Genomic DNA, 230686 nt, shown 5'->3' with positions numbered 1-230686 from the left:
ACCGATATCGGCATCGGCCTGAACGCTGCTTCCAAGAATCCGGAAGCCGCGAAGACCTTCCTCACCTGGGTGGCGTCGCCTGAATTCGCCGAGATCTACGCCAACGCCCTGCCCGGCTTCTTCAGCCTGAACTCGACTCCGGTGAAGATGGAAGACCCACTGGCGCAGGAATTCGTGTCCTGGCGCGACAAGTGCAAGTCGACCATCCGCTCGACCTACCAGATCCTGTCGCGCGGCACGCCCAACCTTGAAAACGAGACATGGGTTGAATCGGCCAATGTGATCAATGGCACGGTTACGCCTGAAGAGGCGGCCAAGAAGCTGCAGACCGGCCTCGACAGCTGGTACAAGCCGGCCGAATAAGCGGGAAGCAACCCTCCCCGGCTTTCCGGGGAGGGTATCCTGCGCGATCCATTCCGCTCTCACGCATGTCCCGCCAGCCAGAACCTTCGGCCCCATGGCGCCGAAGGGCGCAAGGGGACTATGCTGATAAAGCCTTCGACCACGGACCCCGCCCATGACGGCCAGTGACACGAAACCGAAAAAGCCCTTCCGCTGGCACATCATCGTGTTCCTGGCGCCGGCGGTGCTGGTCTACACTGCGATCATGATCGTGCCGCTGTTCGGCACATTGCAATTCTCACTGTTCCGCAATGTCGCCGGCGACCAGACCTTCGTCGGGCTCGGCAATTTCCGCACCCTGTTCGGCGACCCCAACTGGTCGAAGGGCTTCTGGAACGCACTCGGCAACAATGTGTGGTTCTTCATCATCCACATGCTGGTGCAGAACCCGATCGGCATCATGCTGGCGGCCCTGCTCTCCAGCCCGAAACTCCGGTTCTCTTCCTTCTACCGAACCGCCATCTTCATTCCCACGATCCTGTCCTTCGTGATCGTCGGGTTCGCGTGGAAGCTGATCCTGTCGCCGATATGGGGCGTGGCCCCCGATCTTCTCGGTCTGGTCGGCCTGAAAAGCCTGTTCACGCCATGGCTCGGCAAGGAAGAATACGCGCTTACCGCGCTCAGCCTGATCTCGGTGTGGCAGTTCGTCGGCATTCCGATGATGCTGATCTATGCCGCGCTTCTGTCGATTCCCGACGAGGTGATCGAGGCGGCCGAATGCGATGGCGTGACCGGCATGTCCCAGTTCTGGAAAATCAAGCTGCCGCTGATCCTGCCGGCGATCGGCATCATCTCGGTGCTGACATTCGTCGCCAATTTCAACGCCTTCGACCTGATCTATTCGGCGCAAGGGGCGCTTGCCGGGCCCAATTACTCGACCGATATTCTGGGCACCTATCTCTATCGCGCCTTCTTCGGCTTCCAGCTTCAGGTCGGCGACCGCAACATGGGCGCGGCCATCGCCACCATGATGTTTCTCATCATCCTGGCCGGCGTATGCCTCTATCTGTTCCTCATCCAGACGCGGCTGCGCCGCTACAAGTTCTGAGGAGGCCAAGATGAGCCGCGCCACCACCTCGCTGCCCCGCTCGGTCGCCGCCCACGCGATCCTGATCGCCTATACGGTGATCGCGCTGTTTCCGGTCTTCGTCATCCTCATCAACTCCTTCAAGGCGCGCAAGGCGATCTTCGGTTCGCCGCTCACTCCACCGACGCCGGAAACCTTCGATCTGGTCGGCTACCGCATGGTGCTGACGCAGGGCGATTTCTTCCTCTATTTCCAGAACAGCTTTGTCGTCACCGTGGCCGCGCTGTTCTTCGTGCTGCTGTTCGGCGCCATGGCGGCCTTTGCGCTGTCGGAATACCGCTTCCGCGGCAACCGGCTGATGGGGCTCTATCTGGCGCTCGGCATCATGATCCCGATCCGCCTCGGCACCGTCGCCATCTTGCAGATGATGGTGGCATCCGGGCTGGTCAACACGCTGACGGCGCTGATCCTCGTCTACACCGCGCAGGGCCTGCCGCTGGCAATTTTCATTCTCACCGAATTCATGAGCGGCGTTTCCGATGATCTGAAGAATGCCGGGCGCATCGACGGGCTTTCGGAATACCGCATCTTTTTCCGGCTGGTGCTGCCGCTGGTGCGGCCGGCCATGGCGACGGTCGCCGTTTTCACCATGATCCCGATCTGGAACGACCTGTGGTTCCCGCTGATCCTCGCCCCCTCCGAGGCGACCAAGACCGTGACCCTCGGCGCCCAGATGTTCATCGGCCAGTATGTCACCAACTGGAATGCGGTGCTGGCAGCCCTTTCGCTGGCGATCCTGCCGGTGCTCGTCCTCTACCTCATCTTCTCGCGGCAACTGATCCGCGGCATCACTTCCGGAGCAGTCAAGTGAGTGAGACCAGACCCGTTCGCGTCGTCGTCGCCGGGCTCGGCAATATGGGCCGCAGCCATGCGCTGGCTTACGCCACCAATCCGGGCTTCGAGATTGCGGCGCTCGTCAACCGCTCCGATGTCGAGCTGCCGGCTCCGTTGACCGGCCATGCGATCCGCCGCTCCTTCAGCGAAGCACTGGCCGAGGAAAAGCCCGAGCTTGCCTGCATCGCCACCTATTCGGACAGCCATGCAGATTATGCCGTCGAGGCCATCGAGGCGGGCTGCCATGTGTTCGTGGAGAAGCCGCTGGCAACGACCGTGGCGGACGCTCAGCGAGTGGTGGATGCGGCTAAAGCCAATGGCCGCAAGCTGGTGATCGGCTACATATTGCGCCATCATCCCTCATGGATGCGGCTGATTGCGGAAGCACGCGAGCTTGGCGGCCCTTACGTGTTTCGCATGAACCTCAATCAGCAATCGTCTGGCGCCACCTGGGAGACGCACAAGCAGCTGATGAAGACGACCTCGCCCATCGTCGACTGCGGCGTGCATTATCTTGACGTGATGTGCCAGATCACCGACGCGAAGCCGGTCGAGGTGCGCGGCATGGGCGTGCGCCTTTCCGGTGAGATCGATGCCGGCATGTACAATTACGGCCATCTTCAGGTGCTGTTCGAGGACGGGTCCATCGGCTGGTACGAGGCCGGCTGGGGGCCGATGATTTCCGAGACCGCCTTCTTCGTGAAGGACGTGATCTCGCCCAATGGCTGCGTGTCGATCGTCATGGCCGAGGGTGCGAGATCGGACGACATCGACACCCACACCAAAACCTCGACCATCCGCCTGCACAGCGCCGCCACGGCCGAGGACGGGCGCTTCGCAAAGCAGGACCAGTTGCTGTCCATGCAGGGCGAGCCTGGCCATCAGGATCTGTGCGACCTCGAACAGGCTTTCGTGCTGAAGGCGATCCGCGAGGACATCGACCTCACCCGCCACATGGACGATGCCGTCAAATCGCTGGCCGTCTGTCTCGCCGCCGACGAGAGCGTGCGCACCGGCAAACCGGTTCGCCTGTGAGCGGGATCGCGACATTCAACAAGGACGACACATGGGTTCGCTGAACATTGAAAACGTGAAAAAGTCCTTCGGGCAGGTCGATGTGCTGAAAGGCATCGACCTCGAAGTGGCGGACGGCGAATTCGTCGTCTTCGTCGGCCCCTCGGGCTGCGGCAAGTCCACCTTGCTCAGGGTCATCGCCGGGCTGGAAGACGCCACCTCGGGCCGGGTCGTCATCGACGGCAAGGACGTGACCGCGACCCCGCCGGCCAAACGCGGCATCGCCATGGTGTTCCAGACCTATGCGCTCTATCCGCATCTGACGGTGAAGAACAATATGGGGCTCGGCCTGAAGCAGGCCGGCACGCCGGCCGCCGAGATCGAAAAGCGCGTCGCGGAAGCCTCCGCCATGCTGTCGCTCGATCCTTACCTCCAGCGCCGACCGGCGGAACTGTCGGGCGGGCAGCGCCAGCGCGTCGCCATCGGCCGCGCTGTGGTGCGCGAACCCAGCCTGTTCCTGTTCGACGAGCCGCTCTCCAATCTGGACGCGGCGCTGCGCGTCAACACGCGGCTGGAAATCGCCCAGCTTCATCGCCGCCTCAAGGCGACCATGATCTACGTCACCCACGATCAGGTCGAGGCCATGACGCTGGCCGATCGCATCGTGGTGCTGAATGGCGGCCGCATCGAGCAGATCGGCGCGCCGATGGAGCTGTACAACGTACCCGCCAACGAGTTCGTCGCCGGCTTCATCGGCTCGCCCAAGATGAACTTCATCGAGGGCGCAAGGCTGGGTGAAAGCGTGAAGACGATCGGCGTGCGGCCCGAGCACATCAGCGTCGATCCGGAAAAGGGTGACTGGAAAGGCACCGTCATCCATGCCGAGCATCTGGGTGCCGACACCAATCTCTATCTCGATTGCGAGAAGGCGGGGCTGATCACGGTGCGCCTGTTCGGCGTCTACAATGCCGAGCCGGGCGCCACGCTCTATGCCACGCCTGACCCGGCCGGTACCTATCGCTTCGGACAGGACGGCAAGCGCATATAGGGAGGCCTTGTGCGGCCAGCGTTCCCATCAAAATGAAAAGCCCCGGCGCGCGAGCACCGGGGCTTTCAATTGAATTGCCGAAAAAAACCTGTCAGCCGACGAAGGCGCGTTCGACCACGAAATCGGCCGGGCTGTTCAGCGAGCCCTCGACGAAGCTGCGTGCCTCGACCAGTTCCTTGACGTCGCGCAGCATGTGCATCGATCCGCAGATCATGACGCGGTCGGTTTCGCGGTTCAGCGGCTCGATGCCGAGATCGCGGTAGAACTTGCCGCTCTCGATGAGCGCCGTGATGCGCCCCATCACCGGCGTTTCCTCGCGCGTCGTGGAATTGTAGAGCGTGACGCGGCCGGCGGCGAACTCGCCGATCAGCGGATCGTCCTGCAACGATGCCACCAGTTCCTGACCGTAAGTGAGCTCGGCGCGGTCGCGGCAGGTGTGGGTGATGAACACATGCTCGAACCGCTCATAGGTATCGGGATCGCGCAGCAGGCTGGCAAAGGGAGCGATGCCTGTGCCGGTGGAAATCATGAACAGCCTTTTGGCCGGGGTAAGGGCGTCGAGCACCAGCGTGCCGGTCGCCTTCTGGCGCAGCAGGATGGTGTCGCCCGGCTGAATCTTCTGCAGGTGCTGGGTCAGCGGGCCGTCCTGCACCTTGATGGAGAAGAATTCGAGTTCCTCGTCCCAGGCGGGGCTTGCCACGGAATAGGCGCGGAACACCGGCTTCTCGGCATTCGGAAGGCCGATCATGACAAACTCGCCGGAGCGGAAGCGCAGCGATTGCGGGCGGGTCACGCGAAAGGCAAACAGCTTGTCGGTATAGTGTTTCACCGACACCACGGTCTCGGCGTAGACATTGGCCGGAATGGGGAACTGGACCGGCTTTGCGTCAGCCGAATTCAACGTGGGAACCGTATTCATCAAGACAACTTTCCGCAAAAATGCAGCGCATCAGATCATGCGCGACCGGTCTGTCGGGGTCCAGCGCGCCCAGGCGCAGTACTGTTCGGGTAAGCCCGTATGCCTGCAAACTAGATATATAGGGGTGAGTTTTGCGTCAAGCAGCGGCGGCAAAAGGTCTTTTCAATCCGGAACGCATCGGCAGCAGGAACGTTGCGGGTTTCGACGACTTTGGCGAAACTTCACCTCCGGGCGCGAAAGCTGAGGATTATTGCGGGAAAAAACATCTCTTTCGTTAACGCAGCCGGTACGTAGTGCCGGACATCCCGAAAGCTTCCGATAACGCTGTTGCCTCTAAAGGCCCGCCTTCCTATAGAAGGTTGAGCCTGCTCCATACGGAGATCAGGGCATCAGAGACAAGGGTCTGCCGAAGACACGATTGTGTCGCCGCGACGGGAAATCTGTTGCAACGCGCCGGACGAACAGGAAAGGAACCCGATGGCTGACCAGTTGGCAACCGAGATCATCGGCAAAATCAAGGAACATGCCGAGCCGGGCGACGAGGAAATCACAGTCACGACCGAACTGACCTCGCTCGGAATTCATTCGCTTGAGCTGACCGAGATCATCTTCGATCTCGAGGAACAGTATGGCATCGAGATCGAGATGAATACGGTTGACGCCTGGAGCAACCTGAAGAATGTCGGCGATATGATCGAGGCTGTCCGCGCCCTGATTGCCAAGAAGAACTGATCAGGAGCTTCATGCGCAAGCGCGTCGTCATCACCGGCATGGGTGGTCTCTGCGGCCTCGGCACCAGTGCCGCGGAGATCTGGAACGAAATGCGGGCCGGCCGTTCGGCCATCGGACCCATTTCCAATCCCGCACTTCACGACACCAGGGTTGCCAGCGGCTGCGAAATCAAAACGCTGCCCGACCATGGCGTGGAGCGCAAGCAACTGGTGGCCATGGACCGCTTCAGCCTGCTTGCGGTGATCGCCGCCCGCGAAGCCTCCCGAAATGCCGGCCTTTCCATCGACGAGACCAACACGCAGCGCATCGGCACCATCGTGGGTGTCGGCGTGTGCGGCTGGGAGGTCATCGAGGAAAACTACCGGGCCATTCTGCTCGAAGGCAAGTCGCGCGCCGGCATTTTCTCCGTGCCCAAGGCCATGCCAGGTGCGCCGGCAGGACATGTCTCCATGAGCCTCGGGCTTCGGGGGCCGGTCTTCGGCGTCACCTCCGCCTGCGCCTCCTCCAACCACGCCATCGCCTCGGCGGTGGACCAGATCAGGCTCGGCCGCGCCGACGTCATGCTGGCCGGGGGCACGGATGCGCCGATGGTGTGGGGCATCCTGAAGGGATGGGAAGCGCTTCGCGTTCTCTCGCCCGACACCTGCCGCCCGTTCTCGGCCGACCGGCAAGGACTGGTGCTCGGCGAAGGCGCGGGAATGGTCGTTCTCGAAAGCTATGACCACGCCGTGGCGCGCGGCGCCGACATTCTGGCCGAGGTGGCGGGTTCCGGCTTCTCCGGCGACGCGTCCGACATCGTTGCGCCCACCATCGAAGGGCCGGAACGCGCTATGCGCGCCTGCCTTGCCGATGCAGGTCTCAACCCGGAAGAGATCGACTATCTCAACGCCCACGGAACCGGCACCAAAGCCAACGATCAGATCGAGACGGCCGCGATCAAGCGCGTGTTCGGCGACCACGCCTACAAGCTTTCCGTATCGTCCACCAAGTCCATGCATGCGCACTGCCTCGGCGCGTCGGGCGCGCTGGAGCTGATCGCCTGCGTCATGGCGATGCGCGAAGGCATCGTGCCGCCAACGGCGAATTACCGCGAACCCGATCCCGACTGCGATCTGGACATCACGCCCAACACGGCACGCGAGCGCAAGGTTCGCGCTGCAATCTCCAACGCCTTCGCCTTCGGCGGCACCAATGCCGTTCTGGCGCTCAAAGCAGTGTGATTTGTCATTGATCGGGACTGCGGCCCATAACATGCCGCACGTCCCGCATCCGCCATTCCGGCACCACCTCACGCAGGAGTTCTTCCATGGCCGATCTCTCCGCCTTTCCCGTCACCGCGCGCTGGCCCGCTCAGCATCCTGACCGGATTCAGCTCTACTCCGCGCCGACGCCCAACGGCGTGAAGGTCTCGATCGCTCTTGAAGAACTCGGCCTGCCCTATGAGGCGCACTATATCGACATCGGCAAGGACGAGACGTGGGGGCCGGAGTTCCTGTCGCTCAATCCGAACGGCAAGATACCCTCGATCATCGACCCGAAGGGGCCGGACGGCGCGCCGCTGGCGCTGTTCGAGTCCGGCGCGATCCTGCTCTATCTCGCCGAAAAGACCGGCAAGCTCCTGCCAGCCGACGCGGCGCGGCGCTACGAGACCATCCAGTGGGTGTTCTTCCAGATGGCGGCGATCGGGCCGATGTTCGGCCAGCTCGGTTTCTTCCACAAATTCGCCGGGCGCGAGATCGCCGACAAGCGCCCGCTGGAGCGCTACCGCGCCGAATCGCGCCGGCTGGTCGGCGTACTCGACGGGCGCCTCAAGGGCCGCAAATGGATCATGGACAATGACTACACCATTGCCGACATTTCCATGCTCGGCTGGGTGCGAAACCTGATCGGCTTTTATGAAGCACGCGAACTGGTTGGTTTCGACGATTTCCCGGCTGTGGCCGAATGGCTGGAACGTGGGCTGGCCCGGCCGGCCGTGCAGGCCGGACTGGAAATTCCCACACGCGGCTAGAGAGCATTTTGCAGCCAGATGGAACCATCTGGCGTCGCAGAAATGCTTTAAAGCTCCTCGCCGTCGCCGACCACCATGTCGGCGGCGCGGCGCCTGGCCGATACACGCCGTGCATTGGGCAGATCGTTCGAGGCAACTTTGGTGCGCGCCTCTTCATCGGCAAGGCCATGTGTGTTCCAGCGCGCCAGAAGCCGCTTCTCCAGAACCGTGTCCGGCACATCGAGGAAGACGGAGAAGTCGAATAGATCCGCCAGCCGCGACCACGGCTCCTCGTCAAGCAGGAGATAGTTGCCCTCGACCAGCACGAAACGTGTCTGCGGCTCCAGTATGGCTGCCGCCGCGCGCGACAGTTCCATGCTGCGGTCGAACAGCGGAATGGCGATCTCCGGGTCACCGGCCCTGATGCGCCTGAGCAAGGTTTCGAAGCCGGAAAAGTCGAAAGTCTCGGGGCTGCCCTTGCGCTCCCGCAACCCCCGGCGCTCCAGCACGCCGTCGTCATAGTGGAAGCCGTCCATCGGGACGACTTCGGCCGCGCCCTCCGGCAACAATTCCTTCAGTTTTCCCGAAAGCGTCGACTTTCCCGAGCCCGGCGGTCCGGCAATGGCGACGACGAACCGGCCCGACTTGCCGGCGCGCTTGAAGATAGCGGAAGCTATGGACGCGATTTCTGACATCTTGACCTCCTGTTGCCGTTAGAACGAATGGCTGCGCGTGCAGTTCCGCACCGTTTTGAAGCGAAGCATAGAATGACCCGGTCATCGTGCCGCTGGCAACGGGCATTGAAGCGCATGGACGCGGCACATCGCTTCAGCTAGGGTCCGCGCCAAATTCCGTTCCAGCCAGCTTTACCTCACGGCCCGCGATTGTCCCGACTGCTTCAGAAACTCGCTGTCATCCTCACGCTGGTCGCGATGGTCGCCGGCTGCACCACGGCAATGCCGCCGGAAGCCGTGCTTTCGGTGCCGGCCGCGCCGCAGAAATACGCCTCCATCGTGGTCGATGCACGGACCGGCAAGCAGCTGTTCGAGATGAACTCGACATCGCCGCGTTATCCGGCCTCGCTGACCAAGATGATGACGCTCTACATGCTGTTCGAGGCCCTGACCGCAGGACGCGTCGAGAAGGACGCCGGGATTCCGGTCTCCGCCTATGCCGCCTCGCGCCCGCCAAGCAAGCTTGGCCTGCGCCCCGGCGAGCGCATCGACGTCGATACGGCCATCCGCGCGCTGACGGTGAAATCCGCCAATGACGTGGCCGCCGCCGTGGGCGAATATCTGGCCGACAGCGAGGACGCCTTCGCCGCCGCCATGACCGCCAGGGCCCGTCAGCTCGGCATGCGCAACACCACTTTCCGCAATGCTTCGGGCCTGCCCGATGACGGGCAGTTCACCACCGCCCGCGACATGGCGGTTCTGGGCATCGCGCTGCGCAATCGCTTCCCGCAATATTATCACTATTTTTCGGCCACAGACTTCATGTTCCGCGGCAAGCTGGTGCGCGGCCATAACGACATGCTCGGCCGCGTCGCCGGCGTCGACGGCATCAAGACCGGCTACATAAGAGCCTCCGGTTTCAACATCGTCACCTCCTACAGTGCCGACGGCCGCCGCTATGTGGTGGTTGTGATGGGCGCCAACACCGCCCGCGAGCGCAATGCGCACGCCGAATCCCTGCTTGAAAGGGCCCTTGGCTCAGCTCCTGACAGAACCCGGCTGGTGTTTCAGGAAAATCCTTAGAGCGGCGAACGCCGCTCGAAATGTTTATTTCTACGCAATCCCGAACGCAAAACCGCAGCGCACTTTTGCTGGAATGGCTCCAACGCCGCGCTGGCCCGATTAGCTTATCGGCATCACGATGCGGTCGGTCTTGTCGCCCTTCGGACGCTCCACCGGCATCTGGTCGCCGGTGACGATGAAGTAGATCGTCTCGGCAATGTTGGTGGCGTGGTCGCCTATGCGCTCGATGTTCTTGGCGCAGAACAGCAGATGCGTGCAGGGCGTGATGTTGCGCGGATCCTCCATCATGTAGGTCAGGAGTTCGCGGAACAGCGAGGTGTACATGGCGTCGATCTGATCGTCGCGGTCGCGAACGAAACCGATGGTCGCCACCGAGCGCGAAGCGTAGACGTCGAGCACTTCCTTGAGCTGTGTAAGCGCCAGATCGGACAGCGCCTCGATGCCTCTGTAGAGAGAGACGGGCTGCACCGCATCGCCCACCGAAGCCACGCGCTTGGCGACGTTCTTGGCAAGATCACCGACGCGTTCAAGATCCGCGGAAATGCGGATGACACCGATCACCTCGCGAAGATCCGTGGCCATCGGCTGGCGCTTGCCAATCAGCAGGATGGCCTTGTCGTCCACTTCCCGCTGGCCCTGATCGAGAACTGCATCATCCTCGATCACCTTGCGGGCAAGCTCCGGATCGGAATTCACCAGGGCCGAAATGGCCTGCTCGACCATGCGCTCGGCATGGCCGCCCATCGCAGCAATGCGCTTCGACAAATATTTCAGCTCCTCGTCATAGGCGCTGACAATATGCACAGACTGCATGGGCGGAACCTCCAGGGCCACTTTGATTCGGCCTCGCTTATTTCCCTTCCGTTACGCCACTCACATGACAATTGCACGAAAGTCGGCAAGGAACCTGTCATCCATTCTAGCGTCGCCTCCCCGGCAATTCTAGTTCGTCGGCAAATGAACGGTGAATGCCGCTCCCTTGCCAAGCTCCGACTGGATGGAAAGCCGGCCGTGATGGCGGGTGAGGATGTGCTTGACGATCGCAAGTCCCAGCCCCGTTCCCTTGCGCGAATGCGCCGTTTCGGAATCGATGCGATAGAAGCGTTCGGTGACGCGCGGAATATGCTCTTCGGCGATGCCGGGCCCGAAATCGCGGATCGTGACATCGATGCCGGGCTGGCCGCCCTTGTCGCCCGGTTCTATGGAAACCACAACGCGGTCTCCGTCCTGTCCGTATTTGCAGGCATTCTCCAGAAGATTCTCGAAGACCTGATAAAGCTCGTCGCGATCACCCGGAACCTCCATCGGCCCGTTGGCGAATTGCCGCTCGATGGCAAGCCCGTTCTCGCCTGCCACCGGCGCAAGCGAATCGATGACGCTATCGAGAACCTGCTTGAGATCGACCCGCGCCCCGGCCTTCAGATAGGGCTTCATCTCCAGCCGCGACAGTGACAGCATGTCGTCTATCAGGCGGGCCATGCGCCCGGTCTGGTTCTGCATGATCTGCAGGAACTGCTCGCGCGCGGCCGGATCATTGCGGGCCGGTCCGCGCAGCGTCTCGATGAACCCCGCGATGGAGGCCAGCGGCGTGCGCATCTCATGGCTGGCATTGGCGATGAAGTCGGCACGCATGCGGTCGATGCGGCGCGCTTCGCTCTGGTCCTTGAACAGAAGCACATGCAGCCGCGAGCCGTGCCCCACGGAAGAGGCGGTGACGCGATAGACGCGCTCTACCGGCAGCTTGTCGATGAAATCCACCGATTGCGAGCCGCCGCCGGGGAGCGACGCATCGATCAGCGCCTGCATTTCGGGCGCGCGGAACTTGAGCTGGAGCGACATGCCGGCAGGCAGATCTCCGAAAGCGGCCAACGCCGCCGCATTGGCATGGATGATCGAGGCACCATCGTCGAATACGATCAGCGGATCGGTGACGGCGGCCGCAAGGTTTTCCGCCGACAGGCTGTGCAGTTCCCCCGGTTCGCGGCCTTTCCTGCCATGTTCCTGCCGCTGATGTGATACCGATCCGGTCAGGCCGGCAACCAGCAGCAGGATGACGATAGCGCCCGGGATGACGAGCCAGGGCAGATCGGCGAGGAAGAAAACCCCGAACACCGCAACCATGGCCGTGACCAGCAGCCAGCGTGCCGCCCACAAATTGCTGGCGAAATGATGCACGCCATACTTCTGTCGGTCGCTCAAATCGGCCATCATGTCCGGCAGAATGCTCCTGTATCTCTGCATCTTGTCCTAGCACGATCTTCTGCACACGAAAGGTTCGCCTGCATGAAAAACTCCGATGACACCTCTGTGACAGCCGGAACCAAGCCGCTGAAAATAAATGTCGGCGGGAAGGAGCGTCTTTTCGACATTGACGATCCGAAGCTGCCGGACTGGGTCGAAGAGAACAAGCTGACAGCTGGCGGATACCCCTATGACAAGAAGATGAAAAAGGAGGAATACGAGCCGGCGCTGGAAGCCCTTCAGATCGAGCTGGTGAAGGCACAGGCGTGGATGCAGAAGACCGGCGAGCGCGTCATCGCCCTGTTCGAAGGGCGCGACGCCGCCGGCAAGGGCGGCACCATATTCGTGCTCCATCAATACATGAACCCGCGTTCCGCACGGACCGTGGCGCTCACCAAGCCCACCGAGACGGAACGCGGTCAGTGGTATTTCCAGCGCTATGTCGAGCACTTCCCGACCGCCGGCGAACTTGTTTCCTTCGACCGCTCCTGGTACAACCGCGCGGGCGTCGAGCCGGTTATGGGTTTCTGCACGCCCGAGCAGCATGAGAACTTTCTGGAGGAAGCGCCGCGCTTCGAAAAGATGGTGCGATCCGAAGGCATTCACTTCTTCAAGTTCTGGCTCGACATCGGCCAGCAAACGCAGCTTGAGCGGTTCCATGACCGCCGCCACAGCCTGCTGAAGAGCTGGAAGTTCTCCCCGATGGATATAGCGGGCATCACCCGCTGGAACGATTATACGATCGCCCGCAATCAGATGATCGAGACGACCCACAGCAAGGCCGGACCATGGACGGTGGTTCGGGCCAACGACAAGCGCCGGGCGCGGCTGGCCGTTATCCGCCGCCTGCTGCTGGCGCTGCCTTATGAGGGCCGCGACCTTGGCGTGATCGGTGAGGAAGACGACAAGATCATCGGCGAAGGATCGTCGCTGCTGCTGGCATAGGCCACAGCGGGCCGGTGTCGGCACCATGTGTGGTTGCCGTACCGGCCACCTGCGGCGATTGCCTGAGGCTCTGCGATGCCTTCATGTTTTCGTGAGGCGTCTTCTCCCATCTGAAGGGCTGGCGCCACAATTGCCAGACTGCGCGCCAGCCGGCCCATGACATCATCGCCCAGTAGACAGGGGTCAGTATCACTATTCTCCAGAACCCCCTTCGCTGCCCTTTGGCCATTGTCTGCCAGCCAAGCATCAGGAACGCCGCATAGCCGCAGGTGATGTTGACGACATCGAGCGCCATCAGCAGCGGATAAGTCACGCCGGCGGTCTGCCCGATCCACAGACGAACCGTCCCCAGCAGAAAAGCAGCGAGGAGGAACGGATGCAGCAACGCCGATCCGAGCATTCCGGCGAACAATATCTGCGCCATGATGAAAGAGCCAGGACCGAGATCGCGGATGAGGCGAACGGGCTGACGCATATGCACGAGCCACGTCTGCGCCCAGCCCTTGAACCAGCGCGTGCGCTGCGGCACCCACACGGACAGCATGCGCGGCGCCTTCTCATAAGTCGGGGAGTTCAGGGTTTCGGCGCGGTAGCCGAACCGCGCCAGCCTCAGCCCCAGATCGGCATCTTCGGTGACGTTGTAGGGATCCCATCCCCCGACGTCCTCAAGAGCCGCACGGCGAAAGTGATTGGATGTGCCGCCCAGCGGCAGAAGGAACCTGTGCCGCGCCAGAAAGGGCAGGAGCCCGCGAAACAGGGCGCGATACTCGAAGGCGAACATGCGTGCTACCGGACTTTCCGGACCGTTCGAGATTTCCAGAGGCGCCTGCAGCACGGCCAGTTCCGGACCGGCTTTCTGAAAGCGCGCCCAGGCCTCTGCAAGCTGCATGGGGTCCGGCCAGTCCTCGGCATCGTAGAGCACCACGAACTCGCCGCTGGTCATCGGCAACGCATAGGAAAGCGCCTTGGGCTTGGTGCGGGGACCAACGGCAGGCACCTCGATCACCTCGATATATGACGGCAGTGGACAGGCCCGGATAGCGGACAGCGTCTCGTGGTCGTCTGCCTCGCACACCAGCTTGATCTCCAGCCGGTCACGCGGCCACACGATCCAGTCCAGCGCCGTCAGCAAGTCGGGAACGATATCGGCTTCCTTATAGAGCGCGATCAGGACCGAATAGGTCGGCACGTTCCCGACAGGCACCGGTGCGGGAGAGGCATTGTCGGGAGGCCCCGCATAGATGACGGCCGCTGCCCGCAACATGACGCAGGTGAGGAAAAACAGCGTCGCGAACAGATGAACAATGCCGGCCACAAGCGTCGGGGCAAGAAGCAGGCCGACAGGCAGCAGCGCCATCGCAAACCCTGCCATGTAGCCCTGCCAGGCATTGGCCACAACGTGAGCGGACATCTCGGGATGACGTTCGGAAAGACCATTTACCGCAATGCGCGACAAAAGCGGTCGCGCCCGGGAAATCAGCGCCTCACGCAGGACCCTGTCATCGACCAGCCTTATCCGGGGCGCGAGATGGGGACGCTTCGCAAGACAGGCGCGCATGCGCTCCGGGCGAACGGATCTGGCGGGCAGCAGGAAGCATACGCCCCCTCCCCTCTCCAGATATCTGACCGGCAGATGATCGCCGTTTCCGCGCAGCAGCAACAGCAGCTGGTTCTCGTTCAGCACCATGCGCTCGGGATCGATCTCTTCTGCCAGTCTGAGGCCCAGTTCGCCGGCCAGAGCACGGATCACTTCACTGCGGCTGTAGTCCCCGGTGGACACCAGCGCCGACAGGATATCAGCACGGGCAGCGGGTTTACGGGACAAGTCGGCGATCAGAGTCTGCGGCGCTTTGAGCCGCCCAAAAACCCGGTGCCATTCATCCACAAACCGGCTACGGCCAGCCAATGTGCCCGAAGATGCCCCCAGTGCGGATCGCCGGCCGGTGCCGTGCTTTCGCAAAACAGATCCGACCGCAGGCGCCAGATCTTTGACCGTATGATGCATGATACCCCCTGCCGCCCAGAACGCCGGTATCGATCCCTCATTCACATCCTTCGGAACACCGTAAGAGCCGTAGCCATCCCGCAGTGCTGGTTCTTGATCAGCACTGCGCCGCGATCCCGGCAACCGGAGAGCGATCCGCGGCACCTGCGACAAGCCGGTTCCGCTGGCAGCTTCCCACTCACACTGTTCTGATGTGAAATCAGCGATATGTAGTGAAATACAGCTCGGTCATCCGGTCAAAATGATCCCGGCCCCGTCTGTCTTCCAACCACAACACCCCTTCGCCCCCGATGCAAATCGAAAGCCGTATTCTTGTTTGAATATGACTGATCAACACCCCCCGACCAGCATTCTTTATCTTATACTTGCTGATGCTAGCATGTTTTTTTGTTTGCGCCAGTTGTTATGTTTATTCGATGGCGCGACACGGGCAGAAGCCTGCCGGGCATCAGGCCGGCTCATCAAACCGGGCATGCGCACGCAGATATTCCGAGCCTTCCTGAATATCCCGGACCATGGCCTCACGGGCCCTGACGCCGTCCTTTTCCTCAAGGGCGGTGAGAATGTCCTGATGATAGTCGATCTCCAGAATCCCCGACAGATCGCCTTCGAACACCGAGGCGTAGGACCGCAGGAAGGGACCGACCTGCATCCACAGGGTTTCGATCATGAAGACCATCTGATCATTGTCGCTGTGACGGTAGATCGAGAACTTGAACTCGTAATTGCGCTGCAGATAGAGTTCGATGTCTCCAAGCTTCGCCGCCTCAGTCAGTTCGGCGCAGCTTTTGCGCAGGCTGCGCAGATTGTTGCCGTTGATGCGGTTGCAGGCCGCCTCGGTCGCGGCCCCCTCCAGCAGCGCGCGCGCATCCATGAGCTGCCGCAGCTTCTCCGCCGTCATCTGCGGCACCTGCATGCTGCCGTTCGGCATGGCGTCGAGCGCGCGTAGGGAGTGCAGCCGCGACAGGGCGCTGCGCACCGGCATGTCGCTGGTGCCGAGCTCGGCGGCAAGCTTGCGTGATGTCAGCTTCTGGCCGGGCGCAAGCATGCCCGACATCAGGGCATGCACCAGTTCCCGATATATTTTTTCATGCACTGGAACGGTGTCGACGGCCGACAGGCCAAGCTTGGACTTCCTCGTCATATGCGTTGCTTCACCCCTCATGCTGCTTTCAGGCCGCGCTCTGTCCGGCCCTGGGTGCAGCTCTCCCCGTCAAGCTGGCGAACTATACGCCATTGCGCCGGACAGGAAACTCTTTGTTGGGATGGAGGCGCCAGTTTGCCGCGCCGGCAAACAGACAAACACGCCGCCCGCTCCGGTCAGGATGCGGGCGGCGCCATCATTCACAGGGTGAAAAGCCTATTTCTTGGAAACGCCCCAGCCGATGGGATTTTCAGCCGGCCACGTGCTGAAGCCTTCCACATTGGGCGCCGTTACCGTGTTCACGGAGTTGTAGTAGAGACTGATCGTGGGAATTTCGGCCACCATCATCCTGTGCAGCTTCAGGAAGATCTCCTCGCGCTTGGCGAAGTCGGTCTCGACGAGCGCCTGCTGGTACAATGCGTAGGCCTCGCTGTTGTCCCACTGGTTCGAGGGATCGGCCTTCTTGTCGCCGGTGATGTTGCCGTAGACCAGCGCCGGATCGGTGCGCGGCGACCAGATGAAGGATTGCATCTGGAACTTGCCGCGGTTGAAACGCTCGAACTGCGCGCCCCATTCGAGGGTTTCCAGCTGCGCGTTGATGCCCACCTGCATCAGCATGCCCTGAAGCAGGACCGCATTCTCGAACATGGAGCGGAAGCGGGTGTTGGTCTGGATGGTGATCCGCTCGCCCTTGTAGCCGGCCTCCGCCAGCAGCGCTCTTGCCTTGTCCGGGTCATATTGCGGCCACTCCTCGAATTTCTCCGAATGATAGGGGCTGGCCGGGGAAACCGCCGAATGGCCGGGCTTTTCGGTTCCGGCGCTGCGCACCTCGGCGATCTCGTCATAGTTGATCGCATGGGCGATGGCCTGCCGCACCTTCAGGTTCGACAGCACCGGGTCGCTGGTCTGCATGAGGAAGACCGCCCATGTCAGGCCCGGAGCCGTGGAGCGCTGGAAACCTGCCTTTTCCAGCTCCTGCGCCCGGCGCGGATCGACCGAATAGATCACGTCGACATCGCCGGATTTCAGGGCCACCTCCTGAACGGTCGGATCGGGCACGATCTGGAAGCGCAGCGTGTCGACCATTGCCGTGCGGTCGCCCGAATAGCCGGAGCGCTCCGCCTTGCTGGCCACGTAGTCGCCGAAACGCTTCAGAATGATGTTGTCGTTCACCGAACGGCTGGCCAGCATGAAGGGGCCGGAGCCGATCGCCGATCCCTCCTTCCACTCGCCCTTTTCATCGATGTTTTTCGGGCTCGCGACCCACAGGTTGCACTGCACCTCGGCCAGCCGCAGCAGGAAGAGCGGGCTCGGCTTCTCCAGCGTGAACACGACGGTCAGCGGATCCGGCGTGTCCACCGACAGAACTTTGATCTGCCGCGTACCGTCGAAATTGGCCTTGCACGAAACCTTGCGATCCGGGTTGAGATGGAAATCCCAGCTCCATTTCACATCCGCCGAGGTGATCGGATCGCCATTGTGGAATTTCGCGCCCTCGCGCAGCCTGAAGGTGTAGACCGTGCCGTCATCCGACACGGTCCAGGAATCGGCGAGCGCCGGACCGATGCTGAGGTCGGCCTTGAGGCCGACCAGCGTCTCATAGAGATGGTGCAGAACCACGTCGCTCGGCCCGTCGCGGCTGAGATCGTTCAGCGCCCGCAAATCGCTCGACAGGGCGATGACCAGCTCGTCATTCGCCGTTTTCGCCGAGGCTGCGGCCGAGCCGGTCATCAGCCCCACGGAACAGGCGAGCGCGAACCGAAGCGCGCCCGTTGCAGAAATCTTCCTCATGAGTGTTCCCCTGTTGGTTGTTATTTTCGCAGGCAGCGCGCGAAGAAATCCTTCACCGCCTCCAGCATGGTCACGTCGTCATGGGCAACGCCCGCGAAACTGCGATGCTCGACGGCGATGCCATGCGCCTCCAGGCTGCGCTGCAGAGCCTCGATCCGCTGGACGCGGGTGTCGCCGGCATCATTGGCGCCCTCCATCCAGAATTGTCTGTCGCCCTCGCGCACGATCACCCAGCGCGTCAGGACGTCGTCCTCACCGATGACCACCTGAACCGGAACCCTGCTCATGGCCGCCGTGTCGAGGCCATGCCCGAACAGGCTCGCGAAATTGCGGGTGCCGACCCAGTAGTCGGCGGCATCGTCGAGAAGCGTGACGGTGCCCGGCGCGCCGATGGAGACACCGGCAAGGCGCTCGGGATGGGCATAGAGGAAACGGTGTGAGAACTGTCCGCCGCCGGAGAAACCGTAGAGCAGGAAGCGCGCGGCATCGACATTGTAGCGCTCGCCGAACTCGGCGATCATGTCGAGCAGGATCTCGTCGTAGTTGACGCCGTGGCCGCGCAGCAGCTTGTAGCTGTGCTGATCGCCCTGATAGAGCGCGTTGATGGGAAAGAGCGGGCACAAAAGCATGACCTGATGCTGTTCGGCGAAATCCGTGAACTGCGTGCGGTAGTTCTCCATCGAACGCTCGGAGCCGTGCACGATCACCGCCAGCGGATAGGTCCGGCCTTCCTCGTGCACGTAGGATTTCGGCACATAGGTGCAGAAGCTGAAGCGCGGGTCCCTGCGCGATGCGGTCACTGAAGACGCGCCGGTCTCGAACATGGTGACGCGCGGTGTCGCCGGTTCCTGCGGCACGCTTTTCTTCTCTTCAAGGAAACTCGAAAGGCCACCCATATCAGATATCTCCACCCATTTTCGGATCGACCAGATCCCTCAGCGCGTCGCCAAGCATGTTGACGCCGAGCAGCGTGATTGCGATGCAGAAGCCCGGCAGCAGGATAAGCAGCGGCGCTTCCATGATGTAGGGTCTGGCGCTGGCCAGCATGTTGCCCCAGCTCGGTGCCGGCGGCGGGACGCCAAGGCCAAGGAAGCTGAGCGCGGCTTCCGACAGGATGATGGAGCCGAACATCATCGACGCCAGAACCGTGATGGGCGGAAAGGCGTTCGGCAGGACGTGGCGCACCATGGTGGTGAGGTCGGAATTGCCGATGACGGTCGACGCTTCGACGAATTCGAGCTGCCGCACCGACATCACCGTGGAGCGGACCACGCGCACCACCGCCGGCATATAGGCGATGCCCAGTGCTACGATGATGCCGGACGAACTGGCGCCCAGCGCCGCCATCAGCCCCAGCGCCAGCAGAAGGCCCGGGAACGCCAGCAGCGCATCGTTGATCATCATGATCAGGCTGTCCGTGCGGCCGCCGAAATAGCCCGAAATGACGCCGATGGCCGTGCCGACCGACAGGGCGAAGGCAAGCGTGGAGAAGGCGATCCAGGCGCTGACCTGCGCGCCGTAAAGCAGGCGGCTCAGCGTATCGCGCCCGAACTCGTCGGCACCCAGCAGGTGGGCGGCGCTGACGCCGGACAGACGCGCCGGCATGTCCATTTCCAGCGGCTCATATGGCGCCAGAAACTGGCCGAAAACCGCGAGGAACAGCAGAAGCGACACCACCGATGCGCCGAAGGCGAAGTTGAGCCGGGGACGACGCCCGAAAATGCGGATCGTCATGCTGCAGTCACCCTGGGATCGAGAAGCGGATAGACGAGATCGACCACGAGGTTCATGATCACGTAGATGAAGGCGATGAGCAGGATGCAGCCCTGCACGACCGGATAGTCGCGGCCATAGATGGAATCGACCAGCAGGCGCCCGAGGCCCGGTATGGTGAAAACCGTCTCGGTGATGGCGATGCCGCCGAGCAGGCCGCCGAGGCTCAGACCGATCAGCGTCCATGTCGGCGCGAAGGAATTGCGCAGCGCATGGCGCCAGATGATCTGCGGCTCGCTCAGACCCTTGGCGCGGGCGTGGGTGATGTATTCGAGCCGCGATATGGAGATGGCGCTGGCGCGCGTCATGCGGGTGAGCGAGCCAAGCTCGGTGAGAACGAGCGTCGCCACCGGCATGATCATGTAGATGAGGGCCGCCGGCACGTCATCGCGCAGCGACACGAACCCCACCACCGGCAGCCAGCCAAGCATAAGGCCGAACACCATCAGGATGATGAGGCCGAGCCAGAAGCCGGGGATCGACATCAGAAGGGTCATCAGGGACACAACCGCGATGTCCTCGGTCTTGTTCTGCCGCCACGCCGCCAGCATGCCCAGAGGAACGGCAATGATGGTTGCGAGCGCGATGGCGATGAGCACGATCGGCGCGGAGATGAGGAACCGGCTGACGATCATCGACAGAACCGGCTCGCCGGTCGTCGTGGAGGTACCGAAATCGCCGGTCAGCACGTTGCCAAGCCAGATCGCGTACTGGACGGGAACCGGCTTATCGAGCCCCATCTTGACCTGCAATTCGGCAATCTGCTCGGGCGTGGCGTCCTGATCGAGCATCAGCTCGGCCGGATCGCCGGGCGTCAGCCGGATGATCGCGAAGACGACGATGGACACGATCAGCAGCGTCGGGATCGCGGAAGCAATGCGCTTCAGGATGAACCGCTTCATTCAGTATGCCTCTGTTTCCGGATTGCAGCTCCTATGCATCTTCGCTCAGGCATCCGCCAGCACCTTCTCGCGGGCTCCCGAGTTCATGGCGCGCACGGCACTTTCCATCTCCAGCCGGTAGATGGTGGCCTCAGCGTTGATCGCCGGCAGCGGCGTGATCTCCATGGTGCCGGCAGCCGGGCGGAACAGCAGCGTCGCCACCGTGGCCGAAAGGTTGCCCGACATGCCGGGTATCGGCGGACGGCAGACCGAAAACGGCGCGCCCAGCCTGTCCGAAAGCGCATCGCGAATATCCTGTTCGCCGATGGTATCGCCGCAGCCGCGCAGATGACGCCGCACCACGAAATCGCGATAGATGCTGTCGGGCATGTTGTGCAGCCCCATCTCCTTCAGCTTGGAGAGCGCCACCGGGCTTTGCCAGTGGTTGGCATGTACAATGAGCCCGTCCTGCGGCGTGATCGGAAACGCCTCGTCCGGCGCGCATTCGAGATCGACGGCAAAGCCCTGAACGGTACTCAGGATCATGTTGTTCGACGCCGATTTGGGGGTCGTCGCCACGATCTTCACCGACTGGGAGAAATGCTGCTGCTCAAGCGCCCTGCGGCGGATGAGGGAAAGCGGCAGCCCGAGGGTGCGGTAATCGCGATCCGATTCCAGATAGTTGGCGGTGATGGAGGTGCCGACCGAGTTGAAGCCGTTGCGGGCCATGCCGCCGGCCTCGGTGAAGGTCAGCACATCGGGCCCGTCATCGCGGCGGATTCGCAGCACGACTGCCGTATCGGCGCATTCGGCCAGCCAGTCCCATGTCTGCGCATGCAGCAATTCGCCCGTGGCGGAGGCTTCAGGCAACACCACGACACCCGTGCATCCGTCGGGCTCGCTGGTATTCGCCGCCACCTTGCGCTTTGCCAGCTGCACCAGCTCGGTGCGGGCATTGATGAGAAGAATGTCGACGGCATCGACGCCGGCGCCTTCGGCTATGGCGTCCATTTCCTCCAGCATTTCCGGGGCCCAGTCACCGACGCGCTTGCGAAAATCCTGAGAAAGACCGGCGAGGTCTCCAAGATCATAGCCGGCAGCGCGCAACTGCCCCCGATAGAGGGCGATGGAACGGTCGATCCGCTCTTTTGCAGCAGCACCATAGGCCAGACCACGTTCACGGGGAGACCCGCTCAAATCAACAAGCGGAAACGGCTCGACACTCTTCACCTGAACATCCCCAGTCTGTCATCAAATTTCCAGCCATCAATAACTGCATTTTAGATTTATGAAAAGCAGAATTTCGCGATGAAATCGAATTTTCCGAATGCCGAAAAAACAGCGTGGGAAAACGTGTAATTTTTGATATGTCTGGCTTCATGCAGCTACCCGGCAATACACTATGACAATTCAAAATGCAGATATGCACACCACCGATCTGCAACTGGATCTTGCCCGCAGGATCGTTGCGCATCTGCGCGACCGGTCGGCACCCGCAGGCGCGCGCGTGTCGTCTGCAGAGCTTGCCGCGGAATTCAGGGTCTCGCGATCCCCGGTGACGCGGGCGCTATCTCTTCTTCTCGACCGAGGAATTCTGGAGAAGACATCGACCGGCCGTCTCGCAGTGGTGCGCGACATGGCCGGCGTCGAGCTGGATGCCGTGGTGCCTGCCTCGGAAACCGAGGAGCTGTTCACCCGCATCATGCGCGACAGAGCGCGCGGCGAATTGCCCACCGAAGTTTCCGAAAGCGAGCTGATCCCGCGCTATGGCGCCTCGCGCGGTCTCATTCGCCGCCTGATGATGCGCTTTGCCGCCGAGGGCCTTGCCGAGCGCCAGCAGGGACATGGCTGGCGGTTCGTCGCTTCGCTCGATGCCACACAGCTCAAGGCGAGCTACCAGTTCCGCCTGATCGTGGAGTGCTCCGCGTTCCGCATTCCCGGCTATGATGCGCAGCCCGAACGCGTCGAGCAGCTGCGGCTCGGCCATGAGCGCATTCTGAGCCTTGGGCGCAATGCGGGCGCGGACGAGTGGTTTCAGGTCAATGCCGGCTTCCACGAGGCGCTGGCCTCGTTCTCCGGCAACCCGTTTCTGGTTTCCGCTGTGCAGCAACAGAACAGCCTGCGGCGCATGTGGGAGTCCGCGATCTATCAGGAGCTGTCGATCGACCGGATCCGGATTTCCTGCAACGAGCATCTTTCCATTCTCGATGCCGTCGACAAGGGCAATCTGGAATGGGCGGAATCGCTGATGCGCGAACACCTGAAGAAGGCAGGCGGGCTGTAAACAACCCGCGCCTCGGCGGGGCGCAACACAGCCCGGGACCCCGCTCAGAACGCCGGCAACTTCTCCGGTTCCGAATTTGAAGCGGAAAGTCCCTCTGCCTTGCGCAGGGCGGCAAGCAGAGCCGCAACCAGCGGCGTGTGCGGCTCGCGCTTCGGCACCACCATGCCCACCATATGCTGCACCTGTGGCTCCACGATGGGGATGCAGCGGACCGATCCACCGAAATCAAGCGCCATGGCGAGATTGAGCGGCATGATCGACGACCATATGCCGGTGCGCACATGTGACAAAAGCACCACCATGGAATTCGATTCCAGCGTCGGCCGCACCGACAGGCCGGTCTGCGCCAGATGGCTGTCGATGATGCGCCTGTTCTGCATGTCGGGCGTGAGCAGGCACAGCGGCAGTTGCGCGACCTCGGCCCAGCTTACCGTCCTGCGCGCCGCCAGCGGAGCGCTGCCCGACACGACCAGATGGTAGCGTTCGCTGTAGAGCGGCACGGTGATGACGTTGCCGAGTGGCTCGTGATCGATATAGGTGATGCCGGCATCGATATCGAAATTGCCGAGCATCGACAGGATCTCGACCGAAGTGCGCGACAGCACGGAGAAGCTGACGCCGGGATGCTTTTCGTGAAAAGGCGTGGTGATGCCGGCGACGATGGCGAGCGCGGTCGGAATGGCCGCGATGCGCAGGCGCCCGGAAAGCCCGGCGCGCGCGGCGCGCATTTCCTCCTGCAGCGAGCGCGTGTCGGAGACGATGCGCCGGGCCCAGGCCAGCACCTGCCTGCCTTCCGGTGTCAGCCCGCGAAAGCGCGAGCCGCGTTCGACGAGCATCACCCCCAGCATTTGCTCAAGCTGCTTGATGGCGAAGGATAAGGTGGGCTGCGTGACGCCGCATTGCTCGGCGGCACGGCCAAAATGCTCCTCCCTCGCCAGAACCATGAACAGTTCCAGCCGTTCGACCAGCATCGCTTCCCACCTGATGGCCAGAGCAATTCCGGCAAAAGCGCGAAGCGGAATTGCATCGGAACAATGGGGTGGAGCTTTTCCGCAGTTCGGAGAAAGCGGAAATGCCCCGGCGCAAGGCGCGTTCTCTCAACATGCGATCCCGGCGCGAAATCACCGCGCCGGGATCGGCCGTTCAGATCAGCCGAACAGGGCTGCCGTCTTCTCCAGCGTCACCCACACGCCCCACAGGATCGGGATACCGACGACCGCCCAGGCGAATGCCGCCTTTGCGTCGAAGCCGCCCTTGCCGATGCCGAAGGAACCGGTCGGCCCCGCATTGGCTGCCGCGGTCTTTGCCTGCAGGCTGGCGACTTCCTCGTCCGACATGTACCATTTCGCATCCAGCGGCCGGACCATCATGTTGGCGATGAGGCCGATGACGAGCATGCCGCACAGAATGTACATGGTGAAGTCGTAGACCTGCTCGCGCGGCACGCCGGCGGCGATCTGGAACTCACGGATGTAGTTCACCACGACCGGGCCGAGGATGCCGGCGGTTGCCCATGCGGTCAGCAGCCGGCCATGGATGGCGCCGACGAACTGGGTGCCGAAGATGTCGGCCAGATAGGCGGGAACGGTGGCGAAGCCGCCGCCATACATGGACAGGATGATGCAAAAGATGCTGACGAACAGCACCTGATTGCCCATGCCTGCCGCCGTGGGCGCCATCGCATAGAGCACGATGCCCAGAATGAAGAACGTATAATAGGTGTTCTTGCGGCCGAGCTTGTCGGAGAGCGACGCCCAGAAGAAGCGCCCGCCGATGTTGAACAGCGACAGAAGCCCGGCGAAACCGGCCGCGATGGCGGCGATTGCCGCGCGCTGGCCGTTGTCCAGCTCGGTGAAGGAAAGCTCGGGCAGGCCGATCAGGCGGCCACCGAAGATTTCCTGCAGCATCGGCGACGACATGCCGATGACGCCGATGCCGGCCGACACGTTCATGCACAGCACGATCCAGATCAGCCAGAACTGGCGGGTCTTGTGCGCATCGCGCAGATGCACGTGGCGCGTGGTGATCATGCTCTGCTTCGCCGATGCCGGCGGGGTCCAGCCTTCCGGCCTCCAGCCGTTCGGCGGGATGCGATAGCCGAAGGCACCGCCCATCATGAACACGAAGTAGATCGCGGCCATGACGAGGAAGGTCTGCCATACGCCCACGGACGTGTCGGACTGGAAGTGGTTCATCAGGATGTCGGCCAGCGGAGCGCCGATCATGGCGCCGCCGCCAAAGCCCATGATGGCCATGCCGGTCGCCATGCCGCGCCGGTCGGGGAACCACTTGATGAGCGTCGACACAGGCGAGATATAGCCGAGACCCAGACCAATGCCGCCGATGACGCCCGCGCCCAGCCACATCAGCCAGAGCTGGTGGGTGATGATGCCGATGGCGGCCAGCACCATGCCGCCGCACCAGCACATGGCCGAGACGAAACCGGCCTTGCGCGGCCCCACTTTCTCAAGCCAGCCGCCCCAGATCGCGGCCGAGCAGCCGAGAAGCACGAAGAACAGCGTGTACATCCAGCCAAGATCGGACACGCGCCAGTCGCAGCTCGTGGTGAAGAGAGCCGAGATCAGGCTCATGTCGGCGCAGACGACGGGCTGGCTGACGCCGATGGCGCGCGACAGCGGCAGCCAGAACACGCTGAAGCCATAGGCCATGCCGATGCAAAGATGTATGCCGAGCGCGGCCGGCGGCACCAGCCACCTGTTGAAGCCCGGCTGAGCGACGATGCGCTCCTTGTCGAGAATCCCGACATCGCCTGTAAATGTTTCACTTGCCGTGGACATGAAGACCTCCTCCGTCCCGCCGGATCCTGTCCGTGCGTCGTCCTGCTGTTACCCGGACCCGCCTCGCATCCGCTGATGGACGCCGGCGCGCTCCCAACCACTGACAGGCATCGGAACCATCCGAATGCGGACGCTGTTTGCGGTCCGATGCCCCCTCTTCCTGCGCGCCGCTTTGCCTGTGCGGCGCTGCCGGCTCCTGCCCCAGGGCAGCCGGCCGTATGCACATCCCTCCCGTTCCATTGCCGGCAAATACCAAGCAATGGCCGTGCCAGTTGGACGGCGCCAATGATTTCAAATGCTTATCGACTGAAAGGAATCGTCTATGGACAAATTGTCCTTTTTGGCCGGACAATTTGTCCACCCTGTCGGCCGCCGCAGATGCGCGAGGAGAGCCTGAACCTTCCGGGCCGGGTCAAAACCCGAAAGCAAAGAAGGCTCCGGTTGAACCGGAGCCTTCGGAATACATCATGAAAATCCGGGAAGAGAAAGAGATCAGCGGGCGCGCCGGCGTTCGGAAGCCGGCTGGAAAGCCAGCCTTGCATGATAGGCGCAGTAAGGCCCGGATTCTCCGGCCTCATTTCCGCAGAAATGAAAGTCTTCCGAAAGCGGATCGCCATTCGGCCACTTGCAGGTGCGCTCGGTCAGCTGCGTCAGGTCGAGGCGGCGCGAGATCGGCACCACGACATTGTCGGAAGAGCGCAACTGCTGGCGCGCCACCGGCTCGGCATCGAACTGAACCTGCAATGCGGTTGCACCGATGGTCGGGGCAGCGCTGCGCGCCGGGGCGGCGGCACGAACCGGCTTGGACGCGGCAGGCGCCGAAGACGCCTTCTTCTGGCGGGCAGGAGCAGCCGTCGTGCGGCCACGGCCCGACAGCTTCAGGCGATGCACCTTGCCGATCACCGCGTTGCGGCTGACGCCGCCAAGCTGCGCCGCGATCTGACTGGCGCTCAGCCCTTCGGCCCACAATTTTTTCAACAGTTCTACGCGCTCGTCAGTCCAGTTCATAAGACTGCACTCCTTTGCATCGCGCGGCTCCCGGACTCCCTCTCCGTTCCGGCAAAAGCCGGTCGGGCACCACATCTATGTGGATGATTGGAATAGCCGCACGAAATCTGGTTATTTCCGGCCCATGATTACAATATGCATGGACTCGGTGACAAGAGTCCCGGCCAGAACCCGAATCAGTTTTTAGGGTTTTCCCCAACTTGACCTGTTTTCAAGCCGAAATGACGCCGCGAAACCGGCGGACTGAAAGGGCTTCGTGAAACGACCTTTCCATTGACAGTCTCCCCTTAAATCATGATAAGCGCTGGGAGCCGCCGCATGGCGGCTTTTTAGTTTCCGGTCCGGGGGAGAAATAATGAGCGGCTCGGCGCTTTACGATACATTCGCCCGTATACCCCTGGTGTTCGAGCGCGGCGAAGGCTCGTGGCTGGTGACCGACAAGGGCGAGCGCTATCTCGATCTCGCCGCAGGCATTGCCGTCAACTCGCTGGGCCACAGCCACCCGCATCTGGTTGCAGCGCTCACCGAACAGGCCGGCAAGCTCTGGCACCTTTCCAATCTCTATGAGATCCCCGAGCAGACACGGCTGGCCGAGCGGCTGACCGAGGCCAGCTTCGCCGACAAGGTCTTCTTCGCCAACTCCGGTGCTGAAGCACTGGAATGCGCCGTCAAGACGGCGCGCCGCTATCATTACGCCAACGGCCAGCCCGAGCGTTATCGTACCATCACCTTCGAAGGCGCCTTCCACGGGCGCACGCTCGCCACCATCGCGGCCGGCGGACAGCAGAAATATCTGGAAGGCTTCGGTCCCAAGGCGGATGGCTTCGATCAGGTGCCTTTCGATGACATGGAAGCGCTGGAAAAGGCGATCACGCCCGAAACCGCCGCTATTCTCGTTGAGCCGGTTCAGGGTGAAGGCGGAATCCGCCCGCTGTCGACGCAGTCGCTGAAGCGCATGCGTGAGCTGTGCGACAGGCACGGTCTGTTGCTGATATTCGATGAGGTCCAGTGCGGCATCGGCCGGACCGGCAAGCTCTTCGCCTACCAATGGAGCGGAGTTGCTCCCGATGTGCTGGCGATCGCCAAGGGTATCGGTGGCGGCTTCCCGCTGGCCGCATGTCTGGCGACCGAAGAAGCGGCCAAAGGAATGACAGCCGGCGTACACGGCACCACCTTCGGCGGCAACCCGCTGGCCATGGCCGTTGGCAATGCGGTGCTTGACGTGGTGCTGGCGGACGGCTTCCTCGAAGAAGTCCAGCACAAGGCGCTTCTCTTCAAGCAGGGCCTTGCGGCCATATGCGACGAGTTTCCGGGCGTAATCGAGGGCATCCGCGGCAGCGGCCTGATGCTTGGCCTGAAGTGCGTTGTTCCCGCCGGCGAGGTCAACACGGCCCTGCGCCAGCACAAGCTGCTTGCGGTTCCGGCCGGCGACAACGTCATCCGCCTGCTGCCGCCGCTGACGCTGACGGAAGAGGAAATCCAGGAAGGGCTTTCCCGCATCCGCGCCAGCGTCGCCAGTCTGGCAAATGCTCCCGCAGAAGCAAAGTGATTGGAAGCCACCTATGAGCCTGCGCCACTTCACCGACCTCTCCACTATCTCTGCGCCGGATCTGCGCACCATGCTGGACGATGCGGCGAAGCGAAAAGCGCGTCTCAAGGCCGGTGAACGCTCCCGCCCGCTGGAGGGCAGGGTTCTGGCCATGATCTTCGACAAGCCCTCGACGCGCACCCGCGTGTCGTTCGATGTCGGCATGCGCCAGCTCGGCGGCGAGACGATCATGCTGACCGGCACCGAGATGCAGCTTGGCCGCTCCGAGACGATCGCCGACACTGCCAAGGTGCTGTCGCGCTATGTCGATGCGATCATGATCCGCACCACCCAGCATCAGCGGCTGATCGAGCTGACCAAAAACGCCAGCGTGCCGGTCATCAATGCACTGACCGACGACACCCACCCCTGCCAGATCATGGCCGACCTGCTCACCTTTGAAGAGCATCGCGGGCCGGTTGCCGGGCGCACCTTCGCCTGGACCGGCGACGGCAACAACGTGCTGCATTCGCTGATGGAGGCGGCTGCCCGCTTCTCCTTCAACGTCAACGTCGCCGTGCCGCAGGGCAGCGAGCCGATGCAGGAATATGTCGACTGGTCCCGTGCCAACGGCGCCAGCGTCACCTTCTTCCCGACCGCCGAGGAGGCCGTGGACGGCGTCGACTGCGTGGTGACCGATTCCTGGGTGTCGATGAACCAGGAACACCGCGCCCGTGGCCAGAACGTGTTCCTGCCCTATCAGGTCAATGCGCAGCTCATGTCCAGAGCAAAGCCCGACGCGCTGTTCATGCACTGCCTGCCCGCCCACCGTGGCGAGGAAGTGACCGACGAGGTGATCGACGGACCGAACTCGGTGGTGTTCGACGAGGCCGAGAACCGACTCCACGCCCAGAAGGCGATTCTGGCCTGGTGTCTCGGTGCCGAGCGCGCTGCTTGAATAAGCGGGGGACGGTGCCTATCTCCGGCGCACCATCCCACAACAAGACGATGCCGGGCCGGCCTTTCCGCGTGAAGGCATGGCCTGTGGCCGGAGACAAGACATGCTGGAATCCATTCGAGTGACCGGACAAGATCCAAAGCCCCGCGACGTGAAGCTTGGCGAATTCGGCCATGCAGGCGACGACCATGTCGTGCCCTTCGAGGTCTCCGCCCTCGACGTGCGCGGCCGTACCGTTCAGCTTGGCGCCATGCTGGACGCCATCCTTTCGCGCCATGCCTATCCCGAGCCGGTCGCCCGGCTTCTGGCGCAGGCCTGCGTGCTGACGGTTCTGCTCGGCACCTCGCTGAAGTTTCAGGGCAAGTTCATTCTGCAGACCCGCACGGACGGGCCGGTGGACATGCTGGTTGCCGATTTCAGCACGCCGGATGCGCTGCGCGCCTACGCGAAATTCGATGCGGAGCGGGTGACCGTGCTGGAAGCCGAAGGCAGGGTCGACGAAATCAGCCTGCTTGGCTCCGGCGTGCTGGCGCTGACCATCGACCAGGGCGAGCACATGCAGCGCTATCAGGGCATCGTGGCGCTGGACGGCATCACGCTGGAAGAAGCGGCGCGCGTCTATTTCCGCCAGTCGGAGCAGATCCCGACCGATCTCAGGCTGGCGGTTGCGAGGCAGGTGTTCGCAGGTGGCGAGGAGCGCTGGCGGGCGGGCGGCATGTTCGCCCAGTTCCTGCCGCAGGCGCCCGAACGGATGCGCATGCCTGACCTGAACGGCGGCGACGGCGATGACAGCGAAGGTGGCGACCATCCGCAGGACGACGCCTGGCAGGAGCTTCTGGCGCTGCTTGCCACGGTGGAGCCCACCGAACTCATCGACCCGACCGTCGGGGCGGAACGCCTGCTCTACCGGCTGTTCCACGAGCATGGCGTGCGCGTGTTCGAGAGCGCGGCGGTCGCCGACCGCTGCTCCTGCTCGCAGGAGCGGATCGAGGGCATGCTGCGCGGCTTCACCGCCGAGGAAATACAGGACAGCGTCGAAGACGGGCGCATCCGTGTCGAGTGCCAGTTCTGCTCGAAGGCCTATGACTTCGAACCGGCCGACTTCCTGCCTGCCGGCCCCTGATGATCGCAGCTAAAGCATGTCGCCCGAAAGTGGGAACCGGTTTCGGGCGACATGTGTAAAAACAAATCTGAAAGATCGCGACACGCTTTAAGGGCGGAAGCAAGGCTTCCGCCCTTTTTCCATCCGTCAGTTGACCGTGCGGCGTTCGTCCGGGAGATCGAGCGAAAAAGGTGGAATGACGACGTCGAAGGTTTCACCCCGCGCCGTGCGCATCGTGTAGGTACCCGCCATGAACCCCGACGGCGTGGTGAGCGGGCATCCGGATGTATATTCGTAGCTGTCGCCGGGATTGAGTTCCGGCTGATCGCCAACGACGCCGGCGCCGCGAACCTCTTCGATACGCCCCGCACCGTCGGTTATGAGCCAATGGCGAGACATGAGCTGCACGAACTCGGGCGAGTGGTTCCGGATCGTTACCCGATAGCCCCACACATAACGGCCGCCAGAGGGGTCCGACCGTTCCTCCAGATAGAACGGCCTGACCCGTACCTCGATGTCGCGCGTGGTGGCGCTGTACATGATCCGCATCTCCCGGAAGCTTTCGCGCGCCTCCCCATCGGCGCGCGATATTCCATACGGAGAATTGGCCTGCGAAACCGTCAGGTCAAGCCTTGCCAGCGCGCGACAAGGCCTGCCCGATGTCCTCCAGCAGATCGTCCGTATCTTCCAGCCCGATCGACAGGCGCAGCGTTCCCGGCCCGATCCCGCCTTCGGCGCGGGCTTCGTCGCTGAGGTTCTTGTGCGTGGTGGTGGCCGGATGCGTGATGAGGCTCTTGGCATCGCCCAGATTGTTCGAGATCAGCACGATATCCAGCGCATTCTGGAAGGCGAAGGCCGCTTCCTTGCCGCCCTTGACGTCGAGGCAGATCAGGGTCGAGCCACCCGACATCTGCCGGGCGATGATATCGGCCTGCGGATGGTCGGGGCGGCCGGGATAGACGACACGTTCGATCTGTGGCGACTGCGCCAGAAAATCGGCGATGCGGGCGGCGGAGCGCATCTGCTGGTCGACGCGCACCGACAGCGTCTCCAGCCCCTTCAGCAGCGTCCAGGCGTTGAAGGGCGACATCGAAGGCCCGGTATGGCGGAAATAATCGTGCAGGTTTTCGTCGATCCATTCCTTGTCGGACAGGATGATGCCGCCCAGACACCGGCCCTGCCCGTCAATGTGCTTGGTGGCGGAATAGACGACGACATGGGCGCCGAGGTCCAGCGGGCGCTGAAGCAGGGGCGTGGCGAAGACGTTGTCGACGACAAGCCGCGCGCCGATGGAATTGGCCAGAGCCGCGACGGCGGCAATGTCGATGACCTCCAGCGTCGGATTGGTCGGGCTTTCGAGGAAGAACAGCTTCGTGTTGGGGCGCACCGCCTGTTCCCAGTTGGCGATGTCCTTGCCGTCGACCAGCGTGGCCTCGATGCCGTAGCGCGGCGCCAGCGTATCGATCACCCAGCGGCAGGAGCCGAACAGGGCGCGCGCCGCAACGATGTGGTCGCCCGCCTTCAGGCTGCACAGGATCGCGGTGGCGACGGCGGCCATTCCCGAGGCGGTCGCACGGGCATCCTCCGCCCCTTCGAGCTGGCACATGCGCTTTTCGAACATGTCGACTGTGGGGTTGGCATAGCGCGAATAGATAAAGCCGGGCACTTCGCCCTTGAAGCGGGCCTCGGCGGATTCGGCCGTGTCATAGACATAGCCCTGCGTGAGAAAGATCGCCTCTGACATCTCGCCGAACTGCGACCTGAGGGTCGAGCCATGCACCAGGGTGGTACGGGGTCTCCAGTTACGTGTCTTGTCTGATGTCATGGCTCTCTTCCGAACAACAAAAAACCGGTCGCGAAAGTCGCAACCGGTACAGACGGCCTATGAGCCCGACGGTCCTTTAGCGACTTGTTTAACGTGGCTGCAAGCCGACCGGCCAAATCACCACGGGATAAGCCTTTCTTTAAACCTCCCCCGGTCTTGCGTCAATTGGCCGTATGTTTAAGACATTTTCGATCATTGGCCCCATTCCACGGCCGGGAGCGTATTGTGCGTCAGACAGGCATTCTTCCCGATCAGGACATCGCAGCTTTGTTCGAAAGCGGCGCGCTGAGCACGCCGCGCGCGCTCGATTCCGACCAAATCCAGCCTGCCAGCCTCGACCTGCGGCTTGGTGAGAAGGCGCTGCGCGTGCGCGCTTCCTTTCTGCCCGGCCCCGGCCACAGCGTCGCCGACAAGCTCGACCGCCTGCAACTGCACGAGATCGACCTGACGGCGGGCGCGGTTCTGGAAACGGGTTGCGTCTACATTGTTCCGCTTCTGGAAAGGCTGGCCCTGCCTGCCGATATCTCGGCCTCGGCAAACCCGAAGAGCTCGACCGGCCGGCTCGACATCTTCACCCGCGTGATGACCGATCATGGCGCCGAATTCGACAAGATCGCCGCCGGCTATCAGGGTCCGCTCTATCTGGAAGTGAGCCCGCGCACCTTCCCCATCGTTGCCCGCACCGGCTCGCGCCTGTCGCAGATCCGTTTCCGGACCGGCAATGCGCTCCTTTCCGAAGACGAGCTGCACGCGCTGCATCGTGAGGAGACGCTCGTGGCATCGGATCAGCCCAACATTTCCGGCGGCGGCATCGCGCTCTCCATCGACCTCAAGGGCGACGCCAGCGGGCTGATCGGCTACCGGGCCAAGCACCACACGGGCCTCATCGACGTCGACCGCCGCGCCGCCCATGACGTGCTCGATTTCTGGGAGCCGCTCTACAATCGCGGTGCGGCCGACCTCGTGCTCGATCCGGACGAATTCTACATACTGGTCAGCCGGGAAGCGGTGCATGTGCCGCCTCTCCACGCGGCCGAAATGACGCCCTTCGATCCGCTGGTGGGCGAGTTCCGCGTGCACTACGCTGGCTTCTTCGATCCCGGCTTCGGCCATTCGGCCGCCGGCGGCACCGGCAGCCGCGCCGTGCTTGAAGTGCGCAGCCATGAAGTGCCTTTCATCCTCGACCATGGCCAGACCGTCGGCCGGCTGGTCTACGAGCATATGCTGCGCCGTCCCCAGGCGCTGTATGGAACAGATCTCGGCTCCAATTATCAGGCGCAGGGCCTGAAACTTTCCAAGCATTTCCGCAGCAAAGCCTGACGTTTCGTCAGGAGAAGAACTGCTTTGGTCTTAAAGCTTTCGGCTTGTAACAAGCCGATTGCTGTGCTTGGCTGCATTCAGGCCAAAGGGGGCCTGAGATTTTTTGGGAAGAGGTACACAATGCGTATTTCCGGATGGCTCACAGGCGTTGCAACGGCAGCCGTGATCGCCCTTGTTGCCGGGCAGGCAGCGGCACAGGAGGGCGGCAAGATCAAGATCGGCACCGAAGGCGCCTACCCGCCCTTCAACACGCTGACTGCCGACGGCAAGCTCGAAGGCTTCGACGTCGATATCGCCAGGGCGCTCTGCGAGCAGATGAAGGCCGAGTGCGAATTCGTCGTACAGGACTGGGATGGCATCATTCCCGCCCTTCAGGCCGGCAAGTTCGACGCCATCGTCGCCTCCATGTCGATTACCGATGAGCGCAAGGAACAGGTCGACTTCACCAACAAATACTATGTGACGCCGCTGGCCGTCGCAGCACCCAAGGACAGCGACATCGCCGGGACCACGCCGGAGGCGCTTTCCGGCAAGACCGTGGGCGCACAGGCCGCGACCACGCAGGCAATCTATGCGCAGGATCACTACGCCAAGGCCGGCGCCGACGTAAAACTCTACCCGACACAGGAAGAGGCTGTGCAGGATTTGCTCAACGGCCGGCTCGATGCGGTCGTCTCCGACAAGTTCGTCATGGTCGACTGGCTGAAAAACTCCGATGACGGCTCCTGCTGCAAGCTGATCGGCGACGTGGAAGGAACTGAGCTGGAAACCGGCATTGCCATCCGCAAGGGCGACAATGAGCTGCGCGAAAAGCTCAACGCCGCCATCGACGCCATCGTGGCGGACGGCACCTACAAGAAGGTTCAGGCCAAGTATTTCGACTTCGACATCTATTGATAGCCGGAACGGTCTGACTGCTCCGAACAAAGGCCGCAGTACATTACTGCGGCCTTTTTGCCACGTATGACCGGATATTTTTCCGGCTCATGGAAATGCCCTTCCGTCATGAGAGCAGCGCCTCTATACGAAACATGACTCATTGAGTCATGTTTCGGCGGCTGTTCGCCTTCCACCCGGGAGAGACAGCTAAAAGGGGGTCTCCAGGCAAGCGCCAAGCGCCTGCAGGATATGCGCCGGATGCACGTTGACCGGAACTGATCCGGTTCAGCCGCACAGGCATTGCACGGGTCGATACACATCGCCCTCCGCTTCAGCCAGTCGCAAGACGAGCCACAAGGAAGGCCCTCACGGGTCCGGTGGTGCGTATTGGCTGACAGCGAAGTGAGGGACAATCACTATGAATTTCCATCGAGCCTACCGGACAGCGACGGCCATCGGCCTTCTGATGTCTATCAGCCTTTTTTCTGCACACGCGCAGACGACAAGCCCAAAAACCAAGGAAGATGAGGAAAAGTCCAGGCAGGAGCAGGCGGGAACCATCGTCCTCAACGAGGTTGTGGTGCTTTCGGCGAAGGATCAGCTCAAGCAGGCACCCGGTGTCTCCAACATTTCGTCGGAAGACATCGCAAAGACGCCGCCGACCAATGACATATCCGAAATCGTGCGCAAGATGCCCGGCATCAATCTGACCGGCAATTCCGCCACAGGCGTGCGTGGCAACAACCGCCAGATCGACATTCGCGGCATGGGCCCGGAGAACACCCTGATCCTGATCGACGGCAAGCCGGTCCTGTCGCGCAATTCCGTGCGCTACAGCATGAATGGCGAGCGCGATACACGCGGCGATTCCAACTGGGTGCCGGCCGAGGCAATCGAGCGTATCGAGGTTATCCGCGGACCGGCTGCGGCACGCTACGGCTCGGGCTCGTCGGGCGGCGTGATCAACATCATCACCAAACGGCCGGACAAGGCGACCTACAGCGTCAATACCTATTTCAACGTTCCCGAGCATTCGGATGAAGGCGGCAGCAAGCGCGCCAACCTGCTGGCTTCCGGCCCCATCAACGATTTCCTGTCCTACCGCTTCTTTGCCGGCGTCGGAAAACAGGACCCTGACAAGCTCGACATCAATGGTGAGGAAGACGCCGGCACCACTGCGCCCGCCGGCCGTGAAGGCGTCATCAACAAGGACCTGAAGGGTCTCCTGTCCTGGGAGATCAATGAATCTCACCGACTGGATTTCGAGGCGACATGGAGCCGCCAGAGCAACCAGTTTGCGGGGGACACGCAGTATGGCGGCACCGCCAACGAGATCATTAAAGAGCTGGGGCGCCGGGGTGATGAGACCAACCGCATGACCCGCTCGACCCTCGCGGCAACCCATTACGGGCAGTATGATTTCGGCACTTCCGAAAGCTCGATCCAGTGGGAGCATACCGTCAACAGACGCCTGAGGGAGGGCCTTGCCGGCGCGGGTGAAGGCACCATCTCGACCGGTGGAGACGGCCCGACATGGGGTACCGCAACACTCGACAACATCTATGCCAAGAGCGAGTTCAACATCCCGCTCTCGTTCCACTTCGACCAGAAACTCACCCTCGGCGTCGACTACCGTGGCGAGATGATGGACGATCCGATTTCGATCACGCAGACGATCGGCAACGGCATCGATTTCGGCATTCCCGGCAACCCGGCGGATCGTGATCCGAAATCATCGGCGCATATGTTTGGCCTCTACGCCGAAGACAACATCATGATCACCGATGCCTTCATTCTCACGCCGGGGCTGCGTCTTGACTATCACGACAAGTTCGGCCTGAACTGGAGCCCCAGCCTCAATGCCTCGTACAACTTCACGCCGGAAATCACCCTGAAGGCCGGCATCGCCCGGGCTTTCAAGGCTCCCAACCTGTTCCAGCTCAATCCGAACTACGTCTATACGAGCCGTGGCAACGGCTGCCGTGCTCCTTATTATCGCATGCAGTGCTACATCATCGGCAATCCCGATCTGGACGCGGAAGTCAGCGTCAACAAAGAGATCGGCATCAACTATACCGACGACGCCGGCTGGAATGCGGGCATCACCTATTTCCACAACGACTACAAGAACAAGATCATCACCGGCTACGAACCTGTCTGGTTCCAGTATCCGGATCGCCCCACGGAAGGCAGCCGCCTCTATCGCTGGGAGAATGGCGGACCGGCCACGATCGCCGGCCTGGAGGCGAACCTTGCCGTTCCTGTTTTTGACAAGCTGACATGGACCACCAACGCCACGAAGATGATCGAGTCCAAGGATTCGAACGGCCAACCGCTGTCTCTGGTGCCTGAGTACACCATCAACACGGCGCTGAACTATCAGGCGACGGAGGAACTGGGATTCACGGTTTCCGCCACCCACTATGGCAAGATCAAGCCGCTGACCTGGAACTCCACCAGCGGCCAGCCCCGTGGGGGAGACGACCTGAGCGCGCGTAAAGCTTATACGATCGTCAATGCCAGTCTCGACTTCCGTCTTAACGACAATCTGAAAGTGGCGGCAGGCGTCAACAATGTGTTCGATGAACGCCTTTTCCGCACCGGTGAGGGCGCCAACACGTTTAACGAACCCGGCCGTGCTTACTTCCTGTCGCTTTCGGGCAGCTTCTGAGAAGCAATCCTGCCCCTGATGGAAAAGGCACTCGCGCAGCGCGCGGGTGCCGTTTTCTGCTCTGTACCATCCATGCACGGAGAAAAACCAACGAAGCGGAACCCGCCATGGTCAGGTTGCGTTCATCTTGGATATGCATTCTAAGTCATGGCTTGGCAGACAAGGAGATGGAAAACATGAACATCATGAAATTCGCGGCCATGGGCGCCGTGGCGCTGACGATCGGCCTTGCCGGTTGCTCGCAGACGCCGCAGCAGCAGCGTGCAACCACGGGCGCGGCACTCGGCGGCGCGGGTGGCGCGCTTGTCGGCCAGGCCATCGGCCGCGACACCAAGAGCACGCTGATCGGCGCCGGCGCCGGTGCGCTTCTGGGCGCTGTTGTGGCAACCTCGGGCGGCCCGCAGCCGGGCGATCGCCAGATGTGCCGTTATCAGGCACCTGACGGACGCGTCTATGTCGCCGAATGCGACGACCGCTACTATCGCGGGCAATACTGAGATCAGAAAAACCGGGAGCCTGGAGCGGGTAGCGGGAATCGAACCCGCGCGTTCAGCTTGGGAAGCTGACAGGCTACCATTACATCATACCCGCGCAGCGCTTCGTTAGCATGCGCGGGGCTCGCCCCGCAATCACAAAGCGTTTGCCCTGCCTGCCTTCATTGAGGGTAAAAACCCCGGCACGGTTTTGCTTGCAGCCTTGCCGTCCGTTGCCTATTTCAGAAACGAACGGATCGGAAGGAGAATGTCGTGTCCGCCCTAGCCCGCTTTCTCGGCGATTCGCCGATGCGCGTTCTTCTCAAGCTGCTCGTCGTCTCCTTCCTCGTCGGTCTGGTGATGAGCGCCTTCGGCTGGTCGCCCTATGACATCGTCATGGGCATCCGCAACTTCTTCCTCGACATCTGGAATCTCGGCTTCCGCGCCATCGATCGCGTGTTCGGCTATGTATTGCTGGGAGCGGCGATCGTGATTCCGGCCTTCCTGCTCATCCGGATCGCCAACTATCGCAAATAGCAACGGCACGGGCGGAGTTCAGCCGGCTGTGAACACGAAGCCACCCCCGCCGGCGCAGGCCTTCCCGGCCCAAACCTTCCCAGCCGAGACCTTCCCGGCCGAGACCTTCATCGTGTCCAACCGCACGGTGCTCGCCATCGCCGTGCCGATGACGCTGGCCTACATGACGACGCCGCTGCTCGGTCTCACCGACACGGCGATCATCGGCCAGTATGGCAATGCGGCGCTGCTTGGCGGTCTGGCTGCCGGTGCGCTGGTCATCGATGTGGTTTTCACCACGATGAACTTTTTGCGCTCCGGCACGACCGGCCTCGTGGCGCAGGCCTTCGGCGCCGCGGACCGGGGCGAAGAACAGGCCGTGTTCTGGCGCGCCTTCTTCATCGCTGTGATGATCGGGCTCGCCATCACCGTTCTGGCGCCGCTGATCGCGGCCGGCGGCATCCGGTTTCTCGATGCCGAGCCACAGGTCAGTTCGGCGCTCGAAACCTATGTGCGCATCCGTCTCGTGGGCGCGCCCTTCGCCCTCATCAACTATGCCGTGCTGGGCTATCTTCTCGGACGCGGCGAGGGCAGGACCGCGCTTGGCCTGCAAATCCTGCTCAACGGCACCCATGTTATCTTCTCACTGGTGCTGGGGCTGTATCTCGGCTGGAACGTTGCCGGCATCGCCTGGGGCACGGTCGGCGGCGAGCTGACCGCCGTGCTGGCCGGGATGGCGATCGTGCTTGCGCGGTTCCGCAGGCAGGACCGCATCAGCCTTTCCCGCATCGCCGACATTGCCGCCATCACCCGCATGCTGTCGCTCAACCGCGACATCATGATCCGCTCCTTCGCGCTTCTGGCGACCTTTGCGCTGTTTGCCCGCCAGGGCGCTCAGTTCGGCACGGTGACGCTGGCCGCCAATGCCGTGCTGATGAATTTCTTCCTTACCACCTCCTTCTTTCTGGACGGCTTCGCCACGGCAGCCGAGCAACTCACCGGCCGCGCCGTGGGCGCCCGAGACCGCATGGCATTCCGCCTTGCGGTGAAGCTGTGCGCCATATGGGGCTTCGTGCTCGCCGGCGTTGCCACCGCAGCCCTTTACATCTGGGGAAACGATCTGGTCGCCCTGCTCACCACAGCCGAGGATGTGCGCGAAGTCGCCAGTATCTTCCTGCCATGGGCGGCGTTCACGGCCATGAGCGCCGTGCTGGCTTTTGAACTCGACGGCGTGTTCATTGGGGCAACATGGTCGACCGACATGCGCAACACCATGCTCCTGTCCCTCGCGGCATTCGCTGCCGCCATGTTTGCGCTGACCCCGTTTTTCGGCAATCACGGTCTGTGGATTGCCTTGCATCTGTTCCTGCTGATGCGGGGGCTGGGGCTGCTTGCCATGCTGCCCCGGCGCGAGCGCGCGACATTCGCCTCAGGCGGCTGACGGACTGACGGTCAGGGCAACTCCGGAGCGAGCCGTCGCTTCACAGGGGCTTCGCGGCCCATTGGTCAAGCGCGCTGTCACGCAGGTCGCGCACCGAGCCAACGCCCTCGCGCTCAAGCGCGGCGCTCATGCCGGATACGACGCGTGCCGGCAGCGAAGGGCCGGCAAAGATCATGCCCGTATAGAGCTGGACGAGATCGGCGCCGGCGCGGATTTTTTCCAGCGCCGCCTCAGCCGAATCCACGCCGCCGACGCCGACGATGGCGATTTCCGGTCCGAGCAGCCGGCGCATCCTGGCCAGCACGGTGGTCGAGCGCCCGAACAGCACCTTGCCTGACAGGCCGCCGGTTTCCGTGGCAACCGCGCCGCTTTTCAGGGGCGGGCGCGAAATGGTGGTGTTGGAGACGATCACCCCGTCGATGCCGCTCGCCAGAACCTCGGCGGCGATGTCCTCCAGTTCCGCCTCGACCAGATCGGGTGCGATCTTGAGGAACACCGGCGGTCGTGCAACCGCGGCCTCGCGCGCGGCCATCACCCTCGACAACAGCTCGGCAAGCTGCTCGCGCGCCTGCATGTTGCGCAGGCCCGGCGTGTTGGGCGAGGAAATGTTGGCGGTGAGATAGGATGCCAGCGGCGCGAAGCGCTTCACGCCGAGTTCGTAATCGGCGATGCGGTCGGCGCTGTCCTTGTTGGCGCCGATGTTGACGCCGACGATACCGGCGCGCGCCTTGCGGGCTTCCAGCCGGCGCAGCGCCACGTCATGGCCCTCATTGTTGAAGCCCAGGCGGTTGATCACGGCATCGTCCGCCGTCAGGCGAAAGATGCGCGGGCGCGGATTGCCCGGCTGCGCCAGCGGAGTGATGGTGCCGACCTCGGCAAAGCCGAAGCCGAGGCCAAGCAGCGCATCCGGCACTTCGGCGTTCTTGTCGTAACCGGCGGCCATGCCGAGCGGATTGGGAAAGTCGAGCCCGCAGAGCCTGACCCGCAGGCGCTCGTCAGGCCGGGGCTTGCAGCCGACCGGCAGGCCACAGCGCAGGGCTGCGATGGAAACGCCATGCGCGGTTTCCGGATCGAGGGAGAACAGCAGCTTCCTGCCGATCGTATCCGTCAGGCTCATGCCGTCTCCAGTTCAGGAAAGAGGTGTTGCCCGTCCGGGCCAAGCGGCAGCGGACGGACCCACAATGCCGTATCGACGGGAAGGGCTGTATAGAGATGCGGGAAAAGAGCGCCGCCGCGCGAGGGTTCCCAGCGCAGGGCATCCCCGAGCACAGCACCCTCCACGGCCACCAGCAGCAGGTCGTCCTGCCCGGCGAAATGCTTCGAGGCCGTCTCGCGCACCTGCGCAGCCGTGGAAAAATGGATATAGCCGTCGGCAATATCCACCGGCGCGCCGGTGAAGGTTCCGGCACGCTCAGCCTCGCGCCACAGGCTCTGCGGAACGATCTTGTAGATGAAGCTCGACATGAGCGGGCTATAGCGCCAAGCTTGCGCAGTGGAAAGTGCGCCTGTGCGTCCATCCCCGTTTCGGGCATAGTGAACCTTCTGCCGGGACCGGCGTTGTTGACCTGAAGAATTGCACTGTTCCGGCCGGAAGGAGTTTCCGCATGCGTGGCCGCACCCTGATTTCCCTGCCCCTCTTCGGCCTGCTTTGCGCGCCCGTCCTGGCGGAGGGCGATGCCGAGCGCTACCGGCTGGAAAAGACCGGTGATGGCTATGTGCGCATGGATACGGTCACCGGCGCGATGTCGACCTGCCGCCAACAGTCCGGTCAGCTTGTCTGCCGCATGGCCGCGGACGAACGCAGCGTGGTTCAGGATGAAATGGACCGGATGCAGGGTCAGGTGAAGGCGCTGGAGGAGCGTGTCGCCAAACTCGAGAACTCGCTCACCTCACGCCTCGAATCCAGCCTGCCGTCGGAAGAGGAATTCAACAAGACCATGGGCTATATGGAGCGCTTCTTCCGGTCGTTCATGGGCATCGTCAGGGATATGGAAAAGGAGGATCCGCCGCCTGCGGGACCGGGTCCCGATCGCACCTGAGCGGTGCTCCGTCCGGCAAAATTGATCCGCCCGGCGGCAAGTTCTGAAAGAATATACAGTTTGCACTTGAACAGCGCGGCCATGGGCGCATAGTTTGTCGACTGTTCCCGGCAATTTCTTACAGTATCGGGAGCGGGGAGGACGCCATTGCCGTCAGGCTACACTTTCGTCATCGCTGACGATCATCCTTTGTTTCGCGGTGCCCTGAGAGAGGCGATCGCCGGAATTGGCGATGCGCCCTGCATTGTGGAGGCCGGCGACTTCGAGAGCGCCAAGACGGCGCTGCTCGGCGAGGGCGACATCGACCTGTTGCTGCTCGACCTGGCAATGCCCGGCGCCAGCGGCCTTTCCGGGCTGATCTCGCTGCACGGCATCCAGCCTTCCCTGCCCATCGTGGTGGTTTCCGCCCATGACGATCCCGTCACCATCCGGCGCGCGCTGGAACTTGGCGCATCCGGCTTCATCTCCAAGTCGGCGAGCATGGACGACATCCGCAGTGCGGTGCGCACCGTGCTGGACGGCGGCATCGCCGCGCCCGCGGAAATGGATCTCGGCGAGGAGCGCGACCCGGAAATCTCCAACCTGATCCGCCGGCTCCAGACCCTGACACCACAGCAGACGCGCGTTCTCAGCATGCTGGGCGAAGGCCTGCTCAACAAGCAGATCGCCTATGAGCTGGGCGTCTCGGAAGCCACGGTGAAGGCACATGTCTCGGCCATTCTCCAGAAGCTCAGCGTCGACAGCCGCACGCAGGCCGTCATTCAGCTAGCCAAGATCGGCACCGATTCCATCGCCGCTGCCTGAAGCACCCCCGCAGACGGCGTCCCGCTTCACTCCACCGCCAGCGGCCGCACCCGCGACAGCATGGTGCGCAGGGCAGCCGGCTTCACCGGCTTGTTGATGACGGTGACGCCGCGCCTTTCGGCCTCGCCGCGCACCTCGGTCGAGCGGTCCGCCGTCACCAGAACCGCCGGCGTTTCGGGACCATAGATTTCGCGCAGCCGATCGATGGCGTCGAGCCCGTTCTCGCCGTCGAGATGATAGTCGGCCAGAATGATGTCCGGCGGCGAAAGACGCCCGCGTGCGCTCATAAAGGCACGCAGGCCCGAAAAGGCCCGAACCTCGCAACCCCACCCTTCCAGCAGGAGGCGCATGCCTTCGAGAATGCGGGGATCGTTGTCGATGCAGAGGATCGACAGGCCAGCCAGCGTTGAGAAAGTCCTTTGCGTCGGGGTCTGGCACCGGACCGGCCGGGCGGTCTCACCCGTGACGACAGGCAGAATCACGGAAAAGCGCGTGCCTTTGCCCGGCAGCGAAAAGATGCGGATTTCAAGGTGCAGAACACGCGCGATGCGATCGACGATGGACAGGCCGAGCCCCAGCCCGTCCGCTTCCCTCACCCCCTCGTCGAGGCGCATGAACTCGCGGAACACGGTGTTGAGCTTGTCGCCACCGATGCCGATGCCGGTATCGATCACCTGCAGTTCGATCAGCCCGCCACGCCGGCGCGCACCGACGAGCACAGTGCCCCGCCGTGTGTACTTGACCGCGTTGGACACGAGATTCTGGACCAGACGCCGGAACAGGTTGCGGTCGGTCCGCACATGCATCCTTGAAGGCACGATGCGCAGGCGCAGGCCCTTGGCCGAGGCCATGGGCTGGAAATCGGTGGCGATCTGCTGGAGCAGGCCGTCGAGGCTGAAGACGGTCTCGTCGGGCTTCATGGCCCCGGCATCGAGGCGCGATATGTCGAGCACGGCGCCGAGGATCGTCTCCACCGATTCCAGCGAGGATTCGATGTTGACGGCGGCATCGCCCAATGGCCCTTCCGGCGCTTTCTCGATAAGCGACGAGCAGTAGAGGCGCGCGGCATTGAGCGGCTGGAGAATGTCGTGGCCGACGGCGGCGAGGAACCGCGTCTTGCCGAGATTGGCCTCCTCGGCGATCTTCTGCGCCTGCGCCAGTTCCTCGTTGACCTGCGTGAGTTCCGCCGTGCGCCGCGCCACCCGTTGCTCCAGTGTCTCGTTCACCCGCTTCAGCGCCAGATCGGCCTGCATGCGCCGGGTGATGTCGGCATAGGTGGCAACGATGCCGCCATCGGGCATGGGATTTGAGCGCAGTTCGAGGATACGTCCGCTGGTCCTCAACTCCAGTTGCCACGGCTCGCCAAAACGGGTCAGACGGTCAAGCGCGGCCATTTCCTCGCCACCCGAAATGTCGCCGCGATCACCCAGAAAACCAAGAATCTGGGTCAGCGAAATGCCCACCTGCCCCATCTCGTCCGGCAGATCGAACAACAGGCGGTATTGCCGGTTCCAGCAGGTCAGCCGCAAATCCTTGTCGAAGACGGTGATGCCCTGCTCCATCTGGTCCAGTGCGATCTGGAGCAGGTCGCGGTTCTGCTGGAGCGCGTCCGAGGCATCGTCGAGCAGGCGGAAGGCGCGCTTTGCGGAACGGTCATGGCGCTGCACCAGCAGGGACAGGATGAGGCGCGCCGAAGAGGAACCGACGGCGCTCGCCAGAAGCTGCTCGCCGAACCTCAGGGCCTCGTCCGTGGCGGGCGAATGTCCGGGGAAGCTGCGCCCCTCGCGCTGCTCGAACGACTGGAACGACCGTTCGGTGCGCTCCACCCCCAGATAGCGCGCTATGGTGTCCTTCACCTCGTTGATGGTGACGCTGGTGCGCATGCGCCTGAGGCCCGGCATCGGCCCCGTCTCGCGCGGCACGAAGATCGCCGCCTGGATGCGCTCGCGCGGATAGGAGGCGCGCGACAACGAGCCCAGTATGTAGAAAGCGAGATTGATGGAGAGGCTCCACAACACGCCATGGGTCAGCGGCTCGCCGCTGGTGCCGAACAGCGACTGCGGGCGCAGCGCCGCGATGCCCAGCGGCCCTTCGACCAGAAAGGCGGTGTCGGCCGGGAACAGGGAGGGAATGAAGAGCGTGTAGGCCCAGGTCAGAATGCCGGCGATCATGCCCAGCACCGCGCCCCGCGCATTGGCGCCGCGCCAGATCAGGCCGCCGACGAAGGCCGGCGCGAACTGGGCGACGGCGGCAAAGGAGATCAGGCCAAAGGCGACGAGGCGCACATTGTCGGCCATCTCCAGATAATAGAGGAACGAGATGAACAGGATGCTGAAGATCGCCGCGCGGCGGATGACGATGATGACCTTCGACCAGTCCTCCCGCTCGCCGGAAGCCGAACGCAGCAGACGCCGCAGCACCAGTGGAATCACCAGATCGTTGGAGATCATGATCGAAAGCGCGACGCTTTCCACGATCACCATGGCGGTCGCGGCCGACAGCCCGCCAATGAAGGCGATCATGGCCATGGTGTTCTGGCCATGGAAGAGCGGCACCGCCAGAACATAAAGATCGGCGCTGGCGCCCTCGCCGACCACGGCCAGCCCCCCGAAGGCAATGACCACCACGAACAGGTTGATGAGCACCAGATAGAGCGGGAACAGCCAGCCGGAGGTCTTCAGCTCCTGATCGGAACGGTTCTCAACGATGGTCATGTAGAATTGTCGCGGCAGCATGATGATTGCGGCTGCAGCCAGCAGGGTCATCACGATCCATGTCGCCGGCGTGGTCTCGTAGGCCATGGCGGCCTGCGCCATGTCGTTTGCATGCATGAACTCAAAGAGATTGCCGTGGCGTTCCAGAAGGAACAGCGTGATGGCGACACCCACGGCAAGGAACGCGGCCAGCTTGATGACCGATTCCACCGCCATGGCCAGCACCAGCCCGTCCTGATGCTCTGTCGCGTCCGCATGGCGGGTGCCGAACAGCACGGCGAACACCGCCAGCAGGAAGGCCACGACGAAGGCGACGTCACGATAGACAAAGGCGTCGGAGATCACGTCGGGCGAATAGAAGGCCACCATCAGCCCGATGGAGCCCGCGATGGAGCGCAGCTGCAGTGCGATATAAGGAATAACGCCGACCGTGGCGATGATGGTGGCGATGGAAGCGACCGCGAAGCTCTTGCCATAGCGGGCGGCAAGGAAATCGGCGATCGAGGTGATCTTCTCCGCCTTGCTGAGCGTGATGATGCGCTTCAGGAACGGATACCCGAAGATGAAGATGAGGATCGGCCCGGCATAGATGGTGAGGAACTCCAGCCCCCGTTCAGAGGCGAGGCCGACCGAGCCGAAAAACGTCCAGGACGTGCAGTAGACCGCAAGGCTGAGCGAATAGATATAGGGTCGGGACGCTATCGGCCCGCGCCTTGCCGCATGACGATCGCCGAAGGCTGCGACGGCAAACAGCATCGTCACATAAAGAATTGCAGCTATGACGATCAACCAGCCCAGCACGGCTCGCTTTCCATGGCTTCCGGTTCTGAAGGCAATCACAGCAAACCCAACCTGTCCACTGCAACCTTAGGCCTGTATAAGAGCAGGCAGTGCCTGCGATTTCCCGGTTTTTCAACTCATGGTTTCTGCTATTGTCCCTCGGGCTTCGGGCAAGCGAAGCTGCAACACAGGCGGCCTGTGCCGCAAATATTGGAGAGGCAAATGCTGAAGGAATTTCAGGAGTTTATTTCCAGAGGCAATGTGATGGATCTGGCCGTCGGTGTGATCATCGGCGGTGCCTTCGGCAAGATCGTCGATTCGCTGGTCAACGACATCATCATGCCGATCGTCGGTGCGATCTTCGGCGGTCTCGACTTCAACAACTACTTCCTGGCGTTGTCGTCGAATATTACAGCCACCTCTCTCGAGGCAGCCAAAGAGCAGGGCGCGGTGTTCGCCTACGGTTCGTTCGTTACCGTGCTGCTCAACTTCGTGATCCTCGCCTGGATCATTTTCCTGATGGTCAAGGCCGTCAACAATGTACGCCGTCGCCTTGAAGCTCAGCCGGCAGCGGCCGAAGAAGCTCCGCCGCCCGCCGATGTGGCACTGCTGACGGAAATCCGCGACCTTCTGGCCCGCAAGTAAGCCGGACGCGCATCGAAACTGAAAGCCCCGCCTCGTTCAGAGGACGGGGCTTTTTCTTTCACCCGGCAGCGGCAAGCGCGGCCTTGAGGGCATCGGCTCCCTCCGCCACCGCCTCGCGCGATGGCGAAAAGCCTGCGGCCAGCATCTTGCGGCCGAGCATATGGTCGGCCGGGCGGTTGACGGATTCGACGGCCACAAGCCGGTCTCCCGCGAAATGATAGACGGAGAACCTGTTGTCCTGCGGCGTGCCTACGGTCAGATGACTGTCGGCGCCGGCGGTCAGCCCCACCATCTGCAGCTTCATGTCGCCGATATCCGACCAGAACCATGGGACGGCGCCATAGGCATCGGTGCCGCCGGTGATGGTGCGTGCTGCCAGACGCGCCTGATCGGTGGCGTTCTGTACCGATTCCAGGCGCACGTCGCCGCCGGTGAACCAGTGCCGGTATGAGGCCACATCACCCACCGAAAGAACTTCCGGCACGGATGTGCGCATCTGGTGATCGACGCGGATGCCGTTCGAGATGGCGATGCCGGCCTGTTCGGCAAGCTCCACATTGGGCACGACGCCAACGCCGACGATGACGAGCTGGGCGGGGAGGCGCTCGCCGGCCGCCGTGACGGCGGCCGAGACATGGCCTTTTTCGCCCTCCAGCCGGCTGACGGTGGTGCCGGTGAGGATGCGTACGCCGAGATCGGCCAGACGCTGGCGGACATGCTCCCCTATGGGGGCTGCCACGACGCGGCCAAGCAGCCTGTCGGCCGCCTCGACGACGGTGACGTTGCGGCCGGCGGCGCGCAGGGTGGCCGCAATCTCCAGACCGATGAACCCGCCGCCCAGTACCACCACATCGGTGCAGGATGCGCTCAACTCGCGGATGAGGCGCGCATCGGCCACCTCGCGCAGGGAAACGACGCCCGGCAGACCGGCGCCCTCGACGGGCAGGCGGCGAGGCCGCGAACCCGTCGCGAGGATCAGCCTGTCGAAGGCAAGCGAGGCACCCCCCGCAAGCTCGAGGCGGCGACCGGTGAGATCGATGCGCTCGACGTGCAGGCCCGGACGATAATCGATCGAATTGCCTTCATAGAAGCTTTCGCCGCGCAGCGGCTGCGGCTTTGCCGCTGCATCCTTGATGAAGGTCTTGGACAGGGGCGGCTTGTGGTAGGGCAGCTCCTGTTCCTCGCCGATCAGCACAACCGGCCCGTCATAGCCCTCCTCGCGCAGGCTGGCCGCGGCCTGAACGCCGGCATGGCCGGCCCCAACAATGATCGTACCGCTCGTCATGGCACCTGCTTTCCCTGTTTCGGCCTCTCAGGCAGAGGCCCCTGCCAGTTGGAGATTGTTTATTCATATCTCAAGAGGGCCTGTCGGGCGTCGCACCAGTGCCAGCGGCCTGTCAACCGGAAAGCGCCTGTTAAAGCATCGGGATAAACATGACTTCAATAGTTTAGAATAATTCTAAACTATTGTTTTAATTGCTCTTTTTCCAGATTCAAGTTGACTTTCAGCGAATGTGAGGCTTTATGAACGAGCGTCCTGACGCATTCCTTTAATGTAAGGGCCTTTAACCCTTTCGATTGGAGGCTTCGATGTTGTTTCGTTTCGGCAAGGTCCGCTGTGGATTTCTCCTGCCCCGTCCACGGCAAGACGCCGGGTCGATCGTGACATCATCTCCTTCTTTCGGAAAAGTCCGTTCTACCGGCACCGGTCGCCTCCCCGGCGCTGTCTGACGGACGTCTAATTCTTGTAGGAGATGAGAGCGATGATCAGAAGCTGGGCCTCGACCCGCTCAATGGGCAGAATGGCGGCGATTGGCGCCACCGCGGCGCTGACTGCAGCTATTTTCATTCTGCCGGCGAAGGCCGACACTGATCCCAGGGCCGTGGTGAAAACCTATGCCGACATCGCGCTTGCCAAATACGAGGACTCGCTGACCACCGCCAGGGCGCTGGACGTCGCCATCGACGCCCTCATCGCCACCCCTTCCGCCGAGACGCTGGATGCGGCAAAGGCGGCATGGAAGGCGGCCCGCATTCCCTACCAGCAGACCGAAGTCTACCGTTTCGGCAATGCCATCGTCGACGACTGGGAAGGCCGCGTGAACGCCTGGCCGCTGGATGAAGGCCTGATCGACTATGTCGACGCCAGCTACGGCACAGAATCCGACGAGAACGGCCTCTACACGGCCAATGTCATCGCCAACACCAAAATCGAGATCGACGGGCAGGAGGTCGACGCCTCCAGCCTGACGCCGGAATTCCTGTCCGAAACCCTGCAGGAAGCCGGCGACATCGAAGCCAACGTGGCCACCGGCTATCACGCGATCGAATTCCTGCTGTGGGGTCAGGACCTCAACGGCACGGGTCCCGGCGCCGGCAAGCGCCCCTACACCGACTACGACAAGGCCAACTGCACCGGCGGCAACTGCGAGCGTCGCGCCGAGTATCTGAAGTCGGCCTCCACCCTGCTGGTCGCCGACCTGCAGGAGATGGTCGACAACTGGAAGGACGACGGCGAAGCCCGCAAGGCGCTGAACGACGGCGAGGAAAAGACCAGCCTGTCCACCATCCTGACCGGCATGGGTTCGCTTTCCTATGGCGAGCTGGCCGGCGAGCGCATGAAGCTCGGGCTTCTGCTGCATGATCCGGAGGAAGAGCACGACTGCTTCTCCGACAACACCCATATCTCCCATCTCTATGACGCGGTCGGCATTCGCGAGGCTTATCTCGGCAGCTACAAGCGCATCGACGGCTCGTCTGTCGCCGGGCCCTCGCTGTCCGATCTGGTCAAGGAAACCGATCTGGCGCTCGACACGGAGCTGACCGGCAAGCTGGACGCCACAGTCGCCAAAATGGAAGCTATTGCCACCCGCGCCGAAGCGGGAGAGGCCTATGACCAGCAGATCGGCGAAGGCAATGCGGAAGGCAATGCCACCGTGCAGGCCGCCATCGACGCGCTGGTCGACCAGACCAAGTCGATCGAACGAGTCGTCGCTGCCCTGAAGCTCGACGCCATCGCCTTCGAAGGCTCCGACAGCCTCGATTCGCCGGACAAAGTCTTCGAATAAGGGCCGGCAACCTCCTTCATTCCAGCGACAGCGGTGCCGGTGAAAGGCACCGCCCAGCCAGGCCAGGAACGACATGCTGATCTGTCACTGCAACATCATCACCGAAAAGGAGATCGAGAAAGCAATCATCGATCTGCTGGACAGCGATCCGTGGCAGCTGATCGTCCCGGCGAAAGTCTATCACTATATGAAGAAGCGCGGTCGCTGTTGCGGCTGCTTCCCAAATGTGGTCGAAACGATCATTCGGGTAACCGAGGACTACCACGTCTGCTCGGAGGCGGGTGGCGTGGATATCGTTTCACACTTGGCTCGCGTGAGAGAATTGCGCGTCCAATACGGGAGCAGGACCCATGAAAGGCGACCCACAAATCATCGAGCGGCTTAACGAAGCCCTTTTTCTGGAACTTGGCGCGGTCAACCAGTACTGGCTGCATTATCGCCTTCTGGAAGACTGGGGATATCTGAAGCTCGCAAAGAAGGAACGCGAGGAATCCATCGAGGAAATGCAGCACGCCGACAAGCTGGTGGCGCGCATCATCTTCCTGGAAGGTCATCCGAACCTTCAATCCGTGGCGCCTTTGCGCATCGGACAGAACGTCAAGGAAGTGCTGGAATCGGATCTGGCCGGAGAATACGACGCGCGCACCTCCTACAAGCGCTCGCGCGAGATTTGCAATGAACTGGGCGACTACGTCACCATGAAGCTTTTCGAGGAACTGCTGATCGACGAGGAAGGGCATATCGACTTCCTCGAAACGCAGCTCGACCTCCTGGCTTCGCTGGGTGAGGAAAAGTACGGCCTGCTTAACGCCGCCCCGGCCAACGAGGCGGCATAGGACATGCGGGAATGCGGCGCATCCTAGACTTTTTGCGCCGCACGCGGTCCGGCTTCGACGCGCCGCATATACAGCCTGCCGCACGCCGCTTCGGCGTCTGTGCGGCAGCCTTTTCGCTGTTGGCGTGTCTCATGCCTGCCGACGCGCAGGACCTGCCGGATGTGCCGGCTATCCGCGACGATCTGACGGAAAAGGATCTGGCGCGGGTGCGGGCGATCACCGCCCCGACCACGGACTTCAGCAAGCCCGAGCAGTTCGAGCTGATGCAGGGTGGCGCCGCGACGACCCGCAAGCGGGTCAACGCCGATTCGTTCTCGCAATTTTCCGCCAACATCACCTTCGAGGAAGAAAGCACCTTCAAGCTCGGCAATGCCATCTTCCGCAAGAACTGGGTTTCTTCACCCTCTTCGACGCAGGCATCGGACGGGCTGGGGCCGCTGTTCAATGCCCGCGCCTGCCAGAGCTGCCACCTGAAAGATGGGCGCGGCCATCCCCCCGAGGGCAAGGCCGACGCCACCTCCATGTTCCTGCGGCTGGCGCGCGAGGCCGAAACGGACGAGGAGAAGCAGGCGGTCGCCGCGCATCAGGTGCTGAACTTCCCTGACCCCGTCTACGGCACGCAGTTGCAGGACCTTGCCGTGCCCGGACTGGTCAGCGAAGGGCGCATGCGCATCGACTACGAGGAGGTCCCGGTCACGCTGGACGACGGCACCGTGGTTTCCCTGCGCAAGCCGGCTTATTCGGTGGAAAACCTCGGCTACGGCCCGCTCGACGCGCGCACCACGCTGTCGCCGCGCATCGCCAATCCGATGATCGGTCTGGGGCTCGTGGAGCAGATCCATCCGGCCGATATCCTCGCCAATGCCGATCCCGACGATGCCGATGGTGACGGCATTTCCGGCAGGGCCTCCATCGTGCGCGACACGCTGACCGGTGAACTGACGCTCGGCCGTTTCGGCTGGAAGGCCCAGACGGCCACGATCCGCCAGCAATCCGCCGATGCGCTTGCCGGCGACATCGGCATATCCTCCCCGGAAGTGCCGCATCACTGGGGCGATTGCACGCCGGCGCAGAAAGCCTGCCTCGACATGCCGACCGGCGTGCAACCCCGCCTTGGCGACACGGAAGCGCCGGAGCCGATCATGGATCTGGTGACGTTCTATTCGCAGAACCTTGCCGTGCCGGCACGGCGCAATCTCGACAAGCCGGACGTTCTGGCCGGCAAGCAGGCCTTCTACGACATGGGCTGCGCCTCCTGCCACACGCCCAAATTCGTCACCCGCCGCGATGCGCCCAACAAGGCGCACGCCTTCCAGCTCATCTGGCCCTATTCCGATTTCCTGCTGCACGACATGGGCGAAGGCCTTGCCGACGGCCAGCAGGTGGGCGTTGCCGACGGCTATGAATGGCGCACGCCGCCGCTGTGGGGCATCGGACTCACGCAGAGGGTCAACAACCACACTTTTTTCCTGCATGATGGCCGCGCCCGCAATCTGACCGAAGCCATAGTGTGGCATGGTGGCGAGGCGCAAAGCGCGCGCGACAATTTCGCGGCAGCCAGCGCCGAAGAACGCGAAGCCCTGATCAAATTCCTGGAGTCGCTCTAGATGAAAGCACTGGCGCTCGCATTCACCTTCTCCCTTTTCCTCCCGGCGGCGGCTCAGGCGGCAATGCCGGCCTCCGATGTGATCGGCCAGGCGATCGACGGCTTCATCCGCCCGGCTTATGGCGATCTCGCCGAACGCACCGCCGCGCTTGAAAAATCGGTCGAAGCCCTGTGCGCCACGCCATCGCAAGCATCACTTGACGCCGCCCGCGACGGGTTCGCGCAGGCAGCGCAGGGCTGGGCGAAGGTGGAGCTGATTATGTTCGGCCCGATCCGCGAGGGCAACCGGCTGGAGAGGATGCTGTTCTGGCCCGACCGCAAGAGCATCGGCCTCAAGCAGGTTCAGGCAGCGCTCGCGGCCAGAGACCCGGACGCCACCGAGGCGGAGAAGATCGCCCAAAAGAGCGTTGCCATGCAGGGCTTCGGCGCGCTGGAATATGTGCTGTACGGCACCGACGCGGAAGAGCTTGCGACGGCGGAGGGAGCCTATCGCTGCGCCTTCGGTGCGGCCGTTGCCGGCAACATCGCCGCCATCAGCGCCGAGGTGCGCGACGACTGGAACAAGCAGGATGGCTTTGCCGCGATCTGGGCCAGCCCCGGCCCGGACAACCTCACCTATCGCAACGGCTCCGAGGCCGTGACCGAGCTTATGGGCGTGTTCATCAACGGGCTGGAAATGGTGCGCGACGTGCGCCTCAGGGGCTTTCTCGGCCTGCGCCCGGAGAAGGACAAGCCGAAGCAGGCGCTTTACTGGCGCTCGCAGAGCACCACCGCTTCGCTCGCCGCCAATCTCGAAGGTCTGGGCGACCTTTTCCGGGCCTCGCATCTGGCCGATGCGCTGTCGCCCGACGCACGATGGATCGCCGAATCCATCGAAATCCAGTTCACCAACGGCGCGGAAGCCGCCCGCTCGGTGAGCGGACCGATCGAAGAGGCGCTTGATGATCCCGCCCGGCGCGAAAAGCTCGATTATCTCAGCACTGTCACGTCCAGCCTCTCCAACCTGTTCGGTGTGCGGCTGAGCGGCGAGTTCGGGCTGACCGCCGGCTTCTCCTCTCTCGACGGAGACTGAGATGCGCACGCCGCTGATCGACCGCCGCGACTTCCTGCGCGCCGCAGGCGCGAGCTTTGCAGCGGCCATGACCCCTTCGGCCTGGGCGCGTGCAATGGCAACGGACGCCGTCTTCGCCACCGCCTTCGTGCACCGCAACGGCAGCTACGGAGCCGCCGTGCTTTCCGAGGACGGCAAGGTGCTGCATGCGATCGACCTGCCCGACCGCGGCCATGACGTAACCTTCGATCCGGTTTCGGGCCGGGCCGTGGTGTTCGCGCGCCAGCCCGGCACATTCGCCATGGTTTTCGACCACAAGGGCCGCGAGGAACCGCTGACCATTCCCAGCCTTCCCGACCGCCATTTCTTCGGCCATGGCGTGTTCTCGCAGGACGGCGCGCTGCTCTACGCAACCGAGAACGATTTCGACAATGCCGACGGCATGATCGGGGTCTACGACGCCCGCTCCGGCTTTCAGCGCGTGGGCGAATTCCCGACATACGGCGTCGGCCCGCACGAGCTTCTGCTGCTGGGCGACGGGCGCACGCTGGCGATTGCCAATGGCGGCATCGAAACCCATCCCGATTTCGGCCGCGCCGAACTCAACATCGCCACCATGCAGCCTTCCTATGTGCTGGTCGACCGCATCAGCGGCGAGCTGATCGAAAAGCACGAACTGCCCGCTGAGCTGCACAAGCTCTCGATCCGCCATATGGACAGGGACGGCGCTGGCAATGTGTGGTTCGGCTGCCAGTATCGCGGCCCGGTGACGGACCTGCCGCCGCTGGTCGGCAAGGCAACGCGCGACAAGGGCATTCAGCTCATCGAAATGCCGCAGGATGTGCTGGCTGGCCTGCGCAACTATGTCGGCTCGGTTGCCGCCAACCCGCTGGCCGGCACCGTTGCCGTGACCTCGCCGCAGGGCAACACGCTTGCCGTGATCGAGGCAGCGTCCAGCAAGGTGCTGTCGGCACAGAACCTGACCGAGGTGTGCGGCATCGCCCCCGACGGCAAGGGCTTCCTGTCGACCACGGGCGGCGGCGTCATCGTTGGCCCGGATGGCGCGACGCTCAGTGACCCTGATCATGTCTGGGACAACCATATGCTGCGCATAGAGACAGCCTGAAACCTGCACGGCCTCACAAGTTGTGCGGATTGCAATCGGGAATCTGGTTTCATGCGCACCTGCGGCATAGATTCAGGCCATGGCCAGACGTTCCGATTCGCCTCCTGTCGTTCCTGACGTGATTCCGCGCCTGCCGGGCTGGGTGACGGCGCGCGCCGACCCTGCCGATCCCGTCGGCACGGCCTTCTCAGCCGGTGCCGCCCTTCATGCGCTCGACAGCCTCGTGCGCGCGGAACCGGTCTGGGCAGGCGCATGGCGGCACCGGCTGGCGCTCGACTGTGCGGCCGAGGCCTGCCGCATGGCGGGACGCACGGAGACGCAGGCCGCGCTTCGCGATGCCTGGTATCTGTGTCCGGCAAATGGTGACCCCGGCCCCGCCGGAAATCTTTTCGCGGCGTGGCGACGGCTGGCCGGGCAGCGGCCACAGGCCGAGGCGGAAGGGCTGGCGACACTGGCCGAGCTGATGGGGCTGCCCGGCGACATGGACTGGCAGGCAATCGCCGGCATGGTCGATACGGCCGCGACATCCGGCAGGCCGGCACCCCTGGCGGCAGCGGCGGCAACCGCCGGCATCATGGCGCTCGAACCCCGCACCGAGCTTCTGTGCTGGTGGCTCGTCGATCTGGTGCTGGCCCGCTGCCTTGGCTGGCAGCGGGCAGTGCCGCTTGCCATGACATCCGCCTTCACGCCCATCTTCCGTGTCGAAGGCGGACGTTCAAAGCGAATCAGGCCGGGCGATCCGCAATTCGGGCAGGTTCTGTGCGTGGCGCTGGTCGAGGCGGTCGCCTCAGCCCTGCGCGAGGCCACCACGCTGTCGCGCCGCGCCGCGCACCTGCTTGAGGTGGCGCCAAAGCTGAGGGCCAAGGGCGCTTCCGACGCGCTGGACATCCTGCTCGGCGACGACGCGCTGCCTGGCACCTTTGCTTCGCGCCGGCTGTCGCGCTTTGCCTCCCGGCGCCTTTTCGCGCGGCTGGAACAGTTCGAGGCGGTGCGGGAGCTGAGCGGGCGGGCTTCGTTCAGGATTTACGGGCTGTGACCATGACAGATCGCCCGCAGGATGAAGACAGGCCCCGCGCAGCGAAGCAGCCGCCTTTGCTGGACACCGAGCTTGAGCATCTTCCGCCGGAGCTACGCTGGCGCGAGTGGATGGGCCGCGTCGAGGCGGTGATCTTCGCCGCCTCCGAGCCGGTGCCGCGCGACGTGCTGGCGCGGGTTGTCGGGCGCGACTGCAATCTCGATCTCATCATCGACGATATCCGCGAGGAACTGCGCGGCCGGCCCTACGATCTGGTGCGGGTGGCGGGTGGCGTGCAGCACCGCACACGACCGGCCTTCGCGGAGGCGATCCGCACCGCTTCCGGTCAGGCTTCGGCAAGGTCCGCCCGCCCCCTGTCGCAAACGGAAGCGCTGGTGCTCATGACCATCGCCTATTTCCAGCCGATCACACGGGCCGAGCTTTCCTCCTTCTTCGCAAAGGAGATCAGCCGCGACCTGATCGCGGTTCTGCGCGGACAGGACTTCATCGCCTATGGCCCGCGCAGCCCCACACCCGGCGCGCCCTACACCTATGTGACGACGAAGACTTTCCTCTCCCATTTCGGGCTGGAGACGTTGCGCGACCTGCCCGATTTCGAAGCGCTGGAAGATGCCGGCCTGCTTTCACGCGAAAAGCTGCTGGCCGGCGAAATCCCAATTTCCATGGCGACGGAGGGCGAGGCGCAGGACGCGGAAGAATAGTCTTCGCGCGTCCCGCAGTCTCAGGCTTCTTCGACGGGTTCCGCCGCAGGCTCCTTCACCCGATGCCATGCCACATAGAGTGCCGGCAGGAACAATAGCGTGATCGCGGTGCCGGCAATGATGCCGCCCATCATGGCAAAGGCCATCGGCCCCCAGAACACCTCGCGCGAGATCGGGATCAGCGCCAGACTGGCGGCGGCGGCGGTGAGCGCGATCGGCCGCATCCGGTGGGTGGAAGCGTCCACCACCGCATCCCACGGATGCTGGCCCTCGCGGATATGATCCTCGACCTGCACGATGAGAATGACCGAGTTGCGGATCAGGATGCCGATCAGCGCCAGCACGCCCAGAATGGCGACGAAGCCGAGCGGCTTGTTGCTGAGCAGCATGGCGACCGATACGCCGATGATGCCGAGGGGTGCCACCGCCACCACGAGGAACAGGCTCTGGAAGCTCTGCAGCTGCAGCATCAGGATGGTGGCCATCACGAACAGCATCAGCGGCACGACGGCCGCGATCGGCCCCTGGCTGTTGGCGCTTTCCTCTACCGTTCCGGCCGTTTCCACCTTGTAGCCGGCCGGAAGCCCGGCCGCAAAGGCATCGATCTTCGGCGAAATATCCTTCACGATCGTGTCGGGCATGGTCTTGTCGACGATGCCGGCGGAAACCGTGATGGTGGGAATGCGCCCGCGCCGCCACACCACAGGCTGCTCCAGCTCGTAGCGGAAGTCGGCGATGGCGGCGAGCGGCACGGAGGAGCCCGTGCCGGTGGCGATCTGGAGATTTTGCAGCGTATCGATGGAATTGCGCTCGGCTTCACGCGCCCGCACCACCACATCGACCAGATAAGTGGCGTCACGCACCTGCGTGATAGTAATGCCGCCGACCACGCTGTTCAGGGCGGTGGCGATGTCCTTCGACGAAATGCCGAGCTTGCGCGCCTTGTCCTGCAGCACGTCGACGCGCACCACGCGGCCGGGCTCGTTCCAGTCATAGGCGGCAACGCCCAGGCGGTCGTCGGTGTCGAGAATGGCGGAGAGCTGCTGAGCGTAACCGCGCACCGTCTGGATATCCGGACCCGAGACGCGATACTGGATCGGCCGCCCGACGGGCGGCCCAAGCTCCAGATATTTGACGAAGGCGTCGGTGCCGACGAATTCGCGGCGCAGCACGTCGTTGAACTGCTGACGCAACCGGTCGCGAGCCTCGATGTCTTTGGCGACGATCACCATCTGCCCGTAATAGGGATTGGAAAGCTGCACGTCGAAGGCCAGAACGAAGCGCACCGCGCCCTGCCCGACATAGCTGCTCCAGTGATCGATGTCGGGATTGTCCTTCAGCACCTTCTCCTCGAACCGCACCATCTGCTCGCTTGTGTCGGCTATGGAGCTGTTTTCGGGCAGGCGCCAGTCGATCACCAGCTCGGGCCTGTCCGATTCGGGGAAGAACTGCCGCTCGACGAAGGTCATGCCGAAGAGCGCCACGGCAAACAGCACGACCGTGATGACGATCGTCAGCCAGCGGAACCGCATGGCGGCAAGCAGGGCGCGGCCGAAGACGCGCATCACCGGCCCCGGCTCCTCTGCCGTCTTGTGCTTCATGGTCGCGGGCAGCAGCGTCACGCCAAGCAGGGGCGCGAACAGCACCGCCACGATCCACGACACCAGCAGCGACACGCCGATGACGATGAACAGCGTGTAGGTGTATTCGCCGGCCTGGCTGGAGTTGAGCCCGATGGGGATGAAGCCGGCAATCGTCACCAGCGTTCCAGTCAGCATCGGAAAGGCGGTGTGGGAATAGACATAGGTCGCCGCCTTGTTGAGCGGATCGCCCTTTTCCAGCCGCGCCACCATCATTTCCACCGCGATCATCGCATCGTCGACCAGAAGGCCGAGCGCGATGATGAGGGCGCCCAGCGACACGCGCTGCAAGGAGATGTCCATATAGGACATAGTCAGGAAGGTGATGGCCAGCACCAGCGGAATGGACAGCGACACGACCAGACCGGCGCGCACGCCAAGGCTGACGAAGCTGACCGCCAGAACGATGACGACCGCCTCGAACAGCGCCTTGGTGAAACCTGAAACCGCGTGATCGACCACTTCCGGCTGGTCCGCCACCTTGGTGACGCCGATGCCGACCGGCAGGTCGCTCATCGTCTTGTGCATCAGCTCCTCCAGAGCCTGCCCGAACTCCAGCAGATTGCCGTTCGGCTTCATGCCGATGGCCAGCCCGATGGCGTTCTCGCCATTGACCCGGAACAGGGACTTCGGCGGGTCGACATAGCCGCGGGTGATGGTGGCCACGTCCGAAAGGCGGAAGAAGCGGTCGTTGACGCGCAGGTTCACCGCGCGCAGATCCTCCTCCGAATTGAACTGGCCGCTGACCTGCACGCTGATGCGTTCAGGACCCGCCTGCACCACCCCCGAGGGCGTGATGGCGTTCTGCGCCTGGAGGCTGTCCAGTATGGCCTGCTGGTCGAGGCCCAGGGCTGCGATCTGCCGGGTCGAGAATTCCAGATAGATCGCCTCGTCCTGCGCGCCGATCAGCTCGACCTTGCCGGCGTTCTCGATGGTGAGGATGCGAGAGCGCACATCCTCGACGTAATCACGCAGCTGGCGCATCGACAGGCCATCGGAGGTGAAGGCGTAGATGTTGCCGAACACGTCGCCGAAGCGGTCATTGAAATAAGGCCCGTAGACGCCTTCCGGCAGCGACGAGCGGATATCCTCGAGCATGTTGCGCACACGCACCCAGCTCGGCTCCACGTCCCTTGCCTTCACCGTGGACTTCAGATTGACGAACACAACCGACTGGCCGGCCGTGGTCACCGAGCGGGTGAAATCCAGCCCGTCCAGTTCTTCGAGCTTCTTCTCGATGCGGTCGGTGATCTGGTTGAGGGTCTCTTCGACCGAAGCGCCCGGCCAGTTGGCCTGCACCACCATGGTCTTGATGGTGAAGTTCGGGTCTTCCTCGCGGCCAAGCTTCACATAGGAAGCCACACCCGCAATCAGGAACACGGCCATGAAATACCAGACGAGGGACCGGTGGTTCAAAGCCCAGTCGGAAAGATTGAAGCCCTTCAATTGCGCTTTCCTTCTCCCGCGAGCCGGACTTTCTGGCCCTCGACAAGTTCATGAACGCCCGCTGTCACCACATGGCTGCCCACCGGCACGTCATCCGTCACGAAGCCTGCCTGCGTGCGCTGAGCGACAGTGACCGCGCGGCGCGTCACCTGAAGGCTTTGCGGATCAACAAGCCATACGGACGTTGCGCCGTCCTTTTCGTAGAGAGCGCCGGGCGGAAGCACGACGGGCGCGGTTTCCGCGGCCCGGTGCGCCACGCGCACGGTGGCGCCCAGCCGGAAGCCCGGCTCGGGGTCCTGAAGCTCGATCCGTACACGACGGAGACGCGTCTGCGGATCGGCCTGCGGCGCCACCTCGCGAACCGTGCCCTTGCCGGTGACGGAAGGATCGGCCTGCAGCCGCACCTCGAATTCGGTGCCGGGGCTGAGCAGTCCGTTCAGCCGGTCAGGCACGTCGACGACCGCTTCGCGGATGTCCGGACGCGCCACCGTCAGCACGGGCTGTCCCGCCGCGACCGTCTCGCCCACCTCGGCATGAACTTCGGACACGACGCCATCAAATTCCGGGCGAAGCCGCGCATAGCTGCGCTGGTCCTCGGCCTTGTTCAGCCCCGCACGCGCTTTTTCAAGCCCTGCAGCGGCACTGTCGCGCGCCTGACGGGCTGCATCGTAGACCGCCTGCGATACGCTTCTGGAAGCCAGCAGCGCGCTCTGCCGCTCCTCGCTGGCCGCCGCACTCGCAAACTGCGCCTCGGCGCTGGCGAGATCGGCCTTTGCGGACTGCACCGCCAGATCGAGAGCCGAGGGATCTATCGCTGCGACCGTATCGCCCTTTTGCACAAGGTCGCCGACATTGACCGGGCGGCTGGTGAGCCTGCCCAGCACCCGAAACGCGAGTGCGGTGCTGTAACGGGGTTCGATGGTGCCGGTAAAGCCGGTTTCCGCAACCGGGCTGGGCTCGACGATGGTGTAGATTACGGGGCGCGGCGGAGCTCCGGGTTCGGGCGCCTCAGCCTCGCTGCAGGCGGAAAGAACCAGAAGCGGGGTGGATGCAATGAGCACACGCAGGAACAGGGATCGTGTCATGGTCACTTCCCCTCGCCGCCGGCGGGCTGCTCGTTCAGTATATCGACGACCTGCCCCTCATGCAGCATGTGGCCGCCTTTCACCACAATTGTCGCGCCCTCATCCAGCCCCGAGCGAAGGATCAGGCGCTCGCGCTCATAGGCCAGCACTTCGACCGGCGCGAGCGACACGGTGTTGCTATCGGGGGCTACCCGCCACACTGCCGGGCGGCCGCGATCGGAGGTCAGCGAACTCCACGGCAGCACCACCACATCGTTCACCGGCAGATGCACGGCAGCGGTGGCCACCGCGCCAAGCGCCATCTGCGGCGGCGGATCGATGATTTCCACCTTGACCCGCACTGTGCCGGTGCGCGCATCGACCACCGGCGAAACCTCCCGGACACGGCCGCTCGCCTCAACTGACGGATCAGACAGGAGCTTGAGCGTGACCGACGTTCCGGGCGGGCCGTGATTGACGAGCGTTTCCTGCACATCGAGCACCACGTCGCGGCCCCCGTCCTCGGCCAGCGAGAAGGCAGCCTGCGCTGCCTGCACCACCTGCCCCACCTCGACATTGCGTGCCGTGATGATGCCAGCCGAGGGCGCGCGCAACTCGGTATAGGAAAGCTCGTCGCGGGCATTCTCCAGCGCGCTTTCGGCACTGGTCAGCGTATTCTTCGCGGTCAGCCATTGCTGCTCGACCTGATCGAAACGGCTTCTGGTGGTAAAGCCCTGATCCAGCAACTGCCGCTGGCGCTGATAGGTGGCCTCAGCCTCCACCAGCAGAGCCTGCGCCGCATCGCGCGATGCCTGCGCAGCACGCAGATTGGTCTGCTGCTCGGCATCGTCGAGCTTCGCCAGAACATCGCCCGGTTTCACATGGGTGCCGACATCGGCGGTGCGCTCCACGATCTGGCCGCTGACCCGGAATGAAAGATCGACATTGAGGCGGGCATGAATGTCGCCTGAAATTTCCAGAGGCTGGCTGTAGCTCGCATAGCCGACGGTCTGCACCGTCACCGCGAGATTTTCGGCCCTGACCGCATTCAGGGAACAACACGTAGCAAAAGCACCAGCAAGCAAGGGCATGCACAAGTGTCGAGACAATGGTTGTTTACCCATAGCGGTCCCAGCTTTCCCGGCATTTCTGCGAACTTCACCGGCTGATGGAACCGGCCACATACAAGACATAACCATTCCGGGCCAGAAGTTAAAATTCCTGTATTTTCCGGCCGTTACAAGAGCATCCCTTGCAGAGGCAGAGGTAAAACTGCCCCTCACCCGATAACAAGGCAAAGATTTAGTACGCGCCACATGATTTCAAGGGCATCGCGGCTGGCAGGCGCAGCCCTTCCACAGACCGGGATGGCATGGGTGACGGCCATTGGACTCATTGAAGTTTTGAATTGGATATAAGGTGTGCGCAGAGGCTCACCTAGAGTCAGAACGGCTGAAGAAAGCGAACATCGAAGTCGCAGCCTCTGGCGGGCCAACGGAATTCCGCTGTTTCAATGGGAGATAATCGATGAAACCGTTTCAGGTATTGAAAGGCATTGCATGCGCTGCCTCGATGGCAGCATCGGTCCTCTATGCGGGGGCTGCCTTCGCCCAGACGACGATCGTCGTCGGCTACCAGCAGATCGTCGGCCCGTTCGTGGCGGCCATTGCCGACGGACGCTTCGACGAAGCACTGAAGGACACCGGCTACAAGGTCGACTGGCGCCAGTTCTCGTCGGCAGGCGATATTTCCACCGCGCTTGCGTCCGGCAACGTGCCGATCGGCGTCATCGGCTCGACGGGTGCCGCCGCAGCCGCCACGCGCGGCGTCGACATGCAGCTTTTCTGGATCCTCGACAATATCGGCAAATCGGAAGCGCTGGTGGCCCGCGAAGGCTCTGGCATCGAAAAACCAGAGGATCTGAAGGGCAAGAAAGTAGGCGTGCCGTTCGTTTCGACTTCACACTTCCATCTGCTGGTCGGCATGGAGAAGGTGTGGAACATCGATCCGCGCGAGGTCAACATCCTCAACATGAAGCCGCCCCAGATCGTGGCCGCATGGCAGCGCGGCGACATCGATGCCGCCTATGTCTGGCCGCCGGCTCTCTCCGAAATCCTCAAGACCGGCAAGGTCATCTCCGACTCCGAGGTGATCGGCAAGGAAAGCGTGCCGACATTCGACGCCATTGTCGTGGACCGCAAGTTCGCGGCCGAAAACGCCGAATTCATGAACGCCTTCACCAAAGTTCTGGCTGACGCCTATGCCGACTACGCCAGGAACAAGGACAAGTGGACGGCGGATTCTCCGGAAGTGCAGGGCATCGTCAGGATGATCGGCGGCTCGCCCGAAGATGTGGTCGAAGCCCTCGATCTTCTCGTCTTCCCGAGCGCCGAGGAGCAGGCCTCCAATGTCTGGCTTGGGGGTGGCGCCGAAAGCGGCGCGGTGCGCGCTTTCACGGAAAGTGCTAAATTCCTGGTCGAGCAGAAGCAGATCGACCACGCGCTGGAGGACTACGCCCCCTTCGTGAACGCGGATTTCGCGACGGCGGCTTCGAAGTAGCGGCTGGAACACTGGCCGGCGGCGAGATCGCCGTGCGTCTATCCGGACGCACAACGGACGATCTGAATTATTGACAGAGCATCGGAATATCCGAAATCCGGATTCCACGTTTCGGTCCGATGCTCTAACGCCGCCGGCTGTTCCCATACGGGGCCGCCATGGTCCCGTAGCCACCGGCGCATGCCCTGAGGACATGGTGCGAGAAGGCAAGACATGGAAACGCTCAACGTAAGCAATGTGAACCTGACCTATCCGGGTCTCCACTCGGACGAAGCGGTGATTGCGCTGAAGGGCGTCAACCTGACGATCCACAGCGGCGACTTCGTGGTGGCGCTGGGCGCTTCCGGCTGCGGCAAGACCACGCTGCTCAACCTGATGGCCGGCTTCATGGCGCCGACCGCCGGCGACATCACGCTGGGCGGCCGACGCGTCACCGGGCCGGGCGCCGACCGCGGCGTGGTGTTCCAGAAGCATGCGCTGCTGCCCTGGCTCAACGTCATCGACAACACCGAATTCGGCCTCAAGCTTCAGGGCGTGCCGAAGGATCAGAGACGCGAGCGCGCCGTGCGCAATCTGGCGCTGGTCGGCCTGCAGGACTTCCACAGGCACATGATCTACCAGCTTTCCGGCGGCATGCAGCAGCGCGTGGGCATTGCACGGGCGCTGACCTGCGACCCGGCCATGCTCCTGATGGACGAGCCGATGGCCGCTCTCGATGCGCTGACGCGCGAGACCATACAGGAACTGCTGCTCAGGGTCTGGCAGCACACCAACAAGATGTTCTTCTTCATCACCCACAGTGTCGAGGAAGCGCTGTTCCTCGGCTCGCGGCTCATCGTCATGTCGCCACGGCCGGGCCGCATCACCCACACCTACGACCTCGACTTCAACCGCCGTTTCCTCGAAAGCGGGGATGCGCGCGCAATCAAGTCCAGCCCCGACTTCATCGAAATGCGGGAAATCATACTGGGGATCATCTATGGCGACGAGCGAGCATCAGGAAATCCGGAGCTGGCCCATGCTTGAGCGGCTGTCCAAGGCGAAATCCGCACAACCCGGCAAGGTCTATGGCGCACCGGGCGAGGGCTACAGCGGCCATATCAGCCTCATCACGGCACTGGTGCTGATCGCGCTCTGGTTCCTCGTCACCTCGATGGGATGGGTGAGGCCGCTGTTCCTGCCTTCTCCGATTGCCGTCTACAACAAGTTCATCCTTGCCATGACCGACGGCGTTGCCAACTCCACGCTCATCCAGCACACGCTCGCCAGCCTCGGCCGCGTCTTCGGCGCCTTCGCGCTGGCCTGCGTGACGGCCATTCCGATCGGCATCCTGATGGGCGTCAACCGCGTCGTTCGCGGCGTGCTCGACCCGATCATCGAGTTCTACCGGCCGCTGCCGCCGCTTGCCTATCTGCCGCTGGTCATCATCTGGCTGGGCATTGGCGAGTTTCCGAAAGTCTTCCTGATTTTCCTGGCGATCTTCGCGCCGATGGCGATCGCCGCCCGCGCCGGCGTGCGCTCGGTCTCGACCGAACAGATCCATGCCGCCTATGCGATGGGCGCGACCAGCCAGCAGGTGATCACGCAGGTCATCATGAAGGCGGCGCTGCCGGAAATCTTCACCGGCATGCGCATCGGCATCGGCGTCGGCTGGACGACGCTGGTGGCGGCCGAAATGGTGGCGGCCAGCCGCGGCCTCGGCTTCATGGTGCTGAATGCAGCCGAATATCTGGCGAGCGACACCGTCATCATGGGCATCATCGTGATCGGCGTCTTCGCCTTCGCCTTCGACCTGCTCATCCGCCATCTCGAAAAGGTTTTTATCCCGTGGAAGGGACGCATCTGACGGACCTTCAACCGAATGAACCTGACAAAAGCCGGCGTACCTCGCCGGCTTTTTTATATTTGCACCCGCGTCTCGTGCTCCGTGCACATGCTTCGTGCGCGGTAGCAATTTCAGCAGAAGTGCGCTGCGGTTGTGCGCTCCGCATCGCCCGAAAATAAAGGATCGGAGCATTTCTGCGATCCGGGGAAAAGTAGAAATGCTCCAATCCGGTGCAGCCGACACCTGCTGCGCCGCCATCCGATCAAGTGCCATTCACCACGCCGGCAAAAAACCGTCGCGGATCAGTACGGCAAGCGCCGCCAACCGCCCCTTGCCGAGCCTCACGCACGCATGCAGGGAAGCTGCCACGCGCGCGATGATCACTCAGGCCGGCAACCCGGAGGCAAAGCTATGCAGCTTTCGCCATGAGCCCGGTCTCCATGCGGTAGGAAATCGCCTCCGCCACATGGATGCGGCCCATGCCCTCGCTACCGTCGAGATCGGCCAGCGTGCGTGCTACTTTCAGCACGCGATGATAGGCACGGCCGGAGAAGCCGAGCTTTTCGCTGGCATCCTGCAGAAGCACCATTCCTCCCTGATCGGGGGTGGCGACCGCCTCGATCAGCGAAGGTGGGCATTGGGCGTTGGTCAGCGCTCCATCGGCACCCAGCGCCTCGAAGCGGGCGCGCTGGAGATCGCGCGCCCGCGCCACGCGCGCGGCGACGGCAGCGCTCGCTTCCGACTTTCCCGGGCGGATCAGGTCGGCAGCTGAAACCGCCGGCACCTCTATCCTGAGATCAATGCGGTCCAGCAAGGGTCCGGAGATGCGCGCCTGATATTCCGTTCGGCATCGCTCGCCGCGCGCGCAGCGGAAACCGGGCTCGCCGGCCATGCCACAGCGGCAGGGATTCATGGCGGCGACCAGCTGGATCCGTGCCGGATAGCTGATGCGGTGATTGGCACGCGCGATCATGCAGGAACCCGTTTCGAGCGGCTGGCGCAGGGCATCGAGCGTCTGCGGCGAAAATTCGGGAAACTCATCCAGAAACAGCACACCGTGATGGGCCAGCGATATCTCACCGGGACGCGCCCTGAACCCGCCGCCCACCAGCGCCGCCATCGAGGCGGAATGATGCGGGGCGCGGAACGGCCGGCGATCGGTGAGCCGCCCGCCCGCCAGTTCCCCGGCAATCGACGCGATCATCGACACGTCCAGCAATTCGCGCGGGGAAAGCGGCGGCAGGATCGACGGCAGCCGCTGGGCCAGCATGGATTTTCCCGAGCCCGGCGGACCGGTCATCAGCAGATTGTGACCGCCTGCGGCCGCCACCTCCAGCGCCCGGCGCGCACTTTCCTGCCCCTTGATGTCGGCCAGATCCGGCAGATCGGTGCTGCCGGCACGCACGCCGGGCTCAGGCCTTGTGAGCACCTGCGTGCCCCGGAAATGATTGGCGAGCGCAATCAGGCTGCGCGGCGCCAGAAGATCGAACTCGCCGCCCGCCCACGCCGCCTCGGCCCCGCAATCATGAGGACAGATCAGCCCCCGGCCCTCACCATTGGCGGCAATCGCCGCCGGGAGTGCTCCGGCGACCGAAGCGATGGCGCCGTCCAGCGACAGTTCCCCCAGAACCACATAGGCGCTCAGCGCCTCGCCCGGAATGACCCCGATCGCGGCCATCAGCCCCAGCGCAATCGGCAGGTCGTAATGGCTGCCTTCCTTGGGCAGATCGGCAGGCGCCAGATTGACCGTCACGCGTTTGGCGGGCATCGACAGGCCGGAGGCATGAAGGGCGGCCTGCACACGCTCGCGGCTTTCCGCGACCGCCTTGTCGGGCAGGCCGACGATGGACATGCCCACCTTTCCCGGCGCCACCATGATCTGCACGTCGACGGGCACCGCCTCGATGCCCTGAAAGGCCACCGTTCGCACGCGTGAAACCATGCTATGCCTCCCCCTGTGCGTCTCTGGAGCGCGCCCCGGGACGTCAAAACCCGAGTTCGCCCGTCGGGCCGGACCTTCCCCTTGGTCAGGCACACAGGAAAGCACGATTTCTCAAAGCGCGCAAGAACAATACAGGAACAAATACCAGTTCTGAGTGCACTCAGGTTGCAGACAATTGCAAAAGCGGAACAGACGTTCCTGCTGCCCCTGCGTCAGAATTTTCTCGATGCCCCTTGGGAAGCGTCCTGACCCGTGCGGCCGGCCAAAACCTTTCAGGTGCCCCGTGGCTTCGCCCTGCTGGTGGCCTGCGCCTGAAGCGGGTTCTCCGGCCAGACATGTTTTGGATAGCGCCCGCGCATATCGGAGCGCACATCCGCCCATGAGCCGCGCCAGAAGCCCGGCAGGTCGCGCGTGGTCTGGATCGGCCGGTGTGCCGGGGACAGCAGTTCCAGCGTCAGCGGCACGGTGCCGCCGGCAATGGCCGGGTGGGTGGCGAGACCGAACAGTTCCTGTACGCGGATGGCCAGCACCGGCTGCTCGCCATCATAGCGGACCGGCACGTGGCTGCCCGATGGCGCATCGAAATGGGTGGGCGCCAGCGCATCGATGCGCCGCTGAAGATCGTGCGGCACCAGCGCGGTGAGGCCGGCAATGAGCGCGCCGCCGCTGATGGAGGCGAGCGAGGCCGAGCCGGTGAGGAAGGGCAGCAGCCAGTCCTCAAGCCGGGCGGTCAGCGCCTCGTCGCCCATATCCGGCCACGGATCGCCAAGACCCTTGTGCAGCCATGACAGGCGCTGGCGCAGCGTCATTGCCTCCTTGCCCCATGGCAGGATGGAGACACCGTGCGCTCGCACAGCATCGAGCACGGCTTCATTCGCCGTGTCGCCGGTCGGGGCGGGCAGCATGCGCTCGGCAAGCACGATGGCGCCCAGACGGCTTTGCTCGCGCACCCGCACGCTGCGGCGCTCGAGATCGAACAGCGTGTCGCGACGGCTTTCGATGGCGTGGCCGAGAAGCGCGCGGATGTCGTCCTCGCCTACGGCGGCTGCGGCCATGATGCGCGCATTCTGCGCCTTGCCCTGCAAGTCTGCGACGACGAGAAAGGGTTCCGCAGCCAGCGGATCGGCCGCATCGAGCATCGCGCCCGAACCGTTGGCGAGCACGAAGCGGCCGCGTTCGCCGCGCGCCTTGGCGACGCGATCCGGCCATGCGTGCAGCAGCAGTGTGCCGGGCGAGGATGGGTCGTCGCTGTTCACGCCCCCGCCGGCGCTGCGGGCCAGCCGCTGCGCCAATTGCCGCGCCGCATTGGCGCGGGGTGATTTTTCGCCGGCAAAGCGCATCAGCCGCCGTTCCAGATCGGCGCTGTCGCCGCCCAATCCGCGTTCGGTCAGAAGCACGGCGAGAAGGGCCGCGTCCCGCTCACGCCCATTTCGGGCAGCCTCGGCCACCATATGGGCAAGCCGCACCGGCAGAGCGAGGCGTCGCATCGCCTGCCCGGTTCCGGTCAGGCGGCCGTCCGCATCGATGGCATCCAGCGTGCGCAAAAGATTGCGCGCCTCATTGAGCGCCGGGCCGGGCGGAGGATCGAGGAAGGCAAGGCTTGCGGGATCGGCAACGCCGAAGGCCGCGCAGTCCAGCAACAAGCCGGAGAGGTCGGCGGCGAGGATTTCGGGCGGCGTGAAGGCGGGCAGCGCCGCCGTCTGCTCGGCCCGCCACAGCCGGATTGCCACGCCAGGCTCCGTGCGCCCGGCTCGCCCGGCGCGTTGATCGGCCGAGGCGCGCGACACGCGCACCGTCTCCAGCCGGGTGAGGCCGCTGGCGGGCTCATAGGCAGGCAGGCGCGCCAGTCCGCTGTCGATGACGACGCGCACGCCGTCTATGGTGATCGAGGTCTCGGCGATCGCAGTGGCCAGCACCACCTTGCGGCTGCCAGCGGGCGGCGGGCGGATGGCGGCGTCCTGCGCCTTCGCATCCATCATGCCGTAGAGCCGCACGATGTCGGTGTCGGCCCCGATGCGCCCTTCCAGACGCTCGGCGGTGCGCTCGATCTCGCGCTGGCCGGGCAGGAAGGCAAGCACGCTGCCGGCCTCTTCCAACAGGGCCGCGCGGATGGCGGCGGCCATGGCATCCTCGACCGGCGTGCTGGCGGGGCGTTCCCGATAGCGGATGTCGACGGGAAAGGCGCGGCCCTCGCTCTCGATCACCGGGGCGCCGTCCAGCAGCTTGGCCACGCGCGCGCCGTCCAGCGTCGCCGACATGGCCAGCAGGCGCAGATCGGGACGCAGCGCACCCTGCACGTCGAGCGCCAGCGCGAGGCCGAAATCGCCATCCAGCGAGCGTTCGTGGAACTCGTCGAAGATCACGGCCTTTATGCCGGGCAGTTCGGGATCGTCGAGGATCATGCGCGCCAGCACGCCCTCGGTGGCAACAAGGATGCGGGTGCGCTCTGAAACGCGCTTTTCCATGCGCATGGCATAGCCGACCGTCGCGCCTGGCTCCTCGCCCAGAAGGGAGGCCATGCGCCGCGCAGCGGCGCGGGCGGCCAGCCGCCGCGGTTCCAGAAGCACGATGGTGCCACCCTCACGCCAGCCGGCATCGAGCAGGCTGAGCGGCACCAGCGTCGTCTTGCCGGCGCCCGGCGGGGCAACCAGCACCGCCTTGTTGCCCCGCTCCAGCGCCGTACCCAGATCGGCCAGAACGACGGTGACCGGAAGCTCCGGCAGCGAAACCTTGCTCATCGGGCGATCAGACCGGTTCCCAGCCGTCATGTTCGCCGGCGCGGAAGATGGCGTCGATGACCTTCTGGTTCAGCACCGATTCCTCCAGCGTGAAGACACGGTCTGTCCCTCCGCGAGCAGCCCGCACGAACGCCTCGACCTGAAGGCGATATTGCTGCGCGCCGGGGAAGCGGAAAACCTGCGCCGCATCGTGGTTCTGGTTGTGCAGCGTCACCACATGATCATCATAAAGCCCGGCGTTGAAGGGCGAAGCGATCTCGATGAAACCCCTGTCGCCATGGAAAACCATGATCTGGCGCGCGGCCATCTGCGTCGACAGATAGAAGGACAGCTCGAAGGTGCCGAAATCGGCACGCACCGAGGAATAGATGTCGGTGCCGAATGTCTGGTCACGCTCGATGCTGACCTGCACGCGCAGAGGCTCGCTGCCTGTCGCGAAGCGCGTCGTCACCGTCGGATAGACGCCGATGTCGGGCAGCGCGCCGCCACCGAGATCGGGCTGGTTGCGCATGTTGTGCGGATCGACATTGAAATACGAAAAAGCGCCCTGCACGTGGCGCAGCCGGCCGATGGCACCTTGCGCGATCAGTTCCCGCACCTTGATCCACTGCGGATGGTGAACGACCATGAAGGCCTCGCTGACCAGCACATCGTGACGGTCGCGCAGCACGATCAGTCGTGCAATATGATCCGCGTTCAGCGCCAGCGGCTTTTCCACGAGCACATGCTTGCCGGCCTCGATGGCCTTTGCCGTCCAGATGACATGCTGAGAGGTGGGCAGGGGAATATAGACGCCGTCCACTTCCGGGAAGGCCAGCAGTTCCTCATAGGAGCCGAAGGCATGCGGTGCGTTCCACTGGTCGGCCAGTTGCCGGGCGCGGGCCGGATCGCGGCTGGCGATGGCCGCCACCACGCCATTGTCGGAACCGGCGATGGCCGGCAGCAATTGCTCGCGCGCGATCTTCGCCGTTGAAAGGACACCCCAGCGGAACATGGTCCTACCTCCAGAATTATCGGCCCGGATTTGCCCCAAAGGAGCGGAAAAGCCAAGCGGCCGGAAGATTACCTTTTAGCCGCGCCAGCGAAAGAAATCCACGAAGGCCCTGAGCGCCGGGCGCATCTGCTTGCGGCTGGGATAATAGACGAAGAACCCGTCAAAGGGCGGGCACCAATCCTCCAGCAGGCGCACCAGCCGCCCGTCGGCCAGAGGCTGGCGCACATAGTCCTCGAAGACGAAGGCGATGCCCGCGCCATCGAGCGCGGCCTGCACGATCACCCGGTCCTCGCCGAGGATCAGTGGGCCATCTACGTCCATGACGATCTCCTCGCCTTCCTTTTCGAATTCCCAGCGATAGATGACGCCGCTGGAAAAGCGGAAGCGGATGCAGCGATGGCCTGCAAGGTCGTGCGGATGCCGGGGCCATTCCCTGCCCTTGAGGCAGGAGGGAGCGGCCACGACTGCACCGCGCAGCTGCGGGCCGATGCGCACGGCGATCATGTCGCGCTGCAGGCTTTCGCCGAGCCGCACACCGGCATCGAAGCCGCCCTCCACGACATCGGTGAAGCGGTCCTCGCTGACGATCTCCAGCGTGATCTCCGGATAGGCGGCGGCGAAGGCGGCAAGGCGCGGGGCGAGCGCCAGCTCGGCGGCGGTGCGCGGCACGTTGAGGCGCAGCTTTCCGGCGGGCCTGTCGCGCGCCTCGACCGCCTGTTCCAGCGCAAGGTCTATTTCCGAGAGCGCCGGCCGCAGCCGCTCCAGCAAGGCAACGCCTTCCTCAGTCGGGGCGACGCTGCGCGTGGTGCGTGCCAGCAGCCGCACCCCAAGACGCGCCTCCAGCACCGAGACGGCATGGCTGACCGCCGATGGGGCAATGCCCAGTTCCCGCGCGGCGGCGCGGAAGCTGCCGTGCTGCGCAACGACCGAAAGAACGGCGAGATGGGAAAGCTGGTTACGCGACATTGATATAAAATATAGAATAGCCAATGCACAAACAAACGGATTATCGAACGATGATCCGGCTCCTATCTCTGCCTCATCCCACACAGGAGGCTTGCAGATGCAACCACGCAAACTTGGAACAGAACTCACCGTCAATCCCATCGGCCTCGGCTGCATGGGCATGAGCTTCGCCTATGGAGGACAGGAGGAAAAAGACTCCATCGCCACCCTGCACCGGGCCGTGGAGATCGGTGTCGATTTCTTCGACACGGCGGAAGTCTACGGCCCGTTCGAGAACGAGCGCCTCGTCGGCAAGGCGCTGATGGGCGTGCGCGACAAGGTCACCATCGCCACCAAGTTCGGCTTCAGGATCAGCGACGAAGGCACCGGGGCCGGGCGCATGGCGGGCGTGGACAGCCGCCCCGAGCACGTCAAGGCGGTGGCGGAGGCTTCGCTGAAGCGCCTCGGCACCGATGTCATCGACCTCTATTACCAGCACCGCGTCGATCCCTCGGTGCCGATCGAGGATACGGTCGGCGCGATGGCCGATCTGGTGCGCGAGGGCAAGGTGCGCGCGCTCGGCCTTTCGGAAGTGAGCCCGCAGACCCTGCGGCGCGCCCAAGCGGTTCACCCGATCGCCGCCGTGCAGAGCGAATATTCGCTGTGGAGCCGTGAACCGGAGGACGAGATTTTTGCCGTCTGCCGGGAACTCGGCGTTGGCTTCGTGCCCTACAGCCCACTCGGGCGCGGCCTGCTCACCGGCACCATCCGCAAGGCCGACGCACTGGGCGAAGACGACTGGCGCCGCACCCTGCCGCGCTTTCAGGCCGAGGCGATGGAAGCCAATGAACGGCTGGTGGCGTTGCTGGAACAGATGGCTGAGGGCAAGGGCGTGACGGCAGCGCAACTGGCGCTGGCCTGGGTGCTGCATCAGGGCGATTTCATCGTGCCGATCCCCGGCGCACGCCGCATTGACCATCTGGAACAGAATGTGGCGGCAGCGCAGATCGCGCTGAGCGAGGCCGAGGTGGCCGACATCGGGGCTGCCCTGTCGCCGGACAAGGTGGCCGGCAAGCGCTACACGGAAGAAGCGTTGTCGCTTACCAACGGCTAAAACGATTGCGGGCAGGCGGATCGCTCCGCCTGCCCGCTTATTGATGTCTTCAGGCCGTTCAGCCGCGCAGCGCACCGCCGGTCTGCTTCTTCACATTCTCGACGATGCGGCCAGCCAGCGCCTCGAAATCCTCTTCCGTCAGTGTCTTTTCAACCGGCTGGATGGTGACTTCGATGGCGATGGATTTCTTGCCCTCACCCAGAGAAGCCCCCTCGAAAATGTCGAACACATTGACGTCGGTGACCAGCTTCCTGTCGGCGGCAAGGGCTGCCTTGACCAACGAACCGGCCTCGACAGCTTTTTCAACCACGAAGGCGAAATCGCGCTTCACCGCCTGGAAGGCGGAAAGCTCCAGCTTCGGCTTGGTGCGGGTCGGCTTGGCCTTGGCCTCAGGGATGGCATCCACGAACACCTCGAAGCCGGCCAGAGGGCCGCTGGCGTCGAGCGCTTCCAGCACCTTCGGGTGGAACTCGCCGAAATGGCCGAGCACCACCTTGGGACCGAGTTTTATCACACCCGAGCGACCCGGATGATACCAGCCGGGCGCGGCCGCCTCGATCTGCAAGCGATCCACCGGCGCGCCGCAGGCTTCCAGCGCAGCGATGGCATCGGCCTTGGCGTCATAGACGCCGACCGGTGCGGCATTGCCGTTCCAGTAGCGGCCCGAGCCCTCCAGCTTCGCCGTGCCCCGGCGGATGCCGGCAGCGACGCGTCGCTGCTTTTCCGGTGTATCGCCCTCATAAGTGCCGGAAACCTCGAACAGGGCGACATCGCCCATGCCGCGATCCGCGTTGCGCTGGGCGGCGGCGATCAGACCGGGCAGCAGCGAGGGGCGCATATCGGACATGTCGGCGGCAATCGGGTTGGCGAGCTTCAACGCCGCCTGCCCGCCGCCGAACAGTTCAGCGTGCTTTGCCGGGATGAACGACCATGTGACCGCTTCCAGCATGCCGCGCACGGCCAGAGCGCGCCGGGCGAAGCGGCTGCGGATTTGCAGGGTGGTGAGGATCTTGCCGTTGACCGCATCGTGGCTGGACAACGGCCGAGACTCGATCTCGTCGACGCCGTGGATGCGCATCACCTCTTCCACCAGATCGGCCTTGCCATCGACATCCGGCCGCCATGACGGCACCTCGACATCCACCACATCGCCATTGCCGAGCGGTTTGAAGCCGAGGCGGGTGAGGATCGACAGGCTCGCGTCCCTGGGCACGTCGAGGCCGGTGAGCCGCTTCACTTCCGAAAGCGGGAAGGAGACGATCTTCGGCTTATGGCCGGCATAGCCGACCACCTGCGCCTCAGTCGGCTCGCCACCGCACAGGTCGAGAACAAGACGGGTCGCCAGTTCCAGCCCCGGCACCATGTATTCGGGGTCGGCACCACGCTCGAAACGATAGCGGGCGTCGGTGATGATGCCGAGCGCGCGGCCGGTGCGGGCGACGTTGAGCGCATCCCAGAGTGCGGATTCGATCAGCACATCGGTGGTGTTCTCGTCACAGCCGGAAAGCTCGCCGCCCATGATGCCGGCGATGGATTCCACGCCCTTGTCGTCGGCGATGACGCACATCTCCGGCGTCAGCTGATACTCGCGCCCGTCCAGCGCCAGAACCTTCTCACCGGCCTGAGCGCGACGCACAACAAGATTGCCGGCGACCTTCTTCGCATCGAACACATGCAGCGGACGGCCACGGTCGAAGGTGATGTAGTTGGTGATGTCGACCAGCGTGTTGATGGGGCGCAGGCCGATGGCGATCAGCCGTTTCTGCATCCATTTCGGCGACGGGCCGTTCTTCACGCCGCGCACGAGGCGCAGCGCGAAGCCGGGGCACAGGTCGGGTGCCTCGATGGTGAGCTTCACCGGCGTTTCGCCCTTGCCGGAAACCGGCTCGACCGGCGCTGTCTTCAGCGTGCCGAGGCCGGAGGCGGCGAGGTCGCGCGCGATGCCGTAGACGCCGGTGGCGTCGGGACGATTGGGCGTCAAATTGATCTCGATGACCGGATCGTCCAGTTCCGCCCAGCTTGCGTAAGACGTGCCGACCGGCGCGTCGGCGGGCAGATCGATGATGCCGTCATGCTCGTCGGAAAGCTGCAGTTCGCGCTCCGAGCACATCATGCCGTGGCTCTCGACGCCGCGGATCTTGCCGACCGAAAGCGTAACGTCGATGCCGGGCACATAAGTGCCGGGAGCGGCGAAGGCGCCAACCAGACCGGCCCGCGCGTTGGGCGCGCCGCAGACGACCTGTATGGGCGCACCCGAGCCGGTGTCGACCGACAGAACGCGCAGCTTGTCGGCGTCGGGGTGCTTTTCGGCGGTCAGCACCTTTGCAATGACGAAGGGCTTCAGGGCCGCCTTGTCGTCGACGGATTCGACTTCGAGGCCGATGGCCGTCAGCCGTTCGACGATCTCGTCCAGCGTGGCGTCGGTTTCGAGGTGCTCTTTCAGCCAGGAGAGGGTGAATTTCATGTGTCTGTTCCTTGCCGCGAGATCAGTTGCTCAGTCCGCCGAACAGGGTCGGCAGGTCGAGCGGGCGGAAACCGTAATGCTGGAGCCAGCGCACATCGGCGTCGAAGAAGGCGCGCAGATCCGGCATGCCGTATTTCAGCATGGCGATGCGGTCGATGCCCATGCCCCAGGCAAAGCCCTGATACTCATCCGGATCGAGCCCGCCAGCGCGCATCACATTGGGGTGGACCATGCCGCAGCCGAGAATTTCCATCCAGTCATTGCCCTCGCCGAAGCGCACCTCGCCCGGCCGCGAGCGATCGCACTGGATGTCCACTTCCAGAGACGGCTCGGTGAAGGGAAAGAAGCTCGGACGGAAGCGCATCCTGACCGACGGCACCTCGAAGAAGGCCTTGCAGAATTCCTCCAGCACCCATTTCATGTTGGCGACATTGGCGGTCTTGTCGATGACCAGCCCCTCAACCTGATGGAACATGGGCGAGTGGGTGGCGTCGCTGTCCTGCCGGTATGTCTTGCCGGGGATGACGATGCGGATGGGCGGGCTCTCGCGCTCCATGGTGCGGATCTGCACCGGCGAGGTGTGGGTGCGGAGCACCTTGCGCTCGCCCTTTTCGTCCGGCTGGAAGAAGAAGGTGTCGTGCATCTCGCGCGCCGGATGGCCTTCGGGGAAGTTCAGCGCGGTGAAGTTGTAATAGTCGGTCTCGATATCCGGCCCTTCGGCGATGGCGAAGCCGAGATCGCCGAAGATGGCGGCGATTTCGTCGATGACCTGGCTGATGGGATGGATGCGGCCGCGCTCAGCCGGAGAGGAACGCACCGGCAGCGTGACGTCTACCTTCTCGGCCTCCAGCCGCGCGGTGATGGCGACGTCGCGCAATTCAGTCCGGCGGGCGGAGAGCGCCTCGGTGATGCGGTTCTTCAGGCCATTGATCGCCGGGCCCTTCACCTGCCGTTCCTCGGCGCTCATCGTGCCCAGTGTCTTCAGCAGTTCCGAGATCGAGCCCTTCTTGCCGAGTGCAGAAACCCTGACCGCTTCGATCGCGGCCTCGTCACCCGCGCCGGCAATCGCGTCCGACAGCGTTCGTTCCAGTTGGTCGATATCCGTCATGATTGTCCTCTGGGCCGCTCGTGGCCGGTAGCTTGAAGAGATGGCGCGGATGCCGGTCCGGCATCAAGCGCATTTTTCAGGAAAGACGTGGCCTTGACCGCATAAAGCGCATCCTTGCCCAGCAGCGCTTCCGGCAAAAGCCGCAACGGCGTGAGCCAGCGGTGAAAGAAGGCGACGAGGCGGGCCAGCGGCGGCATGACGGCCGACGGAGCTGCGCCATGATAGGCGGCAAACGCATGGGCCGGCGTATCGGGAGAGATCGCACGCGCGGTAATTTGCAGGAACAGCAGCCACAGGTCGCGCGCCTGCGCCATCGCAAGCGGCATCACCGCTTCCGGCTCTTCCTCGAAATCCAGGAAACCGACACGCCCGTCACCTTTCGCCGGATCGGGCAGGAACATGTCGCGCGGATGCGGCCTGCCATGGCAAAGTCCGGCCCGATGCGCAGCTCCCAGCCCTTCGGCGAGCGTCACCAGCAAAGCGTCGTGGGCAGCGGGGTCGGCGGCGTGCAGGTCACCGAGACGCGCCTGCGCTACCCTGCCGACATCGGAAAGCACCAGAACAGCCTCATTACCGAACACTACATCGGCCACCGGCAGGCCGGCGTTCCGAAACAGGTTCATCTTGCGCCGTTCCCGCTCCACACCAAGCGATCCCGGCGCGGCGCGCGAGGAGCGCAGGAAAACCGGCAGAAGCGGAGAAATGGCGCGATGAAGGAGCTTGCCGAAAGGCTGGCGCTCGACATCATAGCGCTTGATCCAGACGTGGCGCCCGTCGATATCGGCCCGCGCAACGCGCGCACGCGCATTCGCCGCCAGAAGGCGCACCAGCGTCGCCAGCCCTTCGGCGGAAAGCATATCCGTGCTGTCGTCCTGTACGGCCTTGCTCATCTCGTTCCATAAGAAAAACCCGCGCCAGCCCTGCCAGCGCGGGTTTCCCAAATCGTAGTGTTGCAGAACTTCGGGAAAACGCTGGCTTAAGCTACAGCGCTTTCAAAAGCGTTCGGCGTGGTGTCCTTGAGATACTCAAGCGCAGTCTTCGACTTCGCCACCAGAGCGGCGAAAGCCTGCGGCTCATGAATGGCCATGTCGGACAGAACCTTGCGGTCGATCTCGATGCCGGCCTTGTTCAGACCGTCGATGAAGCGGCCGTAGGTCAGGCCGTGTTCACGCACCGCAGCGTTGATGCGCTGGATCCACAGGGCGCGGAAGTTGCGCTTGCGGGCCTTGCGGTCGCGATAGGCGTACTGCAGCGACTTCTCGACCGCCTGCTTGGCGATGCGGATGGTGTTCTTGCGACGGCCGTAAAAGCCCTTGGCGGCTTTCAGAACCTTCTTGTGCTTGGCGTGGCCGGTAGTGCCTCTTTTCACGCGCATGTCATGATCTCCTTAATATCGTTCCAACCGGCTCAGATGCCGCCGCCGTTAGGCAGGAAATTCCTGATGACCTTCTTGGCATCCGGCTCTGCGAGAACCATGGTGCCGCGGGCATCGCGGATGAACTTGTTGGACCGCTTGATCATGCCGTGGCGCTTGCCGGCGGCAGCCGAAAGCACCTTGCCGGTGCCGGTGATCTTGAACCGCTTCTTGGCGGAAGATTTGGTCTTCATCTTGGGCATTTTGCTTGTCTCCTTATCGGGCGGGTTCGCCCTTGTCTTCGCTCCGGACCGACCAAAGTCCGGAAAGCAAGCGAAACCGCCACGGCATGCCCTGCCGGGCGGTTTTCATGAACGGCGGGTCTATACGGCAATGCCGCACAAAGCGCAACACCCCGTCGTCAGCGACATGGCTTCAGGGCACCGTGAACAGAACCGGCAGCACACCCGCCATCTGGGCGCTGTCGATCGATTCGAAGAAAGGCATAGCGAGCAGGAAGACCAGTCCGTCGAGAAGAGTGGTCTTCAGCAGTTTCGGCTGGAAGGAACCGGTATCGCCCTCATCATAGAGCGACAGCCGGGGGAAGAAACGCGGCACCCGTGCCAGATAGGCTTCATAGGGCGCGCCGAGAACCTCCTTGAGAAACCGCTCCTCGCGCAGGATGACGACGTGAAAAGCCAGAGCGCACAAAAGCGCGAAGCCGAACATGGCGGTGAACGAGCCCATCTGGGCGCCGACGCCGGCAGCCGCCACGGTCGAGAACACATAAAGGGGATTGCGTGTGATCGAATAGGGACCGCCGGTCACCACCTCGGCGGATTTGCGGCCACCGATATAAAGCGTCGACCAAAGGCGGCCGACGATACCCAGAAAGATCAGCAGAACACCGAACATCTCGATGGTCTCATGCACCACGGATTCCGGCGGGAAAGTCGACTGCCCGATCAGAAGCAGGGCGCACATGACAACCACCAGCGCCGCCAGAACATAGCGGCGGGTGCGCTGATAGCGACTGAGGCTGGGCCTTGCCTGATCGTTGCCTGTCTTCGGCGTGGCGTTCTGTGCAACGGTCATCGGCGGCGTCCTTGTTCCGGTTGAGGCCCTGTGCAGCAAAGTTGCGGCATGATCATGGCGCAGAAATCAGAAACGGGAAGCCTTTTCAGGCGGGTATAAAATTTTTCGCGGCAGGCCCGGCACACGGAGCAGCCTCTGCCTGAAAAGCAAACGGCGCCGCCATTTCTGGCAGCGCCGCAAATTCTCTTGCCGGCTCACGCGTCAGCGCGGTGCCAGCACCATCATCATCTGGCGGCCTTCGAGCTTGGGCTCGGCTTCGACCTTGGCGATCGTGGCGGTCTCTTCGCGCACCTTGTTGAGAAGCTGCATGCCGAGCTCCATGTGAGCCATTTCGCGGCCACGGAAGCGCAGCGTCACCTTGACCTTGTCACCCTCATCGAAGAACCGGCGCGCCGCCTTCATCTTGACCTCGTAATCGTGGTCGTCGATGTTCGGGCGCATCTTGATCTCCTTGATCTCGATGACCTTCTGGTTTTTGCGGGCTTCAGCCGCCTTCTTCTGGGTGGCGTATTTCAGCTTGCCGAGATCGAGAATCTTGGCGACCGGCGGATTGGCATTGGGAGAAATCTCGACGAGGTCCAGCCCGGCCTCTTCAGCGAGCAGCATCGCGTCGCTTGTGGCGATTTCGCCGCGATTGTTGCCGTCGGCATCGATGAGCTGGATACGGGGAACCTTGATGTCCCGGTTAGCGCGCGGCCCGTCCTTGGTGGGCGCTGCTGCTTTGAAAGGTCTGCGAATGGTCGTATTCTCCTCGAATTATTGATATGCGAGTGCGGAGGCGCCTTTGCGGGGAACGCCTATGTGGGGAACGGGTGCGCGGTGTCAATAGCACAGCAAACAACGAAAATCACGAAAATCCGTTGCGCCTGTCAGCATGAGGTGCAGAAAGCGCATGAGCGCTTTCTCATGCAGCCAGGCGCTGCGAGCAAGATCACCTTCCAGGGAAGCATAACATGAATACACGCCAAGTCGAGTTCGTGGATGTCGACGGCACAAGCATCGCCGTGCGCCGTCAGGAAGGCGACGCGCCGGGGGTCATGTGGCTTGGGGGCTACAAGTCCGACATGCTGGGCACCAAGGCCGAAGCGCTTGCCGAATGGGCAACGGGACAGGGTCGCGCCTTTCTGCGCCACGACTATTCGGGCCATGGCGAATCAGGCGGCGAGTTCGCAGACGGCACCATCTCGAAATGGCTGCGCGAGAGCCTTGCCGTTTTTGCCCGCCACACGCGCGGACCGCAGGTGCTCGTCGGCTCGTCCATGGGCGGGTGGATTGCGCTGCGTATGGTGCAGGAACTGCTGAAGGCGGGCGAAAGCCGCGTCCGGGGGCTGGTGCTGATCGCGCCCGCGCCGGACTTCACCGCCGAACTGGTGGAACCGGCCATGACCGATGAACAGCGCCACGAACTGGCGGAACAGGGTTATTTCGAGATTCCCTCAGACTATGTCGACGAACCCTATATCTACACGCGCGACCTGATCGAGGACGGGCGGGCGAATCTTATGATGAGTGCCCCGATCGACACGCACTGCCCGGTTCATATCCTGCAGGGCATGCAGGATGAATCGGTGCCGCATTCCCATGCGCTGAAGCTCGTCGGCCTTCTGCCGGCCGACGACGTCACGCTCTCGCTGGTGCCGGATGGCGACCACCGCCTGTCGCGGCCGCAGGACATCGATCTGCTGATTTCAGCCGTGCGCGACATGGCAGCGCAAGCCAGCCGGCAAAATACCTGATCCCCCTTCCCTCGCGAGCTTCCGCCATATGCGCATATCCATTCCCGTATCGGCCTTCGTGGCCGCCATTGTCGGCTTCGGCGGAACGCTCGCCATCGTCATCGCCGCCGCCGTGGCGGTGGGCGCAACCCAGTTGCAGACGGCAAGCTGGGTCACCGCGCTCTGCCTTGCCATGGCATTCGAGACGGCATGGCTTTCATGGCGCACGAAAATGCCGGTCATCACTGCCTGGTCGACACCGGGCGTTGCGCTGATTGCCGCTTCCAGCGGCTTTTCCATGAACGAGGCGGTTGGCGCCTTTCTGATTGCCGGCGCGCTCCTCGTGGCCACGGCTCTTTTCCGTCCGCTGACCACGCTGATCTCGCGCATCCCGGCCTCGGTCGCCTCCGGCATGCTGGCCGGCATCGTCGTGACCTTTGCCACCGAAGCGGCAAAGACGGTGCCGCTCGATCCATGGCTGATCGTGCCGCTGATTGCCGCCTTCTTCGTACTCAGGCTGATCAACCCGGCCATTTCCGTTCTCGCGGTGCTGATCGGCGGCGGGGCCGCGGCTTTCCTGACCGGCCGCGTGGGCGGCCTGCCAACGCCGGAGATTTCGACGCTGACATGGATCTGGCCGGAATTTTCGGCCGGCGCCGTCGTCGGCCTCGCCGTGCCGCTTTATCTGGTCACCATGGCCTCGCAGAACCTGTCGGGCCTCGCCGTGCTGCGTGCCTCGGGTTATGAGCCCGACCCCGCCCCGCTGATTGGCGTCACCGGCCTTTTTTCGGTGCTGACCGCGCCTTTCGGGGCCTCGACCACCAATCTCGCGGCGATCTCGGCCGCCATCTGCACCGGACCGGACGTGCATCCCGATCCGGCCGAGCGCTGGAAGACCGGGCCATTCTACGCGCTCGCCTATCTGATCTTCGCTTTGTTCGGCGCCTCGCTGGTGGCGATCTTCGCGGTGCTGCCGCAAAGCCTCATCGCGCTGGTGGCGGGACTGGCGCTGCTCGGCCCCCTCACCAACGCCCTCACCATCGCCCTCCAGAAAGAAAACGAGCGCATGGCCGCGACCGTCACCTTTGCCGTCACCGCTTCGGGGCTTGTGCTGTTCGGCATCGGTTCCGCCTTCTGGGGGCTGGTGGCGGGCCTTGCCGTCCTCGCGCTCGACCGCTTCAAAAAAACCTAACGAAACCGGGAGCCTGCAAGGTTTCCGGCGGCTTTATCTTGAATCGCCATTTTTCGCTTCCCATGTTTTTTTCAGGCGGCCGGACCGGCCCGCTCCAACTGAAGGAACGCGAAGAACATGAACACGACTGCACTGATCCGCCCGGCATGGACGCCGGCGACCATCGCGCTGATGGTGATCGGCTTCATGGTGTTCTGGCCCCTCGGCCTCGCCATGCTCGCCTACATCATCTGGGGAGACAGGCTGGAAGGCTTCAAGAAGGACGTCAACCGGGCGACCGACGGCATCTTTGCCGGCTGCCGCCGTGGTGCCGACAAGGCGCAAGGCTGGGGCCGCACCCGCACCGGCAATGTCGCCTTTGACGACTGGCGCGAGAAGGAACTCTCCCGCCTTGACGAGGAACGCCGCAAGCTCGACGAAATGCTGAGCGAGTTCGATGAGTATGCGCGTGAGTTGCGTCGCGCCAAGGATCAGGAAGAATTCGATCGCTTCATGGCGAACCGCAACCGCTCGACCGCTCCTGCGACCACCGCAAGCACACCGAAGAAGCGTGGCGGGAAGTCGGACGACACCCTGCTCGACGATTGATCCTCAACCCCTCCTGCAACGAACGGCGTCGCCTTGCGGCGCCGTTTTCGTTTGTTCCTTCCGCCCGCCTTCAAATCACCCTTTATTCAGCCCGTTCATCCGGCCATTCATCCGGGGGGCGAATCGCCTATGGTGAGGTCATGTCATTCGGCTTCTTCCGCAATCTGAACCGACCCGCGAAGCCTGTGCCGCAGCAGCCGGAGCTGCGCGAGCATACGGTTGCCGGGCGCACGCTGCCGCTGCGCATCGTGGAGAACGGCCGCGCCCGCCGCCTGACCCTTCGCATCGATGCCGGCGGACAGGGATTGCGCATCACCGTGCCGCCCGGCCTGCGCCGCAGCGAGGTGGACAGTTTCCTGCATCGCCATCAGGACTGGCTGGAAGAGAAGCTGGCGAAAGTGCCGGACAGGCCCAATGTGCGCCCCGGCGTGAAGATACCGCTTTACGGCGTGCCGCATCTGATCGTGCATGAGCCGGGCAGGCGCGGCACGGTCAGCGTACGGGAGGATGAAGGCGGCCGGACCATCGTCGTGCATGGCGAGCGCATTCACCTGCCCCGACGGGTCGCCGATTTCCTGAAGCGCGAAGCCCGCCGCGAGATTTGCGCTCTGGTGGAAAAACACACCGCAGCCGTCGGCCGCAAGGCCAAAGCCGTGCGCTTCAGGGACACCACCAGCCGCTGGGGCTCCTGCACCTCGGACGGTACGCTGTCCTTCTCATGGCGGATCATGATGGCGCCGCGACCGGTCATCAACTACCTCGTCGCGCACGAGGTCGCGCATCTGCGCGAGATGAATCACGGGCCGAAATTCTGGAAGCTGTGCACGGAACTGTGCCCCGACACCGACCGCTGCAAGGCATGGCTGAAACGCAACGGCTCCGCCCTTCAGGCCATCGCCTTCGAGTGACCGGCGCACCCGCCCTCAGCCGGCAGCGTTTCAATCGTCCCGTCAATCGTCCCCGTCAATCGTCATTGGCAGCGTTGAGCTCGTCGGGATGAAGCGATTCGCCCGCGTGGCGCGGCCATGGCAGAAAATCGCGGTCGAAACCCTCGCCACCGAAGTAGTCCAGCGCCCGCTGGCCTTCCGCACCGTCCATACCGGCGCGCTGCAACAGCCAGGCGATGACCTCGCGGGCCTGCTCCAGCTTTTCTCTCGCTTCGCGTGCGGTGTCGCCGGTCATCGTCGTGTTCTCCTTTACAAGGAGTATCAGGCGCGCTTGGCCTCGACGCAATCCCAGAACAAGGCTGCGATGTCGGCGCCACCGAAGCGCTTCACCTCACGGATGCCGGTCGGCGAGGTCACGTTGATCTCGGTCATGTAGTCGCCGATCACGTCGATACCGACCAGAATGAAGCCACGCTCTTTCAGCGACGGGCCGATCGCCGCGCAGATCTCGCGTTCGCGAGCGGTCAGCTCGGTCTTCTCGGCGCGCCCGCCGACATGCATGTTGGAGCGCGATTCATGGTCGGCCGGCACGCGGTTGATGGCGCCCACCGGCTCGCCGTCAATGAGGATGATGCGCTTGTCGCCCTTGCGCACGTCCTTGAGATAACGCTGGACGATGAAGGGTTCGCGGAACATCTGCGAGAACATTTCCAGCAGCGACGACAGGTTCTGATCGTCGTCGCGCAGATGGAAGATGCCCGCACCGCCATTGCCGTAAAGCGGCTTGATGATGATGTCGCCATATTGCCGGCGGAAGTCGGCCACTTCCTGCGGATCCTTGGTGATCAGCGTCTCCGGCATCAGGTCGGCGAATTCGGTGACGAAGATCTTTTCTGGGCTGTTGCGCACCCAGGCCGGATCGTTGACCACCAGCGTGCGCGGATGGATGCGCTCCAGCATGTGGGTGGTGGTGATGTAGTTCATGTCGAAGGGCGGGTCCTGCCGCAGCAGAATGACGTCCATCTCCGAAAGATCGGTGCGCACCGGCTCGCCCAGCGTGAAATGACTGCCCTTTTCATCCCGCACCGTCATGTCCTCAAGACGGGCATATACTTTGCCATCCAGCAAAGAGAGGCGGTCAGGCGTATAGTGATAAAGTGCATGGCCGCGCCGCTGCGCCTCCAGAGACAGCGCGAATGTGGTGTCGCCGGCAATCGACACCGTGGAAATATGGTCCATCTGAACCGCAATTTTGAGGGGCATGGAAGGCTCTCCGTCGTCCTGAGGCGTGAGATATAAGGAACTTGATCTCACCTGCCAATGCGGAGGCTGGCGAACATTGTTACAGCCGTGAAATAAGATTTCATCAGATACTTTTCCTAAAGGCTTTTCTGGCAGGGTGGCCAAAGTTTCTTTTAAAACTTTTCAGGGTTCGCAATGCATATGCCGTTTGGCAGCCGGCAAACAAACAGAGACGGAAACGATCTCGCATTCACCGACCCCTTGACGGGACTGGGCAATCACCGCCGCTTCTTCGACCGGGTGGAGCGGCTCATCCGCGACAGGGCCGACGATCCTGCCCCGTTTGCCATCGGCATACTCGATCTCGACGGCTTCAAGCCGATCAACGACCTCTTCGGCTATCAGGCCGGCGACGAGATCCTGACCCAGATCGCCATGCGTCTCAGGGCATCCATGGACAGCCAGTCGTCCGTATGCCGGATCGGCGCCGATGAGTTCGCCGTGCTCTGCCCGATGGTTTTCAGCGAGGAAGCCGCGATAGAAAAGGCGCGCACGCTCATCGAGATCCTGTCCGCTCCCTATGATGTCGGCGACCGCACGGCCCGCCTGTCGGCTTCGGCGGGCTGCTCGCTGTTCTATTCGCAGGACGAGACAACCGAGATCCTGCTCAACAAGGCAGAAACCGCGCTCTATCATGCCAAGCGCTCCGGGCGCGGGCAGGTGGTGGTCTACACCCGCGAGATGGAAGAAGCAGCCAGAAGGCTGACGCATATCGAGCAGGCCCTGCGCCGCGCCGTTTCGGCCGGCGAGGTGGAACCGCATTTCCAGCCTATCGTCGACCTGACGACACGCCGCATCATCGGCTTCGAGACACTGGCACGCTGGACCGATCCGGATATCGGGCCGGTCTCGCCCGCCGTTTTCATCCCGATCGCCGAAGAACGCGGCATCATCGGCCCGTTGTCTCAACTGGTCCTGCGCAAGGCCGTGGAGGCCGCGAAAGCGTGGCCGGCAGACCTGTTCCTGTCGTTCAACCTGTCGCCGTCGCAGCTTGTCGACAACAACACCGGCAAGGACATACTGGCCATGCTGGAGCGCACCGGCTTCGACCCGCTACGGCTGGAAATCGAGATCACCGAAACCGGCCTGATGAGCGACCCGACCTCGGCCGGCAGAATCATCGATGATCTGCGCCAGCACGGCATCCGCATCGCGCTTGACGACTTCGGCACCGGCCAGTCATCACTGGGGCGGCTGCGCGAATTTCCTTTCAGCAAGCTCAAGATCGATCGCTCCTTCGTTTCCTCCATGCTCGATGACATGCCCTCGCAGCACATCATTCGCGCCATACTGGCGATGTGCGAGGGCCTTGGTATCGAGGTGGTGGCCGAGGGCATCGAAGAGGAAGAGCAGGCGGCCTGCCTGCTTCAGTTCGGATGCCTGTCCGGACAGGGCTATCTGTTCGGCAAAGCCGCCGACGCCGCCACCACGCTGGTCATCGTTCGCGAAGCCATGCGCACCGTTCTGCTGCCTGCCGCCAACTGACTTCTTGCCGCCTGCGAATGCGGCTTCTCCGGGCGCCGGCGACACGCGCATCTCCTCCCGATTCATCACAACATGAAACTGCAGTGGCATTGCCTTACCTGACGGAAGGCGAATCGGAAGGCTTTCTTCAATATTGACGTTTACGCAAACGTCAAAGTTTGTTATGGCTTGGCTATTGTCGATTTCAGTGCGCGACGAGCGCCCTCATCATAAACAGGGGTGGAGGAACTGCATGCCCATCTACCAGTCACCGGTCCGCAACACGCTCTATCTTCTCAACGACGTGCTGGGCTATGAGCGCCATGCCGACCTGCCCGGCTTTGCCGATGCATCTGCAGACGTTGTCGAGGCCGTGCTGGCCGAAGGCGCGAAGCTGGCCGAAAACGTCATGCTGCCGCTCAACCGCGTCGGCGACACGGAAGGCTGCACACGCCACGAAGACGGTTCCGTGACCACGCCGAAGGGCTTCAGCGAAGCCTACCGCCAGTATCGCGAAGGCGGCTGGATGGGGCTGGCGGCACCGGCCGAATATGGCGGACAGGGCCTCCCCTACACGCTCCATGCCGCTGTCGGCGAATATCTGTCGGCGTCCAACATGGCGCTGATGATGTATCCGGGCCTCACCCAAGGCGCCATCGCCGCGATCGTCGAGCACGGCAATGAGGAACAGAAGCAGACCTTCCTGCCGAAGATGATCGATGGCGCCTGGACCGGCACCATGAACCTGACCGAGCCGCATTGCGGCACCGATCTCGGTCTGCTGCGCACCAAGGCGGTTCCGAATGGCGACGGCACCTACCGCATCTCCGGCCAGAAGATCTTCATCTCGGCCGGCGATCACGACATGGCCGACAACATCATCCATCTGGTGCTGGCCCGCATCGAGGGCGCGCCGGAAGGCGTGAAGGGCATTTCGCTGTTCATCGTGCCGAAGTTCAGGCTCGATGCAGAGGGAAATCCCGGTGCTGCCAACGGCGTGTCCTGCGGCTCGCTGGAAGAGAAGATGGGCATCCACGGCAACGCCACCTGCGTCATGAACTATGACGAGGCCGAAGGCACGCTGCTCGGCGCCGAGAATGGCGGCCTCAAGGCCATGTTCGTGATGATGAACGAAGCCCGCCTCGGCGTCGGCCTGCAGGGCCTGTCGATTTCGGAGATCGCCTATCAGAACGCCGTCGCCTATGCCCGCGAACGCCTTCAGGGCCGCTCGCTCTCCGGGCCGAAGAATCCGAACGGCAAAGCCGATCCGATCATCGTTCACCCCGACATCCGCCGCGCGCTGATGACCATGCGCGCCTTCAACGAGGCCGGCCGCGCGCTGATACTGTGGACCGCGCTCAACTCCGACATCGCCCACCGCTCGGACGACGAGAAGGCGCGCCAGACAGCCGACGACATGCTCGGCCTGATGACCCCGGTGATCAAGGGCGTGCTCACCGACAAGGGTTTTGAGCATGCCGTGATGGCGCAGCAGGTATTCGGCGGCCACGGCTATATCGAAGAGCATGGCATGAGCCAGTTCGTGCGCGATGCCCGCATCGCCATGATCTACGAGGGCGCAAACGGCATCCAGGCGCTCGACCTCGTCGGCCGCAAGCTGGCGCTGAACGGCGGCCGCGCCGTGCAGGCCTTCTTCAAGGAAGTTGGAGAGTTCTGCGAGGCGAACCGCGCGGACGAAAACCTCGCGCCCTTCACCAAGGGCATCAAGAAGGGCCTCAACGACCTGCAGGCCGCCACCATGTGGCTGATGCAGAACGCCATGGCCAAGCCCGACAATGCCGGCGCGGCCTCGACCGACTACCTGCATCTCTTCGGCCTCGTCGCGCTCGGCTATATGTGGGGCCGCATGGTTAAGGCCTCGCAGGAGAAGCTGGCCTCCGGCGCCGACGATGCCGCCTTCCACGAGAACAAGATCGTCACCGCGCGCTACTTCATGGAGCGCGTGATGCCGGAAACCAGCGCGCATCTCGCCCGCATCTCCACCGGCGCCGACACGATGATGGCGCTGACAGCGGAGGCGTTCTAGGATTTGAGGATTGGATCGTCCCCCTCCGCTTTTCTCATGAGGGGGACACTGGAGGAAAAGCATGACCAGTCCCGCCGAAATTCTGTCCGTTCCGAAGCCCGACTGGGCGCAGGAAGACGTCGCCATGCTCTACGACATGGCGCACCGTTTCATGTCGGACGAGATCGCGCCGCATTACGACGCCTATGAGAAGAACGAAATCGTCGACCGCGCCGCTTGGGAAAAGGCCGGCGCGGCCGGCCTGTTGTGTCCCTCCATGCCGGAGGACTATGGCGGGGCGGGCGGCAGCTTCGCCCATGAGAGCGCGATCATCGAGGCCATCGGCCATGTCGGCGTCGACGGTTTCGGCATCGGCCTGCACAATGCGATCGTCGCTCCCTACATCCTCCATTACGGCTCGGAAGAGCAGAAGAAGAGGTGGTTGCCGAAGCTGGCCAGCGGCGAGCTGATCGGCGCCATCGCCATGACCGAGCCCGGCGCCGGTTCAGACCTTCAGGGCGTGCGCACCCGCGCCGACAGGGACGGCAACCAGTACCGCATCAACGGCTCCAAGACCTTCATCACCAACGGCCAGCTCGCCAACCTGATCATCGTCGTCGCCAAGACCGATCCGGACAAGGGCGCCAAGGGCACTTCGCTGATCGTGGTCGAGACCGACGGGGCCGAAGGCTTCGAGCGCGGCCGCAATCTCGACAAGATCGGCCTCAAGGCCAACGACACCTCCGAACTGTTCTTCAACGATCTGCGCGTTCCCACCTCCAACCTGCTCGGAACGGAGGAAGGCCAGGGTTTCATCCAGCTGATGCAGCAGCTTCCACAGGAGCGGCTGATGATCGGCACCACGGCCATCGCCATGGCTGAGCGGGCGCTGGCGCTGACCATCGACTATGTGAAGGAACGCAAGGCCTTTGACCAGCCGATCCTCAATTTCCAGAACACCCAGTTCAGGCTGGCGGAACTGAAGACCGAGATCACCATCGGCCGTGTCTTCTACAATGACTGCGTGAAGCGCCATATCGAGGGCGGCCTTGATCCGGCCACCGCCTCCATGGCCAAATACTGGCTCTCCGACCTGCAGGGCAAGGTCATGGACGAGTGCCTGCAACTGCATGGCGGCTATGGCTACATGAACGAATATCCGATCGCGCGCATGTGGCGCGATGCCCGCGTGCAGCGCATCTATGGCGGCACCAACGAGATCATGAAGCTTCTGATCGCAAGGAGCCTGTGAGGAATTCCATGTCCACCTATGTCGCGGAAATCGAATGGAAGGCCAATCCGGAAGAGGATTTCCGGCGCGGCCGCTATTCCCGCGTGCATGAGATCCGCTTCGACAACGGCCTTGCCGTCAGGGCGTCGGCCTCGCCCTCGGTTGTGCCGCAGCCGTTTGCCGATCCCACCGCCGTCGACCCGGAAGAACTCATGGTGGCAGCACTTTCCTCCTGCCACATGATGTCATTCCTCGATCTCGCCCGTCGCGCCGGCGTCACGGTGCTTGCCTATCACGATGCGGCGGAAGGCATTCTTGAAAAGAACGCGGATGGCCGTACGGCGCTGACCAAAGTGACGCTGCGGCCCCGCATCGACTGTGACGCGGACCGCGCCACGCTCGACGACTTGCATCACCAGGCGCATGAGGTCTGCTTCATCGCCAATTCCGTCAGGACCGACGTTCGCGTCGAGCCGGTTTTTGAATCTACAGGGAAGGAAGCACATCATGGCTGAAGCCTATGTCTATGACGCGGTACGCACCCCGCGCGGGCGCGGCAAGAAGGACGGATCGCTGCACGAAGTGCCGGCGGTGCGGCTTGCCGCAAAGACGCTGGAAGCGATCCGCGACCGTAACGGGCTCGACACCGGCACGGTGGACGACATCATTTTCGGCTGCGTCGACCCGGTCGGCGAAGCAGGTGCGGTGATTCCGCGCGCCGCCGCCTTCGAGGCCGGCTATGACGACAAGGCGCCCGGCATCCAGCTGTCGCGCTTCTGCGCGTCGGGCCTCGACGCCATCAATCTGGGCGCGGCCAAGATCGCTCAGGGCGCGGACGACATCGTGATTGCCGGCGGCGTGGAATCGATGAGCCGCATCGGCATGGGTGCCGCAGGCGGCGCATGGTTCATGGACCCGTCGGTCGGCTTCCCCGGCTGGTTCGTGCCGCAGGGCATTTCGGCCGATCTCATCGCCACCAAATACGGCTTCTCCCGCGACGACGTCGACGCCTATGCGGTGGAAAGCCAGAAGCGCGCCGCCCATTCGTGGAAGAAGGGCTGGTTCAGGAACTCGGTCGTTCCGGTCCGGGACCAGAACGGCCTCGTCATTCTCGACCATGACGAACACATGCGCCCCGAGACCGATATGCAGGGTCTTGCCTCGCTCAACCCCTCCTTCGTGATGCCGGGCGAAATGGGCGGCTTCGATGCGGTCGCCGTGCAGAAGCATCCGGAGATCGAGGCGGTCAATCACGTCCACCATGCCGGCAATTCCTCCGGCATCGTCGATGGTGCCGCTGCCGTGCTGCTCGGCTCGAAGAAGGCCGGCAAGTCGATGGGCCTGAAGCCCCGCGCCCGCATTCGCGCTTTCGCCAATATCGGCTCCGAGCCGGTGCTGATGCTGACCGGTCCCGTGGACGTCACCGAGAAGCTGCTCAAGCGGGCCCGCATGAAGATTTCGGACATCGACCTGTTCGAGCTGAACGAAGCCTTTGCCTCGGTGGTGCTGCGCTACATGCAGGCTTTCGACATTTCGCACGACAGGATCAACGTCGCCGGCGGCGCGATCGCCATGGGCCATCCGCTGGGAGCCACCGGCGCGATGATCCTCGGCACGGTGCTGGACGAACTGGAGCGGCGCGACCTCAACACCGCGCTGGTGACGCTGTGCATCGGTGCGGGCATGGGCACCGCCACCATCATCGAACGCGTCTGATCGGAGGGCAGAAGAATGACCTACAAGAATTTCACCGTCGAAACCGACGCCGATGGCATCGCACTCGTCACATGGGACATGCCCGACCGCTCCATGAACGTCTTCACCGAAGAGGTGATGCGTGAGCTGGACAGCATCGTCGACCGCGTGACCGGCGACGCCGCCATCAAGGGCGCCGTCATCACCTCCGGCAAGGACACGTTCTCCGGTGGCGCGGACATCACCATGCTGCAGAAGATGCTGTCCATCTTCGCCGAGGAAAAGGACAGCGATCCGGCCAAGGCCACGCAGAAGCTGTTCGAGACGGCCGGCTACATGACCGGCCTGTTCCGCAAGCTTGAAACCAGCGGCAAGCCGTGGGTCTCGGCCATCAACGGCACCTGCATGGGCGGCGCCTTCGAGCTTTCGCTGTCCTGCCATGCGCGCGTGGCGGCCGACAGCGACAAGGTGAAGATGGCGCTTCCCGAAGTGAAGATCGGCATCTTCCCGGGCGCCGGCGGCACCCAGCGCGTGCCGCGCCTGACCGACCAGCAGCAGGCCCTGCAGATGCTGACCGCCGGCCAGACGCTGACGCCGAAGAAGGCCAAGTCGATGGGCCTGATCACCGAGGTCGCCGAGCCGGCCAAGCTGGTCGAGACCGCCAAGGGCCTCATTAGGAATGGCCTTTCGGCCGTGCAGCCATGGGACCAGAAGGGGTTCAAGCTGCCCGGCGGGCCGATCTATTCGGCGACGGGAGCCAATCTGTGGCCGCCGGCGATCGCCATCCTGCGCCGCGAGACCTATGGCAACTATCCGGCTGCGGCCGCGATCCTGAAATGCGTCTATGAAGGCCTGCTGGTGCCGTTCGACACCGCACTTCGCATCGAGCAGCGCTATTTCACCCAGATCATGCAGAGCCAGGAAGCAGCGGCGATGATCCGCTCGCTGTTCATCTCGCTGCAGGAGCTGAACAAGGGCGCACGCCGCCCCGAGGGCGTGCCGGAAACGAAGTTCAAAAAGATCGGCGTCATCGGCGCCGGCTTCATGGGCGCGGGCATTGCCTATGTCACCGCCAGGGCCGGCATTCCGGTGGTGCTTCTCGACCGCGATCAGGCCGGAGCCGAAAAGGGCAAGGCTCATTCGGAAAGCCTGATGGACGGCGCGATTAAAAAGGGCCGCGCCACGCAGGCCGACAAGGAAAAGCTGCTCGCGCTGATCACACCGAGCGCCGACTATGCCGACCTCAATGGCTGCGACCTCGTGGTCGAGGCGGTGTTCGAGGACTCGGGCGTGAAGAAGGCCGCGACCGAGCAGGCGGAAGCCGTGCTGAAGTCGACGGCCGTGTTCGCCTCCAACACCTCGACCATTCCGATCACCTCGCTGGCGAAGAACTCGGCGCGCCCGAAGAACTTTGTCGGCATTCACTTCTTCTCGCCGGTCGACAAGATGATGCTGGTCGAAATCATCCTCGGCAAGAAGACCGGCGACAAGGCGCTGGCCGTGGCCATCGACTATGTGCGGGCGATCAAGAAGACGCCGATCGTCGTCAACGACACGCGCGGCTTCTTCGTCAATCGCTGCGTGCTACGCTACATGGCCGAGGCCTACAAGATGCTGATCGAGGGCGTTCCCGCCCCGATGATCGAGAACGCCGCCAAGGCTGCCGGCATGCCGGTCGGCCCGCTGTCGCTCAACGACGAGACGGCCATCGACCTTGCCCAGAAGATCATGAAGCAGACCATTCGCGATCTGGGCGACAAGGCCGTCGATCCCCGGCAGATGGAGCTGGTCGACACCATGGTCGACAAGCACGGCCGCCTCGGACGTAAGAACGGCAAGGGCTTCTACGATTACCCGGAAAAGCCGGCGAAGAAGCATCTGTGGGCGGGGCTGAAGGATCTCTATCCGCAGCAAGACGCCGACAAGATCGACTTCGAGGAGCTGAAGCAGCGCTTCCTCTTCGTCATTGCGCTGGAAGCCGCGCGCGTGATGGAGGAAAAGATCGTCACCGACCCGCGCGAGGCGGATGTCGGCTCGATCCTCGCCTTCGGTTTCGCGCCCTATACCGGCGGCGTGCTGTCCTACATCGACGGCATCGGTGTGGCGAAGTTCGTCAAGATCGCCAAAAAGCTGCAGAAGAAATACGGAGCCGAGTTCAAGGCGCCGAAGCTGCTGCTTGAAATGGCGGACAAGGGCGAGACCTTCTACCAGCGCTTCAACCCCTATGCGGGCACCGAGGCCAAGAAAGCCGCCTGATTCCATCGGGCAACTTTAGTCTGAACCGGTAGCGGGCGTGGTGCGATGCACTGCGCCCGCTACCATCCCACCCGGTCCCACACCGGAAGGCAAAAGCGATGTATGTCTGGGCACGACTGGCACGGGTGCTGGCCACGGCGAAAAGCCGGGGCGACTATCAGGTCGGTACCGAAACCCGCCTCACCTTCCGCTGCCTGCCGACGGACATCGACCTCAACCTGCATCTCAACAACGCGCGCTATATGATGCTGGCCGATGTCGGCCGTATCGACCTGTTCATGCGCGCCGGGCTCGGCAAGATGATACGCGAGCGCAAATGGGCGCCGATGCTGGGCGGCCTGCAAGCCGTCTATGTGCGCGAGATCCGCCTGTGGGAGCGCTTCCACGTCTACTCCGCCATCGAGACATGGCAGGGCACGCAGGCGCTCGGGCGCCATCGCTTCGTGCTTGAAAGCGGCGAGACCGCCGCCACCGTCGTCACCACTGCCGGCGTCTACGACCGGCCGGGCCGGCGTTTCCTTGAAATCGATGAAGTGGTCTCCGCCCTTGGCAGCGATGTCCGGCCGCGGCCGCTCAATAAGGACGAGAGCGCCTTCATGGCCTCGCATATGGCCATGCGTTCCGCCGCGCGGGCGCAAAGCTGACGGCAAGCCTCCCCGCGGGTGGACAAGCCGGGGAGGTGCGGATAAAAATCAAAAGGTATTTTTTCCTGTTCAGGAGCTTAGAGGCGCATGCTCTCGCATGACCGCGTATGGGCCGCCATAGACGCGCTTGCCGAGCGTCATTCCCTGTCGGTATCGGGCCTTGCGCGGCGCGCGGGGCTCGATTCCACGGCCTTCAACAAGTCCAAGCGCCTGTCCGCAGACGGACGGCCGCGCTGGCCGTCGACCGAATCGCTGGCCAAGATCATCGAGGCGACGGGCTCCTCGCTGGATGAATTCATCTCGCTCATCGATGGCAGGAAGGCCCTCGCCGACGCCCTGCCCGTTCAGCGGCCGACCGTGCCGCTCGTCGGTTTCGCGCAGGCCGGCGCCGGCGGCTTCTTCGACGACGCCGGCTTTCCCGTCGGCCATGGCTGGGACCTGATCGAACTGCCGGCACCCGCCGGCGGCCCCGCCTATGCGCTGAAGGTTCAGGGCGATTCCATGCTGCCGCTCTATCGCGACGGCGACGTGCTGATCGTCGAGCCCGGCGCCAGCGTGCGCAAGGGCGATCGCGTCGTGGTCAAGACGGTCTCCGGCGAGGTCATGGCAAAAGTGCTCAGCCGCCTGACGGCGCGGACGATCTCGCTGGTCTCGCTCAATCCCGCGCATGCCGACCGCGAGCTTTCCGTCGAGGAGGTGGACTGGGTGGCGCGCATCGTATGGGCGAGCCAGTAGTGATGCGGCCCCTGCATGCCGCATTTGCGGTGACCTGCCTTCTGGGCATGGGCATGCTGGTCATTGCGGGCGGGCAGGCGCTGAACTCGCAGCCATCCGGCGCAATACCATCCGAAAGCGAAATCGTGGTCGACACGGACATCGGCGATGTCATTTTCGGCGAGGGTGTGCAGGACAGCGAACCCGATGCTCCCGAGGCGCCGCCGCAGGAGCCGCAGCCCGCCCTCCCCTTGCGACCGATCGAGCCGGACATCGTCGCCCCGCCGGAACTGGAACCGGCGGAGCTGGAGCGGTTGCCGCCGCGGGAGCCACTGAGCGATCTGTCGCAGGCCGTGCCGCCCAAACCGAAGCCGAGCGCCGAATGGCAGGGCGCAACGCTGTTCCGGCCTGTCGCCAGCGCGGCCGGGCGCATCTCGGCGCAGAACCGCTCGGTGACGATTGCCGGCATCGATCTGGTGGCCGCCGGGGAAACCTGCACCGATCAGGGCAGGCAATGGCCGTGCGGCGCCCGCGCGACGACCGCGTTTCGCGCCTTCCTGCGCGGCCGCGCGGTGATCTGCGATATTCCACAGGAAGCCGGCAGCGGCGAGTTCACCGTCCGATGCCGTCTGGGCAAGCAGGATATCGGCGAGTGGCTGGTGGCCAATGGCTGGGCGCGTGCCGACGCCGATGGCCCCTATGCGCAGGCGGCCGAAAAGGCGCAAAAGAGCGGCAAGGGCATATATGACCATGCGCCGGACCTTTCGGGCCTGCCGCCGGCTCCACCTTCGGGCAGCGTGGAACTTCCAAAGGTGCCGGACAGCATCATCGAACTGCCCGGCCCCTCCGAAACCATCCCGCCTATGCAGCCAGCCGACCTTCCAGCGCCTTCCCGATAAGCTCGCGCGTCTCGGCAATGCCGTAGAGGGCTGCGAAGGAGCCGAAGCGCGGGCCACGCTCCTGACCGATCAGCACCTGATAGATCATCTGGAAGAAGGCAACGGAGACACCCGGTCCGCCCTCGGGGCTCTTTTTGGCATGATCCTGATAACGCTCGATGGCGCGCGCCACATTGAGCGCCGCATTCTGGATCGCCTCGCCGTCAGCACCCTCGGGCAGGCCGGCCAGCGCCTGCGACAGCTTCGCCAGCGCATCGCGCTCCACCTCGTCGGGCGCGCGATAGACCTTGGACGGCTTCACGAAATCGTCGAAATAGCGGATCGCGTAGCCAGTCAGACGATCCAGTTCGGGATGCGTCTGCGGCGTTACGCCTTCCGCATAGCGCGAGATGAAGCCCCACAGCACGTCCTTGTTCTGGGCGTTGGAGACGCTGACCAGATTGAGCAGCAGCGCGAACGGCACCGGCAGGTCGATGGCCGGCGGGTTGCCGCTGTGGATGTGCCAGACCGGATTGCCGAGACGGTTCTTCCAGTCCTGCTTCGGATAGGCCGACAGGAACTGGTAGTACTCGTCAACGGCGCGCGGGATGACGTCGAAGAAGAGCTTCTTGGCCACGCGCGGCTTCTGGAACATGTAGAGCGCGAGGCTTTCCGTCGGCGCATAGGTCAGCCACTCGTCGATGGTGAGCCCATTGCCCTTCGACTTGGAAATCTTCTGGCCGTTTTCGTCGAGGAACAGTTCATAGACGAAATGTTCCGGGGCGCGACCGCCGAGGATTTCGCAGATCCGGTCATAGATCGACGCGTTGGTCTGGTGATCCTTGCCGAACATCTCGAAGTCGACGTTGAGGGCTGCCCAGCGCATGCCAAAATCCGGCTTCCACTGCAGCTTCACCGCGCCGCCGGTTACCGGGAGAGTGGTCTCGGTGCCGTCCTCGTCGTCGAAGGTGATGGTGCCGGCCTTCGCATCGACATGCTTCATCGGCACGTAGAGCACACGGCCGGTCTTCGGCGAGATCGGCAGGAAGGGGCTGTAGGTCGCCTGGCGTTCCTCGCCCAGCGTCGGCAGCATCACCTTCATGATGTCGTCGAAACGCTCCGCAGCACGCAGCAGCACCTCATCGAAGCGGCCCGCCTTGTAATACTCGGTCGCGCTGGCGAACTCGTAATCGAAACCGAACGTATCGAGGAAACGGCGCAGCATGGCATTGTTGTGATGGCCGAAGCTTGCGTAGTCGCCGCCGAACGGATTGGGCACCGAGGTCAGCGGCATGTGCAGATAGGGTTCCAGAAACGCGCGATCAGGCACATTGTCGGGAATCTTGCGCATGCCATCCATGTCGTCGGAGAAGACGAGAAGTCGCGTCTTCACCTTGCCTTCGGTGAGGATGTGAAAGGCGTGGCGCACCATGGTGGTGCGGGCAACTTCACCGAAAGTGCCGATGTGCGGCAGGCCCGAGGGACCATATCCGGTTTCGAACAGGATCGTCTCCGGCAAGCCGGTTTTGGCATAGCGGGCGATGATTTTTTTCGCTTCCTCGAACGGCCAGGCTTTGTTCTCGCCGGCAGCGGCGAGAAGTTCCGGGTTGAGATCGAGGGCGTCGTTTCCGGCCATGTCGTTGGTCCTGTTGGTGAAGCCGGCTTCGATGCCGGTCGCATTGCTCTATGCGGGCCGGCACGCAAGGTCAAATTTTTCCAATGCACAGGCCGGCCCAAACCCTTCAAATAAGCCAGAAAGCGGGATTTTTGGTGTTTTTCGCGCCTGTTCGCCGCGCTCTTCCAAACTGACGCGCTCCAGGCCGCGCAGAACGCTTGCACGCTGCGAAGCCTGTTCTTATATACGCCGCAGTTCCATACGGGGCTGCTGCATGCCAGTGGACTGGTAAGGGAAATGAAGTGAACAGGGGCTTTCGCCGGAACGCCTGACAGGGTCCTTGAAAGCCTGCTTGAAGGAGAGACTGAGTAAATGGCTAAAGTAATCGGCATCGATCTCGGAACCACTAATTCCTGCGTCGCCGTCATGGACGGCAAGGACGCCAAGGTGATCGAAAACGCGGAAGGCGCGCGCACCACGCCTTCGATCGTCGCCTTTACGGCAGACGGCGAACGCCTTGTGGGCCAGCCGGCCAAGCGCCAGGCTGTCACCAATCCCGAAAACACCGTCTTCGCGGTCAAGCGTCTCATCGGCCGTCGCTATGACGACCCGGTCACCGAGAAGGACAAGAAGCTCGTCCCTTATCACATCGTCAAGGGCGACAATGGCGACGCATGGGTCCAAGCGGGCGACAAGAAGCAGTCGCCTTCGCAGATCTCCGCCATGATCCTGCAGAAGATGAAGGAAACGGCTGAAGCCTATCTCGGCGAAAAGGTCGAGCAGGCTGTCATCACCGTTCCCGCCTATTTCAACGACGCCCAGCGTCAGGCCACCAAGGACGCCGGCAAGATCGCCGGCCTTGAAGTGCTGCGCATCATCAACGAGCCGACCGCGGCCGCGCTCGCCTATGGCCTCGACAAGCGCGACGGCAAGACCATCGCCGTCTACGACCTTGGCGGCGGTACCTTCGATATTTCCGTGCTGGAGATCGGCGACGGCGTGTTCGAGGTGAAGTCGACCAATGGCGACACCTTCCTCGGCGGCGAGGACTTCGACATGCGTCTGGTCGAGTATCTGGCCGACGAGTTCAGGAAGGAGCAGGGCATCGACCTGCGCAACGACAAGCTCGCCCTGCAGCGCCTGAAGGAAGCGGCCGAAAAGGCCAAGATCGAGCTGTCGTCCACGACGCAGACCGAGATCAACCTGCCCTTCATCACCGCCGATGCCAGCGGCCCGAAGCACCTGACGCTGAAGCTGACCCGCGCCAAGTTCGAGAGCCTGGTCGACGATTTCGTCCAGCGCACCATCGAGCCGTGCAAGGCAGCCCTCAAGGATGCCGGCCTCAAGGCGGGCGAGATCGACGAAGTGGTTCTGGTCGGCGGCATGACCCGCATGCCCAAGATCCAGGAAGTCGTGAAGCAGTTCTTCGGCAAGGATCCGCACAAGGGCGTCAATCCCGATGAGGTTGTGGCCATGGGCGCCGCGATCCAGGGCGGCGTGCTTCAGGGCGACGTCAAGGACGTTCTGCTGCTCGACGTGACCCCGCTGTCGCTGGGCATCGAGACGCTGGGCGGCGTGTTCACGCGCCTCATCGAGCGCAACACGACGATCCCGACCAAGAAGAGCCAGACCTTCTCGACGGCCGAGGACTCGCAGTCCGCGGTGACGATCCGCGTCTTCCAGGGCGAGCGTGAAATGGCGGCCGACAACAAGCTGCTCGGCCAGTTCGATCTGGTCGGCATTCCGCCGGCACCGCGTGGCGTGCCGCAGATCGAGGTCACTTTCGACATCGACGCCAACGGCATCGTCAACGTTTCGGCCAAGGACAAGGGCACCGGCAAGGAGCACCAGATCCGCATTCAGGCCTCCGGTGGCCTGAGCGATGCCGACATCGAGAAGATGGTGAAGGACGCCGAAGCCAACGCCGAGGCCGACAAGCAGCGCAAGGCGCTGGTCGAGGCCCGCAACCAGGCCGAGTCGCTGATCCACTCCAGCGAGAAGTCGCTGAAGGATTACGGCGACAAGGTTTCGGAAGCAGACCGCACCGCCATCTCGGAGGCCATCGCTGCGCTGAAGACCGCCACCGAAGGTGACGATCCGGCCGACATCGAGGCGAAGACCCAGACGCTGGCCGAGGTTTCCATGAAGCTCGGGCAGGCCATGTACGAGTCCTCGCAGAAGGAAGCCGCCGAAGCCGACGCCAAGGCGGATGCCGCCAAGGATGGCGACGTGGTCGACGCCGACTTCGAGGAGATCGACGAGGACGACGACGGCAAGAAGTCGGCCTGATCTGCGACAAAACAGGAAAAGCCCGGTTCCGGCCGGGCTTTTCTGCAACTGTCAGCTTAAAAACGCGGCCATATCTTTGCCGGCTCTGGCATCAGGGCGGTGAAATACCTAAATCGAAGGCCGCAAAAGAAGAGCAGAGTGCCGGTTTCACGCGCGGCAGGCGCGTGAGGGGCCGGAAATATGCCGGGAACAGCGACCTTGGTCGCGCCGAGCGACAGCATTGCCGTTTCGGCGATTTGGAGCCATCGGGCAGAAGAACCAGGACAGGCTTTAAATGAAGGTTGATTTCTACGAGACGCTGGGCGTCAGCCGCAGTGCGGATGACAAGGAACTGAAGAGCGCGTTCCGCAAGCTCGCCATGCAGTTTCATCCCGACCGCAATCCGGGCGATGACGCCTGCGAGCATAAATTCAAGGAAATCAACGAGGCCTATGAATGCCTCAAGGACCCGCAGAAGCGGGCCGCCTATGACCGTTTCGGCCATGCGGCCTTCGAGAATGGCGGCATGAATGGCGGTGGCGGATTCGCGGCCGGCGGCTTTGCCGACATCTTCGAGGACATTTTCGGCGAGATGATGGGTGGCGGGCGGCGGCGTTCGTCCGGTGGGCGCGAGCGCGGCGCGGACCTGCGCTACAACATGGAAATCTCGCTTGAGGAAGCCTTCACCGGCAAGACGGCGCAAATTCATGTGCCGGCCTCGATGTCCTGCGACGAATGCTCGGGCTCGGGCGCGAAGCCCGGCACCCAGCCGGTCACCTGCACCATGTGCGGCGGCCACGGCAAGGTGCGCGCATCGCAGGGTTTCTTCTCCATTGAGCGCACCTGCCCTCAGTGTCACGGACGCGGCCAGACCATCAAGGACCCGTGCGGCAAGTGCGCGGGACAGGGACGCGTGACCGAGGAACGCGCGCTGTCGGTCAATATTCCGTCAGGCATCGAGGATGGCACCCGCATCCGGCTCGCCGGCGAAGGCGAAGCGGGGCTGCGCGGCGGCCCATCCGGCGATCTCTACATCTTCCTGTCGGTGAAACCGCACGAGTTCTTCCAGCGCGACGGCGCCGACCTTTATTGCAAGGTGCCGATCTCCATGACGACGGCAGCGCTCGGCGGCTCCTTCGAAGTCACGACGCTCGATGGCAGCCAGACGCGCGTGAAAGTGCCCGAAGGTACCCAGAACGGCCGCCAGTTCCGTCTCAAGGGCAAGGGCATGCCGGTGCTGCGCCAGACGCAGGTGGGCGATCTCTACATTCAGACTGCCGTGGAGACGCCGCAGAATCTCACCAAACGCCAGCGTGAATTGCTGGAAGAATTCGAGCAGCTTTCCAGCCAGGAAAATTCGCCGCAATCGAGCGGCTTCTTCAGCCGCATGAAGGATTTCTTCGAGTCCTTCGCTGAAAAATAAAGGCTGTTCCGCAACCGCCGTTTCCTGACGCAATCAGCAAACAGGCCCGGATTTTTCTTGAACCGGGCTCATCAGATGCTAAGTACCACCATGGGGAGCGCAGGAGATTTGCATGGCTAAGGGAACCGGACTGCGCAAGACGCTTGCGGCAAAGTTCGACGACGAACTCAAGTTCTTCAAGGGCTGGATAGACAAGCCAAAAGCGGTCGGAGCGATCGTTCCCACCAGTTCCGTTACCGCGAGGCGCATGGCCTCTGTCATCGATCTCGGGTCCGGTCTTCCGGTTCTGGAACTCGGCCCCGGCACCGGCGTCATCACCAAGGCGATCCTGCGCCATGGCGTGAAGCCGGAGAACCTCTACGCTGTCGAATATTCAGCCGATTTCGCGCGCCATCTGCGCAACAATTTTCCCGGTGTGAACGTCATCGAGGGCGACGCCTTCAATCTCGACACCACGCTCGGCAAGGATGCCGATCTCACTTTCGACGCCGTGATCTCCGGCGTGCCGCTGCTCAACTTCCCGGTTCCACGGCGCGTGGAATATCTTGACGGTCTTTTGTCGCGCATGCCGGAAGGCCGGCCGGTGGTGCAGATCACCTATGGCCCGATGTCACCGATACCGCCCGGCCGTGGCGATTACACAGTCGAGCATTTCGATTTCATCCTGCGCAATATCCCGCCGGCACGGCTGTGGATCTACCGCCGCCGCACGCACTGATTTTCAGGCCTTCAGCTTTCGCTCACCAGCCGGACGAATTCGCGTTCGGCTGCCGTCTCGTGATGCTGGCTGTGGCGAAGCATGAAGAACTTGCGGCGCGGCACCGGATAGTCCACCGCGACGAGCCGCCCCGCCTTCAGCGCATTCGACACCACCAGCCGAGACATGACCGTCGCACCAGCCCCCGATTCAACGGCCACGCGTACCGACTCGTTGGTGGGCAGCACAAGGCTGATTGAAACATCGGAGAGGCCGTGGCCATGCGCCGCCAGCATCGCCTCCAGTATGGAGCGGGTGCCGGATCCGTGCTCGCGCATCACCCATGGCGAGGACCTGAGGTCCAGCGCATTGCCGCCTTTGGCCGCGGCCCACGGGTGCGAAGGTGCGACCACAAGCGCCATGTCGTCATCGGCCACCGGCATCACGCCCAGCGCGTGGGCGTCCACCTCGCCTTCAACGAAGCCGATATTGGCCTCGCCCTTGCGCACCATGGCCGCCACCGTCTCGGTGTTGCCCATGGTCATGTCCACCGCCAAGCCGGGATAGGCGGAACGAAACGCATGAATGATACCCGGAAGCCAGTAGTTGCCGACGGTCTGGCTGGCGGCGAGGCGCAGCGAGCCGACCTTGAGCCCGGCCAGATCGGCCAGCACCAGTTCGGCGCTGGCGGCACGCGCAAGCACGGCTTTCGCCTCGGCAAGGAAGGTTCGGCCGGCATCGGTCAGCGCGATGCGCCGCCCGACCCGGTCGAACAGCTTCGTCGCATAGCGCGCTTCCAGCGCCGAGACGGCAGCACTCGTGGCCGACTGGGTGAGATTGAGATCGGCGGCGGCCCGCGTCACATGCTCGCGCTCGGCGACGGCAACGAAAATGCGCAACTGCTCGAGCGTCATCGCCTTGTTCTCAGACCAGAAGCTTCACCAATACCAGACTGAAGCCAGCGATAAACACAAACGCGGAAAGCGCAAGCAGAAGCGGCCGCAGGCCGCGCGACCTGATCTCCGATACATTGGCGTTCAGGCCCATGGCGGCCAGCCCCATGGTGAGCATCAGCGTGGTGATGAAGGCCACATGCGGGCGCAGCGCATCCGGGATGCCGACAAAGCTGTTCCAAAGAACCACGGCGATGAAGCCCAGCACGAACCAAGGCATCGGCGCGCGTCCGCCTGCCTCGCCTGCGCCAGCCTCGCCTCCCTTTGGCCGACGGGCGGCAAAGCCCATGGCGAAAACCATCGGCGCCAGAAGCGCAACACGGGTAAGCTTGGCCACGGTTCCCGCCTCGCCGGCCTGCGGCCCGTACTGGAACGAAGCGCCGATGACCTGCGCCACCTCATGGATGGAGGCGCCGGCCCACAGGCCGAAGGCGTTCTGGTCGAGGCCGGCAAGCGCGCCCAGCAGCGGATAGGCCAGCATGGCAACGGTGCCGAACAGGGTGATGGACGCCACCGCGTAAGCAACATCTTCGTCGCGCGCATTGGTGACGGTATTGGCAGCCACGATCGCCGAGGCGCCGCAGATCGAGGTGCCGGCGGCGATGAGCTGGGCAAGCCTGCGCTCGACGCCAAGCAGGCGCGCCACCGCCATGGTGAACAGGAAGGTCGCGGCCAGCGTCACCGCAACGATGCCAAAGCCGGCAATGCCGATCGAAGCAGCCTGATCGACGGTCAGCTGGAAGCCCAGCAGAACGATGGCCAGACGCAGCAATGTCTTCTGGCTGAACCGGATGCCATCCTTCGTATTGGCGGCAACGCCCACCGTGTTGGCGAACAGCATGCCGATGATGACGGCCAGAATCATGGGGCTGAAGATGACGAGACCCGGCATTTCACGCAGCGAATAGCCGGCTCCGGTAATCACGCCGACCAGCACCAGACCGGGCCAGATTCCACCGAAACGCCTGGCATTTGGGGCGGCGGCTATCGGCCCCGGCAGAAGGTTCTCGCTTGCAGACAATGCATTCTCCATTTCCTGTCATATGGGGAATGACATTTCCTGGATGAGCGATCCAACGCATTATTTGTATCGTAACGTTCGATTTTTCCGAACGATCGCCTTACGGGAACTATTGACGGCTTCTTTTCGGGCTTGCTGCGGGCCGCACTCGCCGCCATGGTGCATGTGATATGCCCTTTGAGACACTTACCCCGCACCAAACGGACCTGCCGCACGCCGCGCCTGAGGCTGTGCGGGCGAGCGCTTTCATGGGGCTTTGGCAGGTGCGGCGCAGGCTGGTCGATCATCTGGGCCAGACACACCTTGCCTTCACGGGGCAGGCCCGCATTGGTGCGGATAGCTTTATCGAGACGGGCGAGCTTCACAGCAACCGCGGCGTGATGGAATCGAAACGCCTCTATCGGCTCGCCATGGACGATACGGGCGCCGAGGTGCGCTTTGCGAGCGGATCGGACTTCATCCGGCTTGATCTTGCGCCCGATCAGCGTGTGGTTCATCACTGCGGCGACGACCTTTATGAAGGCCGCTTCCTGTTCCGCAGCCTCGACTGCTTCATCGAGTTATGGCGCGTTGCCGGGCCCCGCAAGCGCTATGCCAGCCTCACCCGCTACGAACGGATTCCAGCCGCGCCATGAACCCGCGACAAGATGCGGCTTGTGCAGTGCGGCATAGGGTGGTTCGCTGATCGTGGAAGCAGTTCGGGGGGTTATGGCGATGTACGAGCACATTCTGATTTCCAGCGACGGCTCGGAGGCCGCGCAGGCAGGCGTCGACCACGGACTGACGCTGGCGAAGAAGCACGGCAGCAAAGTGACGGCAGTGACCGTGACGGAGTCCCTCGGCGGCCAGTTCGCCTTCGCATCGGAATTGTGGGCGCCCAGCGAAACCGAGATTGCGGCGTTCGACGAATCGCAGGCCCGCATAGCCCAGCGCATTCTTGAACCGATCCGCCGCAAGGCCGAGGCGCTCGGCATCCCGATCGAGACCGTGCATATACCGTGGCGACTGGTGGCAGGCGCGCTTTGCGAAATCGCCGAGCAGAAGGGATGCAGCCTGATCGTCATGTCTTCCCATGGCCGAACGGGCATGAACCGGGTTATGCTGGGAAGCCAGACCGCCGAGGTGGTGGCCAAAGCCAAGGTGCCCGTTCTGGTGGTGCGCTGAGGCGGGAAAATTTCGCGTCAAATTCGGGGTGAGAGGAAAATGCCTGTAATCATCACCGAAATGAACCGATCCGAATGCTTAAGCCTGCTGTCCTCACAGCGGCTCGGGCGTCTGGCCTGCTGCCTTGACGGCCAGCCCTATGTGGTGCCGGTAACTTTCGCGTCCGACGGAAATTATCTTTACGGCTTCTCGCTTACCGGAAAGAAGATCGAGTGGATGCGCACCAATCCGCGTGTCTGCCTTCAGGTGGATGAACTCGCAAGCCACGGCGAATGGCGCAGCGTGATTGTCGATGGCAAGTTCGAGGAACTGCCCGACCGGATGGGCTGGAAGCACGCCCGCGACCATGCGTGGTCGCTGCTCAGCCAGCACGCCAACTGGTGGGAGCCCGGCGGCCTCAAGCCCGCCGACGAGAACCCGACGCCACATGTCTTCTATCGCATCATCATCGAAAATCTGACCGGCCGCAAAAGCGTGACCGAACCAGACTGATACGTCACGGAGCAACACAGGCTCCAACCGCCTGCGCCAGCGCCTCGATCTCATCCTCGCCCGCGCCATTGCGCCGCCATGCAAGGCCGATTTCGCGCGACGGCTGCGGTTCGGCAAAGGGCACGATGCGGATGTCGTTGCGGGCCGTCTCGGCCGGCACGGCAATCTCGGGGATCAGGGTCATGCCCATACCGTGCGACACCATCTGCAGCAGCGTCGCCATGGAGGTGGCGCCGAAATTGACGAGGCTGCGCCTGCCGGCCATGCCACACACGGCCAGCGCCTGATCGCGCAGGCAATGGCCCTCTTCCAGAAGCAGCAGGCGCCCGGTGTCGACCTGCGCTTCCGTCAGCGGCGACATCAGCACGTCACTGTCATTCGTGGCGGTGGCCATGAAGAAGTGGTCGCGAAACACCGGCCGGGTGGCGATGCCTTCATGATCGATCGGCAGGGCAGCCACCACCACATCCAGCCGGCCCTCGGCCAGATCGGCAATCAGCCGGTCGGTCACGGCCTCCTTCAGCTCAACCTCGATGGCGGGATAGGCGCTGCGCAGATGCGGCACCAGCTTCGGCACGAGATAGGGCGCGACCGTCGGAATGATGCCGAAGCGGACGGGACCGTCGAGCAGGCCTCCGCCACGACGGACCGCCTGCTCGAGCCGCTCGACGCCGGCAAGCACGCCGCGCACATGTTCCAGCACTTCCTCGCCCTTGCGGGTGAGCAGAATGTTGCCCCGGTTGCGCTCGACCAGCGTGACACCGAGAAAAGCCTCCATCTCGCGGATCTGCGACGACAGCGCCGGCTGGCTGACATGGACGAGTTCGGCAGCACGGCCAAAGTGAAGGACGGATGCGAGCGCCTCGAAATAGCGCATCTGGCGGAGCGTAAGCATGATAAGAAAATCCTATCGAAGATAGTTGGAAATACAATTGGAAATTATCGTGAGGGCGTGGGAAAAGTGTTGTTAGAAGAGTTCTAAACAGACACGGGTCGGCGCACAGCCTTTTCCGGTTCGTTGTCATGGCGGTGAAGAAACCGACGATCATCGTCCGGATCTCCGCCCGATTTTCACGAAGGCAGATCGAAACAGGAGGAACCATGTCTGATCGACCCACGCTGACCACCACCGCCGGCGCACCGGTGCCCGACAACCAGAACTCGATCACCGCCGGCGAGCGCGGCGGCGTGATGCTGCAGGACTACCAGCTCATCGAGAAGCTGGCCCACCAGAACCGCGAGCGGATCCCCGAGCGCGCCGTCCACGCCAAGGGCTGGGGCGCTTTCGGCACCCTGACCATCACCGGCGACATCTCGAAATACACCAAGGCCGCGGCGCTGCAGCCGGGTGCGGTGACACCGATGCTCGCCCGGTTCTCGACCGTTGCCGGCGAGATGGGCGCGGCCGACCATGAACGCGACGTGCGCGGTTTTGCCCTGAAGTTCTACACGCCGGAAGGCAACTGGGATCTGGTCGGCAACAACACGCCGGTGTTCTTTGTGCGCGATGCCTACAAGTTCCCGGATTTCATCCACACGCAGAAGCGCCATCCGCGCACCAACATGCGCTCCGCCACCGCCATGTGGGACTTCTGGTCGCTGTCCCCGGAAAGCCTGCATCAGGTGACCATCCTGATGTCGGACCGCGGCCTGCCGGTCGACCCCACCTTCATGAACGGCTATGGCTCGCACACCTATTCGCTGATCAACGCCGCCGGCGAGCGCGTCTGGGTGAAATTCCACTTCAAGACCCAGCAGGGCCACAGGCACCACACCAACACGGAAGCCGAGCAGATCATCGGCCGCACCCGCGAAAGCTATCAGGAAGCGCTGTTCGGCAAGATCGAGAAGGGCGACTATCCACGCTGGAAGCTGCAGGTGCAGATCATGACGGAGGAAGAGGCCGAAAGGACGTCCTACAATCCCTTCGACATCACCAAGGTGTGGCCGCATGGCGAGTTCCCGCCGATCGACGTCGGCGTCATGGAGCTGAACCGCAACCCGGATAACTATTTCGCAGAAATCGAGCAGGCGGCCTTCTCGCCGTCCAACATCGTGCCCGGCATTTCCTATTCGCCGGACAAGATGCTGCAGGCCCGCATCTTCTCCTATGCGGACGCCCACCGCTACCGGCTGGGCACCCACTACGAAAACATTCCGGTCAACCAGCCGAAATGCCCGGTGCATCACTACCACCGCGACGGCCAGATGAACACCTATGGCGGCATCCGCACCGGCAATCCGGACGCCTACTACGAGCCGAATTCCTTCAACGGCCCGTTCGAGGACGCCTCGGCCAAGGAGCCGCCGCTGAAGATCGAGGGCGATATGGCGCGCTTCGACCATCGGGTGGGCAATGACGACTACGTGCAGGTGCGCGCCCTGTTCAACCTGTTCGACGACGGCCAGAAAAGCCGCCTGTTCAGCAACATCGCCGCCGCCATGGGCGGTGTGCCGGGTCACATCATGGAGCGCCAGCTCGGCCACTTCCACAAGGTGCATCCCGACTATGCGGCCGGTGTGCGCAAGGCCCTGAAGGAAGCTCATGGCTACGAGGCCGACACGCTGAGTGCGGCTGAATAAGACCGCACGCATTTGCAGGACAAGAGCCGCGGGGTCCCTTCCCGCGGCTCTCTCTTTGTCGCTGGCTTTTGTGGCTGGCCCTTGCGTGCGGCAAGGTTCCGGACGGCCAAGGGTTGTGCCGCTGCATCCGGCAGCTTAGACCCTGTTTGAGCTTCACGAACGGATCGAACATCACATGCGCATGGGCGGAAGGCTGGCGGCAGCCATGGAAGTGCTGGCGGATATCGAGGGGCGGCAAAGGCCGGCCGCCGATGCGCTGCGCGACTGGGGCATTGCCCACCGCTTCGCCGGCGGCGGCGACCGGGCTGCCATCGGCAACATCGTCTATGACGCGCTGAGGCGCAGCCGCTCCGCCGCATGGCTGTTCGACAGCGGCAACCCGCGTGCGCTCGCCATCGGCGCGGTTCTGCTGGAATGGGGCGAGACGCCCGAGGGCATCAACGCCATGCTGGATGGCGACAAATTCGCTCCCCCGCCGCTGGATGATGCCGAGTTGCGAATCCTGCGCGAAAAACTGTCCGCCGATATGCCCGACGAGGTGCGCGCCGACTGCCCGGACTGGTGCGCGCCCCTGCTGCAACAGGCCTTCGGAGAAAACTGGACCGGCGAAGCGGCAGCCCTTGCCCGCCGCCCGCCGCTCGACCTGCGCGCCAACCTGCTGAAAGGAAGCCGCGACGCCGTTCTCGCCGCGCTTGCCGCCACGGGCGCGACCGCCACCGAAATCGCATCGCACGGCATCCGCATTGCGCCGATCGAAGGCAGCGGCCGGCATCCGAACGTGCAGTCCGGCGAGGCCTTCGCCGAAGGGCTCTTCGAGGTGCAGGACGAGGGCTCGCAGATCGTTTCCGAACTGGCGGACGCGCGCCCCGGCATGCAGGTTCTGGATTACTGCGCCGGTGCCGGCGGCAAGTCCCTCGCCCTTTCGGCGGCCATGTGCAATCAGGGCCAGGTCTTCGCCCATGATGCGCTGAAACCCCGTCTTGCACCGATCGTGGAGCGCATGAAGCGCGCCGGAAGCCGCAACATTCAGCTCGCCGCCGGAGCAAGTGAGCTTGCCCCGCTGGAAGGGCGCATGGACATCGTGCTGGTCGATGCGCCCTGCACCGGCTCGGGCACATGGCGGCGGCGGCCGGACACCAAATGGCGGCTCACGCGCCAGCAGCTCGACCAGCGCATCGCCGAACAGGCCGAAATCCTCGACATCGCCGCCGCCTATGTGAAGCCGGGCGGCCTGCTCGCCTATGTCACCTGCTCGGTTTTCCCAGAAGAGAATGGCGAACAGGTCAAAGCCTTTCTGGGCCGCGTGCCGGGCTTCGCGCCGGAAGACCATTCGAAGCTGTGGAACCGGCATTTCCCCGGCCACGAGGACCGCGTCGGCATCGGGACGGGCATTTCCCTGTCTCCGGATCGCACCGGAACCGACGGCTTTTACTTCTGCGCCCTGCGCCGCACTTGATCGTTGCCGCCCGCGCCCCAGTTTGAGATGGCAGGCGCCATTGCCTGCCATCTCAGGGGCCGATCGTGAACAAATATCTGTCGCTTGGCGTTTTCCTCGTTGCCGTGGTCGGCATCGGCATGTTCATCGGCATCGCGACGCCGCCCGGCGACTGGTATGCAGGGCTTGCCAAACCGTCTTTCAATCCGCCGAACTGGCTGTTCGCTCCGGTCTGGACGATCCTCTACATCCTGATCGCCATCGTCGGCTGGCGCACATGGCAACGTGAGCCGGCCGGCATCGACATGAAGCTGTGGTTTGCCCAGATGGCCCTCAACTTCGCGTGGTCCCCAGTGTTTTTTGCCGCCCATGCGCCTGCTGCCGCGATCATCATCATCGTCCTGCTTCTCTGGACCATCGGCATCTTCATTGCCCGAACCCTGAAGTCCGACCCGCCCTCGGCCTGGATGTTCCTGCCCTATTTCGCCTGGGTGAGCTTCGCCACGCTGCTCAACGCCGCCATCCTGCGGCTGAACTGAGGGGTTTCCCATTGCGCCCCCGGAAACGGTTCCCTCTTTTGCCGCGCATGTTCTATGTTCGCGGCCCATCAGTGATTCCGGGACAGGCATGAAGACCGACATCAAGCGCATCGCAGCGATCATTTCCGCCGAGATCAACGCACGGCCCGATCAGGCCGTGGCGGCGATCACGTTGCTGGACGACGGGGCGACCGTGCCCTTCGTCGCCCGCTACCGCAAGGAAGCGACAGGCGGGCTGGACGACACGCAATTGCGCACGCTTTCGGAGCGGCTTGCCTATCTGCGCGAGATGGATGCAAGGCGCGACAGCATCCTGTCGTCCATCCGCGAGCAGGGAAAGCTGACGCCGGAACTGGAAGGCAAGATCGCAGGCGCTGCCACCAAGGCCGAGCTTGAGGACATTTATCTTCCCTACAAGCCGAAGCGCCGCACCAAGGCTGAAATCGCCCGCGAGCGCGGCCTTGGCCCGCTGGCGGAAGCGATCCTTGCCGACCGCGCCGCCGTGCCGGCCGAGCTGGCCGCTGCCTACATCACCGACGAGGTGGCGGACGTGAAGGCAGCACTTGAGGGCGCGCGCGACATCATCGCCGAGCAGTTTTCGGAGAACGCCGACCTCGTCGGCCGCCTGCGCGGCTACATGCACGAACGCGCCGTGCTGCGGTCCCGCGTGGTGGACGGCAAGCAGGAAGAGGGTGCAAAATTCTCCGACTATTTCGATCATTTTGAGCGCTGGTCCGGCGTGCCCAGCCACCGGGCGCTCGCCATGCTGCGCGGCCGCAACGAGGAGGTGCTGTCGCTCGACATAGAAGTCGATGCCGACGACACCTCGCCGATGCTCCCCACCGTGCGCATGATCTGCGACGCATATGCCATCGGCCGCACGCTTCCGGGCGATCTCTGGCTCGCCGAAGTGGCCGGCTGGACGTGGCGCGTGAAGCTGTCGCTGCACCTGTCGCTCGACCTGATGCGCGACCTGCGTGAGCGGGCCGAGGAAGCGGCGATCCACGTCTTCGGCCGCAACCTGAAGGACCTTCTGCTGGCAGCCCCCGCCGGCTCGCGCGCGACCATGGGCCTCGATCCGGGCATCCGCACAGGTGTGAAGGTCGCCGTGGTCGATGGCACCGGCAAGGTGCTCGCCACCAGCACGGTCTATCCGTTCCAGCCGCGCAACGATCTGCGCGGCGCGCAGGCGGAATTGTCGTCGCTGATCCGCAGACATGGTGTGGAGCTGATCGCCATCGGCAACGGCACCGCCAGCCGCGAGACGGAGCGGCTGGTCGCCGACATGCTGTCCGATATGCCGGCTTCCGGGACAGCGCCGAAGCCCACCAAGGTCATCGTGTCGGAAGCCGGCGCTTCGGTTTATTCGGCATCGCAGACGGCTGCCGCCGAATTTCCCGATCTCGACGTGTCGCTGCGTGGCGCGGTCTCCATCGCGCGCCGCTTGCAGGACCCGCTGGCGGAACTGGTCAAGATCGAGCCGAAATCCATCGGCGTCGGCCAGTACCAGCACGATGTCGACCAGTTCCGGCTGTCAAAGGCGCTGGACGCCGTAGTCGAGGATGCCGTGAACGCGGTGGGCGTCGATCTCAACACGGCGTCGGCCCCGCTGCTGGCGCGGGTGTCGGGCCTCGGCACCTCGCTGGCCGAAGCCATCGTGCTGCACCGCAATCTCAATGGGCCCTTCGCCACCCGCAAGGAACTGCTGAAGGTGGCGCGCCTCGGGCCGCGCGCCTTCGAGCAATGCGCCGGCTTCCTGCGTATTCCGGATGGTTCCGAGCCGCTCGACGCCTCCGCCGTCCACCCGGAGGCCTATGACGTCGCCAAGAAGATCGTGGCGGCCTGCGGCCGCGACGTGCGCGCGCTGATGGGCGATAGTGCTGCTCTGAAGGCGCTCGATCCGCGCGTCTTCGCCGACGAGCGCTTCGGCCTGCCGACTGTGCGCGATATCATTTCCGAACTGGAGAAACCCGGCCGCGACCCGCGACCCAGCTTCCGCACCGCGACTTTCGCCGAGGGCGTGGACGACATCAAGGACCTGAAGCCCGGCATGCTTCTGGAAGGCACCGTCACCAATGTCGCGGCCTTCGGCGCCTTTGTCGATATTGGCGTGCATCAGGACGGTCTGGTGCATGTCTCGCAGCTTGCCGACCGCTTCATCAAGGATGCGCATGAAGTGGTGAAAGCGGGCGACGTGGTGAAGGTGCGCGTGGTCGAGGTGGACGTGAAGCGCAAGCGCATCGGGCTTTCCATGCGCAAGGATGGCGGAGCCCCGCAGCAGGAGCGGCGTCACAATGACGATGCCCGAGACAATACGGGCCGGCGCGGCTCCCATTCCGCAGCCAAGCCCAAACCCGACCGGGCCGGTCAAGGCATACCCCAGCAGGGCGCATTCGGCGCCGCCCTTGCAGAGGCGATGCGACGCAAATAAGCAGGGGGTTCGGGAGTCAAATCTGGCCCCGGCACGGTTTCGCCGGCGGCATTGCCAAAGGATGCTGGTCATGCAGATCGGAATGATGGGCCTCGGCCGTATGGGCGGCAACATGGTGCGCAGGCTGATGCGCGCAGGTCATGAATGCGTCGTCCACGACATCGACCCCAGGAGCGTCGCGGCGCTTGCGAGCGAAGGAGCTGTGGGGACTTCCTCCATGGAGGAGCTGGTCGCGAAGCTCGACAAGCCCCGCCACATCTGGCTGATGCTGCCGGCCGCCATCACCGGCGGCGTGGTGGAGCAGCTCGCCGCCCTCATGGAGCCCGGCGACACCATCATCGACGGCGGCAATTCCAATTACCGCGACGCGGTCGATTTGGCCGCGCGCCTCGCGGCGCAACAGATCAGCTTCGTGGATGTCGGCACCAGCGGCGGCGTGCACGGGCTGGAGCGCGGCTATTGCCTGATGATCGGCGGGCCGGATGAATCGGTGCGTCAGCTCGATCCCGTCTTCGCCACGCTCGCCCCCGGCGGCGATGACAGCGCGCCCGGAACCGCTGCGCGCGGCTATCTGCATTGCGGCCCGAGCGGTGCGGGTCACTTCGTCAAGATGGTCCATAACGGCATCGAATACGGCATGATGGCCGCCTATGCCGAGGGCTTCAACATCCTGAAAGCCGCCAATGCCGGCAAGCAGGAACGCAGCGCAGATGCCGAGACCAGCCCGCTTTCCGAACCGCAATATTATCAGTTCGACATCGATGTCGGGCAGGTCGCGGAAGTGTGGCGTCACGGCAGCGTCATCAGTTCATGGCTGCTCGACCTGACGGCCGATGCGCTGGCCGACGATTCCGAACTGTCGCAGTTCGGCGGGCGCGTCTCGGATTCAGGCGAAGGCCGCTGGACGGTGAAGGCCGCCATCGACACCGGCGTACCGACGCCGGTGCTGTCGTCGGCCCTCTACAGCCGCTTCGCCTCGCAGGGCCATTCCGTCTATGCCGAGAAGCTGCTCTCCGCCATGCGGCTGGCCTTCGGCGGCCATTTCGAGAAGAAGGGCTGAGGCTGCCGCCTCACCACCTCATCGGCGGCACATGAGGGACGGGCCTGCGCGGCCCGCCTCCCCCGTACGGGACCGGCGTAAAGCACCACGGACAGCGCGATGCCGCGCGCGGCAGATCGCGATTGCAGCCTCTGCAAACGGGGTCGTTCTGAATGGAAATCATGGAAACGCTCCTTCTGAGCAACGCAAGGCGCTGCGGGGAATGAGCCGCTTTCAGGCTTGTCCCGGTGCGAAAAGAGCGCGGCCGTCAGGATTCAGTCGCTTCGCCCCGGGCCATGTGCCGTGCTTTGCCGGCAAGCCTCGTCATTCGTATGAAAGTTTCCATGCACATGGCTGAAAAGCTAACCTCCAATAGCGGCTTTTCAAGGGCCGGGAGACTGCGGCGCGGCCATTTTCTGCTTTTATTCCAGCAGGTTGGAAGCATCTCGTTGTGACACGCCATGCAGAATTCGACAGGCAGGGCGACAAAGCGAAGAAAAGAGGCAGCAAATAGCCTCAAGGCGGCTGGACAGCCGAGAATCTCGTGCTATAACCCACGCGCTCTCGCAGAGTTTCCATGCCCTGCCGAGATCGGCCCAGGTAGCTCAGTTGGTAGAGCATGCGACTGAAAATCGCAGTGTCGGCGGTTCAATTCCGTCCCTGGGCACCACTGTTCCCCTCTCAGGACATTTTCTGGACCGCTCACGACTGATGGTCGCGCCTCTTTGCGATCGCCCGCCACACGTGACGCGCCTCACTCGCGCATTTTGCAGCCAGATGGAAACATCTGGCGTCGCATAAATGCTTCCACAACAAAGAGATAGAGCATTTCTGCGATTCGGAGAAAAGCAGAAATGCTCTCGCAATAAAGCGCGACCGGCGACGTTTCAGTTTCGCCGGCCGCGCTTCGGTTCATTGCTTCAGCAAGGCTGCTTTCAGCGGTCGAGAATCTTTTTAGACGCCACGGTGGAATCGGCATTCAGGCGGTAGATGATCGGCACGCCGGTGCCCAGTTCCACCTTCACCACCTCTTCACCCGTCAGCCCGTCCAGCGCCATGATGAGGGCGCGCAGCGAATTGCCGTGGGCGGCGACCAGAACCGTCTCGCCGCGCAGCACATGCGGCTGCATGTCGTGCATGTAGTAAGGCCAGACGCGCGCGCCGGTATCCTTCAGGCTCTCGCCGCCGGGAGGGGGAACATCGTAGGAGCGGCGCCACACATGCACCTGATCCTCGCCCCACTTGTCGCGGGCATCGTCCTTGTTGAGGCCGGCGAGATCGCCATAGTCGCGCTCGTTAAGCGCCTGATTGCGAACCGTCTCCAGATCGCTCTGGCCGACGGCGTCGAGAATGTGCTGGCAGGTCTTCTGGGCGCGCTGCAGATCGGAGGTGAAGGCGATGTCGAACTTCAGCCCGCGCTCCTTCAGCTTCTGCCCGGCAGCGCGCGCCTCGCCATGGCCCTGCTCGGTCAGATCGACGTCGCGCCAGCCGGTGAACAGGTTCTTCAGGTTCCATTCGCTCTGGCCATGACGCACGAGCACGAGGGTTCCGGACATGTTTGCTCCTTAACAGTTGCGTTGTCGCGAAACGGTCCGGCTCAGAGGCCGAGCACGTCGCGCATCGAATAGAGGCCGGGCTTCCTGCCGCGCGCCCACAATGCCGCCTTCACCGCACCGCGCGCGAAGATCGCCCGATCCTGCGCGTGATGGGAAAGGGTGATCGTCTCGCCATTGCCGGCGAGGATCACCGAATGATCGCCCGGCACCGAACCACCGCGCAGCGAGGCAAAGCCGATGCTGCCGGTATCGCGGGGACCGGTATGGCCATCGCGCACCCGCACATCGTTGCCGGAGAGCGGAATGCCGCGTCCGGTGGCAGCAGCCTCGCCCAGCAGAAGGGCCGTGCCGGAGGGCGCATCGACCTTGTGGCGATGATGCATTTCCAGAATCTCGATATCGAAATCCCCGGCAGCCAGCGCACGCGCCGCCTGTTCCACCAGCACCGCCAGCAGATTGACGCCGAGGCTCATATTGCCGGACTTCACGATGGTGGCGTGACGCGCCGCAGCTTCAATGCGGGCGTTGTCATCCGCTGAAAAGCCTGTGGTGCCGAGCACATGCACGATGCGCGCCTGCGCGGCATAGCCAGCGAATTCCACGCTGGCGGACGGCACCGTGAAATCGAGCACGCCGTCAGCCTTCGCGAAGGCTGCCAGCGGATCGTCGCTGACTTTCACGCCGCTGAGGCCAAGGCCTGCCAGCTCGCCGATGTCCTTGCCGATCGCTTCCGAACCCGGCCGCTCGATGGCCGCAACGACGCGCGCGCCAGCGGTCTCATGGACAGCGCGCACCAGCGCCAGCCCCATGCGGCCCGCTGCGCCGACGACGACCAGACCCATATCGCTCATATGTCGCTTCCCTTTACTTCCAGTTCGGTGCCGTCCGTGTCAGCCGCGTCCCCGACAAGACCCAGCCCGTTGTCGCCCTGATAGCGGAAGAAGCGGGCATAGACACTGCCCGGATCAGCCATCAGCCCCTTGTGGGTGCCCTGCTCCACCACCCTGCCCTGATCGAGCACGACAATGTGGTCGGCATTCACCACGGTCGACAGCCTGTGGGCGATCACGATGGTGGTGCGGCCGCGCATCGCCTCGTTCAGCGCCTGCTGGACCCGCGCTTCGGATTCATTGTCGAGCGCGGATGTCGCCTCGTCGAGCAGCAGGATCGGCGCATTGCGCACCATGGCGCGCGCGATCGACACGCGCTGGCGCTGGCCGCCGGAAAGGGTCGCGCCATTCTCGCCGATCTCTGTGTCATAGCCCTGCGGCTGCTGGCGGATGAAGTCATCGGCCGCGGCAAGCCGTGCGGCCAGCTCGATTTCCGCATCGGTGGCGTCCGGACGGCCATAGCGGATGTTGTCACGGATCGAGCCCTCGAACAGATAGGGCTGCTGCGAGACATAGGCGATCGACCGGCGCAGCGACTGCTTGGTCACGGCGGCCACGTCCTGCCCGTCGATGGTGATCGACCCGCCGTCCACATCGTAGAAGCGCTGCAGCAATGCCACCAGCGTGGACTTGCCTGCCCCCGAAGCGCCGACGATGGCCGTGGTTCTGCCCGGTGCGGCGGTGAAGCTCACCCCATGCAGCACGGGCTGCCCGGCTGCATAGGAGAACGACACGTCCTCGAAGCGGACCTCGCCCTGCCGGACCGAAAGCGTCGCCGCGTCGGGCGCATCGCCCTGCCTCGGCTCAAGGTCGAGGATTTCATAGATCATGCGCGCATTGACCAGAGCGCGCTCGACATTGACCTGCGTGCGCGCCAGCCGCCGGGCCGGGTCATAGGCCAGAAGCAAAGCGGTGATGAAGGCCAGCACATCGCCCGGCGGGTGATTGGTTGTGGAGGCCTTGTAGGACGCGTAGCCGATGACGCTTGCCACGGCGAAGCCGGCAAGGCTTTCGGTGATCGGCCCGAGCCGCTCCGAAACGCGGGCGATCTTGTTGTAGCGGCCTTCCGCCTGATCAACCAACTGGCCGATTCGTGCCGAAAGCTGATCCTCCATGGTGAAGGCCTTGACCACGGCGATGCCCTGAACGGCTTCCTGCATGGCGCCGATCAGATGCGAATTGATGTTGACGGATTCGCGCGTTACGCTCCTGACGCGGCGCATGATATAATTCACCGCCCACACCAGCGGCGGGCCGATAATCAGGATCGAGGCCGCGAGATAAGGCTGCTGCCAGACCATCACCCCGATCAGGCCGATCAGCGTGACCAGATCGCCGGCAACGGCGCGCAGCGTCATGCTCATCAGATCGCGGATGCCGGCGACATTCTCGTTGATGCGCGCCGCCAGCCTGCCCGAGCGGGTGTCGCTGAAGAAATCGACGCCGAGCCGCATCAGATGCTGGAAGATCCGCTTCTGATAGCGCGCCACGACATTGTTGCCGATCTTCGCCAGCGTGACCGAATAGCCGTAGGTGGCCAGACCGCGGATGAGGAAGATGGCGATGATGCCGCCGCAGATCAGGGGCGCCAGATCATAGCGCTGCGCCACGAAAATCTCGTCGACCAGCGGCTGCATGATCCAGGCGGCAAGACCGGCGGTGGCGGCCGAGATCAGCAGGCAGATGACGGTGAGGGTGTAGTGCCCGACATACTCACGGCCGTTCTCAGCGAAGATGCGCTTCAGAACGGCGATGACTTCACCGGGCTCGGGCTTGTTGCTTTTCTTGCCGACGGTCAAAACACGATCCGCTGCGTATATCTGCGTCTGAGAACGCCGGATGGCGCCCGGCCCCCTATTAGAGCTTTTGTGGGCGTTTGCCTATGGTCGGTGCTGAAAAATGGCGGGGGCATCTCCCGGTCACACCCGCCAGCGCCGCCCCTGCGTTTCGACACCGAAACCCGCTGGCGCCCGGGCGAAAGCGGCCAGCCCGGCAAGGGCGGCAAGCGGGTGGCTGACGACACAGGCGGGGATCCTGCGCATCAGTGCATTGTGGGGCGCCTTGTCCTCGAAGGCGGCGCGAAAGCTTCCGGCTTTCAGCGCCGGCACGATCTTCTGGGCAATGCCGCCACTGAGGAACACACCACCCCGTGCTTTGAACACCAGCGCCATGTCGCCGGCAACGCGGCCAAGCAGCGTGGCGAACATGTCCAGCGTTTCGGCGGCAATGGTGTCGCTTCGCGCCAGCCCGGCGGCAGTGATATCGGAAGGGGTCGTCAGCGCGGCCGGCCTGCCATCGGCCCGCGCAATGGCCCGGTAGAGATTGACCAGACCGCGCCCGCACAGCACATCCTCGCCCGAAACACGACCGTCGAGCGTTTCCAGATGAGGGAAAACCTCGTAGTCGCGCGCCGTGCGCGGCCCCAGATCGACATGCCCGCCCTCGCCCGGCACCGGAACCCAGCCGCCAAAGGCATGGACGAGACCGGCGACACCGAGCCCTGTGCCCGGCCCCAGCACCACGCGCGCCGCACCCGGCTCGGGCTCACCGCCACCGATTTTTTCCATGTGTTCAGGGCCGAGGGCCGCGACAGCCAGTGCCTGCGCCTCGAAATCGTTGAGCAACACCACATCGTCCAGCCCCAGATCGGCCAGCATGCGCTTCGGACGGATGATCCACGGGCAATTGGTGAGCGGAATGTCATCGCCCTCGATCGGGGCTGCGACAGCCAGAATGGCCGTGCGCGGTCGCAGCGAAGCATCCTGCAGCACCGTGGCGCGGATCGCGTCGTCGACGCTGGCAAAATCGGCTGTCCGGACGATGAAAGGCTCGCCCGCCTCTGCTGTCTCATCGCGAACGACGCAGAACCGGGCATTGGTGCCGCCTATGTCACCGATCAGCACCGGAAATGCGAAACGCATTGCACCAGCGTCTGAATCCGTCATCGCAATCCCCGGACTCTCATTCGTTGCCATGCGGTTTAGCGCATGGCCTGAAAAAGGAAAACGGGTTTTCGTCGCCGGTTAAAACGATTTAATGCCAGCCACTGCGATGATTGCCAGCCTGAGCGTCAGTTGACCGGGCGTGGGAAAGGCACCGGCACACCGATTTCGGGCGTCGGCGCAAAAGCACTCGCCGCGGCAGGCAGACCACCGGATGCCGCCAGCGCCGCAATCGGATCGGCCTTCGAGATCGTTGCCGCGCCACCGCCGGGATAGGTGACGGACGCCAGCGAAACCGGATCCGGCGCCTGCAGCACAGCGAGGCAGGCCTTCGGCAGGGACGCCATGGTCATGACGTCGCGGGCCTTCGGCGCATCGGGGTTCTTGTTGGGCCGCCACGGCTCTTCCGTGAACCACCATGCCAGCGACTTGTCGCAGCCTTCGCCCGCCGCCACCGTTTCCTGACGCTTGCAATCCGGGGAACCGGGCTGGCATCCGATGCGGATGTGGAAATGATAGTCATGGCCCCAGAACGGCCGGATCTTGCGCAGCCATGTGCGGTCTCCCGTTACCGTGTCGCAGAGCTTCTTCTTGATGCCGGGATGGACGAGGATGCGCTCGACTTCCCCGTAGCTTGCAGCACGCTTCAGCAGGCGGGCATGGGCCGGCGTCCAGCGCTTTTCGATCACCCTGCGGGTTTTCGGATCGATGAGCGACACGGCCGACATGTTCTCACGCTCCTGCGGCGTCAGGCGGCGGTCCGGCATGGGCGTGAACCAGATATCGGCATCGAGCCCGATCTGGTGCGAGGCATGGCCGGTCAGCATGGGGCCGCCGCGCGGCTGCGAAACGTCGCCCAGCAAAAGCCCCGGCCAGCCATCCTGCACCGCGTCGCGCGAGAACTTCTCGATCAGCGAGATCATCGCCGGATGGCCCCAGCGGCGATTGCGCGACAGGCGCATGGCCTGCCATGTCGGCCCGTCCGTGGCGATGGCGACGCCGCCTGAAAAGCAGCCCTTGGAATAGAAACCGATGGATTGCGGCTTCGTGGCGGCGGGCAACCGGTGCGAGCCGAACAGGTCCTTGGCCAGTTCCTGCGCGCCGGCCTGCTGCGGAAGTGCGGAAACGAGCATGGAAAACGCGGCAATCGCCGCAGCGCCCTTCATCATTCTCGTCCAGATTTTCCGCATGGCCTGCCTCCGGTCCGGTGCCCTGCACCGCAAATTCGCGAATCACATAATGTCGGGAACTGTGCCGCGATCAAGGCAAACGCATTTTGCTGCGCGATAAGCCTTCGCTCCAGTTGCCGTGATCCCACAGCGCGCGCAGGGCCGTCCGATAGTCCGGGAAACGGAAATCATACCCCGCCGCCCTGAGCGCCCTGTTGGAAACACGCTTGTTCTCGCCATAGAAAGATCGTGCCATCGGCGTCAGCTCGGCCTGATCGAACGGCACTTCCGGCGGAGGCTGAACGCCCATCAGGTAAGCCGCGTAGCTTACCACATCCTGTGGCGGGGCCGGCTCATCATCGGTGACGTTGAAGATGCCGCCTCTGTTCTGTCCCGCCAGAAGCGTCAGCGCACCGGCAATGTCGGCGACATGGATGCGGTTGAAGACCTGTCCCGGCTTGACCAGACGCCGTGCCGTGCCGTCGCGCAGATTGATGAAGGCATTGCGGCCGGGACCGTAGATGCCGGCCAGACGCAGGATTGCGACCGGGATGCCAGTGGCGTCGCCCAGCTCAAGCCATTGCTGCTCGGCATCGACACGCAGAACCGAGCGGCGCGATACCGGCCGGCACGGCGTCGTCTCGTCCACCCACGCGCCGCCATGGTCGCCATAAACGCCGACCGTCGAGAGATAGCCGATCCAGCGCAGGTGCGGCATGGCGCTGGCGATCGTCGCGCGCGCGGCATTCAGCACGGGATCGCCGCCCTCGTCCGGCGCGATCGAGACGACCAGATGTGTCGTTTCCCTGAGCCGGGCGACGATTTCCGGGGTCAGTTCGCCGTCGAACAGCAGCGGGCTGATGCCGCAGGAGCGCAGCAGATCGAATTTTTCGGGCGAGCGCGTCGTGCCCCAGACGGAAACGTCCGGCCCGCACAGGCTGGCGAAAGCACGGGCCGAATAGCCGGCGCCAAAGATGAAAACCTGTCCGACAGTCATGATTGCACCGGCTCCGATCACTGGTCGTCGTTGGTAGCCCCGTTGCCTGCCGCTGCGCAAGCAGCCACCCGGGCCCGCGCGATCAGGCACGGAACCGGGCAAAGCTGGTTTAACGAGGATGCCGCTGGAGCAACGCCAGCGCCATGAGGGTCACGAGCGGCATGAAGGTGGCGAAACCGGCCAGTGGCCACACACTCGCTCCGTCCAGAAGTACCACGAAGGCGGTGCCGATCAGGCTGACAATCAGGCTCTGGATGCAGAAATAGAGCCCGACCGCCGTTCCGGCCTGATCCCCAAAGGATTGCAGCGCACCGTTAGCGCTGACAGACACGGTAAAGACGATCCCGACCGCAGCCACCCACATGGGCAGAATGAATGCGGCCACGGGCGAGGAGGCCCAGAACGGGCCGATGAGCAGAGCCCCCGCCGAAGTGACCAGCAGGACCATGCCGCAGGTCAGGCCGCGCGCGTTGCCCCAGCGCCCGGCCATGCGCGGTACGATCCGGGTTGCAAGGATCATGACCACCGCCACGCTGGCAAAGGCGAGGCTGAATTGCATTTGGGTGAGACCTGCCTTGTCGATCAGCACGCGCGGTGCGGTCGAGAAGAACACGAAAAAGGTGCCCATGGCGCTGCCATAGCCCAGCGTATAGACCCAGAATGTCCTGTCGCGCAGCACATAGCCGAAGCGACCCCGCCGGCCCCGTCGCGAAGGCCGATGCGTTTCGTGCCAGCCGAATATGGCCGGCACCAAAGCCGCCATCCCCGCAACCGCCAGAAACAGGAAGATCGCCCTCCAGCCGAAAGTCACGGCTATGAGAGACCCCGCAACCGGCCCGATCGCAGGCACGAAGGCGAGGATGGCGCCGAACAGGCTGTAGATGATGCGGCCGTCATCGGTATCGGCATAAACGTCGCGCACGGTGGCGAACATGGCCACCAGCGCCGCCGAAGCCCCGCAGGCCTGCACGAAGCGCAGCCCCACAAAGACCCAGGCGTTTGCGGTGAGTGCCAGCGCCAGCGAAGCCAGGCTGAAGACCATGGCCCCGCCGAGCAGAACCGGCCTGCGGCCGAGGCGATCGGACAAGGGGCCAAATACGATCTGCCCGGCACCCAGCATGACCATGTAAAGGCTGAGCGTGAGCTGGATGACGGCTGGACTGGTGCCAAGTGCTGTCGGCATTTCCGGAATAACCGGCAGGTAAATATCCATCGCCAGCGAGGCGAGGATGTCGAAAGGCGCCATAAGGGCGAGCGCCCACGGGAGCGTATAGCTCCACGATCTGGAAAGATTGGAAAACATGAAGGCTTATCCGCTAATCGGGTTCAATCGGCGGCGGCCTTGCTGACGCAAATGGAGATGGTCGGGCAAAGGCCGCAACAGCAAAAGCAAGCTGTTGCGGCTTATCTGTCTGAGATTTCGACCTTGTTCATCGTAATGCCCTTGAATTGCAGACTGGTTCTTAAGCACTGGGAGCGGAAAAGTAAACCTACGCTCACAGCGCCTCAGGAGGCATCTGCCCATGCGCCTTTGACGGGGCGCCATTCTTCACGAACCTGCGGGTCGGCTTCGACAGGCAGTCTCTCTCCCGCCAGCACAGCGAAATCTTCAGCCGAAACCAGCCGCGACAGCGCCCAGACGGCAGCGCCCCGCACCAGCGGCGAGGCATCGGCGATCAGTTCCCGCACCGCTCCGGCAAGCCCCGGCTCGCCGGAATTGCCGGCGGCGATCAGCACGTTGCGGATGAAACGGTCGCGGCCAATGCGCTTGATCGGCGACCCTGAGAAGAAGGCGCGAAAGCCGGCGTCGTCAAGCTGCAGAAGATCGGCCAGCTTCGGCTCGCGCAGGTCGGCGCGGGCCGCAAGCTTAGCCTCGGAAGCGGTCTGCGCGAACTTGTTCCAGGGGCAGGCGGCAAGGCAGTCGTCGCAGCCATAGATGCGGTTGCCCATCGCCTCGCGAAATTCCGGCGGGATCGGCCCCTTGTTCTCGATGGTGAGATAGGAAATGCAGCGCCGCGCATCGAGCCTGTAGGGCACCGGAAAGGCATTGGTCGGGCAGGCGTCGATGCAGGCGCGACAGGACCCGCAGCGGTCGGTGTCGCGCGTGTCCGGCTCCAGCTCGGCCGTGGTGAAGATGGAGCCCAGAAACAGCCAGGAACCATGGGTGCGGCTGACCAGATTGGTGTGCTTGCCCTGCCAGCCAAGCCCGGCCGCTTCGGCCAGCGGCTTTTCCATGACCGGTGCCGTATCGACGAACACCTTCACGTCGCCGCCGGCGCGGGCGACGATCTTGCCGGCAATCTCCTTCAGCCGCCCCTTCATCACGTCGTGATAATCGCGGTTGCGGGCATAGACGGAGATGGCAGCCCTGTCGCGCAGCTTCAGGATGCCGCGCGGATCATGGTCCGGCCCGTAGTTCATGGCCAAAACGATGATGGAACGCACCTCCGGCCACAGCACGCTGGGGCTGGCGCGCCGCTCCAGCGTCTCGGCGATCCAGTCCATGGAGCCGTGGAAGCCGTCGGCGACGAACTGCGCCAGCCGTTCCGGGGCTTTGGGTATCGCATCCGGCGAGGTGACGGCACACAGATCGAAGCCGGCGCGCGAGGCTTCCCTGTCGATCAGCGCCCGCAGCTTGCCGGCGCCGGAAGTGCCCGTGTGAGAAGTCCCCCGGTCAGAAATCAAGGTCCGCATAATGGGACACCGGCGCCAGACCGCGCACCCTGTCTGAAAGCAGGGGGCGGAAGGAAGGGCGCGATTTCACCCGCATGTACCAGTCGCGGGCCGCGTTCTGCTCGCGCCAGTCGATCTCGCCCAGATAATCCAGAACCGAGAAGGCCGCAGCGGCGGCGAAGTCGGCATAGGTGATGCGCGAACCCGCCAGCCAGTGGCGCGTTCCCGCCAGCCAGTTGGTGTATTTCAGGTGCTGGCGGATGTTGGCGCGGGCTGCACGTATGGCCGCCGAATCGGGCGAACCGCCGCCGGCGGCCTCCGGCATCAGCGGCTTCAGCACCCGCTCGCGCACCAGATGGCGCGTCACTTCGCTCTCGGTCTTGACCAGATACCAGTCGACCAGCCGGCGGATTTCCGCCCGGTCCATGGGGTTCTCGGCAAAAAGCCGACGTTCGCGTTTCAGGACGCCGCGCGTTTCGTCCAGATATTCGGCAATGACGGTCGCACCTATGATCGGCACATCGCCCTCGGCCAGCAGGATCGGCAATGTGCCGGCCGGATTGAGCGCGAGGAACTCCCGGCGACGCGACCATGGGTTCTCTTCGACAAGAGCCAGTTCCTCGCCATACTCGCCGAAGGCAAGTCGGACGAAGCGGCAGGCGGCGGACATCGGATGATGAAAAAGCGTCAGCATGGTCTCTTGGGTCAAAAAAGCGCACTGGCGAATCGATATCCGCGCCGGTAAGTCATGGCGGTCCAAACCAACGGACTGTCAAGCTTTGCGAGCTATAGGGTCAGAACGCCGTTCTGACAAGCAAACTGGGATCATCCACACTCATGGAAAACCAGACGATCATCGAAGCCCTTCTGCTTGGACTGCTGGAGGGCCTGACCGAGTTCATTCCGGTCTCCTCTACGGGCCATATCCTGCTTGCAGGGCACTTTCTCGGCTTCGAATCCACGGGCAAGGCCTTCGAGGTGCTGATTCAGCTTGGCGCCATCCTCGCCATATTGTCGGTCTATGCCGCCCGCTTCTGGGCATTTCTGAAGAGACCTGATCGCTTCAAGGTCATCGGAGAGGTGATCGTGGGCGTGATTGCGGCACTGATCTGGATGGGCGGCTGCGCCTTCGAGTTCGTTTCCGCCCTTGTCCGCCGCAGGCGCCCCAACCTGTTCCTGCCGCCCCAGCTTCCCGAAGATCCGGCGGTGCGCATGCTGGTCGGCCTCGCCATTGGCTTTCTGCCCGCCGCCATCATCGGCGTCATGGCGCACGGCTTCATCAAGTCGGTGCTGTTCGAGACGCCGAAGCTGATCTGCGTGATGCTTATTCTGGGCGGCATCGTGCTTCTGTGGATCGACAAGCTCGATCTCAGGCCGAAATATCACGAGGTGAGCCAGTTCCCGCTGTCGCTCTATCTCAAGATCGGCTTTTTCCAGTGCCTGGCCATGATCCCCGGCACATCGCGCTCCGGCGCCACCATCGTCGGCGGCCTTCTGATGGGCGCGGACAAGCGCGCGGCAGCGGAATTCTCGTTCTTCCTCGCCATGCCGACGATGCTCGGCGCGTTCACGCTTGATCTCTACAAGAACTGGAATGCGCTTTCCGCGTCCGACCTGCACATCATCGGTGTCGGCTTCATCGCCGCCTTCTTCGCTGCCGTGATCGTGGTGCGCGGCCTGCTTGGCTATGTCAGCCGCCACGGCTACAAGCTGTTCGGCTGGTGGCGGCTGGTGGTGGGCACGGTCGGCCTCGCCGCCCTCTACATCGTCGGCTGACGGAAACTCCGTCAGCCCTGTTGATGCGATATCTGCCTCAGGCCGTCAGGCGGCGCTGGAACTGGCCGGCGGCGCGGAAACGCCACAGATAGCTCGGCAATATGGTTGCCATCGACTGCGCCTCGATGCCGAGACCTGAAAGCGTGCGTCCTTCAGCTTCTGCCTCCTGCGACACGACATTGTCGGAGCGCAGCTGCTCAAGCTGATCGGGGGTCAGCAGGGGCTTCGGCAACAGGCCAAGGAACGAAGCGGCCAGTTTCGACACCCACCATGGCAGCGGAACCAGCAGGCGCTTGCGCTCGACAACGGCAAGCATTTCCTCCAGGCACTGACGGAAGCTGGCCACCACCGGACCGCCAAGCTCGTAGGTGCTCCCGGCAACGGCAACACCGTCGACCGACAGCGCCACCGCCTCTGCCACATCGGCCACATAGACGGGCTGGAACCGCGTTTCACCGCCGCCGATCAGCGGCAGCGCCGGCGAATAGCGGGTCATGGCGGCAAAGCGGTTGAAGAAGCGATCTTCGGGACCAAAAATGATGGAGGGCCGGAAGATTGTGGCATCGGGCACGGTGTCCCGAACCGCCTTTTCGCCCCGCGCCTTGGTGCGGGCATAAGCGGATGGAGACTGCATGTCGGCTCCGAGCGCCGAAACATGGGTGAGACGTGCGCCGACGCCACGGGCGGCCTCGGCGACGGCACGGGCGCCGAATTCATGCACCGAGCCGAATTTCTGACGCCCGCTCTCAGTCAGGATGCCGACGAGGTTGATCACATGATCGGCCCCGATCACCGCCTGATCGACAGACTTGCGGAACCGCAGATTGGCCTGAACGGCCTGAATCTGGCCGACATTGCCAAGCGGCTGGAGATGTCCGGCAAGGTCGGGGCGGCGGCAGGCGACGCGGACGCGATAGCCGCGCCGCGCCAGCGCGCGCACGACGTGCCTTCCTACGAATCCAGACCCACCGAAAACGACCACGAGTTTGGGAGTTTGCAGGATTTCTGTCATGACGGGCTCCGGCTATGCGCCCCGGCACCGCCGGGGCTTGGCTGAAGCCGCTTCATAGTCCGTTTCTTGGCCGAGGCAAAGTGCGATCGGTGGTCGCTCCCACCGATCGCAGCGGATCAGAACGCCTTGCCCAGCCGTGCATCCACGGAATGGCGGTTCGGACCACGGATGACGAAGTAGAAAAGCATCGCCGACCACAGGATCGACGTCTCGGCGCCCGCATAGCCCTGACCCATGGTGACCCAATGGAACCACACGGTGACCAGCAGCACGATCAGCCCGGCAAAGGCCGACGGACGGGTCAGGAAGCCGAGCAGGAGGAAGATGCCGCCGAAGAACTCGGTGCACGACAGAAGCAGGGACCAGAAGGCGCCGGGATAGAAGCCGAGCCCCTGAACCATTTCGGCCGCGCCGAACGGATCGACGATCTTGGCCGAGCCATGGATGGCAAGGATGCCGCCGGTGACGACGCGGAGCAGGGTTTCCGAGCCTTCATGCAGCGCTGCATAGATGCTGCCGAGGCCGGGAATGATCAGACGCGGACGCCCGTTTTCGGTGGTGATGGACATAAATTTTCTTCCTGTTGCGGAGGCGCTCCTAACGCCTGAAGCCCTCTTCACGGTCAAATGAAATAAAGTTGAGTAAGAAAGCAAGGTTCAGCCCGGTGACAGTGCGTTTCAAAAGAGTGGCCATCCGCCATGCGAAAAGGCAAGGCAGGCTCAACGAAATAGCATTTGAGTGATGCACAAAAACGCGCAACGCTGTGCGGATGCGCTGAGCACCTTGCATCCTGCCGGATCAGCAATGGTTGTTTCAGCATTTTTATTGGGCGTCGAACCGATCCGGAAACAAATTGCTTCGGCCTGGTGATGACGTGAGGGGTGAGGAGAGATCAATCGCTGATGTCGGGACCATTTGACGGAAAACATATCATCGTGACCGGCGGCACCGGGGCGCTGGGCAGCGTCGTCGTCGGCAGACTCATTGAGCAGGGCGCTATCTGCCATGTGCCCAATACCCACGCGGAACCGCCCGCGCATTTTCCCTACTCCACTCATCCTAATGTCAGGCTGAGCCACAACATCTATCTGGCCGACGCCAAGACCGTGGATGCCTTTTATGCGGGCGTGAATGATCTTTGGGCATCCATCCATCTGGCCGGCGGTTTCGGTGCCGCGCCAATCGACAAGACCGAATCCGCGTCCTTCGAGGAGCTTCTCGAAACCAACGTCCACACCAGCTTCTTCTGCTGCCGGGCAGCGGTGCGCAGCATGATGGCGGGCGGCAACGGCGGCCGCATCGTCAATGTCGCCGCCAAGCCCGGCCTCAACCCGCGCCGCGGTTCGGGCATGGTCGCCTACACCACCAGCAAGGCGGCGGTTGCCGCCATGACGGTGTCGCTGGCCGAGGAGGTCAAGGCCCGCAACATTCTGGTCAACGCGATCGCACCTTCCATTCTGGACACGCCTGCCAACCGGGCGGCGATGCCGGATGCGGACTTCGGCAAATGGGTAAGCCTCGAGACCGTGGCCGCGACGATCGCCTATCTGGTCGCCCCCGCCAACGAGGCGATGAGCGGCGCTCTTATTCCACTTTACGGCCAGTCCTGAAAATCAGCCCGAACTGCAACGACAGATAAAAAAAGACCCGCCGGATCGCTCCGGCGGGTCTTTTGATGTCCAGCCCCGGGCTCCGCCGAGAATGGCGGAGCCAGAAGGCAAAACGTGTTAGTTGGTCTGCTTCTTCAGCGCAGCGCCCAGAATGTCGCCCAGCGAAGCGCCGGAGTCGGTCGAACCGTACTGAGCGACGGCTTCCTTCTCCTCGGCGATTTCCAGCGCCTTGATCGACACCTGAACCTTGCGGCTCTTCTTGTCGTAGACGATGACGCGGGCATCGACCTTCTGGCCAACGGTGAAGCGCTCGGGGCGCTGCTCGTCACGGTCGCGCGACAGGTCGGAGCGCTTGATGAAGCTTTCCAGACCGCTTTCGACCAGACGAACGTCCAGACCGCCATCCTTCACGCCGGTGACTTCGCAGGTCACGACGGCGTTCTTGCGCAGTTCGCCGGAAGCGGCGGCGTCGCCGACCGCGTCACGCGAAAGCTGCTTGATGCCGAGCGAGATGCGCTCCTTGTCGATGTCGACGTCGAGCACCTGAGCCTTGACCATGTCGCCACGGTTGTACTCCTCGATGACCTGCTCGCCCGGACGGGTCCAGTCGAGGTCGGAGAGGTGAACCATGCCGTCGACATCGCCTTCGAGGCCGATGAACAGGCCGAACTCGGTCTTGTTCTTGACCTCGCCCTCGACTTCCGAACCAACCGGATGGTTGCGGGCGAAAGCTTCCCACGGATTCTCAAGCGTCTGCTTGAGGCCGAGCGAGATGCGGCGCTTGGCCGGATCAACCTCGAGCACGACCACGTCAACCTGCTGCGAGGTGGACAGGATCTTGCCGGGGTGCACGTTCTTCTTCGTCCACGACATTTCCGAAACGTGGATGAGGCCCTCGATGCCCGGCTCCAGCTCAACGAACGCGCCGTAGTCGGTGATGTTGGTGACGGTGCCGGTGATCTTCTTGCCGATCGGGAACTTGGTGCCGATGTCGGACCACGGATCGCTCTCGAGCTGCTTCATGCCCAGCGAGATGCGGTGCGTCTCCTGGTTGATGCGGATGATCTGCACCTTGACCGTCTGACCGATGTTGAGGATCTCGGTCGGATGGTTGACGCGGCGCCATGCCATGTCGGTGACGTGCAGCAGGCCGTCGATGCCGCCGAGATCAACGAACGCACCGTAGTCGGTGATGTTCTTGACCACGCCCTCGACCACCTGACCCTCTTCGAGGTTCTGGACGATCTCGGAGCGCTGCTCGGCACGGCTCTCTTCAAGCACGGTGCGGCGCGAAACGACGATGTTGCCGCGGCGCTTGTCCATCTTGAGGATTTCAAAGGGCTGCGGGTTGTGCATGAGCGGGGTGACGTCGCGGATCGGACGGATGTCGACCTGCGAACGCGGCAGGAAGGCGACGGCGCCGTCCAGATCGACGGTGAAGCCGCCCTTGACCTGGTTGAAGATGACGCCTTCGACGCGCTCACCCTTGCCGAACTTCTCTTCCAGACGGACCCAGCTTTCCTCGCGGCGAGCCTTTTCGCGCGACAGCATGGCCTCGCCCAGCGCGTTCTCGATGCGCTCGACATAGACCTCGACGGTGTCGCCGACCTTCAGCGTGCCGTCCTTGGCCTTGGCGCCGAATTCCTTCAGCGGAACGCGACCTTCGACCTTCAGGCCGACGTCGATGATGGCCATGTCCTTTTCGATGGCGGTGACGATACCGCGAACGACCTGGCCTTCACCGGCATGACCGTCGGCAAAGGATTCTTCGAGCAGGCTCGCGAAATCATCGCGAGTAGGGTTTGAAACTGACATATGTTCTCCTGAAATGCCTCTTTACCGGAGGCGGCGCCGTGGGTTCGTGTTGCGTTTGCCCGACCGATATTCCGGACCCTCGGGTCCCGGACCGCACAGGGCGGTCGAAATACGGCGCGTAGAATGCCGGCAGGCAGTTTAATCTCAGACCGAATGAGAAGCGGACTTCATATCGTCCACAATCCCGTTCAGCTTTCGCTTGCTGCAGCCACTATACCATCAATGATGGTTCTGGCGGCAATAAACGCGGTTTCTATATCCATTTCGCTGGTATCGAGCAAGTGCGCATCGGCGGCAGGCCGCAGCGGGGAGTCGGCGCGGCCCATGTCGCGCTCGTCGCGACGGGCGATATCGGCAAGAATGGTGGCGAAATCGCCGGTGCCGTCACGCGCCTCGATCTCGGCCAGCCGCCGCCGCGCCCGCACCTCAGCGCTCGCCGTCACATAAAGCTTCACCCTCGCATCCGGGCAGACGACCGTGCCGATGTCGCGGCCATCCAGCACGGCACCGGAAGCCTGCGCGGCGAAGGCGCGCTGCTTGTCCACCAGTATGCGCCGCACCTCGGGGATGACGGCGATCTTCGAGGCCGCCTCGCCAACGGCATGGGCGGAGAGCACGTTACGGTCCAGGCCGCCGAGATCGACGAGACGCGCGGCCTCTGTCGCATGCGGCGCATCACCCAGCGGCCAGCCCTTCGTCAGCAGCATATGGGCGACCGCCCTGTAGGTCAGGCCGGTATCCAGATGCGGCAGGTGGTAATAGTCTGCCAGCCGCCGCGCCAGCGTACCCTTGCCGGAGGCGGCGGGTCCGTCGATGGCGATCACGAGAGGAGCGGCCGTCATGCTGCGGCTTCCACCGCTTCGATCTGCGCTCCAAGTCCGGTCATCAGGCCCATGAACTCAGGAAACGAGGTCGCGATCATCGCCTGATCATCGATGGTGACCGGCTTTTCCGCTGCGAGCCCCATGATCAGGAAACTCATTGCGATGCGATGGTCGAGATGGGTCCTGACCGCTTCACCACCACCCAGGCCCTTTCCGCCCGGAACACCGCGCACGGCGAGCGTCGCCTCGCCTTCCGTGCAGTCCACATTGTTCTGGCGCAGACCGGCAGCGACTGCCGCAAGCCGGTCGCTTTCCTTCACGCGCAGCTCTTCAAGCCCCTGCATCAGCGTTTCGCCCTCCGCAAAGGCGGCGGCAACGGCCAGCACCGGATATTCGTCGATCATCGACGGCGCACGCTCGGCCGGCACGGTGACGCCCTTCAGCTGCGAATGGCGCACACGCAGATCGGCAACATCTTCGCCACCCTCGCTGCGCGGGTCCTGCACCTCGATATCGGCACCCATTTCCTGAAGCGTGAGAATCAAGCCGGTCCGCGTCGGGTTCATCAGCACATTGCGGATGACGATGTCGGAACCGGGCACGATCAGGGCGGCGACCAGCGGGAACGCGGCCGAGGACGGGTCACCGGGAACGGCAATCGTCTGGCCGGCAAGCCTGCCCTGCCCCTCGATGAAGATATGGCGCACGCCGCGTTCGTCAGTTTCCACATCGATATTGGCGCCGAAACCCTTCAGCATCTTTTCAGTATGGTCACGGGTCATTACCGGCTCGATGACGGTGGTGATGCCGGGCGTGTTGAGCGCGGCCAGCAGCACTGCCGACTTCACCTGCGCCGACGGCATCGGCACGCGGTAAGTGATGGGTGCGGCATGTTTGGGCCCGCGCAGGGTCAGAGGCATGCGATCGCCGGGGGCTGCATTCAGCACCTGCACGCCCATCTGGCGCAGCGGATCGAGCACACGGCCCATGGGGCGCGAATGCAGCGACGCGTCACCGATGAAGGTGGTTTCCATGTCATAGGTGCCGACAAGCCCCATGGTCAGGCGCGAGCCGGTGCCGGCATTGCCGAAATCAAGCGGACCGTGGGGCTGCAGGAGCGCACCGTTGCCGGTGCCGCGAATGATCCATTCGTCGCCCTGCTTTTCGATATGGGCGCCCATGGCCTTCATCGCTTCGCCGGTGCGCAGCACATCCTCGCCCTCAAGCAGGCCGGTGATGCGCGTCTCGCCGGAAGCGAGCCCACCGAACATAAAGGAGCGATGCGAAATCGACTTGTCGCCGGGAACGCGCGCCTCCCCGCTGAGAGCGGAAGAACGGCGGGCAATGGCCGGTTGCGGGACGGCGGAATGCGACATGACTATTCCTCTTGCGAAGATCCCGGTTAGCGGGCAATTTCAAAGGGAGCGCGGCGGTCTCGTATCATGACCGGCTGCGACGGTCATCCCCCTTGGTAAGCTGCAGGAAACTCCGGTTTTCCGGTGGCGGCATTTGGCTTTGACAGGCTTGCAAGGAGCCGTTAAGGGGACCAAACTTTTTTCGACGAGGCTTGTCGTGGCAAAATCCGAACTTGGCACCAAACGAATCGACCCGGAAACGGGCCAGAAATTCTATGACCTGAACAAGGATCCAATCGTCTCGCCCTATACGGGCAAGACCTATCCGCGTTCCTATTTCGAGGACACCAAGGCTTCGATCCTTGAAGAAGAGGACGAAGTTGCAGAGAAGGAGCTGGACGCCGAGGAAGATGGCGCCGTTCTGGTTCCGCTCGAAGACGCCGACGGCGATTCGAAGGACGACGATCTGCCGGATCTCGGCGACGACGATGATGATGTCGATCTGGGCGACGATGACGACACCTTCCTTGCCGACGAGGAAGAGGGTGACGACGACGACGTTTCCGACATGATCGGCGTTGGCGACGACGACGAAGACGACATCTGATCGGGACGATGTCCACATGCCGCGTTTTTATGCGCGCGGCATGAAAAAAGCAGGCTGAAGAGGCTTGCTATTCACAACGGGCGGCGCTAGAAGCCGCCCACATCGGGTGAAGATGCTTTGCCCGGTACCTAGCCGGAAACGGCTCCCGGCAAACAAACCGGGTGTGGGGCCATAGCTCAGCTGGGAGAGCGCCTGCATGGCATGCAGGAGGTCAGCGGTTCGATCCCGCTTGGCTCCACCAAATTCCTCAGATCTGCAACATATGCCGTCGTTACGGGCTGCCGCTCACTCGTCCTGCATGTGCCGTGGTCTGCAAGGTCGCGCGCCTCGTCGCCCTTTTTCATTTGTGTTGCAAATATGCAAATTGTTCATGCTTTCGGTGAGACAGGGCGATTTGTGCCTTGCCACAAAAACATGAGTTTATTAATCAACAAAATCATATTTGCCGGGTCTGGCTGGTCTCGATGGCCAATGCTGGATTTGTTCTGCCAGTTCCCGGAAGCGGCACAGGAATCAGCGCGGTAAAGACGGGCATCGTTACGGCCCTTTGTCCCACCTGCTGCCCTCGACGAGCAGGAACAGATTGCCAATGTGGGATTTGCAGCATCTTTTCAGGAAGCATGCGCGTGACATTGCCCAATCGCTGCGCCGCCGGGGCATAGCCGAAGAGACCGCCGCCGATCTCACGCAGGACACGTTCGTGCGCGTGCTCGTCTCTCCGCCGGCCAGTGGCACGGTCGCGCACAATCCGGCCGGCTATCTGTTCCGCGTTGCCCGCAATCTCGGCATCGACCACCAGCGCCGCGAACGGCGCGTCACCTTCGTGGATCTCGCACCGGAGGCGTTTGCCGCACTGGCCGACACTGCGCCTTCCGCGGAGACCATCGTCTACGACCGGCAAAGGCTTGCCCTTACCAAAGCCGCGCTTGCCGAATTGCCCGAGCGGACCCGCAAGGCTTTCGAGATGCACCGCGTCGAGGCGATGACCATTGCAGCGGTAGCGGCCGAGCTCGATCTTTCCATATCGCGCACATGGTCTCTCATCCGCCATGCCTATGAGCATATCGACACGCGGCTTTCCGCAGTGCGATAAGTTTTCCCTGCCTCCGCAGAAAATTTCTGCCCGCTAACCGTATTAGGTGTTACGGGCATTTTTTGCGTGCCCTGAACCGGCATTGGGAGACCCGCATGAATGACGAGACGGATGGTCGCCAGTTGTTTCTTGAGGCAGCCGATCTCGCCATCCGCTTGCAGAATGACCCTGCCAATCCCGTTTCGGTGGAGACCATTCGCAACTGGGTGGCGCGCAGCCCGCATCATGCCGCTGCGTGGACACGGGTGGCTGAAATCCATGGCATGACCGGAAAGATACTGGCCGGCCAGCGCGCACAGAGCACGGACGGCAAGCTTTCGCGCCGCAACCTGCTGATGGGCGGTGCGGCAGGTCTGGCCGCGGTCGCCGTCGGTTCCTGGGCCGTTCCGCTGGCGCTCTTGCATGCCAGGGCCGACCACATCACCACCACAGCCGAAATCCGCCGGATTACCCTTCCGGATGGCAGCATGGCGACACTCGGGCCCGATACCGCCATTGCCACGCTTTACAGCGATTCACAGCGCATGATCGAATTGCTGGCCGGAATGGCCTTCTTCGAGGTGGCGCCCAATCCTCATCGTCCTTTTATGGTCAGCGCGGGACCGGTGACGGCGAGAGCACTTGGCACCGCCTTCGATGTCTCGCAGGATGCAGGTTTCATTTCCGTATCCGTTTCGCACGGCATGGTGGAGGCGCGAACCGCCGATGCGCTGTCCGCACAGGCAATCCGCCTGTCGGCAGGAGACTGGCTCACCCTCGACCCCGCCTCGCACCTTCTGAAGCGGGGCACGCGCGAGGCGGATCAGGTTGCCGCATGGCGCGAAGGCCTGATCGTAGCTGAGCAGGAGACCGTTTCGGCCATGGTGGCGAAGATCGCGCGCTGGCTGCCGGGCCGCGTGGTGCTGGCCGATCCTTCGCTCGGCAGGCGCGAGATCAGCGGCGTTTTCGACCTTGGCGATCCTGCCCGCGCACTGGAAGCGGTGGTGAGCCCGTTCGGTGCGAAACTGCGCACCGTCGGCCCGCTGATGACGGTGATTTCGCCCGTCTGAAAAAAGATCGGCAAAAAACAGAAAAAAACGCAGACCCGTTCGTAAGGCTTGATAGGAGCTGCACCACCCGGCGATCAGGCATGTCAGCTCTCCCAATTCGAAAACGGAGTGCATAGGACATGGGGTTCGGGCCTGTGAAGAATAAAGCCGGCCGCATCGGCGGTAAAATGCTTGCTGCGGCGCTGCTGGCAACCACGGCATTGCCGCCGGGCATTGCGTTCATGTCGACCGGCAGTTTTGCCCAGTCGCGCGCGGAAACGACCTTCAACATCCCCTCGGGCTCGCTCAGCCGGGCTCTGGCCGCATTCGGCAGCCAGTCGGGAACTCAGGTCTCCTATGAAGCTTCGATCGCCGCAGGCAAATCGTCGCCCGGCATTCGCGGTGCGGCTACACGCGAGCAGGCACTGGCGCAGATCCTGCAGGGCTCCGGCCTCGTCTACACGTTCAAGGATCCGTCGAACGTTCTCATCACCGATCGTGTTTCGGCGGCCCATGCAACGACGCCTTCGGGCAACCCGATGCTTCTGAGCACCATCAACGTTTCCGGACGCGGCGGCGCGCAGTCCGTCTACACCGACCCGGCGTCTTCCGTTTACATCACCGCCGAGCAGCTCGACCGCTACGGCCGGCTGTCCCCCTCGGACATGCTCAGGGGCCAGCCCGGCGTCCAGGTCGGCGACAGCCGCAACGGCGGCGGTGTCGACGTCAACATTCGCGGGCTGCAGGGCCAGAGCCGCGTTGCCGTCACCGTCGATGGCTCGCAGCAGTCGCTCAATGTCTATCGCGGCTATGCCGGTACGCAGCAGCGCAGCTATTTCGATCCGGACCTGATCAGCGACGTGACCATCACCAAGGGTCCGGGCCTGTCTCCTTCGGCCGCAGGCGCGATCGCCGGCACTGTCAACATGACGACGCTTCGCCCCGAAGACATCATCAAGCCCGGCAAGAACTGGGGCGTGCGCCTGAAGGGCGAACTATGGGACAACGGCGTAAGCCAGGTCCATCGGGCCGAATATCTGGGCAGCAGCACCGAACTTGGCACCACGCCTCATGACAGCCGCCCCAACCTTTTCGATTCCAAGGCCAAGTCCGGAAGCGTGGCGGCTGCCTTCACCAGCGACCATATCGATCTGGTGGCCGCCTATGCGCGCCGCAATCAGGGCAATTACTTTGCCGGCAAGCATGGCCGTGAAAAGTACCGCGAGTTCGACAGATGGGGTTATGAGAACAACACGGTCGCCAAGTCCTACATGGCCGGCGAAGAGGTTCTCAACACCTCGGTCAGCACCGAGTCGGCTCTGCTGAAGGCCACCATCAAGCCAACCGACGAGCAGCAGCTGGAACTCAGCTACCGCTATTTCGACGGCGAGTTCGGCGAGATCATGCCTTCCGATATTTTCAGGTTCGGCACCGGCGGCGTCTATCAGTATCCGGTCGGCAGCATGGTCATCAATTCGGCCTCGGCGCGCTACTCGTTCGACCCGAAGGACAATGACCTGATCGACTTCAAGGCCAATTTCTGGGCCACGGGCGCCAAGAGCGACCAGATCAACGCCACCAACGGTCCGAAGTCGCAATGGGTCTATGGCAGCAGCGACCGCAGCTGGGTGCGCATGGACAACACCCGCGTCGGCGGCGATCTTTCCAACCGCTCGGAGTTCAAGACTGAGGCCGGCGCCTTCGCCCTCGATTTCGGCGGCGGATTCCAGTACGAGGACATCCGCCCGCAGGACGGAGTCGTGATCACCGAACACGACCTGAACTCCAACCGCAACCTGCGCGACGGCTACCGCACCGAAGTCAACCTCTCCGGCAAGCTCGAATACAAGCCTCGCGAGAACCTGCAGTTCTGGGCCGGCGGGCGCTATGGCCGCTACTCCTCGCACGACCGCAACGCGCCTTCGGTGGCCCGCCGTGAGAACGTCTATGGAAAGTGGGTCTCGGTCTACAACGGCAAGGTCTTCGGCAACATGTACTGGACGCCGGACGAAAACGGCCAGTTCACCGACGCCACCGATCCGCGCCTGAACAACGGCATGGTCATCACCAACACGAACAACCCGTTCGACGGCATTCCCTTCGACGAGTTCGGCACACCGACCTACATGGCCGAAGGCAATCCGGGCTACACCAATATGGTGGTGGGCTTCGATCGCGGCGAGAGGATGTCGAACAGCGCCAGCGGCTTCACACCGGCCATCGGCGTCAACTACGAGATTTCGCCGCAGACCTTCCTCTATGCAAGCTATACGCAGGGCTATCGCCTGCCGTCGCTGTTCGAGACGACGATCGGCACGTTGCAGGTCGACCCGGCCTCGGGACTGAAGCCGGAGCGCTCGCGCGCCATCGAGATCGGCGCCAGCACCACGCGCGAAAGCCTGATCACCGAAGGCGACGTGGCCTCTTTCAAGCTCGCTTACTTCAACAATGACGTGAAGAATTACATCGTCCGCTACTATGATCCCTTCGGCACCGGACTGATGACCTTCTCCAACGCCGACAGCTATCAGACCAGCGGTCTGGAGTTCCAGTCAAACTACGACAATGGCCGCTTCTTCGCCGAGCTTGGCGCGACCTACTATCTGCGCACCGAGACCTGCGATGCGGACTTCGCCGCCTATCTGCGTGATAAGGCGAATGCCTCTGTGAAGACACAGGATGCGCCGGACTGCACGCCCGGCAGCTATGTCGGCTCCTACATCAACACCCAGAACCCGCCTAAATATGCGGTGAACCTGACCGTGGGCGGCCGCTTCTTTGAAGACAAGCTGACGGTGGGCGGTCGCATGACCTACACGTCCGGTCCGACTGAAACGATCGACAAGCCATGGCAGAGCAGCGACACCACCCCGCAGCTCTACTATCACCCTGTCACCGTCTTCGATGCGTTCCTGAGCTACAAGCTGCGCGAGGACACGATCCTCAACGCCTCGGTGCACAACATCACCGATCGCTACTATCTGGACCCGCTGGCGCAGAGCTACATGCCGGCACCCGGCCGCACCTTCAGGGCCGGCCTGACGGTGAAGTTCTGATCACTCCGTTCCCCTGCCCGGCCTGAGGTCGCGGCAGGGGAACCTCGTTTTCGACCCTGTTATCCCCGGCATTGCAGGACAGGACGAGAACGCGTAACCTTCTGTTTACCCTTCTCGTAGTCGCTTTCGTATCACCTGCAGCCTTATGTTACGGGCAAGGAATCGGACCCACGGCAAGAGGCGTGACCAGAATGGGGATGGATTCGGACACGCTGTTTTTTGCAGCCGGCATCTGTGCGAGCGCGCTTGCCCTGACGATGCTGAGTGTCTGGCTTCAGAACAGGATGGACCGTTTCCTGATCGGATGGTTCATCGGGATGGTGCTGCTGGGCTGCGGCGTCGTCATCTATTCGACGATCTCTTTCGAATTCACGGCCGTGACTGCTTCCGGTTTCGCGCTCCAGACGGCCGGCTTCATCGCCGTCTATGCCGCAGCAAAGCTGTTCGTCGGGAAACGAATGAACTGGCCGGCCATGGCAGCTCTGTTCGTCTGCCTCAGCTTTCCCGTAAGCGGGCTCATCGTCATGGGCTTCGAAGGGATCGGCATCGCTCTCTACAATCTGATCGCGGCAAGCCTGATCGTGCTGACCGCCCGGCTCTACTGGAATGTCCGGAGTGAGGCTCCGACCTCGATCACCGGCGTAACGGCGCTTTACCTGCTGACTTCCCTGTCGTTCCTGGCCTGCGCCGCCGTGCTCGTGCTGGACGGAAAATGGTCGCTGGAGCACCGGCCCGACAACTGGGCGGAAAACCTCAATGCCATCATGGCCATCGCCGGCATAACCGGCATCGGCGCCCTTTCGCTCGGGCTCAATCAGTCACGTGTGGCGCGCCGGCACCGGATCGAAGCCCGGACCGACCCGCTGACCGGCACGCTGAACCGGCGCGCGCTGCTGGACAGCCTGAAGATGGATCATCTGCAACCGGGCGACGCCGTTGTCGTCTTCGATCTCGATAACTTCAAGTCCATAAACGACCAGTATGGGCATCATGCCGGCGACCGCATCCTGTGCCAGTTCGCGCATGAACTGCGTTCCATCCTGCGGCGCGGGGATGTGGCTGCCAGAATGGGCGGCGAAGAGTTCGTCGTGGTGATCCGGCAGGCTTCGGTGCCGTCGTCGATTGCGATAGCCGAGCGCGTGAGATCTGCCTTCGCGGCCAACCAGATCCAGACGGATCAGGGACCAGTTCCCGCCACGGCAAGCGCCGGAATCGCGATCATGCTTCCCTCTGACGATGGCTTCGAGAGCGTCTTTCGCAGAGCCGACAGCGCGCTCTACCGCGCCAAGAACAACGGCAGGAACCGCGTCGTCACCGAATTGCAGGTGGTTGCCTGAGGCTGCATCCTGCCGGTTCGGCTTTGACGGTGCGGTAACATGTTTCAATTTCTCTGGCGTCATTCGCACAGAGGGAGAACAGCATGCTGCACATACGAGGGGTGCTCACGGTGATTGCGGCCGGCGTCATGCTAAGCGGCTGCGTAACGGAATCGAGCTACAAGCAGGCGCAGGAGATCGTGCGCGGCAGCCCGGCGATGAAGCGGGATGCGATCAACAAATGCTATAGCGGCGCCTCCAGGGCCTCGCCGACCCGCAAGGCGGAGATGGCGAAGATCATGAATGTCAGCCCGCGCAGCAATGTCGCGCGCACCTATTGCACGCGCGCCTTCAACGGCATCGCCAGCGGCCGCATCACCTATGAGGATTTCCGCACCAAGAGCCCCCGGTTCATCCGCGTCATTCAGGGCAGGTGACTGCCGCAGAAAGCAGGAGCCGGCCGGCCTGATGCCAGAAGATCAGGAAGCCGATCAGTCGTGGCGCGGACCACACATTATCGCTCGGCCGGGATGCGGCCTCTTCCGGACCCCGGATGGCGGGAGCCTCAATCCCGCCGTCGTTCGAAATCAGAATGCGCGTGAAATTCTGTTCCTGCGGCAGCAGCCAGCCGGTCTGGCCGCTGCCGCATGAGGAACTCACCCCATGTGAACTGAGCGATCTCAGGCGGCGGCGCGCGCTCTTCCGGAACCGCCGCCGGTCAGGCTGATGCGGTTTCGCCCACGGCGGCACTGACGGCGGCGGCGATCTCGCGGATCAGCGCCTCGTCGGATGCCGGGCGCTCTCTTCGCGAGGCGACCAGACAGGCCTGCGAGCGCAGGATCACGCCATCCCCCAGAATTTTGAGATGATTGGCACGCAGCGTCGAGCCGGTGGAGGTGATGTCGACGATGACATCGGCCGAGCCGGCTGCCGGAGCGCCCTCGGTGGCACCCAGGCTTTCGACGATGCGATAGACCTGAATGCCGTGCTTGCCGGAAAAGAACTGCTGGGTCAGGCGCCAGTATTTGGTGGCGATGCGCAGCCGCCGGCCATGGCGCTGGCGGAAATCGGCCGCCACGTCGTCAAGATCGGCCATGGTGTCGACATCGAGCCACATGTCCGGCACCGCCACCACCACATCGGCATGGCCGAAGCCGAGGCGCGCGACGATTTCGGCGCGGCTTTCCCAGTCGGCCAGGTTCTCGCGCACCAGATCCTCGCCGGTGACGCCGAGATCGATGCCGCCGCTGCCGATCTCGCCCGAAATTTCCGAAGCCGACATGAACACGACCTCGATGTCACTGCGCCCCTCGACATGGGCATGGTAACGGCGGTCATCCTCGGGCAGGCTGACGGCAAGACCTGCCCCAGCCAGTATTTCCAACGTCTTTTCCTTCAGGCGTCCCTTGGAGGGAATGGCCAGCGTCACGCTCATGCCCCTGCCTCCCTCAGCGCTTCCACCCGGTCGAGCCATACGGAGAAGCCGACGCCGGGAATGGGCTGCTTCGCGCCGAGCAACGTCAGCAGGCGGTCATAGCGACCGCCGCCGGCGAGCGGGCGACCATCGGTTCCCTCGGCCCCGATCTCGAACACCAGCCCGGTGTAGTAATCGAGCGGACGACCGAAGGCCGCATCATAGCGCACGGTCTCGGAAGCCAGCCCATGGCCGGCAATCGCCTGCGCGCGCTCCGCGAACAGGTCGAGCGCACCGCCAAGCTCCAGCCCCGCCTCGCTGGCGAAATCGCGCAGCGCGTCGGCCGCGCCGGCAAGCGGCGTGTCGATGGCCAGAAAGCTCTTCAAAGCGGCGAAGGCGTCATCGGAGAGGCGCACGCTGCGCAACTGCACCTTCTCGATCAGACGCCGCGCGATCTCGGCTGGCGTACGTCCGGCAGAGAGCGGCAGTCCGGCCTGCTCCATGCCCTTCGCGATCTGTGCTGTCAGCCCTTCCGCGTCGCCATCGACAGCAAGCAGCGCCACCGGCCCGGCCAGCTGGCCGTTGCGGGGCGGGTTGGCGAGATCGGCAAGGGCAGCATCCAGCATCTCGTGCGAGCCGAAGGCACGTGCCAGCCGCATGCGCCAGCCGCGCGGCAGGCCAAGTGCTGCCAGCACCGCCTCGAACACGGACTGGTCGCCGATGGTCAGTTTCAGGCTGGCCTGCGGAACCGCCTTCGCCAGCAGCTCATGCGCATCGGCCACCAGCCGCGCGTCGGCAGCTGCCGTATCGGTGTCGCCAAGATCCTCAATGCCGGCCTGAAAGAATTCGTTCGACCCGTCGCGATGCTGGCGAAACACCTCGCCCAGATAGCCATAGCGGCGCGGCGTGCCGGCCTGTGACGCGATATGATCGAGGCACACAGGAATGGTGAATTCCGGGCGCAGGCACAGCGCCTGTCCGGTCTCGCTCTCGGTGAGGAAGATGCGGCGGCGCAGATCCTCGCCGGCAATGTCGAGAAACGGATCGGCCGGCTGCAACACGCCAACCTCGACCAGATCGACGTTTTTGGCGGCGAACAGCGCCTTTACGTCGCCCGCGACGGAGGGAGAGCGCGAGGTCATCGCCGGTTCCCGTTCATCGCGAGGCTCACCGTCCGGCCCTGTCGGCAGCCTGTGCGTCGAGGATTTTCCTCACCTCGGCGACCAGATCGCTTTCCGCAACGGTGACCTGCGCGGGCCTTGCGGCGCGCCATTCGGCATTATCGGAAATCTCGGCCGACATGCGCGCGCCTTCGATCAGGTCCTTGATCTGGACCTCGCCCTTCTCGCGCTCGTCTCCGCCCTGAATGACGGCCACCGGACAACCGCGCCGGTCGGCATATTTGAGCTGCGCCTTCATGCCAGCGCCGCCGAGATACATTTCGGCGCGGATGCCGGCCCGGCGCAGATCCGATACCATCTTCTGGTAGCGGCCGAGGCTTTCCGTATCCTTGTCCATGACCAGCACCACGACCGGCTGGATGACATCGGACATGTCGAGCTTGCCGAGGTTCTTCAGCGCCGTCATCAGGCGCGAGACGCCGATGGAAAAGCCGGTCGCCGGCACCGGCTCGCCGCGGAAGCGCGACACCAGACCATCATAACGGCCGCCGCCGCCGACCGAGCCGAAGCGCACGATCTTTCCCTCGTCATTGGGAATCTCGGCCAGCAATTCGGCCTCGTAGACGGGGCCAGTGTAATATTCGAGGCCGCGCACCACGGAGGGGTCGATTTTGATACGGCCATCATCATAGCCGGCAGCGGCGACCATCGCACCGATATCGGCCAGTTCCTGAACGCCCTCTTCACCGCGCGGGGAGCCGGCAACGGCACCGCGCATGGCAGCCAGCGCGCCGGCCAGATCGTCTCCTGTGGAAGAGGTCAGCAACAGAACGCGTTCCGCCTGCTCCGCATCCAGCCCAGCGCCCTTGGTGAAGTCACCGCTCTCGTCGAGACGGCCTTTGCCCAGCAAAGCGCGCACGCCGTCAGCGCCCACCTTGTCGAGCTTGTCCACGGCGCGCAGCACGGTGAGGCGGCGGCCGGCATTGTCCTCGCCGCCAAGGCCGATGGCCTCCAGCACACCGTCAAGCACCTTGCGGTTGTTGACGCGGATGACGTAGTCGCCGCGCGCGATGCCCACGGCCTCCATCACATCAGCCATCATCATCGCCATTTCGGCGTCGGCGGCCACGCCCGGCGTGCCGACCGTATCGGCATCGAACTGCATGAACTGGCGAAAGCGCCCCGGACCGGGCTTCTCGTTGCGGAACACCCAACCCGCCCGATAGGAGCGGAACGGTTTTGGCAGCTTCTCGAAATTCTCGGCCACGAAACGGGCCATGGGCGCTGTCAGGTCGTAGCGCAGCGACAGCCACTGCTCGTCATCGTCCTGAAAGGAAAAGACGCCCTCGTTCGGCCGGTCCTGATCAGGCAGGAACTTGCCCAGCGCATCGGTGTATTCGATCAGCGGCTGGTCGACCGGCTCGAAACCGTAAAGCTCATAGACCTCGCGGATACGCGCCATCATCCTGTCGACGGCACGGATGTCGTCGGGGCTGCGGTCGACAAAGCCGCGCGGCAGGCGTGCTTTCATCTTTTCCGGTCGTTCGGCCATGGCGGGTACTCTGCGGTTCGGCAATAGGGCGGCAGCGGGCCAGCGTGCGCCAGACCGCGCGCTGTCCTAACCGATGCCGCACCCAGCGGCAAGGGCGGCTTAAGCCGGAGTTCGGCTCAGACCGGCCTGCGGAAGCCGGCGCGCGCAGCTTCCACCCCGGCGCGACAGGCGCAGCCCTCGATGTGGTCATTGACCATGCCCATGGCCTGCATGAAGGCATAGACGGTGGTGGGGCCGACAAAGCTCCAGCCGCGCTTCTTCAGTTCCTTGGAAATGCGCGTGGAAACGGCGGTGGTCGGGTTGGCCCGCAGATGGGCGAGGTCCATCACCGCCGGCCGCTCTTCCGCTGCAGGCTCGAACTTCCAGAACCACGCCGCCAGCGAGCCGGCCTCATCCACCAGCTCGCGGGCGCGGCGCGCATTGTTGATGGTGGAGACGATCTTGCCGCGATGGCGCACGATGCCGGCATTGCCGAGCAGGCGCTCGACATCAGCCTCGGTGAACTCTGCAACACGCTCGAAATCGAAACCGGCGAAGGCCTCGCGAAAATTCTCGCGCTTGCGCAGGATGGTCAGCCACGAGAGGCCGGACTGGAAGCCTTCGAGGCAGATCTTTTCAAACAGGCGGCGATCGTCCGCCACCGGGCGACCCCATTCATAGTCGTGATAGTGGATGTAGTCCGGCAGATTGCCGTGCCAGAAACAGCGGTCCACCCCATCCGGGCCGGTGATGATGCCGTCTTTTTCGCTCATGCCCCAAATCCGTTAATGCAGGGTCCCGGTGCTTTACCGGCGCTTTACCAGATTCCTGAACCGCCGGATAACCATACCGAAAGCTTTACTGACAAAACGGCATTCGACGCATCCGGGATTCACCTTTCGGTTGTCCTTCGCGCACAGGATCGCGCCATGACCGGACACGCGTTTCCGGCCGACGACCGAACCCAGGATTGCGTCACATGAAACGAGCCCTTTTCCTGTTTACCTGCCTGGCCGGGGTCCTCTCCATGGGCTTTTCGCCGGCAATGGCCAACGACCGCTACATCGAGCGCCCGCCGGTGCGGGTGAGCCCCGACCTTGCCGCGCCATGGGTGCTGCAGCTCGGCAAGGCTCCTGACAATGCGAGGCGGGACAATGTCAGGCGCGTGGCGCCTGAGCCACGGCGCGTCTACCGCACCCAGCCGGCAACGCGCACCGCGGTGCAGGCGCAGCCGCGCCAGCGCGTTGTTGTTCAGCCGCAGGCCACGCAGCAGGCGCGCCCGGCGCGCGTGCAGCAGGCGTCCGCCGCCCGCACCGTGCAGAAGCGCGCTGTGCGCCCGCAGATCAACCCGATCTACCTGCCGCAGGTCGTGAATTATGACGGCAAGCACAAGCCCGGCACCGTCGTCATCGATACGCGCGACAACTTCCTTTATCTGGTGGAAAAGGACGGCAAGGCGCGCCGCTACGGCGTCGGCACCGGCAAGCCCGGCTTCGAATGGGCCGGCACCCACAAGGTGACGTCGAAGCGCGAATGGCCCGACTGGCGCCCGCCGGCGGAAATGATCGCGCGCGAAAAGGCCAAGGGCCGTCATCTGCCGACATTCGTGTCCGGCGGCATCGAGAATCCGCTCGGCGCGCGCGCACTCTATCTCGGCTCGACGCTCTACCGCATCCACGGCACCAACCAGCCATGGACGATCGGCGCCGCCGTCTCTTCCGGCTGCATCCGCATGCGCAACGAGGACGTCGTCGATCTTTACGAACGCGTGCCTGTTGGCGCGACGGTCGTTGTCATGTAAAAGCTTTTCCCAACAACGGGGGACGGGCCGTGTCGGGGGACGTGGCCAGTCGCAGAAAAGGCAGCCGGTGAACGCCGCGCTGCCTTTTCTGTTTCCGGACACTGCCGGGCCAATGCAGCTGGCCTTACTGTAATTGTCTGGGCCGCTCCCCGCCATAGGCCCAGTCGAGCAGTTCCACCGTATGCACCACAGGCAGCTTCGCGGCTGAAGCGATCTGGGTGATGCAGCCGATATTGCCGGTGGCAACGAGTTCGGCGCCCGTGGCCGTGATGTTCTTCACCTTGCGGTCGCGCAGCCTTGCCGAAATTTCCGGCTGCATGATGTTGTAGGTGCCGGCCGAGCCGCAGCACAGATGCCCCTCGCGCGGCTCCTTCACCACGAAGCCCGCTTTGGCCAGAAGCGCCTTTGGCTGGCGGGTGATCTTCTGGCCGTGCTGCATGGAACAGGCCGAATGATAGGCAATGGTGAGGCCGGGTTTCGCCGCCGGTTCCGGCAGGTCGAGCGTGTCGAGATATTCGGTCACGTCCTTCGCCAGCGCCGAGACCCGCGCCGCCTTCTCCGCATAGGCGGGGTCGAGGCGCAGCATATAGCCGTAATCCTTGATCGTCGTGCCGCAGCCGGAAGCGGTGATGATGATGGCGTCGAGCCCACCCTCGTCGATCTGGCGCGTCCAGGCATCGACATTGCGGCGGGCGAAGGCGAGCGCCTCTTCCTCGCGGCCCATATGATGCACCAGCGCGCCGCAGCAGCCCTCGCCCGGCGGCACCACCACCTCGACGCCAAGCCGGTTGAGCAGCGAAATGGTGGCCTCGTTGATGCGGGGATCGAGCACCGGCTGGGCGCAACCGGTGAGGATGGCGACGCGTCCGCGTTTTGCGCCCTTGCCCCGATGCACGCCCGGCAAGGCCGTGGAAGACGCGCGCGGCACGCTTGCCGGGGCGAGCTTCAGCATCACCGCGAGCGGTTTCAGCATCGCGCTACGTTCGAACAGGCCGGCGAAGGGCCGGCCCAGTTTCGCCAGCTTCAGGGCAGCGCGGAACCGCGCCGGATAAGGCAGCACGGCGGCCAGAACGGCGCGGAGCAGCCGGTCGGGCAGCGGGCGCCTGTAGGTTTCCTCGATATGGGCGCGGGCATGATCGACCAGATGCATGTAATTCACGCCGGACGGGCAGGTGGTCATGCACGACAGGCAGGACAGGCAACGGTCGATATGGGTGACGATCTCGCGGTCGGCAGGCCGGCCGCCCTCCAGCATGTCCTTGATCAGGTAGATGCGGCCACGCGGGCTGTCCAGCTCGTTGCCGAGCGTCACATAGGTCGGGCAGGTGGCGGTGCAGAAGCCGCAATGCACGCATTTGCGCAGGATCTTTTCCGACTCCGCCACATGCGGATCGGCAAGCTGCTCAGGGGTGAAATGGGTCTGCATGTCTCAGGCAGCTCCCTTCCGGGTCATGCCAGGTGCAACCATCCGGCCCGGATTCAAAATGTTCTTCGGGTCAAATTCGGCCTTCAGCCGTGCCGAAAGGGCGGCGAGCGCCGGCGGCTGCGGCTGGAAGACCGGAATTTCGGCACGTTGCTGAGGCGTCGCGCGCACCAGCGTGGCATGGCCGCCGCCGCATTTTTGCACCAGCGAGCGCACCAGTCCGGCTTCCGGGTCCCCCGCCGCCATTGCGAGCCAGATCAGCCCACCCTGCCAGTCGTAAAACGCCTCGACCGCCACCTGCATGCGCAGGGCCATGACCATGTTGTGGCCATCGGCCGGCGGCATGGATGCGCGCCACACCGGCATATGCGGCACCGAGGCGAAGGGGATGCAATCGCGGACTTCACGCCACAGCGCGCGCGAGGCTTCCGCCTCGATCTCCTGCATCGGCCCGGCTTTTTCCAGAAGCTGACGCAGCAGCTTCACCCGGTAAGCCACCGATGGCCCGAACCCCTCGACACGCAGCAGGGTCGCCGGGTCGCTGCCGAGCGCGCCGGCGGCAACGCGGGTGACCGCCGGATAGGGCAGATGCGCGGCACCCGACACTTCGGCGCTCGAACCCAGCGCCAGCCCCATGGCCGCCACCGCATTGTCGTCGAGCAGGCCACTGATCACCAGCGTTGTTTCCGTTTCAGCCGCAGGCAGCACCTTGAAGGTGACATCGGTGGCCACGGCCAGCGTGCCCCAGCTGTTGGCCAGCGACTTGGAAAGGTCGTAGCCGGTGACATTCTTCACCACCCGGCCGCCGGATTTGAACGCCTCGCCCCGCCCCGAAACGGCCTGGATGCCAAGGATATGGTCGCGCGCGGCGCCCGCCTTCAGCCGCCTTGGGCCGCTGAGATTGGCAGCCAGCATGCCGCCGATGGTGCCGCGCCCCGGCGGTCCGCCCAGCAGCGGGCCATAATCCATCGGCTCGAACGCAAGCTCCTGCCCGCGCGCCGCCACCGCCGCCTCGATCTCCGCCAGCGGCGTGCCGGCTTTGGCCGACAGCACAAGTTCCTCCGGCTCGTAGAGCGTGATGCCGGACAGGCCGGAAAGATCGAGCACATGTTCGGCCCCGACCTCATTGCCAATGGCGCGTTTCGAGCCATGGCCGATGATTTCCAGCTTCTGTTCCTCCGAAACCGCCCATTGCACGGTTTCCAGAACTTCGTCTGCTGATGTGGGGGCAAAGATGGTCATGGTCGAATTCCCAGACGCCTGATGGCCGCTTCGCCCCGCGCGGAAAGCCGGTATCCCGTTGCAAGGCTTTCGGTAAGGCCGAGTTCCTTCAGCTTGCGCACATCCTGCTTGAACCGCAGCTTTTCGACCTTCAGGCGTTCGGCCAGCACAGCCGCCGACACTTCCGGATGGTCGCCGATCGCTTTCAGGATCGCAGGGAAACAGCCGGGCGTCGCCTTTTCCCAGCGGGCGAAGTGCCGTTCAAGCTCCGCGATCTCCGCCGCATCGAGCGCAGCGTTCATGCGCAGCCCCACCCGCCTGTCGGCCTCGATGCCTGCCAGCGCGATGCGGTAGAGCGGCTTTTCGCCATCCGCGCCCAGCTCCCTCACCAGAGCAGCGAGGTCGTCATAGCCTGCCTTCAGTGCATCCGCCGGCGTGATGTCGCCCGGTTCGATCACATCGATGGAACCGATGCGGACAACCCCCGCCGCGGTGCGAACGGCACCACCCGCCCTGACGGACGGCCGGCGCCAGCGGCGGAAGGCAAGCGTGATGCGGCCTTCGGCAATTCCTTCGAGAACGGCTTGCCTGAACAGCATCAAAACCTCGGAATGTCGGGGAACGGCATCTGGCCGCGATGGATGTGCATGCGGCCGAGTTCGGCGCAGCGGCGCAGTTGCGGGAAGACCTTACCCGGATTGAGCAGATGCCCCGGATCGAAAGCACATTTGACCCGCATCTGCTGGTCGAGATCGGTTTCGGAGAACATTTCCGGCATAAGGTCGCGCTTTTCCACACCGACGCCATGCTCGCCAGTCAGCACACCGCCGACTTTTACGCACAGCCGCAAAATGTCGGCGCCGAAGGACTCGGCCTTGTCCAGTTCGCCCGGCACATTGGCGTCGTAGAGGATGAGCGGATGGAGATTGCCGTCGCCGGCGTGGAAGACATTGGCGACGCGCAGGCCGTAATGCTCCGACAGCTCACGCATGCCGGCCAGAACGCGCGGCAGTTCCTTGCGCGGAATGGTGCCGTCCATGCAGTAATAATCGGGCGAAATGCGGCCCACGGCCGGGAACGCCGCCTTGCGGCCGGCCCAGAAGCGCAGCCGCTCCTCCTCGCTCTGCGAAATGCGGCAGGATGTGGAGCCGTTGCGGATGGCGATCTTCTCGACCAGATCGATGAGGTGGTCGACCTCGACCGCCGGGCCATCCAGCTCGACGATCAGCAGCGCCTCGCAATCCAGTGGATAGCCGGCATGGACGAAATCCTCGGCCGCGCGGATAGCCGGCAGGTCCATCATCTCCATGCCGCCGGGAATAATGCCGGCGCCGATGATGTCGGCCACGCACTGGCCGCCCTGCTCGCTGGTGGGAAAGCCGATCAGCAGCGCCCGCGCCGTCTCCGGCTTGCGCAATATGCGCACCGTCACCTCTGTGACGACGCCGAGCAGACCTTCCGATCCGGTCATGACGCCCAGAAGATCGTAGCCCTCGGCGTCGAGATGCCTGCCGCCGAGGCGTACCACCTCGCCGTTCACCAGCACCATTTCGATGCCCAGCAGATTGTTGGCGGTGAGGCCGTATTTGAGGCAATGCACGCCGCCGGAATTCTCCGCCACATTGCCGCCGATGGAACAAGCGATCTGCGAGGAAGGATCGGGCGCATAATAAAAGCCCTCGGCCTCGACCGCATGGGTTATGCCGAGATTGGTGACGCCCGGCTGGGCGACCACGGCGCGGTTGGGATAATCGATTTCCAGAATACGGTTGAAGCGGCTCATGACCAGCAACACCGCATCCTCCAGCGGCAGCGCGCCACCCGACAGCGAGGTGCCGGACCCGCGCGGGACGACACGGATGTTGCGCTCACTGCAATATTTCAGCACATGCGACACCTGAGCGGTCGTTTCCGGCAGCACCACGACCAGCGGAAGCTGGCGGTAGGCGGTCAGCCCGTCGCTCTCGAAGGCGCGCATCTCGCTGACCGTCTCGACCACGCCTTCGCCCGGTACGATGGCGCGCAGGGCGGCAACGATTTCACCGCGACGGGCAAGCGTCGCGCCATCGGGCGCGGGCATGGCAAGTCCGGACATGCGAAACAGCTCCTCCAACTGGTAAACTCCTTTTACCAGTTATCGATGGTGCCTGTAAATCGGGCAATAGTTCAAAGCAAGAGGCGAGCGCGCGCAAGACGGTCAGCGTCAATGTGACGCTGGACCGGGCGGCGTGGCGATCAGAAGGGCCGGATGGCTGACTACTCGGCGCCCGCGTGCCTCGCCGGCTCGGAATGCATACGGCGCACCCGCCGCACCGCCCACCACACGAGCAGGATAGCCACCGGCACGGAAACGGCCGTCACCACCTCGGGCGCGATGGCATGGCCGAACCATGAGGAGATGCCCTTGGCCAGATAGCCGATCAGCCCCACCACATAATAGGACACCGCCGCCACCGACAGGCCCTCGACCGTCTGTTGCAGGCGAAGCTGGAGACGGGCGCGGTTGTTCATGGAAGCCAGCAGGTCGCGGTTCTGCTTCTCGACTTCCACATCCACCCATGTGCGCAGCAATGTCGTGGCGCGGGTCAGCTTGCGCGACAGGTTTGCCTGCCGCTCCTCGACCGAACGGCAGGTGCGCATCGCAGGCGCCATGCGACGCTGCAGAAAGCTGCCCCATGTCTCGTGGCCCGGCACCACGGCCTCTTCGAGCGCGTCCAGACGCTCGGTGACGATGCCGTCATAGGCGCGGCTGGCGCCGAAGCGGTAGAGGCTGGAGGCGGCATCCGCTTCCAGTTCGGCTGCAAGTTCCGTCAGGTCGGCGAGAAGCTTCTGGTTGTCGCGCGTTTCCGGCACCCGCATCTCGGCGGTGATGACGGCGAGCTTGTCCTCGATGCGCCGCACCCGACCCGACAGCGACAGGGCCAGCGGCAGACCGAGCATGGCCAGCGTGCGATAGGTTTCGATGTCGATCAGCCGGTGCGACAGCGCGCCGGCGCGGGCTGGCGTCAGGCCGCGATCGAGAATGAGGATGCGCGTCAGCCCGTCGCCGTCCTGCCGGAAATCAGTCACGATGGCCGCATTGCCGCCTTCCACCAGCGAATAGCACAGGCTGGTCGGGTCGAAACCCTCGATCAGCTTCTCGCTGGCCGGCGTCCAGTTGCGGATTTCGAGCCTTATGCCGGAGATGACCGTGCCGGGCGGCGAAAACCCGTTTCCGAAGGGCGAATCCTCCTGCGCGCGACGGCTTTCGGAAAGGGGGCCTTCCCACAGATAGGTGGAGAATTCGGTGTGCCGTTCCCAGCGCAGCGTGCCCTTGCCCCATTTCATGGCGTGGTGGCGGGCCTGCCGGTCGGGTGCTGCGATGCCAAGGCGGCGCGACAGTTCCGACAGCACGGCCTGATCGACGACGGAGCCGCCCTCGGTCATGAAGGAAAGCTGCACCAGAACGCGCGGCGTGGTCACCAGCGGATAGGGTCTGGAGTGAACTTCGCCGAGCGCGCCGGGCCGTGCCTCATGCGCCGGAAAGCCCATGACGCTGCCGGTCGGGCGCGTTTCGAACTCGGGACCGATCGGACCTTCCTGCACGGCTCATATTCCCGCAACTGGTTTGCAAATGCCGGTTTAAGGCCGTTCCGCGCCCCGCGCAAACGTTCAGTTCAACACCAGCGAACGGAGGAAACTCGGCAAACTGGATAAACTATTTGACCAATTTTGGCGATTGCCGTTATGTTTTGCCACCGTCGCTCCTTCATCTGGCACTCAAGTGACCGAAATCTTCACCCGGATCGAACATTCGCGCACCGCCGACGAGGTGGTGCAGCAGATCGAGAGCCTGATTCTCGAAGGCGTCCTGCGCACCGGCGACAGGCTGCCGGGCGAACGCGAACTGGCGCGGCAATTCGAGGTTTCGCGGCCGATCCTGCGGGATGCGCTGAAGGCGCTTGAAGCGCGGTGCCTGCTCGTCACCCGCCATGGTGGCGGCACCTTCGTTGCCGACGTCATCGGGCAGGTGTTCTCCCGGCCGGTGATCGAGCTGATCTCCAGCCACCGCAAGGCGGCGGCCGACTATCTCGAATACCGCCGCGAGATGGAGGGCGTGGCAGCCGAGTATGCGGCGCGGCGCGCAACGGCCGACGACCTCGCTTTGCTCAACGAGATCATGGCGCGCATGGACGCCGCCTATCGCGAAGACGATTTCGAGGCCGAGGCCGAGGTCGACGTGGAATTCCACCACGCCGTCGGCGAATGCGCGCACAACATCATCCTGCTGCACACGCTGCGCTCCTGCTACAGGCTTCTGTCGGAAGACGTGTTCCAGAACCGTCTCCTGGTTTTTGCACTGCCCGGCGCGCGCGAGATGCTGCTCGAACAGCACCGCGCCATTCATTCCGCGATCGTGGCCGGAGATCCGGCTGCGGCGCGCAAAGCCGCGATGGATCACATCGCCTATGTCGAACGCACCACCGCCGAGGCCGAAAGGGCCGGAGACTGGCAGCGCGTTTCCCGGCTGCGGTTGCGCCAGCGCACCGAACCGGGCCCCCAACAGAAAGACTGAAGCAAAGATGACCGAACCGCTGACCATAGACGAACTGAAGCAGCTTGCCCGGCGGCGCGTGCCCAAGATGTTCTTCGACTACGCCGATTCCGGCTCGTGGACGGAAGGCACCTACCGCGCCAACGAGGAAGATTTCGCGAAGATAAAACTGCGGCAGCGGGTGCTGGTGGACATGACCAACCGCTCGCTGAAGACCACCATGCTGGGCGAGGATGTGGCGATGCCCGTGGCGCTGGCGCCCACCGGCATGACCGGCATGCAGCATGCAGACGGCGAAATGCTGGCAGCGCAGGCAGCCGAGGAATTCGGCGTTCCGTTCACCCTCTCCACCATGAGCATCTGCTCGATCGAGGACGTCGCCTCGGTGACGAAGAAGCCTTTCTGGTTCCAGCTCTATGTGATGAAGGACCGCGGCTTCGTGGAAAACCTGATCGAGCGCGCGAAGGCCGCCAAATGCTCGGCGCTGGTGCTCACCCTCGATCTGCAGGTTCTCGGCCAGCGCCACAAGGACCTGCGCAACGGCCTTTCGGCCCCGCCCAAATTCACGGCAAAGCACATCTGGCAGATGGCCACCCGTCCGAAATGGTGCATGGGCATGCTGGGCACCAAGCGCCACACGTTCCGCAACATCGCCGGCCACGTCAAGGGAGTCGCCGACCTGTCGTCGCTGTCTTCCTGGACGGCCGACCAGTTCGATCCCCAGCTGTCATGGGACGATGTGGAGTGGATCCGCAAGCGCTGGGGCGGCAAGCTGATCCTGAAGGGCATTCTCGATCACGAGGACGCGGAACTGGCGGCCAAAAGCGGCGCCGACGCCATCATCGTCTCCAACCATGGCGGACGTCAGCTCGATGGCGCGCCGTCCTCGATCTCGGTGCTGGAACCGATCGCGGACAAGGTCAGCGACCGGATCGAGGTGTTCATGGATGGCGGCATCCGCTCGGGGCAGGATGTGCTGAAGGCCCTGTGCCTTGGCGCGAAGGGCGTGTTCATCGGCAGGCCTTTCCTCTACGGGCTGGGCGCTCAGGGCAGGCAGGGCGTGACCAATGCGCTGAACATCATCGCCAAAGAGCTGGACACGACCATGGCGCTGTGCGGCAAGCGCGACATCCGCGACCTCGGCAAGGACATGCTCTACAGAGGCTGACAACATGGCCGGCAGCATCGATTTCAGCCATGCCCGAACGCCACCGGGCCTGCGCCTCTATGCTGTCGGCGATCTCCACGGCCGCCTCGATCTGCTCCGGGCTCTCCATCGCCATGTGGATATGGAGTTGCAAGCCGATGCGCCGGCGGATTGGCGCATCGTCTATCTGGGCGACTATGTGGATCGTGGCCCGGATTCGCGCGGCGTGCTGGAATTTTTGGCTGAGGCGAAGGCCCGCGACCCGCGCCATGTCGTTCTGGCGGGCAACCATGATCTCGGCCTGCTCGACTTTCTGGCCAAACCCGATCCCTGCGGGATTTTCATCACGCATGGCGGCATCGAAACGGCTGCGTCTTATGGCGTTCATGCCGCGCATTTCGGCGCCGTGGAAGAAGGCGGCGATGCCCTGCGTGCATTCCATGCGGCGCTGGCGGCCGCGATACCGCAACCCCATCTGGCCCTACTCCATGCGCTGGAGACGTCGTTCGGGTGCGGCGACTTCTTCTGCTGCCACGCCGGCATCCGGCCGGGCGTGGCGCTGGAGCGTCAGTCAGTGGACGATCTTGTCTGGATCCGCGGCGAATTCCATCGCCATGAAGGGCTCTATCCTAAGGTGATCCTGCATGGCCACACCCCGTCAGGCGAGGTTACGGTGAGGCCGAACCGCGTCAACCTCGACACCGGCGCCTATCGCACGGGAAGGCTGAGCGTCCTCCGCGTCGAGGAAGCGCGCAAGACGATACTGACGGTGAGGCAAGAAGGCGTGTTTCAGTCCAGCGCTGCGGTGACGCCGTAGCCGTCAACCGCATTGTGGTCGTTCGCCGCGTCAGCGGCATAGATACCGAAACCACCGATGGCGAGACCGGAGAGCATGGCGAAGGTCAGAAGGGCTGCTTTCACTGAGGTCATCTCTGAATTCTGTCTGCTGCTCATCCTGCACGGATATGATTACCATTGCATTGAAACGCAGAAATCCCGGAAGGGTTCGTCAGCAGAAAGGAAAAATCTTTCGGCCCAGCGCCATGCCTTTGCGAGCGCGTTCTAGAAGCCGGGGAAGGCCGCGCCAAGGCCTGAAACGGCCCTCCACAGGAGTTTCGCCGCGACGTGCCAAAATTGTCACGCCCCGAGACATGGAAGAAGGCGAACCTCATGCCCTGATCGCGGAAACCCAGGCGCGGGCAATGGACAGTCCCGCCGCATCCGCCTGCTGCCCTCTTGTGGCCGCTTCCTCGTCCAGATCTTCCGCCCAGCCGGGGCGACGCTCCGCGATCGTTGCCGCGAAAAGCTCGCTCCATTGCCGCACCAGCCCGGTATCGGCCTCGAAATGGAACTGGAAGCCATAGGTGGCGCGGCCGATGCGATAGGCCTGATTCTGCGCCACCGCGCTGCCGGCAAGGCGCGTCGCGCGCTCGGGCAGCGAGAAGGTGTCGTCATGCCACTGGAAAATGGGGAAACTTTGCGGAAGCTTACCGAGCACCGTATCGCCCGCCGCCTCGGGTGCCAGGTCGACCTGCTGCCAGCCGAATTCGCGGGCTCCGCCGATCCGGTTCTCGCCGCCGAAGGCGCGGGCGATGAGCTGGCTGCCGAGGCAGATGCCGGCAACGGCCCGGTCTCTCGCTTCAAAATCGCGGATGAGGTCGAGAAGTGCCGGGAAATAGGGGCTGACATCGTCGGCAAGCGCATTCTGCACACCGCCCAGCACGATCAGCGCGTCATGGCCTGCCGCATTCAGCGGAAGCGCCTCACCCAGATGAGCCCGGCGCATGTCGATCGCGCCGCCGGCTTCCTCGAGGGCCGCTCCCATCTGGCCAAGGCCGGTATTCGCGAAATTTTCCACGACAAGAACACGCATTGACTCAACCCACCCGTGACAAAGCTGTGTCGACCGATACCATGGCCGGCACAGGCAGGCCAAGCGATGCAGGCCTGTCGCCAGCCGGCAGTTTCGGGAAAAAGCTATGCCACTGCAGAACCGGGTCGATCCCTTCGGTGCCATCCATGCGGTGGCGGAACGCGGCATGTTCACCGGCAATCGCGGCATAATCCACGATCCCGACACCAGAACCCTGCTCCCGCGCCGCTGGACGACGAAGGCATGGATCATCTGCGAATGCGATTTCGGCGAACGGCGGCGCATTCCCATGGGGCGCAATGGGGGCAGCAACCGGTCCGGCGCAAAAGCAGGCTGGACTGAACTGTTCTTCCTCGATGAGGTGACGGCTCTGGCGGCCGGGCACCGGCCCTGCTTCTATTGCCGGCGCGAGCGGGCAAAGGATTTTCTTGGCCGGTTCGCAACGGCATCCGGCATCGCCGCGCCGCGTGCGCCGCAGCTCGACACGCGCCTGCATGGCGAAAGGCTGGGCAGCGGGACAAAGCCGGCGATGATGACGCCCGCCGACATCGCGAAGCTGCCGGAGGGCGCCATGTTCAGCACTGGCGCCAGCTGCTTCACCAGACGGGATGGCCGCTATCTGCAATGGTCGTTTGCCGGCTATATTTCAGCTTCAATACCGGAAGCAGACGGCTTTGTGCTGCTGACCCCGCCAACCACCGTGGCCGTGCTGCGCGCAGGCTACCGGCCAGACTGGCATGCTTCTGCGGGTGCTTGACGCGAAGGCCCACCTGCCGCATCAAGCGCCGATGCGCGCCAATTACAAGCTCCAGAGACTTTTCGTGCCCGGCGATCTTGCGGCAGGCATGGAAATCGACGCCGATCCGCAGCAGAGCCATTACCTCGCCCATGTGCTGAGGCTTGGTCCGGGCGCGGAGCTTCTCCTGTTCAACGGCCGCGACGGGGAATGGTCGGCTGCCGTTTCCGAGGTCAGGAAGAAGGTGGTGCGGCTCACCGTGAGCAGCCTGCAACGCCCGCAACCGGCCCCCTGCGATCTGGTCTACTGCTTTGCGCCCCTCAAGCAGGCAAGGCTGGACTATCTGGTGCAGAAGGCGGTGGAGATGGGTGCGGGGGTACTGCAACCCGTTCTCACCCAGCACACGCAGGTGACAAAGACCGGCCCCGACCGCCTGCGCGCCAATGTGATCGAGGCGGCCGAGCAATGCGGCATCCTTGCCGTGCCGGAGGTGCGCGAGGCGGTGCGGCTGGAGCGCCTGCTGTCCGGCTGGGACAGGCAGCGACGGCTGATCTTCTGCGACGAGGACGCCGCCACCAACAACCCCGTTGCAGCGCTGCGGGCCATCGGCGAGAAGCGGCTGGCGCTGCTGGTCGGCCCGGAAGGCGGCTTCTCCGAAGACGAGCGCCGTATGCTGCGGGCGCTCGATTTCGTCACTGCCATTCCGCTCGGGCCGCGCATATTGCGCGCCGATACGGCAGCGGTCGCCGCACTCGCCGTCATTCAGGCAACGATCGGCGACTGGTAGGATCAGAGCGCCGGACCAAAAAGGGACTCCGGTTTCCGGTTGTTCCGATGCCCTCTCGACAGTCAGATCGTCCTTTGTGCGCCCGAATGGGCGCAGGGCGATTTAGGCGGTTTCGGCCACCGGCTTCTTCGGCCGCGTTTTCCGGCGCGTCAGGCGGGCCGTCGTTGCCTTCAGCTTCACCGCCGGCTTGTCGTCGAGCCCTTCCTTCACCGCCTCGGCAATGGAGAAGGCGACGAAATCCGCGCTGATGGAAACTGCCTCGATGAATTTTTCGCCGTCGGCACGCGGCATGAGGATGCCGACCCGCAAGGCGGGCCTTGCCCGCTTCAGACGCCGCACCGCATGTCGGGCGTGAGCCAGCGAGGCCGTGTTGAGGAACGCCACGATGACGGTATCGACATCGGTCAGCGGCAGGGAAGAAACGGCACGGCCTTCCAGAACGGCATGACCAGCGGTGATCACCTCGGCGCCCTGCACCTCCAGAACCTGCGCCAGCATGACGGCCGCGGCATCGTCCAGCTCGCCGCGCCCGCCGAGACACAGCAAGGAGCGCCCTTCGCCATCCGGCAGGTCCGGTGTTTCGATACCGTTCGCGCCGGAAGCCGTGGAGCCCTTGTCGGCTTCGTCGGCCGTCTCCTCGTCTTCGTCCTCTTCTTCCTGCGCCACGTCTTCCAGATTTTCGACCAGCGCCAGCGCGCTGGATGCCAGCTTGCGGCGCTGCTCGTCGGTCATGACGCCACGCTGGCGATCGGTCTCGCCGATGAGCAGGGCGGGAATACCGATATGGTCGTAGTAGTCGACCAGATAGCGCTCCTCCAGAAATTCCTCCGCATAATCGGTCGCCTCGTCGGGATCGCCAGCCAGCAGGCGCTGGTAGAGCCGGGCATGCGGCTCCAGCACCGGCTCGTTGCCGAGCATCACGTCGAGAAACGCGAATTGCGGCACATGACGGCCGAGCACGACGAGGCAGACCGTCAGCGGCGTCGAGATGACCAGGCCGAGCGGCCCCCACAGCCATGTCCAGAAGATCGCCGCAACGATGATGGCGAGCGACGACAGCCCGGTGCGCGACCCGTAGAGCCACGGCTCCATGATGTTGTTGGAAATCAGCTCCATCACGAGGAAAAGCCCCGCCGTCCACAGCACCATCGACCAGCCGGGCGCGACGGCCAGCGCCAGAAGCATCGGCAAAAGCATGGCGATGGCCGGCCCGATATAGGGCACGAAGCGCAGAACCAGCGCCAGCAGCCCCCACAGCAGCGCATTGGGAATGCCGATCAGCCACAGACCGATGGTTATGGGAATGGCATAGGTGGTGTTGACCACGAGCTGCATGAGCAGGTAGCGCCCGACGCGCTTGCCGGCATCCTGCAACGCCTCGGTGGTGCGGTGAAGGTCGCTGTAGCCGACAAGGCGGATGAAGCGGTCGCGCAGGTCCTCGCGCTCCAGCAGCATGAAGATGACGACGACGATAATCAGGCCGGCGGTGGCGAAGGGAGCTGCCAGCGGCACGATGACGTTCTTCAGGATCTCGACGGGGTTCTGGCGCGAAACGATCTCCACCGGCAGCGGCTCGCGCGCCGGCTCCTGCGGCTCTGCCTGCTCGGGCACAAGGGTTCCGCGCTGGAGCTCGGCCCCCACGCGTTCGACCGCATTGCTCAGCCGCTCGATGATGCCGCCATTGGCCCCCACCTCCCGCAGCGACCGGACCTTTTCCAGAATGTTCGACTGATAGGTGGGAATGTTCTGCGCCAGATTGCTGACCTGCGTGGCGACGACGAAGGAAAAGAGCCCGATGGCGAGAAAGGCGAGCGTCACCGTCACCACCACCGCCGGAACCTTCGGGATGGAGCGCTTGCGCAGCGCCGACACGATGGGCGCCAGCGCGAAGGTCAGCAGGAAGGCGATCGCCAGCGGCAGGAACACCTCGCGCCCGAGATAGAGGATGGCGACGACGCCCACCATGGTGACGGCGGTGGGTACGAAGGGGCGCACATAATCGCCCTTACCGGACGCGTTCGCCGGACGCTTTTCCGCTTCATCCGTTGCAGCCATGGCAGTTCCCCCTCGCCTGTGGTGATGCGCACATTACGCTACAACCGGAAATGTCGCAGCCCGCGCAAGGTTCCCGGCCCTCCCGGGCGAAACATCCATGCTACGCATCCGCGCTTGCGCAGCATGAAGTTTCGTTGAAGCCTGGCTCTACAGTTTTCGCTTGATCGGGTACGGTCATATCGTCCAACTAGCCCGAAAATTTCCCGGAAAGCCCCGGCAATGAGGTATTCATGGCGCGCGATACGACCGATTTCAGCCCGATAGAGGGCATCGACGAGCTGGTGGATTACCTGTCCGATGGCTGCAAGCCGCAGGAGAAATGGCGCATCGGCACCGAGCACGAGAAGTTCCCCTTCTATGTCGATGGCCATGCGCCGGTGCCCTATGGCGGCGAGCGCGGCATCCGCTCCCTGCTGGAAGGCATGCAGGAGAAGCTGGGCTGGGATCCGATTGTCGACGCGGGACGCATCATCGGGCTTGTCGAGCCGACAGGTCAGGGAGCGATCAGCCTTGAACCCGGCGGGCAGTTCGAGCTTTCGGGCGCGCCGGTGGAAACCATTCACCAGACCTGCCGCGAGGGCAACGCGCATCTGGCGCAGCTGCGCGAGATCGCCGAGCCGCTCGGCATCCGTTTCCTCGGCCTCGGCGGCAGTCCGAAATGGACGCTGGCCGAAACGCCGGTGATGCCGAAATCGCGCTACGAGATCATGACCCGCTACATGCCGAAGGTCGGCAGCCACGGCCTCGACATGATGTACCGCACTTGCACCATCCAGGTTAACCTCGACTTCGGCAGCGAGGCGGACATGCGCCGCAAAATGCAGGTTTCGCTTAAGCTGCAGCCGCTGGCGACGGCGCTGTTCGCCAACTCGCCCTTCACCGATGGCAGGCCCAACGGCCTGCAAAGCTGGCGTGGCGAGATCTGGCGCGACACCGACAATGAGCGCTCGGGCATGCCGCGCTTCTGCTTCTCGCCCGATTTCGGTTTCGCCGATTATGTCGAATGGGCACTGGACGTGCCGATGTACTTCGTCATCCGTGACGGGCAGTACCACGACATGACGCACATGACCTTCCGCCAGTTCATGGACGGCGCAGCCCGAAACGAACTGAGCGACGGGTTGCCGACCATGGGCGACTGGGCCAACCATCTTTCGACCCTGTTCCCCGATGTGCGCCTGAAGCGCTTCCTCGAAATGCGCGGCGCCGATGGCGGCCCGTGGCGGCGCATCTGCGCCCTGCCGGCCTTCTGGGTGGGCCTGCTCTATGATGAGGAGGCGCTTGCCGCCGCCGAGACGCTGACTTCGAGCTGGACATATGAGGAAGTCGTGGCGATGCGCGACGCGGTGCCGGCTAAGGGTATCGCCACCCCGTTCCGCAACACCACGCTGCGCGAGATCGGCCGCGAGGTGCTGGCGCTCTCCCGGCTCGGCCTGAAGAACCGCGCCCGCCTCAACCGCGACGGCTACGACGAGACCTCCTTCCTGCAGACGCTGGACGAGGTGGTCGGCCGCGGCACGACGAGCGCCGAAGAGATGCTGTCGGCCTATCACACGCGCTGGGGCGGCTCGATCGAACCGGTGTTCCTCGAATACGCATATTGATCGGGCGCCTCACTGCGGCAGCAGGATTCCGGAGCCTTTTTGCCTGTCTCCACGGGGCAGAAAGGCTTTAACCCTTTGCGTTGAGGCAATTGCCAACGCAAAACCGCTTCGCACTTGCGCCGGAATTGCTATAGGTTCTTCGTACAATTTGTCGGAGATCCGCCTATGCAAAACCTGTTCGAAATGCTGACCCAGGCCCAGAACGGTCAGGGCATGGAAGCGCTCGCCCGGCAGTTCAACCTCTCGCAGGAGCAGGCGCAGGCTGCCGTTGAAGCGCTTTTGCCCGCCTTCTCGCAGGGGCTGAAGCGCAACACGGCAGATCCCTACGGCCTCGGCAGCTTTCTCAATGCGCTGTCCAGCGGCCAGCACGCGAAATATTTCGAAGATGCCAGCCGCGCCTTCTCCCCGCAGGGCATCGAGGAAGGCAACGGCATCCTCGGCCATCTGTTCGGCTCCAGGGACCTCTCGCGTGCCGTGGCCGCGCAGGCCGCACAGGCCACCGGCCTCAGCCAACAGCTTCTGCAACAGATGCTGCCGGTCATCGCCTCGATGGTCATGGGCGGCCTGTTCAAGCAGACCGCCGCCCAGCCGCAGGCAGCCGCCGGTTTCGGCGACAACCCTCTGGGGCAGATCATCGGCGAGATGATGAAGCAGATGGGTGGCGGACAGGCCACACAGGGCCGGAGCGCGCCGCAAGGCGGCAGCAATCCCCTCGGCGACAATCCGTTCGGCAAGATCCTGACCGACATGTTCGGCGGCGGTCAGGCTGCGCCGCAGACCCGGCAGCAGACGCAAAGCCCGGCACAGAACCCGTTCGGGGATACTCCGTGGGGCAAGATTCTCACCGACATGCTGGGCGGAGCGGGGCAGGCAACGCCCGAGCCGCAGACCCGCACCCAATCCCGCAAGCCGCGTCAGGCTGATTCTGGCGAAGCCGCGAAAAACCCGTATGACGATCTGTTCGGCCAGATGTTCGAGACCGGCCGAAAGCAGCGCGACGAGTACCAGAAGGGCATGGAATCGGTCTTCGACCAGTTCCTGCGCGGCATGGACCGCAACCGGTAGAGCGTTTCCAGGAAAAGTGGAACCGCTTTTCCGGTTCGGAAACGTGACAAACCAAAGGCTTAGAGCTTCCACGTTGGCATAAAAAAAGCCCGGTGCCCTTATGCCGTTGCGGCGAAAGGAACCGGGCAATGCAGGCAAGCCGGAGGGGAACCGGGCGGGAGGATGCCTGCTCGGGGAATTCAGACGGACTTCGCGGACACCGTCAGGCCTGCGCGCGCATCGGCGATGGCCATCAGCCGCGCGGTGGGGTCATCTGAAAGCGAAACCTCGGTCGCGGCATCGAGATCGGCGCGGGTGATGCCGATATCGGCAAGTTCCGCGTCGGTCATTTCTGAAAGCCGGCGGAATGTGCGTCGATTCCTCCACAGCGTCACCAGCCGCAGGACAGCATGGCCAAGGCGGGTGACGGCCGAAGGCCGGACAGACAGGCGCGACGTTTCTGCAGCGCAGTCACAGGCAGTCATTTCACCGTTCTCCGACATCTGCGCGCAACGATACCCGCCATCCGTGATGACGCGTTCGTGGGCGCACTTTCCATTCATTGTTGGGTCGACACGAGGCAGGACATCGGGCGAAACGCACATCGCATCCGGCCTTGTGCAGGCATGGTCTGTTTGTCACAGGCAGATTGATTAATCCAACGAATGTTTTTAATGTTTGAGATCAATCTTGCTGATAGGTATGCCGATGAAGCCGCCCCTTGATCTCGACCAGTTGCAAACCTTCATCACCATTGCCGATACCGGCAGCTTCACGCGCGCCGCCGAAGGCGTGCATCGCACCCAGTCGGCGGTGTCGATGCAGATGCGGCGGCTGGAGGAGCGCATCGGCAAGCCGCTGTTCGAAAAGGAGGGCCGCACCAACCGGCTGACTGAAGAGGGCGAGCGGCTGCTTTCCTATGCCCGGCGGCTGCTGTTTCTCAACCGCGAGACGCTGGCCGCCTTCGACGACCAGCGGCTGGAAGGCACCATCCGCATCGGCACGCCCGACGATTATGCCGACCGCTTCCTGCCCGAGATCATGGCGCGTTTCTCGCGCTCCAACCCGCGCGTCGAGCTGACGGTGGTGTGCGAGCCGACACCTGGGCTGGTCGACCAGATCAGGCGCGGCCAGCTCGACATCGCGCTCGTCACCCACAGCGATGCCCGCGGCCAGTCCGAAGTGGTGCGGCGCGAGCCCCTGCTGTGGGTCAGTTCCGTCAACCACGCCACCCATGAGCAGGAGGTGCTGCCCATGGCTTTCGGACGGCCGACATGCGTGTGGCGGCGTGCTGCCTGCGACGTGCTCGACGGCATGAACCGCGAATACCGCATTCTGTTCACCTCCTTCTCGGCCACCGTCATCACCGCCGCCGTGCTTTCCGGTCTCGCCATTTCCGTGCTGCCGGAATGCGCGCTGCGGCCCGGCATGCGGGTTCTGGGCGAGGCGGACGGTTTCGGCCCCCTGCCCGACTGCCGCATCGGCCTGATGCGCGGCCAGACCGACCAGCCCGAGATCGTCGACGCGCTGGCCCGCCACATCGCCGAAAGCCTCGACAACATCTCGGTGCCGGCACTCGACGATGCGACCGGGCTCGGCTTTGGAGGGCAGGCATTCAACCGCGCGCGGCGCAGCGCACCGACGGTGTTGCCCGGCTGGTGAGGAAACAGCGGACAACGCCCCGCACGCCTTGACCGGGCGCGGCTGGCACGGCCCTATTGCCCCATGAACGAGACTGCATCCGAATCACGCACCAACGCCACGGAATTCAGCGTCAGCGAGATTTCCGGCGCGCTGAAGCGCACGGTCGAGGACGTGTTCGGCAATGTGCGGGTGCGTGGCGAGATTTCCGGCTATCGCGGGCCGCATTCTTCCGGCCATGCCTATTTCGCGCTGAAGGACGACCGCGCCCGGCTGGAGGCGGTGATCTGGAAGGGCACCATGTCGCGCCTCAAGTTCCGGCCGGAGGAAGGCATGGAAGTGGTGGCGAGCGGCAAGCTCACCACCTATCCGGGATCCTCCAAATACCAGATCGTCATCGACAATCTGGAGCCGGCCGGTGCCGGCGCGCTGATGGCGCTTCTGGAAGAGCGCAAGCGCCGGCTGGCGGCCGAGGGCCTGTTCGATCCGGCCGCCAAGCGCCGCCTGCCCTTCATGCCGGCCGTCATCGGCGTCATCACGTCGCCGACGGGCGCGGTGATCCGCGACATCCTTCACCGCATCCGCGACCGCTTTCCGCTGCACGTCATCGTCTGGCCGGTGCGGGTGCAGGGCGAAACTTCCGGCGCGGAAGCAGCCGCAGCCGTCACCGGCTTCAACGAACTGACCTCTGACGGGCCGATCCGGCGGCCGGACGTGCTGATCGTGGCGCGCGGCGGCGGCAGTCTGGAAGACCTGTGGGGCTTCAACGACGAGGCGCTGTCGCGCGCCGTCGCCGCCTCGCGGATCCCGGTGATCTCGGCTGTCGGCCACGAGACCGACTGGACGCTGATCGACCTTGCGGCGGACGTGCGCGCCCCAACGCCGACGGGGGCGGCCGAGATGGCGGTGCCGGTGCGGGCCGAACTGGAAGCGGCGCTGGCCGCACTGGCCTCACGGCTGCGCGGCTGCGTCTCGCGCCGTCTGGAACGCGACCGGCAGGCGGTGCGGGCGGCAGCGCGCGCCCTGCCCACGCCAGACCAGTTGCTGGGGCTGAAGCGGCGCCGCTTCGACGAGGCCGAAAGCCGGCTGCAACGGGCGCTGGAAGTGGGACTTGAACGCAAGCGGGCGCGGTTGGCGGCAATCCGGCTGACGCCGGCTGCCCTTTCGCGGCGCATGAGCGAGGCGCGCCTGCTGATCGGCCGCGACATGGCGCGCGCGCAGGCAGCCCTTTTTGCGGTGATCCGCGAACGGCGCGAGCGGTTTCGCAACAGCTCCGCGAGGCTGACGCCGGTCTCCATCCTGCGACGCCAGCGACATCAGACGGATACACTCGCCGGACTGGCGCGGCGAGGCGATCAGGCGCTGGATGTGCGGCTTGAACGGCTGCGTGCCCGGCTAACGCAGGCAGACCGGCTTCTCTCCACGCTGAAGCTTTCGGAACAGTCCATTCTTGAACGCGGCTACGCCATGGTGCTGGACGAGCAGGGTGCGCTGGTGCGGCGGGCGGGCGACATCGCCGCCGGCCAGACTCTGGAGCTGCGCTTCGCCGATGGCGCAGCAACGGCGACCGTGAAAGGCGGCAACCCCGTGGCCGAGCCGGCACGCGCCCGCCCCGCACAGAAGCTGAAGGACAGCGGCAGCCAGGGTTCGCTTTTCTGAGATCGGGATTTTTCAGCTGCCTGCAGCAGCGTGACGCCTGACGGCCGAAGCTGCTTCAGCTTCAACAATATGCTAAAAAAGCAGCGCAAGGTTGCGAGGCTAAAAGATTGAGCCGCGCGCTTCAGTGGCTTCCGGCTGCGGCAGCGGGTGGAGCAGACTGGCCGTCCTGTCCGGCTTCGCCATTTTCAGCGTCCGTTTCGGCGGCATCTTCCAGATGCAGGGCGATCAGTTCCTGTATGTCGCCCACCTCTTCCTGAATGTCCTCAAGCGGAATGCCGGCCTGAGCGGCTTCCTCGGTGCATTCGCGCGCCAGCGTTTCGGCCTGCTCGTCGATTTTCGCGGGATCGGTGCCGGCCGGCACAGAAGGGGACTGGCAATTTTCGCCGATCCATTCCTGAAGGAATTTGATCGCTTGTTCACTCATTTTCCTGCGTACCCCGTATCTGGTGATCCGGTTCCGTTACAGCCCAAGGCTGGCTAGCTTAAAAAATCGCCGGATGCTCATCACACTGCGTTGCCGCGTGTCAGAAAACGCCGCCGCCCACCGGGTCCGGACAGCATATGTGGTTGCCGCTTATGGGGGCGAGGCGATGGATCATCGTCGGGAACACCATTCCGGCAAACTTGTTCTTCGGCAGTCTCAATCTAGGCATTCACGCCTGAGGCTGCAATATGCACAAGACGACACCCACAGGCCGATACACAACGAAGGCAGGAGAGGTGGTACCGTTGGCTGGGTTCGAACCAGCGACCTCCGGATCCACAATCCGGCGCTCTAACCAACTGAGCTACAACGGCACAGGCCCGTTTCGGGCATATCCCGAACCTCACCTTCCGCGTACAACGGAACGGCTTCAGCCCGGCGAAGCGTCAATACGGTTTAATGAAGCCTAATTCAAGCCATGTGTGAGGGAAAACAACACACGAGGCGCAGAAGCTTCCACATCTTGTTCCCGAACAGGCCGGAAACGCAAAAAGGCCAGCGGGAGGAGGCCGGCCTTTCTGGTATTCTGCGAAATTTCCGGTGCCGGGCGGGAGGAGACCCGGCGGCCGGAAGCGGGTCAGGCAGCCTTGCCGGTCTTGAAGGACTTCTCGACAGCCGACTTGATCGGCTTGGAGACATCTTCGGCAGCCTTGGCGGCGACAGACTGGAAGTCCTTGGCCTGAGCCACGACATCTTCGAAACGCTGACGCAGGAACGAGGTCTGGAGCTCGACCACTTCCGACAGCGAACGGGCGCCGACAAGGGCTTCGAGGTGGTTGAAGCCGGCTTCTGCGTTGGCGCGCAGAGCGGAAATGGTCTTCAGCGACAGATCGCTGGAGTTCGAACGGACAGCTTCATAGGTCGACTCGAACGCCTTCTGGGCTTCTTCGGTGCCAGCCTTCAGCTTGGTGTAGGCTTCCTTCGACTGCTCGATGCCCTTTTCAGCAAAATTGCGAACGCTGTCAGCGGCCTTGGAGGCGTCAAATGTGGGGAATTCAACGGTTTCTGCGGTTTTGGTCTTGGTCATGTCGATCCTTTCGGGGGCTGGGTCTTTGACTCAACGCCAATGTGTTCCACGGTGATGGGAGGTATATAGCACAAATTTTGTGCAATGCAATATCCTTGCTGCATTGCAACATGAAACACCGCGCACGTTAACCACACAGGCAGGATTCGGCGTTATGGAAGCCTGAGGTTGTGGACGAGCGCGCGCTGGCCTTTTACTAACAAAGCGTTAATCTCAACCAGCCGACCCTGAGGGTTCGTCGAGAGCATGTCGTCTCAAGCCTACTCCTTTCTGGACGTTGCCGTACTCGATACGGTACGGCGGCGCTTTGCCGCGGGGGATGCGATGGTCATCCTGTCAACGGATCTGGAACTCGTTCTGTGGGCGAACGGTCCGGGTGCTGCCCTGTTTGGCCACGCGGGTGTCGATGATGCAATCGGTGCGGCAGCAGGCCTGCCGGCAATCGCCCGGCGCCAGATAGCGTCTACAGGCTCATTTCCCGACATCGGCACGGACCGGCCGCTTCTGGTGCGCCTCACCGCAGGCATAAGCGGCGCGAGCACTCCGCTGCTCGCCAGCAGCGTGACGATGCCGGATGGGGAGAAGGCCATCCTGCTGGCCGTACCGAAAGCGCCGGGCGATGCCGCGCCTGCCAGGCCCGATCCCGGTGCGCTGAGCGGCTTTGATGCCGACGTGCAGTTTCTGGCTTTTATCGACGGCAAGGGCCATGTCGAAGCGGATTCCGCCGGCTTTTCCGATCTGGGCATTCCCGCATCGACCCTCGCGACACTGGTTGCGGAGGTGGCGGGAGAGCGGGACCGCATGGTCAAGCGCCTGATCCGCGCCGGTGCGCGCTCCTATCCGGCAGGCATTGCGCGTCTCACCGACGAACCGCTGCGCCATCTTCTGGTTGTGGTCGATGATGGCATGGCCGAACCGGCAATCACGCCACGAGTGGACGGCAAACCTGCCCACGCGCCCGGTGACGAAGTGGGCAACCGGCACGACCACTGGTATTTCAGCCACGTCGACAAGCCGTCTGCCATGCAGGAGCGAAACAACCTCACCCCATCCGGCAACGGAACCCGCGATGCACATGCAGCGGCCCCGCAGGAAGACGCCCCTGCGGTGCGCTTCGTGTGGCGCACCGATGCGCAGGGACGCTTCAGCGCTCTTTCCGATGAGTTCGGCGCTGCTGTCGGCGCGGAAGCGGCGAATGTCATCGGTCGCCGGTTCCGTGAAGTGGCCACGACCTTCGGCTTTGACCCCGGCGGCGAAGTTGCAGGTCTTCTGGAACGGCGCGACACATGGTCCGGACGCTCGGTGCTGTGGCCCGTCGCCGGCACCGATCAGTGCGTGCCGGTCGATCTGGCGGCCCTGCCCGTTTACAACCGCGATCGTGAGTTTGAAGGGTTCCGCGGCTTCGGCATCGTGCGCATGGCGGAGATGCGGGCGGATCCGGAAAAGATCGGGCTGGCGCTGGTTCCCAATCCACCGCAGCCGGCTGAACATTTTCCTTCCGATGAAACGGAGCTTCCAGCCGATCCGTTCAATGGCGAGGTTCCGGCGATCAGCATCGCTCCGCAACCGGAACGCCGGTTCGCCGACAAGGTCATAAGACTTGCCGAACATCGCCCGCCGGCACAGGAACCTGCGGGCAAGGACAGGGGGCTTTCCTCGTCCGAGCGCAATGCCTTCCGCGAGATCGCGGAACGCCTGAGAAGAGACAGCACCGCCGCCGCGCCGGCCGACGAACCGAAGGCAGAGGCGCCCACCGCCGCGGCGGAGCAGCAGACGCGCCCCCACAGGTCGCCGGAACAGGTGGTGGATGTGCCTTCCCGTCGGACAAGCCGTTCGCTGCTCGACTACGCACAGGAAGATGACAATGACAGCATGGCAGATGCGGATTTCCGCGACGCCCGACTGGATGGCGATGCCATAGGGGTGTCTTTTGTAGAAGATGCCGGGACCGGTGCAGATAACCGCCAGGAGACGCTGCAAGCCGGCTTACCGTCACAACTGCCGCAGACCGAACCCGCCGAAAACGCGATTGCCGGCACCGTTTCCCCGGACACCACCATTCTCTCGCACCTGCCTGTGCCGCTGCTGATCCATGCCGGCGACGAGCTTCATTACTGCAACGACGAGTTCCTTGCTCTCACCGGCTATGAATCGCTCAGCGATCTCGCAGCGTGCGGCGGGCTGGACGCCCTGTTCATCGACCATCCGCAGGAACAGGTCGCGGCAGATAGTTCCGATGAGGACCATGGTCGTCACGCCCTCTTCCTTCGCACGAAGGATGGCGGTGAATTTCCTGTCGAAGCCGTGCTGCGTTCCGTGCCGTGGCAGGAGCGCAAAGCGCTGATGCTCGTTCTTCGCCGTCTGGGCGACGATCCATCCGGCGCCGGCACCGATGCGGAGGCGATCGCCCGCGCCGCGAACGCAGCCCATCAGGCCGACATCGCCGAGCTGAAGATGCGCATCAGCGAGATGCGCACCATCATCGACACCGCCACCGACGGCGTGGTGCTGATCGGCCGCGACGGCACGATCCGTTCCATCAGCCGCCCGGCAGAGGCCCTGTTCGGCTTCGACAGCGACGAGGTGGCCGGCAAGACCTTCGCCTCGCTCTTCGCCATCGAAAGCCAGCGCGCGGCGCGCGACTATCTGGCGGGGCTGACCGAACCCGGCGTCGCCAGCGTCCTGAATGACGGGCGCGAGGTCATCGGGCGCGAAGCGCAGGGGCGCTTCATCCCGCTGTTCATGACCATCGGCCGCCTGCCCAACGACAGCGGCTTCTGCGCCGTGGTGCGCGACATCACGCAATGGAAGCGCGCCGAGGAAGACCTGACCCAGGCGCGCGCGCTGGCCGAACGGGCCTCCTCGCAGAAGAGCGACTTCCTCGCCCGAATCAGCCACGAGATCAGGACGCCGCTCAACGCCATCATCGGCTTTTCGGAACTGATGGTGGACGAGAAATTCGGCCCCATCGCCAATGATCGCTACCGCGACTATCTGCGCGACATCAACCGCTCCGGCACCCATGTGCTGGATCTGGTCAACGACCTGCTCGACATTTCCAAGATCGAGGCCGGGCAACAGGAGATGGACTACGAGGCGGTGTCGCTCAACGACACGCTGGCCGAGACGGTGGCGCTGATGCAGCCGCAGGCCAATCGCGAGCGCGTCATCATCCGCTCCAGCTTCGCCTCGAAGCTGCCGGATGTGGTGGCGGATCTGCGCAGCGTGCGCCAGATCGCGCTCAACATCCTGTCGAACGCCGTCCGCTACACGCAGGCCGGCGGGCAGGTGATCGTCTCCACCGCCTACGAGCCTTCCGGCGATGTCGTGATGCGGGTGCGCGACACCGGCATAGGCATGACGCAGGCTGAGATCGAACAGGCACTGAAGCCGTTCAAGCAGGTCAACGCGCTGAAGCGCGGCCGCAGCGACGGCACCGGCCTCGGCCTGCCGCTGACCAAGGCCATGGTGGAAGCCAACCGTGCCCGTTTCACCATCACCTCGACACCCGGCGAAGGCACGCTGGTCGAAGTGGCGTTTCCTTCGGTGCGGGTGCTGGCCGGATAAAGCATGTCGCCTAAACGTGGGAACCCGGTTTCGGGATAACGACATGCGCGAAAACAGGAACCTGAAGCGTAAGGAGCGATCTGAAAGATCGCGACACGCTTTGGCTTGCGCCGGGCATCGGCACGGCGGGCGCAAAAAGAAAGGCGCCCGAAGGCGCCTGAAATTGAATTGTCACAACGGGCAGGGAAAATTCCATCAGGCGCGGGGGCGTTACCGGACGGGAACTCTCTTAACTCGAGCGTAACTATCGCCGCCAACCCCTTAACAAGTCCTTACCCGGATGCAGAAAAATTTACGAATCGGTTCCACATCTGAATTTTAGGTAAACTTCGTTCTTAAGCCTTCATTGACCATGTCGCGCCCTGTTTCCCGCGGTTTTCGCGGCCATATCACAGCGGCGGGCCGCCAGACCTGGTCGGTGAAGCTCTCAGGTTTGACGGCCGGATGTGGGCAACAGGCCATCAGCAAGCCATAAAGACTTGAAAAGCGTCATCCACTGGTTACACCTTGCGCCCACCTGACATGACGCGGAAAGGGCGAGATGACGTCGAGCTGGATCCGGCGTGGCTTATGGGTCGTCGGCATCGCTGCGGTTGCCGCGGCGCTGATGGTGGCTGCCCTGCCCTATGTCGCATCCAACCGCATCGTTCGCGACCGCATCGCATGGGAAATGAGCCGCTGGACCGGCTACCGCGTCACCATCTCCGGCTCCCCACAGGTCGAGGTCTGGCCGCAACTGAGCGCCGTGCTGACGGAAGTCTCCATGTCACGGTGGAGCGACCCGGAGCATACCCCCGTCATCTATGCGGAGCGGGTCGAGGTCGGTCTGGCCGCCATGGCCGCACTGCGCGGCGAGGTGTCGTTTTCATCCACCCGGCTTGTGCGCCCCACGGTCAGGGTGGAGCGCACGGCATCCGGGCTCTATCTGCCCTCCCTGCCGGAAAGCGGCAGCATCGGCTATTCCATCGAACTGGCGCGCGGCATGGTCAGGTCCGGCGCGGCGGAGCCTGATCCGAAGCTCGTTCCGGGAGGCGCGCTCGGCAATATCGAAATCCGCGACGGGCGCATCGTCACCGCCATCAACGGCAAGGACAGCGAGGTTCTCAGCGGCGTCAGCGCGAAAGCCAACTGGCCCGCTCCCGGTGCAGCGGCTTCCTTTTCAGCCTCGGCGATCTGGCGCGGCGAAAACGTCACCGTCGAGGCCGCCACGCAAAAACCTCTGGCGCTTGCGGCCGGCAGTTCCGCGCCTATCAGCTTCTCCGTCAAATCGGCACCGGCAAACCTGTCTTTTGAAGGCAAGGCCGGGCTCGCCGCAAATCCTTTCATCGATGGCGATGTCAAGTTCCAGTCGCCCTCCATACGCCGTGTCATGGAATGGACAGGCATGCGGATGGCGAGCGCTACCACCATCGCGGCGATGTCGGTTTCGAGCCATGTTTCGGGCGATGCGGAGCGCGTGAAGCTCGACAACACCCAGATCACGCTGGGCAAGAACCCCGGCACAGGCGTGCTCGACCTTGCCTTTGGCGAACACGGCCGGCCGACCCTTTCGGGCACGCTGGCCTTCGAGACGCTGGATCTCGGGCCCTTCGTGTCGGCGTTCACGCCGCTTGCGGCGCCGGCCAACCCCGGTGCCGACGACATCGACGCGACGCTTGCCGGCTTCATCAATCTGGACCTGCGCCTTTCGGCGGCCAAGGCTACGGCCGGACCCATTCCGCTGAATTCTCTGGCAGCGACGGCTCAGGTGAGGGACGGCCTTTCGGTGTTCGATGTTTCCGATGCCAGCGCCTTCGGCGGCAACATCCAGACCGGCATCCGCTTCGACCGCACCCCCGGCGGCACCCAGGCCGAGATGAGACTGCTGGCCTCGGATATCAATGGCGCTGCGTTCGGCGAAGCCGTGGGCATGACGCGCCTGATGCCGACCGGAAAGGGCAACATTTCCGTCATCCTGAAGGGACCGGGCAAGGGCTGGAACTCCATCATGGAGAATGCCGACGGCTCCATCTCCGCCACTTTCGGACCCGGCTCGCTTTCCGGCCTCGATCTGGCCGCTTTCGTGAAACGCAATGCCGAAGGCGGCTTTTTCCCGCTCGACGAGGTCGCCAATGGCAGCGTGCCGATCGACGGCGCAGAATTCAAGGCCAATGTCGCCAAGGGTGTTGTGCGCATCGAAAAAGCGCAGGCCAACCACGGCAATTCGCGCCTGTGGCTGACCGGCATCATGCCCTATGCCGGACGTGGCCTTGCCCTGACGGGTGGCATTTCCAGCCAGCAGCCACCGCCCGCATCGAATGGTGAGAACGGCGAGACGCCCGCTCCGCCCACGAACCAGACATGGTTCTTCGTCGGAGGAAGCTGGAGCGCGCCTTTCATATCGCCGATTTCCGGCTCGGCCCCGAACTGAGCCCATGGCAGCCGTCGTTCGCGGCTGCAAATGGCTCACACGGCAAGCAGGTGCTTCTTCGCGGGATCCGGGATCACCACGATCGGGCTGCCGTCCCTGACATTGTCATGAAGGTGGATGATGTCCTGATTGACCAGCCGGATGCAGCCGGACGACACTTCCTTGCCGATCGACCACTCCTCCGGCGAACCGTGAATGCGGTAGAGCGTGTCCTTGCCGTCTTTGTGGATATAGAGCGCCCGGGCGCCGAGCGGATTGCGCAGGCCCGGCGGCATGCCGCCATTGGCGATGCTGTAGGGTTCGAGTTCCGGCTGGCGCGCCACCATCTCGTCGGGCGGTGTCCAGCGCGGCCATTCGCGCCTGTAAGCCATGATTGCGCGCCCTGCCCATGAGAAGCCATCGCGTCCGACGCCGATGCCGTAGCGGGTGGCGCGCCCGCCGGACTTTACATGGTAGAGATATTTGCCGGGCGTATCGACGATCAGCGTGCCCGGTTTCTCGGGCGTCTCATAATCTATCTCCGTGCGCCAGAACCGTTCGTCAAGTTTGGCAATGTTGACGGCCGGCACGGGAAACTGCTCGTACGGCAACGCATCGTAGATCGGCGGCCTGACAGCTTTGGGCGGAGCAGGAGCCACATTCGGCACTATTTTTGAAGGAGGCCGGGTCGACGTGCAACCGGCAAGCGTTACCGCGCCAATTCCGATAACAAACACACGGCGCGTCACAGCGGCCGGAATTCTGCTTTGATCACCCAAGGTCCGGAGTTCCTCTTCATCATTGCCTGGGCGGCGGATGAAACCGCCTCGCCTTAAGCCCACCTTAAGGCTATCTGCGGGATGCAACCTCGCGGGGGCCGCGCTTGAGGGGTTGTTAGGAATCGCAGCCTAATTTGGCCGATAACGGAAAGTTCATCGGGGAATGAATTGGCAAGCCACGTCCGGCCATCGCCATGGGACAGCGCAACGCTGACAGCCTGCCTGCCCGCCACAGGCGTCAGGCCGGACAAGGCCGTGCGGTGGCATATTGCCGGGAGCCGATCATGTGCGGGATAGCCGGCTATCACGGCCATCTGCCGGCTGGCGAAGCGCAGGCGCTGTTGCAGCGCATGTGCGCGGCGATCACCCATCGTGGCCCGGACGGACAGGGCATCCATGTCGAGGCAGAGGTGGGGTTCGGGCATCGCCGGCTCGCCATCATCGACCTGTCGGAAGACGGCGCGCAGCCGATGGCCAATGACGACGGCACCGTCCGCGTCACCTACAATGGCGAGATCTTCAATCATGTGGAGCTGCGCTCCATGCTGGAGGCGCGCGGCCGCCGTTTCCGTACATCCAGCGACACGGAAGTGCTGCTGCGGCTTTACGAAGAATTCGGCGCGGAATGCGTGAGCCATATCAACGGCGATTTTGCCTTCGCCATATGGGACGGGGCGCGCCGCCGCCTGTTTCTGGCGCGCGACCGCATGGGCGTGCGGCCGCTGTTCCACACCATGCACGAAGGCCGGTTCTATTTTGCCTCGGAGGCGAAAGCCCTGTTTGCGGTGCCGGGCATCGCGCCGGAGATCGACCCTCTGGCGCTCGACCAGATCTTTACGCTGTGGGCGCCGATCGCGCCGCGCACCGCCTTCAAAGGCATTTCTGAGCTTCCGCCCGCGCATCTGATGATCGTGGAGGAAGGCAGGACCGAAATCCGTCCTTACTGGGCGCTTTCCTTTCCCGACGCCGGTGACGGGGACAACCGTTCACATGCAGCACTGGCCGAAGAGCTTCGTACGCTTCTGGAGGATGCAACCCGCATCCGCCTGCGCGCCGATGTCGAGGTCGGTTCGCTTCTGTCGGGCGGGCTCGATTCCTCCGTCATCACGGCGCTTGCCGCGCGGCTGGCTCCGGGGCGGCTGCGCAGCTTCGGCGTCACCTTCGACGATCCCGAATTCGACGAAAGCGCGTGGCAGCAGACCATGGCGCAGGCACTCGGCGTCACCCACCATGCCGTCGCCTGCCGGGCCGGCGATATTGCCGGAATGTTCCCTGCCGTCATCCGCCATTGCGAACGCAGCGTGCTGCGCACCGCACCGGCTCCCCTCTACCGGCTCGCCCGATCGGTGCGGGAACAATCGGTGAAAGTCGTTCTCTCCGGGGAGGGCGCGGACGAAATATTTGCCGGCTATGATATTTTCCGCGAGGCGCGCATCCGCCGCTTCTGTGGACGCCAGCCCGAATCCAGAACACGACCGCATCTGTTCCGCAGGATCTATCCCTACCTGCCCTCCCTGCAGCAGCAGTCACCCGAATATCTGGCCGCCTTTTTCGGTGTGGGCGTGGATTCACCGGAAGACCCGCTGTTCTCGCATCGACCCCGCTTTCGCACCACGGCGGGTGGCAAGATGTTCTTTTCGCCGGAGCTGCGCTCGACGCTCGCCGGATACGATGCCGCCGGCGAACTGGCGAGCCTTTTGCCCGACGACTTCAGGCGCTGGCATCCGCTGCATCAGGCGCAATATCTGGAAACGCGCTTCCTGCTGCCCGGCTACATATTGTCCAGTCAGGGCGACCGTATGGCCATGGCGCATGGCGTCGAAGGGCGCTTTCCCTTCCTCGATCACCGCATGGTGGAATTCGCCAGCCGGCTGCCGCCCGAGGCCAAGCTCAACGGCCTGCGCGAGAAGCATATTTTGCGGGAGGCTGCCACAGGCCTGCTGCCGCCCACCATCGCCAACCGGCCAAAGCAGCCCTACCGGGCGCCGGACAGCGCCTCTTTCCGGGAAGCGAACTATGCGGCGGACCTGCTTTCTCCCGGGGCCATATCGGCCACAGGCCTCTTCAACCCGGCCACAACCGCAAAGCTTCTTGAAAAGAGCCGGCGCAGCGGACTTTCCGGGTTCCGCGACAATGCCGCCTTCGTCGGCATTCTCTCGACCCAGCTATTGTCGAAAGACCTCCCGAAACCAGCGCCTTCCGGCGTGTGATCGTTCATGAAAGGCCAGAATTCCATGTCAGAAACCATCCACAGCCAGATCCGCACTTTCGTGGTCGACAATTTTCTGTTCGGCGACCACAGCGCACCGCTCGCCGACGACCAGTCGCTGATCGAAAACGACGTCATGGATTCCACCGGCGTGCTCGAACTGGTGTCCTTCATCGAGGAGCGCTTCGGCATCGCCATGGCGGATGCGGACATCGTGCCGGCAAATCTGGATTCGGTGGCGCGCATCGTTTCCTTCATCGAACGCAAGCGCGAACCCGTGAACTGAGCAGACCCCGTGCGCGTCGAGACCTTCCTAAGGCAAAGTGCTGCGGCCGATCCCGACAGGATCGCGATCACTGCCGGCGATACATGCCTGAGTTATGGCACGCTCGATGCCGCCTCCGACCGTCTCGCCGCCGCGCTGATTGCACATGGCGCGAAACGCGGCGACCGCATTGCCGTGCTGATGGAAAACGTCCCCGAAGCCGCCGTCTCGATCTTCGCGGTGATGAAGGCGGGTGCGATCTTCTGTCCAGTCAACCCGCAGCTCAGGGCTGACGGCATCGCCTTCCTCCTGCGCGACGCGCGCCCGGTCGCGATCCTGACGCAGGCAAAGTTCCTGCGCGCCTGCGAGGAGGCCACCGCCGGGCTGGACACGCCGCCGCTGCTGATCTCAACCCGCGCGCTGGCCGCGCTGCCGCAGGGCGTTCTGGCATTCGACACAGCAATGTCGGAAGCACAACATGCGCTGCTTTCTGATCCCGGCGCTGACGACGACCTCGCCATGATCCTGTACACATCGGGCTCCACCGGCCGCCCCAAGGGCGTGATGATGACGCATCGCGCCATGGATGCGGTGTCGGCCTCGATCGCGCTCTATCTGCGCAACAGCGCCGACGACGTCGTCCTGTGCGCGCTGCCGCTTGCCTTCACTTATGGGCTCTATCAGCTTCTGGTCTGCGTTCGCACCGGCGCGCGGCTGGTGCTGGAGCGCAATTTCGCGTTTCCGCAGGCGGTGCTGGACAAGGCGCGCGCCGAAGGCGTGACCGGCCTGCCGCTGGTGCCGACCATCGCCGCCATGCTGCTGTCGATGAAGGACCTCGGCCCGCAGGCGCTGCCCGCGCTGCGCTATCTCACCAATGCGGCGGCTCCCCTGCCGCCTGCCCATGTCGAGGGCCTGCGCAAGCTTTTCCCGCAGGCGCAGCTTTACTGCATGTACGGGCTGACCGAATGCGCGCGGGCTGCTTATCTTGAGCCGGAGGAACTGGAGCGCCGCCAAGGTTCGGTCGGCAAGGCCATACCGGGCACCGAAGCCGTGGTCGTCGACCCGCAGGGACGCGAGGCTGAACCCGGCACTGTCGGCGAACTGGTCGTGCGCGGTCCGCATCTGATGCTGGGCTACTGGGAGAACCCGGTGGCTACCGAAGCCGTGCTCCGGCCGGGCCCGCAAACCGGTCTGCCGCAGCTCCATACGGGCGACCTGTTCCGCACTGATGCGGACGGCTTCCTCTATTTCGTCGGCCGCAAGGACGACATGCTGAAGGTTCGCGGCGAGAAGGTTGCCCCGCGCGAGGTGGAGGCGGCTCTTTGCACCTGCCCCGGCGTGGTCGAGGCGGTCGTCTGGGGCGTGGCGGACCCCGTTCAGGGCACATTGCTGCGCGCCGCCGTCGTCGCCTGCGACCCTGCCCTTGCCGAGCGCGACCTGTTGCGCCACTGCGCCCGCATGCTGCCCGACTACATGGTGCCCCGGACGATCGGGTTCCGGGACGAATTGCCCAAGACCGCCAGCGGCAAGATCGCCCGCCGGCTGCTCATCGAAACAGATGCCCCAATCCTCGCGCCCGCCACCGGCGCGGCTGCGAAAACCGGAGACTGAGAATGTCCGACACCAAATCCTTTTCCGCGCGCACGCTGGACATCGATCCGGAAGCCGAAACCGCGCGCATCGTCGAGGCCTTGCGCATGCAGCTGCGCACGGCGGTTCGGCGGCGCGGGCTTGTGCTGGGGCTCTCGGGGGGCATCGATTCCAGCGTCTGCGCCGCCCTTGCCGCACGCGCCGTGGGGCCCAAGAACGTCTTCTGCCTGTTCATGCCCGAGCATGATTCCGATCCCGAAAGCCTGCGCCTCGGACGGCTGGTCGCCGACACGTTCGGCCTTGAGGGAACCGTCGAGGACATCGGGCCGACGCTGGCCGCGATGGGCTGCTACGAGCGCCGCGACGCCTTCATCCGCGAGGTGGAGCCCGAATACGGCCCGGGCTGGAGCAACAAGATCGTCTTCGCCAACGCGCTCACCACCTCCGGCTTCAACATTTCCTCGCTGGTGGTGCAGACCCCGCAGGGCGAAATCCGCAAGCACCGCCTGCCGGCGCAGGCCTATCTCGGCATCGTCGCCGCCACCAACATGAAGCAGCGCACCCGCAAGCAGTTCGAATACTACCATGCCGACCGGCTGAACTATGCCGTCATCGGCACGCCGAACCTTCTGGAATACGATCAGGGTTTCTTCGTCAAGAATGGCGACGGCGCCGCCGACGTGAAGCCGATCGCCCATCTCTACAAGAGCCAGGTCTATCAGCTCGCCGAATATCTGGGCGTGCCGGAAGAGGTGCGCCGCCGCCCGCCGACCACAGACACCTATTCGCTGGCGCAGACGCAGGAGGAATTCTATTTCGCGCTGCCCTATGACCGCATGGACCTTTGCCTCTACGGGCTGAACCACGGCATTCCCGCCGCAGACGTTGCGAAAGCCGTGTCGCTGACGGAGGAACAGGTGGGGCTGGTGTGGAACGACATCGCCGCCAAGCGCAAGGTAGCCCGCTATCTGCACTTGCCGCCCCAGACGGTGGTGCCTGTCTGAACGGAGATCAGGAGGCGGGCGCGAAACGGGCGACGAGCGTGTGGTTGTCGCCCGGATAGGTCAGCCGCACGAAGGTGACCGGCCCTGCATGGCTCCAGGTGCGGCGCTCGACCACGAGGCAGGGCGTATCCTTCGGGCGGTTGAGCAGGCGGCCGATCTCTGAGGTCGCGGCCACCGCCGATATGCGGTTTTCGGCTGCGCTCCACGGCACCTGCGCGATCAGCCAGCCGCCCGGCGCATTGATCGTGAAATCGGTTTCCGTTGCCTCCGGCACGACGCCGGCATTGATGCGGCGCTCTTCCACGCAGAACGGCTTGCCGCCGGCGAAGTGCACGGCGAGCAGGTCGATCATCGGGGTAGGCTCTGCCAGTTCCATCAGGCGCTTGTCTTCCGCGTTGGAGCGGCGCTGCTTTCTGGAGATGAGCGTATAGCTGTAGGGCAGGCCGAGCGAGCGGACTTCCGCCTCGATGTCATGAAGCTCCAGCACGGCAGACTGGGCGCGCGGCATGGTGACGAAGCTGCCGGCCTTGCGATGGCGCTCGATCAGCCCGGCCTTGGCAAGCTGGGTCATGACCTTGTTCACGGTCATGCGCGAACAGCCATAATGCTCTGCCAGATCGACCTCGAACGGCAGGCGGAAGCCCGGCGGCCATTCGCCGGACACGATGCGCCCCTCGATCTCGTTCAGGATCGTCTGGTGGAGGGTCGCATCCTTGCCGTTACCGTTTGCCACGTCGCCTTCGCTCTTGCCGCTGCCTGAGCTTCCCTATCGTATCGACAGGCTCATCGGAATCCTTTTTCCGCAACAATCAGGTAGACAGCTCGGCCATCACCTTGGCGAAGCGCGCGGCAATGGCATCGCGCCTGCGATGGCGGCCGCCCTCGACCTGCTTCGTCCCACCGACCCAGACGCTGTCGACGCCGATGCCACGGGCGAAGACGAAATGGTCGAGCACCTTTTCCGCCGGCAGATACTGCGTGGCCGAAAGATCGAGCGCGAGAAGATCGGCCGGACGGCCGGCCTGGATGCCGGTGGTGGTGCCGAGTGCCTGCGCACCGCCCTTCAGCGCCCGTGCGTACAGGTTCAGGCCGGTGGACTGACCGGGGTCGGCCACCACATTGCGCGAGCGGCGCAGGAGGCGCTGCGAATATTCCAGCGTGCGCAGCTCTTCTTCCAGCGAGATCAGGATGTTGCTGTCCGAGCCGATGCCGAAGTGCCCGCCGGCGGCGAGGAAGTCGGGAGCCTCGAACACGCCGTCGCCCAGATTGGCCTCGGTGATCGGGCAAAGACCCGCCACCGCACCGCTTTTCGCCATACGCGCGGTTTCGTCAGCGGTCATGTGGGTGGCGTGGATCAGGCACCAGCGCTCGTCCATATCCATGCTGTCGAGCAGCCATTCAACCGGGCGCTTGCCCGACCATGCAATGCAGTCCTCGACCTCCTTCACCTGCTCGGCGACATGGATGTGCACCGGCCCGCCCTTGGCGAAGGGAATGACCTGCTGAAGCTCTTCCGGCGTGGCGGCGCGCAGGCTGTGCGGGGCGATGCCGAGCACGGCACCCGGCAGGCCGGCGACGATTTCCTCAGAACGCTGCATCAGGCGGGCGAAGGCATCGACATCATGGATAAAGCGGCGCTGCCCCTCAATGGGAGCGGCTCCGCCGAAGCCGGAATGGGCATAGAAGACCGGCAGCAGGGTGAGCGCGATGCCGGTTTCCGCGCTGGCCGCACCGATACGCGCGGCCATCTCGGCCGGATCGGCATAGTGCGAGCCGTCCTTGTCGTGATGCAGATAGTGGAACTCGCCGACCCGGCAGAAGCCCGCCTCCAGCATCTCGACATAGAGCTGAGCCGCGACCGCCTCGACCTGCTCCGGCGTCATCGACAAGGCAGCACGGTACATTTCCGTGCGCCAGCTCCAGAACGAGTCCGCACCCGGTCCGCGCGTCTCGGCCAGACCCGCCATGGCCCGCTGGAAGGCGTGGCTGTGCAGATTGGGCATGGCCGGAACCACGAAGCGGTGGCGCTCGTCACCGGCCTGCGCCGCCACGCCCGTTTCCACACGTTCGATGCCGGCATCGGAGAAGGTGATGCGCACATCCCGCGCCAGCCCGTCCGCCAGAAGGGCATTCTCGGCGTGAATGACTGTCATGAAGGACCTCCCGGGTCAAAGTAAGCAACATTTTTTGGCTTGCGCCGATGCGGATTAAGTATATACATAACAGCAAGGCCAACCTGACGCAACTTGCTTGTCGAGGAGATCACCAATGGCAAAAGGCGACCGCATCTGGACCAATGCGCGGCTGGCGACACTCGATCCCGCCCGGTCGGGGCTCGGTATCGTTGACAATGGCGCGATCGCCGTTCGCGACGGCCGCATCCTGTTTGCCGGCCCTGCCGCCGACCTGCCTTCCACCGAGCTGTCCGGCGCCGGGACCATCGATTGTGACGGCCGCTGGATCACGCCCGGCCTGATCGACTGCCACACCCATATCGTCCATGCCGGCAACCGGGCGCGCGAGTTCGAGATGCGGCTGGCCGGCGCTTCCTATGAAGAGATCGCGCGGGCCGGCGGCGGCATCGTCTCTTCCGTCACCAATGTGCGCGCCGCCGACGAGGACACGCTGATCGCTGAGAGCCTGCCGCGTCTCGACGCGCTGCTGGCCGAAGGCGCCACCACCATCGAGATCAAGTCCGGCTATGGCCTCACCATCGCCGATGAACTGAAGATGCTGCGCGCCGCGCGCACGCTCGCCGGCAAGCGCGACGTGGACATCGCCACAACTTATCTCGGCGCCCATGCGACGCCCGCCGAGTACAAGGACCGCAACGGCGACTTCCTGCGCGAGGTCGTGCTGCCGGGGCTGGAAGCCGCTCATGCCGAGGGCCTTGTCGATGCCGTCGACGGCTTCTGCGAAGGCATCGCCTTCTCGCCCGACGACATGCGGCTGGTGTTCGATGCCGCGCAGAAGCTCGGCCTCAGGGTCAAGCTGCATGCCGATCAGCTCTCCAACCTGCATGGCGCCGCCCTTGCCGCTTCCTATGGCGCGCTGTCGGCTGACCATCTGGAATATACGGACGATGCGGGTGCTGCCGCCATGGCGAAAGCCGGCACGGTTGCGGTGCTTCTGCCCGGCGCCTTCTACTTCATCCGCGAGACGAAGAAGCCGCCGGTCGAGCTGTTCCGCAAGCACGGCACCCACATCGCGCTTGCCACTGACAACAACCCCGGCACCTCGCCGCTGACCTCGCTGCTGCTCACCATGAACATGGGTGCGACGCTGTTTGCGCTGACCGTGGAAGAATGCATTGCCGGCATCACCCGCGAGGCCGCGCGTGCGCTGGGCAAGCTGGACACCATCGGCACGCTGGAAGCCGGCAAGCAGGCCGACCTTGCCATCTGGGACATCGCCGAGCCGGCCGAGCTTGTCTACCGCATCGGCTTCAACCCGCTGCACGCCCGCATCCGCGACGGCCGCGACGCCACGATCTGAACCCTTCCCGGAGGAAACTGCACATGACCATCACCCTTCATCCCGGTTCCGTGCCGCTGGCCGATCTGGCTGAAATCTACTGGAATGGCGCGAATGCCGTTCTCGACCGCAGCTTCGATGCCCGCATCGAGAAGGCAGCGGCCCGCATCGCCGCCATCGCCGCCGGCAACGAGCCGGTCTATGGCGTCAACACCGGCTTCGGCAAGCTGGCCTCGATCAAGATCGATGCCGCCGACACTGCAACCCTGCAGCGCAACCTCATCCTGTCGCATTGCTGCGGCGTCGGCGCTCCCATGCCGGAAAATGTCGTGCGCCTGATCATGGCGCTCAAGCTGGTTTCGCTGGGCCGGGGCGCTTCGGGCGTGCGGCTTGAACTGGTACGCCTGATCGAAGAAATGCTGGAAAAGGGCGTGGTGCCGCTGATCCCCGAAAAGGGCTCGGTCGGCGCATCGGGCGACCTTGCCCCGCTCGCCCATTTCGCCGCCGTGATGATGGGCGAAGGCGAAGCCTTCTATCAGGGCGAGCAGCTTTCGGGCCGCGCCGCACTTGAGCGCGCCGGCCTCGCCCCGGTCGTGCTCGCCGCCAAGGAAGGTCTGGCGCTGATCAACGGCACGCAGGCCTCGACCGCGCTGGCGCTGGCCGGCCTGTTCCGCGCCCACCGCGCCGCACAGGCGGCACTGATCACCGGCGCGCTCTCCACCGACGCCGCCATGGGCTCGTCCGCGCCCTTCACCGCCGACATCCACACGCTGCGCGGCCACAGGGGCCAGATCGACACGGCAGCATCCTTGCGCGCCCTGCTCGACGGCTCGGCCATCCGCCAGAGCCATATCGACGGCGACGAGCGCGTGCAGGACCCTTACTGCATCCGCTGCCAGCCGCAGGTGGACGGGGCCTGCCTCGACCTGCTTCGTCAGGTCGGCCGCACGCTGGAAATCGAGGCCAACGCCGTCACCGACAATCCGCTGGTGCTCTCAGACGACAGCGTCGTCTCGGGCGGCAACTTCCACGCCGAGCCGGTGGCCTTCGCCGCCGACCAGATCGCGCTTGCCGTGTGCGAGATCGGCGCCATTGCCCAGCGCCGCATCGCACTGCTGGTCGATCCCGCCCTCTCCTACGGCCTGCCGCCCTTCCTCGCCCGCAATCCCGGCCTCAACTCGGGCCTGATGATCGCCGAAGTGACCTCTGCGGCGCTGATGAGCGAGAACAAGCAGATGTCGCATCCGGCCTCGGTGGATTCCACGCCGACCTCGGCCAATCAGGAAGACCATGTGTCCATGGCCTGCCACGGCGCGCGCCGCCTTCTGCAGATGACCGACAATCTGTTCAACATCATCGGCATCGAGGCGCTGGCCGGCACGCAGGGCGTGGAGCTGCGCGGACCGCTGACCACCAGCCCCGAACTTCAGAAGGCGATTGCCTGCCTGCGCGCTGCCGTTCCGGCTCTGGAAAACGACCGTTACATGGCGCCTGATCTTGCCGTCGCGGCAAAGCTGGTCGCCGACGGATCGCTGACCGGCAGCGTTTCGGCCGGCCTGCTGCCGGCTCTGGAGGGTTGAGATGGCTGACGTCTTTGAAGTCCGTCAGGGCACCTCGCCGGTCATTCTGGGCCTGCCGCACACCGGCACCGACGTGCCGGACGACATCCGGGTGCGCCTGAACGACAACGGTCTCAAGCTGGCCGACACCGACTGGCACATCGAGCGGCTCTATGACGGGCTGCTCGACAACGTGACCACGGTGCGCGCCACCTTCCATCGCTATTGCATCGACGCCAACCGCGACCCGGCTGGCAGCAGCCTCTATCCCGGCCAGAACACCACGTCGCTGATCCCGGAGACCGATTTCGACGGCGTTTCGATCTGGAAGGACGGCGAGGCTCCGACCGACGCCGACACCGCCGACCGCATCGCGCGCTTCCACAAGCCCTATCATGATGCGCTCGCCGCCGAGATCGAGCGGGTGAAGGCGATCCATGGCGTGGCGATCCTCTATGACTGCCATTCCATCCGCTCGCATATTCCCTTCCTGTTCGAGGGCAAGCTGCCGGATTTCAACATCGGCACCCTCTTGGGCAAGACCTGCGACCCTGCGATCGAAGCCGCTGTCGTTGAGATCACCGGCAAGGCAGAAGGCTACACATCGGTGCTGAACGGCCGCTTCAAGGGCGGCTGGACGACACGCCATTACGGCAGGCCGGAAACGGGCGTGCACGCCATCCAGATGGAGCTTGCCCAATCCACCCATCTCGCCACCGAGACGGTGCCTTTCCACTATGACGACACGAAAGCCGCGCGCCTGCGCGTGCCTTTGAAAGCCATTCTCGAACGCATCGAAGAGATCGCGTCCGGGCTTAAACGCTGAGAGGAACTTAACCCATGTCGAATCCCCGTCACAACGAACGCGAAGTCCGCGCCCCGCGCGGCGACGAGCTCAACGCCAAGAGCTGGCTGACCGAAGCGCCGCTGCGCATGCTGATGAACAACCTCGACCCGGACGTGGCCGAGCGCCCGCACGAGCTGGTCGTCTATGGCGGCATCGGCCGCGCTGCCCGCACCTGGGCCGATTTCGACCGCATCGTCGCCACGCTGAAGACGCTGAATGAAGACGAGACGCTGCTGGTGCAGTCGGGCAAGCCGGTCGGCGTGTTCCGCACCCACAAGGACGCGCCGCGCGTGCTGATCGCCAACTCCAACCTCGTGCCGCACTGGGCCAACTGGGACCACTTCAACGAGCTGGATAAGAAGGGTCTCGCCATGTACGGCCAGATGACGGCCGGTTCGTGGATCTATATCGGCGCTCAGGGAATCGTGCAGGGCACCTACGAGACCTTCGTGGAAGCCGGCCGCCAGCACTATGAGGGCAACCTCAAGGGCAAGTGGATCCTCACCGGCGGCCTCGGCGGCATGGGCGGCGCACAGCCGCTGGCGGCCGTGATGGCCGGCGCCTGCTGCCTTGCCGTGGAATGCGACGAAACCCGTGCCGACTTCCGCCTGCGCACCCGCTATGTCGACGAAAAGACCCACAGCCTCGATGAGGCGCTGGCCAAGATCGACGAATGGACGAAGGCCGGCGAAGCCAAGTCCATCGCCCTGATCGGCAATGCGGCGGAGGTGTTCCCCGAGCTGGTCAGGCGCGGCGTGCGCCCCGACATTGTCACCGACCAGACCTCGGCACACGATCCGGTCCACGGCTACCTGCCGATCGGCTGGACCGTCGCCGAATGGCGCGCCAAGCAGGAGAGCGACCCCAAGGCCGTCGAGAAGGCCGCCCGCGCCTCCATGCGCATTCAGGTCGAGGCGATGGTTGCCTTCCACGACATGGGCATCCCCACCGTCGACTACGGCAACAACATCCGCCAGATGGCGCTGGAAGAGGGCTTTGAAAACGCCTTCGCCTTCCCCGGCTTCGTGCCGGCCTATATCCGCCCGCTGTTCTGCCGCGGCGTCGGTCCGTTCCGCTGGGCGGCCCTGTCGGGCGATCCGGAGGACATCTACAAGACCGACGCCAAGGTCAAGGAACTGATCCCCGACAACGCCCACCTGCACAACTGGCTGGACATGGCGCGCGAGCGCATCGAGTTCCAGGGCCTGCCGGCGCGCATCTGCTGGGTCGGCCTCGGCGACCGCCACCGCCTCGGCCTCGCCTTCAACGAGATGGTGAAGAACGGCGAACTCAAGGCGCCGATCGTCATCGGCCGCGACCACCTCGATTCCGGCTCGGTCGCCTCGCCGAACCGCGAGACGGAAGCCATGAAGGACGGTTCGGACGCCGTGTCCGACTGGCCGCTGCTCAACGCCCTGCTCAACACCGCCTCGGGTGCGACATGGGTGTCGCTGCACCACGGCGGCGGCGTCGGCATGGGCTTCTCGCAGCACTCCGGCATGGTGATCTGCTGCGACGGCACCGATGACGCAGCCCGCCGCATCGAGCGCGTGCTGTGGAACGATCCGGCCACCGGCGTCATGCGCCACGCCGATGCCGGCTACGACATCGCGCTGGACTGGGCGAAGAAGCAGGGCCTGCGCCTGCCGGGCATCCTCGGAAACTGAGGCAGGCCATGAAGATCGCGCGCCGCGCCGACCACAAGCGCATGGCATGGAAGAACGGGCAGGGCCTCACCGAAGAGGTGGCGGCCTTCCCGGCAGGCAGCGACACCGACAGTTTCGACTGGCGGCTGTCGATCGCCCATGTCGGCGCCGACGGACCCTTTTCGGTGTTCGCCGGCATCGACCGCACCATCGCCCTGCTCGACGGTCCGGGGCTGGCGCTCGATCTGCCTGAGGGGAAAACCGTCGAGCTGCGGCCCGACGGTGCGCCCTTCGCCTTCCCGGGCGACTGGACGATTTCCAGCCGCAACACGGGCGGGCCGACCATCGACCTCAACATCATGACACGGCGCGGGCGCTGTACGCATGAGATGCAGCGCCTGACGCTCGAACCGGGCGCGCGTTTCACCACAACCGGCGCGGGCTGGGCGGTTTTCAATACCACAGCCAGAATCGATGCCGATGGCGAGGAGCTGACCATCGAGCGTTTCGATGCAATCGCGCTCGACGCAGGCGAAGGCTTCGTCAATCGCACGGAGACAGCCGCGCAAATCCTGCACATCGTCATCGCGCCGGTCTGACCGATCAGGCCGGCGCTGCGGCTCCGGCCGCCCGGTCAGTGCGTCTGTGCAGCCTCGTCGTCCGTCTCGCCATAGAAGCGCAATGCCGGGTGCGGCCCGGCGTCCACCACATATTTCAGAAACGTCTGCGGCGAGGGCATCCGGTAGAGCAGCCGCACCGCGCAGATCATCTCCTCGAAGGATTTGTCCAGCTTCACGCAGGTGCGCTGCGTGGGGCGCAGATAGACCGAGCGGCCGTCACGCTGCCTGTAGAGAAATCCCATTTCCTCCAGCTCGCGCACCTTACGGTGCACGGTGGTGAGGGGCAGGTCCAGCACATTGGCAATGGCTGAAATATCGTAGAGCCGGCCCTGATTTTCACCCGCGATCACGGTGCGGATGATCAGGGCATGGAGCGGCCCGCCCCACATGCCCGTCTCGATCGCGTAGAACCGGTTCAGGCATTCGATGATCTGCGTTTGCACAACGGCACGGATGTGTTGATCGTCCACGTCTCGCCTCCTGCATGATACGCTGAAACAGCATGCTTCCAGATTGGAAGCATTGCCGCAACCGGCACTTAATTTCCCATGCTAGCGTGAGGTCATGACATGTTGCCGCCGACATGCAGGCGGCCGCCTGAGGGAGGCTTTCTTGACCAAGCACATACTTGTTGTGGGTGGCGGCATTGGCGGCACGATGACCGCCAACAGCATCGTGGCCAAGCTCTATCCTGAAGTGGCGCGCGGCGCCGTGAAAGTCACCCTGCTTTCGGATTCGCCCTGGCACTATTACAAGCCGGCCTTCATGTATGTCGCCTTCGACATGTTCTTCGAGGGCGAACTGCGCCGCAAGCAGCAGTCGCTGCTGCGCCCGGAAATCGATTTCCGCGTCGACAAGGTCACCAGCTTCGACTTCGCCGGCTCCAAGGTGAAGACGCAGAGCGGCAAGACCATCGGCTACGACTACATCGTCGTTTCGACCGGCTGCCTGCCTGCGCCGGAGCGCATTCCCGGCCTGAAGGAAGCCGGCGATTATTTCTATCAGCAGAAGCCCGCGCTTCAGATGGCCGAGAGGCTGCGGAAGTTCGAAAAGGGCCGCATCTTCATCACCGTCAATTTCCCGAAAACGCCGAACGTGCCGCATCAGTGCGGCATCGCGCCGGTGGAAACCACGCTGATGCTGGACGAATATCTGCGCCGCAAGGGCGTGCGCGATCAGGTGGAGATCGTCTACACCTATCCGACCGTTTCGCAGCTTCTGCGCAACTGCCTGTTCCTGCAGCAGGAGGTGTGCGAGGTGATGCCGGCGATCTTCGAGAGCAAGGGCATCAAATACCAGCGCGGCTTCACGCTGGCCTCGGTCGACCCCGAACGCAAGGTCGCCACCTCGGAGGAGGGCAAGGAGGAAGGCTTCGACCTGCTCATGTGCACGCCGCCGATCCGTGCCGTCGACGCCGTGCTGGAAAGCGGCGTTTCGCAGGCTGCCAACAATGAAGGCTGGCTGCCCACCAACCGCCAGACGCTTCAGCTCGAAGGCTTCCCCAACGCCTATGTGATGGGTGATACGGTCGACCTGCCGATCTCCAAGGCCGGCGGCTCCTGCCACAACCAGTGCCCGATCATCGCCAACAACATCGCCGGTGACCTGCGCCTCGGCCGCACCGTGGACGTCTATGACGGCAAGGTGCAGGCGGTGGCGCAGATGGGTCTCGAGGCCGGCATGCCGCTCTGGTACGACTATGACGAGGACGTGCACCCGACCCCGCCGACGAAAGTGGGCGGGCTGCTGCGCAAAGCCTTCAACCGCGGCATCTACTGGTCCGTCGCGCGCGGCATCATCTGAACATCACGAAAAGACATGCAGCCTCCGGGGAGGACATCACCTTGAACACATCCAGTTCGGACACAGGCGCAACCCTGACGGAAACCGCCGCAGCGCTCTCGCCGCTGCTGGACGAGGCGACGGAACGCGGCCTGAAGGAGCTTCTGGAAAAGGTCGCGCCGCTCATTCAGGGCCGCCGCTTCCACAATGTCGTGGACCTGCTCTCTCTGGCCTCCGACGGCGTCGACATGTTCGACGACGCCATGGTCCAGAAGCTGATGAAAGCCTATGAGGAATCCATCGGCACCGCCTGGGCGCTGGGCAACGCCGCCCGCTATGCGCAGAACCAGGCAGCTACCCTGCCGGTGCCAACGCTGTTCGGCCTCCTGCGCACGGCCGGTAACGAGGACGTGCGCCGCGGCCTGCATTTCGTGCTGCAGTTCCTCGCCGTGCTCGGCCGCCAGATGAACAACGACGTGGAGGAATGACCACGGAGGGCGACCTCGACAGCCTCTATCAGGCGCGGGTACGGGACTGGGCGCGCAAAGTGCGCAACGATGCCCGCCTCGTGCCCGCCGACCTCACCGTGAGCCGTACCAGCCCGCTGTGCGGCAGCACGCTCGCGCTCGACATACGCCATGACGGACGAACCATCACCGCGCTGGGATATCGGGCCCGCGCCTGCACGCTGGGCATGGCCTCGACGGCGGTCGTGGTTGCCAAGGCGCCGGGGCGAAGTTTTGCCGAGATCGGAGAAGCGGGCGCACAGCTCGCCGTCCTGCTGACGGGCGAAGATGTAGTCTTTCCCGATCATTGGGCAGAGCTCGGCATGTTCACGGCGGCACGGGCATTCCCGACCCGCCACGGCTCGATCATGCTGCCTTTCGACGCGCTTGCGGAAGCTGCCGGCAAGCTGGGCTGACCTAAGCTGGGCTGAGCGGCTGGAGCATTCTGCTTTTTCCGAATTGAAAACCGCTTCGGACCTCCGCCGGAATTACTCTACACTCCGAACTGTTCCGGCCAGTCGCGATAGAGCGCAACCTGGCCCTCGCGCCGCAGGGCGGCGACCTTTTCCAGATCGATCTCGCCGATCAGCCATTGGCTAGTTTGCGTGGCGACGGCCTCGCTTTCGGCAAAAATCCCGCTCGGCGGCATGCCGTAGTCGGCCGGCACATAGAGCGCTGCGCGGCCGAAATTCTCGTCCACCGCCGGCGACCATGGCGCGAAGCCGGCGGTCGGCGACACCAGAACGGCCAACTGGTTTTCCAGTGCGCGCGCCTGCGCGCCGATGCGCACGCGATGATAGCCGGCCTCGGTGTCGGTGCAGCTCGGCGCAAGGATCAGGTCTACGCCATCTTCCGCCAATTTGCGGGCCAGCATCGGAAACTCGTTGTCGTAGCAGATCAGGATGCCGACCCTGCCCAGCGGCGTATCAAAACTGCGCAAACCCTCGGTGCCGGCGGCGATGAACCATTGCTCGCGCTCGAACCGCGTCATGATGATCTTGTCCTGATGGCCGGCAAGCCCGTCCGGCCCGAACAGAAAGGCACGGTTGCGGTATTTGCCGTCCGGATCGAGAACGGGAGCCGAACCGGGGCAGAACCACACGCCATGGCGACGTGCAATGGCCTCACACAGGTCCAGCCAGCGCGGGATGAGCGGCTGGATCGCGGCGATCGATCTGTGCAGGTCGCCGCGCTCCTCTTCCGGTAACAGCCCGGTGAGCGCCATGGCGGCATATTCGGGCAGCAGCAGCAATTGCGCTCCGGCTTCCACCGCTTCACCGGCCAGTTGCTCCAGATGCATGGCGTAGGCATCCCAGCCGTCGAACAGCTCGATGGCATATTGGCAGGAGGCAAACTTCACCATCAGCGCAGTTCCTTCATCCAGAACGACATGGGCTTGGCGCTTTCCTCATTCTCGCCAATGTCGCGCCACGAGAATTCGGTGAGAAGCTGCGGCTGATGCACGTAGCCGCGCTTGTTCCAGAAGCCGTTGAGCGGAACGTAACCGGCAGGGCGCAGCGGATGATCGGCAGGGCGCTCCACCGCGCAGAAGCAGCAATGCGCGAACCGCCCAAGGCTGCGGGCATAGGCCTCCCGCTCCTCGAAGAAACGCACGCCGATGCCCTGTCCGCGATAGGAGGAGAGCAGCACGGATTCAGCGAAATAGAAGATGCGCGACGGGTCCCAGCCACCTTCGACAAAGGGCTTCCTGAACGCCTCTGTCTCATGATCCATGGGCATTCCGGTCGAGACGCCCACGACGCGCTCGCCGTCGAAGGCCAGCACGAACAGACTTTCGGGCGATTTCGCATAGGTCGCCAGATAGTTCTGCTCGTAGTCCAGAGACCCTTCATAGAGATAGGGAAAAGCCCGGAACACCTCGATGCGCAACCGCGCCAGATCGTCAATATGAGGGCCGATCTCCGGCCCTTGCCGAACCACGATATGCATTGTCGCTTCCAGACCCCTCCCGGACTTCAAAAGCCTGACAAGCTGCTATAGGGCTTGAAACCGGAATTGGCCATTGCGTTTGCGAACAGGGAGAGATCATGAGCGCCAAAGACATCATTTCCGCCTATTACGACGCCTTCAATCGTCAGGACATGGATGCCTTCCTTGGCCTGCTGACGGATGACGTGGCGCATGACATCAATCAGGGCGAACGCCAGACCGGCAAGGACGTCTTCCGCAGCTTCATGGACAAGATGAACCGCAGCTACCGCGAGCGGCTCACCGACATCGCCATCATGGAAAGCGCCGACGGCACGCGCGGTGCGGCCGAATTCACCGTCAACGGCGAATATCTGGCAACCGACGAAGGCCTGCCGGAAGCCAAAGGCCAGAAATACGTGCTGCCCGCCGGCGCCTTCTTCGAGATCCGCGACGGCAAGGTCGCGCGCATCTCCAACTACTACAATCTCAACGACTGGATCGCGCAGGTCAGCGCCTGATCCTACGGGATTAAAGCAGCGCCCCGCTGAAAAAGCGGGGACAGGCATAAAAAAAACGGGCGCCGGGAAAACCATCGGCGCCCGTTTCGTTTCAGGTCCGCTCAGTCGAGCCGCATGGCCGCCTGCTCGTCACGCCGGCGCTGCACCTCGCGGCGCTTGTTGACGATCGAGGCGGCGATGACGCCGACCGAGACGATGGCGATCAGGATGGTGCACGCCGCGTTGATCTCCGGCGTCACGCCAAGCCGCACCTGACTGTAGATCTTCATCGGCAGCGTCGTCGCACCCGGCCCGGAGGCGAAGCTGGCGATGACCAGATCGTCGAGCGACAGGGTGAAGGCCAGCATCCAGCCCGAGATGATGGCGGGTGCGATCACCGGCAGGGTGATCTGGAAAAAGGTTTTCACCGGCGGCGCGCCGAGATCCATCGCTGCCTCTTCCAGCGACCGGTCGAACGAGATCAGCCGCGACTGCACCACCACCGCCACGAAGCACATGGAAAAGGTGATGTGGGCGAGCGTGACGGTCAGGAAGCCGCGATCGAGGCCGATGGCCACGAACAGGAGCAGCAGCGACAGGCCGGTGATGACCTCCGGCATGACCAGCGGCGCGAACACCATGCCGGTGAACAGCACCCTGCCCCGGAAGCGCGTGTAGCGGGTCAGCACCAGTGCCGCCATGGTGCCGAGCACGGTGGCGGCGGAGGCCGAGACCAGCGCCACGCGGATCGTCACCCACGCGGCATCCATCAGGCCCTGATTGCGGAACAGCGACACATACCATTGCGTCGAGAACCCGCCCCAGACCGTGACGAGGCGCGAGGCGTTGAAGGAGAAGACGACGAGAAGCACGATCGGCAGATAGAGAAAGGCAAAGCCCAGCACGATCGAGACGATGTTGAAGCGGCTCCAGGTGGCGTTCATGTCAGCGATCCTGTTCCTGGGCGCGGGCCTGCGCGTGCTGGAAGAGGACGATCGGGATGACCAGCACCAGAAGCAGGATGATGGCCACCGCCGAGGCCACCGGCCAGTCACGGTTGGCGAAGAACTCGTTCCACAGCGTGCGGCCGATCATCAGCGTCTGCGAGCCGCCGAGCAGGTCGGGGATGACGAACTCGCCGACGGCCGGGATGAACACCAGCAGGCAGCCGGCGATGACACCCGGCAGCGACAGCGGGAAGGTGATCTTCCAGAAGGCGCTGATCGGCGGGCAGCCGAGATCCTGCGCCGCCTCGATCAGCGAGTTGTCCATCTTCTCAAGCGAAGAATAGAGCGGCAGCACCATGAAAGGCAGGTAGGAATAGACGATGCCGATATAGATCGCCGTATAGGTGTTCATGATCACCAGCGGCGTGGAAATGACGCCGATGCTCATCAGGAACTGGTTGAGCAGGCCTTCCGGCTTGAGAATGCCGATCCAGGCGTAGACGCGGATCAGGAACGAGGTCCAGAACGGCAGGATGACCAGCATCAGCAACGTGGGGCGGAGCGATGCCGGCGCGCGCGCCATGCCATAAGCGATCGGATAGCCGACCAGCAGCGTCAGCAGTGTGGACACACCGGCAATCATCACGCTGGAAATATAGGCGTTGAAGTAGAGCGGGTCTTCCGTCAGCCAGACATAATTGTCGAAGCTGAGTTCCTTCAGGGCGGCCCACAGGCCCGCAATCCCTTCACTGAAATCGATGGACGGCGCATAGGGCGGCATCGAGATGGCGCTCTGCGACAGCGAAATCTTGAAGACGATGACGAAGGGAACGAGGAAGAAAAACAGCAGCCACGCATAGGGCACGATGATCACGAGCCGGCTGGTGATGCCGGATGCGAGGCGGTTCAGAAAGGGTTTTTGCGCAGCGGCGGCAATGGGGGCGGAAGCGGCAAGGTTCGACATGACCGCCCCCCTAACTCGTCAGCACCACGCCGGCATCGGGCCGGAAGGAGATCCAGGCGCGGTCGCTCCAGGTGAGCGGATCGTCCATGATGCGCGCCGCATTGAGAATGGAAGCCCGCACGATCTGGCCGTCATCGAGCTTCACATAATAGGTCGTCATGTCGCCAAGATAGGCGATGTCATAGACTTCCCCCTCCAGAACGTTCACCGCATTTTCCGGCCGGCGCGACGAAATCCTGATCTTTTCCGGGCGGATGGCGAAGGCGACGTCATTGCCCTTCGCCGCATCGCCCACATTCTCGACCGTTATCTGCGCGCCGGTCCCGCCGGTGATGCGCACCGTGTTGTCGGCGCGCTCGGCGACATTGCCCTCGAACAGGTTGACGTTGCCGACGAAGCCGGCGACGAAGCGCGAATTGGGCGCCTCGTAGATCTCGGCCGGCGTCGCCACCTGCATCACCTCGCCCTTGTCCATGATGGCGATGCGGTCGGCCATGGTCATGGCCTCTTCCTGATCGTGGGTGACGACCACGAAGGTCAGCCCAAGCTCCTGCTGCAGGTCCATCAGCTCGAACTGGGTTTCCTCGCGCAACTTCTTGTCGAGCGCGCCGAGCGGCTCGTCGAGCAGCAGCACTTTCGGGCGCTTGGCAACCGAGCGGGCCAGCGCCACGCGCTGCCGCTGGCCGCCGGAGAGCTGGTGGGGTTTGCGGCTGGCAAAGCGCTCCAGCTTGACCAGCTTCAGCATCTCGGCCACGCGCCTGTCGATGTCGGCCTTCGGCATGCCTTCCTGCTTCAGGCCGAAGGCGATGTTCTTCTCCACGCTCATATGCGGGAACAGCGCATAGGACTGGAACATCATGTTGACCGGCCGCCGGTAGGGCGGGATACCGCGCAGATCCTGTCCGTCGAGCAGAATTTTCCCGGACGTGGGTTCCTCGAACCCGGCCAGCATGCGCAGAAGCGTGGACTTGCCACAACCGGAAGCACCCAGCAGGGCGAAGAACTCGCGCTCATAGATGGACAGCGACAGGTTGTTGACGGCGGTGAAGTCGCCGAAGCGCTTGGTGACGTTCTCGAACCTGATATAGGGCTTCGCCTGCGGATCGCTCCACGGCGCGAAATCCCGGCGGATGCTGCCCAGTGACTTCATGCTTGCCTCTCCCCCGCCGCGCGGCAGACCATTTTCCCGAAAGCGTGTCGCGATCTTTCAGATTCGCTCCTTACGCTTTCAGTTGTTGTTTTGACGCATGTCGTTGTCCCGAAACCGATTCCCACTTCCGGGCGACATGCTTGAGTGGCCGTCCGGACGCTTCTCGCTCCTGTTCCGGCACCGCCCTGCAACTGAACGGAAGAAAGCCCCGGCGCGAACCGGGGCTTCCTCAATTACTGACCCGTCACCACCTTGGTCCATGTGCGGGTGAAAAGGCGCTGCGTCCTGGAATCGAGTGGCGTGTTGACGAACAGCTTGGCCATCACATCATCCGGCGGATAGACGGCGGGGTCATCATGCACGCCCTCATCGAGGAATTCCTGCGAGGCCTTGTTGCCATTGGCGTAGTACACATAGTTCGATGACTTCGCGATGACCTCCGGCTTCATCATGTAGTTGAGGAAAGCGTGGGCCTCTTCCGGATGCGGTGCATCGGCCGGGATCGCCATCTGGTCGAACCACATCTGCGTACCTTCCTTTGGAATCACGTAGTTCAGCTCGACGCCATTATCGGCTTCCTCCGCACGATCACGCGCCTGGAACACGTCACCCGACCAGCCGACCGCGATGCAGATGTCGCCATTGGCGAGGCCGTTGATGAATTCGGAGGAATGGAACTTGCGCACGAAGGGGCGAACCTTGAGCAAGGCTTCCTCGGCCTTCGCGATGTCGTCCGGCTCGTGGCTGTCGGGATTGAGGCCGAGATAGGCCAGCGTGACTGGGATCATGTCCGTGGGAGAATCGAGGAAGTTGATGCCGCAGTCCTTCAGCTTGGCGGCCTGCTCAGGATCGAACACCGTTTTCCAGCTGTCGATCTCGTCGGTACCCAGCACCTCCTTGATCTTGGCCACATTGTAGCCGATGCCGATCGTGCCCCACATGTAGTTGATCGAATATTCGTTGCCGGGGTCGAACACCACGGTGCGATCGCTCACCATATCCCACATGTTTGACAGATTGGGCAGCTTCGACTTGTCGAGCTTCTGATAGACGCCGGCTTCGATCTGCCGCGCGAGGAAACTGCTGGTCGGCACGACGACATCATAGCCGCTGCCACCGGCCAGAAGCTTGGTTTCCAGAATTTCGTTGGAATCATAGACATCGTAGACGACCTTGATGCCTGTTTCCTTGGTGAAGTCGTCAATGATCGAGGAATCGATGTAATCGGACCAGTTGTAGACATTGACGACACGCTCCTGCGCCGCAGCCGCGAAGGCGAAGCCTGTCGCAAGCATTGTGGTCGCCAGAAGAACGGCTGATTTGCGCTGCATAAGATACTCCCTTCCCAAGTATTCCCCTTCCGGCCCGCGCTCAGGCGGTTCAGCCGGACATGTATTTCAATCTATTGAGCTTTCTCAGGATCAACAAGCGACATTCGGCGTGCGCACGATGACGTTTGTGCGAAGTTTGCCGGTTCTGCGGAAAAACCCGTTCTGGCAAGATCGGCCTGTCTCATTGTTGCCTTTGGCCCAGCCTGCCTGTGGCACGGAGGCTTTGTCAATGGTCCTGTGCTGACGCTGGGGCAGGCTCAGTTGGGGGCCGGCAGACCGCTGACGCCCGGCCGGGGCGGCTGGGAATGACGCCGGAATTCGCGCGCGATATGCACGAGCAGCGCGGCGAACACGATGGCCCCGCCGATCAGCGTGCGCCCCGACGGCACTTCCGCATGGGCCAGCCAGACCCAGACCGGACCCAGTATGGTCTCGAAGGTGCCGAGCAATGCCGCCATGGCGGCAGGAATCAGGCGCGCCCCGGTGGCGAAGCAGGCAAGGCCGAGGCCAAGGTTGATGACGCCAAAAGCGAACAGGAAGGCCATGTCGTGCGCCGACACGGCAAGCGAAGAGGCCTGCGTGAGCGCGATGAGAGCGGCGAAGACGGTTCCCAAGCACGTCGCCGGCGTCATGCGCACATTGGCGAAACGACGGGTGATGACGGTGGCGGTGGCGAGCGCACAGGTGATGGCCAGCGCCAGCCCGTCGCCGATCGGCGAAACCGATCCGCCCAGCGTTTCCGACACCATCACGCCGACCCCAACGATGACGAAGAAGATCGCGACCCATGTACCGCCGGATACGGCCTCACGCAGGGCGATCCACGCAAACAGCGCCGCGATCAGCGGAACGCCGGCCTGTATCAGCAGGATGTTGGCAACGGTGGTGTAGGAAAGGGCCACCACGAAGCAGATCGATGCCGTGGCAAAGCAGGCGGCCACGGCCAGCCCCGGCAGCCCCATGTCGCGGAACATCCGCACGGTGCCACGCCAGCCGTCGCGCCAGAGCATGTAGGCGATGAGGAAGGCCGTCGCCCACAGCGATCGCCAGAAGATCACCGCCCACGGATCGGCAGCATCGATATAACGGGCAATCGCGCCGCCAAGGCTCCACAACAGGGCCGACAGAAAGACCAGTGCGGCGCCATATCGCGAGGTACGCGCCGGCGCTGCAGCAACGGCATCGGACGATGCAACCTCAGCCATGCTACCCTCCCAAGCGCCGCGCTGTAGTCGGGAGCACATCTAACGCACAAAGCGGTGCCGAAGAAGGTCCAGACTGCACCGAACCATTGGCCTCAGGATCAGTTCCTACTGGAAATCGAAGGCGCTCAGACCCGTCACCATCTCGTCGAGACCGAGCGGGCGCGTCACTGGCGGCGCTGCACGCGACAGGCAGCCCGGCCGCTCGCACAGCCGGCACGCCGGGCCAACCTGTGTGATTGCGCCCGAACCTGACATCGTACCCGGCAGTGCCGCGCCGTAGACGACCTCGTCCTTGTAGGCGATGTCGCAGGCAAGCAGCAGCGCGGTGCGGCGCGGCCGCTCGTTGAAGGCGCCCTGCGGCCCTTCCAGCGTGCGGGCCATGGTGAGGAACTCCGCCCCGTCCGGCATTTCCACCGCTTCCACGAAAATCTGCCCCGGCTGGGTGAAGGCGGCATGTACGGCGAGCTTGGGACAGCCACCGCCGAAGCGGCTGTGCGGAAAGCCGGCGCTGCCCGCCTTGCGGAAGGGATGGCCGGCATTGTCCACCTCCAGCATGAAGAAGGGCACGCCGGCGCTGCCCTGCCGCTGTAGCATGGTAAGCCGGTTGGCGGCCTGCTCGAACGAGACGGAAAAGCGCGAGCGCAGCACATCGACATCGTAGCGGGCGCGCTGTGCGGCTGCGAGAAACGCCTGATAGGGCATCATCAGCGCGTGGGCGGCGTAGCGGCCAAGCTCGAAGCGGGCCAGCCGCCGCGCCTCATCGCTCGACAGCTTCAGTGCGGCGATCTCGGCCGCGATGGCCACCGACATGCGCATCAGGCAGGCTTCCATCGCCAGCTCACGCAGCTGATCGAAGGGGGACAGCCGCTCCGACAGGAACAGGCGCTGCGAATGCCTGTCGTACCGGCGACGCCAGTTGGGCATGGTCGCCACCGGCAGCACGCGCACGGTGATGCCATATTCACGCTTCAGCCAGGCTTTCAGCGCACCGTGGAGATCCTCGCCCGGCTCCAGCACGCGAATGAAGGCTTCTGCCTCCTCCTCGAGTGCCGGATAATGGTTCGGCCGCCGCTCGAACACCTCGTGCACCTCGTCCATCGGCAGGCGCGCGCCGGAAAGCGCGGTGCCCCGCCCTTCGCGCGCCAGCAGCTCGTTGAGGTCCGACAGACGTTCGGCCTGCTCGCGATAGGCGCGGTAGAGCTTGATCATCGCCGCCGCCGCATTGGGTGCGGCCTCCGCCACCTCCACCAGTTCCTGCTCGCCCGGCAGTTCGCCCGAAAGCAGCGGATCGGCGAACATTTCCCGCAAGGCCGCGATCGACCCGCCGGCCTGTGCCTGCAATTCATCAGGCTCGACCTTGTAGACGGAAGCCAGCCGCAGGATGAGCTGCACGGTGAGCGGACGCTGGTTGCGCTCGATCAGGTTGAGATAGGAGGGCGAGATGCCCAGCCCCTCGGCCATCGCCGTCTGGGTCAGGCCCTTGGCGTTGCGGATGCGGCGGATGCGGGGGCCCGCAAAGATCTTCTGTTCAGCCATGGGACAGCATTTTACACGATTTTACAAAACCGTCCGGGAATTTCCCATTTATTGGTTTTTACAATTTTGACAAATTTACAACCGCAATCTGTCAAACGCAACACAGATTTTCCTTTATTTTCAGCCGAAAATCTCGGTTTTTCTCGCCTTTACCGCACCGCAATGTAAATCAAGTCGCAGAGGCAGACGCCAATCCGGATGGCGAGGCGAATGCCGGAGACTTTCACAACCGAACTGCTGGAGCTGTAAATGACCGATTTTTACAACCTCGTCCCGTCCGCGCCGGAAGGCCGTTTCGAAGGCATCGAGCGTCCCTACACCCCGGAAGACGTGAAGCGGCTGCGCGGCTCGGTGCAGATCAAGCACACGCTGGCCGAGAACGGCGCCAACCGCCTGTGGAAGCTCATCCATGAGGAAGACTTCGTCAACGCGCTGGGCGCGCTGTCGGGCAACCAGGCCATGCAGATGGTCCGCGCCGGACTGAAGGCCATCTATCTGTCGGGCTGGCAGGTCGCTGCCGACGCCAACACGGCATCCGCCATGTATCCCGACCAGTCGCTCTACCCGGCCAACGCCGCACCCGAGCTTGCCAAGCGCATCAACCGCACGCTGCAGCGCGCCGATCAGATCGAGACGGCGGAAGGCAAGGGTCTTTCTGTCGACACCTGGTTCGCGCCGATCGTCGCCGACGCCGAAGCCGGCTTCGGCGGTCCGCTCAACGCCTTCGAGATCATGAAGGCCTTCATCGAGGCAGGCGCCGCAGGCGTTCACTTCGAGGACCAGCTCGCTTCTGAAAAGAAGTGCGGCCATCTGGGCGGCAAGGTCCTGATCCCGACGGCGGCCCACATCCGCAACCTCAACGCCGCGCGCCTCGCCGCCGACGTGATGGGCGTTCCGACGCTGATCGTCGCCCGCACCGACGCCGAAGCCGCCAAGTTGCTCACCTCCGACATCGACGAGCGCGACCAGCCCTTCGTCGACCAGGATGCCGGCCGCACCGCCGAAGGCTTCTATCAGGTGAAGAACGGCATCGAGCCGTGCATCGCCCGCGCCATTGCCTATGCGCCGCATTGCGATCTGATCTGGATGGAGACCGGCAAGCCGGATCTGGAACAGGCCCGCAGGTTCGCCGAGGCCGTGCACAAGGCGCATCCGGGCAAGCTGCTCGCCTACAACTGCTCGCCGTCCTTCAACTGGAAGAAGAACCTGGACGACGCCACCATCGCCAAATTCCAGCGTGAACTGGGCGCCATGGGCTACAAGTTCCAGTTCATCACGCTGGCCGGATTCCATCAGCTCAACTACGGCATGTTCGAGCTGGCCCGCGGCTACAAGGATCGCCAGATGGCGGCCTATTCCGAGCTGCAGGAAGCCGAATTCGCGGCGGAAGCCAACGGCTACACCGCGACCAAGCACCAGCGCGAGGTCGGCACCGGCTACTTCGACGCCGTGTCGCTCGCCATCACCGGCGGTCAGTCTTCGACCACCGCCATGGGCGAATCCACCGAAACCGAACAGTTCCGCCCGGCTGCGGAATAACAGACCCGGCGGCCAGAAAGCCGTCATTCCCAGGGAGAACCAAAATGGCACCGATCACCCGAGTCAAGGAAAGGGCCGAGGAACAGTCTTCGGCCATGAACACCGACCAGCAGTCCGCGATCCGCATGCTGGCCAATGACCTGCATCGCCTCAACCAGTCCGTGATGAAGGCCGTCGAGGCCGGCGTGTCGGTCGAACTGGTCCGCTCGGCCCGCCATCACAGCGGCGAAGGCAACTGGGGCGACCTGCTCATCCCGGTGATCGTCACCCAGGCTCACAACTGAGCCGCACGCAATCCGCCACCCCGCATGCCTCGTAAGCCGGGGTGGTGGACGAACCGTGGGGACACGGTTCATCCGGGCTCCCTGCCCTGAAGTCGCCTCCGCAGCCGCTGCGGAGGCGATTTTCCTTTTTGCGGCGGTGGCACACGGAGTGCCACTTTCTATTAACTTGACAGGTGGGATGAGGTCACCCAAAAGGAGGATAGTTTCAACCCTGCATTGAGCAGACGGTGTAGGTCGACTTGTCCTCGTACTTCGATCACAACGGCAGCACTGGCTTCGGACGCGGCAAGTTTGCGAACGATGGCGGCCCCGCCGATCTGTCCCGAGTCATGGTCGTCGGCAGATCGCGCATCACCCAGATCGTGGTCGCCAAGATCGTCGAGGGGCTTGGACTGAAGCCGGTCATGGAATCTCCCGAGACAGCCGCACGCGCACTTCGGTCTCTGTTGCCGGGCATCATCGTGCTCGACGGCGGCTCCGAAAACAGCGACTGTGATGCGCTGATACCTGTGATCGCCGCGCTGAGGCGCGCCACTGGCGGCCTGCGGCCCGCGCTTGTGCTTTTGTCGACGCGTCTTGGCGCCACCACAGACGCACTTACGCTGTCCGGTCTCTTCGACGCCGTGGTGGCCAAGCCGATCACGCCGGAACAGTTGCAGCCGGTGCTGAGCCAGTTGCTGAGCTGAGGGCGCCCTTACGGCCGTAATTTTTCGTCGCAGGCCCCCAAGCTGACTGCCTTTTTCAGCCGCCCCATGTATATCGCTCTGTCAGGGACGAATGCGCGCATCTGCGCGTCATCACAGGTGAGAAGGAGTACCCATGTCCATCGACGCGCTTTTCGACGCCAGCGCCGATCAGAAGGCCGGGACCGTGCCCACGCTCACCATCCCCCGCCCGGACGACTGGCATGTTCATCTGCGCGACGGCGCCATGCTGAAGGCGGTTCTGCCCTATACGGCGGCCCAGTTTGCGCGCGGCATCATCATGCCCAATCTGGTTCCGCCGGTTGTAACTGTGGCCGATGCGCTCGCCTATCGCGAACGTATTCTGGCGGCGCGTCCCGAAGGCTCCGCTTTCGAGCCGCTGATGACCTGCTATCTCACCGACCGCACCGATCCCGACGAGATCGAGCGCGGCTTTGCCGAACGCGTGTGGATCGCCGCCAAGCTTTATCCGGCGGGTGCCACCACCAATTCCAGCCACGGCGTATCTGACCTTGCCGGGCTTTCACCGGTGCTGGAGCGGATGGAGAAGATCGGCATGCCGGTTCTGATCCACGGCGAATCCACGGATCCGGACGTCGACATCTTCGACCGCGAAGAAGTGTTCATGGAAGGCACGCTCCTGCCGATGCTGAAGCGGCATCAGGGGCTGAAGGTTGTTGTCGAGCACGCCACCACCTCCGGCACCGTCGACATCGTGCGCGCCCATGCGCCGCGCGTGGCCGCCACGATCACGCCGCACCATCTCGTCATCAACCGCACCTCGATCTTTCAGGGAGGCCTGCGCCCGCACCTCTACTGCCTGCCGGTCGCCAAGCGCGAGAGCCATCGCCTCGCGCTGCGCAAGGCGATCACCTCCGGTGAAAGCTGCTTCATGATCGGCACCGACAGCGCCCCGCATATGCGCTCAGCCAAGCAGGCCGAATGCTGCTCGGCCGGCGTGTTCGGGGGCGTCACCGCCCTGCAGACCTATGTGCAGGTCTTCGACGAGGAAGGGGTGCTGGACCGCTTCGAGGCCTTCGCATCGCTCAACGGCGCGCGCTTCCATGGGCTGGAGCCGAACAAGGGCACGGTAACGCTGGTCAGGAAACCCAGTGTCGCGGTCGCCGCCGTACCGATCGAGGACGAGGACATCGTGGTGTTTCGCGGCGGTGAGACCCTGCCGTGGTCGATCGGCGAAGTGACCGGCTGAGACAGGATCGCTCGTCATCTCCACGTCGCCGTTTCGCTGGGATGATTGCCTGCTGCAACCGTTTTCCAGCTTGCGGGCCTGTCCGTCCATAACAGGTCTTACCCGCCCATCGCCCCACGCGGCAGGCGAACAAGGTCGCCGAAGCGGGCCCGCAGGCGGTCGTCCATCCCACGCGGGATATGGCGGGGAAAGCGCTCCGCCAGCAGGCGCTTCTTTTCGGCCACGGCATGGGTGACGATATCGCTGAGGCCGTTCTGGTCACGCTCGCGAAACTGCCAGCGCTCCTGGCCGGGCGCGGTCGTGGAGTCGGGCTGTCCCTTGCCGCTACCCAGATAATGGCCGGGACCGCCAAGGCAGGTCCGCGCAATCAGGGATGCCGACAATTGCTCGTCGCCAGCCGCCATTCCCACACGGCTTTGCAGGCAGTGGCCCAGCATGTCGTTGTCGATGATCAGGCTTTCCAGACAAAAGCCGAGCAGCGAGCCATGCATGCCGGCGGCCTCATAGACCAGATGCGCACCGCTCAATGCGGCAAGCATGTCGGTGATGCCCTTCTCATAGCCCGACTGGCTGTCCGGCAATCCGGCATCGGTCATGCCGGCGGCCGTCGACGAAGGAAGATCGTAAAAGCGCGCCATCTGGGCGCAGGCGGCCCCAAGAAGCGCCTGCTGCGGCGACCCGCCGGCCATGGCCCCGGTGCGCGGATCGGAGGCGAAGGGCCAGGCCGCGAAGATCGCCGGATGGCCGGGCTTCAGCGCATTGACATAGACAAGGCCGGCCAGCACCTCGGCCACGGTCTGCACCACGGCTCCGGCCAGATCGGCAGGGGCGGTGATACCGGCCTGCCCCACGGACAACACCAGGATCGGCAGGCCGCCGCGCACGCATTCCTCCATCACGCCGCAGGCATCCTCGGCAAACTTCATCGGGGAAACGACGAAGCAGCTTGAGCTGGAAACGAAGGGCCGGGCGCGGAACTTGTCCTCGCCGCCGGCGATCATGTGCAGCATTTCAAGTGCCGGCTTCACGTTCTCGCGGACGGTGAAGGAGGTGCCGACATGCTTGGTGGTGCCGGCGACACAGGCATAAAGCGTGTTGAAATCCAGCTCCAGCGGATCGGCGATATCGCGGGCGACCATGGGGCGCTGGAAGAAATGAATGTTGTCCAGCCCTTCGACAAGCCGGGCCGCGTCATAGATGTCCTGCAGGCGCGTTTCGCGCCAGATGCGCTGTGCGGCATCGACCAGATTGACGGCGACGCCGGCCGTGCCGAAATGGACATGGCTTCCGTCAAGATGCAGGTCGTGGCGAGGGTCCTGCCCATGCAGGGTGATGTTGCGGGCAGCGCGGCTGATCGTATCGCGCACCAGACTGCGCGGGAAGCGGATCCGCCCGTCCTCCCCCAGTAAGGCACCGGCACCCGTCAGCGCCTCGATGCAGGAGGGGATGGCATCGGCAAAACCCACCGTTTCCAGAACGGTGAGCACAGCCTCATGGATGCGCCCGACGTCGCCTTCACTCAGCGGCAGATAGCATGAGCCCGCCGCCCCGGCAGCCGGCGGTTCCGGCAGGGCCTGTTTCATCACCGCGTCTCCCGCTTGCAAGACCGCATCCGGGAAAGATTATGCGCGCCCGATGCACGCCAGCGATGAGCCATGGGTGTCCGGCTTCTGTGCCAAAGCATTGGCTCAATCAAGGAAGGCGATGGCAAAGCAATGGCTCAGGCAGCGGCCGGCCGGCGACCGGCTGCTGTTGCCAGTTCGCGAATGCCCGGCTCGATATGCTGCAGGGCGATTGACGAAATACCCAGCCGCACGAAGCGTGATGGCTGCTCATCAAAACCGAAATAGCGGTTGCCGGGTTCGATGATGACGCTGCGGCTGGCCGCGGCAGCGGCGAGGTCGAAGGCGTTGACGCCTTGCGGCGCCTCCAGCCACAGTGACGTTCCGGCACCCGGATGCTTTGAACGCCACTCCGGCAGGAAGGCGGCAACGGCCTGCCGCAGGCGCTTGCGACGCTCTTCGAAGGCGGTCGAAAGCCGCCGCACCAGCGCTTCATGATGGCCGAGGGACAGGAACAGCGCCACGGCGCGCTGATTGTTGGCCGGCGGGTGGCGCAGCATGAAGCGGCGCAGCGCCCGAAGCTCGGCGATCAGCCCCGCCGAGGCGACGATGTAACCAAGCCGCAGGCCGGGGGCGAGCGTCTTCGACATCGACCCGACATAGATGACGCGCCCCGAGCGGTCGCTGCTCTTGAGCGCCTGCTGTGGCGCGTCGTCCATCAGCTGGCTGTCATAGCCATCCTCGATGATGATCTGGTTGTAGCGGTCGGCGCGGTCGAGCAGGTCCTGCCGGCGCGCCTCGGAAAGCGGCACCATGGTCGGACAGTGATGGCTCGGCGTGGCGAACACGAAACCGGCATCGGTCGGAATGCGGTCGGTGACGATGCCCGACTGGTCGACCGGCACCGGCACGGTTTCGGCGCCGGAAAGCTGGAAGATGGAGCGCGCATCGGGATAGCCGGGGTCCTCCATCGCCACTTTCGAGCCCTTGCCCATCAAAAGCGTGGCCAGCATGTAGAGCGCATTCTGCGCGCCCAGCGTGACGATAATCTCGTCTGGATTGGCGAAGATGCCCCGGCGCGGCAGCAGGCGCGCCTGGATCTGCTCGATCAGCAGAGGGTCGTCGCGGTCGACCATGTCCGAGGCCCAGTTGCGGATTTCCAGCACCGCCAGCGCCATGCGGTTGCATTCGCGCCATTCGGCGGTCGGAAACAGGCCCGGATCGAACTGGCCGTAGACGAAGGGGTAGGAGGACTTGATCCAGTTCTCGTGCTTGTTCGGCGGCGGCATGTCGGAGGCTGCAATGCGCCGGCGCGCCTTCCAGTCGATCTCATTCGACTGTTCCGGCGCCTTCTGCGGCTTGGCCGGCGTCGCCAGCACATCGGGGTTGACGAAATGGCCGCGCCGCTCGCGCGCGATCAGGAAGCCCTGATCGACGAGCTGCTGGAAGGCCAGCACCACGGTGCCGCGCGCGACGCCGAGCTTTTCCGCCAGAATGCGGCAGGACGGCAACGGCATGGAGGCCGCGATCTGCCGGTCAAGGATGGCTGCGACGATGGCCTGCCTGATCTGCGCCTGAAGGGTTTGCCCCGATTCTGCGGATATACGGAAAAGGCCCGACCAGATGGCCGTGTCGTTTCGCTGGGACATGATCACCTCCCTGGTGGACAGTCTTTTCTGGCTGCGTGGACCAGAGGAGTGTTGCTTGGCACAAGCAATTAAGCCAATCAATAATTCTGATCCTATAGATTTATGCCAGTGATCGATCAGGCCGATTTCACGGGTAATCCACCGATTGAATCGATTTAAATATGGTGGGATAAGAAATGCGGCGACATGCCGGGGTGGAACCGGGCAAGAGGGTGTTTCCCATGGCGGGGGAACGCTCTACATTCCCCGCGAACCGATCCGGGTGGCCGCCCACCTTGTCGCATCCACATACGGAGATGTCCGTGGACCGTTCCGCCTTCAGCCAGATTCTCGATGATCTTCGCGCGCAGCGCTCGTCCGTATCCATGGATATGCGCGCTGCCTTTCAGGCCGATCCGCAGCGCTTCAGCCGCTTTTCCGCCAGACAGGGCGACATGCTGCTCGACTGGTCGAAATGCGCGGTCGATGACGCCACCATGGCCCTTCTGGGCAAGGTGGCCGACGCGTGCGGCGTCGAGGCGCGACGCGACGCCATGTTCGCTGGCACCCATATCAATGTCACCGAGGACCGCGCCGTTCTGCACACCGCATTGCGCAATCCGGGTGCATCCGGACCACTAACAGAGGGACAGCAGGCGGGCGACGGGCCGTCGATCGGCAAGGACGTCGCCTCGGTTCTGAACGCGATGAGCACCTTCGCTGAAGCCATCCGCAGCGGCAGGGCACGCGGCGCGACCGGCAAGGCCATCACCGACATCGTCAATATCGGCATCGGCGGCTCCGATCTCGGCCCCGTCATGGTCACGCTGGCGCTGGCGTCTTATCATGACGGCCCGCGCGCCCACTATGTCTCCAATATCGACGGCGCCCATATCCACGACACGCTTGCCGGGCTCGACCCGGAAACGACGCTTGTCATCGTCGCATCCAAGACCTTCACCACGGTGGAGACGATGACCAATGCACAGACGGCGAAGCGCTGGATCGCACAGGCGCTGGGCGAGAAAGCCGTGGCGCATCATTTCGCCGCCGTCTCGACGGCGCTCGATCTTGTCGCCGCCTTCGGCATCGGAGCGGACCGGGTGTTCGGTTTCTGGGACTGGGTCGGCGGGCGCTATTCCGTGTGGGGTGCGATCGGCCTGCCGGTGATGATCGCCATCGGCCCGCAGCGTTTTCGCGACATGCTGGCCGGCGCGCATGAGATGGATGAACATTTCCGTACCGCCCCCCTTTCCGAAAACCTGCCCGCGCTGCTCGGCCTCGTCGGCTGGTGGCACCGCGTGGTGTGCCTCTATCCGGCCCGTGCCGTCATCCCCTACGATCAGCGCCTGTCGCGCCTGCCTGCCTATCTCCAGCAGCTCGACATGGAATCGAACGGCAAGAGCACATCGCTCGACGGCACGCCGGTCACCACGCCGACCGGGCCGCTGGTGTGGGGCGAGCCTGGCACCAATGGCCAGCACGCCTTCTTCCAGCTGCTGCATCAAGGCACCGACATCATTCCGGTGGAGTTCCTCGTTGCCGCCAACGGACATGAGCCGGAATTGCAGCACCACCACGACCTTTTGCTGGCCAACTGCCTGGCCCAGTCCGAAGCGCTGATGAAAGGCCGCACGCTGGAAGAAGCGCGCGCGCAAATGCTTGCCGGCGGCATGGATCCGGCCAGGGTGGAGAGGCTGGCGCCCCACCGCGTCTTCTCCGGCAACCGCCCCTCGATCACCATTCTCTACAGGCTGCTCGATCCGGCAACGCTCGGACGGCTGATCGCGCTTTACGAACACCGCGTCTTTGTCGAAGGGGTGCTTTACAATATCAACTCCTTCGACCAATGGGGGGTCGAACTCGGCAAGGAGCTGGCAACACGGTTGCTGCCTGTCGTTGAGGGCAAGGAAAGCGCCGCAGACAGAGATGCCTCGACGGCCGGTCTGGTGAAACAGATTTTCGACCTGAAAGAGGGGTAGAGACTTGGCCGCCATCAAGGGAATCCTGTTCGACAAGGACGGCACGCTTGTCGACTTCCATGCAACGTGGTCGGCAGTGGCCGAACTGATGGCGATGGAGGCATCCGGCGGCGACAGGGACAAGGCGGACACGCTGCTCGTGGCTGCCGGCCTCGACCCGCAGACACATGAATTCAGGGCGGATTCCGTATTTGCGGCCGGCACCAATCTCGACATCATCGAGCTGTGGTTCCCAAAACTTTCGCGGCGCGAACAGCTCGACGCGGTCGAGCACTTCAACCGGATGACCACCGACAAGGGCGCCGCCATGGCGGTCGCCCTTCCCGGCATCATCGGCGCGCTGGGCGATCTGCATGCGCACTCCTACCGGCTGGGCGTCGCGACCAATGATTCCACGATGGGCTGCGAGAAGACGCTGTCGGCGCTCGGCATCGCGCAACTGTTCGAGGCCGCCTATGGCTACGACGCGGTCGCCAATGCCAAGCCGGCGCCCGACACCGTGGTCGCCTTCTGCGACCTGACCGGCCTGAAGCCTTCCGAACTGGCCATGGTTGGCGACAACCGCCACGATCTCGACATGGCGCGCGCCGGCGGCTGCGGACTGGCCATCGGCGTTCTTTCCGGCACCGGCACGCGCGAATCGCTTTCCCCTCTGGCCGATGTGATGCTGGATTCGGTCGCCGACCTGCCGGCCTATCTGGCGTCGGTCTGAGCAATTTCGCGAAGTCCCCCCCCCCCCCCGGATGTCACATGAGGGGAGAACGCGCATGAGCCTGCATCGACCGGTCGCCGTCTTCGACGCGGGCATCGGCAGCTATGCCATCGTGGAGGAAATCCACAAGGCATTCCCGAAGCAGGATATTCTCTACTTCGCCGACCGCGCCAGCTTCCCCTATGGCGACAAGGGACGGGAACAGCTGCTGGCCATCATGCGCCGGACCATCGCTTTCCTCGGCCGGTATGAACCTGCCGCCATTGTCATCGCCTCCAACGCCCCCTCGATCATGGTGCTGGACGAATTGCAGCGCGACCCCGGCCCGAAGCTGTTTGGGGTGCATCCGCCGCTCGGCGCCGCACTTTCGCAGACGCGGAGCGGACGGGTCGGCATAATGGGCGTGAAATCGCTGATCGAAAGCCCGATGCTGGCGCGCTTCGTGGCAACGCACGCGACCAATCCGGATCAGATCGCCCTCATCAACGCCTCGCCCATGGTCGAGCTGGTCGAGAACGGTTCCTTCCTGTTCGATCCGGCAGGCACCCAACGTCTTGTCAGCGCCTTCATGGAAGAAGTCCGCGACCGGCACCCCGATACAGACGTGCTGACGCTGTCGAGCACGCATCTGCCATGGCTGGCGTCATTCTTCGCTGCCGCGCGTCCCGACTGCGCGTTCATCGATCCGGCGCAGGACATTGTGGCGGCGCTTACGCCCGAACAGGGTGGCAGCGGGCGCATCATGGGGCTCGTGACGGAAAGCGAGCATTATGGCATCGCCGCCTTCAAAGCCATGCTCGACAGGCTGGGCATCGACATCCCGCTTCACGCCGTGACCGTCACCTGAAAATGCAAAAGCCCGCAGGACGCGGGCTTTTGTGACTTTTATCGGTGTCGGGAAGGCAGATCAGGAATCGCGCAGTTCGCGCCTCAGAATCTTGCCAACCGGAGTCTTCGGCAGCTCATCGCGGAACTCGATGTATTTCGGACGCTTGTAGCCGGTGAGGTTTTCCCGGCAATAGGCGATCAGCGTCTCGGCAGTGAGGTCGGGGTCACGCCGCACCACGAACAGCTTCGGCACCTCGCCCGACTTCTCATCCGGCACGCCGACGGCAGCCACCTCCAGAACGCCCGGATGGTTGGCGACAACCTCTTCCAGCTCGTTGGGATAGACGTTGAAGCCGGACACAAGGATCATGTCCTTCTTGCGGTCGACGATCTTGGTGAAGCCCTCGGCATTCATGAACCCCATGTCGCCGGTCTTGAAGAAGCCGTCCGGCGTCATGGCCTTCTCGGTTTCCTCCGGCCGGTTCCAGTAACCGGCCATCACCTGCGGGCCGCGGATGCAGATCTCACCCACCTCGCCCAGCGCCACGTCGTTGCCGTCGTCGTCGCGGATCGCCACCTCGGTCGACGGAATGGGCAGACCGATGGTGCCGGTGAACTCGGACGACGAGCATTTGTTGGTGGTGGCGACAGGAGAGGTCTCGGAAAGCCCATACCCCTCGGTGATGTGATTTCCGGTCAGCGCCTTCCAGCGATCGGCAACCCCCTGCTGCACGGCCATGCCGCCGCCGATCGACAGCACCAGTGAGCTGAAATCCAGCTTGCGGAATTCTTCATTGTTGAGAAGCGCATTGAACAGCGTGTTCAGGCCGGGGAAAATGTTGAACTGGCGGCCGCGCAGCTCCTTCACGAATGCGGGAATGTCACGCGGATTGGGAATCAGCACGTTGAGGGCGCCCTGCTCCATGCCCATCAGCGCATTCACCGTCAGCGCGAAAATGTGATAGAGTGGCAGCGCGCAGACAAAGACCAGATTTTCCGGCTTCGGCTTGACCGTGTAAGCGTCCTCAACCCAGATCGCCAGCTGCGCCACATTCGACAGCACGTTGCGGTGCAGCAGGGTGGCGCCCTTGGAAACGCCTGTCGTCCCGCCCGTATATTGCAGGAAGGCGATGTCGTCCTGCCCGACATCGACCGGCCTCAGCTTCCTGCCCGCACCCACTTTCAGCGCGGCGTTGAACCAGACATGGCCCGGAATCGACCAGTCGGGAACCATCTTCTTGACACGCCGCACGACCAGATTGACCAGCACGCCCTTCAGGCCGAGCAGATCTCCCATGGCGGCGATGATCACATGCTTCACCTTGGTCTTGCCGATGGCCGTCTGAAGGGTGTTTGCGAAATTCTCCAGAATGACGATGGCTTCGGCGCCGGAATCGTTGAGCTGATGCTCCAGCTCGCGCGCCGTATAGAGCGGATTGACGTTGACGACGACGTAACCTGCCCTCAGCACCGCCATCATGGCGATGGGATATTGCAGGACATTGGGCATCATCAGCGCGACGCGGGCTCCCTTCTCCAGACCAACCGACTGCAGATAGGCCGCGAAATGGGCTGAAAGAACTTCCAGCTCGGCATAAGAAATCGTCCTGCCCATGCTGGTGAAAGCGGGCTTGGCCGCAAAGCGATTGCAAGAATCGACCAGCAGCGCGCCGATCGAAGACGCTTTCAGCGGTCCGATCTCGGCAGCGACGCCCGAAGGATAGCTCGCAAGCCATGGCTTTGAAAGCTGTTTCGGCGCGGGGGCGTTCTCCTTTTTTGCTGATTTTGCTGCGGGTTTCGCAGCCTGCTTTGCCGCCGGGCTGGCAACTGGCTTGCCTGATGGCTTGGTCGAGGTCTTCGCAACTGGCTTTGCCGCTGCTTTTGCGGCTGGCTTCGTCTTGCCGGCTGCAGCTACAGATACAGGCTTCTTTTCAGGAGCGGCTTTTTCGGCTTTCGGCGCGGCAGCGGTTTTTGCGGCGACGCTCTTTTTTGCCGGCTGCTTTTGTGCGGTCTTTTCCTTGGCGGCGCTTGCTGCGCGCGCGACGGGCTTAGCTTTTGCTGAACCTGTAGTTGCCTTGGCCAATGCGTCCTCCCTTGTTCCAGCTTCGGGACTGCGGTCTCATCCGGCTCGCTTCCTGTCAGAAGAAAAGCTCTTTCCCCTGCCATGCTTCATGGAAGTATCACCTTACCCACCCTGCGAATTTCTATCTATGGCGACAAATACACCCCTTGCAAGCCGTGCCGCAGCGGCAGGGACGCGCAAATCCGGGGGTTTGCTGCGTATAAAAGTGCCTCGGGAAGAGGTTTCCAAACACAGTGGACAGCTTACGACAGATCGCCCGCAAGATCTGAAGGGATTGAAAATTACGTCAACAGGCCGATCTGCGAAATTTTATTCGGTTGACGTAAAGGCAGATCGAGAAGGAGTTCCAAAGCCGACAAATCGGTGCTTATATGCAACCTTCTCCAGGCTGATTACAGGGGCTTGGATCAATATCAGGGAGTCCTCAATGAACAGGAAGCTGACACTTGCAGCAGCATTGCTTGCTGCAACCGTCATGGGTGGAGTAGCCAACGCAAAAACGTTTGTATATTGCTCGGAAGGATCGCCGGAAGGCTTCGATCCGGGCATGTATTCAGCCGGCACCACCTTCGACGCTGCTGCGCATACGGTTTACAACCGCCTGCTCGAATTCAAACCGGGCACGACTGAGACGCAGCCCGGTCTCGCCGAGAGCTGGGAAATTTCCGACGATGGCCTTGAATACACGTTCAAGCTTCGTCAGGGCACCAAATTCCAGACGACCGACTTTTTCACCCCATCGCGCGATCTCAATGCCGATGACGTGGTATTCTCCTTCGATCGCCAACTGAACAAGAACAATCCCTGGAACCAGTATGTGGCGGGTGCCTCCTGGGAATATTCCGAAGGCATGGGCTTCCCGACGCTGATCAAGTCGGTCGAGAAGGTTGACGATCAGACCGTCAAGATCATTCTGAACCAGCCGGAAGCGCCTTTCCTCGCCAATCTGGCGATGCCCTTCATGTCGATCCTGTCCAAGGAATATGCCGACAAGCTCGAAGCCGACGGCCAGATGAACCAGATGAACCAGATGCCGCTCGGCACCGGTCCGTTTTCCTTCGTCGCCTATCAGCAGGACGCGGTCATCCGTTACAAGGCCAACCCTGATTACTGGGGTGGAAAGCAGAAGATCGACGATCTCGTCTTCGCAATCACCACCGACGCTTCGGTCCGCTATCAGAAGCTGAAGGCCGGCGAGTGCCACCTGATGCCGTTCCCGAACGCCGCCGACGTGGAAGCCATGAAGGCCGATCCTAACCTGAAGGTGATGGAGCAGGAAGGCCTGAACATAGCCTATCTCGCCTACAACACCATGCAGGCTCCCTTTGATAAGGCCGAGGTGCGCAGAGCGCTCAACGCTGCCATCAACAAAAAGGCCATCGTTGACGCCGTGTTCCAGGGTGCGGCCATCGAAGCCAAGAACCCGATCCCGCCGACCATGTGGTCGTACAACGACAGCATCAAGGACGACCCGTACGATCCGGACGCCGCCAAAAAGATGCTGGAAGAAGCGGGCATCAAGGACCTTTCCATGAAGGTCTGGGCGATGCCGGTTTCGCGCCCCTACATGCTCAACGCGCGCCGGGCGGCCGAGCTGATTCAGGCCGACTTCGCCAAGGTTGGCGTCAAGGTCGAAATCGTCTCTTATGAATGGGCCGAATATCTCGACCGCGCCAAGGCCAAGGATCGCGACGGAGCTGTGATCCTCGGCTGGACCGGCGACAATGGCGACCCGGACAACTTCCTCCACACTCTTCTCGGCTGTGACGCCGTGGGCGGCAACAACCGCGCGCAGTGGTGCAACGAAGAATTCAACGACCTCGTCCTGAAGGCCAAGGTCACCACCGATCAGGACGAGCGCGTCAAGCTCTACGAGCAGGCACAGGAAGTCTTCAAGCGCGAAGCTCCGTGGGCCACGCTCGACCACTCGCTGTCGGTCGTGCCGATGCGCAAGGAAGTCGAAGGCTTCCACCAGAGCCCGCTCGGCGACTTCGCCTTCGAGGGCGTCGACCTCGTCGAGTAAGCCGGTCAGGCAAACGAGGCGCCCGCAACCCGGGCGCCTTTTTGCCATGAAGCAAGAGCCCTTTTGGGGTAAAGCCAGAAATGCATCGCAAGCACGCAGAGCGAACCCGAAGGCTCTCTGTGTGCTTGCGTTCAATTCCGGGAAACCGGGGGCAGGCTTCACGGCGCAATTGAAGGCAGCATAACCGCCCAGCGGTTTGCTGCCGGAATTGCTGAAAACATATAGTCAGGGAAGGTCCGCGCTTCGGGGAAAGCGGTCAGTCCTCAAGACCAACATAGCTTTCCCGCAGAGGTTCTGAGCCGGCAGGAAGTTGCTAGAAGCGCCCCTTTGACAGGGCAACGCGAAGGTTCGTCATGCTTCGTTTTCTACTTGGACGGCTGGCCGTCCTGATCCCGACCTTTTTCGGGGTCTCGATTATCGCATTCTCCTTCATCAGGCTTTTGCCGGGCGATCCGGTCGCGCTGCTTTCGGGCGAGCGCGTGATGTCGCCGGAGCGCCATGCAGAAATGATGCACAGGCTCGGCTTCGACCGGCCGCTGATCGTCCAGTATTTCGATTATATCGGCGGTGTTCTGACCGGCGATTTCGGGACATCGATCGTCACCAAGAAGCCGATACTGGATCAGTTTTTCGCACTGTTTCCGGCTACGCTTGAATTGTCGATCTGCGCCATCATCATCGCCGTCGTCATCGGCATTCCCGCCGGCATCATCGCGGCCACCAAACGCGGCTCCTTCTTCGATCAGTCGGTGATGGGCGTGGCCCTTGTCGGTTATTCCATGCCGATCTTCTGGTGGGGTCTGCTGCTCATCATGCTGTTTGCAGGCACCTTGCAGTGGACGCCGGTGTCGGGACGCATATCGATGATGTTCTTCTTCCCGCCGGTCACCGGCTTTATGCTGATCGACTCGCTGCTGTCCGGGCAAAGCGGGGCTTTCAAGTCGGCCGTCAGCCACCTGATCCTGCCTTCGATCGTGCTCAGCACCATTCCGCTCGCAGTGATTGCCCGTCAGACGCGTTCGGCCATGCTTGAAGTTCTCGGCGAGGACTACGTGCGCACCGCCCGCGCCAAGGGGCTGTCGACTTTCCGCGTGATCGGCATCCACTCGCTGCGCAATGCCATGATCCCGGTCATAACCACGATCGGCCTGCAGGTGGGCGTGCTGATGGCAGGCGCCATTCTGACCGAGACCATTTTTTCCTGGCCGGGCATCGGCAAATGGATGGTCGATTCGGTATCGCGGCGCGACTATGCGGTGATCCAGGGCGGACTTCTGCTGATCGCAGCCATCATCATGGTGGTCAATCTGGTCGTCGACCTTCTCTACGGCCTCATCAACCCGCGCATACGGAATTGAGGGCCGCACCATGACAGACACAACAACTGCTGCCGGCATCGGAACCGATCCTTCCCTGAAGGCCCGTTTCGCCGAATTCTGGTTCTACTTCTCCGAAAACCGCGGAGCCGTCATCGGGCTGTGGGTTTTCATCGGGCTGGTAATCGTGGCGCTGCTGGCGCCGTGGCTGGCGCCACACGGAGCCGCGGAGCAATATCGCGATGCCGTGCTGATACCGCCGGTATGGATGGAAGGGGGCAATGCCAGCTTCCTGCTCGGCACCGATCCCGTGGGCCGCGACATTCTCTCGCGCCTCATCCACGGCACCCGCTACTCGCTGTTCATCGGCACGATCGTCACCACGCTGGCGCTCACCGGCGGCATCATCGTCGGGGTCATCGCCGGCTATTGCAGGGGCTGGGTCGACACCGTCATCATGCGCCTGATGGACATCATCCTCGCCTTTCCGTCGCTGCTTCTGGCGCTTGTGCTGGTCGCGGTTCTGGGGCCGGGCCTGACCAATGCGATGATCGCCATCGCGCTGGTGCTGCAACCGCATTTCGTGCGCCTCACGCGCGCTGCGGTGATGGCCGAGAAAAACAGGGACTATGTGGTTGCCGCCAAGGTGGCAGGGGCCGGGCACCTCAGGCTGATGTTCAGGACCATTCTGCCGAATTGCCTTGCGCCGCTCATCGTTCAGGGTACGCTCTCCTTCTCCAACGCCATTCTCGACGCGGCCGCCCTCGGCTTCCTCGGCATGGGGGCGCAGCCGCCGACGCCGGAATGGGGAACCATGCTGGCCGAAGCCCGCGAATTCATCATGCGCGCATGGTGGGTGGTGACCTTCCCCGGCATCGCGATTCTCGTCACCGTGCTGGCCATCAATCTGGTTGGCGACGGCCTGCGCGACGCACTCGATCCCAAGCTCAAGAGGTCGTGATGTCACTTCTCGAAATCAGGAACCTCACCGTCTCTTTCGAGACATCCACCGGCCCGTTCATGGCCGTTCAGGGCATCGACATCACCGTCGATGCCGGCGAAGTGCTGGCCATCGTCGGTGAATCCGGCTCCGGGAAGTCGGTGTCGATGCTGGCGGTGATGGGGCTGCTGCCGAAGTCCGCCACCGTGAAAGCCGACCGCATGGCCTTCAACGGCATCGATCTTCCTGGCCTCGATGCCACCCAGCGGCGCAGGATCGTGGGCAAGGACATCGCCATGATCTTCCAGGAGCCGATCGCCAGCCTCAACCCCTGCTTCACGGTCGGCTTCCAGATCGAGGAGGTGCTGCGCTTTCACATGGGCATGGGCAGGGCCCAGCGCCGGGCCCGCGCCATCGAGCTGTTCACGCTGGTCGGCATTCCCGATCCCGAGCAGCGGCTCGGCTCCTATCCGCACCAGATGTCGGGCGGCCAGTGCCAGCGCGTGATGATCGCCATGGCGATCGCCTGCAATCCGAAGCTGCTGATCGCCGACGAGCCGACCACCGCCCTCGACGTCACCATCCAGAAGCAGATCCTTGATCTCCTGATGAAGCTTCAGGCGGAAAACGGCATGGGCCTGATCATGATCACCCACAACATGGGTGTCGTGGCCGAAACGGCGGACCGCGTCGTCGTGCAGTATCGCGGACGCAAGATGGAAGAGGCGGATGTGCTGTCGCTGTTCGAGAATCCGAAAAGCAACTACACACGCGCCCTGCTCGCCGCCCTGCCGGAAAATGCCGTCGGAGACCGCCTGCCGACCATTTCCGACATGATGTTCGAGCCTGCTCCGGGAGCCGCACGATGAGCACAGAACCCACACGCACCGTCATCGTCGAAGGCCGGGACATCAGGCGCGACTACCATGTGCGCGGCGGGCTGTTCACGCCGGCCCGCACCGTTCATGCGGTCAAGGGCGTCTCGTTCAGCGTCGAGAAAGGCAAGACGCTGGCCATCGTCGGCGAGAGCGGCTGCGGCAAGTCCACGCTGGCGCGCATCATCACGCTGATCGATCCGGCAACGTCTGGCAAGCTGCTGATCGAGGGCAACAAGGTCGACATCGCCGCAGAGGCGCTGACGCCGGACATGCGCCGCAAGGTGCAGATCGTGTTCCAGAACCCGTACGGTTCACTCAATCCGCGCCAGAAGATCGGCGACATATTGTGCGAACCGCTGGTCATCAACACGAACGTGAAGGCGGATGAGCGGCGCGAACGCGCCATGACCATGCTGAAGAAGGTCGGTCTCGGCACCGAGCACTACAACCGCTATCCGCACATGTTCTCCGGCGGCCAGCGCCAGCGCATCGCCATTGCGCGCGCGCTGATGCTCAACCCGTCGCTTCTGGTGCTGGACGAGCCGGTGTCGGCGCTCGACCTTTCAGTGCAGGCGCAGGTGCTGAACCTGCTTGCCGATCTGCAGGACGAATTCGGCCTCACCTACATCTTCATCAGCCACGATCTTTCGGTGGTGCGCTACATCGCCGACGAAGTGATGGTGATGTATTTCGGCGAAGCGGTCGAATATGGCTCGCGCGAGGCGGTGTTCTCCGACCCGCAGCACAGCTACACCAAGACGCTGTTCGCCGCGACGCCGCGCGCCGACGTGGAGAGCATCAAGGCAAGGCTGGCGCGCAGGAACGCCGCCTGAGCCATGAACTTCAGCCGGGATGGCAGGTCTCCTGCCGTCCCGGATGCCTTCCCCGCCCCCTTCATTGCCACATTTATGCAACGCAACGCCTCGTCTGTGCTGTCAGCGCGCATACGGCCTCGACTTGGACGCCCTGTTTTCATAGTTTGTGCGGCATCCATCCTCAGGCAGCACGCATGAAAAAATTCATACCCGTCGCAATCGCCCTGTTGGCGGCCGCCGTCGTCCTGCCTGTGAAGGCCGCCACGCTGGTGCCCGCGGGCAACCGTTCGGTCGAACAGCCGCCCATTCCCGGTGCGTCGAGCCGGCGAACGCAGGCGACGAGCACCACCTTTCAGGCCAAGTACCGCAAGATCTATGCGCTGTTGAAGAACGATGCCGCCCTGCGAGCCAAGATAAAGCAGGTGTCGGCGGCCTATGGCATCGAGCCCATCCATGTGGTCGGGGCCATCGTCGGCGAGCACACCTACAATGTCGACGCCTATGACCGGCTGCAAACCTATTACGTCAAGGCGATTTCCTATCTCTCCAACCGCCTGACCTTCTCCTACAAGAGCGAGGACGTTTCCGACTTCGTGCAACGACCCGAGTTCGACGCCTGCGACGGCAAGACCGAAAGCGATACGCTGTGGCAATGCCGCGAGCGAGTGTGGAACAAATCGTTCCGCGGCAAGACGGTGGGCGGCAAGAGCTTCCCGAACGACCGCTTCGGAGCCACCTTCTTCCAGCCCCTCTATGCCGGACAGACCTTCGGCCTCGGCCAACTCAACCCGCTGACCGCACTGCAGATGAGCGACATGGTGAACCGCGTCTCAGGCCTGCCGAAGCTGGATATGCGCGACCCCAACCAGGTCTACAAGACCATCATGGATCCGGATCTGACCCTGCCATATGTGGCGGCGGTCGTGCGCAATTCCATCGATGCCTACAAGCGCATCGCAGGCTTCGACATTTCCCAGAACCCCGGCATCACATCCACTCTCTACAATATCGGCGATCCCGAGAGCCGGGCGCAGGCACTGCGGGCTGAAAATGCCCGGCGCGCCGCGGCAGGCCAGTCTCCCAAGCTGCCGCAGGAGAACTACTATGGCTGGCTGGTCAACGACCGGCTGGATGAACTCAAGAACCTCTTCTGACCCCGCACCGCAGTCCTCAGCACAATAAAAAGCCGGGACGGCTCAACACCGTCCCGGCTTTTTTCTGAATGAGAGGCTTTATTCAGCGGGCACCGCTGCCGGGCTGCTGTCGGGCTCGACGATCTCGCCGCGATCATAAGCGGCTTGATCGAGAATGCCCTGACGCTTGGCGACGATGGTCGGCACCAGTGCCTGTCCGGCCACATTCACGGCCGTGCGGCCCATGTCGAGGATCGGATCGACCGCCAGCAGGAGGCCCACACCTTCCAGCGGCAGGCCAAGCGTCGACAATGTCAGCGTCAGCATCACCGTGGCGCCGGTGAGGCCGGCGGTGGCGGCGGAGCCGATGACAGAGACGAAGACGATCAGCAGATAGTCCTGAATGCCGAGATCGATGCCGAAGAACTGGGCCACGAAGATGGCAGAGATCGCCGGATAGATCGAGGCGCAGCCGTCCATCTTGGTGGTGGCGCCGAGCGGCACGGCGAAGGCCGCATATTCGCGCGGCACGCCGAGATTGTTCTCCGTCACCTGTTCGGTCAGCGGCAGGGTGCCGATGGACGAGCGCGACACGAAGGCAAGCTGGATCGCCGGCCACGCGCCCTGGAAGAAGCGCAGCGGATTGAGCCCGTTGGCGCCGAGCAGCACCGGATAGACCACGAACAGCACCAGCGCGAGGCCGATATAGATGGCTGCCGAATACCAGCCGAGCTGCGCCAGCGCATCCCAGCCATAGACGGCGACCGCATTGCCGAGCAGGCCGATGGTGCCGATGGGCGTGAGGCGGATGACCCACCACAGCAGCTTGTGGACGACCTTCAGGAAGGAGCGGTTGAAGGCGAGGAAAGCATCGGCGGCCGGGCCGACGCGCAGGGCCGCCACGCCGACGGCGATCGAGATCACCAGTATCTGCAGCACGTTGAAGCTGAGGCTGGTCGAAGCGCCGCCATCGGTCACTCTGGTCGATGCCGAAAGGCCGAGGATGTTGGAGGGGATGAGGCCCTTCAGGAAGTCGAGCCAGCTCCCCGTCGAGGACGGCGCGCGCGCCGCACTTTCGGTCACGGCGGTGTGCAGGCCGGGCTGGAGGATGAGGCCGAGCGCGATGCCGATGACCACGGCGATCAGCGCGGTGATGGCGAACCAGATGAGCGTCTGCCAGACCAGCCGGGCAGCGTTGTTCAGTTCACGCAGATTGGCGATGGACGCGACGATGGCGGTGAAGACGAGCACCGGAACCAGCGCCCTGAGCAGGGAGACGAAGGACGAGCCGATGGTCGACAGCGTCACCGTCAGCCAGTTGGCGTTGCCGGCGGCATCGGGGCCCATCTGGCGGGCGACATAACCGAGCGCAAGGCCGACCACCATGGCGACAAGCACCTGGAAGCCGAAGGACGCATAAAGCGGTTTGGGTTCGCGCGGGGAACGCGAAACGGATGGGGTGGAGGAAGACATGTCCGGACCTTCTTTCAGGCGTGCCGGATCGGGTCCCGGCATGCCAATACGGGATTGGCCGGAATTTACAATGGAGCGCTTCCGCGTTCACCGGATGAATTTTTGGCAAAATCAGGGATGATAGAAATTATTTCTCACTTGTAAAACTTGTGAGAAAATAAATTCTTCATGCCCGGGCATTTCTCCCGAGGCAGGACGGCCGCGCAATCACGGCCGTCCTGAGGAAAATCAGCTTCCGGCGGAGAAGGCTGCGATCGCCGCCATGTTGACGATGTCGCTGTCCTTGGCATTCAGCGGCACGATCTGCACCGGCTTGTTGAGACCAACGAGCAGGGGGCCGATGACGGTCGAGCCGCCCAGTTCCTGCAGCATCTTGGTGGCGATGGAAGCCGAGTGGAATGCCGGCATGACCAGAACGTTCGCCGGCGCGGTCAGGCGCATAAAGGGGTATTGCTGCATGGCGGCGGGGTTGAGGGCCACGTCGGCCGCCATTTCACCGTCATACTCGAAATCGACGCGGCGCTTGTCCAGAAGCTTGACCGCCTCCTGGATGCGCTCCGAGCGCTCGCCCTGCGGATGACCGAAGGTGGAATAGGCGAGCATGGCGACGCGGGGCTCATAGCCCATACGCCGCGCGAAATTGGCCGCTTCCTCGGCAATGTCGGCGATCTGCTGCGCATTCGGCATGTCATGCACGGCAGTGTCGGCGACGATCACCGTGCGGCCGCGCGACAGCACGATCGAGGCGCCGATGACGCAATGGCCGGGCTTTGCGTCGATGACCCGGCGCACATCTTCCAGCGCCGTCGAATAGTTGCGGGTGACGCCGGTGACGATGCCGTCGGCGTCGCCCAGCGCCACCATGCAGGCAGCGAAATGATTGCGGTCGTTGTTGATGAGGCGCTGGCAATCGCGGAACAGGTGGCCCTTCCTCTGCATGCGCTCATAGAGATAATCGGCATAGACAGCGTTGCGGCGCGACAGGCGCGCATTGATGATCTCGATGTTGGGCTTGTTGAGGTCGATGCCGGCATTGCGGGCATTTTCCTTGATGATGTCGTCGCGCCCCAGCAGGATCGCGGTGCCCAGCCCCTGGTTGACGTAGGAGACGGCGGCGCGCATGACCTGCTCTTCCTCGCCCTCGGCGAAGACGATGCGCTTGGGCTGGCGGCGCACGCGGTCGTAGATGCGCTGCAGGGTGGACGCGATCGGATCGCGGCGGGCGGAAAGCTCCTGCGCGTAGCGGTCGAGGTTGACGATGGGACGGCGCGCTACCCCGGTTTCCATCGCGGCCTTCGCCACCGCCAGCGGTATGGCGGAGATCAGGCGCGGATCGAACGGCACGGGGATGATGTAGTTGGGGCCGAATTTCGGCCGGTTGCCCTGATAGGCGGCGGCCACGTCGTCGGGCACGTCCTTTCTGGCCAGATCGGCCAGCGCATAGGCGGCGGCGATCTTCATCTCCTCGTTGATCGTGGTCGCCTGCACGTCCAGCGCGCCGCGGAAGATGTAGGGGAAGCCGAGCACATTGTTGACCTGGTTCGGGTAATCCGAACGGCCGGTCGCCATGATGGCGTCGGTGCGGATCTCGGCCACTTCCTGCGGGGTGATCTCCGGGTCCGGGTTGGCCATGGCGAAGATGATGGGGTTTTTCGCCATCGATTCCACCATGGTTGGCGTCAGCGCGCCCTTGGCGGAGAGGCCGAAGAAGACGTCGGCACCGTCCATGGCCTCGGCCAGCGTGCGCGCATCCGTCTTTACAGCGTGCGCGGACTTCCACTGGTTCATGCCTTCCTGACGGCCCTGATAGACGACGCCCTTGGTGTCGCACAGGATGACGTTTTCCGGCGCAAAGCCCATCGCCTTGATCAGTTCGATGCAGGCGATGCCGGCGGAACCGGCACCGTTGCAGACGAGCTTCGTCGTCTTCATGTCGCGGCCGGTGATCTCCAGCGCGTTGATCAGGCCGGCGGCGGAGATGATGGCGGTGCCGTGCTGGTCGTCATGGAAGACGGGAATGTCCATGAGCTCGCGCAGGCGCTGTTCGATGATGAAGCATTCCGGCGCCTTGATGTCCTCCAGATTGATGCCGCCAAAGGAGGGGCCGAGATAGCGCACGCTGTTGATGAAGGCGTCGGCATCCTCGGTGTCGATTTCCAGATCGATGGAATCGACATCGGCGAAGCGCTTGAACAGCACCGCCTTGCCTTCCATCACCGGCTTGGAGGCGAGCGCGCCGAGATTGCCGAGACCCAGAATGGCGGTGCCGTTGGAAATCACCGCCACCATGTTGCCGCGGGCGGTGTAGTCGAAGGCGCGCGAAGGATCTTCGGCGATCGCCTTCACCGGAACGGCGACGCCCGGCGAATAGGCGAGCGACAGGTCGCGCTGCGTCGCCATCGGCTTGGTCGGCATGATTTCCAGCTTGCCCGGACGGCCGCGCGCGTGGAATTCCAGCGCCTCCTCGGGGCTGACTGAGGGGCTCGCGTTCTCGTTTATGCTGGGCATGTGCTAAAGGTTTCCTCACCGATGCGGCTGTTGCTCCCGCCGCGACTTGTTTTTGTGGAGTTTGCGCAATTAAGGCTACACTTCCCCGCCGTAAAGCGCCAAGCCAATGCATATAGAAATTTTGGAAACAGTTTCTTGAACCACGACATGCCCGTGCGTCCCGACAGCGTGACACAAGCCGTGCCGGCAACAGCCGGTGCTACGCCGATGCCCGCGCCGGCAACGGCCGGCGCTACGCCGATGATGGAGCAATATATCGAGATCAAGTCGGCGAACCCTGATTCGCTGCTGTTCTATCGCATGGGCGATTTCTACGAACTGTTCTTCGACGACGCGGAAAAGGCGGCGCAGGCGCTCGGCATCGTCCTGACCAGGCGCGGCAAGCATCAGGGGCAGGACATTCCCATGTGCGGCGTGCCGGTGCATGCCGCCGACGACTATCTGCAGAAGCTGATCGCGCTCGGCTTCCGCGTCGCCGTGTGCGAGCAGATCGAGGACCCGGCGGAGGCGAAGAAGCGCGGCTCCAAATCGGTGGTGCGGCGCGACGTGATCCGGCTGGTGACGCCCGGCACGATTACTGAAGATAAACTGCTGGCGCCGGCCGAATCGAATTTCCTGATGGCGCTCGGGCGGGTGAAGGGTACGGCCGACCAGGCTCATGCGCTTGCCTGGATAGACATTTCCACTGGCGCCTTCCGGGTCGCGGAAACCACGCATGACCGGCTGCTGGCTGACATATTGCGCGTCGATCCGCGCGAGCTGATCGTGGCCGAGCCGGTGTTTTACGATCCGGAGCTGAAACCCGTCTTCGACGTGCTGGGGCGCGTTGCCAATCCGCAGCCTTCCAGCCTGTTCGATTCCACCTCGGCGCCCGCCCGCATCGCCCGCTTCTTCGAGGTGGCGACGCCGGACAGTTTCGGCACCTTCGGCCGCGCCGAGCTGTCGGCCATCTCCGGCATCATCGCCTATGTCGAGAAGACCCAGAAGGCGGAGCGGCCACCCCTGTCGCGGCCCGAGCGCGAAGAAAGCGGCGCGACGCTGTTCATCGACCCGGCGACGCGCGCCAATCTGGAGCTTTTGCGCACGCTTTCGGGCCATCGCGAGGGCTCTCTGTTCAAGGCCATCGACCGCACCGTCACCGGCGGCGGCGCGCGCCTTCTCGCCGATCGGCTGACGGCCCCGCTGACCGATCCGGCAGCGATCGCGGCGCGCCTCGATTCGGTTTCCTTCTTCCGGTCCGAACCGCGCCCTGGCGAAGCGCTGCGGGCGGCATTGAAGGGCGTGGCGGACATGCCGCGCGCCCTGTCGCGGCTGGCGCTCAACCGCGGCGGCCCGCGCGATCTCGGCGCGTTGCGGTCGGGTCTGGCGGCGGCTTCCGCAATCGCCGACATATTCGCCGGCACCAAGGTGCCGGATGAGATCGGAGACGCTTTACGCGCCATCGCCGCCCTCCCCTCGGGGCTGGCGCAGCATCTGCAACTGGCGCTGGGCGATGAGTTGCCGTTGATCAAACGCGACGGCGGCTTCGTGCGCGCCGGCTACGATGCCGAACTCGACGAGATGCGGGCGCTGCGCGACGAGTCCCGACGCGTGATCGCCGCCATGGAGCGCGATCTGGCCGAAGAGACAGGCATCCGCTCGCTGAAAATCCGGCACAACAATGTGCTCGGCTACTATATCGAGGTGACGGCCAACCATCAGGCGGTGATGAACGGTACGGACGAGGCCAAGGCCCGCTTCATCCACCGCCAGACCATGGCCAACGCCATGCGCTTCACCACCACCGAGCTGGCGGGGCTGGAGAGCAGGATCGCCAATGCGGCGGCCCGTGCGCTGACCATCGAGCTTGCCGTGTTCGAGGCGCTGGTGAAGGAAGCGGTGGCTGAGGCGGAGACGATCCGCGCCGGTGCCGATGCGCTGGCCGTGCTCGACGTTTCGGCGGCGTTGGCGCTGCTGGCCGAACGCGAAGGCTGGTGCCGGCCGCAGGTCGATGCAAGCCTCGCCTTCGAGATCGAGGGTGGTCGCCATCCGGTGGTCGAGCAGGCGTTGCGCCGCCTTGGCGAAGGTCCGTTCGTGGCCAATGACTGCAACCTTTCGCCCGAAGGCGACGGCAGGCACGGGGCGATCTGGCTGCTGACCGGCCCCAACATGGGCGGTAAATCGACCTTCCTGCGCCAGAATGCGCTGATCGCCATTCTCGCCCAGACCGGCTCATTCGTGCCGGCCACGAAGGCGCATATCGGCGTCGTCGACCGGCTGTTCTCCCGCGTCGGCGCATCCGACGATCTGGCGCGCGGACGTTCGACCTTCATGGTCGAGATGGTGGAAACGGCAGCGATCCTCAATCAGGCCGGCGAGCGCTCGCTGGTCATCCTCGACGAGATCGGACGCGGCACCGCTACCTTCGACGGCCTCTCCATCGCCTGGGCGGCGGTGGAATATCTGCATGAGCAGAACCGTTGCCGGGCGGTCTTCGCCACCCATTTCCACGAGATGACGGCACTGGCGGAAAAGCTTTCCCGCCTGCACAACGTCACCATGCGGGTGAAGGAATGGGAAGGCGACGTCGTCTTCCTGCACGAGGTGGGCAAAGGTGCCGCCGACCGCAGCTATGGCGTGCAGGTCGCCCGTCTCGCCGGGCTGCCGGAAGCCGTGGTGGCGCGTGCCCGCGAGGTGCTGCACCAGCTCGAAGCCGGCGAGGTTTCCGGCAAGGCAGAGCGTCTGATCGACGACCTGCCGCTGTTTTCGGCCGCCGTGAAGCGCGAGACGACCAAACCCGCTCCGCGCTCCGACGCGCTTTCGCAAGCGCTGGAAGCGATGCACCCCGACGAGATGACGCCACGCGAGGCGCTGGAAGCGCTCTACCGGCTGAAGGGACTGGCAAGCGCCTGAAAGCTTTAGCTGCCGGCGTAGACTGGCGGACGACGTCCGATCCACGCATCCAGCCCTTCATGGATGTCGGATGTGGCGGCCATGCGGGCAAACTGCTCGCTTTCGATCTGCAATCCCTCGCCGATGGTGGCATTGAGGCCGCGCGTCACAGCCGTGAGGATGCGTGCCGAAGCCAGCGGGGAGTGACGCAGGATGCGGGCGGCCAGATCGAAGGCGGCATCCATGAGATCGTCATGCGCGACCACACTGTTGACGATGCCGATCTCCCGCGCCCGCTCCGGCGTGAAGCTGTCGCCGGTGAGCAGATATTCCAGCGCCCGCTTGCGGCCTGCCAGACGGGGCAGGCGCTGCGTGCCGCCGAAGGTCGGCGGAATGCCGATGTTGATTTCCGGCTTGGCGAAAACCGCCCGCTCGCTGGCGATGGCCAGATGCACGGATTCGGTGATCTCGCATCCGCCGCCATAGGCGATGCCGTTGACCGCCGCGATGACCGGCTTCGGAAATGCCTCCAGGCGGCTGGTCATCGCCTGCCCCCGCCGCACGAATTCCCGCACCGCGACATCGACCCCTTCGCGTACGCTCTGCGCAAACTCGTGGATGTCGCCGCCGGCCGAGAAGGCACGCCCGGCCCCGGTCAGGATGACCGCGCCGATGCCGTCATCGGTCTCGATCTCGTCCAAAAGATGCAGAAGGCGGTCATTGGTGGCGTAGTTCAGTGCGTTGAGCTTTTCGGGGCGGTTGAGGGTGAGCAGGGCGACCTTGCCGCGCCGCTCGAACAGAACTGTCTGCCTGGTCATGAGGTTCTCCGTGCCGTTGCATGTCTGCGCCAGCAGGGCTAGCATCCGCTCCACCTCATCTAAACTCACTAGTCGGTATACTAAAAATGGCCCGCAGCAGCAGTGACGCGACGCGCGACAGGATCGTAAAGGCGGCCAACAGCCTGTTCTACGGCAAGGGCATCCGCGCGGTGAGCGTCGACGCCGTGGCGGAAAAGGCCGGCATCACCAAGAAGACGCTCTACTATCATTTCCGCAGCAAGGACGACCTCGTCGCCGCCTATCTCGCCTCCCGCGACCAGCCCAATCTGGAGGCCTTCTCCGGCTATTTCGACGCGGCGCAAGGGGCGCTGCCCGAGCGCATACGGGCAATCTTTACCGGCATCGCCACGGCGGCGCGGCATCGCCGCTGGAAGGGATGCGGTTTCCTGCGCATCGCGGCCGAGCTGGTCGACACGCCGGGCCATCCGGCGGTGAAGGCGGCAGGCGCGCACAAGAAGCGGGTGGAAGCGTGGCTGGCCGAAATCATCGCCGCCGAAGAGCTTTCCGGTGCCGACCGTCTGGCCCGGCAGATCGTGCTCCTCATGGATGGCGCTTTCGCCACTATGCTCGTCCATCACGACGTCGCTTATATCGAAAGCGCCGGCGATGCGGCCGCCACGCTGCTGGCAAACGCAGCGCGCGAAGCCCGGTGAGGCTTGCCGCCAGAGCGCGCGAGCCCTATGTGCGGGTATCGATTGACGGAAGGCCGCAGGCGCATGACCATTTCAAACGAAGACGAATTCGATGCGCTGAAGGAGATCGGCCGTATCGTTGCCGATACGCTCAGGGCCATGGGTGCGGCTCTGGAGCCCGGCATCACCACTGCGGAACTCGATCAGCTCGGCCGCAAGCTGCTGGAGCAGGCCGGCGCACGCTCCGGTCCTGAAGTCACCTACAGCTTTCCCGGCGCGACATGCATCAGCGTCAACGAGGAAATCGCCCACGGCATTCCGGGCAACCGTCGCATCGGCAAGGGCGACCTCGTCAATATCGACGTATCGGCGGAAAAGAACGGCTTCTTCGCCGATACCGGCGCCTCCTTCACCGTGCCGCCGGTGGCGCGCAACATTGACCGGCTGTGCCGCGACGGCAAGCGCGCCATGTGGACCGGCATCGCGCAGGTCGGCGCCGACAAGCCGCTTTCCGGCATTGGCAAGGCGATCGGCGCCTTCGCGCAGAAGAACCGCTACACGCTGGTGCGCAACCTCGCCAGCCACGGCGTCGGCCGCTCCCTGCATGAAGAGCCCGAATCCATCGCAACATGGCCGGACCGTTCGGAGCGCCGGATCATCAATGACGGCCTCGTCTTCACCGTCGAGCCGTTCCTCTCACTGGGAGCGGAATGGGCGGAAAACGGCGAGGAGGACGACTGGACGCTCTACAGCGAACCGCGCGCGCCGACCGTGCAGTTTGAACACACCATCGTGGCGACCCGTTCCGGCCCGGTGGTCGTGACCCTGCCGGGCTGAAGCCCGCAGGCCAAGCCACAGGGGCCGGCTTTTAGATCATTTCGAGCGGACGCTTGCGAGCGGGCGGCGCGAAGGCGCGGTCGAGCTCGGCAAGGTCTTCCACGGTCAGGGTAATGTCCAGCGCCGCAACATTCTGGCGCACATGGTCCGGCTTCACCGCCTTTGGAATGGCGATGACGCCACCGGCGCGCATCACCCATGCCAGCGCGATCTGCGCCGGGGTCGCATCGTGGCGGGCAGCCACGGCTGCAACCGCGCGATTCTCCGCCAGCGCACCCTGCTCGATCGGCGAATAGGCCATGACCGGCATGCTGCGCTGCCGGCTCCATGGCAGAAGATCGAACTCGATGCCACGGCGGCTGAGATTGTACAGAACCTGATTGGCCTGACAGTTCGCGCCGGATGGCAGGCCGGAGAGTTCTTCCATGTCGCTGGTGTCGAAGTTGGACACGCCCCAGTGGCGGATTTTTCCGGCCGCTTTCAGTTCCTCGAAGGCCGCCACCGTTTCAGCCAGCCGCGCGCCACCGCGCCAGTGCAGCAGGTACAGGTCGATGCGGTCGGTGCCGAGGCGTTTGAGGCTACGCTCGCATGCAGCAATGGTCCCGGCCCGCGAGGCATTGGAAGGCAGCACCTTGGAAACGATGAAGAGGTCGTCGCGACGCCCTTTCACGGCCTCGCCGACAACCAGTTCGGCATCGGCATACATTTCGGCCGTGTCGATCAGCGTGACACCAAGGTCGAGCCCCAGTTGCAACGCCGCCACCTCATCGGCGAAGCTGGCTTTGTGATCGCCCATCATCCATGTGCCGAGACCGAAGACCGGCACGCTCTCGCCACAGGGCAGTTTCGTGGTTGGAATGGACACTTTCAGCCTCCGTCCGGAATTGCATTTCAGTGATCTGCGGGCCTGTTCTGCTCAAAAGCCGTTTTCTGCTGGTCGGAAGCTTCAAGCTGATAGCGCGCGCGCCACTCTTCATAGGGCATGCCATAGACGATCTCGCGCGACTCTTCTTTTGACAAAGCCGTTCCCCCGGCCTCGGCCGCCTCGCGATACCAGTTGGCAAGGCAGTTGCGGCAGAAGCCGGCGAGGTTCATCAGGTCGATGTTCTGCACGTCCGTGCGCTCGCGCAGATGCTGGAGCAGACGGCGGAAGGCGGCCGCTTCGAAGTCGCGCTGCCTGTTCTCGTCGATCTGCGTCATCGTTGTTCCTCCTCGTTCAGACGGGTCCGGTGCGCGAGCCGAAATGGCGCACCTGATGTATATCGGGGCGACGGTTGATCGCTTCAACCACGGGAGCAAGGCGGAGCGCCCAGCCGGCCGCCATGGCGGGCGTCGCGATCAGGTCCTGCCGGATCTCGATCAGCGCATGCGGATAGCCGTTGACGATGGCGTGGCGGAACATGGTGTCGCCGCGCAGGGCTCCGTCATAGGGCTCATTGTCGCCGACCACGAGCGAGGGGTCTTCCCCCAAAGCGTCTATCAGCGGCCGCGCCACGCGATCGTCGCGGTCCCACAGCACGCCGACATGCCATGGCCGGATCATCCCCTGCATCACCGGCGTGAACGAATGAACCGAAAACAGGAACGGCGCTCGTCCCGATCTCGCGGCTACTGATGCCGTCGCTGCCGAAACGGCGTCGTGATAAGGACGGTAGAACATGTCGAGCCGGCGCTGGCGCTCGTTTTCGGATAGCGGATAGTTGCCGGTGATGATGGTGCCGTCGTAAAGCTGGCGGATCAGGGTGGGATCGTCCTCGCCGCGGTTGGGATCGATCAGCAGGCGCGAGAAACCGGCCAGCACCGCCGGCGCGCCAAGCAGGGCCGCCAGTTCGCGCGTCACGGTCTCGACACCGATGTCGTAGGCAATGTGGCGCTCGAATTCCTCAGGCGGCAGGCCGAGCGTGCCATATTCCTGCGGCAGATCGCGCCTTGCATGGTCGCAAACCAGAAGAATGCCGCGGCTGGGATCGCCTTCGACCAGATCGAAAGGGGCGAAAACTGTGGATCGGGTCATGACTGGAAGGAAAGGTCCGTTTTTCGTTCCCGGCTGGGTGATAGTTTCATCCCATGAAGAGGGCATCCATGCAATGCCGTGGTTTGGACAAGGTTTTTGTCAGAAATCCGCCGCAGCCGCCAGATCGCCGCGTCCGCAATATTTAAATCGATTGGATTTTCAGGTCCGGGCGCGTTGACATGCGCCCGGACTTTGCCGAAAAGGGACCAACCACATGAAGAGATCGATGCCGAGGGGAATGAACAAGGTCCGTTCCGGCGCAGGAAAAAAAGCGCTGCTGGCAGCATTGCCGTTCGTTGCCCTGATGGCGCACGCGGCGCCTGCCCATGCCGATTTCCGGGTCTGCAACGCCACGCAGAGCCTGGTCGGGGTCGGCATCGGCTATCGCGCCAAGGCGGGCTGGATCACCGAAGGCTGGTGGCACATCGAGGCATCGAGCTGCAAGACGCTGATCGAAGGGCCTCTGTCATCACGGTTTTACTATCTCTACGCAGAAGATGCTGAACGCGGCGGCCGCTGGGACGGTCCGGTCAACATGTGCGTGGCGGAGAAAGAGTTCAAGATAGCAGGCGTGACCGACTGTGTGGCACGGGGCTTCCAGCGGGCCGGCTTTCAGGAATACGACACTGGCGAGCAGTCGAGCTGGATGGTCCAGCTGACCGAGCAGCCGACAGCTGACGGGCCCCCGGCCCCGGGAACGAATGGTCAATGAGACGCAGCCGCAAGGTAAAGATACTCGCAACGATCGGCCCTGCTTCCTCTGAACAGGCGACACTGAAAAAACTGTTTGAAGCGGGCGCGGATGTTTTCCGCATCAATATGAGCCATGCCGATCACGATCTGATGCGCACGCTGATTGGCCGCATCCGTGCCGTCGAGGCGGAGCTGGGACGCCCCATCGGCATTCTGGCAGACCTCCAGGGACCCAAGCTGCGCGTCGGCCGCTTTGCAAATGGTAAGGAGACACTTACCGTCGGCCAGGCCTTCACGCTGGACGACAACACCGAAGCCGGCGATGCCACGCGCGTCTATCTTCCGCATCCCGAAATTCTCAAGTCGGTCGAACCCGGCCATCGCCTGCTGATCGATGATGGCAAGCTGGAGCTGAAGGCAGTGAAATGCGACGGCCGCTCCATCGAATGCGTGGTGGTGGCCGGCACCTCGATTTCCGACCGCAAGGGCGTGTCGCTGCCGGACACCGACCTGCCGGTTGGCGCGCTGACCGAGAAGGACCGCGCCGATCTCGATGCAGCGCTCGAGGCCGGCGTCGACTGGATCGCGCTTTCCTTCATCCAGCGCCCCGAAGACCTGATCGAAGCGCGCCAGATCGCCGATGGCAGGGCGCTGCTTCTGTCTAAGATCGAAAAGCCACAGGCCGTTACGCGGCTTGCCGAGATCATGGAGCTGAGCGATGCGCTGATGGTGGCGCGCGGCGATCTCGGCGTGGAAATGCCGCCCGAAGCGGTTCCCGGCATCCAGAAGCAGATCACTCGTGCTGCCCGCAAGGCCGGCAAGCCGGTTGTCGTGGCCACTCAAATGCTGGAATCGATGATCTCGGCACCGGTTCCCACTCGCGCGGAGGTGTCCGACGTGGCAACCGCCGTGTTTGAGGGTGCTGACGCCATCATGCTGTCGGCCGAGTCGGCTGCCGGCGCCTATCCGGTCGAGGCCGTCGCCACCATGAACCGCATCGCGGAACGGGTGGAGAAGGACCCCACCTATCCGGCCATCATCAACGCCCAGCGCTCCGCGCCGGAGCCGACCGGCCCGGACGCGATTTCCTATGCGGCGCGCGAGATCGCCGAGACGCTCGAACTGGCGGCCATCGTCAGCTACACCGCCTCCGGCGCTACCGGCCTGCGCGCCGCGCGCGAGCGCCCGAAAGTCCCGATCATCGCCCTTTCACCGATCCTTGCGACGGCACGGCGTCTGTCGCTGGCATGGGGGACGCACTGCGTGGTGACCGAGGATGCCACCAATCTCGATGACATGGTCGACCGCGCCTGCCGCATCACCAGGCAGGAGGGTTTTGGCACCGATGGCGACCGCATCATCGTGACCGCCGGCGTGCCGCTCGGCACCTCGGGCGCCACCAACATGCTGCGGATCGCCAGCATAGGCGAAAATTCGGGACCGGCTGGCTCCGACAAATAAGCCACCGCGTTTCGAGCCTTGCTTCAGCCGGGCGCCTGCAAGGCACGCGCCCGGCACGAAGCCTCGTCAAAGGCCTGCCTGTCTTTCTTAGAGCATTTCTGCTTTTCTCTGAATCGCAGAAATGCTCTATCTCTTTGTTTTAGCTGCATTTATGCGACGCCAGATGTTTCCATATGGCTGCAAAATGCTCTAGGCGCTGCGGCCTGCAAGTTCCTCGGAAAGCGTGGACAGGCGCTCCTGCGCCGAGCGCAGGGCCGGATAGATGTCGAGCACCCGCTGCCAGGCGTCCACGGCAGCCTCCTTGCGCTCAGTATCCGTCATGATGCGCGCAAGGCCGGAAATCGCCCCGTAGTGGCGTGGCTCCAGCGCCAGAGCCCGGTTGATGTCGGCCATCGATTTGGCGTAGCTCTTCATCGCATAATGGACGGTGGCGCGGCGGTTCCAACCCTCGGCATAGTCGGGCTGCAAGGTCACCACCAGATCGAGGAAGTCGAGCGCGACATCATATTTGCCGGAGGCGGCTGCCTTCTGCGCCCATTGCATCATCAGATCAACCGAAGCGCTTCCGGACTGCGACCACTCCTGCTGGATGCGGCGGGCGATGCGATCGGCCGCTTTCGGATTGCCCTCGCGCTTCAGCTCGGCAAGCAGCCTGTCCAGCTTCTGCGCGCTGGTCTCCGCCACCTGATCGGCGGAAGCCGGATGAGGAAAATCCTCGGCCGCCACAATGCCCGGGGCTGCGGCCGACAGAAAGATTATCGCGGGCAGAACGACAAAGCGCATGAAAGG

201 protein-coding genes, 4 tRNA genes and 1 riboswitch (1 of these 206 running past the window's edge) are annotated in these 230686 nt (G+C 63.6%); of the genes, 112 read left to right on the top strand and 93 right to left on the bottom strand.

All coding sequences use genetic code 11. The features are described from left to right. The 5 genes from AC5XE7_RS09550 to AC5XE7_RS09530 all read left to right on the top strand — a co-directional run. Positions 1–363, top strand: partial view of an ABC transporter substrate-binding protein gene (locus AC5XE7_RS09550; protein WP_495365816.1) — the 3' portion only. It extends 894 nt beyond the left edge of the window; 363 of the gene's 1257 nt are visible here — the last part of the coding sequence; its start codon lies beyond the left edge, outside the window; it ends in the stop codon at positions 361–363. Positions 364–517: 154 nt separating this feature from the next. After that, on the top strand, positions 518–1450 hold the full coding sequence (locus tag AC5XE7_RS09545) for a carbohydrate ABC transporter permease (protein ID WP_495365815.1): 933 nt from the start codon (positions 518–520) through the stop codon (positions 1448–1450). 10 nt (positions 1451–1460) lie between these two features. Continuing rightward, positions 1461–2300 (top strand): carbohydrate ABC transporter permease, encoded by an 840-nt coding sequence (locus AC5XE7_RS09540; RefSeq protein ID WP_495365814.1) that lies wholly within the window; start codon positions 1461–1463, stop codon positions 2298–2300. Next, positions 2297–3358 (top strand): Gfo/Idh/MocA family protein, encoded by a 1062-nt coding sequence (locus AC5XE7_RS09535; RefSeq protein ID WP_495365813.1) that lies wholly within the window; start codon positions 2297–2299, stop codon positions 3356–3358. The genes AC5XE7_RS09540 and AC5XE7_RS09535 overlap by 4 nt, the downstream gene beginning before the upstream one ends. A gap of 31 nt (positions 3359–3389) precedes the next feature. Next, the gene (locus AC5XE7_RS09530; protein ID WP_495365812.1) at positions 3390–4385 is read left to right on the top strand and encodes an ABC transporter ATP-binding protein; all 996 of its coding nucleotides are present in this window, start codon (positions 3390–3392) and stop codon (positions 4383–4385) included. A gap of 91 nt (positions 4386–4476) precedes the next feature. Here AC5XE7_RS09530 and AC5XE7_RS09525 read toward each other — a convergent pair whose 3' ends face one another. After that, positions 4477–5304 carry a ferredoxin--NADP reductase gene (locus AC5XE7_RS09525; protein ID WP_495365811.1) on the bottom strand — a complete coding sequence of 276 codons (828 nt, stop codon included), beginning with the start codon at positions 5302–5304 and terminating at the stop codon, positions 4477–4479. A 477-nt stretch (positions 5305–5781) separates the two neighbouring features. Here AC5XE7_RS09525 and AC5XE7_RS09520 point away from each other — a divergent pair, with 477 nt between their 5' ends. The 3 genes from AC5XE7_RS09520 to AC5XE7_RS09510 all read left to right on the top strand — a co-directional run bounded on the left by AC5XE7_RS09520 (position 5782) and on the right by AC5XE7_RS09510 (position 8047). Further along, positions 5782–6036 carry an acyl carrier protein gene (locus AC5XE7_RS09520; RefSeq protein ID WP_183826857.1) on the top strand — a complete coding sequence of 85 codons (255 nt, stop codon included), beginning with the start codon at positions 5782–5784 and terminating at the stop codon, positions 6034–6036. An 11-nt stretch (positions 6037–6047) separates the two neighbouring features. Beyond that, a complete protein-coding gene (locus AC5XE7_RS09515) occupies positions 6048–7256 on the top strand; it encodes a beta-ketoacyl-[acyl-carrier-protein] synthase family protein (RefSeq protein WP_495365810.1) in 1209 nt (402 codons plus the stop codon). 86 nt (positions 7257–7342) lie between these two features. Beyond that, entirely contained in the window at positions 7343–8047 is a 705-nt protein-coding gene (locus tag AC5XE7_RS09510) for a glutathione S-transferase family protein (RefSeq protein WP_239800391.1), read from the top strand. Positions 8048–8094: 47 nt separating this feature from the next. Here the strand turns inward: AC5XE7_RS09510 and AC5XE7_RS09505 are convergent, their stop codons facing one another. Then, positions 8095–8721: a nucleoside triphosphate hydrolase gene (locus AC5XE7_RS09505; protein ID WP_495365809.1), complete on the bottom strand. Its 627-nt coding sequence runs from the start codon at positions 8719–8721 to the stop codon at positions 8095–8097. A 237-nt stretch (positions 8722–8958) separates the two neighbouring features. Between AC5XE7_RS09505 and AC5XE7_RS09500 the strand changes: the two genes are divergently transcribed. Beyond that, entirely contained in the window at positions 8959–9783 is an 825-nt protein-coding gene (locus AC5XE7_RS09500; protein ID WP_495365888.1) for a D-alanyl-D-alanine carboxypeptidase family protein, read from the top strand. Positions 9784–9882: 99 nt separating this feature from the next. Here the strand turns inward: AC5XE7_RS09500 and phoU are convergent, their stop codons facing one another. Together phoU and AC5XE7_RS09490 are read right to left on the bottom strand one after the other, a co-directional pair. Next, positions 9883–10596 (bottom strand): phosphate signaling complex protein PhoU, encoded by a 714-nt coding sequence (gene phoU, locus AC5XE7_RS09495; RefSeq protein ID WP_239800389.1) that lies wholly within the window; start codon positions 10594–10596, stop codon positions 9883–9885. A 129-nt stretch (positions 10597–10725) separates the two neighbouring features. Further along, positions 10726–12024 (bottom strand): sensor histidine kinase, encoded by a 1299-nt coding sequence (locus AC5XE7_RS09490; protein WP_495365808.1) that lies wholly within the window; start codon positions 12022–12024, stop codon positions 10726–10728. A gap of 42 nt (positions 12025–12066) precedes the next feature. Here AC5XE7_RS09490 and ppk2 point away from each other — a divergent pair, with 42 nt between their 5' ends. Then, on the top strand, positions 12067–12969 hold the full coding sequence (gene ppk2 / locus AC5XE7_RS09485) for a polyphosphate kinase 2 (protein WP_183826843.1): 903 nt from the start codon (positions 12067–12069) through the stop codon (positions 12967–12969). Here ppk2 and AC5XE7_RS09480 read toward each other — a convergent pair. The 7 genes from AC5XE7_RS09480 to AC5XE7_RS09450 all read right to left on the bottom strand — a co-directional run bounded on the left by AC5XE7_RS09480 (position 12935) and on the right by AC5XE7_RS09450 (position 21793). Then, positions 12935–14794 (bottom strand): glycosyltransferase, encoded by a 1860-nt coding sequence (locus AC5XE7_RS09480; protein ID WP_495365807.1) that lies wholly within the window; start codon positions 14792–14794, stop codon positions 12935–12937. The genes ppk2 and AC5XE7_RS09480 overlap by 35 nt on opposite strands. 628 nt (positions 14795–15422) lie before the next feature. Continuing rightward, entirely contained in the window at positions 15423–16118 is a 696-nt protein-coding gene (locus tag AC5XE7_RS09475; RefSeq protein WP_239800386.1) for a GntR family transcriptional regulator, read from the bottom strand. A gap of 216 nt (positions 16119–16334) precedes the next feature. Further along, the gene (locus AC5XE7_RS09470; RefSeq protein ID WP_495365805.1) at positions 16335–17909 is read right to left on the bottom strand and encodes an ABC transporter substrate-binding protein; all 1575 of its coding nucleotides are present in this window, start codon (positions 17907–17909) and stop codon (positions 16335–16337) included. Between the two features lie 20 nt (positions 17910–17929). After that, positions 17930–18805, bottom strand: coding sequence for an alpha/beta hydrolase family protein (locus AC5XE7_RS09465; RefSeq protein ID WP_495365804.1), 876 nt, complete (start codon positions 18803–18805; stop codon positions 17930–17932). Position 18806: 1 nt separating this feature from the next. Beyond that, the gene (locus tag AC5XE7_RS09460; RefSeq protein ID WP_239800383.1) at positions 18807–19643 is read right to left on the bottom strand and encodes an ABC transporter permease; all 837 of its coding nucleotides are present in this window, start codon (positions 19641–19643) and stop codon (positions 18807–18809) included. Continuing rightward, a complete protein-coding gene (locus AC5XE7_RS09455) occupies positions 19640–20584 on the bottom strand; it encodes an ABC transporter permease (protein ID WP_183826825.1) in 945 nt (314 codons plus the stop codon). Before AC5XE7_RS09455 ends, AC5XE7_RS09460 begins: the two co-directional genes overlap by 4 nt. A 45-nt stretch (positions 20585–20629) precedes the next feature. Beyond that, positions 20630–21793, bottom strand: a complete 1164-nt coding sequence (locus AC5XE7_RS09450; protein ID WP_495365803.1) for a C45 family autoproteolytic acyltransferase/hydrolase — start codon at positions 21791–21793, stop codon at positions 20630–20632. 172 nt (positions 21794–21965) lie between these two features. On the opposite strand from AC5XE7_RS09450, the gene AC5XE7_RS09445 reads away from it, so the two are divergent. Further along, positions 21966–22847, top strand: coding sequence for a GntR family transcriptional regulator (locus AC5XE7_RS09445; RefSeq protein WP_495365802.1), 882 nt, complete (start codon positions 21966–21968; stop codon positions 22845–22847). A gap of 44 nt (positions 22848–22891) precedes the next feature. On the opposite strand, the gene AC5XE7_RS09440 is transcribed toward AC5XE7_RS09445, so the two are convergent. From AC5XE7_RS09440 to AC5XE7_RS09430, 3 genes are all read right to left on the bottom strand, one after another. Further along, the gene (locus AC5XE7_RS09440) at positions 22892–23818 is read right to left on the bottom strand and encodes a LysR family transcriptional regulator (RefSeq protein WP_495365801.1); all 927 of its coding nucleotides are present in this window, start codon (positions 23816–23818) and stop codon (positions 22892–22894) included. Positions 23819–23995: 177 nt separating this feature from the next. Continuing rightward, positions 23996–25645: an OFA family MFS transporter gene (locus AC5XE7_RS09435; protein ID WP_287943562.1), complete on the bottom strand. Its 1650-nt coding sequence runs from the start codon at positions 25643–25645 to the stop codon at positions 23996–23998. 492 nt (positions 25646–26137) lie between these two features. Next, a complete protein-coding gene (locus AC5XE7_RS09430) occupies positions 26138–26653 on the bottom strand; it encodes a GcrA family cell cycle regulator (RefSeq protein WP_239800380.1) in 516 nt (171 codons plus the stop codon). 355 nt (positions 26654–27008) lie between these two features. Between AC5XE7_RS09430 and AC5XE7_RS09425 the strand changes: the two genes are divergently transcribed. The 3 genes from AC5XE7_RS09425 to AC5XE7_RS09415 all read left to right on the top strand — a co-directional run bounded on the left by AC5XE7_RS09425 (position 27009) and on the right by AC5XE7_RS09415 (position 30262). Continuing rightward, complete coding sequence (locus tag AC5XE7_RS09425; protein WP_495365799.1) at positions 27009–28202, top strand: aspartate aminotransferase family protein; 1194 nt, start codon at positions 27009–27011, stop codon at positions 28200–28202. A gap of 13 nt (positions 28203–28215) precedes the next feature. Continuing rightward, entirely contained in the window at positions 28216–29139 is a 924-nt protein-coding gene (gene argF / locus AC5XE7_RS09420) for an ornithine carbamoyltransferase (RefSeq protein ID WP_495365798.1), read from the top strand. A 103-nt stretch (positions 29140–29242) separates the two neighbouring features. Then, complete coding sequence (locus AC5XE7_RS09415) at positions 29243–30262, top strand: Hsp33 family molecular chaperone (RefSeq protein ID WP_495365797.1); 1020 nt, start codon at positions 29243–29245, stop codon at positions 30260–30262. A gap of 126 nt (positions 30263–30388) precedes the next feature. Here AC5XE7_RS09415 and apaG read toward each other — a convergent pair whose 3' ends face one another. Together apaG and AC5XE7_RS09405 are read right to left on the bottom strand one after the other, a co-directional pair. Further along, a complete protein-coding gene (gene apaG / locus AC5XE7_RS09410; protein WP_239800376.1) occupies positions 30389–30781 on the bottom strand; it encodes a Co2+/Mg2+ efflux facilitator ApaG/CorD in 393 nt (130 codons plus the stop codon). Positions 30782–30866: 85 nt separating this feature from the next. After that, on the bottom strand, positions 30867–32066 hold the full coding sequence (locus AC5XE7_RS09405) for an O-succinylhomoserine sulfhydrylase (protein WP_495365796.1): 1200 nt from the start codon (positions 32064–32066) through the stop codon (positions 30867–30869). Between the two features lie 56 nt (positions 32067–32122). After that, positions 32123–32200: riboswitch (SAM riboswitch) on the bottom strand. A 91-nt stretch (positions 32201–32291) separates the two neighbouring features. Here AC5XE7_RS09405 and AC5XE7_RS09400 point away from each other — a divergent pair. The 4 genes from AC5XE7_RS09400 (at position 32292) to AC5XE7_RS09385 (ending at position 37433) form a co-directional block, all read left to right on the top strand. Next, positions 32292–33386: a 2'-deoxycytidine 5'-triphosphate deaminase gene (locus AC5XE7_RS09400; protein ID WP_495365795.1), complete on the top strand. Its 1095-nt coding sequence runs from the start codon at positions 32292–32294 to the stop codon at positions 33384–33386. Positions 33387–33506: 120 nt separating this feature from the next. Continuing rightward, the gene (locus AC5XE7_RS09395; RefSeq protein WP_280199278.1) at positions 33507–34283 is read left to right on the top strand and encodes an ABC transporter substrate-binding protein; all 777 of its coding nucleotides are present in this window, start codon (positions 33507–33509) and stop codon (positions 34281–34283) included. A 400-nt stretch (positions 34284–34683) separates the two neighbouring features. Beyond that, a complete protein-coding gene (locus tag AC5XE7_RS09390; RefSeq protein ID WP_495365794.1) occupies positions 34684–36936 on the top strand; it encodes a FepA family TonB-dependent siderophore receptor in 2253 nt (750 codons plus the stop codon). Positions 36937–37112: 176 nt separating this feature from the next. Further along, positions 37113–37433 (top strand): YMGG-like glycine zipper-containing protein, encoded by a 321-nt coding sequence (locus tag AC5XE7_RS09385; protein ID WP_183826791.1) that lies wholly within the window; start codon positions 37113–37115, stop codon positions 37431–37433. Positions 37434–37453: 20 nt separating this feature from the next. Here the strand turns inward: AC5XE7_RS09385 and AC5XE7_RS09380 are convergent. Continuing rightward, positions 37454–37527: transfer RNA gene (locus tag AC5XE7_RS09380), tRNA-Gly, on the bottom strand. Between the two features lie 191 nt (positions 37528–37718). On the opposite strand from AC5XE7_RS09380, the gene AC5XE7_RS09375 reads away from it, so the two are divergent. Both AC5XE7_RS09375 and AC5XE7_RS09370 read left to right on the top strand, forming a co-directional pair. After that, positions 37719–37946, top strand: coding sequence for a DUF6460 domain-containing protein (locus AC5XE7_RS09375; RefSeq protein WP_239801129.1), 228 nt, complete (start codon positions 37719–37721; stop codon positions 37944–37946). A gap of 148 nt (positions 37947–38094) precedes the next feature. Beyond that, on the top strand, positions 38095–39366 hold the full coding sequence (locus tag AC5XE7_RS09370; protein WP_495365886.1) for an MATE family efflux transporter: 1272 nt from the start codon (positions 38095–38097) through the stop codon (positions 39364–39366). A 40-nt stretch (positions 39367–39406) separates the two neighbouring features. Here the strand turns inward: AC5XE7_RS09370 and AC5XE7_RS09365 are convergent, their stop codons facing one another. Together AC5XE7_RS09365 and AC5XE7_RS09360 are read right to left on the bottom strand one after the other, a co-directional pair. After that, positions 39407–40483: a quinone-dependent dihydroorotate dehydrogenase gene (locus AC5XE7_RS09365; RefSeq protein ID WP_495365793.1), complete on the bottom strand. Its 1077-nt coding sequence runs from the start codon at positions 40481–40483 to the stop codon at positions 39407–39409. Beyond that, positions 40480–40830, bottom strand: coding sequence for a DUF952 domain-containing protein (locus tag AC5XE7_RS09360; RefSeq protein WP_495365792.1), 351 nt, complete (start codon positions 40828–40830; stop codon positions 40480–40482). Before AC5XE7_RS09360 ends, AC5XE7_RS09365 begins: the two co-directional genes overlap by 4 nt. Positions 40831–40970: 140 nt before the next feature. On the opposite strand from AC5XE7_RS09360, the gene AC5XE7_RS09355 reads away from it, so the two are divergent. Beyond that, positions 40971–41405 carry a hypothetical protein gene (locus tag AC5XE7_RS09355; RefSeq protein WP_495365791.1) on the top strand — a complete coding sequence of 145 codons (435 nt, stop codon included), beginning with the start codon at positions 40971–40973 and terminating at the stop codon, positions 41403–41405. Between the two features lie 147 nt (positions 41406–41552). Beyond that, positions 41553–42209 carry a response regulator transcription factor gene (locus AC5XE7_RS09350; protein WP_183826778.1) on the top strand — a complete coding sequence of 219 codons (657 nt, stop codon included), beginning with the start codon at positions 41553–41555 and terminating at the stop codon, positions 42207–42209. 26 nt (positions 42210–42235) lie between these two features. Here the strand turns inward: AC5XE7_RS09350 and AC5XE7_RS09345 are convergent, their stop codons facing one another. Next, positions 42236–45724: a hybrid sensor histidine kinase/response regulator gene (locus AC5XE7_RS09345; protein WP_495365790.1), complete on the bottom strand. Its 3489-nt coding sequence runs from the start codon at positions 45722–45724 to the stop codon at positions 42236–42238. 201 nt (positions 45725–45925) lie between these two features. Here AC5XE7_RS09345 and mscL point away from each other — a divergent pair, with 201 nt between their 5' ends. Further along, positions 45926–46348 carry a large conductance mechanosensitive channel protein MscL gene (gene mscL / locus AC5XE7_RS09340; RefSeq protein ID WP_495365885.1) on the top strand — a complete coding sequence of 141 codons (423 nt, stop codon included), beginning with the start codon at positions 45926–45928 and terminating at the stop codon, positions 46346–46348. Positions 46349–46406: 58 nt separating this feature from the next. Here mscL and AC5XE7_RS09335 read toward each other — a convergent pair whose 3' ends face one another. After that, positions 46407–47633 (bottom strand): NAD(P)/FAD-dependent oxidoreductase, encoded by a 1227-nt coding sequence (locus tag AC5XE7_RS09335; protein ID WP_495365789.1) that lies wholly within the window; start codon positions 47631–47633, stop codon positions 46407–46409. Between the two features lie 508 nt (positions 47634–48141). Between AC5XE7_RS09335 and AC5XE7_RS09330 the strand changes: the two genes are divergently transcribed. The 8 genes from AC5XE7_RS09330 (at position 48142) to scpB (ending at position 55772) form a co-directional block, all read left to right on the top strand. After that, positions 48142–49416, top strand: a complete 1275-nt coding sequence (locus AC5XE7_RS09330; RefSeq protein WP_495365883.1) for an imelysin family protein — start codon at positions 48142–48144, stop codon at positions 49414–49416. A 73-nt stretch (positions 49417–49489) separates the two neighbouring features. Continuing rightward, on the top strand, positions 49490–49801 hold the full coding sequence (locus tag AC5XE7_RS09325; RefSeq protein ID WP_495365788.1) for a (2Fe-2S)-binding protein: 312 nt from the start codon (positions 49490–49492) through the stop codon (positions 49799–49801). After that, positions 49767–50252, top strand: coding sequence for a bacterioferritin (gene bfr / locus AC5XE7_RS09320; RefSeq protein WP_183826763.1), 486 nt, complete (start codon positions 49767–49769; stop codon positions 50250–50252). The genes AC5XE7_RS09325 and bfr overlap by 35 nt, the downstream gene beginning before the upstream one ends. A gap of 131 nt (positions 50253–50383) precedes the next feature. Then, positions 50384–51859, top strand: coding sequence for a di-heme oxidoreductase family protein (locus AC5XE7_RS09315; protein WP_495365881.1), 1476 nt, complete (start codon positions 50384–50386; stop codon positions 51857–51859). After that, the gene (locus tag AC5XE7_RS09310) at positions 51860–52930 is read left to right on the top strand and encodes an imelysin family protein (RefSeq protein ID WP_495365787.1); all 1071 of its coding nucleotides are present in this window, start codon (positions 51860–51862) and stop codon (positions 52928–52930) included. Position 52931: 1 nt separating this feature from the next. Beyond that, on the top strand, positions 52932–54035 hold the full coding sequence (locus AC5XE7_RS09305; RefSeq protein ID WP_495365786.1) for a DUF1513 domain-containing protein: 1104 nt from the start codon (positions 52932–52934) through the stop codon (positions 54033–54035). A 79-nt stretch (positions 54036–54114) separates the two neighbouring features. Beyond that, positions 54115–55071 (top strand): DUF1403 family protein, encoded by a 957-nt coding sequence (locus AC5XE7_RS09300; RefSeq protein ID WP_495365785.1) that lies wholly within the window; start codon positions 54115–54117, stop codon positions 55069–55071. A 2-nt stretch (positions 55072–55073) separates the two neighbouring features. Further along, the gene (gene scpB, locus AC5XE7_RS09295; protein WP_495365880.1) at positions 55074–55772 is read left to right on the top strand and encodes an SMC-Scp complex subunit ScpB; all 699 of its coding nucleotides are present in this window, start codon (positions 55074–55076) and stop codon (positions 55770–55772) included. A 20-nt stretch (positions 55773–55792) separates the two neighbouring features. On the opposite strand, the gene AC5XE7_RS09290 is transcribed toward scpB, so the two are convergent. From AC5XE7_RS09290 to AC5XE7_RS09280, 3 genes are read right to left on the bottom strand one after another with little or no spacing between them, the layout of a single operon-like run. Further along, entirely contained in the window at positions 55793–58858 is a 3066-nt protein-coding gene (locus AC5XE7_RS09290; protein WP_495365784.1) for an efflux RND transporter permease subunit, read from the bottom strand. Then, entirely contained in the window at positions 58855–59943 is a 1089-nt protein-coding gene (locus AC5XE7_RS09285; RefSeq protein ID WP_495365783.1) for an efflux RND transporter periplasmic adaptor subunit, read from the bottom strand. The genes AC5XE7_RS09290 and AC5XE7_RS09285 overlap by 4 nt, the downstream gene beginning before the upstream one ends. 2 nt (positions 59944–59945) lie before the next feature. Continuing rightward, positions 59946–60944: an efflux RND transporter periplasmic adaptor subunit gene (locus tag AC5XE7_RS09280; RefSeq protein ID WP_495365782.1), complete on the bottom strand. Its 999-nt coding sequence runs from the start codon at positions 60942–60944 to the stop codon at positions 59946–59948. A gap of 505 nt (positions 60945–61449) precedes the next feature. Here AC5XE7_RS09280 and tauA point away from each other — a divergent pair. From tauA to AC5XE7_RS09265, 3 genes are all read left to right on the top strand, one after another. After that, on the top strand, positions 61450–62481 hold the full coding sequence (gene tauA, locus AC5XE7_RS09275) for a taurine ABC transporter substrate-binding protein (protein ID WP_287945636.1): 1032 nt from the start codon (positions 61450–61452) through the stop codon (positions 62479–62481). 213 nt (positions 62482–62694) lie between these two features. Beyond that, on the top strand, positions 62695–63507 hold the full coding sequence (locus AC5XE7_RS09270) for a taurine ABC transporter ATP-binding protein (protein ID WP_495365780.1): 813 nt from the start codon (positions 62695–62697) through the stop codon (positions 63505–63507). Further along, positions 63500–64327: an ABC transporter permease subunit gene (locus AC5XE7_RS09265; protein WP_239800358.1), complete on the top strand. Its 828-nt coding sequence runs from the start codon at positions 63500–63502 to the stop codon at positions 64325–64327. Before AC5XE7_RS09270 ends, AC5XE7_RS09265 begins: the two co-directional genes overlap by 8 nt. A 388-nt stretch (positions 64328–64715) precedes the next feature. On the opposite strand, the gene AC5XE7_RS09260 is transcribed toward AC5XE7_RS09265, so the two are convergent. The 4 genes from AC5XE7_RS09260 to AC5XE7_RS09245 all read right to left on the bottom strand — a co-directional run bounded on the left by AC5XE7_RS09260 (position 64716) and on the right by AC5XE7_RS09245 (position 70946). Beyond that, on the bottom strand, positions 64716–66248 hold the full coding sequence (locus tag AC5XE7_RS09260; RefSeq protein ID WP_495365779.1) for a YifB family Mg chelatase-like AAA ATPase: 1533 nt from the start codon (positions 66246–66248) through the stop codon (positions 64716–64718). 272 nt (positions 66249–66520) lie between these two features. Next, positions 66521–68986, bottom strand: a complete 2466-nt coding sequence (hrpB, locus tag AC5XE7_RS09255; protein WP_495365778.1) for an ATP-dependent helicase HrpB — start codon at positions 68984–68986, stop codon at positions 66521–66523. Between the two features lie 7 nt (positions 68987–68993). Then, positions 68994–69980, bottom strand: coding sequence for a Gfo/Idh/MocA family protein (locus tag AC5XE7_RS09250; RefSeq protein ID WP_495365777.1), 987 nt, complete (start codon positions 69978–69980; stop codon positions 68994–68996). A gap of 75 nt (positions 69981–70055) precedes the next feature. Then, positions 70056–70946 carry a LysR family transcriptional regulator gene (locus AC5XE7_RS09245; protein WP_495365776.1) on the bottom strand — a complete coding sequence of 297 codons (891 nt, stop codon included), beginning with the start codon at positions 70944–70946 and terminating at the stop codon, positions 70056–70058. Positions 70947–71043: 97 nt separating this feature from the next. Here AC5XE7_RS09245 and AC5XE7_RS09240 point away from each other — a divergent pair, with 97 nt between their 5' ends. Beyond that, positions 71044–72039 carry an aldo/keto reductase gene (locus AC5XE7_RS09240; protein WP_495365774.1) on the top strand — a complete coding sequence of 332 codons (996 nt, stop codon included), beginning with the start codon at positions 71044–71046 and terminating at the stop codon, positions 72037–72039. Positions 72040–72097: 58 nt separating this feature from the next. Here the strand turns inward: AC5XE7_RS09240 and pheT are convergent, their stop codons facing one another. The 7 genes from pheT to infC all read right to left on the bottom strand — a co-directional run bounded on the left by pheT (position 72098) and on the right by infC (position 78798). After that, positions 72098–74503, bottom strand: coding sequence for a phenylalanine--tRNA ligase subunit beta (gene pheT, locus AC5XE7_RS09235; protein WP_495365773.1), 2406 nt, complete (start codon positions 74501–74503; stop codon positions 72098–72100). Between the two features lie 22 nt (positions 74504–74525). Then, the gene (pheS, locus tag AC5XE7_RS09230) at positions 74526–75611 is read right to left on the bottom strand and encodes a phenylalanine--tRNA ligase subunit alpha (RefSeq protein WP_495365772.1); all 1086 of its coding nucleotides are present in this window, start codon (positions 75609–75611) and stop codon (positions 74526–74528) included. After that, positions 75608–76501, bottom strand: a complete 894-nt coding sequence (locus tag AC5XE7_RS09225; protein WP_495365771.1) for a BUD32 family EKC/KEOPS complex subunit — start codon at positions 76499–76501, stop codon at positions 75608–75610. Before AC5XE7_RS09225 ends, pheS begins: the two co-directional genes overlap by 4 nt. Positions 76502–76587: 86 nt before the next feature. Continuing rightward, positions 76588–76986, bottom strand: coding sequence for a 50S ribosomal protein L20 (gene rplT, locus AC5XE7_RS09220; RefSeq protein WP_183826710.1), 399 nt, complete (start codon positions 76984–76986; stop codon positions 76588–76590). A 32-nt stretch (positions 76987–77018) separates the two neighbouring features. Continuing rightward, positions 77019–77228, bottom strand: a complete 210-nt coding sequence (gene rpmI, locus AC5XE7_RS09215) for a 50S ribosomal protein L35 (protein ID WP_239800312.1) — start codon at positions 77226–77228, stop codon at positions 77019–77021. Between the two features lie 172 nt (positions 77229–77400). After that, positions 77401–78060 carry a methyltransferase family protein gene (locus AC5XE7_RS09210; protein ID WP_495365770.1) on the bottom strand — a complete coding sequence of 220 codons (660 nt, stop codon included), beginning with the start codon at positions 78058–78060 and terminating at the stop codon, positions 77401–77403. A 201-nt stretch (positions 78061–78261) separates the two neighbouring features. Further along, positions 78262–78798: a translation initiation factor IF-3 gene (gene infC, locus AC5XE7_RS09205; RefSeq protein WP_495365878.1), complete on the bottom strand. Its 537-nt coding sequence runs from the start codon at positions 78796–78798 to the stop codon at positions 78262–78264. A gap of 215 nt (positions 78799–79013) precedes the next feature. Here infC and AC5XE7_RS09200 point away from each other — a divergent pair, with 215 nt between their 5' ends. From AC5XE7_RS09200 to AC5XE7_RS09185, 4 genes are all read left to right on the top strand, one after another. After that, complete coding sequence (locus AC5XE7_RS09200) at positions 79014–79796, top strand: alpha/beta hydrolase (RefSeq protein WP_495365769.1); 783 nt, start codon at positions 79014–79016, stop codon at positions 79794–79796. Between the two features lie 28 nt (positions 79797–79824). Then, positions 79825–80967: a benzoate/H(+) symporter BenE family transporter gene (locus AC5XE7_RS09195; RefSeq protein WP_495365768.1), complete on the top strand. Its 1143-nt coding sequence runs from the start codon at positions 79825–79827 to the stop codon at positions 80965–80967. 117 nt (positions 80968–81084) lie between these two features. After that, complete coding sequence (locus AC5XE7_RS09190; protein WP_280199179.1) at positions 81085–81555, top strand: DUF2852 domain-containing protein; 471 nt, start codon at positions 81085–81087, stop codon at positions 81553–81555. Between the two features lie 140 nt (positions 81556–81695). After that, on the top strand, positions 81696–82463 hold the full coding sequence (locus AC5XE7_RS09185; RefSeq protein ID WP_495365767.1) for a M48 family metallopeptidase: 768 nt from the start codon (positions 81696–81698) through the stop codon (positions 82461–82463). A 55-nt stretch (positions 82464–82518) separates the two neighbouring features. Here AC5XE7_RS09185 and AC5XE7_RS09180 read toward each other — a convergent pair whose 3' ends face one another. Both AC5XE7_RS09180 and gshB read right to left on the bottom strand, forming a co-directional pair. Beyond that, positions 82519–82737: a hypothetical protein gene (locus AC5XE7_RS09180; protein ID WP_183826689.1), complete on the bottom strand. Its 219-nt coding sequence runs from the start codon at positions 82735–82737 to the stop codon at positions 82519–82521. A gap of 26 nt (positions 82738–82763) precedes the next feature. Next, positions 82764–83705 (bottom strand): glutathione synthase, encoded by a 942-nt coding sequence (gene gshB / locus AC5XE7_RS09175; RefSeq protein ID WP_495365766.1) that lies wholly within the window; start codon positions 83703–83705, stop codon positions 82764–82766. Between the two features lie 174 nt (positions 83706–83879). Here gshB and AC5XE7_RS09170 point away from each other — a divergent pair, with 174 nt between their 5' ends. The 9 genes from AC5XE7_RS09170 to AC5XE7_RS09130 all read left to right on the top strand — a co-directional run bounded on the left by AC5XE7_RS09170 (position 83880) and on the right by AC5XE7_RS09130 (position 94673). Next, entirely contained in the window at positions 83880–85229 is a 1350-nt protein-coding gene (locus AC5XE7_RS09170; protein WP_239800306.1) for a putative bifunctional diguanylate cyclase/phosphodiesterase, read from the top strand. A gap of 232 nt (positions 85230–85461) precedes the next feature. After that, positions 85462–87255, top strand: coding sequence for an acyl-CoA dehydrogenase C-terminal domain-containing protein (locus AC5XE7_RS09165; RefSeq protein ID WP_495365765.1), 1794 nt, complete (start codon positions 85462–85464; stop codon positions 87253–87255). 61 nt (positions 87256–87316) lie between these two features. Next, entirely contained in the window at positions 87317–88486 is a 1170-nt protein-coding gene (locus AC5XE7_RS09160) for an acyl-CoA dehydrogenase family protein (RefSeq protein WP_495365763.1), read from the top strand. Between the two features lie 8 nt (positions 88487–88494). Then, positions 88495–88980, top strand: coding sequence for an OsmC family protein (locus AC5XE7_RS09155; protein ID WP_495365762.1), 486 nt, complete (start codon positions 88495–88497; stop codon positions 88978–88980). Beyond that, positions 88973–90181 (top strand): acetyl-CoA C-acetyltransferase, encoded by a 1209-nt coding sequence (locus tag AC5XE7_RS09150; protein WP_495365761.1) that lies wholly within the window; start codon positions 88973–88975, stop codon positions 90179–90181. Before AC5XE7_RS09155 ends, AC5XE7_RS09150 begins: the two co-directional genes overlap by 8 nt. A gap of 15 nt (positions 90182–90196) precedes the next feature. After that, positions 90197–92416, top strand: coding sequence for an FAD-dependent oxidoreductase (locus AC5XE7_RS09145; RefSeq protein ID WP_495365760.1), 2220 nt, complete (start codon positions 90197–90199; stop codon positions 92414–92416). A 98-nt stretch (positions 92417–92514) separates the two neighbouring features. Then, entirely contained in the window at positions 92515–93060 is a 546-nt protein-coding gene (locus tag AC5XE7_RS09140; RefSeq protein WP_495365759.1) for a thioesterase family protein, read from the top strand. An 87-nt stretch (positions 93061–93147) separates the two neighbouring features. Beyond that, the gene (locus tag AC5XE7_RS09135) at positions 93148–93795 is read left to right on the top strand and encodes a S24 family peptidase (RefSeq protein WP_495365758.1); all 648 of its coding nucleotides are present in this window, start codon (positions 93148–93150) and stop codon (positions 93793–93795) included. Then, entirely contained in the window at positions 93780–94673 is an 894-nt protein-coding gene (locus AC5XE7_RS09130) for a thermonuclease family protein (protein ID WP_495365756.1), read from the top strand. Before AC5XE7_RS09135 ends, AC5XE7_RS09130 begins: the two co-directional genes overlap by 16 nt. On the opposite strand, the gene AC5XE7_RS09125 is transcribed toward AC5XE7_RS09130, so the two are convergent. Then, a complete protein-coding gene (locus AC5XE7_RS09125; RefSeq protein ID WP_495365755.1) occupies positions 94636–96288 on the bottom strand; it encodes a lysine--tRNA ligase in 1653 nt (550 codons plus the stop codon). The two genes, AC5XE7_RS09130 and AC5XE7_RS09125, sit on opposite strands and share 38 nt — an antisense overlap. Positions 96289–96639: 351 nt before the next feature. On the opposite strand from AC5XE7_RS09125, the gene dnaK reads away from it, so the two are divergent. From dnaK to pmtA, 3 genes are all read left to right on the top strand, one after another. Next, positions 96640–98556 (top strand): molecular chaperone DnaK, encoded by a 1917-nt coding sequence (gene dnaK / locus AC5XE7_RS09120; RefSeq protein WP_495365754.1) that lies wholly within the window; start codon positions 96640–96642, stop codon positions 98554–98556. Between the two features lie 274 nt (positions 98557–98830). Then, positions 98831–99958 (top strand): molecular chaperone DnaJ, encoded by a 1128-nt coding sequence (dnaJ, locus tag AC5XE7_RS09115; RefSeq protein ID WP_495365753.1) that lies wholly within the window; start codon positions 98831–98833, stop codon positions 99956–99958. A gap of 112 nt (positions 99959–100070) precedes the next feature. Next, entirely contained in the window at positions 100071–100676 is a 606-nt protein-coding gene (gene pmtA / locus AC5XE7_RS09110) for a phospholipid N-methyltransferase PmtA (RefSeq protein WP_183826648.1), read from the top strand. A gap of 11 nt (positions 100677–100687) precedes the next feature. Here pmtA and AC5XE7_RS09105 read toward each other — a convergent pair whose 3' ends face one another. Then, a complete protein-coding gene (locus AC5XE7_RS09105; RefSeq protein ID WP_495365752.1) occupies positions 100688–101569 on the bottom strand; it encodes a LysR family transcriptional regulator in 882 nt (293 codons plus the stop codon). Positions 101570–101579: 10 nt separating this feature from the next. Next, complete coding sequence (locus tag AC5XE7_RS09100) at positions 101580–102629, bottom strand: YeiH family protein (protein ID WP_239800293.1); 1050 nt, start codon at positions 102627–102629, stop codon at positions 101580–101582. 248 nt (positions 102630–102877) lie between these two features. On the opposite strand from AC5XE7_RS09100, the gene AC5XE7_RS09095 reads away from it, so the two are divergent. The 3 genes from AC5XE7_RS09095 to AC5XE7_RS09085 all read left to right on the top strand — a co-directional run bounded on the left by AC5XE7_RS09095 (position 102878) and on the right by AC5XE7_RS09085 (position 104285). Further along, positions 102878–103264, top strand: a complete 387-nt coding sequence (locus tag AC5XE7_RS09095) for a DUF6314 family protein (protein WP_495365751.1) — start codon at positions 102878–102880, stop codon at positions 103262–103264. A 79-nt stretch (positions 103265–103343) separates the two neighbouring features. Beyond that, positions 103344–103793: a universal stress protein gene (locus AC5XE7_RS09090; protein ID WP_495365750.1), complete on the top strand. Its 450-nt coding sequence runs from the start codon at positions 103344–103346 to the stop codon at positions 103791–103793. Positions 103794–103832: 39 nt separating this feature from the next. Further along, positions 103833–104285, top strand: a complete 453-nt coding sequence (locus AC5XE7_RS09085; RefSeq protein ID WP_495365749.1) for a pyridoxamine 5'-phosphate oxidase family protein — start codon at positions 103833–103835, stop codon at positions 104283–104285. Positions 104286–104289: 4 nt separating this feature from the next. On the opposite strand, the gene AC5XE7_RS09080 is transcribed toward AC5XE7_RS09085, so the two are convergent. Continuing rightward, the gene (locus AC5XE7_RS09080; protein ID WP_495365748.1) at positions 104290–105180 is read right to left on the bottom strand and encodes a hydrogen peroxide-inducible genes activator; all 891 of its coding nucleotides are present in this window, start codon (positions 105178–105180) and stop codon (positions 104290–104292) included. Between the two features lie 206 nt (positions 105181–105386). On the opposite strand from AC5XE7_RS09080, the gene katA reads away from it, so the two are divergent. The 6 genes from katA to AC5XE7_RS09050 all read left to right on the top strand — a co-directional run bounded on the left by katA (position 105387) and on the right by AC5XE7_RS09050 (position 112982). Then, positions 105387–106868, top strand: coding sequence for a catalase KatA (gene katA, locus AC5XE7_RS09075; protein ID WP_495365747.1), 1482 nt, complete (start codon positions 105387–105389; stop codon positions 106866–106868). 175 nt (positions 106869–107043) lie between these two features. Then, on the top strand, positions 107044–108324 hold the full coding sequence (locus AC5XE7_RS09070) for an RsmB/NOP family class I SAM-dependent RNA methyltransferase (protein WP_495365746.1): 1281 nt from the start codon (positions 107044–107046) through the stop codon (positions 108322–108324). Between the two features lie 65 nt (positions 108325–108389). Further along, complete coding sequence (locus AC5XE7_RS09065) at positions 108390–108842, top strand: TspO/MBR family protein (RefSeq protein WP_495365745.1); 453 nt, start codon at positions 108390–108392, stop codon at positions 108840–108842. 88 nt (positions 108843–108930) lie between these two features. Beyond that, positions 108931–111273, top strand: coding sequence for a Tex family protein (locus tag AC5XE7_RS09060; protein WP_495365744.1), 2343 nt, complete (start codon positions 108931–108933; stop codon positions 111271–111273). Then, positions 111248–112333 (top strand): phosphogluconate dehydrogenase (NAD(+)-dependent, decarboxylating), encoded by a 1086-nt coding sequence (gene gnd / locus AC5XE7_RS09055; RefSeq protein WP_495365743.1) that lies wholly within the window; start codon positions 111248–111250, stop codon positions 112331–112333. Before AC5XE7_RS09060 ends, gnd begins: the two co-directional genes overlap by 26 nt. A 573-nt stretch (positions 112334–112906) precedes the next feature. Next, positions 112907–112982 (top strand) — tRNA-Phe (locus AC5XE7_RS09050). 265 nt (positions 112983–113247) lie between these two features. Here AC5XE7_RS09050 and AC5XE7_RS09045 read toward each other — a convergent pair. The 9 genes from AC5XE7_RS09045 to AC5XE7_RS09005 all read right to left on the bottom strand — a co-directional run bounded on the left by AC5XE7_RS09045 (position 113248) and on the right by AC5XE7_RS09005 (position 123233). Continuing rightward, positions 113248–113868, bottom strand: a complete 621-nt coding sequence (locus AC5XE7_RS09045) for a 2,3-bisphosphoglycerate-dependent phosphoglycerate mutase (protein ID WP_495365742.1) — start codon at positions 113866–113868, stop codon at positions 113248–113250. A gap of 41 nt (positions 113869–113909) precedes the next feature. Further along, positions 113910–114719 carry a 4-hydroxy-tetrahydrodipicolinate reductase gene (gene dapB, locus AC5XE7_RS09040; RefSeq protein ID WP_495365741.1) on the bottom strand — a complete coding sequence of 270 codons (810 nt, stop codon included), beginning with the start codon at positions 114717–114719 and terminating at the stop codon, positions 113910–113912. Beyond that, positions 114716–116557: an ABC transporter ATP-binding protein gene (locus AC5XE7_RS09035; RefSeq protein ID WP_495365740.1), complete on the bottom strand. Its 1842-nt coding sequence runs from the start codon at positions 116555–116557 to the stop codon at positions 114716–114718. Before AC5XE7_RS09035 ends, dapB begins: the two co-directional genes overlap by 4 nt. 120 nt (positions 116558–116677) lie before the next feature. Then, positions 116678–117703, bottom strand: a complete 1026-nt coding sequence (locus AC5XE7_RS09030; protein WP_495365739.1) for a glucokinase — start codon at positions 117701–117703, stop codon at positions 116678–116680. Between the two features lie 125 nt (positions 117704–117828). Further along, complete coding sequence (gene mepA, locus AC5XE7_RS09025; RefSeq protein WP_183826607.1) at positions 117829–118890, bottom strand: penicillin-insensitive murein endopeptidase; 1062 nt, start codon at positions 118888–118890, stop codon at positions 117829–117831. Positions 118891–118960: 70 nt separating this feature from the next. Next, positions 118961–119866, bottom strand: coding sequence for an NAD-dependent epimerase/dehydratase family protein (locus tag AC5XE7_RS09020; RefSeq protein WP_495365738.1), 906 nt, complete (start codon positions 119864–119866; stop codon positions 118961–118963). A 109-nt stretch (positions 119867–119975) separates the two neighbouring features. Continuing rightward, the gene (cml, locus tag AC5XE7_RS09015) at positions 119976–121169 is read right to left on the bottom strand and encodes a CmlA/FloR family chloramphenicol efflux MFS transporter (protein WP_495365737.1); all 1194 of its coding nucleotides are present in this window, start codon (positions 121167–121169) and stop codon (positions 119976–119978) included. 203 nt (positions 121170–121372) lie between these two features. Then, the gene (queG, locus tag AC5XE7_RS09010; protein WP_495365736.1) at positions 121373–122560 is read right to left on the bottom strand and encodes a tRNA epoxyqueuosine(34) reductase QueG; all 1188 of its coding nucleotides are present in this window, start codon (positions 122558–122560) and stop codon (positions 121373–121375) included. Next, positions 122541–123233 (bottom strand): glutathione S-transferase family protein, encoded by a 693-nt coding sequence (locus AC5XE7_RS09005; protein ID WP_239800277.1) that lies wholly within the window; start codon positions 123231–123233, stop codon positions 122541–122543. The genes queG and AC5XE7_RS09005 overlap by 20 nt, the downstream gene beginning before the upstream one ends. A gap of 143 nt (positions 123234–123376) precedes the next feature. On the opposite strand from AC5XE7_RS09005, the gene AC5XE7_RS09000 reads away from it, so the two are divergent. After that, positions 123377–124315 carry an undecaprenyl-diphosphate phosphatase gene (locus AC5XE7_RS09000; RefSeq protein ID WP_495365735.1) on the top strand — a complete coding sequence of 313 codons (939 nt, stop codon included), beginning with the start codon at positions 123377–123379 and terminating at the stop codon, positions 124313–124315. A 37-nt stretch (positions 124316–124352) separates the two neighbouring features. On the opposite strand, the gene AC5XE7_RS08995 is transcribed toward AC5XE7_RS09000, so the two are convergent. Next, on the bottom strand, positions 124353–125327 hold the full coding sequence (locus AC5XE7_RS08995) for a complex I NDUFA9 subunit family protein (protein ID WP_495365733.1): 975 nt from the start codon (positions 125325–125327) through the stop codon (positions 124353–124355). 116 nt (positions 125328–125443) lie between these two features. Then, entirely contained in the window at positions 125444–125896 is a 453-nt protein-coding gene (locus AC5XE7_RS08990) for a DoxX family protein (RefSeq protein WP_495365732.1), read from the bottom strand. A gap of 333 nt (positions 125897–126229) precedes the next feature. On the opposite strand from AC5XE7_RS08990, the gene AC5XE7_RS08985 reads away from it, so the two are divergent. After that, positions 126230–126937: an SDR family NAD(P)-dependent oxidoreductase gene (locus AC5XE7_RS08985; protein WP_495365731.1), complete on the top strand. Its 708-nt coding sequence runs from the start codon at positions 126230–126232 to the stop codon at positions 126935–126937. A 117-nt stretch (positions 126938–127054) separates the two neighbouring features. On the opposite strand, the gene rpsA is transcribed toward AC5XE7_RS08985, so the two are convergent. From rpsA to aroA, 3 genes are all read right to left on the bottom strand, one after another. Beyond that, positions 127055–128752 carry a 30S ribosomal protein S1 gene (gene rpsA, locus AC5XE7_RS08980; protein WP_495365730.1) on the bottom strand — a complete coding sequence of 566 codons (1698 nt, stop codon included), beginning with the start codon at positions 128750–128752 and terminating at the stop codon, positions 127055–127057. A gap of 188 nt (positions 128753–128940) precedes the next feature. Continuing rightward, on the bottom strand, positions 128941–129594 hold the full coding sequence (cmk, locus tag AC5XE7_RS08975; RefSeq protein ID WP_495365729.1) for a (d)CMP kinase: 654 nt from the start codon (positions 129592–129594) through the stop codon (positions 128941–128943). Next, complete coding sequence (gene aroA / locus AC5XE7_RS08970; protein WP_495365728.1) at positions 129591–130952, bottom strand: 3-phosphoshikimate 1-carboxyvinyltransferase; 1362 nt, start codon at positions 130950–130952, stop codon at positions 129591–129593. The genes cmk and aroA overlap by 4 nt, the downstream gene beginning before the upstream one ends. A gap of 196 nt (positions 130953–131148) precedes the next feature. Here aroA and AC5XE7_RS08965 point away from each other — a divergent pair, with 196 nt between their 5' ends. The 7 genes from AC5XE7_RS08965 to AC5XE7_RS08935 all read left to right on the top strand — a co-directional run bounded on the left by AC5XE7_RS08965 (position 131149) and on the right by AC5XE7_RS08935 (position 138468). Next, positions 131149–131538 (top strand): TIGR02300 family protein, encoded by a 390-nt coding sequence (locus tag AC5XE7_RS08965; RefSeq protein ID WP_239800271.1) that lies wholly within the window; start codon positions 131149–131151, stop codon positions 131536–131538. 165 nt (positions 131539–131703) lie between these two features. Next, positions 131704–131779 (top strand) — tRNA-Ala (locus AC5XE7_RS08960). Between the two features lie 348 nt (positions 131780–132127). Then, the gene (locus AC5XE7_RS08955) at positions 132128–132631 is read left to right on the top strand and encodes an RNA polymerase sigma factor (RefSeq protein ID WP_495365727.1); all 504 of its coding nucleotides are present in this window, start codon (positions 132128–132130) and stop codon (positions 132629–132631) included. 95 nt (positions 132632–132726) lie between these two features. After that, complete coding sequence (locus AC5XE7_RS08950; protein ID WP_495365726.1) at positions 132727–133680, top strand: FecR family protein; 954 nt, start codon at positions 132727–132729, stop codon at positions 133678–133680. 119 nt (positions 133681–133799) lie between these two features. Next, positions 133800–136715, top strand: coding sequence for a TonB-dependent receptor (locus AC5XE7_RS08945; RefSeq protein ID WP_495365725.1), 2916 nt, complete (start codon positions 133800–133802; stop codon positions 136713–136715). A gap of 191 nt (positions 136716–136906) precedes the next feature. After that, complete coding sequence (locus AC5XE7_RS08940; protein WP_495365724.1) at positions 136907–138052, top strand: GGDEF domain-containing protein; 1146 nt, start codon at positions 136907–136909, stop codon at positions 138050–138052. 83 nt (positions 138053–138135) lie between these two features. Continuing rightward, positions 138136–138468: a hypothetical protein gene (locus AC5XE7_RS08935; RefSeq protein ID WP_495365723.1), complete on the top strand. Its 333-nt coding sequence runs from the start codon at positions 138136–138138 to the stop codon at positions 138466–138468. 281 nt (positions 138469–138749) lie between these two features. Here the strand turns inward: AC5XE7_RS08935 and hisG are convergent, their stop codons facing one another. The 4 genes from hisG to AC5XE7_RS08915 form a co-directional block, all read right to left on the bottom strand. Continuing rightward, complete coding sequence (hisG, locus tag AC5XE7_RS08930) at positions 138750–139466, bottom strand: ATP phosphoribosyltransferase (RefSeq protein ID WP_287943063.1); 717 nt, start codon at positions 139464–139466, stop codon at positions 138750–138752. Next, entirely contained in the window at positions 139463–140587 is a 1125-nt protein-coding gene (locus AC5XE7_RS08925; protein WP_495365722.1) for an ATP phosphoribosyltransferase regulatory subunit, read from the bottom strand. The genes hisG and AC5XE7_RS08925 overlap by 4 nt, the downstream gene beginning before the upstream one ends. Before the next feature lie 25 nt (positions 140588–140612). Beyond that, positions 140613–142118: a histidine--tRNA ligase gene (hisS, locus tag AC5XE7_RS08920; protein ID WP_495365721.1), complete on the bottom strand. Its 1506-nt coding sequence runs from the start codon at positions 142116–142118 to the stop codon at positions 140613–140615. Positions 142119–142234: 116 nt separating this feature from the next. Continuing rightward, positions 142235–142870, bottom strand: coding sequence for a DNA-3-methyladenine glycosylase I (locus AC5XE7_RS08915; protein ID WP_495365720.1), 636 nt, complete (start codon positions 142868–142870; stop codon positions 142235–142237). A gap of 206 nt (positions 142871–143076) precedes the next feature. Here AC5XE7_RS08915 and AC5XE7_RS08910 point away from each other — a divergent pair, with 206 nt between their 5' ends. Continuing rightward, positions 143077–143898, top strand: a complete 822-nt coding sequence (locus AC5XE7_RS08910) for a L,D-transpeptidase (RefSeq protein WP_495365719.1) — start codon at positions 143077–143079, stop codon at positions 143896–143898. Between the two features lie 124 nt (positions 143899–144022). Here the strand turns inward: AC5XE7_RS08910 and glcF are convergent, their stop codons facing one another. From glcF to AC5XE7_RS08885, 5 genes are all read right to left on the bottom strand, one after another. Next, positions 144023–145324, bottom strand: coding sequence for a glycolate oxidase subunit GlcF (gene glcF, locus AC5XE7_RS08905; protein ID WP_495365718.1), 1302 nt, complete (start codon positions 145322–145324; stop codon positions 144023–144025). A 3-nt stretch (positions 145325–145327) separates the two neighbouring features. After that, positions 145328–146563 carry an FAD-binding protein gene (locus AC5XE7_RS08900; protein WP_495365717.1) on the bottom strand — a complete coding sequence of 412 codons (1236 nt, stop codon included), beginning with the start codon at positions 146561–146563 and terminating at the stop codon, positions 145328–145330. Continuing rightward, complete coding sequence (locus AC5XE7_RS08895; protein WP_495365716.1) at positions 146560–147141, bottom strand: ASCH domain-containing protein; 582 nt, start codon at positions 147139–147141, stop codon at positions 146560–146562. The genes AC5XE7_RS08900 and AC5XE7_RS08895 overlap by 4 nt, the downstream gene beginning before the upstream one ends. Further along, positions 147141–148637, bottom strand: coding sequence for an FAD-linked oxidase C-terminal domain-containing protein (locus AC5XE7_RS08890; protein WP_495365715.1), 1497 nt, complete (start codon positions 148635–148637; stop codon positions 147141–147143). Before AC5XE7_RS08890 ends, AC5XE7_RS08895 begins: the two co-directional genes overlap by 1 nt. A gap of 161 nt (positions 148638–148798) precedes the next feature. Further along, positions 148799–150073: a DUF3422 family protein gene (locus tag AC5XE7_RS08885; RefSeq protein ID WP_495365876.1), complete on the bottom strand. Its 1275-nt coding sequence runs from the start codon at positions 150071–150073 to the stop codon at positions 148799–148801. Positions 150074–150305: 232 nt separating this feature from the next. Here AC5XE7_RS08885 and AC5XE7_RS08880 point away from each other — a divergent pair, with 232 nt between their 5' ends. From AC5XE7_RS08880 to AC5XE7_RS08870, 3 genes are read left to right on the top strand one after another with little or no spacing between them, the layout of a single operon-like run. Beyond that, positions 150306–151097 carry an FCD domain-containing protein gene (locus tag AC5XE7_RS08880; protein WP_495365714.1) on the top strand — a complete coding sequence of 264 codons (792 nt, stop codon included), beginning with the start codon at positions 150306–150308 and terminating at the stop codon, positions 151095–151097. A 7-nt stretch (positions 151098–151104) separates the two neighbouring features. Next, entirely contained in the window at positions 151105–152244 is a 1140-nt protein-coding gene (locus AC5XE7_RS08875) for an alpha-hydroxy acid oxidase (protein ID WP_495365713.1), read from the top strand. Positions 152245–152248: 4 nt separating this feature from the next. Continuing rightward, positions 152249–153040, top strand: a complete 792-nt coding sequence (locus tag AC5XE7_RS08870; protein WP_495365712.1) for a metallophosphoesterase — start codon at positions 152249–152251, stop codon at positions 153038–153040. Here the strand turns inward: AC5XE7_RS08870 and AC5XE7_RS08865 are convergent. Continuing rightward, positions 153013–153153 (bottom strand): hypothetical protein, encoded by a 141-nt coding sequence (locus AC5XE7_RS08865; RefSeq protein WP_280199108.1) that lies wholly within the window; start codon positions 153151–153153, stop codon positions 153013–153015. The genes AC5XE7_RS08870 and AC5XE7_RS08865 overlap by 28 nt on opposite strands. Positions 153154–153391: 238 nt before the next feature. Next, on the bottom strand, positions 153392–154096 hold the full coding sequence (locus AC5XE7_RS08860) for a type 1 glutamine amidotransferase (protein WP_495365711.1): 705 nt from the start codon (positions 154094–154096) through the stop codon (positions 153392–153394). A gap of 106 nt (positions 154097–154202) precedes the next feature. Here AC5XE7_RS08860 and AC5XE7_RS08855 point away from each other — a divergent pair, with 106 nt between their 5' ends. Together AC5XE7_RS08855 and AC5XE7_RS08850 are read left to right on the top strand one after the other, a co-directional pair. Beyond that, positions 154203–154853, top strand: coding sequence for a hypothetical protein (locus AC5XE7_RS08855; RefSeq protein WP_495365710.1), 651 nt, complete (start codon positions 154203–154205; stop codon positions 154851–154853). 31 nt (positions 154854–154884) lie between these two features. Beyond that, entirely contained in the window at positions 154885–155619 is a 735-nt protein-coding gene (locus tag AC5XE7_RS08850) for a 16S rRNA (uracil(1498)-N(3))-methyltransferase (RefSeq protein ID WP_495365875.1), read from the top strand. Between the two features lie 102 nt (positions 155620–155721). Here AC5XE7_RS08850 and AC5XE7_RS08845 read toward each other — a convergent pair whose 3' ends face one another. Further along, positions 155722–157674, bottom strand: a complete 1953-nt coding sequence (locus AC5XE7_RS08845) for an AI-2E family transporter (RefSeq protein ID WP_495365709.1) — start codon at positions 157672–157674, stop codon at positions 155722–155724. Between the two features lie 230 nt (positions 157675–157904). Here AC5XE7_RS08845 and AC5XE7_RS08840 point away from each other — a divergent pair, with 230 nt between their 5' ends. Together AC5XE7_RS08840 and AC5XE7_RS08835 are read left to right on the top strand one after the other, a co-directional pair. Then, positions 157905–159278, top strand: a complete 1374-nt coding sequence (locus AC5XE7_RS08840; RefSeq protein WP_495365708.1) for a glutamate--cysteine ligase — start codon at positions 157905–157907, stop codon at positions 159276–159278. A 165-nt stretch (positions 159279–159443) separates the two neighbouring features. Further along, a complete protein-coding gene (locus tag AC5XE7_RS08835; RefSeq protein WP_495365707.1) occupies positions 159444–160343 on the top strand; it encodes a DUF937 domain-containing protein in 900 nt (299 codons plus the stop codon). Positions 160344–160522: 179 nt separating this feature from the next. Here the strand turns inward: AC5XE7_RS08835 and AC5XE7_RS08830 are convergent, their stop codons facing one another. Then, the gene (locus AC5XE7_RS08830; RefSeq protein WP_183826505.1) at positions 160523–160807 is read right to left on the bottom strand and encodes a DUF1127 domain-containing protein; all 285 of its coding nucleotides are present in this window, start codon (positions 160805–160807) and stop codon (positions 160523–160525) included. Positions 160808–161030: 223 nt separating this feature from the next. Between AC5XE7_RS08830 and AC5XE7_RS08825 the strand changes: the two genes are divergently transcribed. Both AC5XE7_RS08825 and xseA read left to right on the top strand, forming a co-directional pair. Next, positions 161031–161984 (top strand): LysR substrate-binding domain-containing protein, encoded by a 954-nt coding sequence (locus AC5XE7_RS08825; protein ID WP_495365706.1) that lies wholly within the window; start codon positions 161031–161033, stop codon positions 161982–161984. Positions 161985–162047: 63 nt separating this feature from the next. Continuing rightward, positions 162048–163622 (top strand): exodeoxyribonuclease VII large subunit, encoded by a 1575-nt coding sequence (gene xseA / locus AC5XE7_RS08820; RefSeq protein WP_495365705.1) that lies wholly within the window; start codon positions 162048–162050, stop codon positions 163620–163622. Between the two features lie 121 nt (positions 163623–163743). On the opposite strand, the gene AC5XE7_RS08815 is transcribed toward xseA, so the two are convergent. The 3 genes from AC5XE7_RS08815 to AC5XE7_RS08805 all read right to left on the bottom strand — a co-directional run bounded on the left by AC5XE7_RS08815 (position 163744) and on the right by AC5XE7_RS08805 (position 165133). Continuing rightward, positions 163744–164046, bottom strand: a complete 303-nt coding sequence (locus AC5XE7_RS08815; protein WP_183826495.1) for a DUF768 domain-containing protein — start codon at positions 164044–164046, stop codon at positions 163744–163746. A gap of 297 nt (positions 164047–164343) precedes the next feature. After that, positions 164344–164420, bottom strand: a tRNA-His gene (locus tag AC5XE7_RS08810). Positions 164421–164683: 263 nt separating this feature from the next. Further along, positions 164684–165133, bottom strand: coding sequence for a phasin (locus AC5XE7_RS08805; protein WP_495365704.1), 450 nt, complete (start codon positions 165131–165133; stop codon positions 164684–164686). Positions 165134–165379: 246 nt separating this feature from the next. Between AC5XE7_RS08805 and AC5XE7_RS08800 the strand changes: the two genes are divergently transcribed. Next, on the top strand, positions 165380–168700 hold the full coding sequence (locus AC5XE7_RS08800; protein ID WP_495365703.1) for a PAS domain S-box protein: 3321 nt from the start codon (positions 165380–165382) through the stop codon (positions 168698–168700). A 541-nt stretch (positions 168701–169241) separates the two neighbouring features. After that, the gene (locus AC5XE7_RS08795; protein WP_495365702.1) at positions 169242–171110 is read left to right on the top strand and encodes an AsmA family protein; all 1869 of its coding nucleotides are present in this window, start codon (positions 169242–169244) and stop codon (positions 171108–171110) included. Between the two features lie 35 nt (positions 171111–171145). Here AC5XE7_RS08795 and AC5XE7_RS08790 read toward each other — a convergent pair whose 3' ends face one another. Then, positions 171146–171868 carry a L,D-transpeptidase gene (locus AC5XE7_RS08790; protein WP_495365701.1) on the bottom strand — a complete coding sequence of 241 codons (723 nt, stop codon included), beginning with the start codon at positions 171866–171868 and terminating at the stop codon, positions 171146–171148. 284 nt (positions 171869–172152) lie between these two features. Here AC5XE7_RS08790 and asnB point away from each other — a divergent pair, with 284 nt between their 5' ends. Genes asnB through nadE form a run of 4 tightly spaced genes read left to right on the top strand, consistent with a single transcriptional unit; the run spans position 172153 to position 176936 of the window. Beyond that, complete coding sequence (asnB, locus tag AC5XE7_RS08785) at positions 172153–174078, top strand: asparagine synthase (glutamine-hydrolyzing) (protein WP_495365700.1); 1926 nt, start codon at positions 172153–172155, stop codon at positions 174076–174078. A 24-nt stretch (positions 174079–174102) separates the two neighbouring features. Next, positions 174103–174363 carry an acyl carrier protein gene (locus AC5XE7_RS08780; protein WP_183826479.1) on the top strand — a complete coding sequence of 87 codons (261 nt, stop codon included), beginning with the start codon at positions 174103–174105 and terminating at the stop codon, positions 174361–174363. A gap of 9 nt (positions 174364–174372) precedes the next feature. After that, on the top strand, positions 174373–175953 hold the full coding sequence (locus AC5XE7_RS08775) for a class I adenylate-forming enzyme family protein (RefSeq protein ID WP_495365699.1): 1581 nt from the start codon (positions 174373–174375) through the stop codon (positions 175951–175953). Positions 175954–175955: 2 nt separating this feature from the next. After that, the gene (gene nadE / locus AC5XE7_RS08770) at positions 175956–176936 is read left to right on the top strand and encodes an NAD(+) synthase (RefSeq protein ID WP_495365698.1); all 981 of its coding nucleotides are present in this window, start codon (positions 175956–175958) and stop codon (positions 176934–176936) included. A 7-nt stretch (positions 176937–176943) separates the two neighbouring features. Here the strand turns inward: nadE and hutC are convergent, their stop codons facing one another. Then, a complete protein-coding gene (gene hutC / locus AC5XE7_RS08765; RefSeq protein ID WP_239800241.1) occupies positions 176944–177669 on the bottom strand; it encodes a histidine utilization transcriptional repressor HutC in 726 nt (241 codons plus the stop codon). A gap of 76 nt (positions 177670–177745) precedes the next feature. After that, positions 177746–179089, bottom strand: a complete 1344-nt coding sequence (locus AC5XE7_RS08760; RefSeq protein ID WP_495365697.1) for a formimidoylglutamate deiminase — start codon at positions 179087–179089, stop codon at positions 177746–177748. 115 nt (positions 179090–179204) lie between these two features. Between AC5XE7_RS08760 and hutI the strand changes: the two genes are divergently transcribed. From hutI to AC5XE7_RS08735, 5 genes are read left to right on the top strand one after another with little or no spacing between them, the layout of a single operon-like run. After that, positions 179205–180431, top strand: a complete 1227-nt coding sequence (gene hutI / locus AC5XE7_RS08755) for an imidazolonepropionase (protein ID WP_495365696.1) — start codon at positions 179205–179207, stop codon at positions 180429–180431. 23 nt (positions 180432–180454) lie between these two features. Then, entirely contained in the window at positions 180455–181990 is a 1536-nt protein-coding gene (gene hutH, locus AC5XE7_RS08750) for a histidine ammonia-lyase (protein WP_495365695.1), read from the top strand. A 1-nt stretch (position 181991) separates the two neighbouring features. Then, the gene (hutG, locus tag AC5XE7_RS08745) at positions 181992–182795 is read left to right on the top strand and encodes an N-formylglutamate deformylase (protein ID WP_495365693.1); all 804 of its coding nucleotides are present in this window, start codon (positions 181992–181994) and stop codon (positions 182793–182795) included. 14 nt (positions 182796–182809) lie between these two features. Next, positions 182810–184483 carry a urocanate hydratase gene (hutU, locus tag AC5XE7_RS08740; RefSeq protein ID WP_495365692.1) on the top strand — a complete coding sequence of 558 codons (1674 nt, stop codon included), beginning with the start codon at positions 182810–182812 and terminating at the stop codon, positions 184481–184483. 8 nt (positions 184484–184491) lie between these two features. Then, positions 184492–185061, top strand: a complete 570-nt coding sequence (locus AC5XE7_RS08735) for a HutD/Ves family protein (RefSeq protein ID WP_495365691.1) — start codon at positions 184492–184494, stop codon at positions 185059–185061. Between the two features lie 35 nt (positions 185062–185096). Here the strand turns inward: AC5XE7_RS08735 and AC5XE7_RS08730 are convergent, their stop codons facing one another. Then, the gene (locus tag AC5XE7_RS08730) at positions 185097–185552 is read right to left on the bottom strand and encodes a helix-turn-helix transcriptional regulator (protein ID WP_495365690.1); all 456 of its coding nucleotides are present in this window, start codon (positions 185550–185552) and stop codon (positions 185097–185099) included. A 142-nt stretch (positions 185553–185694) separates the two neighbouring features. Here AC5XE7_RS08730 and AC5XE7_RS08725 point away from each other — a divergent pair, with 142 nt between their 5' ends. The 3 genes from AC5XE7_RS08725 to AC5XE7_RS08715 are packed head-to-tail and all read left to right on the top strand — an operon-like array spanning position 185695 to position 187786. After that, complete coding sequence (locus AC5XE7_RS08725; RefSeq protein ID WP_183826453.1) at positions 185695–186885, top strand: NAD(P)/FAD-dependent oxidoreductase; 1191 nt, start codon at positions 185695–185697, stop codon at positions 186883–186885. A 41-nt stretch (positions 186886–186926) separates the two neighbouring features. Beyond that, a complete protein-coding gene (locus AC5XE7_RS08720) occupies positions 186927–187352 on the top strand; it encodes a DUF1641 domain-containing protein (RefSeq protein WP_495365689.1) in 426 nt (141 codons plus the stop codon). Beyond that, positions 187349–187786 (top strand): iron-sulfur cluster assembly scaffold protein, encoded by a 438-nt coding sequence (locus AC5XE7_RS08715; protein WP_495365688.1) that lies wholly within the window; start codon positions 187349–187351, stop codon positions 187784–187786. Before AC5XE7_RS08720 ends, AC5XE7_RS08715 begins: the two co-directional genes overlap by 4 nt. A gap of 77 nt (positions 187787–187863) precedes the next feature. Here AC5XE7_RS08715 and AC5XE7_RS08710 read toward each other — a convergent pair whose 3' ends face one another. Continuing rightward, the gene (locus AC5XE7_RS08710) at positions 187864–188733 is read right to left on the bottom strand and encodes a carbon-nitrogen hydrolase family protein (RefSeq protein WP_495365687.1); all 870 of its coding nucleotides are present in this window, start codon (positions 188731–188733) and stop codon (positions 187864–187866) included. After that, entirely contained in the window at positions 188733–189320 is a 588-nt protein-coding gene (locus AC5XE7_RS08705; RefSeq protein ID WP_495365686.1) for a GNAT family N-acetyltransferase, read from the bottom strand. Before AC5XE7_RS08705 ends, AC5XE7_RS08710 begins: the two co-directional genes overlap by 1 nt. A 98-nt stretch (positions 189321–189418) precedes the next feature. Here AC5XE7_RS08705 and AC5XE7_RS08700 point away from each other — a divergent pair, with 98 nt between their 5' ends. After that, positions 189419–189820, top strand: coding sequence for a ketosteroid isomerase-related protein (locus AC5XE7_RS08700; protein WP_495365685.1), 402 nt, complete (start codon positions 189419–189421; stop codon positions 189818–189820). Positions 189821–189921: 101 nt separating this feature from the next. Here the strand turns inward: AC5XE7_RS08700 and AC5XE7_RS08695 are convergent, their stop codons facing one another. The 6 genes from AC5XE7_RS08695 to AC5XE7_RS08670 form a co-directional block, all read right to left on the bottom strand. Then, a complete protein-coding gene (locus AC5XE7_RS08695; protein ID WP_239800227.1) occupies positions 189922–190743 on the bottom strand; it encodes an ABC transporter permease subunit in 822 nt (273 codons plus the stop codon). A gap of 1 nt (position 190744) precedes the next feature. Beyond that, positions 190745–191710: an ABC transporter permease subunit gene (locus AC5XE7_RS08690; RefSeq protein ID WP_495365684.1), complete on the bottom strand. Its 966-nt coding sequence runs from the start codon at positions 191708–191710 to the stop codon at positions 190745–190747. A 10-nt stretch (positions 191711–191720) separates the two neighbouring features. After that, positions 191721–192860, bottom strand: coding sequence for an ABC transporter ATP-binding protein (locus AC5XE7_RS08685; protein ID WP_183826433.1), 1140 nt, complete (start codon positions 192858–192860; stop codon positions 191721–191723). Between the two features lie 233 nt (positions 192861–193093). Beyond that, positions 193094–194155, bottom strand: coding sequence for a polyamine ABC transporter substrate-binding protein (locus AC5XE7_RS08680; protein ID WP_495365874.1), 1062 nt, complete (start codon positions 194153–194155; stop codon positions 193094–193096). Between the two features lie 293 nt (positions 194156–194448). After that, the gene (locus tag AC5XE7_RS08675; protein ID WP_495365683.1) at positions 194449–195396 is read right to left on the bottom strand and encodes a DMT family transporter; all 948 of its coding nucleotides are present in this window, start codon (positions 195394–195396) and stop codon (positions 194449–194451) included. Positions 195397–195501: 105 nt separating this feature from the next. Next, entirely contained in the window at positions 195502–196932 is a 1431-nt protein-coding gene (locus AC5XE7_RS08670; RefSeq protein WP_495365682.1) for a helix-turn-helix domain-containing protein, read from the bottom strand. A 249-nt stretch (positions 196933–197181) separates the two neighbouring features. Between AC5XE7_RS08670 and aceA the strand changes: the two genes are divergently transcribed. The 4 genes from aceA to pyrC all read left to right on the top strand — a co-directional run bounded on the left by aceA (position 197182) and on the right by pyrC (position 200669). Beyond that, complete coding sequence (gene aceA / locus AC5XE7_RS08665) at positions 197182–198471, top strand: isocitrate lyase (RefSeq protein ID WP_495365680.1); 1290 nt, start codon at positions 197182–197184, stop codon at positions 198469–198471. A 44-nt stretch (positions 198472–198515) separates the two neighbouring features. After that, a complete protein-coding gene (locus tag AC5XE7_RS08660) occupies positions 198516–198755 on the top strand; it encodes an SMc00767 family acetate metabolism repressor (protein WP_183826419.1) in 240 nt (79 codons plus the stop codon). A 239-nt stretch (positions 198756–198994) separates the two neighbouring features. Then, positions 198995–199441, top strand: a complete 447-nt coding sequence (locus tag AC5XE7_RS08655) for a response regulator (protein WP_495365679.1) — start codon at positions 198995–198997, stop codon at positions 199439–199441. Between the two features lie 133 nt (positions 199442–199574). After that, entirely contained in the window at positions 199575–200669 is a 1095-nt protein-coding gene (pyrC, locus tag AC5XE7_RS08650; protein ID WP_495365678.1) for a dihydroorotase, read from the top strand. A 98-nt stretch (positions 200670–200767) separates the two neighbouring features. On the opposite strand, the gene AC5XE7_RS08645 is transcribed toward pyrC, so the two are convergent. Continuing rightward, entirely contained in the window at positions 200768–202252 is a 1485-nt protein-coding gene (locus tag AC5XE7_RS08645; protein WP_495365677.1) for a trimethylamine methyltransferase family protein, read from the bottom strand. Between the two features lie 137 nt (positions 202253–202389). Next, positions 202390–203880 carry a MocR-like pyridoxine biosynthesis transcription factor PdxR gene (gene pdxR, locus AC5XE7_RS08640; protein WP_183826409.1) on the bottom strand — a complete coding sequence of 497 codons (1491 nt, stop codon included), beginning with the start codon at positions 203878–203880 and terminating at the stop codon, positions 202390–202392. Between the two features lie 302 nt (positions 203881–204182). Between pdxR and pgi the strand changes: the two genes are divergently transcribed. The 3 genes from pgi to AC5XE7_RS08625 are packed head-to-tail and all read left to right on the top strand — an operon-like array spanning position 204183 to position 207400. Continuing rightward, positions 204183–205841: a glucose-6-phosphate isomerase gene (gene pgi, locus AC5XE7_RS08635; protein ID WP_495365675.1), complete on the top strand. Its 1659-nt coding sequence runs from the start codon at positions 204183–204185 to the stop codon at positions 205839–205841. 4 nt (positions 205842–205845) lie between these two features. Continuing rightward, on the top strand, positions 205846–206553 hold the full coding sequence (locus AC5XE7_RS08630) for an HAD family hydrolase (RefSeq protein ID WP_495365673.1): 708 nt from the start codon (positions 205846–205848) through the stop codon (positions 206551–206553). Positions 206554–206608: 55 nt separating this feature from the next. Further along, positions 206609–207400, top strand: coding sequence for a glutamate racemase (locus AC5XE7_RS08625; protein WP_495365672.1), 792 nt, complete (start codon positions 206609–206611; stop codon positions 207398–207400). 60 nt (positions 207401–207460) lie between these two features. Here AC5XE7_RS08625 and AC5XE7_RS08620 read toward each other — a convergent pair whose 3' ends face one another. Further along, positions 207461–209464 carry a long-chain-fatty-acid--CoA ligase gene (locus AC5XE7_RS08620; RefSeq protein WP_495365671.1) on the bottom strand — a complete coding sequence of 668 codons (2004 nt, stop codon included), beginning with the start codon at positions 209462–209464 and terminating at the stop codon, positions 207461–207463. 427 nt (positions 209465–209891) lie between these two features. Here AC5XE7_RS08620 and AC5XE7_RS08615 point away from each other — a divergent pair, with 427 nt between their 5' ends. The 6 genes from AC5XE7_RS08615 (at position 209892) to AC5XE7_RS08590 (ending at position 216590) form a co-directional block, all read left to right on the top strand. Then, complete coding sequence (locus AC5XE7_RS08615) at positions 209892–211487, top strand: ABC transporter substrate-binding protein (RefSeq protein ID WP_495365670.1); 1596 nt, start codon at positions 209892–209894, stop codon at positions 211485–211487. A gap of 353 nt (positions 211488–211840) precedes the next feature. After that, on the top strand, positions 211841–212845 hold the full coding sequence (locus AC5XE7_RS08610; protein ID WP_495365669.1) for an ABC transporter permease subunit: 1005 nt from the start codon (positions 211841–211843) through the stop codon (positions 212843–212845). Between the two features lie 10 nt (positions 212846–212855). Further along, complete coding sequence (locus AC5XE7_RS08605) at positions 212856–213764, top strand: ABC transporter permease subunit (RefSeq protein ID WP_183826390.1); 909 nt, start codon at positions 212856–212858, stop codon at positions 213762–213764. Next, positions 213764–214612 (top strand): ABC transporter ATP-binding protein, encoded by an 849-nt coding sequence (locus tag AC5XE7_RS08600; protein WP_495365668.1) that lies wholly within the window; start codon positions 213764–213766, stop codon positions 214610–214612. Before AC5XE7_RS08605 ends, AC5XE7_RS08600 begins: the two co-directional genes overlap by 1 nt. Then, positions 214609–215454 (top strand): dipeptide ABC transporter ATP-binding protein, encoded by an 846-nt coding sequence (locus tag AC5XE7_RS08595; RefSeq protein WP_495365667.1) that lies wholly within the window; start codon positions 214609–214611, stop codon positions 215452–215454. Before AC5XE7_RS08600 ends, AC5XE7_RS08595 begins: the two co-directional genes overlap by 4 nt. Before the next feature lie 176 nt (positions 215455–215630). Then, the gene (locus tag AC5XE7_RS08590) at positions 215631–216590 is read left to right on the top strand and encodes a DUF1402 family protein (protein ID WP_495365666.1); all 960 of its coding nucleotides are present in this window, start codon (positions 215631–215633) and stop codon (positions 216588–216590) included. Positions 216591–216668: 78 nt separating this feature from the next. Here the strand turns inward: AC5XE7_RS08590 and AC5XE7_RS08585 are convergent, their stop codons facing one another. Further along, entirely contained in the window at positions 216669–218042 is a 1374-nt protein-coding gene (locus AC5XE7_RS08585; RefSeq protein ID WP_287942497.1) for a dicarboxylate/amino acid:cation symporter, read from the bottom strand. 228 nt (positions 218043–218270) lie between these two features. Further along, entirely contained in the window at positions 218271–220550 is a 2280-nt protein-coding gene (locus AC5XE7_RS08580) for an NADP-dependent malic enzyme (RefSeq protein ID WP_495365665.1), read from the bottom strand. A 147-nt stretch (positions 220551–220697) separates the two neighbouring features. Here AC5XE7_RS08580 and mutS point away from each other — a divergent pair, with 147 nt between their 5' ends. Further along, positions 220698–223442 carry a DNA mismatch repair protein MutS gene (gene mutS / locus AC5XE7_RS08575; protein ID WP_495365873.1) on the top strand — a complete coding sequence of 915 codons (2745 nt, stop codon included), beginning with the start codon at positions 220698–220700 and terminating at the stop codon, positions 223440–223442. Between the two features lie 5 nt (positions 223443–223447). Here the strand turns inward: mutS and AC5XE7_RS08570 are convergent, their stop codons facing one another. Continuing rightward, entirely contained in the window at positions 223448–224239 is a 792-nt protein-coding gene (locus tag AC5XE7_RS08570) for a crotonase/enoyl-CoA hydratase family protein (protein ID WP_495365664.1), read from the bottom strand. Positions 224240–224325: 86 nt separating this feature from the next. Here AC5XE7_RS08570 and AC5XE7_RS08565 point away from each other — a divergent pair, with 86 nt between their 5' ends. After that, positions 224326–224913: a TetR/AcrR family transcriptional regulator gene (locus AC5XE7_RS08565; protein WP_495365663.1), complete on the top strand. Its 588-nt coding sequence runs from the start codon at positions 224326–224328 to the stop codon at positions 224911–224913. Between the two features lie 63 nt (positions 224914–224976). After that, a complete protein-coding gene (gene map, locus AC5XE7_RS08560) occupies positions 224977–225729 on the top strand; it encodes a type I methionyl aminopeptidase (RefSeq protein WP_495365662.1) in 753 nt (250 codons plus the stop codon). Positions 225730–225760: 31 nt separating this feature from the next. Here the strand turns inward: map and AC5XE7_RS08555 are convergent, their stop codons facing one another. The 3 genes from AC5XE7_RS08555 to AC5XE7_RS08545 are packed head-to-tail and all read right to left on the bottom strand — an operon-like array spanning position 225761 to position 227743. Further along, positions 225761–226600 carry an aldo/keto reductase gene (locus AC5XE7_RS08555; RefSeq protein WP_495365872.1) on the bottom strand — a complete coding sequence of 280 codons (840 nt, stop codon included), beginning with the start codon at positions 226598–226600 and terminating at the stop codon, positions 225761–225763. Between the two features lie 20 nt (positions 226601–226620). Next, complete coding sequence (locus tag AC5XE7_RS08550; RefSeq protein ID WP_239800206.1) at positions 226621–226929, bottom strand: DUF1244 domain-containing protein; 309 nt, start codon at positions 226927–226929, stop codon at positions 226621–226623. Between the two features lie 16 nt (positions 226930–226945). Beyond that, a complete protein-coding gene (locus tag AC5XE7_RS08545) occupies positions 226946–227743 on the bottom strand; it encodes an N-formylglutamate amidohydrolase (RefSeq protein WP_495365661.1) in 798 nt (265 codons plus the stop codon). Between the two features lie 304 nt (positions 227744–228047). Between AC5XE7_RS08545 and AC5XE7_RS08540 the strand changes: the two genes are divergently transcribed. Together AC5XE7_RS08540 and pyk are read left to right on the top strand one after the other, a co-directional pair. Further along, positions 228048–228455: a DUF1036 domain-containing protein gene (locus tag AC5XE7_RS08540; protein WP_495365871.1), complete on the top strand. Its 408-nt coding sequence runs from the start codon at positions 228048–228050 to the stop codon at positions 228453–228455. Continuing rightward, positions 228452–229897, top strand: a complete 1446-nt coding sequence (gene pyk / locus AC5XE7_RS08535) for a pyruvate kinase (RefSeq protein WP_495365660.1) — start codon at positions 228452–228454, stop codon at positions 229895–229897. Before AC5XE7_RS08540 ends, pyk begins: the two co-directional genes overlap by 4 nt. A 189-nt stretch (positions 229898–230086) precedes the next feature. On the opposite strand, the gene AC5XE7_RS08530 is transcribed toward pyk, so the two are convergent. After that, the gene (locus AC5XE7_RS08530; protein WP_495365659.1) at positions 230087–230680 is read right to left on the bottom strand and encodes a hypothetical protein; all 594 of its coding nucleotides are present in this window, start codon (positions 230678–230680) and stop codon (positions 230087–230089) included. Positions 230681–230686: the final 6 nt, after the last annotated feature.

This window comes from Aquamicrobium sp. YD-1-mutant5 (genome assembly GCF_059509755.1).
This window is presented reverse-complemented; position numbering and strand designations above follow the sequence as displayed.

Bases quoted from the DNA above. Each gene is read 5' to 3' on its own strand.
- pheT (WP_495365773.1), bottom strand. From the start codon at position 74,503: ATGAAATTCACCCTCTCCTGGCTGAAAGAGCACCTCGAAACCGACGCC.
- AC5XE7_RS08615 (WP_495365670.1), top strand. From the start codon at position 209,892: ATGAACAGGAAGCTGACACTTGCAGCAGCATTGCTTGCTGCAACCGTC.
- AC5XE7_RS08845 (WP_495365709.1), bottom strand. From the start codon at position 157,674: ATGGCTGCAACGGATGAAGCGGAAAAGCGTCCGGCGAACGCGTCCGGT.
- AC5XE7_RS09405 (WP_495365796.1), bottom strand. From the start codon at position 32,066: ATGACATCAGACAAGACACGTAACTGGAGACCCCGTACCACCCTGGTG.
- AC5XE7_RS09130 (WP_495365756.1), top strand. From the start codon at position 93,780: ATGGGCGAGCCAGTAGTGATGCGGCCCCTGCATGCCGCATTTGCGGTG.
- gshB (WP_495365766.1), bottom strand. From the start codon at position 83,705: ATGCCCCTCAAAATTGCGGTTCAGATGGACCATATTTCCACGGTGTCG.
- AC5XE7_RS08910 (WP_495365719.1), top strand. From the start codon at position 143,077: ATGAAACGAGCCCTTTTCCTGTTTACCTGCCTGGCCGGGGTCCTCTCC.
- cmk (WP_495365729.1), bottom strand. From the start codon at position 129,594: ATGACGGCCGCTCCTCTCGTGATCGCCATCGACGGACCCGCCGCCTCC.
- AC5XE7_RS08885 (WP_495365876.1), bottom strand. From the start codon at position 150,073: ATGGGCTTTCCGGCGCATGAGGCACGGCCCGGCGCGCTCGGCGAAGTT.
- AC5XE7_RS09005 (WP_239800277.1), bottom strand. From the start codon at position 123,233: ATGCTGACGCTTTTTCATCATCCGATGTCCGCCGCCTGCCGCTTCGTC.
- AC5XE7_RS09530 (WP_495365812.1), top strand. From the start codon at position 3,390: ATGGGTTCGCTGAACATTGAAAACGTGAAAAAGTCCTTCGGGCAGGTC.
- AC5XE7_RS09060 (WP_495365744.1), top strand. From the start codon at position 108,931: ATGAAGACCGACATCAAGCGCATCGCAGCGATCATTTCCGCCGAGATC.
- AC5XE7_RS09090 (WP_495365750.1), top strand. From the start codon at position 103,344: ATGTACGAGCACATTCTGATTTCCAGCGACGGCTCGGAGGCCGCGCAG.
- AC5XE7_RS09045 (WP_495365742.1), bottom strand. From the start codon at position 113,868: ATGTCCGGAACCCTCGTGCTCGTGCGTCATGGCCAGAGCGAATGGAAC.
- AC5XE7_RS08705 (WP_495365686.1), bottom strand. From the start codon at position 189,320: ATGCATATCGTGGTTCGGCAAGGGCCGGAGATCGGCCCTCATATTGAC.
- AC5XE7_RS08760 (WP_495365697.1), bottom strand. From the start codon at position 179,089: ATGACAGTCATTCACGCCGAGAATGCCCTTCTGGCGGACGGGCTGGCG.
- AC5XE7_RS09525 (WP_495365811.1), bottom strand. From the start codon at position 5,304: ATGAATACGGTTCCCACGTTGAATTCGGCTGACGCAAAGCCGGTCCAG.
- AC5XE7_RS08870 (WP_495365712.1), top strand. From the start codon at position 152,249: ATGGCCGGCAGCATCGATTTCAGCCATGCCCGAACGCCACCGGGCCTG.
- AC5XE7_RS08780 (WP_183826479.1), top strand. From the start codon at position 174,103: ATGTCAGAAACCATCCACAGCCAGATCCGCACTTTCGTGGTCGACAAT.
- rplT (WP_183826710.1), bottom strand. From the start codon at position 76,986: ATGCGCGTGAAAAGAGGCACTACCGGCCACGCCAAGCACAAGAAGGTT.
- glcF (WP_495365718.1), bottom strand. From the start codon at position 145,324: ATGCAGACCCATTTCACCCCTGAGCAGCTTGCCGATCCGCATGTGGCG.
- AC5XE7_RS08530 (WP_495365659.1), bottom strand. From the start codon at position 230,680: ATGCGCTTTGTCGTTCTGCCCGCGATAATCTTTCTGTCGGCCGCAGCC.
- AC5XE7_RS08570 (WP_495365664.1), bottom strand. From the start codon at position 224,239: ATGACCAGGCAGACAGTTCTGTTCGAGCGGCGCGGCAAGGTCGCCCTG.
- AC5XE7_RS09360 (WP_495365792.1), bottom strand. From the start codon at position 40,830: ATGTCGAGCTTCATCTACAAGATCGTTCCGCAGAGCCTGTGGCGCGAG.
- AC5XE7_RS09265 (WP_239800358.1), top strand. From the start codon at position 63,500: ATGCTTGAGCGGCTGTCCAAGGCGAAATCCGCACAACCCGGCAAGGTC.
- AC5XE7_RS09540 (WP_495365814.1), top strand. From the start codon at position 1,461: ATGAGCCGCGCCACCACCTCGCTGCCCCGCTCGGTCGCCGCCCACGCG.
- AC5XE7_RS09195 (WP_495365768.1), top strand. From the start codon at position 79,825: ATGCGCATATCCATTCCCGTATCGGCCTTCGTGGCCGCCATTGTCGGC.
- AC5XE7_RS09515 (WP_495365810.1), top strand. From the start codon at position 6,048: ATGCGCAAGCGCGTCGTCATCACCGGCATGGGTGGTCTCTGCGGCCTC.
- AC5XE7_RS09085 (WP_495365749.1), top strand. From the start codon at position 103,833: ATGCCTGTAATCATCACCGAAATGAACCGATCCGAATGCTTAAGCCTG.
- AC5XE7_RS09395 (WP_280199278.1), top strand. From the start codon at position 33,507: ATGCGTATTTCCGGATGGCTCACAGGCGTTGCAACGGCAGCCGTGATC.
- AC5XE7_RS08895 (WP_495365716.1), bottom strand. From the start codon at position 147,141: ATGCTGTTCAGGCAAGCCGTTCTCGAAGGAATTGCCGAAGGCCGCATC.
- phoU (WP_239800389.1), bottom strand. From the start codon at position 10,596: ATGCAGTCTGTGCATATTGTCAGCGCCTATGACGAGGAGCTGAAATAT.
- cml (WP_495365737.1), bottom strand. From the start codon at position 121,169: ATGTTTTCCAATCTTTCCAGATCGTGGAGCTATACGCTCCCGTGGGCG.
- AC5XE7_RS08835 (WP_495365707.1), top strand. From the start codon at position 159,444: ATGCAAAACCTGTTCGAAATGCTGACCCAGGCCCAGAACGGTCAGGGC.
- hrpB (WP_495365778.1), bottom strand. From the start codon at position 68,986: ATGAGCAAGGTTTCGCTGCCGGAGCTTCCGGTCACCGTCGTTCTGGCC.
- AC5XE7_RS09505 (WP_495365809.1), bottom strand. From the start codon at position 8,721: ATGTCAGAAATCGCGTCCATAGCTTCCGCTATCTTCAAGCGCGCCGGC.
- aceA (WP_495365680.1), top strand. From the start codon at position 197,182: ATGACCGATTTTTACAACCTCGTCCCGTCCGCGCCGGAAGGCCGTTTC.
- rpsA (WP_495365730.1), bottom strand. From the start codon at position 128,752: ATGTCAGTTTCAAACCCTACTCGCGATGATTTCGCGAGCCTGCTCGAA.
- AC5XE7_RS08590 (WP_495365666.1), top strand. From the start codon at position 215,631: ATGAAAAAATTCATACCCGTCGCAATCGCCCTGTTGGCGGCCGCCGTC.
- rpmI (WP_239800312.1), bottom strand. From the start codon at position 77,228: ATGCCCAAGATGAAGACCAAATCTTCCGCCAAGAAGCGGTTCAAGATC.
- AC5XE7_RS08625 (WP_495365672.1), top strand. From the start codon at position 206,609: ATGAGCCTGCATCGACCGGTCGCCGTCTTCGACGCGGGCATCGGCAGC.
- AC5XE7_RS09285 (WP_495365783.1), bottom strand. From the start codon at position 59,943: ATGACACGATCCCTGTTCCTGCGTGTGCTCATTGCATCCACCCCGCTT.
- AC5XE7_RS08935 (WP_495365723.1), top strand. From the start codon at position 138,136: ATGCTGCACATACGAGGGGTGCTCACGGTGATTGCGGCCGGCGTCATG.
- AC5XE7_RS08690 (WP_495365684.1), bottom strand. From the start codon at position 191,710: ATGTCGAACCTTGCCGCTTCCGCCCCCATTGCCGCCGCTGCGCAAAAA.
- hutH (WP_495365695.1), top strand. From the start codon at position 180,455: ATGACCATCACCCTTCATCCCGGTTCCGTGCCGCTGGCCGATCTGGCT.
- AC5XE7_RS09365 (WP_495365793.1), bottom strand. From the start codon at position 40,483: ATGAGCCTGACGGATACGATCGGCAGGAAGCTGCTGTTCTCCCTCGAT.
- AC5XE7_RS08945 (WP_495365725.1), top strand. From the start codon at position 133,800: ATGGGGTTCGGGCCTGTGAAGAATAAAGCCGGCCGCATCGGCGGTAAA.
- AC5XE7_RS09315 (WP_495365881.1), top strand. From the start codon at position 50,384: ATGCCTGCCGACGCGCAGGACCTGCCGGATGTGCCGGCTATCCGCGAC.
- AC5XE7_RS08675 (WP_495365683.1), bottom strand. From the start codon at position 195,396: ATGGCTGAGGTTGCATCGTCCGATGCCGTTGCTGCAGCGCCGGCGCGT.
- AC5XE7_RS09105 (WP_495365752.1), bottom strand. From the start codon at position 101,569: ATGACGCTCGAGCAGTTGCGCATTTTCGTTGCCGTCGCCGAGCGCGAG.
- AC5XE7_RS08670 (WP_495365682.1), bottom strand. From the start codon at position 196,932: ATGGCTGAACAGAAGATCTTTGCGGGCCCCCGCATCCGCCGCATCCGC.
- AC5XE7_RS08700 (WP_495365685.1), top strand. From the start codon at position 189,419: ATGAGCGCCAAAGACATCATTTCCGCCTATTACGACGCCTTCAATCGT.
- AC5XE7_RS09470 (WP_495365805.1), bottom strand. From the start codon at position 17,909: ATGAGGAAGATTTCTGCAACGGGCGCGCTTCGGTTCGCGCTCGCCTGT.
- AC5XE7_RS08985 (WP_495365731.1), top strand. From the start codon at position 126,230: ATGTCGGGACCATTTGACGGAAAACATATCATCGTGACCGGCGGCACC.
- hisG (WP_287943063.1), bottom strand. From the start codon at position 139,466: ATGAGCGTGACGCTGGCCATTCCCTCCAAGGGACGCCTGAAGGAAAAG.
- AC5XE7_RS09135 (WP_495365758.1), top strand. From the start codon at position 93,148: ATGCTCTCGCATGACCGCGTATGGGCCGCCATAGACGCGCTTGCCGAG.
- AC5XE7_RS08950 (WP_495365726.1), top strand. From the start codon at position 132,727: ATGAATGACGAGACGGATGGTCGCCAGTTGTTTCTTGAGGCAGCCGAT.
- AC5XE7_RS08955 (WP_495365727.1), top strand. From the start codon at position 132,128: ATGTGGGATTTGCAGCATCTTTTCAGGAAGCATGCGCGTGACATTGCC.
- AC5XE7_RS08995 (WP_495365733.1), bottom strand. From the start codon at position 125,327: ATGACAGAAATCCTGCAAACTCCCAAACTCGTGGTCGTTTTCGGTGGG.
- AC5XE7_RS09500 (WP_495365888.1), top strand. From the start codon at position 8,959: ATGGTCGCCGGCTGCACCACGGCAATGCCGCCGGAAGCCGTGCTTTCG.
- AC5XE7_RS08795 (WP_495365702.1), top strand. From the start codon at position 169,242: ATGACGTCGAGCTGGATCCGGCGTGGCTTATGGGTCGTCGGCATCGCT.
- AC5XE7_RS08610 (WP_495365669.1), top strand. From the start codon at position 211,841: ATGCTTCGTTTTCTACTTGGACGGCTGGCCGTCCTGATCCCGACCTTT.
- AC5XE7_RS09440 (WP_495365801.1), bottom strand. From the start codon at position 23,818: ATGCTGGTCGAACGGCTGGAACTGTTCATGGTTCTGGCGAGGGAGGAG.
- AC5XE7_RS09335 (WP_495365789.1), bottom strand. From the start codon at position 47,633: ATGACGAGCGGTACGATCATTGTTGGGGCCGGCCATGCCGGCGTTCAG.
- AC5XE7_RS09165 (WP_495365765.1), top strand. From the start codon at position 85,462: ATGCCCATCTACCAGTCACCGGTCCGCAACACGCTCTATCTTCTCAAC.
- pmtA (WP_183826648.1), top strand. From the start codon at position 100,071: ATGGCTAAGGGAACCGGACTGCGCAAGACGCTTGCGGCAAAGTTCGAC.
- AC5XE7_RS09180 (WP_183826689.1), bottom strand. From the start codon at position 82,737: ATGACCGGCGACACCGCACGCGAAGCGAGAGAAAAGCTGGAGCAGGCC.
- katA (WP_495365747.1), top strand. From the start codon at position 105,387: ATGTCTGATCGACCCACGCTGACCACCACCGCCGGCGCACCGGTGCCC.
- mutS (WP_495365873.1), top strand. From the start codon at position 220,698: ATGCCCGTGCGTCCCGACAGCGTGACACAAGCCGTGCCGGCAACAGCC.
- dapB (WP_495365741.1), bottom strand. From the start codon at position 114,719: ATGAGCGATATGGGTCTGGTCGTCGTCGGCGCAGCGGGCCGCATGGGG.
- AC5XE7_RS09510 (WP_239800391.1), top strand. From the start codon at position 7,343: ATGGCCGATCTCTCCGCCTTTCCCGTCACCGCGCGCTGGCCCGCTCAG.
- AC5XE7_RS08875 (WP_495365713.1), top strand. From the start codon at position 151,105: ATGACCGAACCGCTGACCATAGACGAACTGAAGCAGCTTGCCCGGCGG.
- AC5XE7_RS09140 (WP_495365759.1), top strand. From the start codon at position 92,515: ATGTATGTCTGGGCACGACTGGCACGGGTGCTGGCCACGGCGAAAAGC.
- AC5XE7_RS08685 (WP_183826433.1), bottom strand. From the start codon at position 192,860: ATGAAGTCACTGGGCAGCATCCGCCGGGATTTCGCGCCGTGGAGCGAT.
- AC5XE7_RS09520 (WP_183826857.1), top strand. From the start codon at position 5,782: ATGGCTGACCAGTTGGCAACCGAGATCATCGGCAAAATCAAGGAACAT.
- AC5XE7_RS09425 (WP_495365799.1), top strand. From the start codon at position 27,009: ATGAGCGGCTCGGCGCTTTACGATACATTCGCCCGTATACCCCTGGTG.
- queG (WP_495365736.1), bottom strand. From the start codon at position 122,560: ATGCGGACCTTGATTTCTGACCGGGGGACTTCTCACACGGGCACTTCC.
- AC5XE7_RS09250 (WP_495365777.1), bottom strand. From the start codon at position 69,980: ATGTTCCGCTGGGGTGTCCTTTCAACGGCGAAGATCGCGCGCGAGCAA.
- aroA (WP_495365728.1), bottom strand. From the start codon at position 130,952: ATGTCGCATTCCGCCGTCCCGCAACCGGCCATTGCCCGCCGTTCTTCC.
- AC5XE7_RS09430 (WP_239800380.1), bottom strand. From the start codon at position 26,653: ATGAACTGGACTGACGAGCGCGTAGAACTGTTGAAAAAATTGTGGGCC.
- AC5XE7_RS08860 (WP_495365711.1), bottom strand. From the start codon at position 154,096: ATGCGTGTTCTTGTCGTGGAAAATTTCGCGAATACCGGCCTTGGCCAG.
- AC5XE7_RS09545 (WP_495365815.1), top strand. From the start codon at position 518: ATGACGGCCAGTGACACGAAACCGAAAAAGCCCTTCCGCTGGCACATC.
- AC5XE7_RS08550 (WP_239800206.1), bottom strand. From the start codon at position 226,929: ATGACGCAGATCGACGAGAACAGGCAGCGCGACTTCGAAGCGGCCGCC.
- AC5XE7_RS09170 (WP_239800306.1), top strand. From the start codon at position 83,880: ATGCATATGCCGTTTGGCAGCCGGCAAACAAACAGAGACGGAAACGAT.
- AC5XE7_RS09020 (WP_495365738.1), bottom strand. From the start codon at position 119,866: ATGACTGTCGGACAGGTTTTCATCTTTGGCGCCGGCTATTCGGCCCGT.
- AC5XE7_RS09435 (WP_287943562.1), bottom strand. From the start codon at position 25,645: ATGTCCACGGCAAGTGAAACATTTACAGGCGATGTCGGGATTCTCGAC.
- asnB (WP_495365700.1), top strand. From the start codon at position 172,153: ATGTGCGGGATAGCCGGCTATCACGGCCATCTGCCGGCTGGCGAAGCG.
- hutG (WP_495365693.1), top strand. From the start codon at position 181,992: ATGGCTGACGTCTTTGAAGTCCGTCAGGGCACCTCGCCGGTCATTCTG.
- AC5XE7_RS08940 (WP_495365724.1), top strand. From the start codon at position 136,907: ATGGGGATGGATTCGGACACGCTGTTTTTTGCAGCCGGCATCTGTGCG.
- AC5XE7_RS09370 (WP_495365886.1), top strand. From the start codon at position 38,095: ATGACGCTGGCCTACATGACGACGCCGCTGCTCGGTCTCACCGACACG.
- pyk (WP_495365660.1), top strand. From the start codon at position 228,452: ATGAGACGCAGCCGCAAGGTAAAGATACTCGCAACGATCGGCCCTGCT.
- AC5XE7_RS09305 (WP_495365786.1), top strand. From the start codon at position 52,932: ATGCGCACGCCGCTGATCGACCGCCGCGACTTCCTGCGCGCCGCAGGC.
- pheS (WP_495365772.1), bottom strand. From the start codon at position 75,611: ATGACGGATATCGACCAACTGGAACGAACGCTGTCGGACGCGATTGCC.
- AC5XE7_RS09245 (WP_495365776.1), bottom strand. From the start codon at position 70,946: ATGTCGCGTAACCAGCTTTCCCATCTCGCCGTTCTTTCGGTCGTTGCG.
- AC5XE7_RS09445 (WP_495365802.1), top strand. From the start codon at position 21,966: ATGACAATTCAAAATGCAGATATGCACACCACCGATCTGCAACTGGAT.
- AC5XE7_RS09355 (WP_495365791.1), top strand. From the start codon at position 40,971: ATGCGTGGCCGCACCCTGATTTCCCTGCCCCTCTTCGGCCTGCTTTGC.
- AC5XE7_RS09310 (WP_495365787.1), top strand. From the start codon at position 51,860: ATGAAAGCACTGGCGCTCGCATTCACCTTCTCCCTTTTCCTCCCGGCG.
- AC5XE7_RS09070 (WP_495365746.1), top strand. From the start codon at position 107,044: ATGCGCATGGGCGGAAGGCTGGCGGCAGCCATGGAAGTGCTGGCGGAT.
- hutI (WP_495365696.1), top strand. From the start codon at position 179,205: ATGGCAAAAGGCGACCGCATCTGGACCAATGCGCGGCTGGCGACACTC.
- AC5XE7_RS08600 (WP_495365668.1), top strand. From the start codon at position 213,764: ATGTCACTTCTCGAAATCAGGAACCTCACCGTCTCTTTCGAGACATCC.
- AC5XE7_RS08830 (WP_183826505.1), bottom strand. From the start codon at position 160,807: ATGACTGCCTGTGACTGCGCTGCAGAAACGTCGCGCCTGTCTGTCCGG.
- AC5XE7_RS08540 (WP_495365871.1), top strand. From the start codon at position 228,048: ATGGCGCACGCGGCGCCTGCCCATGCCGATTTCCGGGTCTGCAACGCC.
- AC5XE7_RS09460 (WP_239800383.1), bottom strand. From the start codon at position 19,643: ATGACGATCCGCATTTTCGGGCGTCGTCCCCGGCTCAACTTCGCCTTC.
- AC5XE7_RS09160 (WP_495365763.1), top strand. From the start codon at position 87,317: ATGACCAGTCCCGCCGAAATTCTGTCCGTTCCGAAGCCCGACTGGGCG.
- xseA (WP_495365705.1), top strand. From the start codon at position 162,048: ATGAACGAGACTGCATCCGAATCACGCACCAACGCCACGGAATTCAGC.
- pyrC (WP_495365678.1), top strand. From the start codon at position 199,575: ATGTCCATCGACGCGCTTTTCGACGCCAGCGCCGATCAGAAGGCCGGG.
- AC5XE7_RS08565 (WP_495365663.1), top strand. From the start codon at position 224,326: ATGGCCCGCAGCAGCAGTGACGCGACGCGCGACAGGATCGTAAAGGCG.
- AC5XE7_RS09465 (WP_495365804.1), bottom strand. From the start codon at position 18,805: ATGGGTGGCCTTTCGAGTTTCCTTGAAGAGAAGAAAAGCGTGCCGCAG.
- mepA (WP_183826607.1), bottom strand. From the start codon at position 118,890: ATGCGGAAAATCTGGACGAGAATGATGAAGGGCGCTGCGGCGATTGCC.
- AC5XE7_RS08585 (WP_287942497.1), bottom strand. From the start codon at position 218,042: ATGTCTTCCTCCACCCCATCCGTTTCGCGTTCCCCGCGCGAACCCAAA.
- AC5XE7_RS08805 (WP_495365704.1), bottom strand. From the start codon at position 165,133: ATGACCAAGACCAAAACCGCAGAAACCGTTGAATTCCCCACATTTGAC.
- hisS (WP_495365721.1), bottom strand. From the start codon at position 142,118: ATGGCCGAACGACCGGAAAAGATGAAAGCACGCCTGCCGCGCGGCTTT.
- AC5XE7_RS09200 (WP_495365769.1), top strand. From the start codon at position 79,014: ATGAATACACGCCAAGTCGAGTTCGTGGATGTCGACGGCACAAGCATC.
- AC5XE7_RS09475 (WP_239800386.1), bottom strand. From the start codon at position 16,118: ATGACGAGGAAGTCCAAGCTTGGCCTGTCGGCCGTCGACACCGTTCCA.
- AC5XE7_RS09240 (WP_495365774.1), top strand. From the start codon at position 71,044: ATGCAACCACGCAAACTTGGAACAGAACTCACCGTCAATCCCATCGGC.
- AC5XE7_RS09185 (WP_495365767.1), top strand. From the start codon at position 81,696: ATGTCATTCGGCTTCTTCCGCAATCTGAACCGACCCGCGAAGCCTGTG.
- dnaK (WP_495365754.1), top strand. From the start codon at position 96,640: ATGGCTAAAGTAATCGGCATCGATCTCGGAACCACTAATTCCTGCGTC.
- AC5XE7_RS08710 (WP_495365687.1), bottom strand. From the start codon at position 188,733: ATGGTGAAGTTTGCCTCCTGCCAATATGCCATCGAGCTGTTCGACGGC.
- AC5XE7_RS08545 (WP_495365661.1), bottom strand. From the start codon at position 227,743: ATGACCCGATCCACAGTTTTCGCCCCTTTCGATCTGGTCGAAGGCGAT.
- ppk2 (WP_183826843.1), top strand. From the start codon at position 12,067: ATGAAAAACTCCGATGACACCTCTGTGACAGCCGGAACCAAGCCGCTG.
- AC5XE7_RS09415 (WP_495365797.1), top strand. From the start codon at position 29,243: ATGCTGGAATCCATTCGAGTGACCGGACAAGATCCAAAGCCCCGCGAC.
- dnaJ (WP_495365753.1), top strand. From the start codon at position 98,831: ATGAAGGTTGATTTCTACGAGACGCTGGGCGTCAGCCGCAGTGCGGAT.
- pdxR (WP_183826409.1), bottom strand. From the start codon at position 203,880: ATGTCCCAGCGAAACGACACGGCCATCTGGTCGGGCCTTTTCCGTATA.
- AC5XE7_RS08815 (WP_183826495.1), bottom strand. From the start codon at position 164,046: ATGAGTGAACAAGCGATCAAATTCCTTCAGGAATGGATCGGCGAAAAT.
- AC5XE7_RS09390 (WP_495365794.1), top strand. From the start codon at position 34,684: ATGAATTTCCATCGAGCCTACCGGACAGCGACGGCCATCGGCCTTCTG.
- mscL (WP_495365885.1), top strand. From the start codon at position 45,926: ATGCTGAAGGAATTTCAGGAGTTTATTTCCAGAGGCAATGTGATGGAT.
- AC5XE7_RS09225 (WP_495365771.1), bottom strand. From the start codon at position 76,501: ATGAGCAAGGCCGTACAGGACGACAGCACGGATATGCTTTCCGCCGAA.
- AC5XE7_RS09490 (WP_495365808.1), bottom strand. From the start codon at position 12,024: ATGCAGAGATACAGGAGCATTCTGCCGGACATGATGGCCGATTTGAGC.
- hutU (WP_495365692.1), top strand. From the start codon at position 182,810: ATGTCGAATCCCCGTCACAACGAACGCGAAGTCCGCGCCCCGCGCGGC.
- AC5XE7_RS08825 (WP_495365706.1), top strand. From the start codon at position 161,031: ATGAAGCCGCCCCTTGATCTCGACCAGTTGCAAACCTTCATCACCATT.
- tauA (WP_287945636.1), top strand. From the start codon at position 61,450: ATGAAACCGTTTCAGGTATTGAAAGGCATTGCATGCGCTGCCTCGATG.
- AC5XE7_RS09030 (WP_495365739.1), bottom strand. From the start codon at position 117,703: ATGACGGATTCAGACGCTGGTGCAATGCGTTTCGCATTTCCGGTGCTG.
- AC5XE7_RS08840 (WP_495365708.1), top strand. From the start codon at position 157,905: ATGGCGCGCGATACGACCGATTTCAGCCCGATAGAGGGCATCGACGAG.
- AC5XE7_RS08645 (WP_495365677.1), bottom strand. From the start codon at position 202,252: ATGAAACAGGCCCTGCCGGAACCGCCGGCTGCCGGGGCGGCGGGCTCA.
- AC5XE7_RS08800 (WP_495365703.1), top strand. From the start codon at position 165,380: ATGTCGTCTCAAGCCTACTCCTTTCTGGACGTTGCCGTACTCGATACG.
- AC5XE7_RS09150 (WP_495365761.1), top strand. From the start codon at position 88,973: ATGGCTGAAGCCTATGTCTATGACGCGGTACGCACCCCGCGCGGGCGC.
- map (WP_495365662.1), top strand. From the start codon at position 224,977: ATGACCATTTCAAACGAAGACGAATTCGATGCGCTGAAGGAGATCGGC.
- AC5XE7_RS08660 (WP_183826419.1), top strand. From the start codon at position 198,516: ATGGCACCGATCACCCGAGTCAAGGAAAGGGCCGAGGAACAGTCTTCG.
- AC5XE7_RS09385 (WP_183826791.1), top strand. From the start codon at position 37,113: ATGAACATCATGAAATTCGCGGCCATGGGCGCCGTGGCGCTGACGATC.
- AC5XE7_RS09210 (WP_495365770.1), bottom strand. From the start codon at position 78,060: ATGACCGTTGCACAGAACGCCACGCCGAAGACAGGCAACGATCAGGCA.
- AC5XE7_RS09260 (WP_495365779.1), bottom strand. From the start codon at position 66,248: ATGGTTTCACGCGTGCGAACGGTGGCCTTTCAGGGCATCGAGGCGGTG.
- AC5XE7_RS09300 (WP_495365785.1), top strand. From the start codon at position 54,115: ATGGCCAGACGTTCCGATTCGCCTCCTGTCGTTCCTGACGTGATTCCG.
- AC5XE7_RS09375 (WP_239801129.1), top strand. From the start codon at position 37,719: ATGCGCGTTCTTCTCAAGCTGCTCGTCGTCTCCTTCCTCGTCGGTCTG.
- AC5XE7_RS09155 (WP_495365762.1), top strand. From the start codon at position 88,495: ATGTCCACCTATGTCGCGGAAATCGAATGGAAGGCCAATCCGGAAGAG.
- AC5XE7_RS08855 (WP_495365710.1), top strand. From the start codon at position 154,203: ATGCCACTGCAGAACCGGGTCGATCCCTTCGGTGCCATCCATGCGGTG.
- nadE (WP_495365698.1), top strand. From the start codon at position 175,956: ATGTCCGACACCAAATCCTTTTCCGCGCGCACGCTGGACATCGATCCG.
- AC5XE7_RS09330 (WP_495365883.1), top strand. From the start codon at position 48,142: ATGGGCAGAATGGCGGCGATTGGCGCCACCGCGGCGCTGACTGCAGCT.
- AC5XE7_RS08890 (WP_495365715.1), bottom strand. From the start codon at position 148,637: ATGTCCGGACTTGCCATGCCCGCGCCCGATGGCGCGACGCTTGCCCGT.
- AC5XE7_RS08925 (WP_495365722.1), bottom strand. From the start codon at position 140,587: ATGACCTCGCGCTCTCCCTCCGTCGCGGGCGACGTAAAGGCGCTGTTC.
- AC5XE7_RS09145 (WP_495365760.1), top strand. From the start codon at position 90,197: ATGACCTACAAGAATTTCACCGTCGAAACCGACGCCGATGGCATCGCA.
- AC5XE7_RS08990 (WP_495365732.1), bottom strand. From the start codon at position 125,896: ATGTCCATCACCACCGAAAACGGGCGTCCGCGTCTGATCATTCCCGGC.
- bfr (WP_183826763.1), top strand. From the start codon at position 49,767: ATGAAAGGCGACCCACAAATCATCGAGCGGCTTAACGAAGCCCTTTTT.
- AC5XE7_RS08715 (WP_495365688.1), top strand. From the start codon at position 187,349: ATGACCACGGAGGGCGACCTCGACAGCCTCTATCAGGCGCGGGTACGG.
- AC5XE7_RS08900 (WP_495365717.1), bottom strand. From the start codon at position 146,563: ATGACCATCTTTGCCCCCACATCAGCAGACGAAGTTCTGGAAACCGTG.
- AC5XE7_RS09125 (WP_495365755.1), bottom strand. From the start codon at position 96,288: ATGGCCGGAAACGACGCCCTCGATCTCAACCCGGAACTTCTCGCCGCT.
- AC5XE7_RS09080 (WP_495365748.1), bottom strand. From the start codon at position 105,180: ATGCTTACGCTCCGCCAGATGCGCTATTTCGAGGCGCTCGCATCCGTC.
- AC5XE7_RS08595 (WP_495365667.1), top strand. From the start codon at position 214,609: ATGAGCACAGAACCCACACGCACCGTCATCGTCGAAGGCCGGGACATC.
- argF (WP_495365798.1), top strand. From the start codon at position 28,216: ATGAGCCTGCGCCACTTCACCGACCTCTCCACTATCTCTGCGCCGGAT.
- AC5XE7_RS09000 (WP_495365735.1), top strand. From the start codon at position 123,377: ATGGAAAACCAGACGATCATCGAAGCCCTTCTGCTTGGACTGCTGGAG.
- scpB (WP_495365880.1), top strand. From the start codon at position 55,074: ATGACAGATCGCCCGCAGGATGAAGACAGGCCCCGCGCAGCGAAGCAG.
- AC5XE7_RS09325 (WP_495365788.1), top strand. From the start codon at position 49,490: ATGCTGATCTGTCACTGCAACATCATCACCGAAAAGGAGATCGAGAAA.
- AC5XE7_RS08915 (WP_495365720.1), bottom strand. From the start codon at position 142,870: ATGAGCGAAAAAGACGGCATCATCACCGGCCCGGATGGGGTGGACCGC.
- AC5XE7_RS09455 (WP_183826825.1), bottom strand. From the start codon at position 20,584: ATGAAGCGGTTCATCCTGAAGCGCATTGCTTCCGCGATCCCGACGCTG.
- AC5XE7_RS08680 (WP_495365874.1), bottom strand. From the start codon at position 194,155: ATGCTTGCGACAGGCTTCGCCTTCGCGGCTGCGGCGCAGGAGCGTGTC.
- AC5XE7_RS09270 (WP_495365780.1), top strand. From the start codon at position 62,695: ATGGAAACGCTCAACGTAAGCAATGTGAACCTGACCTATCCGGGTCTC.
- apaG (WP_239800376.1), bottom strand. From the start codon at position 30,781: ATGTACAGCGCCACCACGCGCGACATCGAGGTACGGGTCAGGCCGTTC.
- AC5XE7_RS09190 (WP_280199179.1), top strand. From the start codon at position 81,085: ATGAACACGACTGCACTGATCCGCCCGGCATGGACGCCGGCGACCATC.
- AC5XE7_RS08695 (WP_239800227.1), bottom strand. From the start codon at position 190,743: ATGAACGCCACCTGGAGCCGCTTCAACATCGTCTCGATCGTGCTGGGC.
- AC5XE7_RS08865 (WP_280199108.1), bottom strand. From the start codon at position 153,153: ATGACCTCAGTGAAAGCAGCCCTTCTGACCTTCGCCATGCTCTCCGGT.
- AC5XE7_RS08605 (WP_183826390.1), top strand. From the start codon at position 212,856: ATGACAGACACAACAACTGCTGCCGGCATCGGAACCGATCCTTCCCTG.
- AC5XE7_RS08735 (WP_495365691.1), top strand. From the start codon at position 184,492: ATGAAGATCGCGCGCCGCGCCGACCACAAGCGCATGGCATGGAAGAAC.
- AC5XE7_RS08850 (WP_495365875.1), top strand. From the start codon at position 154,885: ATGCGCGCCAATTACAAGCTCCAGAGACTTTTCGTGCCCGGCGATCTT.
- AC5XE7_RS09095 (WP_495365751.1), top strand. From the start codon at position 102,878: ATGGGGCTTTGGCAGGTGCGGCGCAGGCTGGTCGATCATCTGGGCCAG.
- AC5XE7_RS08580 (WP_495365665.1), bottom strand. From the start codon at position 220,550: ATGCCCAGCATAAACGAGAACGCGAGCCCCTCAGTCAGCCCCGAGGAG.